The following is a 226,982-nucleotide window of genomic DNA, read 5'->3' as shown; positions in this document are numbered from 1 at the left end:
GGCACGTCCGTGGTCAGCGACAGATAGCCGAACGTGGCCAGGCCGAATGAAAACGCGATCGGCACGCCGGCGAATACCGTGGCCGCCACGATACCGACAAAGAAAATGAGCAGGTTCAGGTTGCCCAGGTTGGCGAACACGGGCTGCAACGCGGCCATGGCCGTCACCACGCCGCCGACCAGAAGCAGCGCGAGCCCGGTGATGCGCCATTGCGCACGCTCAACGAGCCGCAGCAGGGCAATCAGCGCCATCAGGGCAGTGCCCACGGGCAGCGCCGCGGCGCGCCAGACGTTGGGAATCTCCAGTGCGGCAGTCGTGACATAACGCTCCTCCGAGGCGTACTCGAAACCGGGCGCCTGCAGCATGAGCAGGAAGGCCAGGGCGGCCGCTACCGCCACCATGTCCAGCACTGCCCGCGTCGCGGGCGAAGCCCGGTTGACCAGTGCGCCCATGCGCATGTGCTCGCCGCGCCGGAAGGCAACGACCGCGCCCAGCATCGCCAGCCAGAGGAACAGAATGGAGGCCAGTTCGTCGGACCATACCAGCGGTTCGTGCAGCGCGTAGCGCGCCACGATGCCCGAGAACAGGATGATGATCTCGGCGACCACCAGGATGGCCGCGGGGATTTCCACCAGGTGCCCGAGCGCGTTGTCGGCCGCGACGGCCCAGGGGCGCCTGGCGCCCGGCGGCGCCTCCGTGCCGGCCAGCATATCCGCCGGGTGGGTCATCGCGGCTCTCATGACAGGCTCCCCACGGATTGTTCGAGCAGGCTCCATGCCTTTTCGCCGTACTTCTGCTTCCAGCCCTCATAGAAGCCCGCTTTGCGCAGCGATTCGCGGATAGGGGCGGGGTCGGGCGTGTTGAAAGCCAGGCCTTCTTCGGCCAGCTTGGCCTGCAGTTGATTGTTAAGCGCCAGCACGTCCGCGCGTTCCGCCATGCCGGCCGCGTTGATGTGCTTGGCGACGACTTCGCGGATGTCTGCCGGCAATTTTTCCCATGCGCGGCGGTTACCCAGGAACCAGAAGCCGTCCCACATGTGGTTGGTCATGGAGCAGTATTTCTGCACCTCATAGAACTTGGCGGTCTGGATGATGGCAAGAGGATTTTCCTGCGCGTCGACCACGCGGGTTTGTAGCGAAGAATAGGTTTCGTTGAAATTGATGCTGGCCGGCGACGAGCCCAGTGCCTTGAACATCGATGTCCAGAGCGGGCTGACGGGCACGCGGATTTTCAGGTCTCGGAAGTCGTCGGGGCTCGCGATGGCGCGCGAACTGGTGGTCACCTGGCGGAAACCGTTGTCCCAGATGCGGTCCATGACGAACAGGCCCTTGCCATTGATTTCGCGCCGGATGTGTGCCCCGAGTTCGCCGTCCATGGCCTTCCAGACGGTGCCGTAGTCTGGAAACGCGAAGCCGATTCCGCTGATGGAGGCGGCGGGCACCAGTGTGGAGAGGATCAGGCCCGACAGCGTGAAGAATTCGACAGCGCCGGCCCGCAATTGGCTGAGCGTGTCGGTGTCGGAACCCAGTTGGCTGCTGGGGAATATGGCCAGTTCGAAGCGGCCTCCGGTATCGCGCAGGATGTTCTGCGCGGCCTCATTGGCGCGCACGTTCATGGGGTGCGCGGGGGGTAGGTTGTTGGCGTACTTGTAGCGGTATTGCGGCGCGGCCAGCGTCCGCTGGAACGGCGCCAGGGCCAGAAGCGCGCCGCCTCCCGCAGCGCTCATGAGTTTGCGTCGAGTCGTGTCCATGCTGTCTCCTTGGTTATGAGATCCGGCTTCCTTCGAGGGATGCTGGATAAAGCGCCTTGCCAGGCTTCTTGCTTTATCTTTGCATGCGGTCCATTATATGGACCTATGTACTACCCTTAAATTCATTTAATCACATTGATTCTCTAGCGTAAATCTCTAAAACTGGTGCAGAATGAAAAAACAAGACAAGACTTATGGTCCACAAAATGGACCAGCTAAAAAATCAGACGGAGACGGCGTGGCAGAAACTTCATCGCAGGTCGGTGGCGCTCAGGCGATTTCGCGGGCCATGCTGGTGCTGCGTGGTGTATCGCGCATGCGCGGCGAAGGCGCGGGCCTGCTGGCGCTGACACGCGATACCGGAATGAGCAAGCCGACCGTGCACCGTATCCTGGCGGCGCTGACCGCCGAGGGCATGGTGGAACAGGACCCGGTCACCCGCCGCTATTTCCTCGGGCCGGAATGCCATGTGCTGGGCAACATCGCTAGCGAGCGTTTCGGCATCAACCGATTGGCTGCTCCCGTGGTTGCGCGGCTGGCGCATGAGTGCGGCGATTCAGCCTTCTTTTCGCTGCGGCGCGACGTATTTGCAGTCTGCGTGCTGCGTGAAGACGGCGATTACCCGTTGAAGACCCACGTCCTGTTGCCAGGAGACCGCCACCCGCTGGGCATTGGCGCCGGCAGCCTGGCCATCCTGGCGGCGCTGCCCGACGATGACGTCGAGGCGTGTCTGCAAGGCAATGCCGCCTTGATCGCGCGGCGCTATCCCCATTACACGGTTCCGCTCATCCGAACCCTCGTGGAAGAAGCCCGGGAGCAGGGCTATGCCGTCAACCGCGGCCTGGTGGTGCCGGGTTCGTGGGGCATCGGTATGCCGCTGCGTGATGAGCAGGGGCATGTGCTGGGCGCGCTGAGCATCGCCGCGGTCGAGTCGCGTATGGACGAGGAAAGGCAGTTCCAGTTGGCCAAGCTGTTGTCCCGCGAGGCCAAACGCCTGCTCGCGCAGGCCAATCCCGGGGGCCGCGAAGCGCGGGTGCGCCCGCCGGTCCCCAAGCCCAAGCCCTGATCCGCCGTACGGGCGGCCGGGGCGCCATTTGAGGAGACAGCAATGAGCAAGCGTGCCGTCATCGTGGGGTGGTCGCACATCCCATTCGGCAAACTCGACGACCCTGACACCGAGAGCCTCATGGCCCGGGTGTCCGGCGCAGCCCTGGAGCATGCAGGCATCAGCCCCGACGCGGTGGATGGCATATATGCCGGCGTCATGAACAGCGGCTTTCAGAAGCAGGATTTCCAGGGAGCGCTGGTGGCCTTGGCGCATCCAGCGTTGGCGCAGGTGCCGGCGGCTCGTCTGGAGAACGCCTGCGCGACAGGATCCGCGGCGCTGTATGCGGCGATGGACTTCATCGAAGCAGGGAGGGGGCGCGTCGCGCTGGTCGTAGGCGCCGAGAAAATGACTTCGCGTCCTACCGCCGAGATCGGGGACATTCTGCTCAATGCCAGTTACCGCAAGGAAGAAGCGCAAATTGCAGGCGGATTCGCCGGCGTGTTCGGCCGCATTGCCGCAGCATACTTCGAGCGCCACGGAGACCAGAGCGAAACGCTGGCACGCATCGCCGCCAAGAATCATAAGAACGGCGTCGACAATCCCTACGCGCAGATCCGCAAGGACCTGGGTTTCGAGTTCTGCAACACCGTCACGGAAAAGAACCCCTACGTTGCCGCACCGCTGCGGCGCACCGATTGCTCGCTGATTTCGGATGGCGCGGCGGCGCTGGTGCTTGCCGATGAGGAAACCGCGGCGGGCCTGCGCCGTGCCATCGCCTTCCGGGCGCGGCGGCAGGCCAACGACATCCTGCCGCTCAGCCGGCGCGACCCAATTGCTTTCGAGGGGGCTGCGCGTGCGTGGCGCGAGGCGCTGACCGACGCCGGGGCGACGCTGGACGATCTGAGCTTCGTGGAGACGCATGATTGCTTCACCATCGCCGAGCTGATCGAGTATGAAGCCATGGGATTGGCCCCACGGGGGCAGGGCGCACGGGCCTTGGAGGAAGGCTGGGTCCAGAAAGGCGGCCGGTTGCCGGTGAACCCATCGGGCGGCCTGAAGGCCAAAGGGCATCCGGTGGGAGCGACGGGCGTATCCATGCACGTCATGGCCTGCCTGCAACTGATGGGAGAGGCGCAGGGCATGCAGGTACCCGGCGCGGCCTTGGCGGGCGTGTTCAATATGGGCGGCGCTGCCGTTGCCAACTACGTCAGCATCCTGGAGCGCGTCAAATGAGCGGCCGTCCCGATTTTGCGGTCGCGACCGATGTGGCGGCGCCACGAGGCGGCGTGGCCCCGGCATCGCGCAGGACGATGAACCTGGCGCATTTCCTGGTCCAGGCAGCGCGTCGCCACCCGGTACGCACAGCGCTGCTGTGCGGCGATGCCCGTCTCAGCTGGCGCGAGCTGGACGCGCGCACGGCTGCGCTGGCGCAGGCGCTGTCGGAGCGCGGCATCGGCAAAGGCGACAGAGTGCTGGTGCATTCCCGCAACAGTTTCGAATTCGTTGAAACCCTGTTTGCCGTGCTGCGTCTGGGGGCCGTCTGGGTTCCGACCAACTTTCGCATCTCGCCCGACGAGGCCGTCTATCTGGCCCAGGCTGCGGGAATTAAAGCCTTTCTTTGCGAAGGGCAGTCTCCCAGTCACGCGGCGGCGGTGGCTGGGGCGATGCCCAGCCTTGCGCTGCTGGCCCGGTTGGGGCCGGGCAGCTTCGGCGAGGCCGACACCTCGACGCTCATCGAGGCCCGCCTGTCGGGCGCGCCGCTCGCCTGCGCGGACGTCGATTATGACGATCCGTGCTGGTTCTTCTTTACTTCCGGGACTACCGGGCATCCGAAGGCCGCCGTGCTGACGCACGGCCAGATGGCTTTCGTGATCACGAATCACTTGTGCGATCTGATGCCAGGCACGACGGAAGACGATGTCAGCCTGGTCGTTGCGCCGCTGTCCCATGGGGCAGGCATTCATTTCCTCACTCAGGTGGCACGCGCCGCGTGTTCGGTGCTGCCGGAAGGCGCGCGCTTCGATGCCGGCGAACTGTGGCGCCTGGTCGAGCGCCACAGGGTGACCAATATGTTCACCGTGCCTACGATCGTGAAAATGCTGGTGGAGCATCCTGCGGCGGACGAGTTCGACCACAGCAGCCTGCGCTACGTGATCTACGCCGGCGCTCCCATGTATCGCGAAGATCAGAAACGCGCACTGGAAAAGCTGGGCGGCGTACTGGTGCAGTACTTCGGGTTGGGCGAAGTAACCGGCAACATCACGGTGCTGCCGCCATCGCAGCATCGCGCTGTCGACGCGCCGGATGCGCGCGCCGGCACGTGTGGGTACGAGCGAACGGGCATGCAGGTCAGCATCCAGGACGAGGCTGGATGTCTCCTGCCAGCGGGCCAGACCGGCGAGATCTGCGTTTGCGGACCGGCCGTGTTCGCGGGCTATTACGCCAACCCGCAAGCCAATGCCAAGGCCTTCCGCAACGGTTGGTTCCGCACTGGCGACCTGGGCTTTCAAGACGAGGAGGGCTATCTCTATATCACTGGGCGGCAGTCCGATATGTATATCTCCGGCGGGTCCAACATCTACCCGCGCGAGGTCGAGGAAAAAGTGCTGGCCCACCCCGCCGTGGCGGAAGCGGCGGTACTGGGTGTGCCGGACCCAACCTGGGGCGAGGTGGGCGTGATGGTCTGCGTGTTGCGGCCCGGCCATGTGCTGGAGCCGGAGGCGTTGCTGGACTGGCTGGCGCCGCGCATCGCACGCTACAAGCTGCCGCGCCAGGTGTTTTTCTGGGAGGAATTGCCACGGTCCGGGTACGGCAAGATCACCAAGAAGCTGGTGCGAGACGCCCTGCATGAGCGTGGCTGCCTTGCTCCGGCCGGGCAGGACGGATGCTGAACAACGGTAGCTATCCACAACAACGAGGAGACAGGATCATGAATATGGCGCAAGAGGCAATTCTGGTCACGGGCGGGGCGTCGGGTATCGGCCTGGCCGTGGCGCGCGGTCTGTTGGACGCAGGACGCAAGGTGCTGGTGGCCGATGTTTCGCAGGAACGATTGGACGAAGTCCGGGAAATGGCGCCCGCGGGCCGCTTGGGCTGCGTGCGGCTGGATGTTTCCGACGAGGCGCAGGTGGTGGCGGCGATGGCTCGGTTGGAACAGGATTTCGGGCCGATATCGGGCCTGGTGAACTCGGCGGGGATTGGCCGCGACGTGCCGTTTCTCGATACCGATGCAGCCTTGCTGCGGCGCATCCTCGAGGTCAATCTTGTCGGGTCCTTCGTGGTGGCGCGCGAAGCGGCGCGGCGCATGCGCGAGCGCCGGCGAGGCTCCATCGTCAACATTGCGTCCGTATCCGGCATCCGGGGCAACGCCGGCCGCGCGGCCTACGGCGCCTCCAAGGGCGGCGTGGTGACGCTGACGCGTGTCATGGCCGTGGAGCTGGCCGCTTATGGCATCCGCGTGAACGCCGTGGCGCCGGGACCCATCGAGACGCCGCTTGTGGGGCAAATGCACACCGAGACGGCCCGCGCCGCCTGGCGCCAGGTTGTGCCGCAGCACCGCTACGCCACGCCCGAAGAACTGAACGGAACCATCAGCTGGCTGCTGGACGAAGCCCAATCCAGCTATGTGACGGGCCAGGTCATCTGCGTGGATGGCGGGTTCACCGCCGCTGGCATGCTGCCTGCCGTGCACTGACCCTGGCCGTCGACGCCGATACGCCCACGCTTTCCGATTCCACCTATCGCGCCACAAGCGCACGGAGTCCAGACCATGCGAACCACCACCGTGGATCGTTCGTTGCGGGGATCACACGCATTGCCCCGTCCTAGAACATTGATACATCCGGGGGCATTCAACCCGGTGCGCATCCATAGCCGCAGCGCGCGGCAAGGCCGTCATTTCCGGCTGGCCCTGCAGCCGGGCGCCAGCTTGTACGACTCGTTGGTCGGCGTGCTGGCCAGCGCTGGCGTCGCGAATGCCTCGATGACTTTGCTGGGGGGCGCCTTCAGCCACCTTGACTACTGCACCGCTCCGCCTGATCCCGCGCACCATCGGGTGGTGGCCTATACCGAACCCATTTCAGCGGGACCGGCATACCTGATCTTCGGTAACGCCACGTTGGGCAAGACCGACGCCGGCGGGGCATTGGTGCATTGCCATGCGGCGTTTTGCAACGCGGGCGGAGAACCGCTGGGCGGGCACATCATCGCGCAGACCACGATCATTGGGCCGTCGCCTATTTCCGTGCTGGTGACGGCGCTGGACGGATTCGAGCTGCGAGCGACCTACGACGCCGAAACCAACTTGCGTTTGCTGCAACCCCATGGAGCCGAAGACCATGATCCCGCCTGAAATCGAAACTGGAACCATGGGGCGTGTCGCCTACGCGCGGATCGGTCCCAACGAGGACCTGGTGCAGGGCGTGGAAAAACTATGCCTTGCCCAAGGGTTCCGCAACGCGTTCGTCCGGGGGGCGCTGGGCAGCCTGGTTGATGCCTGCCTGTATGCGCGCGACGGCGGCTATCGCTGCCTCAATGGGCCGGCGGTGGAAATCGTCAGCCTCGCGGGCGAGGTCAGGGCCCAGCCGGACGGCTCGCTCGTCGCATCTCTGTCCGGTGTGGTGGCTGATCCGCAAGGCCGGATACACGGAGGAGCGTTCGTGCCAGGGGCCAATCCGATCTGCATGACGTTCGAGGTCACGTTGGAAGAATGGCTGCCCGCGGGCGGCAGTTGACCGGGCGGTGGCCGGGGGGGGCGATGCCGCCCTGGCCTCCGCGCAGTGCCGTTGTCGCCATAGACGACTTGCTCCTGAATTCAAAAATCTCGATAAAAATTATTGACGCCGAGATTTTTGCTGCTTATCGTAGAAAAAAAGCGCCAGAATGACCGGCATGCAGCCGGCTGCGGGCGCACCAGGAGACAAGCAGTGATACGGCTACACGATATCCGGTACGTCCGGCTGGGTACCCGCGACCTGGAGGGCGCGATCCGCTACGCGACCACGGTCCTGGGGCTGGAATTGGCGCGCAAGGAACATGGCGCCGCCTATTTCAAGTCCGACGCGCGCGACCATACCCTCTGCTATTTCGAGGGCGACCCGCGGGACCATACCGCCGCGTTCGAGGTGGACACTCCCGAAGAACTGCAGCGCGCCGGCGCGGTGCTGGAACGCAGCGGCTATACGGTCGCGGCGGGCAAGCGGGAAGAGGCCGAACAGCGCTACGTGCGCGACTTCCTCAGTTTCATCGACCCGTCCGGCAACCGCATCGAGCTCGTGCATGCGCCGCAGCACAGCGGGCGGCGCTATTTTCCCGGCCGCGACGCCGGCGTGACCGGGTTTTCGCATATCGGCCTGCGCACGCTGGACGCGCGGCGCGACGAGGCCTTCTGGACCGGCCTGCTGTCGGCGCGCGTCAGCGACCGCATCGGTGAAGCGCCGTTGCTGCGTATCGACGAGGTGCATCACAAGATCGCACTGTTCCCGTCCGCCTATCCAGGCGTGCAGCACATCAATCACCAGGTCGAGAGCATCGACGACATCATGCGCGCCTGGTACCAGCTGCGCGAATGGAACGTGCCGATTCGTTTCGGCCCGGGGCGGCATCCGACCTCGGGCGCAATGTTCCTGTACTTCGACGGGCCGGACGGGATGATCTACGAATACTCCACGGGCGTGCGGCTGATCAGCGCCGAAGAGGAAAAGACATACCGGCCGCGCAGCTTCCCGGCCGTGCCGTCGTCATTCTGCATGTGGGGCGCCAAACCCGATATCCCGGAGTTCAAATCGTGAGCGCCGCGCAACCGCCGGCCCGCGGCCAGGAGGCGCTGGTCCGCGTGGCGGCGCGGGCCCTGGCCCGCGCCAACCTGGTCCATGCCTACGGCCATTGCAGCACCCGGCTCGACGCCGGCCACTTCCTGGTGTGCGCGGCCCGGCCCATGGGGCTGATCGAGCCGGACGAGGCGGGCACGGTGGTGCCGGTGCACGGCGAACTGCCCGAAGGCGTGCTCGGCGAAGTCCGCATCCATCAGCACATCTACCGGCTGCGGCCGGACGTGGGCGGGGTGGTGCGGTCCATGCCGCCCACGGTCATGACCCTGTCGTCGGTACGCGTGACGCCTCAGCCCCGGCACGGGATGGGCGCGTATTTTTCACCGGCCGTGCCGCTCTGGGACGATCCGCAGCTGGTGCGCAGCGATGCGCAGGCGCGCGGCGTGGCCGAGACGCTGGGCGCGGCGCGCGCGGTGGCCATGCGTGGCAACGGCGCCGTGGTGGCGGCCGAATCGCTCATGCATGCCGTGGTGTTGACCTGGTACCTGGAGGACGCCGCCCGCATCGAATGGCAGCTGCGGGCGGCCGGCCTGACCGAAGGTGCGCCGACGCTGGCGCCCGAAGCAGCGGCCGCCCGCGCCGTGGGCACGGGCCGCATCTATGAGCGCATGTGGGAATACCTGACTGCCGGCGACCCTGAAGCGGCGCTGGCCGATCTGTCACAACCGAGGACGCAATGAGCGATTTCCGCAACTTCATCAACGGCCAGTGGGTCGCCACCGGCAACACTTTCGACGACCGGGATCCGGTCGACAACCGCCTGATCGGCCGCGTGCACGAGGCAGGCGACGCCGAGGTCGACGCGGCGGTCCGGGCCGCCAAGGCCGCGTTGCGCGGCCCCTGGGCCCAGTTGAAGACCCAGCAGCGCGTCGAGCTGCTGCACGCGGTGGCCGACGGCATCATTCGCCGTTTCGATGATTTCGTCGACGCCGAGATCGCCGATACGGGCAAGCCCTACGATCTGGCCAGCCACCTGGATATTCCCCGCGGCGCGGCCAACTTCAAGATTTTCGCGGACCTGATCCGGAATGTTCCGAACGAAACCTTCGACCTGGAGACGCCGGACAACGGCCATGCCCTGAACTACGGCGTGCGCGTGCCGCGCGGCGTGATCGGCGTGATCTGCCCGTGGAACCTGCCGCTGCTGCTGATGACCTGGAAGGTGGGGCCCGCGCTGGCCTGCGGCAACACGGTGGTGGTCAAGCCGTCCGAAGATACCCCGGGCACGGCCACGCTGCTGGGCGAAGTCATGAACGAGGTCGGCGTGCCGCCGGGCGTCTACAACGTGGTGCATGGCCGCGGCCCCGGTTCGGCCGGCGAAAAGCTCACCCGCCATCCGCTGGTCGACGGCATCACCTTCACCGGCGAGACGCGCACGGGCGAGGCCATCATGCAGGCCGCGGCGGTGGGCGTGCGGCCCGTGTCGTTCGAGCTTGGCGGCAAGAATGCGGGCATCGTGTTCGCCGACGCGGATTTCGACAAGGCGGTCGCGGGCATCGCGCGCGCCGCGTTCGACAATACCGGGCAGGTCTGCCTGGGCACCGAGCGCGTCTACGTGCAGCGGCCGATCTTCGAGCGCTTCGTGGCCGCGCTGGGCGAGCGCGCCCGGAGCTTCAAGCTGGGCCGGCCCAAGGACCCCGGCGTGAACCTGGGGCCGCTGATCTCGCAACGCCACCGGGACAAGGTGCTGAGCTACTACTCCCGCGCCCGGGAAGAAGGGGCCACGGTGGTGGCGGGCGGCGGCGTGCCCGACATGCCGGATGACCTGGCCGCGGGCGCGTGGGTGCAGCCCACCGTCTGGACCGGCCTGCCGGAATCGTCGGCCGTCATTCAGCAGGAGATCTTCGGGCCTTGCTGCCACATCGCGCCCTTCGATACCGAGGAAGAAGCCGTCGCGCTGGCCAACGCCACGTTCTACGGGCTGGCGGCGAGCGTGTGGACCGGCAATGTGGGCACGGCGCACCGGATGGGGCAGGCCCTGGAGGTGGGCATCTGCTGGATCAATTCCTGGTTCCTGCGCGACCTGCGCACGGCCTTCGGCGGCGCCAAGCAGTCCGGCATCGGCCGCGAAGGCGGCGTGCATTCGCTGGAGTTCTATACCGAGCTGCGCAATGTCTGCGTAAAGCTCTGACGCATCACGGCAGGCGCCGCGCAGAATGGCGCCGCCGCCCATCCCCCAAGGAGACATAGCATGCAAGCATACGCACGCGGGCTGTCCGCGCTTGCCGCCGCGGCGGCCCTGACGGCGGCTAGCGCCGCAATGGCGGACATCCGCATCGGCTTTACCGGCGTACTGTCCGGGCCGCAGGCGGCGCTGGGCCAGGACCAGTACGACGGCCTGATGCTGGGCATCGAGCAGCTGGGAGGCAGCCTGGGCGGCCAGAAGGCCGTGGTGATCCGCGACGACGATCAGCTCAAGCCCGACGTGGGCGCGCAGATCGTGCAGAAGTTCATCGAGAAGGACAAGGTAGACGTGATCGTCGGCCTCGGCTTCTCCAATGTGCTCATGGCCGAATTGCGGCGCATCAAGGAGTCGGGCGTGGTGGCGCTGTCCACCAACGCGGGCCCCGCGCCGATCGCCGGACGCATGTGCCTGCCCAACCTGTTCGTGCTGGGCTGGCAGAACGACAGCATGTCGGAGGCGATGGGCAAGTACGTCAAGGACCAGGGCTACAAACGGGCCTACCTGATGTCGTCCAACTACCAGGCGGGCAAGGACAAGCTGGCGGGCTTCAAGCGTTTCTACGGCGCCGCGCCGGCCGACGAGATCTATACCCAGCTGGGCCAGCTGGACTATTCCGCCGAGATCTCGCGTATGCAATCGGCCGGGCCCGACGCCTTGTTCGCGTTCTATACCGGCGGGGTGGGCGTGAACTTCGTGCGCCAGCTGCGCCAGGCCGGCCTGATGGAAAAGCTGCCGTTCTTTTCGGAAAGCCTGATCGATTCCAATACGCTGACCGCGCTGAAGGACCAGGCCGTGGGCGCGATCTACGGCACGCCGTGGGCTACCACGCTGGACAATCCGCAGAACCGCAAGTTCGTCGAGGCCTTCCAGGCCAAGTACGGCAGGCTGCCGTCGGAGTACGCGGTGGGCGGCTACGACGCGGCGTATCTGCTGGACGCGGCGGTCAGGCAGCAGGGCGGCAAGGTGGGCGACAGCCGGGCCCTGGCGGCCGCGGTGAAGGCGGCCGGCGCTTCCTTCCCCTCGGTGCGCGGCACGTTCCGCTTCAACACCAACAACATGCCGGTGCAGAACCTGTATGCCTACCAGGTCGTGAAGGAAGGCGATGGCGTGAACGTAAAGCAGCTGGCCACGGTGTTTACCGACCACCAGGACGCCTACGTGGCGGACTGCCCGCTGAAGTGACCCGGGGAGACGCCCCATGAACGGATCGTTGCTGTTGTCGCAGCTGCTCAATGGCCTGCAGCTGGGCGCCTTACTGTTCCTGTTGTCTTCGGGGCTGACCCTGATCTTCGGCATCATGAACTTCATCAACCTGGCGCACGGGTCGCTCTATATGATCGGCGCCTTCCTCGGAGCCACGGCCTACAACGCCAGCGGGTCGTTCGCCTTCGCCATCCTGGCGGCGGTCGTGGGCAGCGGGTTGGTGGGCGTGGCGCTGGAGCGCCTGATCGCGCGGCCCCTGTACCGCCACGACCACCTCTACCAGGTGCTGGCGACCTTCGGCCTGATGATGTTCTTCAACGAACTGGCCTCGGTCATCTGGGGCAGCCGGCCGTACTTCGCCGCCGTGCCGCAAGGGTTGGAAGGGGCGGTCAGCCTGTTCGGCAGCGACTATCCGGTGTACCGGCTGATGATCATCGGGGTCGGGGCGCTGGTGGCGCTGGGCGCCTGGTTCCTGATCCAGCGCACGCGTTTCGGGATGCTGATCCGCGCAGGCGCCAGCAATGCCCCCATGGCAAGCGTGCTGGGCGCCAACGTGGACCTGCAGAAAACCTTGCTGTTCCTGTTGGGGGCGGTGCTGGCCGGCGTGGCGGGCGCCCTGGCGGGGCCGATCCTGTCGGTGCAGTCCGGCATGGGCGAGCCCGTGCTGATCCTGGCGCTGGTGGTGATCGTGGTGGGCGGCATCGGCTCGGTGCGCGGCACCCTGGTGGCGGCGCTGTTGATCGCCATGATCGATACGCTGGGCCGCGCTTTCCTGCCCGACGTGCTGCGTGCCGTCTTCGACGCCTCGGTCGCCAACGCGGTCGGGCCCGCGCTTGCCTCCATGCTCATCTATGTGCTGATGGCGGTGGTGCTGGCGTTCCGGCCGCAAGGCCTGGTCTTCTCGGCGCGGCGTTGACGCGCATCCGCCCAAAGGTCTATTCATCATGCAAGAAGAGAACAAGCGGCGCTGGGCGCTGCCCCTGCTGTTCCTGGTCCTGGCCGGCGTGCCGTTGGCGGCGCAATGGCTGGGCGAACCGTTCTACGTCACGCTCGGTGCGCGCATCCTGATCTACGCGCTGGCTGCGCTGGCGCTGAACCTGGTGCTGGGTTTCGCCGGGCTGGTGAGCTTCGGCCACGCCATGTTTCTGGGCCTGGGCTGCTACGCGGTCGGCATTCTGAGCTACTACGGCTTCGGCAACGGCTGGCTGCAGCTGGCCGTGTGCATTGCCGTGTGCGCGCTGGTGGCCCTGGTGGTGGGCACCGTCTGCCTGCGCACCTCGGGCATCGGCTTCATCATGATCACGCTGGCGTTCGCCCAGATGTTCTATTTCCTGTCGGTGAGCCTGCGCGAATATGGCGGCGACGACGGCCTGAACATCTACGAACCCAGTTCATTCGGCCTGTTTGATCTGGACGGCAGCCAGCCTGTGTACTGGGCCGCCTGGGGGCTGCTGCTGGTCTCCAGCATCGCAATGCTGCGCCTGCGCCGCTCTCCCTTCGGCATGATCCTGCGCGCCACCCACGCCAACCCGCGGCGCGTGGACGCGCTGGGTTATTCCGTGTTCGGCGTGCGCCTGATGGCCTATGTGGCCTCCGGCGTGTTGACCGGCGTGGCCGGGCTGCTGCTGGCCAACCTGACGGCCTTCGCCTCGCCCAGCTACATGTCCTGGCCGGTGTCCGGCGAACTGATCGTCATGGTGGTGATCGGCGGCCTGGGCAGCGTGCTGGGGCCGATCGTCGGCGCCATCGCCTACCTGCTGATGGAAGAGGGCTTCAAGAGCCTGACGCAGCACTGGATGCTGCTGATGGGGCCGGCGGTGGTGGCCATCGCCATGGCGGCCAAGGGAGGCTATGGCAACTCGCTGGCCTGGCTGCGCCGCCGGCCGCCCGAGGCCGCGCCCGCCGCCGCGGCGCGGGCCGGTGCCGGCCGGACGGAGCGGCGTTCGCCGGACACGCTGGCCAAGGAGGCATCCCTATGAACATCCAGACCAGCAACGCCGCCGCGCCCGCGGGCCTGGCCACGCAGGACCTGGTGCGCCGTTTCGGCGGGCTGAAGGCGACCGACGGGGTGTCGCTGGCCGTGGCGCCCGGCGAGCTGCACGCCCTGATCGGCCCCAACGGCGCCGGCAAGACCACGCTGATCAATCTGTTGTCGGGCGAGCTGCGCCCCGATAGCGGGTCCGTGCGCCTGGGCGCCGCCGACGTCTCGCGCGCCTCGGTGCAGGGGCGGGTGGCGCAGGGCATGCTGCGGTCCTACCAGGTGACCTCGGTATTCGACAGCTACACCGTGCTGGACAATGCCTGCCTGGCGGCCCTGCGCAAGCGCCGCCGGCGCCTGTCGCCCTGGACGGCCCTGCGCGACTGCGCGGACGTGGTGGACGCCGCGAGGCGGGCGCTGCAGGCCTGCGGGCTGGACGATGTGGCCGAGGCGCCGGTCGAAAGCCTGGCCTACGGCCAGCGCCGCCAGCTCGAGATCGCGATGGCGCTGGCGGGCGAACCCTCCGTGCTGCTGCTGGACGAGCCCATGGCCGGCATGAGCGCCGCCGAAAGCGCCGGGGTAATCGCGTTGCTGCAAAGCCTGAAGGGCCGCTACACCATCGTGCTGGTCGAACACGACATGAACGCCGTTTTCGCGCTGGCCGACCGCATCAGCGTGCTGGTCTATGGCAAGGTCATCGCCACCGGCAGCGCGGACGACATCCGCAACCATCCCGACGTGCGCCGCGCCTATCTGGGCGACGATGCCGACGCATAGGAGCCCGCCATGTTGAACATACGCGGATTGACGGCGGCCTACGGCCATTGCCAGGCGCTGTTCGGCGTCGACCTGGATGTAGGGCAGGGCGAGGTCGTGGGCCTCATCGGCCGCAACGGCATGGGACGCAGCACCGTCATCAAGTGCCTGTTCGGCCTGCTTCCCGCCAGCCAGGGCAGCATCGAATACGGCGGCCGTTCGCTGCGCGGCCTGGCGCCGTACCGGATCGGACGGCTGGGCCTGTCGCTGGTGCCGGAAGGGCGCCAGATCTTTCCGACGCTGACGGTGGAGGAAAACCTGGTGGCCACGGCCTGCGCGTCCAAGGCTGGCGGCGGCTGGACGCTGGAACGCGTGTACGGCCTGTTTCCGCGCCTGCGCGAACGGCGGGCCAATCTGGGCACGCAGCTCTCGGGCGGCGAGCAGCAGATGCTCGCGCTGGGCCGCGCCCTAATGACCAACCCCAGCCTGCTGGTGCTGGACGAGGCGACCGAAGGCCTGGCGCCCGTGGTGCGGGCCGAGATCTGGCACGTACTGGCCCAGCTCAAAGCCGAAGGGTTGTCGATGATCGTGGTGGACAAGAACACCACGGCCTTGCTGCGCTTGTCCGACCGCAACTTCATCCTGGACAAAGGGGTGACGGTGTGGCGTGGAAGCTCGGCGGAACTGTCCGCGCGGCCCGAACTGGTGGCCGCCTACGTAGGAGTTTGAAATGAGATTGCAGGATCGGGTGGCGCTGGTCACCGGCGCGGCCGGCGGCATCGGACTGGCGATCGCGCGCCGCTTCGTGGCCGAAGGGGCCTATGTGCTGATGGCGGACCGCAAGGCCGCCGAACTGAACGACGCGGCGCAAACGCTGGGCGCACGCGCGGCCGCCGCCGTGGCCGACGTGACGGATCCGGCCGACGCGCAGGCGCTGGCCGGCGAATGCGTGCGGCGCTGGGGCGGCCTGGACATCTGCGTATGCAACGCCGGCGTGATCCGGGCGGCGGACTTCCTGGACCTGACGCTAGAGGATCTGGACGCCGTCATGAACGTCAACGTGCGCGGCACCTTCCTGGTGGCCCAGGCCGCGGCCCGCGCCATGGTGGCGGGCGGACGCGGCAACGGCGCCATCGTGACCCTGTCGTCGATGACGGCGGAGCTGGCAATGCCGGACCAGCTGGCCTACGGGGCCAGCAAGGGCGCCGTGCGCCAGATGACGAAATCGATGGCGCTCTCCCTGGCGCCGCACGGCATCCGCGTCAACGCCATCGGCCCCGGCAGCATCGACACCGAGATCCTGGCCACCATCACCGCCAACCCCGAGGCCCGCAGAACCGTGCTGTCGCGGATCCCCATGCAGCGGCTGGGCGCCACCGATGAAGTGGCCAAGGTGGCGGTCTTTCTGGCCAGCGACGACGCCAGCTACGTGACGGGGCAGACGGTGTACGCGGACGGCGGCCGGCTGGCCTTGAACTACACGGTGGCGGTGAAGGAATAGGGGGCGGGGCCGCCGAACAAAACAAGGCCGTTGCTATGTACGCCGGGCGTCGCGCGGACTCACGCCGAATTTTGCCTTGAACGCATTGCTGAAGTGCGAAGAACTGCTGAAGCCGTTGGCGTACGCAATTTCCGTGATGGTGCGCTGTGCATCCCGTTTCGCCGTGATTTCATCAAAGCACCTTTGCAAGCGCCGATCCCACATCCAGTCCGCAGGAGAGATTCCGTCCTGGTGGAATAGGTGGTGCAACAGGCGGACCGAGATGCCATGCTGCTTGGCAATGGTTTCCAGTGACAGGCCGGCCGCAGACAGGTGCATTTCAATCCACGCCTGGATAAGCCGCAAGCGGGCCACTTGATGCGTGTCGGGATCCGGGCTTTGGTTTGCGGCGCGATCCACCGCAAGCGCGACGATATTCAGCAGGTCTTCGCCCAGGCGCGCCTTGTCCGCGGCATCGATGGCGCCGCTCTCCGTAGTCAGGCTGACGCAGAGTTGCGCGGCAAGCTTCCCGATACCGCTGCCGATGCCCACATTGCCCGCGATTGGGGCGTCTTGTCCGGACAGCTTGCTTTTCAGCGTGGCGCGAGGAATTTCCAGATAGAGCGCACGGATCTCGTTCAGGCACTCCAAGTCATAAGGTTCGCCTGAGTAGAACAATGCGGCGACTGCCTGATTGGATGGCACTTCGCGACGATCCTGGTTCAGCCGTGCATGCCCGCGCTGGAGTATCTGCAGGTAGAAGCAGTCCTTGTCCAGCCGGGCCAGATGTTGCTTGCGCCGTCGGATGACATGGCCCGCCAAGGAAATATCGGTGATCGAAACCGGGCCGAAGTTTCCCTTGCGTAAAACTCCGCAATAGTCGTTGGAATCGGGCATTTCCGCGTCCAACGCAATATAGGCGCTGCATAGCGCATCCTGCCACATATCTCGGCGGAGTGGCAGAGCGTGCTGTTGGGCATCGAAAACCAGCTGCATCGGTCTCTCCTTTTTCCCTCTTGCAGTCCTGCGCAAGTCGGCTGCGCTCTGACGCAAGACATGGTGCTTTCGTGGGCGATAGTCTCTGGTTGTGCTTCGCATTTTGTTCGAAATGTTGACCTTGCTCAAGACGTCCGAACGAAAAATAGACAAGACAAACAACAGACTGGTACCCAGGAGGAGGATGGTATGGCCACCAACAGCGAAATTGCCGCGCCGGCAATTGCGGTTCCCGCAGTGAAACCGACGACGTCCAGAGAGGTCAAACGGGTTGTTGCCGCATCTATGGCCGGCACAGTCGCGGAGTGGTATGAATTCTTCATTTATGGCGTAGCCAGCACACTTGTGTTCGGGCCACTGTTTTTTCCGAAGGTCGACAGCCCGCTTACCTCGATCATCGCCGCATTTGCAACCTACGCCGTCGGCTTCGTCGCGAGGCCGTTGGGAGGTATCGTCTTCGGCCATTTTGGCGACCGGCTGGGCCGCAAGAAGTTGTTGCAGTTCAGCTTGCTGCTGGTGGGGTCATCCACTTTCTTGATGGGCTGCCTGCCGGGCTACGCCACTATTGGGTTTGCAGCGCCCGCGCTACTCGTGCTGCTGCGCTTCATACAAGGGTTCGCCGTTGGCGGTGAATGGGGAGGCGCGGTTCTGCTGATATCAGAACATTCGCCTGCGCATCAGCGAGGCTATTGGGCCAGCTATCCGCAATCGGCTGCATGCATCGGTAATGTGCTTGCCTCCATCGTATTGTTCGGCCTTTCTACGCTGCTGCCCAAGGACGCCTTTCTCGACTGGGGCTGGCGTGTGGCGTTCTGGCTGTCGGCCGCGATCGTCTTTGTTGGCTACTACATACGTCGATCCGTGGAGGACGCGCCGATCTTCCTCGAAACGTACCAGCGGCAGAAGGAGTCTCGCAAGAAGGCCGCTTCGCTTAAGGATGCACTGGCTGCCTATCCGCGCAAGTCGTTCTTCAGCATCCTGCTGCGCGTGGGCGAGAACACGGCGTATTACATCATCGTAGTGTTTTCGATCACCTATCTTACGGTGCACGCCAAGCTGCCTTCGCAAACCGTGATGTTCCTCATGTTCGTCGCGAACATCTTTCAGTTCTTCTCCATGCTGTTCGGCGGTTATCTGTCCGATCAAATCGGACGCAAGGCGTGCATTGCGCTTGGCTACGGCGGGCTGCTGGTCTGGGCGTTCCTGTACTTTCCGGGATTGGATTCGGGATCGAATGCGCAGATCCTGGGCGTCATCTGCCTGGGCCTGTTTTGCCAGGCGCTGTGCTATGGGCCGCAAGCCGCCTATTTTTCCGAAATTTTCCCGACGGCCATGCGCTATTCGGGCGCATCCTTTTGCTATCAGATCGCGACGGTGGTGGCGGGATCCATCGCGCCGCTGACAGCCACGATTCTGCTGCGCGACTACGACAGCACCACCCCCATCGTGGTCTACCTTGCCGGCACCATCCTGCTTTCCTTGTTGGCGCTCGCCATGTTGTCGGAGACGAAAAATGTTTCCCTGCATGACGTAGACCGTGCGCACGCCGAACGCTAGGACGTTTGATCCTGGAAATCATCAGCGAAACCCCTATGATCGAAAACACCCAGCATTTCAATACTTTGATACTCGGCGCCGGCTTTGGCGGCCTGGGTATGGGCGCCCAACTGGTCCGCAATGATGACGAGGACTTCGTCATCATTGAAAGATCCGGCGATATCGGCGGTGTCTGGCTCGATAACGCCTACCCCGGCGCCGCCTGCGACACTGAGGCACATCTATATTGCTATTCTTTCTATCCGCATCTGCGGGTCAGCCGCATGTACGCCGGACGTGACGAGTTGTTGGGCTATATGAACCGGCTTGCCGACACCTACGGATTGCGTACCCATTTGCACGTGAACCAGGAGATAAGCGAGGCCCGATGGGACGGGACGGCCGGGCTTTGGCGTTTCAAAGTGAACGGCGAGGAACGCTATGCCGCGAAATTTTTCGTGCCTGCCTGGGGACAGCTGAACAAGCCTTCCATTCCGAGTTTCGAGGGGCTGGATGCCTATCGGGGAAAGTTCTTCCACTCGGCGCGTTGGGATGCGTCCGTCGACCTGGCGGGCAAGGATGTTGCATCTGTTGGCAACGCGGCTTCTGCTGTCCAGTACGTGCCCGAGATTGCACCCGGCGTTTCCCATCTGACAGTCTTCCAGCGCTCGGCGAACTGGATCATGCCGCGAAACCAGCAGGTGTTTACACCGGAGCAACTGGATGCGTTTGAAGCGCAGCCCGCCACCTTCGAGGCGTCACGCAAACATCTGCACGAATTCCGGGAAATCGGTTTTCGCCGTACGCAGACCGGAAGCAGCGATCAGGAGGAAGGCAAGCGCATTGCCATTGAACACCTGACCAGGCAGGTGAGCGATCCGGCGCTTCGCGCGAGGTTGACGCCGGACTATGAGTTTGGCTGCAAGCGCATTCTGCGCTCGGATGATTTCTATCCCGCGCTGAGCCGTTCCAATGTGACGCTGGAGGTGCGCCCCATCCTTCGATTTGACGAGAATGGCATCGTGACGGCGGATGGCGAGGCGCTTGCCTTTGACGTGGTCATTTTCGGCACCGGCTTCGCCAGCCAGGCGTTTCAAGGCGACCTGGCCGTGTATGGCTCGGCGGGAGCGGCGCTTTCGTCTGTATGGGAAGAGGGCGCGGAGGCGTATCTCGGTATGACGGTCCCCGATTTCCCGAACATGTTTGTGGTCTATGGCCCCAATACCAATTTGAATCACAACTCGATCATCACCATGCTCGAGATCCAGCAGGGCTACATCATCGATGCCATCAAGGCAGCGAGCCGGGACCACGCTGCCGTGGTCGTGAAGCCGGGAGTGTTCCGCGCGTTCAATGACAAGGTGCAGGCCGACATGGGGACTTCGGCGTTTTCATCGGGGTGCTCCAGTTGGTACAAGAACAAGGCTGGGAAGGTCATCAACAATTGGTCCGGGACGGTCGATCAGTATCGCGCCGCCGCCCAATGGTGTGCGGCCGACTATCACTGGCTCTAGGTGAATTTCCCATGGACGATATACAGCGTATTCCTTTGTCCTCGGTCGCGCCGGATGCCCGAGGCCTGATACAGGCGTTCCGCGACAACGGCGAGATTTCCTTCCAGGACGTGCCTTTGGAGCAGGCGCGCGAGAACTATCTGCGTGGTTGCGCAGCCAATGGCCTGCCGAGCGCCGATTTACCATTGGTGCGCGACCATTCCCTGCCGTCTGGGCACGGCGCGTTGCGCGTCCGCGAGTATCGCAGCGGCGCGCAGGGAAATACGCCGGCTATTTTGTTCCTGCATGGCGGGGGCTGGGTCATCGGCAATCTGGAAACGCACGACGGGCTCTGCAGGTTGCTCGCCAAGGAAAGCCAGGCGACAGTATTCGCCGTCGATTACCGCCTTGCCCCGGAACATCCATTTCCGACGCCGTTGGATGATTGCGTCGCGGCGCTGCAGTGGCTGTCCTCCAATGCCGATGCGCTTGGCGTTGACATGGCACGCCTGGGCCTGGCCGGAGACAGCGCCGGCGGCAACCTGGCTGCCGTCCTGGCGAATGAGGACCGGCTAAGGCCCGAGGGCTGTTCGCCGTGCGCGCAAGCATTGTTCTACCCGGTTACGGATCTGCGCTGCGAAACCGCGTCGTATCGCCGCATTGTCTCCGGCTTTCCGCTTACCGCGGGGTCCATGCGTTGGTTCCGGGATCGCTATGTTGGTTCTGCCGGCACGTTTGACGACCCGCGGGTGTCTCCGTTGCTGGCGCCCCGGCTGTCCCGCGCCCCATTGTTCCTGCTTAGCTGCGGCCTTGATCCGCTGGCGGACGAAGGCGTGGCCTACGCCGCCCGGGCTATCGAGGGCGGCATTCGAGTCGAGCACCACCATCTCCCGGCCCATGCGCACGGAATCATGACATCCGCGGGCCGCATCGAAACCGGGCGGGCGATGGCGCTGCGGGCGGCGCGGTTCCTGGGCGAAACGCTGCATCGATGCACTACCGAGTGACGCGCCGCATGCCTTTATTCATCTACCCAACGTGATATGACCTCGTTTCAATTTCAGACCGTCCCTACTGTCATCTCCGAATTCGGCGCGGCTCGCCGCCTGGGGGAACTGCTGCGCGCGCAGTATCCTGGCCTGACGCGGCTGTGCGTTGTGACCGATGCCTTCCTATATAAGAGCGGGCTGTTCGAACCGGCGCTGGCTGACTTGGCCAGGTGCGGTTGGGAGGCCACCGTCATCGACGACGTGATCGCTGATCCGCCGGAGTCCGTTGTGCTCGAAGCCGCAGGCCGTGCACGAGCGGCTCGCGCCGAGCTTGTCTTGGGCCTGGGCGGCGGTTCGTCGATGGATGTGGCAAAGCTGTTGGCCGTCCTGTTGGTTGGCGGGCAGGATATCAAGAATATGTACGGGGTCGGGAAAGTGGTCGGCCCGCGTCTGCCGTTGGTGCAGATGCCCACCACGGCCGGCACGGGGTCGGAAGTCACGGCGGTGTCTATCGTCACTACAGGCGCGACCTCCAAGATGGGCATTGTGTCGCCGTTCCTGCTGGCCGACCTTGCCATTCTGGATGCGGAACTTACTCTGGGTTTGCCCCGCGCGGCCACGGCAGCCACAGGTGTTGACGCCATGGTGCATGCCATTGAAGCCTATACCTCGGCGCACCTGAAGAATCCGCTATCAGACATGCAGGCTATCCGCGCCCTGGAGCTGTTGTCGCGTCATCTACTACCTGCCTGCGAAGATGGCGCAAACCGCGAGGCGCGAGAAGCCATGCTGCTTGGCGCGATGTTGGCGGGCCAAGCGTTCGCCAATGCACCGGTGGCGGCCGTGCATGCGCTGGCCTATCCGATAGGCGGCATCTTTCATGTAGCGCATGGCCTTTCGAATTCGCTGGTGTTGCCGCAGGTACTGAAGTTCAACGCGCCCGTGGCGCATGCGCGCTATGCCGAGCTGGCCGAGGCCGTCCTGCCTGGCGTTACGGGCAGCGCCTTGTCCAAAACCGATGCCCTGATTTTGCACCTCGAGGAGCTCATCGCGGCTGCGCGTATTCCACGCGCGCTGCGCGAGGTGGGAATCGGCAAGGCCGACCTGCCTGCCCTGGCTAAGGCCGCTATGCTGCAGACGCGCCTGCTTGTCAACAATCCCAGAGAAGTGACCGAAGCCGATGCGCTGGCGATTTATACGGCGGCTTGGTAGGGAAGGAGCCAGCTGGCGGATGTGAAAATGGTGTCAGCCTGCAAGGCTCACCATCGAAGAGTAGGGGCGGGGCGGCGTTCGACAGCCGGCAATGCAGGGTGATACATTTTTCCAGGCCACGACAAGTGAGTCCCGCATATGAAAGCCGCCGCAATCACTTCCCCCGGGGATGCCGCCTGGCTCAGGCTGCGCATGGCGCTGTGGCCGGACGCCTCGGCAGCCGAGCACCAGGAAGAAATGGACGATCTGTTGGCTTTACCCGACAGATACGCCCAGTTCATGGCGCGCTCCGGCAGCGGGCAGCCCATTGGCCTGGCCGAGGCCTCAATCAGAGTCGACTATGTCAATGGCACGAACGCCAGCCCCGTTGCGTTCCTGGAAGGGTTATACGTCGTACCCGAGGCCCGGCAGCAGGGCGCAGCCAGGACCTTGCTTGCCGCGGTGCGGGAGTGGGGCTGCAGCGCCTTTCCCCAAATATGTCCCGCCGCAGGAGGATAATCATGCCGGTATTTCAGATCAAGCACTTGGACCACGTCGTCCTCAGGGTTCGCGACCTGGCGCGCAGCGTGGACTTTTATACGAAGGTGCTAGGCTGTTCCATCAAGAAGCAGAACGATAAATACGCCATGATCCATCTGGGTGCTGGCGGGTCCATGATCGATCTGGTCGATGTACAAGGGCCCTTGGGCACCGCTGGCGGAGACGCCCCAGGAAAAGAGGGGCGCAATGTCGACCATTTTTGCCTGCGGGTCGATCCGTTCGACGAAACGGCCATCCTGGCGCATTTGCAAGCTTTCGGAATTGCCGCGGACAAGGCCGTGATGCGGTATGGCGCGGAAGGCGACGGGCTTTCGATTTATTGCTTCGATCCGGACGGAAATCAAATCGAGCTGAAGGGGCCGGCGGTTTAGCGCGCACGCCTTAAGGCGCGGGACTACAATTTCGACGGCACCAGGCAGTACACAGTAGATAAGAGAAGTCAGGCTACCAAGCCTGACCCGTGCAAGGAGCGAAAACATGCCCACCCGCCTGCGTGCAATCCAATCGGATATTACGACGCTTTATGTGGACGCTATCGCCAACGCCGCGAACTCCTCATTGCTGGGCGGTGGCGGAGTCGATGGCGCCATACATCGAGCCGCCGGCCCGGACCTTGTGCAGGAATGCAGACTGCACGGCGGACAGCGCCTTTCCCTGACACACCCTGCGCGATATCAGCCTGGAGGCCGCGCTGGACGACACCGGCCGCATCGTGCACGGCATCGAACTTCCTGCCCAGGAAACCTGGCTGGACTGCGCAACCGCCGACGGTGGCTACGTGCTGCACCTGGCCCCGCGCGACGCGACCTGGTTCATGGATGGCTATTGGCCGTCCGTCCATTTTGCCGTCGACGGCCTGCCCACGGCCTGGGTCTGCGAATCCTGACACGATCTTCGAGCTTGGCAGCAGTGGTGGTATGCCAGGTTGATCGCAAATTCGTGCAAGCCCTAGCCCAAACTCTGTTTCGGGGGGGATTGTGGCGGCTGACACTGAACAACGTAAAATGTCTGGCTTCCAGCCTCCACATGTTTCCCTTATGAACCTTGAACGACTGCGTCGCGAATTTCCCGACTACGACATAACAACCCTGCCGACACTACCCGAAGGTTACTTCGACGCGTCGAGTTACATCGATGCAGCTCCTTCGTTCGAGAACGAGGAGCGCAGCTTGAAAGTGTATGTCGACTATGCCAACTATGCCGACCGCGAATCCGGCAGGAGTCAGCGCTTCTGCGTTTCGCGCTACGACGAGGAAGCAGGCGACTTCGAGGACGTCGCCCTGTCGACTAACGATTGGGCCGAAGTCACGCGCTTCCTGACCGCCTGAATTCCCTCCCCAGGGGCGATCGGTTTCCGCTCCGGTACTCTTTCTTGACTTCGACGGCATCCTGCACTCTTTCAGAAAGAAGGCGTTTGACGAGTGCATCGGCTGCCGCGGAATCCAAACCTGTTGCAATGGATTCCTGCATGCAATCGGCGCCTTCGATGTCAAACGACCGTTCCTGGCCGGAAGCCATCATCAATGAAAGATCACTTCCGCCCCTAAGCGGGCATCGATATCCGCTGGATTTTCTGCATCCAATCGATGAAGAAATCCAGTTTTTCGTTGAAAGCATCGCTCGATGCGCAAGGTGCTTTCGCATGTGCCAGGAAGAACTCAATTCGTTCGGCCATGTCGGGATACCGTCCCGAGCAATACCCCGCATATTCTTCCAAGGTTCCGGGCCAATAGCTGTCTGACGCCGGGCGCAGCACATTGGTGGCGCGAAGCAGTTTCTTCGCAGCCTCTTTTTGCAGCCGCTGCATTGCGCCTGGGTCCTGTGCCTGAGAGATGCGTGTGACGTAGTCGCGTAGAACCTGCGCATAGTCACCGTTGACGGCCTGCGCAACCGCCGGCGAGGGCCGAAACGGCTGAAACCGTAGAGCCAGATCTGTACCGTAAATGCAGCGGCACTCATGTTTGAGCCAGTAGCCCCAGCTGTACAAGTTGGCCGGATTCAGCACGTCGTCGCGTACGCCTAGATCAAAATCGACCTTTGTGACTTCAGGGTGACGTGCTTGCAGATCCGAGCGGACGCATTCAAGGGATTCGGCCTCGCGCGCGGCAAGCGGCCGCGACAGTACCAATGTCAGGTCCAGGTCCGATGTCCCGGGCGTTGCGCTGGCATGGGACACGCTGCCGTACAGGTACAGGCTGTCCAGGAGCGGGCCGAGTTCATGGCACAGGCTGTCGCGTGCGTCGTCGACCAGACCGGAAAACGCCGGTTGCAGGGGTCTAGGTGGGGGCACTTCAATCAAGGCGGAAGTCGCGCCGTTGCGGCTTTTCATGATGCTCAGGATAGCGCAAGAGCTTGCCCGGCCTAGCCCCTCACCCCAAACGACGCAAACCCGTCCCAGCATTCCCGCGTGAATTCATACAGCGCATCCTGCGCCGTCAATGGCGTGCGTCCGGCCAGCCGGGCCAGCGCATAGTGCCCCTGGCGCTGCGGGTCGGGCGGGATCGGGACTTCGACCAGCAGTCCGGCCTCCTGCTGGCGGCGCGTGACGCAGATGACGCCGAGCAGCAGGGTGTCGGTGTGCAGGGCGAGTTCGACGAGCGCGTCCAGGTTTTCGCAGCGGGTGGTGATCATCTGTTCGGGCGCGCCGCCGGGGCCCAGGGTTTCGGCCAGGCGCAAGGAGACCTCCGGGCTGAGCGTGCTGGAGGCCACTGGGTACTGGCGGATCTGTTCGATGCCGGGCCGCCGGTGGGCGAGGATGGGGTGGCCCTTGCGGCAGACCACGCCGGCGCGCAGCGGCGCGAGCGGGCGCGCTTCGACGTCGGCGGCGTCATACAGCATGCGGGCGTCGCAGACCATGGCGTCGATACGTTCGGCGCGCAGCATGTCCAGCAGGGCCGAGGTGGCGCCGAGTTCGACGCCGACGCGCACCTGCGGGCGGCTGGCGGTCATGTGCGCCAGGAAGGGCGAGAGCAGCAGCGACGCGGGGGCGGGGCTGAGGCCGATGACGAGGGTGCCGGATTCGCCGCTGTGCAAGGTTTTCAGTTCGCGCTGCAACTCGGCCTCCTCGAAGCGCATGCGGCGGGCGCGTTCGGCCACGCAGGCGCCGTAGGGCGTCAGGCGGACCTGGCGCGCGCCGCGGTCGAGCAGGGGCAGGCCGAGTTCCGCTTCCAGCGCCTGGATGCTGCGGCTGAGCGCGGGCTGGGACAGATTTACCGCGTCCGCGGCGCGGGAGAAGGTGCCGTGTTCCACCACCGCGAGCAGATGCTTGAGCTTCTGGAAGTCCATGTTTCAACCGCATGAATAATATGAAATAAATGCATTGGAATTATAGTTTGACGCTCCGTATGATGATCCGCTGACGGCGTCCGCAAGAGGCGCCGCGTATCGCCCGCGGGACTCGCACCGCGCGGCGGCCTATCAATCCGGAGACAGATTCAAATGAAGCAGCAAGTGTTGTTGGCCGCCGCCCTGGCGGCCTGCGCGTCGGTGGGCGCGCACGCCCAGGAAAGCCGTCAGGCGGCTCCGCAGGCTAGCGCTCCGGCCGCGGCGGGCGGGCAGGCCACGATCCGCCGGGACGGCTATGGCATGCCGCATGTGTATGCCAATACGGTTTACGGCATCTTCTATGGCTACGGTTACGCGGTAGCGCAGGACCGCCTGTTCCAGATGGAGATGGCGCGGCGCAGCACCCAGGGCCGCGTGGCCGAGGTGCTGGGCCAGTCCATGGTGGCGTTCGACAAGTCCATCCGCGGCAACTTTTCGCCGGAGCGCATCCAGCGCCAACTGGCCGCGCTGCCTGCCTCGGAACGCCAGATACTCGACGGCTACGCGGCCGGCATGAACGCGTGGATCGCGCGGGTGCGCGCCGAGCCGGGCACGCTGATGCCCAAGGAATTCAATGACCTGGGGTTCCAGCCTGCCGACTGGACGGCCTACGACGTGGCGATGGTGTTCGTGGGCACCATGGCCAACCGCTTTTCCGACGCCAATAGCGAGATCGACAACCTGGCGCTGCTGACGGCGTTGAAGGACCGGCACGGCGATGCGCGCGCGATGCAGATCTTCAACCAGCTGCGCTGGATGACCGACAGTCGGGCGCCCACTACGGTGCCCGAGGAGGAGGGCGTCTACCGGCCTGACGGCGCCGGGCCGCCGGCCAGGCTGTCCTATGCCTTGCCGCGCTACGACGGCACGCCGCCCATGCTGGAGCGCGTGGCGCGCGATCCGCAGACTCGGGGCGTGGTGGACGAACCCCCGGCCGACGCGCGGAAGCTGCTGCTGGCGCAGTTCGCCGAGTCGGGCCAGCCGGGCATCGCCGGCTTTCCCACCACCAGCAATATGTGGATCGTGGGACGCGAGCACGCCAAGGACGCGCGCTCGATCCTGCTGAACGGGCCGCAGTTCGGCTGGTGGAACCCGGCCTATACCTATGGCATCGGGCTGCACGGCGCGGGATTCGATGTGGTGGGCAATACCCCGTTCGCCTATCCCAGCATTCTGTTCGGCCACAACGCGCACGTGACCTGGGGCTCCACCGCGGGCTTCGGCGACGATGTGGACATCTATGCGGAAAAGCTGGATCCCGCCGACCGCACGCGCTACTTCCACGACGGCCAGTGGAAGACGATGGAAAAGCGTACCGAGCTTATCCAGGTCAAGGACGGGCAGCCCGTGATGATGGACGTGTACCGCACGGTGCACGGTATCGTCGCCAAGTTCGACGAGAAGCAGAACGTGGCCTATGCCAAGGCGCGCGCGTGGGAGGGCTATGAGCTGCAATCGCTGATGGCCTGGACCCACAAGGCGCAATCGCGCAACTGGGGCGAATGGAAGCAGCAGGCGGCGCGCCACGCCCTGACCATCAACTGGTATTACGCGGACGACCGGGGCAACATCGGCTACGCCCACACGGGCTTCTATCCCAAGCGCCGTCCGGGCCACGACCCGCGCCTGCCGGTGCCGGGCACCGGCGAGATGGACTGGACCGGCATGCTGCCCTTCGCGACGAATCCGCAGGTCTACAACCCGCGCCAGGGCTTCATCGCCAACTGGAACAACCAGCCCATGCGCGGCTATCCGTCCACCGACCTGTTCGCCATTGTGTGGGGCCAGGCCGACCGCTACGCAGAAATCGAGACGCGCCTGAAAGCCATGACCGCGCACGGCGGCAAGGTCAGCGCCCAGCAGATGTGGGACCTGATCCGCACCACCAGCTACGCCGACGTCAACCGCCGCCATTTCCTGCCCTTCCTGCAGCAGGCGGTGCAGGGCTTGCCGGCCGACGATGCCCGCGCCCGGATGGTGGCGGGGCTGGCGTCCTGGGACGGCATGGGCACCAGCGAAAAACAGCCCGGCTTTTACGACAACGCCGGGCCGGCCGTGATGGACGCGTGGTTGCGCGCCATGCTCAAACGCACCCTGGCCGACGAGATGCCCGCCGACTTTTTCAAGTGGTACAGCGCCACCGGCTACCCCACGCCGGCCGCGCCCGCCACGGGCTCGGTCAACCTGACCGTGGGCACCAAGGTGCTGTACAACGCGTTGGCCGGACGCGATGCCGGCGTGCCGCAGCAGTACGACTTTTTCAACGGGCAGGCGCCGCAAGCCGTGACGCTCGCCGCGCTGGACGACGCGCTTGCGGCCTTGCGCAAGGCCTACGGGGACGACCCCGCCGGATGGCGCGTCCCGGCGCCGCCCATGGTGTTCGCGCCCAAGAACTTCCTGGGCGTGCCGCAGGCGAACGACAAGGCGGTGCTGAGCTATCCGGCCACGCAGAACCGTGGCACCGAGAACAACATGACGGTGTTCGACGCCCAGGGCGTGCGCGCGGTAGACGTCGTGGCACCGGGGCAGAGCGGCTTCGTCGCCCCGGACGGCACGCCGTCGCTCCACACCCGCGACCAGTTCGACCTTTACGCCACCTTTGGCAGCAAGCGCGTCTGGTTCACGGAGGCGGAAGTGCGGGCCAACGCTAAGTCGGTAGAGACGTTGCGCTACTGACCGCGTAGCCGCCCTGGTGGCTGGCCAGGCGCGCATAGACCCCTTGCCGCTTGAGCAACTGGTCGTGCGTGCCGGCCTCGGCCAGCGTGCCGCGCTCCAGCACCAGGATGAGGTCGGCGTCGCGGATCGTCGAGAGGCGGTGCGCGATGACCAGCGTCGTCCGGTGCTGCATCAGCACGTCCAGCGCGCCGCGCACCTGCATTTCCGACAGCGTGTCCAGGTGCGAGGTGGCCTCGTCCAGGATCAGTACCGGCGCGTTCTTCAGGAAGGCGCGGGCGATCGAGATGCGCTGGCGCTGTCCGCCGGACAATTGCATGCCGCGCTCGCCTACGCGCGTGGCCATGCCGTCCGGCAGGCTGCGCACGAAGTCCGCCAGCGCGGCCTGTTCCAGCGCGCGCGCCAGTTCCTCGGGCGTGGCCTCGGGCCGCGCCAGGCGGATATTGCCTTCCAGCGTGTCGTTGAACAGGTAGGTATCCTGCGTGACGAGCGCCACGCGTTCGCGCAGGCCGTCCAGCCGCAGCTGACGCACGTCCACGCCGTCCAGCTTCACCGCGCCCGAGCGCGGATCCCAGAAGCGCAGCAGCAGGCTGGCCACGGTGCTCTTGCCCGCGCCCGACGCGCCCACCACGGCGACGGTGGCGCCGGCCGGCACCTTGAAGCTCAGGTCGCGCAAGGTGTCCTCGCGCTTGCCCGGGTAGGCGAAGCTGACGCGCTCGAACGCCAGCGACAGGCCGTGCGCGGCGACGGGCGCGGCCAGCGGGCCGTCGGTAACGGGTTCGGGCTCATTGGCGACGACGTGCAGGCGGCGGGTGGCGGCGATGGTGTCGGCCAACTGCCGGCTGACCTGGGAGATTTCCGATACCGGCAGGAAAGTGGCCAGGGCGATCAGCACCAGCAGCGGCAGCATGCTGGCCGACAGCGCGCCGGCCGAGACTTGCAGCGCGCCCACTACCGCCACGGCCAGGCCGCCCAGGCCCATCGCCACCTCGAACCAGGCCGTCTGGCTGGACAGGTCGCGCAGGATGGCAAGGCGGCGGACGCGGTAGCGGTCGGCCACTTCCAGGAACTGGTCGCGGCGCCGGCCCGTGGCCTGGAAGGCGGTCAGGTCGGCCAGGCCCTGGATGGTGTCGGTGGCGTGCGCGCTCATTTCTCCGAGGGCGTGCCGGGCCTTGTCGCCCAGCGCGTCGACCTTGCGGCGCCCGCGTACCGGGGACACCAGCGCATAGGCGAGAAAGGGCAGCAGCGCCAGCGCCACGGGCCAGCTGTACATGCCCAGGAAGCCCAGCACCGATAGCGGCACCAGCACCGACACGATGGCCGGCGCGATGGTGTGCGCATAGAAATACTCCACCATCTCCACGTCCTGGGTGGCCAGCGCCACCAGGTCCCCGGAACGGCGCTGCAACAGGTAGGCCGGCGCCAGCCGCTCCAGCTTGTCGTAGAGCTTGACCCGCATGTCGGCCAGCAGCTGGTAGGCCATCGCATGGGCCAACCAGGACTCCAGCCAGTGGAACAGCGCGGCCAGGGGCGCGGTGATCAGCAGGCCGACGACCAGCGCGGACACATCCCGTCCGTCGCGGATGGCGGCGACGATCAGCGCGCTGAAGACGCCCACGCCGATGAAGGCGGCAACGCGCGCCACACCCAGCAGGATGGTGGCCGCCAAGGTGCCGCGCCACGGGCGCACCACCGACAGCAGCGTGCCCAGGGTGCCGCGCCAGCCCACCTGGGCGGCGTCGTCGTCCAGCGACCGCAGCGCCGGCCCCTGCGCGCCGGAGCCGGCATCGGGCGCGGCGTCGTTCTGCTCGGGGGCGGCCGCCGCGGCCGCCGGAGCCTGGCCCGCGGCCGGGTTCCGGTGCGCCTCGGCCTGTTCGCGCATCAGGCGGTAGTACAGGCCGCCTCGCGCCATCAGCTCGGCATGCGCGCCGGCTTCCACGACGCGGCCCTGGTCCAGGACCAGGCAGCGGTCCGCACCGATGACGCTGGCCAGCCGGTGCGCCAGGATCAGCGTCGTGCGGCCGGCCATCAACCGGTCGAGCGCCTGCTGGATGAGCGCTTCGTTTTCGGTGTCGACCGAGGACAGCGCTTCGTCCAGGATCAGGATGGGGGCGTCGCGCAGCAGGGCGCGGGCGATCGCCACGCGCTGGCGCTGGCCGCCGGACAACTGGAGGCCGCGCTCGCCGATGCGGGTGGCGTAGCCGTCGGGCAGCGCCATGATGAAATCGTCGATGTTGGCGGCGCGGGCGGCGGCGCGCACCTGTTCGTGCGTGGCGTCCGGGCGTCCCAGCCGCAGGTTGTCGTCGATGGTGCCGTGGAACAGCGTGATGTCCTGGCTGACCAGCGCGATGTGCGACAGTAGCGCCTGCGTATCGAGTGCATTCACGTCGTGGCCGCCGACGCGGATGCTGCCGGCCTGCGGCACGCATTCGCGCAGCAGCAGGCGCACGATGGTGGACTTGCCCGCGCCGCTGGGACCCACCACGCCGACCCGTTCGCCCGCCGCGATGCGGAAGGTCAGGCCCTGGTGGGCGGGACGTTCGGGCGTGTAGGAGAACGCCACGCCGTCGAATTCGATGGTGGGCGCCAGCCGCGCCGGGGCGTCGCCCGCGGCCCGCGGCGCGGGCGTGAGCGGCTGCGCGTCCATCAGGGCGTGGATGCTGACGGCCGCCGATTGGCCCAGCATGCCCCGGTGCAGCACCGAGCGCAGGTCGCGCAGCGGGCGGAAGATTTCGGTGCCGGCCATCAGCACGATCAGCAGCGCCTCCACGCTCATGTCGCCGGCGGCCACGCGCCAGGCGCCCAGCGTCAGGGCCAGCGCCGCGCCCAGGGCCACGCCCAGGTCGCTGATGCCGCGCGTCAGCAGGCTGACCGACAGCACCCAGAAGGTGTTGTCCGAGAGGCTGCGGGCGCGGGCGGCCAGCCGCTCGCCCCAGGCCTTGCCCTGGCCGTAGGACTTCAAGGTGGGCAGGCCTTGCACCGCGTCGAGGAAGTCCTCGCCGAAATCGTTCAGCGCCCGGGTGCGGGCCAGGCTGGCGCGGCGGTCCAGCATATGCACGGCCATCGGCCCGAACAGCGCGAACAGCGCCGCCGCCAGGAAGACCAGTGCGGTCGGTACGTCCCAGAACGCGATCACGGCGAAGATGGCGAAGGGCGCCGCGGCCGCGATGGCGACCTGTGGCAGGTACTGGCCGAAGAAGGTCTGCAATTGCTCGACGCCGTCCACCACCGTCAGCATCACGCCGCCCGTGCGCTGGTTGGCGAACCAGGCCGGCCCCAGGCTGACGATGCGGTCGTAGAGCCGGCCGCGCAGCGCCTGCTGCACCTCGGCCGAGCAGCGGTTGGCCTGCACGGTGCGCCAGTGATCGAAGCCCGCCCGCAGCAGCACCATGGCCGCCGCGCACAGCGCGGGCGTCAGCCAGTCCTGCCACGGCGCGCCCTCGAAGACCCGGGCCAGCAGTTGCCCCAGGAATACGTAGCGCGCAATGCCGGCCGCCAGGGCCAGCAGCCCCAGGAAAATACCGCCCGCCATGCCGGCGCGCAGGCCCTCGGTCAGCCGCCAAAGCCGTGAATCGAAATACATTGCAATCTCCTTCCAGAGCTTGCATGGTCCCCGATCCGGCGCGCCGGCGAAAGCGATAGTTTTTCAATCTTGGGTTGAGATAAACTCAACCCATGGCCGACCTTCCCAACCGCACTCCGCCGCTCGCCGCGCTGCGCGCCTTCGAGGCCGTGGCCCGCCTGGGCAGCCTGAGCCGCGCCGCCGCCGAACTCAACGTTACCAAGAGCGCCGTCAGCCACCAGTTGCGGGCGCTGGAGGCCGACCTGGGCGCCACGCTGCTGCGCCGCGGGGGCACGGCGCGGCGCGCCGAACCCACCGGCGCGGGCGCCGATCTGCTGGCCTCGGTGCAACAGGCCTTGACCCTGCTGGAAACCGCCTGCCGCAATGTGCGGGCGACGGCCCGCGGCAAGCGGCGCTATACCCTGAACGTGTCCGCCAACCCTTCGCTGGCCGCCCTGTGGCTGGCGCCGCGCATCGGCCGGTTCATCGAACTGCACCCCGACATCGACATCCAGGTGTACCTGCATGCCAGCCAGGATCCGGCCTGGAAGAGCCAGGACATCGACCTGGCCTTCCTGCACGTGCGCGCCATGGGGCCGCACAACGCGGAGCCGGGCGACATCCCGCTCATGACCGAGACGGTGGTGCCGGTGTGCAGCCCCGCGCTGGTCGCGCCGTCCGAGCGCGCCGATCCGCGGGTGTTCACGCGCCATCGCTGGCTGGAGGAAAAGCACATCGACAGCCCCGAGACCGACTGGCGCAATTGGAGCCCGCGCCTCGGGCTGGCCGAGGCGGACTGGCAGGAGCCGATGGTGTTGAGCGGCATGAGCACGGTGGCGGCCGCCGCTGCGGCCGGCGTGGGCATCGCGCTGGGGCGGGCGCCGCTGATCGACGAGGAACTGGCCAGCGGCCGGCTGGTGCCCCTGGTGCCGCAGCTGCGCATGGCGGGGTCCTGGGGGTACGTGATGCGCATCCAGGCCAACCGCCCGATGGACGCGTCCCTGCCGGCGCTGGTGGAGTTTTTGTTGGAGGAGGGGCGCAGCACCGGCGCGTGGCAGCACCAGGCGGGCCAGGCGCGCTGACGCCGCCGCGGTGTCCCGGACCAGCCTTGCGGCCCGCTCAGTCCGCGCCGCCCTTGCCGCGGGGCGGGGAACTGATGGTGACCGCCGACGTCACGATCAGCTCCATCAGGATGTCGCGCGCCAGGTTCTCGGCATAGTCGTTGCGCGCTTCGGCGGTGGCGATCGCGCGTTCCACCGAGCCTTCCACGATGGCGTTGATCTGCTGGATGTGCAGTTCGCAGATCTGCACCAGGTCCGGATGGCGCTTCTGGTGGAAGTACAGGAAGCGGCGCGCCAGCGTCTGGAGCATGGCATGGAACTCCGCCGCGTAGCTGTTGCGCGCGGCGGCGCCGATCTGGCTGGTCAGGGTGAAATGCAGGCGCATGTACATGCGCATGTCGTTGACCGCCTTCAGCGCTTCCAGCTCGCGGGCCAGGCGCGCGAGTTCGGCGCGTTCGGTATCGTCGGCCCATTGCGCGGCCTGCGCCACGATGAGCCGCTCGATTTCCCGGCGGGCCTGGATGATCTTCAACTGGCCCTGGTAATCGATCTCCGAAATGAAGATGCCCTGGCGCGGGGCGATCTCCACCAGCCGCTGGAATGCGAGCTTCTGCAGCGCGTCGCGCACCGGCGAGCGGCCGATGCCCACGCGCTCGCTCAGGGTGGTCTCCGACCACTGGCTGCCCGGAGGCAGCTCGCCGGTGACGATCATTTCCTCCAGGGCGCAATAGGCCTTTTCGGTCTGGCTGACGGCGGTGCGGCCAAAGAGGGGGGCGGACGAATTCATGGAGTCGGGAGCGCGCGTTGTTGAAGTTCGCGTTTTAACACTTTGCCCGTGCTGTTTTTCGGCAGTTCCTCCAGGAAGACATAGCGCTTGGGGCGCTTGAAGCGGGCGATGGAGGCCAGGCAGAGCCGGTCCAGGTCCTGGGCCTGCGCCTGCGCGCCGGGCTTGAGCACCACGAAGGCCAGCACCGATTCGCCCCATTCCGGGTCGGGCGTGCCCACCACCGATACTTCCTGGATGGCGTCGTGGCGCATCAGCGCTTCCTCTACCTCACGGGGATAGATATTGGTGCCGCCGCTGATGATGACGTCCTTGGAGCGGTCTTTCAGGTGCAGCAGGCCGCGGGTGTCCAGGGTGCCGATGTCGCCGGTATGGAGCCAGCCGTCGGCCAGGGTGTCGGCGGTGGCGCGCGGGTTGTTCCAGTAGCCCAGCATCACCGTCGGCCCCTTTACGGTCACTTCGCCCAGTTCGCCGGGCGCCGCCGGCTGGCCAGCGCCGTTGCGCAGTTCGACCGCCATGGACGTCTGGACGTAGCCTACCGAGCCCAGCAGCGCGTCGTCGTTGCTGGCTACGGCCTCGGCGACCTGGGCTGCCGACAGCGCGGAGATCGACATGGGGCTTTCTCCCTGGCCGTAGATCTGCGCCACGCGCGGGCCGAAGCAGGCGACCGCGTCCTTGATGTCTTCCACATAGAAGGGCGCGCCGCCCACGATGAGGGCGCGCAGGCCGGGCGGCGGCCCGCCGGCCTGGCGGGCATGGCGCACCATGCGCTGCACGATGGTGGGGGATGCGAACAGGCTGACCCGGTCGTAATGCGTCAGCAGCGCGCACAGTTCGTCCTCGTCCAGCCCGCCGCTGTCGGGGACGATCTGCAGGGCGCCGTGCAGCCAGTACGGGATGCTGTAGAGGCCGCCGCCGTGCGACAGCGGCGCCACATGGACCATGGCGTCGCCGGACGCCACGGCCTGCACGTCGGCGTAGAAGTTCAGGCACATGCCCACCAGGTTGGCGTGGCTGAGCATGACGCCCTTGGGTTTGCCCGTGGTGCCGCTGGTGTAGAACAGCCAGGCCAGTTCCTGCGGCGGACGCGGTTCCAGCGCCAGCGCCGGGCCGCGGGCGCCCTCCGCGTAGGCGGCGGATTCCACGTCCATCACGCGCACTGCCTCCAGACTGCCGGCAACGGGGGCGAGCGCGTCGGCCACCTCGCCTTGTGACAGGCACAGCCGCGCGCCGCTATCGCGCAGGATGTATTCGAGCTCATTGGGATGCAGCTTGGCATTGACGGGCACGGCGCACAGCCCGGCGTGCCAGATGGCAAGCATGGATTCGATGTAGCTGGGGTGGTTGCGCAGCGCCAACATGACGCGCTGTCCGGGCTGCAGGCCCATAGGGCCGCGCAGCCAGCCGGCCAGCGCCTGGACGCGGGCCTGAAGTTGGGCATAGGTGAGGGGATCCCGGGTGCCGGCGGCCAGCGCGGGACGGTCGGCGTGCATGAGGGCGCTGCGGTGAAAGAGAGAGCTGAGATGCATGGCGGTCTCTGGGTTGGAAGGGGGGCGGAGTTCAATGGCCGAGGAGGGTGATGCAGGTGACCGCTTCCTCCACGCCGTTGAATCCTCCGCCATTCTCGGCGACGGCGAAGCGCGCGCCTTCGACCTGGCGGGCGCCGGCCTCGCCGCGCAGCTGGGTCACCATTTCATGGACCTGGGCCAGGCCCGTGGCGCCGATGGGATGGCCGCGCGACAGCAGGCCGCCGGACACATTGATGGGGATGCGCCCGCCCAGGCTGGTGGCGCCGGATTCCGCCATGGGGCCGCCTTCGCCGAAGGCGCAGAACCCCAGGGCTTCGGTCTGCTGGATTTCCGCGAACGCGGTGGCGTCGTGGACTTCCGCCAGGGACATGTCCCCGGGGCCGACGCCGGCGCGTTCGTACGCCTCCATCGCCGCGAGGTGGCAAAGGTGGCGGTCATAGCGGTCCGCGGGGCGGTCCGTGGCGGTGCGCAGCACGCTGGCGTACAGGCGGACCGCTCGCGCGCGTTGCAGGCGCTTCAGACCCTGGGCGTTGCAGACGATCGCGGCGGCCGCGCCGTCGCTGATGGGCGCGCACATGGGCAGCGTCAGGGGCCAGGAGACGGGGCGCGCGGCCAGCGCTTCGTCGATGGTCAGCGGGTACTGGAACTGCGCCAGCGGATTGAGCGTGGAATGCATGTGGTTTTTGGCGGCCACCGCGGCGAGCTGGCGCTGCGTGGTGCCGAAGGTCTTCATGTGCAGGCGCGCCAGGCTGGCGTAGATGTCCATGAACACGCTGCGCTTGCCGGGCTCCTCGAAGCCGGGCGGCGGCGTCACATCGGGCGCCAGCGCCATCAGCCGGGCCATCTGGGCCGGCGCGTCGTGCACGTCCCAGGCGCCGTCGAACACGGCGAAGCTCTTGGCCTTGTCATCCGAGAACAGCTTGTCGACGCCCACCGCCAGGCAGATGTCGCCCGCGCCCGAGGCGACATACAGGTGCGCGGCGTTCAGCGCGGTGCTGGAGCTGGCGCAGGCGTTTTCCACGTTGGTGACCGGAATGCCGGTGATGCCCATCGCTTTCAGCGCGACCTGGCCCGCCACCATGTACTGGCCTTCGATCGAACCTTGGCCGGCCGTGGCGAAATAGGCTGCCTGCAGGCCGGCGGCATCGCAGCCCGCGTCCGCCAATGCCTGGGTGACCGCGTCGCGCACCAGGTCCTTGACGCTCTTGCCGGGCTGCTTGTCGAAGCGGGTGATGCCCACGCCCGCGATATAGGTGGTGTCGTTGCTCATGATGGGATACCGGTGGTGAGAATGGATTCGATGACGTGGCGCTCGGCCTCGACTTGCGCGGCCGATCCGCTCCAGGCGACCTCGCCGTGGTCGAGCACGTACTGGCGATGCGCAAGGCGGGCGGGTACTTTCAGGTTCTGTTCGACCAATACGATGCCGGTGCCCTGACGGTGGACTTCGGTGAAGACGCCGATGAGCTCATTGACGATGCGCGGCGCCAGACCCTCGGTGGGTTCGTCCAGCAGCAGAATGCGGGGATTGCCGAGCAGGGCGCGCGCGATCGACAGCATCTGCTGCTCGCCGCCCGACAGCTGGTCGCCGTCGAAGCCGATGCGCTCCTGCAATCGGGGAAAAACCTGTAGCACCTTGTCCGTGGTCCAGTAGCCGGGCCGGTGCGCCAGCGCGCCCATCCTCAGGTTCTCCCGCACGGTCAGGTTGGGAAAAATGCGGCGGGTGTCGGGCACCAGCGCGATGCCGTCGCGGCTGATCTGTTCGACGGCGCGGCGCGTGGCGTCCTGGCCGGCGACGAGCCGGCTTCCCGACGACAGCGGCAGCAGCCCGATCAGCGTCTTCAGTACGGTGGACTTGCCGGCGCCGTTGCGCCCCACGATGGCGACGATCTCGTCCTGGCCCGCGCGCAGCGTGATGTCCTTGAGCGCCAGCGCCTGGCCGTAATGCACGCCGGCGTGCTGCAGTTCGATCATGCCGCCACCTCTTCGCCCAGATAGACCGCGCGCACCGTGGCGTCGTCGCGGATGGCTTGCGGCGGGCCTTCCGCCACCTTGCGGCCGTTGGACAGCACCACGATGTGTTCCGAAAGCGTCATGATCACGTCCATGTTGTGTTCGATCAGCAGCACCGTGCGCCCCGCGGCGGCGTGCCGGATCAGGCGGGTCGCGGCCCCGATCTCGTGGTGGCCGACGCCGGCCAGGGGTTCGTCCAGCAGCAGGATGCGGGGATCGGGCAGCAGCGTCAGGCCCAGCTCTAGCGCGCGCTGCAGTCCATAGGACAAGGTGCCGGCGACGGTGTCCCGCCAGGGCGCGAGGTCCGTCAGTTCCAGCATCGCGTCGATGGTGGAGGCCAGGCGCCGGTCGTAGCGCGGGGCCAGCCAGAAGGGCAGCAGGCGCGAATGGCTGATCTGCGCGGCGATGCGCAGGTTCTCCAGCACCGTCATTTCCGGGAAGATCTTTGTGATCTGGAAACTGCGGCCGATGCCGTGGCGGGCGCGCTCATAGGCGCGCAGCCGCGAGATGTCCGCGCCGTGGCACAGGATGCTGCCGCCATGGCCGGGAAGGTGTCCGGCCAGCACATTGAGCAGGGTGGTCTTGCCGGCGCCGTTGGGGCCGATCAGACCGTACACGCGTCCGGCCTCGAAGGCGTAGCTGAAGTCCTCGATGGCGCGCAGCGCGCCGAACGTGACGCTGACCTTGTCGCATTGCAGGGCGATGCCGCTCATGACAGGCTCCCTTCGCGAGGCGCGAGCGGCACGGCGGGCGCCGCCTGGCCGGCAGCCGGGGGCGCGGCGGGACGTTCCCGGCCCCAGCGGGCCTGCAGCGCACCCAGCACACCCTGCGGGAAATACAGCGTCGCCAGGATGAAGACCAGCCCCAGGATGCCGTACCAATAAGGCGTCCAGCCGCTGAGCCATTCCTTCAGGGCTTCGAAGAGCAGCACGCCGGCCACCGGCCCCCAGAGCGTGCCGGAGCCGCCCAGTAGGGTCATGATGATGACGTCGCCCGAGGTGGTCCAGTGCAGCATCTGCGGGTTCATGTACATCAGCACCGCGGCCAGCAGGCCGCCGGCCAGGCCGCCGACCGCGCCGGAAACGAGGAAGGCGATCTGCTTGAGGCGCTGCACGTTGTAGCCCAGCTGGCTGGCGCGGATCTCGTTCTGGCGCACGCCGGCCACCGCGCGGCCGAACGGCGAGGCGCGCAGCATCGCCATCAGGGCCATCACCAGGGCGAACACGGCCGCCACATACCAGTAGAAATTCACGGTATCGAAGAAGTCGATGCCGGCGAGTTCCGGACGGCCGATACCCGGCAATCCGTCGGCGCCGCCCGTCCATTCGCGCAGCTTGCTGTCCGCCAGGATGTACATGAGCTGCGACAGCGCCAGCGTGACGAGCGCGAAGAAAATCCCCGAGACCCGCAGCGCGAAGACGCTGAAGATCCAGGCGCAGGCGGCGCCCGCCAGGATGGCCAGCCCCAGCCCCGCCTCGAACGGCAGGCCGTAACGCTGGGTGGCCAGGGCCAGCGCATAGCCGCCCGTGCCCAGGAAGGCGGCGTGGCCGAAGGACACCATGCCCAGCAGGCCGAATACCAGGTCGAAGCCCACCGCGAAGATCGACCACACCATGATGAGGATGGTCAGGTTGAGCAGGAAATCGTTCTGCGTGCAGAAGGGGATCGCCAGCACCACGGCGGCGGCGCAGGCGGAGATCACGGCGTTTTGACGGGAGATCTTCATGCCAGCCTCGCTTGACGGGAAAACAGTCCCTGGGGACGCGTGAGCAGTGTGGCGATCAGCATGGCGAAGGTCAGGATGTCGACCCAGCTGGGCATGAAGGTGTAGCCCACCGCCCGGACCATGCCGATGAGCAGCGACGCCGCGACCACGCCGCGGATGTTGCCCAGCCCGCCGAGGATCACGACGATGAAGCAATCGATGATGGTGTTGGTGGCCATGCCCAATTCAATCGGGAACAGCGGGGCGGAGATGGCGCCCGCCAGGCCCGCCAGCGCGGCGCCCATGCCGAATACGGCGCTCCGGATGCGGGCGGCAGGCAGGCCCAGGATGCGCACCATCTCGCCGTCGCTGCTGGCCGCGCGCACCAGCATGCCGAAAGTGCTTTTTTCCAGTACGAAGAAGAGCGCGGCGCAGACCAGCAGGCCGAAGATGATCACGAACAAGCGGTAGACGGGGATGGTGCTGCCCGCCAGCTCGACCGTGCCCGCCAGCAGCGCGGGCATCGGCGTTTCCTGGTAACCCAGGCCCCAGATGATCTTCACGGCTTCGCTGATGACGAGAATGAAGCCGAAGGTCAGGATCAGCTGGTAGAAGTGGGGGCGGCTGTAGAGCGGCCGCAGCGCCAGCCGCTCCATCGCGACGCCGACCAGGCCGACGCCGGCCGTCGCCACGACTAGGCCGGCGATGAAGGATCCGGTGCGCAACTGGATGTCGAAGGCAAGATAGGCGCCCAGCATATATAGCGCGCCGTGGGCGAAGTTGATAACGCCCAGCATGCCGAAAATTAGCGTAAGGCCAGACGCCAGCAGGAACAGCAGCATTCCCAGGCTCAGGCCGATGATCACGGTGGACATGGCAGATATCCGTCAGGCGGCGCGCGGGCGCACCGGGAGCCGGCCGGCCCGAGGGCCGGCCGGTGTGTCAGGCGCGGCGGCTCAGCCGGCGCAGGCTTCGAAGACCTGGTCCGGCGGAAACACGCGGACGATGTCCATCACGTAGGCGGGCTGGGGCGGCTTGCCCGTATTCACGACGCCCCACAAGCCGTTCTGCATGGCCTGGTGGTCGCAAGCGCGCATGGTTTTCTCACCTTCGACGGAATTTCCGCGCACGCTGCCGGCGAAGGCTTCGACCCATTTTTCCTTGTCCCAGGTGCCGGTCTTGTCCACCACGTCCAGCCACCAGCTCATGCCGTCGTAGGCTTCGCCCGCGGCGGCGGAGGGAAACTCGTTGTACTTCTTGCGGAACGCCTCGACGAAGGCCTTGTTGGCTTCGTTTTCCACGGTGAAGTGGTAGCGCACGCCGGATTGGACGCCCACCGACGTGGAGCCGACGCCGGCCGCCATGGTCTCATCGGCGATGACCGGGCCGAAGATCTTGCGCGTCTTGCCCAGGTCGATCTGGCCCGCCTGCTTGACCATGGTGACGGCGTCCGAGCCCGTCATGAAGAGCGCCACGCCATCGGCGTTGGAGCGCGCGATCTTGTCGGCGATCGACGAGTAGTCGCGGTTGCCCAGGGGCGGGAAGTCCGCTCCCACGATTTCGACGCCGGCCTTTTCGGCTTCCCGGCGGTACCACTCCCAGCTATCGCGCGTGGCCTGGTAATCGGCCGTGACGCCGTAGATGCGCTTGAGCTTTTGTTCCTTGGTGTAGGCCAGCGCCATCCGTTGTTCCATGCCCAGCGTGTTGGACGTGCGGAACGTATAGCGGGAACCGCCCGGCACGGTGATCTTGTCGTCGGCGGACATGGTGACCAGGTGAGGGATCTTGCGCTGTTTGGCGATGTTCATGATCGCCAGCGTGCTGGCGGAACTGACCGCGCCGAAGATCATCTGCGAACCGTCGGAGATGAGGCGGGTGGTTTTCTGCACGGCTGGCTGCGGCTTGGTCTCGTCGTCCTCCCACGTGACCTGGATGGGCTTGCCCAGCACTTTGCCGCCGCGCTGCTCGATGGCGATGGTGACGCCCTTGCGCATGTCTTCGCCAAAGATGCCGTAGGTGCCCGATAGCGACACGACGCCGCCGATCTTGAACGTGTCCGGTTCAGCGGCGTGCGCGCTTGCTGCGAACAGGGCGCACAAGGCCAGCGCGCCTCGGACGGCGGGACTCCATGTCTTCATTTTTTGTCTCCACGTATTTTTCATTGTGGCTCGTAATGTTTTACGTAGCTCGATTGATATGCTACGACTGGAGATGTAATCAGAATAATTGGGGTAAACCCGCGAGATACAGACGAAAAGATTCCGCCCCAGGGCCGGCAGGCGCCTGGGGCGGAATCGGGAGGGCAAGCGCCCGCGCGGGGCTTTGGGGAGGGGGCTGGCCCTAGGCGGCCAGTTCCATGCTTCGGGTGACTTCTTCCTGCACGCGCTCCCAGATGGCCCGCTTCAGTTCCACGAAGCGGGGCGACAGCTGCACGTCCGCGCTGCGCGGATGGGGCAGGTCGTTGTGGATGTCCTGCACGATGCGGCCGGGCTTGGAACCCATGACGGCCATCCGGGTGGACAGGGTCAGTGCTTCGTCGATGGAGTGCGTGATGAAGACAATGGTCTTGCCGCTCTGTTCATAGATCGACAGCAACTGGTCCTGCAGCACCTGCCGGGTCATGGCGTCCAAGGCGGCGAAGGGTTCGTCGAAGAGCATCACGTCCGGGTCGTTGGCCAGCACGCGGGCGATCGACACGCGCTGCTTCATGCCGCCCGAGAGGGCGTGCGGATATTTGTCCGCCGCCTGTTTCAGCCCGACCATCTCGATGTACTTGCGGGCGATCGGCGCGCGTTCCTGGCGCGGCATGCCGCGCATTTTCAGGCCGAATTCCACGTTCTCCTGCACGGTGCGCCAGGGAAACAGGGCGTATTGCTGGAACACCATGCCGCAGGCGGCGGTCACGTCGGTCACCGGCTTGCCGTTGACGGCGATGCTGCCGCTGTCGGGCGCGATGAAGCCCGCCATCAGGTTCAGCAGGGTGGACTTGCCGCAGCCGGAGGCGCCCAGCAGCACCAGGAATTCGCCGCGCCGGACTTCCAGGTCGACCTTGTCGAGCACGGTGATGCCCCCATAGGACTTGGAAACCCCGGCAAGGCGGATCATCGTATCGTCGGTCATCGTTGCCATGACAGCACCCATCGCTCAAGTAGACGCAAACACAGATCGGTCACCAGCACGGTGAAGCTGATCAGGACCATGCCGAGCACCACGGTGTCGGTCTGGAAAAACTCCTTGCCGTTCATGATCATGAAGCCCAGGCCTTCCTTGGACGCCACCAGCTCGGCCGAGATGACGCAGGTCCAGGACAAGCCCAGGATGATCTTCATGCCCGAGAGGATCTGCGGCAGACAGCCCGGGAACAGCACTTCGCGCATGACCTGCCAGCGGTTGGCGCCCAGGTTGCGGGCGGCGCGCACCAGCACGGGATCGATGCTGCGGGTTGCCTCCATCACGTAGAGCAGGGCGGGCACGAAGGAGCCCATGAAGACGATGCTGTACTTCTGCGTTTCGGTGATGCCGAACCACAGCAGCGACAGCGGGATCCAGCTCATGGACGGCAGCGGGCGCAGGAAGGAGATGATGGGATCGAACACGGCGCGGGCCACCTTGGAGGTGCCCAGCAGGATCCCCAGCGGAATGGCCACGATGACCGCCGCCATGAAACCCACCATGACGCGCCGGGTCGAGGCCAGGACGTTGTAGAACAGCGTGCCCTGGTCCGACATGGACAGGGCGCGCGCCAGGACCTGTGACGGCGCGGGCAGGAAGATGGGGTCCACCGCGCCGGCGCGGCACAGCGCTTCCCAGCACAGCAGAAAACCCAGCAGCGATAGCGCGCTGACCCAGATCAGCCGCGTTTCCCTTGAAGACGTGCGAATGGACATAGGCGGGCGGTTCCGTGCTTAGAGGTACGAGACCTGGACCCAGTCCTTGACCACGGGCGCGCGGTCGATCTGCTTGAGCGAGACCAGCATCTCCGCCAGTTGCTGCATGCCGCTCACGAAATTGCCGGGCTCCACCATCAGCGCCTTCTGGTCGGCGGCTGAGTACCACTGCGTCTGCTTGATGACGGCCAACTGGTCTTCCTTGGACAGGCCGGTCAGTTCCAGCAGCACGCCGGCGGCTTCTTCAGGCTGTCCGCTCAGCATGGCGTTGGCCTCGAACACGGCTTGCAGGAACTTGCGCACCGCCTCGGGATTCTCCTTGCCCAGCTTGGCCCGCGTGAGAAGCACGTCCGGGCCCGGGGTGATGGCGTACTGCTTGTAGAGCGAGAAGGCCGTATCGTCGAGCAGCACGCGCGTGCCGGGCACGGCCTTGATGCGGTCGAAGGCCGGGGTCCAGGCGACCGCCGCGTCGATCTGCTTGCCCTGGTACGCAGACAGGATATTGGTGGCGGGCAGGTTGATGATGGATACGTCCTTGTCCGGGTCCAGCCCGGCCTGGCGCAGCACGTCCAGCAGCAGCACGTGCGCGCTGGAGGCATAGGTGACGCCGATCTTCTTGCCTTTCAGGCCGGCGACGGAGGTGACATCTTCGCGCACCAGCACGCCTTCGGCGCGGCCGAAGTTGTTGGGCGTGGCGATGACCTGGAACTGGCGCGCGCCCGCGGCCATCAGCGCCAGCGACGACACCACGCCGGTGCCGGCCAGGTCGACGTTGCCGGCCATCACCGCGCTCATGCGGTCCGAGGACGTCGCGAAGCTCTGCCATTTGATGTCCAGGCCCTGCTTGGCGAACAGGCCGGTCTTCAGGGCGATGTAGGCCGAGTAATGGCCCAGCCAGGCGGAGCCGCCGTAGGTGCACGACGCCCCGGCCGCGCGGCCGATCATGGGAAATCCGAGGACGCTTGCGCCCGCCAGTGCCGCGGTGCGCGCCAACATGGCGCGGCGGTTCATGTTCATATTCTTCCCCTACGTAGATGTAGATTGACTGATGGATGTCATGTCACCGGCGCTCTGTGGGCGCGGCAGACGTGACTTTCGCCTGTACATCGGCCGGCGGCGTGAATATAAGCAATGGCGATGGTCAGATTTCGCTGGGCTTATATTGCGGCGGCTCCGGAAAGCCGGGTTCACACTCGCGCCACTTGTCCTTGGAGCCTTGTCTTGAAAAGCTATGACGTGATCGTGATTGGTGCCGGCGTGATCGGCAGTTCCGTGGCCTTCCACCTTGCGGAGCTGGGTGCGAAGAACGTGCTGGTGCTGGATCGGGCGACGATCGGCGCGGGCACGACATCGCAGTCCTCCGGCATTCTGCGCACCCACTATTCGGTGCGCGAGAACGTGGAACTGGCGCAGCGCTCATGGCGTGTGTTCAATGATTTCGCCAACTATGTGGGCGACGACGAAGCCTCGTGCGGCCTGGTCAAGTGCGGTTATCTCATCAGCGCGGCCGACGACGGCAAACTGGAGCCGCTGCGCAGCGCGCTGGCGCAGCAGGTGCAACAAGGCATCGCGCTGGAAATGCTGAACCCCGCGCAGGCGCGCGAGCTGCTGCCCATCGCCTCGTTCGACGATGCCGCGCTGATCGGTTTCGAACCCGACGCGGGCTTCGCCGATGCCTATCTCGTGGCCACCAGCTTCGCGCGCGGCGCCCGCCGCCGCGGCGTGACCATCCGCGAAAACGTCGACGTGCGGCGCCTGCTGGTCGAGAACGGCCGGGTGGCGGGCGTGTCCACCTCGGAAGGCGACTACGCCAGCCCGCTGGTCATCAGCACGCAGAACATCTGGACCTCGGAGCTGGCGCACTGGACGGGCGTGCCCATGCCCGTCGTGCCGGAGCGCCACGCCGTGCTGGCGCTGGAGTGCGACCAGGCGCCCTATACCTACGCGATGCCGGTCTATAAGGACCTGGCGTCCCCGGGGATGCTGTATTGCCGCAGCTATGGCGGCAACCAGATGCTGGTGAGCGAGGGCATCGTCGGCGAAAAGCTGCAGCAGAGCGATGCCGAGCAGGGCGACATTCCGCTGGATTACGTGGCGGAGGTTGGTGCGCAGGTGGCCGAGCGCTTCCCGGCGTACGAGACGGCCGGCCTGGCGTCTTCGTGGACCGGCGTGTACGACGTCACCCCCGACTGGAACCCCGTGCTGGGCCGCGTCGGCGGCGTGGCCGGCCTGATCGTGGGATTCGGATTCTCGGGCCATGGCTTCAAGCTGTCGCCCACCGTGGGGCGGGTGCTGGCACAGGAGGCGCTGGGGCTGGCCACCGATGTGTCGCTCGCGCCCTACGACATCGGCCGCTTCCAGAGCGGCGCGCTGCTTACCGGGAAGTACGGCCTTGGCGCGGTCTCCTGATTCCGCGCCCGCCATGCCTGTCAGCTGGCTGGCCCTGCCGCCCGAGCCCTGGAAAAACGGGGCGGGCCAGACCCGCACGCTGGCCGCGGACAGCGCCGCACGCTGGCGCGTGAGCATCGCCGACATCGATCGCGACGGTCCGTATTCCCGCTTTCCAGGCTATGACCGCGTGTCGGTCGTGCTGTCCGGGCAGGGCGTGGAACTGCGCGGCGAGAGCGCGGCGATGTTGCTGCTGCCCGGCGAGCCTGCCGGGTTCGCGGGCGATGCGGCGTTCACGTCCCGCCTGCTGGGCGGACCGGTGCGCGTGTTGAATCTGTTCGTACTGCGTGGCGCCGCGACCGCCCACGTATTCGTCGCAGGCGGGGCGGCCGCGCCGCTCGCGGCCGGCGGGCTGGACGGTTCCCCGCGGACGACCCGGCTGGTGCTCGCCCTGCGCGCGGGCCGCCTGGACGGGAAGGCGCCGGGCGCGGCGCTGGCGGCGGGCGAATACCTCGTCACGGCGGCCGAGGGCGATGCCGGCGGCGCGTTCCTTCCCGCGGCCCGCCCGCCGCCGGGCGGCATCTCGGCCATCGTGCTGGATATCGGCGTCGCCGCGGCCGACGGCGCCTGAAACCGGTGGCGCCGAGCGCCGGGGCGTAGGGCCCCGGGGCGCCTGTGATTCTTTTTTCCTGGAGGTTTTCATGAAGGTAATTGCCGCGGTCAAGCGCGTGGTTGACCACAACGTCAACGTGCGCGTCAAGGCCGATCAGAGCGGCGTCGACATCGGCAACGTGAAGATGTCGATGAACCCGTTCGATGAGATCGCCGTCGAAGCCGCCGTGCGCCTGAAAGAGCAGGGCGCGGCAAGCGAGGTCGTCGCCGTTACCTGCGGCACGGCGCAGTCGCAGGAAACGCTGCGCACCGCGCTGGCGATCGGCGCGGACCGGGGCGTGCTGGTCCAGACCGACGCCGCGCTGCGGCCGCTGGCGGTGGCCAAGCTGCTGCTTGCGGTCGTGCGCAAGGAACAGCCCGCCCTGGTGATCCTGGGCAAGCAGGCGATCGACGATGACGCCTGCCAGACGGGGCAGATGCTCGCAGCCCTGCTGGGCTGGCCGCAAGCCACCAATGCCAGCGATATCCGCGTGGAAGGCGATACGGTTCGCGTCACGCGCGAGGTCGATGGCGGGCTGGAGGTGCTGGAGCTGACCCTGCCGGCCGTGGTCACGGCAGACCTGCGGCTGAATGAGCCGCGCTATGTGACGCTGCCCAACATCATGAAAGCCAAGAAGAAGCCGCTGGATACCGAGACGCCAGACGGCCTGGGCGTGGACCCCGTATCCCGCCTGGAAACGCTGCGCGTCGAAGCGCCCGCGGCGCGCCCGCCCGGCGTGAAGGTCGCCGACGTGGCCGCGCTGCTCGACAAACTGAAGAACGAAGCGAAGGTGATCTGATGACGGTACTCGTTATTGCCGAACACGACGGGCGCATGCTGAACGGCGCTACGCTCAACGCCATTGCCGCCGCCGGCAAACTGGATATGCCGGTGCACGTGCTGGTGACCGGCGCGGACGCGCGCCCGGCGGCCGAGGCGGCTGCCCGCGCCGCCGGCGTGGCCAAGGTGCTGCTGGCGCAGTCGCCGCAATTCGACGACGGCGTGGCGGAAAGCGTGGCGGCCCAGGCCGTGGCGATGGCCGGCGGCTATTCCCACCTGTTCATGGCGGCCACGGCGCATGGCAAGAGCGTCGCCCCGCGCGTTGCCGCGCTGCTGGACGTGGCGCAGGTGTCCGACGTGATCCAGGTGGTGGCCCCGGACACGTTCAAGCGCCCCATCTACGCCGGCAACGCGATCGAGACCGTGCGCAGCGGCTATCCGGTGGTGGTGGCTACGATCCGCGCCACGGCTTTCGATCCCGCGCCGGCCGAAGGCGGAAATGCCGCGATCGAGACGGTAGCCGCCGCGTCTTGCGACCGCTGCGCGCGTTTCGTCAGCCGCGAGATCGCCGTATCGGAGCGGCCCGACCTGGGCAGCGCCCGGGTGGTGGTGTCGGGTGGACGCGGGCTGGGCAGCGCCGAAAACTTCAAGTTGCTGGATCCGCTGGCGGAAAAGCTGGGCGCGGCGCTGGGCGCCTCGCGTGCCGCGGTCGATGCGGGCTATGCGCCGAACGATTGGCAGGTGGGCCAGACCGGCAAGATCGTGGCGCCCGAGCTGTATGTGGCGGTCGGGATTTCCGGGGCCATCCAGCACCTGGCCGGCATGAAGGACGCCAAGACCATCGTCGCCATCAACAAGGACGGCGACGCGCCGATCTTCGGCGTGGCGGACTACGGCCTGGTCGGCGATCTGTTCGATGCCGTGCCGACTCTGACGGCCGCCTTGCCTTGAGGTGAACGGAGCGCGGTCAGCGCCGCGTGCTGCGCCACAGCGTGGCGGGCGGCAGCCCCAGGGCCGGGGCGATGTCTTTCTGGATCAGGCGTTCCATCGCCATCAGGATCACGTCCCGGGCCTCGGTCGGCAGCTTGCCGACCTCTTGCTGGCGGGCGGCCAGATAGAGGGTGCGCGACAGGCTGCCGTCGTCGCCGCGCGCCATACCCAGATAGGGCGCCAGCGGCAGCACCCGCAACTGGTCCACGAAATGGCGCGATTGCCAGATGCACAGCGGCGTGCTGATCGCAAAGCCCAGCCCCGCCGTGACCAGGCTGAGCAGCGGATCGGTGTTGTCGAATTCGAAGGTGCGTTCGATCATGACGCCCTGGGCTTCGATCAGGCGATCGATCTCGGCGCCGATGAAGGAGCGGGCGCTGTAGCGGATGAATTGCGCCTGCCTGCCCAGTTCTTTCAGCGATTCGATGTTTTCCATGTCCATCGAGCGCGGCACGATCAGCAGATAGGGCTCGCTGAACAGGCTGTATTTGCGGATGGCGGGCTTGCCGGCCGATGCGCTGGTGGTGACGACCAGGTCGAGCTGCCGGTCCTCCAGCTGCTTGTCCAGCACCGGCGTGATGCCCGACCACAGCCGGATCTGCCGCGACGCGCCCGACAGGCCGTGGATCAGCGTCGGGCCCAGCGTGCCGGCGAAGGAGTCGACACAGCCGAAGCGGACGATATTGCGCTTGGCCCGGCTCAGGTTGCGCACGCTTTCGGTCATGTCGCCCGCCTGCGCGAGCAGGCGGGCAGCGTGGTCGAACAGCAGCTCGCCGGCGGGCGTGGGCCGCGCCGGCCGGGTGCTGCGGTCCAGCAGCACGGTGGCCATCGCGGCCTCCAGCTGCTTCACGCGCTGCGACACAGCCGCCTGCGACAGGTCCAGCAGGCGCGCCGCGCCGGATACCGACGCGGACTCCACCACCGCCACCCAGGTCAGCAGCAGGTTCCATTCCGGATAGCTTTCGGTGGTGTTGAACGTAAAGCGGTTCATCGCCTGGGCCGGGGCAGGAAATGGCGGAAACTCAGCGCTGGCGCGCAGAGGCCTGCCGCAGGGCGGCCTGCACCAGGCCTTCGACGACCGGGATCACTTTCTCGGCAAGATCCGCGCGGTAGCCGTAGGGATGGGTTTCGTCCATGTAGGTGGACTGGCACATTTCCAGCTGGATGGCGTGGATGTTGTCCGCCGGCGCGCCGTAGTGGCGCGTGATGTAGCCTCCCTTGAACCGGCCGTTGACGGCCCAGGTGTAGTCGGAGCAGTCGCGCAGGCGGTCCTCGACCGCGGCCAGGATGTCGGGCGCGCACGCGGCGCCGTCGGAGGTGCCGATGTTCAGGTCGGGCAGCTTGCCGTCGAACAGGCGGGGCAGCACGCTGGCGATCGAATGCGCCTCCCAGAGCAGCACCGTGCCGTGTTCGGCCTTGATGCGGTCCAGTTCCTCGCACAGTTTGGCGTGGTACGGCTGCCAATACGTTTGCAGGCGGTGGGTGCGTTCGGCATCCGTCAGGATGCCTTCGTTCAGGTAGAGGGCGTCGCCGCGGAAGGTCTGGGCCGGGCACAGGCCGGTCTTGGTCTGGCCCGGATACAGGCTTTCGTCGTTGGGCGGACGGTTCAGGTCCACGACATAGCGCGAATAGCGCGCGCCGATGACCGAGGCGCCCATGGCTTCGACAAAGCGGTACAGCGTATCCAGGTGCCAATCGGTGTCGCCGGACTGCAAGCCCACGGGCGTCATCTGCGCGCGTTGCGAGTCGGGGATCAGGCTGCCCAGGTGGGGGATGGAGACCAGCAGCGGGGCGGTGCCACGGCTGAATTGGTAAATATCGCTCAAGAAAGACTCCGGGGGAAAAGACGGGACGCCGCGGGCGGCAGGCATGGATATGCTAGGCAGCGTCCTTGGGTATCCGGTATTGCATAACGAAGCGCAATACTGAAGATCATAAAGGATGATGCAAATCAACGTGGCTCCGGCGCCGCGCGGGCGGCCCAGGGCGGGCCTGCGCTCCAGGCGCGCGCGATGCTGTCGATCAGGACGCGCACCTTGGGCGCCAGATGGCGGCGGTGCGGGTACACCGCGCAGACTGGCGCGCCGGCGGGCGCCACGGATTCGAGCACGGCCTGCAGCCGCCCGGCGCGCAGGTCCGCGCCGACCAGGAAAGCGCCTAGTTGCACGATGCCTTCGCCCGCCAGCGCAGCGTCGCGCAGGGCTTCCGTGTTGCCCATCCGCAGGCGTCCCGCCGCCTGCACCTGGCGCTCCTGTCCATTGACCGCGTAGCGCCAGGCCACCAGCACTCCGGCGTGCGTGAAGGCCAGGGTCCGGTGGCGGGCCAGGTCGTCTGGCGTGGCGGGGGCGCCGTGGCGCTCCAGGTACGCGGGCGAGGCGCAGGTGATCAGGCGGTGCGGCGCCAGCACCCGCTGCACCAGCCGGCTGTCCGGGTCGCCGCCGATGCGGATGGCCACGTCGACGCCGTCGCGCACCAGATCGGTGTAGTCGTCCGTGAAGCTGACGTCCGCTTCCACCTCGGGCCACTCCCGCAGGTAGTCGCGCAGCAGCGGCATGATGTGCAGCCGGCCCAGGGACACGGGCAAATCGAGACGCAGCCGCCCTCGGGGCGCCTGCTTGCGGCTGTCCATCGCATCGGCCGCGTTCTCCACTTCGGCCAGGATGCGCAGCGCGTGCTCGTAGAAGACGCGGCCTTCATCGCTGAGGCTGACGCTGCGGGTGCTGCGATGGAGCAGCCGCGCGCCCAGGCCTTGTTCCAGGCGCGCGATGCATTTGCCGATGGCGGAGCGGGACAGGCCCAGCTTGTCGGCCGCTGCCGTGAAGCTCTGCGAGTCCGCCACGCGCACGAAGGCCAGGAGGTCTCCGATGTGGTCCAGGCGCGCGGCGGGCAGGAGCGTATTGGGCACGATTCGTCCCTTATGTGTATCGAATTGCCTACTTTATCAGCTGGCTGGAAACAGTAGAGTGCACAAGGGTCGGCCCGCGACGGGCCTTATCTGGACTTTTTCGACATGACCCGTGGCATTTCCCTGCAAGACGGCGCCGTTTCCGGCTCGCCGCTGCCCCAACCCTGTCCGGCGCCGGACCTGCGGCGTCCCTGGCTGGCCGTGACGGCCGTCGGGATGGCCACGTTCTGCGTAGTCACGACCGAAATGCTGCCGGTGGGCCTGTTCGTTCCGATCACCGCCGCGCTGGGCGTTTCGGTAGGCATGGGCGGCTTCATGCTGTTCGTGCCCGCGATCCTGGCGGCGCTGTTCGCCCCGCTGGTCGTGGTGGGGGCGAAGGGCGCGGACCGGCGCGTCATTCTTTGCGGCCTGCTCGCGCTGCTGGCGGGCGCCAACGCCGCCAGCGCCCTCGCGCCGAGCATGGCGTGGTTCCTGGCGGCGCGGGTGCTGGTGGGGTTCTGCATCGGCGGCGTGTGGGCGATCGCAGGCGGGCTGGCGGCCCGGCTGGTTGCACCGGGCGCGGTCGGGCTGGCCACGTCGATCATTTTTGGCGGCGTGGCGGTGGCGTCCGTGCTGGGGGTGCCGCTGGGGGCGTTCATCGGCGGCCTGGCGGGATGGCGCGCGGCATTCGGCGCCATGGCGGTATTGTGCTTCGGCGTGCTGCTTCTGAACGCGTCGAGCCTGCCGCGGCTGCCCGCCGAACGCGCGCTGCGCGTGCGGCAACTGGTGTCGCAACTGGCCAACCCGGCGCTGCGGCTGGGGCTGCTCGTTACGCTGTGCCTGGTTGCGGGGCATTTCATGGCCTACACCTTCGTGCGGCCGCTGCTGCAGTCCCACGCGGCATTCGGGCCGGCCTGGATCGGTCCGCTGCTCTTTGCCTACGGCGCGGCGGGCGTGGCCGGCAACTTCCTGGGCGGCGGCGCCGCCGCCAGGCGCCCGGCCGCGACGCTGCTGGCCATCGCGGCCGGCCTTCTGGTTACCTTGCTGCTCTTCAGCGCAGTGGGCCAGTTCCCTGCGGCGGCCGCAGCGCTGCTAGTCGCCTGGGGATTGGCGTACGGCGGCGTTTCGGTATCGCTGCAGACCTGGATGATGAAGGCGGCGCCCCGTGCGGTCGAAGCGGCGACCTCGCTTTTCGTGGCGGTGTTCAACCTGGGCATAGCGGCCGGCTCGCTGCTCGGCGTGCCCAGCGTGGACGCCCTGGGCCTGCGGGCCAACCTCTGGCTGGCCGCGGCATGCATCTTGGCGGCGGCCGCCATGCTGGCGCGGGCAGGGCGGCAGGCCGCGCCCTGACGGCGCGCGCTAGGCGCGGAAGGCCCGCAGCAGCGTGTCGACGCCATAGCGGCAGGTGGCCAGGTGTTCGGCATCGGGACCGTCGGCGCTGCCGCCGGACAGGCGGGCATGGGCGGCGATGCCGTTGATCAGGTTGCCCAGGGTCAGCGCGGCCTGGCGGGGATCGTCAATGCGCAGTTCGCCTCGTTCGCAGGCTTGGCGCAGGCACTGTTCGAGCGGGGCGTGGATCTGCTTTTCCACCGCGATGCGCAGCGCTTCGGCAAGCTGCGGCAGGCGATGGCATTCCGAGATCAGCAAGCGGTACAGGGCGACCGATTTGGGCTGGAGGGCGTAGGTCAGCAGGCGCACGGACAGCTCATGCAGCGCCACGCCGACGGGTTGCGTCAGCATGGCGGCGGGGAACACCGCGGCGCGCAGGCCGTCCAGCTCATGTTGCAGGACCGCGGCCAGCAGGCCTTCTTTGTTGCCGAACAGCTGATAGGCGGTGGCAGCGGAGCCACCGGCCTGCCGCAAGACGCGCTGGATGGAGGTCTGGGCATATCCGTGCTCCAGCAACGATTGCGTGGCCGCCTCGAGCAGGCGCTCGCGGCGCGCTTCGCCCTTGCTGGTCAGCGGGCGTGCCGCCGTATCGTTGGAAACCGTGTTCACTTCGTCCTCCCGCCTCCAGGTTGCCGCGGGCGGTAATGTGCCCGCTCTCCGGCTTTGATCAGCATGTGTAATGTATAGTACATTACACAATTGAAAATTTCCCGCGCGGCTGCGAGGCACAGGGCTGCGCCTTTACGCACAAGAGGCGGCCATGACCGACGACCTGGTTCAATTGGGCAAGCTGGTGAGTTTGGGGCTTGCCCTGATGCTGCCGCTGGCCAACCCGCTGACGTCGATGACCCTGCTGCTGTCCCTGGGCCAGCACATTCCCTACAAGGAGCGCGAGCGCCAGGTGACGCAGGCGGCGTTCTACGTGGTCGCCATCATGGTCGTGACCTACTACGCCGGCGCTTGGATCATGCACACCTTCGGCATTTCGATTCCGGGGTTGCGCATCGCGGGTGGCCTGATCGTGGCCAGCATCGGTTTCAGCATGGTGTTTCCGTCTGGCGACGCAAGCGCCTCGGAAGTCGACGTCGCCGACGCACAGGCGAACCGGCAAGTGCCCAACATCGCATTCGTGCCCCTGGCCCTGCCCGGGACCGCGGGGCCGGGCACTATCGCCATGATCATCAGCGGAGCCGCGTCGGTCGACGCGACGGTGACGCCCTCCTATGCGCCGTGGGTGGTCGCCATCACGCCGGTCATCGTGTTTACGCTGCTGGGCCTGCTGTTCTGGGTCTGTCTGCGATCGGCCGGCCGCATCGTCGCGGTGATCGGCCAGGGCGGGGTAGAGGCCATCTCGCGCATCATGGGCTTCCTGCTGGTGTGCATGGCGGTGCAATTCGTTATCAATGGCGTCCTGGAAATCGTGCAGCAATATGGCGCAGGCTAGCCGGATAACGCTTCGCGCCCTGGTGATGGCGGGGCGCGCTGTCCTGACCGTGCTGCTGGTGTTGTCCGCGGGGTGGGGTTGCCTGGCGCTGGGTTACCAGATGCCCGGGGGCGGGGCCGTCAAAAGCGTGGCGATGCTCGCCTGGGCCGGGCTGTGCCTTTATGCGGCGGTGGCGCTGTGGCGGCGGCGGCCGCGGCGGGCCTTGTGGGTCTATCTGATCGGCCTGGCGGCGCTGTGCGGCTGGTGGCTGACGCTGGCGCCGTCCAATGACCGGGTCTGGGCCGACGACGTGGCGCGGACGTTGCGAGGCAGCGTGGCCGGCTCTGTCGTCACGCTGGAAAACGTGCGCAACTTCGATTGGCAGCCCGATACGGACGCGCGCTACACGGCGCGCTGGGAAACCCGAAGCTACGACCTGGACGCGCTCGCGTCCGTCGACATGGTCCTGTCGTATTGGGGCAGCCCGGCGATCGCGCATACGCTGGTGTCGTTCGGGTTTGCCGACGGCCGCCATGTCGTGTTCTCGGTCGAGATCCGCAAAGAGCGCGGCGAACAGTTCTCGGAGATCGGCGGCTTTTTCAAGCAGTTCGAACTGAGCGTCGTCGCCGCCGACGAGCGCGACATCCTCTATGTGCGCGCCGGGCCGCGCGCCGAACGCGTATTCCTGTATCCCGTCAGCATGCCCGTGCCCGCGATGCGCGAACTGTTCCTATCCTACGTGCGCACGGCCAACGAGCTGGCCGATACGCCGCGCTTCTACCATACGGTCACGGCCAACTGCACGACGCTGGTGTACCGGATGGTGCGCGCCATCGTGCCCGGCCTGCCCATGGATTACCGCATCCTGCTGTCCGGCTACCTGCCGGAATACCTGTACGAGCAAGGCGGCCTGGATCGGGGCCAGCCTTTGGCGGCCTTGCGCGAACAGGCGTTTATCGGCAAGCCGGCCCTGCCGGGGCCGGACGCCGCTGCGTTTTCCCGCGCCATCCGCCAGCCGCGAACCGCCGGGAGCCTTCCATGATCTCGGGGGAGAGCCGCCGCGGAAGGATGGCGGTGCGGGCGGCGGCGTTCCTTGCCGTCTTGCTGTGCGCCGGTTGCGCGGGCGTCAAGGTGTCGTCCGTCAGCACGCAGGACTACATCGCCCAGCGCCGGGGCGACGTGCTCACCACCGGCCGGCTCAGCGCGTCGGCGCGCGAGGCCATGGCCGTGCTGGGCCTGAACGCGCAGGACTGCCGCAAGGATCCCGATACCTGCATCCAGGCGCTGACCGCGACGGAAGGGCTGGACAGCGAACGGCGCCTGGCCACCCTGTCCGAAGCCTGGCTGGCGGACGCACTGGCCATCGAGAAGCAACGGCCTGTCGGCCAGCAGGACAGGGACCGGCTGCTGGACGCCTACCTCCAGACCGCGCGGGCCGCCTATGCGTACCTGTTCTTCACGCCGCGCTCGCCCAGCGACCGGGCCTTCGAGGACAGGCAGACCCAGGTCCGCGACTACTACAACTATGCCGTCCAGCAGGCCGTCACCCGGCTGTTCGAGCAGTATCGCGGCCGCTCGCCCGGGCCCGGGGAAAAGGTGGCGGCAGGGCCGTGGCAGGTGCTGGGCGAGATGTCGGAAGTGAAGCTGGCCGAGGGCCGGCGGCTGCCGCATGAACTGGTGCCCGCGTCCACGCTGACGTTCCAGGGTCTGCGCGGCATGTATCGCCGCGATGGCTTCGGCGCCGAACTGGTGGCGGTCACGGCCCGGCGCGTGAATGACGCCGATACGTTCAAGACGCCGTTCAGCGAAACGCCGTTCCCGGCCGTGACGGCGATCCTGAGCTTCCCCGGCGATACGCTCGAGCAGGTGATGGCGACGCGGGAGGCGATACTGACCGGGTACGATCCCTACAAGCGCGATGCCGTGCAGCTGGCCGGCACCAAGGTGCCACTGGCCGCGAACTTCACGTCGGGCTACGGCCTGTGGCTGGCCCGCTCGGGCTTTGCCACGCAGGCCCTGCGCAACGTGCTGGGCAGCGAAGAAGGCATCGTGGCGCCGCATGTGTACCTGCTGCAACCCTACGATCCGGACCGGCGCACCATCATCATGCTGCACGGCCTGGCGAGCAGCCCGGAAGCCTGGATCAACATGGCCAACGAGGTGCTGGGAGACGAAACGCTGCGCCAGCATTACCAGATCTGGCAGGTCTATTACCCGACCAATGCGCCGTTGGCGACGAACAACCGCGCCATCCGCGAGGCCCTGAGCCAGACGATGGCACATTTCGATCCCGCCGGCACCGCGCAGGCCTCGCGTGACATCGTGGTCATCGGCCACAGCATGGGCGGCGTCCTGAGCCGGCTGCTGGTCTCGTCGTCCGGCACGGTGTTGTGGGACGCGCTGCGCGACCGCGGCCGGCTGGACGACAAGCAGCTCGAGCAGGCGCGTGAGGAGTTCGCTCCGATCCTGAGCTTCGACGCCTTTCCCGGCATTACGCGGGCCGTATTCATCGCGGCGCCGCACCGGGGCACGCCGTTCGCCGAGAACACGCTGTCGCGCTGGCTGTCCAACCTGATCACGCTGCCGGCGACGGTGGTCCGGCAGTTCGCCAAGCTGAACCGGCTGGCGGATGCGGACGGGGCGTCTCCGCCCGAATCCCCGGCGCGAGTGCCCAACGGCGTGGACAACCTGAGCGAGAAAGACCCCTATGTGCTGCTGACGGGCCGGATGCCGATTTCGCCGTCGGTACGCTATCACAGCATCATCGCGAACGACACGCCGGGCGTCCCGCTGGCGGAGTCGGACGATGGCCTGGTGCCGTACCGCAGCGCGCACCTGGACGGCGCGCAATCCGAAAAGGTCATTCCCTATTCGCATAGCGTGCAGGAGACGCCGGCGGCGATCCTGGAACTGCGCCGTATCCTCAAGTTGCAGTTGGACCCGCAGGCGCCATGATGGCGGGAATCCTCATCGGAGCGGCGGCCATCGCCGCCGGCGCGCTGGGGGCGGCGCTGCTGCGCTACCCCGGCGTCGTGCTGTACGACTGGATCGCGACGCGGTCCAGGCAGGCGCCCCGGCCAGTCCGGGCGGCGGCGCCCGGCGAGCCGGGCAAGCCAGCCTCGCTGGCGGGCTAGGGGCCCCGGCCCGGCGGACCAAAAAAAAGCCATCCGATGAACGGATGGCTAAATGAGGAGACGCCCCGACTCTGCTCAGTTGGGGCAGCCCATGACCTGCTTAGAAGCGATGACGGATGCCGACGCCGAGCGTGCTGATCTTGTCACCCTTGATGAACGCAGCACCATCGGCGTAGGACGCCAGGGCGTACAGGTTGGTCCGCTTGGACAGATCGTACGTGTAGCCCAAGCTGTACACGTCCATGGCGTACAGGTTCTTGTTGGGATCGGCGCGTTGCCACGAGGCGAACACGTTGCTGGCGCCGCCGATCGGTGCGCTCACGCCCACCATGTACGAATTGATGCGCAGGCCGTCCCAGGTGAAGCGGTCGTTGGTGTAGCCCATGCCGCGCGCGATGCCGCCGGACTGCTGGCGGCCGCCCATCAGCGCGAAATCCTGGCCGGCGAACACGCCGTCTTCGGAACGGCCGTAGGCCAGCGACAGCTTGACCACTTCGAAGTCATACGCGCCGCCGATGATGAACTGCTGCGGTTGCGGCTGGTTCGGCTTGCGGTATTGCACGTCGTACGTCAGGGCCAGCTTCAGGGGGCCGTTGTCGTACTTCACGCCAGCGGTCCAGGCGCGGTTGTTGTCCTTGGTCTTGAAGCCGGTGGGGCCTTCGACGTCGTCGGTCGAGAACGAATAGCCCACGCCGCCCTGGAAGCCGTTCCAGTTAGGGGTCTGGTACATGACCATGTTGTCGTAGCGGACGGTGTTGGCCGCGCTGAACGTCATGCCCATGTTGGCGTTCAGGTAGTCGAGCGAGAACGGATCGATGTCGCTGAAGTACTTGGACGCGATGTTGGTCTGGCGGCCCAGTTCGAGCAGGCCCCATTCGACGTGGCTCAGGCCGACGGTGGCCTGGCGGCCGAACATGCGGCCACCTTGCGAACGGTTGCCGTTATTGGCCGTGAAGCCGCTTTCCAGCGTGAAGACCGCCGACAGGCCGTCGCCCAGGTCTTCCGTACCGCGCAGACCCCAGCGCGAACCGTTCTGGATGCCGTCGTTCATGCCCACACGGGAAGCGTAGTCGCCGCCATACAGGCCCCGATTGGAGTCGGTCGTGCCGACTTTGGCGCGTTGGTAGGTCAGGCCCAAGTCGACGATGCCATACAGCGTCACCGAGGTTTCGGCATACGCCGTGCCGGCCATACCGGCCAGAATGGCGCCAGCGAGCAAGGTTTTTGTTAGTTTCATGTCACATCCCGTTCTAAGGCTTGAGTCACCTGCCTCCAGTGCGGTGAAGACAGACCAGACCTAACCTTAGGCAAGTGGGTGGGAAAGCATGAAACTGAAAATTACACAATCATTCAAGATATGCTAATTAGGGCCGAATTAGGGTATGCCCTCTCTGACTAATTTCTTAACGGCCAAAATTTAGTTACTTCGTTCACATAAGAATACCTACTGTTTATTGCATAACAACAACAGTGGCCGGGTTTTCGACCAACGGGCGTTTGCGGGTATTCGGCGAGGTATTGATACCTATGGAAAAAGCGGCGTCTAAAAATCGCGTACATATTGATAAAGTATGTCGGGTATTTTGTTGCATTGCGCCAATTTCGCCGCCATTCCCCAAAAAAACAGCGCATCCGCCTGCCGGCCGGATGCGCTGTTTTTTCAAGGGGCGGGGCGGACGCTAGCGCCGCGGCTTTTCCAGGCCGAGGTGGCCGCGCAGGGTCGTGTGCTCGTATTCCTTGCGGAACAGCCCCCGGCGCTGCAGCACCGGGATCACGTGCTCGACGAAGTCGTCGATGCCGCCGGGCAGCGAGGGCGGCATCAGGTTGAAGCCGTCGGCCCCTTCGTTGCGGTACCAGCGCTCCATCCGGTCGGCGATCTGCTCGGGCGTGCCCACCATCGTGCAGTGGCCGCCGCCGGCTGCCAGCCGCCCCAGCAGTTGGCGGACGGTGGGCTGTTCGGTTTCGATGATGCGCAGGATGGTCGCGTACCGCCCCTTCGGGCCGGTGAATTCGGACAGCGGTGGCAGCGGCGGCACGGGGGCGTCCAGCTCCCAGGCCGAGCAGTCCTGCAGCACGAAAGTACCCAGCTGGCGCAGCGACGCGTCGCTGGGCAGTAGCACGTCGAGTTCGCGCTGCTTGGCCCGCGCCTCGGCTTCGGTCGATCCCACGTACGTGACCAGGCCCGGCATGATGGGCACGAAGGCCTTGCGGCCGGCCGCCAGCACGCGTTGCTTGACGTCGCGGTAATAGGCCTGGGCGGCGGGCAGGTCATAGGCGACCGCGTAGATGGCTTCGGCGCGCCGGGCGGCCAGGTCGCGGCCTTGGTCCGAGGCGCCCGCCTGGAACAGCACGGGATGGCCCTGGGGCGGGCGCGGCACGGTCAGCGGCCCGTCGACCAGGAAATGCTCGCCGTGGTGGTCGATCTTGCGCACGCGTTCCGGCACGCCATAGACGCCGCCGCGGTCGATTGCCAGGGCGTCCTCGTCCCAGGAGTCGAACAGCCGCAGCGCGACGTCGACGAACTCCTCGGCGCGCGCATAGCGCCAGTCGTGCCCGGGCATGGATTCGTAACCGTGGTTGCGGGCTTCCGCGTCGAACATGGAGGTGACGACGTTCCAGCCCATGCGCCCGCCGGAAATGTGGTCCAGCGAGGCGACCAGGCGGGCCGCATGGAACGGCGTGAAGAACGTGCTCGATACTGTGCTGATCAGGCCGATGCGGGTGGTGGCGCGCGCGATGGCGGCCATGGTGGTCAGCGGTTCCAGGTACCAGCGCGGCCCGTCGCCGATGTTGTCGACCGATTGGCCGTCGGCGAAGAAGATGGCGTCGAGCTTGCCGCGTTCGGCGCTGCGGGCCAGTTCCTCGTAATAGCCGATGTCGCCCAGGCGCTCCACGGGGGAGTCCGGATGGCGCCAGGCGGCACGGTGGTGGCCGCAACCGAAAATGAACAGATTCAGGTGCAACATGGCGGTCGGTTTCCGGATGGGCCGGAGGCGAGGAGGGCTGGGGACATGGTCGGGCTCGTCTAGGCTTTCGGCGGACACGCGAACGGGCGCCGCACGCGGGCGAACTTAGCACAAATGGGCGGACCCGGCGCCCGCCCCAAATGCGTTGACATCGGCGCGCCGCTCTCCTAACCTTGCGGCAATTCCTGGGGGAGCCCTGTATGGGCTGAGATTCCGCGTCGCCGCGGTAACCCTTTGAACCTGATCCGGGTAATGCCGGCGAAGGGAAGGACTTCGCAAGACTCGCGCGCCCTCCCTAGATTTCCATTCATCTTGCGGCCCCCCTTGGTCGGGCGGGGCCGTCGCGTTGCGCGTCCGGCGGTCCGCCGGCAGCGGGAGGACCGAGCCTTATGCTGACCCAACCGATCGCCCTGATGTGGCTGTTGCTGTTTTCAGGCGGCTTCGCCCTGGCGAGCGTCCTGTACACCCGGCGCAAACGGGGCACGCTGGAAGACTACATCGTGGCCCGCAACAGCCAGGGGCCGATCGGCACGATCCTGACCCTGATGGCGTCCACGCTGGGCGCATGGATCCTGTTTTCGCCCGCCCAGGCCGCGACCTGGGGCGGCCTGGCGGCGGTGATCGGCTACGCGCTGGGATCGATGTCGCCGCGGCTGGTGATGATTCCGCTGGGGCGGCGCATGCGCGAACTGATTCCTCACGGGCACACTTTGACCGAATTCCTGATGGCCCGCTACGGCCGCCCCATGTACGGGCTGGCGCTGTTCATCATGCTGTTTTATCTCTTCATCGCGCTATCGGCCGAAGTTACCGCGATCGCCAAGCTGGTCACCATGCTGGCGCCCGTGCCCCTGTGGGCGACGGCCGCCATCGTGATGGGCACCACCTTGCTCTACACCACCTACGGCGGCCTGCGTTCGTCGATCTTCACGGACCAGGTGCAGATGATGGTGATCGTGCCCTTGCTGGTGGTCCTGTGCGTGGTGGGCTGGCAAGCGGCGGGCGGGGCGCTGCCCACCGTCGAAGCGCTGCAGGCCAAGGCGCCCCAATTGCTGGACCTGACCGATCCGGTCGGGGTGAAGGCCGGGCTGACCTTTTTCGTGGCCATTCTCCTGACCGGCATCTTCCACCAGGGCAACTGGCAGCGCATCTACGCCGCGCGCGATGCGCGTTCCATGCGCAACGGCTTCCTGCTGGGCGGCGTGCTGGTCGCCCCGTTCATCTTCCTCATGGGCCTGTTCGGCCTGGCCTTCGTGGGGCTGGCCCCGCAAGGCGACAGCTCCATCGCGCTGTTCAGCGTCATCATGCCGCACGCGCCCGCGTGGTTCGTGATCGCGCTGATCCCGCTGGGCCTGTCCCTCGTCATGAGCACCGCGGACACCGCGATCAGCGCCGTGTCCAGCATCATCGCGGTGGACCTGCGGCGCCTGATGCCCAACGCCGGGTCCATGACTATGAAGCGCCTGGCGCGCTGGCTGGTGCTGCTGATGGCCATTCCGGTCATGATCGTGGCCTCGCAGGGCTACAGCGTGCTGTATCTCTTCCTGCTGGCCGACCTGCTGTGCTCCGCGGCCGCGTTTCCCGTGTTCTACGGGCTGTTCAGCCGCAAGCACGACGGCCTGACGGCGACCACGGCCACGATCAGCGGCCTGGCCGCCGGCCTGTTCTACTTCCCGGCGCCCGGCGATAAGCCGACCTACCTGCTGGAGTCTTTCCTGCTGGCCGCGCTGGTGCCGGTCGTGACGACTGTGCTGATGCGCTGCCTGCTGCGCGGCCGCAAGGAATTCGATTTCTCGACGCTGAGCGCCGCGGTCCGCAGGCTGGATCAGGACACGGTCTGATCCCGAGGCGGCGGATGCCGCCCACGGCGTGGATCAACGGGTGATCCGCACCGAATCCGCGCTCCGGACGGACTCGCCATGGAAGACGGCTTCGATGTTGTTGCCGTCCGGATCCAGGACAAACGCAGCGTAGTAGCCGGGATGGTAGGAACGCTCACCCGGCGCGCCATTGTCCCGGCCGCCGTGCGCCATCGCGGCCCGGTAGAAGGCGTCCACCATTGCCCGGTCCCGCGCCTGAAACGCCAGGTGATGGCGCCCGGTCAGCTGGCCTTCCACTTCGTCGCTGTCGGAGGACCCGATGAACAGTTCGTCCGCCCAGAAGTTGTGCTCGTCGGAGCCGCCCACGGGGATGTTCAGGGCATCGAAGACGGCGCCGTAGAACGCCTTGCTGGCGGCCAGGTCGCGGACGACCAGGCCGATGTGATCAATCAAACGGCCGCGATGCAGTTCTCTTGTCGCCATGGATAGCTCTCGGTGGAGGATGCCGGAGCAAGAATTTACACCGACTCCACCGGGCGGGCATCGCGAACCCGACAGGCGCCCGCTTTCTTCCCATTCATTAGCGCGTAACAAAATCTGTCTATTGTGCATGGCTTTCATCAGGAGCCATGCGAGCAATGTCCCAGCCGTTCAGCCCCACGGGCACCCACCGACGCTTTCCCCGCGCCATTCTGGCCGCCGCCCTTGTTGCAAGTCTGCTGGCCGCTTGCGGCGGCGATGACGACAACGACGGCTCCAGTCCCGCCGAACCCGGCGTGCCGCCGGTCACCACGCCGCCTGTCACGGTTCCTCCCGTTACCGACACGCCGGTCACCGAACGGACGTTCCTGCCCAACGCCGGCACCCTGCTGGGTTCGGCCGACGCGTCGACCGCCATCGCCCTGGATGCAACCTGGATGGTTGTCGCCGACGACGAAGCGAACGTGCTGCGCGTCTACCCGCGCCAGGGCGGCGCGGCGGTCCTGGAGTGGGATTTTTCCGTTGAGGGCCCGGCACTGGGCAAGGAACTGGACGTCGAATCCAGCACCCGCATCGGCAATCTGGCGTTCTTCCTGGGATCGCATGGCAACAGCAAGGATGGCGGCGACGCGGTCGACGAACGCGGGCATATGTTCGCCGTCGAAATCAGCGGCACCGGCAGCGATACCCGGTTTTCCTATGTCGGCATATTCTCGCAATTGGAACAGCAGCTCGTTGCCTGGGACAGCGGCAACCAGCACGGACAAGGCGCCAACTATTTTGGCTTCGCGCGGTCCAGCGCCGCGGGCCTGGCGCCGGAACGCGTAGACGGCTTTGCCATCGAAGGGGCCGCCACGGCGCCCGACGGCAAAACGCTGTGGCTGGGTTTCCGCGCCCCGCAAATGGATGGCGACGTCCGCAACCGCGCGCTTATCGTCCCGGTGCTCAACCCGCTGGAACTCGTAACGGGCAAGGCCAGCCAGGCCGGTTTCGGCACGCCCATCGAACTCAACCTGGGCGGACGCGGGATCCGCGCCCTGGCCCAGGGCACGGATGGGCAGTACCTGATCCTGGCCGGTCCGGCGGGCGCCGCGAGCCGCCAGGCGGCGCGCAACTTCGCGCTGTATGCCTGGAGCGGCATCGCGGCCGACGCGCCGCGTGAAATCGCCAACAATATCGAAGCCATGCGCGCCGCCAGCGGCGGCAGCCTGGAAACCATCGTCGAGGTGGCCGGCCCGGTCGCCGCGGGGACGCCCGTGCAACTGCTGATGGACAACGGCGACACCGTATTCGCCGGCACCAGTTCCGCGGCCAAGGATCTGCCCGAGGGCGAGCAACGTTTCCTGGGCGTGAGTTTCAACTTGGCCGATTTGCGCGCCACCACGGCGGGGCCGGCCCTGGCGGACAGCACGCCGGCCGACGACCGGCAGGGCGTCAACGTCGATACCCGCCTGTTGTTCCGCTTTGACCAGGGCGTGGCCCTGGGGCAGGGGAGCGTCGTTCTGCGGCGCGCCGACGGTTCCGTGGTGGAACGGTTTTCGGCCCGCGCAACACCGGAACGTATAAAGGCCGAGTACAACCAGGTCGTCATCAAGCCCGCCAAGCCGCTGGACTACAGCACAGGGTATTACGTGGAGATCGATGCCGACGCCATCCTCGGCCACGCCGGCCTGGCCTATCCCGGCCTGCAAGGCAGCACGGCGCTGGACTTCCGCACGGCCGGCGTTCCCACGCCGCTCGCGACGGGCGACGTGCTCTTTGTCGGCGCCAACGCCGAAGCCCCCGACGCCTTCGCCTTCATGCTGATGAAAGCCGTGGACGGCGGGACCCGTATCCAGTTCACCGACCGTGACCGCGGCAAGAAGGGCATCCAGGAATTCGAAGGCCTGACCAACGAAACCGCCATGGACTGGACGGCGGACCGCTACCTCCCGGCCGGCACCATCGTTACCATCGCCACCGACGTCACCGGCAATCCGGAAACCGACATCGGCTTTACCGTCGGCGCTCCTGGCGGGCTGGGCAAGGAAGAAACCATCTATGCCATGACTGGCACCGTCATCGACGACCTCGGCGACGGCACGGCGGGGGAAATCAGCAGCGTTGGCGCCTACCTGGCCAGCATCACCCTGGGCGGCGATAAAGACAACGTCATCCCGCCGTCGCTGGATGCCGCCGGTACCGCCTTCCGCTTCACCGTCACGCCGACCAACCAGACCAGCGCCCTCTACGCGGGGCCTCTGGACACGCTGGACCTCACCGGGCTTGCCGGGCGCATCGGCGACCCGGCCAACTGGCAGATCCGGTACAAGCCGGAAGCGGGCTTCCCCTTGGTCAACGGCAGCCTGTTCGGCAACCGCGCGCCTTGACCTGAACCGTCCGCGGGCGATGCGCCGCGCATGACGCCACGGCTCCTGGTTCCCGGCCGGGAACCGGGGCCGCTCGTGCCGGCGCATCGGGCAGGGCGAACGCGGCAGCGCAATCCGGCAGGCGCCGAAAATGGGCGCTACGGAGCGGGCCTGACGGTTTTGCGCTCGACCAGCACGCACGGCACGACGATGTCGCGCGCCGAGGCCTGGCCGGACATCCGTTCGCGCAGCAGCGTCACCGCGGCGTCCACCATAGGTTCCACGCGTTGGCAGAGGGTGGTCAGCTGGTACGCGCCCCAGGCGGCCTGCGGCACGTCGTCAAAGCCGATCACGCCCACGTCTTCGGGAATGCGCAGGCCCAGTTCCAGGCGCAGCACATCCATGGCCGCGATGGCCATGTGGTCGTTGGCGACAAAGACGGCATCCGGCCGGTCAGCACGGTCGAACAGGCGCCGTACGGCATCCTGCGCACCGGCGAAGCTGTAGTTGCCCGTGTCGCGGCAGGCCACGCGCGTGCCCAGCTCGGCCAGCGCCTGATTGAACCCCCGCTCGCGCTCCATGCTCGTGGAGGAGTCTTCCAGGCCCGCCAGGAATGCGATGCGCCGGTAGCCACGCGCCACCAGCAATTCGGCCGCCATCCGGCCGCCGGCGGCGTTGTCGGAGGTTACCGAGCCGGTGGCGTAACGCGCCAGGCCGGCCAGATCCGATATGCGGTTGAACTGCACGACCGGCACGCCTATATCCAGGCAGCTTTTCGCCAACGTGGGCGACAGCATGGCCGATGCCAGCACGATCCCGTCGACCTGATACTGCAGGATGTCGGCCAGCACGCCGTCCGCGCCTTCATCGATGTTCGCAATGAACATCAGCACGTGGTAGCCCTGTTTCTGCAGCTTCTGCGACAGCTTTTCGATCACCAGCGGATAGAACTGGTTTTCCAGATAGCTCATGACCAGCGCAACGATCCGGCTCTGGCGCGTGATCAGGCTGCGCGCCAGCGCGTTGGGCCGGTAGCCCAGGCGCTGGGCGGCCGCCAGCACTTTGCGCCGCATTTCTTCGGACACGCTTGCGCCGGGCGTGAAGGTCCGGCTGACGGCCGACTGGGAAACCTGTGCCAGGTCGGCCACATCCTGCGCGCGGGGGGCGGTCTTCATGCGGCGGTCCAGCCTCCATCGAGCATCAGCGCGCTGCCTGTCATCAGGCTGGACGCGCCGCTGGCCAGGAATACGGCGGCGCCCATGATTTCATCGAGCCGGCCCACGCGGCCCAACGCAATCCGTTCGCACACCCATTGCCTAAAGCCGGGGGCGTCGAACATGGCCGATGTCATGGGGGTTTCGATAAAGGTCGGGCAGATTGAATTCACCCGTATGCCATGGGCGCCCAGTTCCCAGGCCAGGGCCTTGGTCATGCCTTCCATGGCGTGTTTGCTGGCGCAATACAGCACGCGGCGCGGGCTGCCCACGTGCCCCATCTGCGATGAAATATTGATGATGGAGCCCGGCCGCTGCGCCGCCAGCAGGCGGCGCGCCACCGCGCGGCTGACGTACAGCGCGGCCTTGACGTTCAGGTCGAATATCGCATCGATGTCCTGGTCCGTCTGTTCGACCAGAGGCGCCGGCCGGTTCATGCCGGCGTTGTTGACCAGGATATCGTATGGCGCAACCGCCGCGACGGTGGCGTCCACGTCGGCCGGCCGGGTCACGTCCAGCACGGCAAAATCGCAGGACATCCGTTCCGCGCGGAGCGCCGCGCATACGTTCTGCAGCTCGGCTTCGCGGCGCGCCGCCACCGTGACATGGGCGCCGGCCCGGCCCAGCGCGGCAGCAATGGCCAGGCCGATGCCGCCGCTGCCGCCTGTCACCAGCGCGCGCTGCCCATCCAGCCGAAAACTGGGGCTAGCCGGCAGTTCGGTCATGCGCTTTCCTTTACCGGTTCGTACCAGGGCAGGTCGGGGCGGCCGCCATAGCGGCGCACGCGGATATTGGCCTGTTCGCCATGCCCCGCGAAGTTCTCCATATGGCACAGGCGCGAGCAGTACTCGCCCATGGCCGCGCTGGCCTCGTCGGTCAGCACGCGCTGATAGGTGCAGGTCTTCAGGAACTTGCCCACCCACAGGCCGCCGGTGTAGCGCGCGTTGCGGTTGGTGGGCAGGGTGTGGTTGGTGCCGATAACCTTGTCGCCGAAACTGACGTTGGTGCGCGGCCCCAGGAACAGCGCGCCGAAGTTGCTCATGTTGTTCAGGAAATAATCCGGCTCGCGCGTCATGACCTGGACGTGTTCGAACGCCAGTTCGTCGGCCACCTGCACCATTTCCTCCAGCGTGTCGCACACGATGACCTCGCCGCAGTCCGCCCAGCTTTGCTTGGCGATGGCCGCAGTAGGCAGTATTGTCAGTTGGCGTTCGACTTCGGCCAGCGTGTCCTTGGCCAGCTTTTCGCTGTTGGTCAGCAGCACGGCAGGCGAGGTCGGGCCATGTTCTGCCTGGCCCAGCAAGTCGACGGCGCACAATTCGCCGTCGACGCTGTCGTCGGCAATGACCAGCGTTTCGGTGGGGCCCGCGAACAGATCGATCCCCACGCGGCCATACAGCTGGCGTTTGGCCTCGGCCACGAACATATTGCCCGGCCCCACCAGCATGTCCACGGGCGCCACGCTGGGGGTGCCCACGGCCATGGCCACCACTGCCTGCACGCCGCCCAGCACCAGGATTTCATCGGCGCCCGCCATGTCCATGGCCGTGACAATGGCCGGATGCGGCTTGCCTTGATACGGCGGCGCCGTGGACACGACGCGTTTTACGCCGGCAACTTTCGCGGTCAGCACGCTCATGTGGGCCGAGGCCAGCAAGGGGTACTTGCCGCCCGGGATATAGCAGCCCACCGCATTTACCGGGATGTGCTTGTGGCCCAGCACTACGCCCGGATAGGTCTCGACTTCCACGTCCTGCATCGAGTCGCGCTGGATCTGCGCGAAATTTCGGACCTGCTTCTGGGCGAAAGCGATGTCTTCGATTTCGCGGGCGGACAGCTGCTTGCGCGCCGCCTCGATCTCGCCGCGCGACAAGCGGAAATCGCTGGGATCCCAGTTGTCGAACTTGCGGCTGTATTCGCGAACGGCATCGTCGCCTTCTTTTTCGATGTGGCGGATGATGCCTTCGACCGTGGCGCGCACCTTGGCGTCGTCGTCGGTTTTGACCTCGGCCGTGCGGCCGCGTTTCAGGTATCGGATCATGGTGATGTAGCCCTGCTCAGACAGTAAATGATGGAACGGCGGGGCTCCACATTCAGAGCTTTGCATGCGTATGCAAATAAGGGAAATCCCTCGCTGTTTCGTGCCGCAATCAAGTCCGCGTGATCAGCGGGAAAACCCCGATAGAACCTCATGTCGACTTCGATAGAATTCGTATTCACTGTCCGGAAATCGTCGCGTGGACATGGCAAATCCCCATTAATCATCATTTTCTCGCCTGGGTCTTCTGATCTCAATGTGGCGGGAGTAAAAAAATATGCCCACAACTGAATACGTATTCAATCACTCTGAAATAGATGTGCTGTTGAAACAGCCGTTGGGTGCGACACTGCCTGTGGTCGACCGGGCCGAAGGCGTCTACATCTACGACACCGACGGCCGCGACTATCTGGATGGTTCGGGCGGCGCCATGACCGTATCGATCGGCCATGGTGTGCGGCCGGTGCTGGATGCGATGCATGACCAGGCCGAACGCGTGTGCTTTACCTATCGTTCGCATTTCACCAGCGCGGCCGCGGAATCCCTGGCGGCCACGTTGACAGAGCTGGCGCCGGCTGGCGTGAGCCACGCGTTTTTCGTCAATAGCGGGTCCGAGGCCACCGAATTGGCGCTGCGCACCGCCCAGCAATACTGGCGCGACCGCGGCCAGCCCGGCAAGACCCACGTGCTGGGCCGGGCCATCAGCTACCACGGCATGACGATGGGCGCGCTCTCCATGTCCGGCCATGCCGCCCGCCGGGCCGACTATGGCAACCTGCTGCACACGTTCGCGGTGGCTCCGCCGCCGTATCCCTATCGTTTTCCCCTGTCGGGCGCGGATGCCGAAGGCCATGGCGCCATGGTGTGGGACCGCATCCTCCGCGAATATGGCGCGGACAAGGTCGCGGCCATCATCGTCGAGCCGGTGGTGGGTGCGGCCGGCGGCGCGCTGACGCCGCCCGTCGGGTACCTGCGTACCCTGCGCGAAATCTGCGACCGCCATGACGTGTTGCTGATTGCCGATGAGGTGATTACCGGTATGGGCCGCACCGGGAAATGGTTCGCCTGCGAGCATGACGGCGTGTCGCCGGACATGATTGCCACCGGCAAGGGCATGACGTCGGGCTACACCCCCATGGGGGCAGTGCTGTTCCATGAGCGCATCGTTGCCGCATTCGCCGCCACGGGAAAAACCGTGCCGTTCGGCCACACCTTCAGCGCCAACCCGCTGAGCGCCGCAACCTGCCTGGCGGTAGTGAATTACATGCGCGACCAGAACGTGCTGGAAAACGTCGCCGCCCGTGGCAAACAGCTGGAAGCCGGCCTGCGCCGCCTGGCACAGCGCCATTCCTGGATGGCGGACATTCGCGGCCGGGGTCTGCTGTGGGGCTTCGAGTTCGTGACCGATCCGCACTCCCGCGGCCTGCCGGACGCGGCGTTGAATGCAAACGCGTTGTTCACCGCGCATTGCTTGCGGGCCGGCCTGATCGTCTACACCGCCGGCATTGCGCCATTGAACAACGCCACCTTGCTGGCACCGCCGCTGGTGATTACGGAACGGGAAATGGACGACCTGCTTGCCCGCCTGGAGGCCGGGATGATCAGTTTCGCATCTGAAATGGGATTCACAGCATGACCGGCACCCGCAAGGTGCGCAGTGACCATCACGGCCGGGCCCGCAGCCAATAACGCATCAATACCCATCCATCCTGGCCAGCACACCACACGCCGGGCAGATAGCCCGGCCTTTCAAGGGGAACATAATGATTTCAGGCAAAGGCATCGATCGCCGCACCGTACTGAAAGCGGGCGTCGCCGCATTGGGCTCGTCGCTGTCAGGTATTTCCTGGGCCCAGGGCACGGGCGAGACCCTGACGATGGGCGTCATCTCCCAACAGACGGGTACGTTCGCATACGCGGGCGACCTGGTCTTGAAGGGCGCGCGGCTCGCCGTCGAAGAGCGCGGCGGGAGCATTCTCGGCAACAAGATCAACCTGGTGGTGCGCGATGACGAAGGCAAGCCTGCCGTGGGGGTGCGCCGCCTGACCGAGGCGATCTCGTCGGACAAGCTGCGCTATTTCGTCGGTAATTTCTCCAGCGCGGTCGGGTTAGCCGAACTGGAAGTCGCGCGCCAGGAAAAGGTGCTGCAGTACGCGGCAGGCGGCACCGAAGACATTACGGGATCGCGGTGCAGCCCGTATACGTTCCAGTGGTCGGCCAACGCGTACACGGCGCTGCGCGCTACGCTGGAATACGTCAGCAAGACGATGCCGGACAAAAAGAAAATCTACACCATCACGGCGGACTATGCGTTTGGCCAGTCGTTGCTGCGTTACGCGCAGGTGGCAGCCAAGGAACTCGGCCTGGAACTGGTCGGCAACGACAACCATCCGTCGGGCGAACGCCAGTTCACGCAGTACTTCACCAAGGCCCTGTCGACGCGGCCCGACCTGATCTGCCTGCTGACGGCCGGCGCGGACGCCGTATCGGCGGTTCGCCAGTTTCACAGCTTCGGCGTCAAGACCGTGCAGCTCGTTGGGCCGTGGACGCTGGAAATCGAACAGATGCAGGAACTGTCGCCGGCAATGCTCAACGGCATGATCCTGGGCTTGAACTACTACCAGGACATCGATACGCCGGTGAACAAGGCGTTCGTCGAGCGCTATCTGAAGGCGTACAAAACCGTGCCGTCCTACGCCGCGGCGTATGGCTACGACTCGATGCGCACGCTTTTCATGGCCATGGAGAAGGCGAAGAGCATCGACGTGGAGGCGGTGATCAAGACGCTGGAAGGCATGCAGTACGACAGCATTTTCGGTCCCACGCATATCGACGCCCGTACGCACCAGACCGTGCGGCCGTACTACGTCGTGAAATGCAAGGCGCCCGATGCCATGAAGAACAAATTCGATATGGCCGCTATCGTGTCGCAAGGCGAAAGTCCGCAGCCGCCCGAACTGAACCAGTGCAAGCGCACGGTGTGAGTTCGGTTGTGCATGACACCAGGCGCGCGGCGCCTGGGACTAATCCACATCAAGGCCAACCATGATTTCTTTGTTAGCCGCGCAACTCCTGAACGGATTGGCGATAGGCATGGTCTACGCGCTGACCGCGTTCGGACTGTCCATCATCAAAGGGCTGCTCAACGTGCCCAACTTCGCGCATGGCGCTTTTTACGCCCTGGGCGCCTATTTTTGCTTTGCCGCCATGCAGATCGGGATGCCGTTCGGGCTGGCGCTGCTGATCGCGTTCGTGGCGCCCGCCGTGGTCGGCATCATCGTCGAGAAGCTGGGCGTGGCCCGCTTGATGAGCGGTCCCTATCTGTACCAACTGCTGTTTCTGTTCGGCACGGCCCTCGTCCTGGAACAACTGATCATCATCATCTGGGGCACGGTAGGGCTGAGCGCCCAACCGCCGGAGTCGCTGCAGGGCGCTTTCGACCTGGGATTCACCTGGCTTCCCAAGTACCTGGTGTTCAACGGCGCCATGGCCGCGCTGACCATTGCCGTGGTCTGGCTGCTGATCGAACGTACCCGCCTGGGGTCGCAGATACGGGCCGGTATCGACAAACGCGAAATGGCGCAGTGCCTGGGCATCGACGTGTCCAGGCTGGTCACCGCCGGGTTTGCGCTGGGCTCCGGCCTGGCCGGCCTGTCGGGCGGCCTGGTGCTGCCGCTGCTGGGCGCGAACGCGACCATGGGGGCGGACATGTTGTCGATCGCTTTCGTGGTCCTGGTCATCGGCGGCCTGGGATCTTTGTATGGCGCGCTGGCGGCCGGCATCCTGGTGGGCATCATCCAGAGCGTGTCGTCCGTCTTCGTGCCGTCGGCCAGCACGGTGCTGATCTATGTGGCCATGGTCGCCACCTTGATGATCCGTCCCCAGGGACTGTTCGGGGAACGCTGATGCAACGCACACCTTCTACCTATCTGATGTCGGCCATCGCCGTCGCCGTGGCCATCGCGGCGCCGCTGTGCATGCCGATCAATATCGCCACCGAGATCATGATCTTCGGCGTCTTCGCCCTGGCTACCTACCTGCTGATCAGCGTGGCCGGCCTGTATTCGTTCGGCCAGGCTGCGTTCTTCGGCGTGGGCGGCTATGTGGCGGGGTATGTGTACATCCACACGGACCTTCCGCTGCTGGCGGGCCTGGTGCTGGCGGCGCTGGGCAGCGGGCTGGTCGCCCTGGCGGTCGGGATGATGAGCACCAAGCGCACAGGCATCTATTTCATGATGCTGACCTTCGCCTTCAACCAGATGATTTATTACCTGGCCTACAGCTGGCACAGCGTGACCGGCGGCGAAGACGGCCTGGGGGGGATACGCAGGCCGGACATCTCCATTCCCGGCATCGGCACGATCGATATTTCCAATCATATGAATTTCTATGTCCTGTCCGCGGTGGTGTTCGTCGCCGTGTTCGCGAGCCTGTATCAACTGATACACAGCCCGCTCGGGTTGGTGTTGAACGCCGCCAGGCAGAATGCCCGCCGCACCGCATCGCTGGGGTTTTCCGTCTACCGCGCCCAGTTGCTGGCCTTCGTGATCGCGGGGGCGACGTCGGGCGTGGCCGGCGCCTTGTTCGCGATGCTGTACCGGATCATGCCTATCGATGCGATCGCCTGGACCAATTCCGGCACGGCGGTGTTCATGGTGATCATCGGCGGCATGTCGTCGATCTTCGGCCCGGTCATCGGCGCGGCGATTTTCATCTGGCTGCAGGGCTTCTTCAGCGTCATCTGGGCGCGCTGGCCGCTGCTGTTCGGCGTCTTCATCATCCTGGTGGTGCTGTTCCTGAAAGGCGGCGCCATTGAACTGTTCGATCGCGCGCGCCGCCTGTTCGGTTCCCGGGCGCAAGAAAGGAGCGCGTCATGAGCGCAGCGGCGAGCACGTCGACCTATGCCTTCGAGGCCCGCCAGGTCACCAAGAAATTCGGCGCCAACGTGGTCATCGAAGACCTGTCCATCGGTTTCGAGCCGGGCATGCTGCACAGCATTCTGGGCCCCAATGGCGCCGGCAAGACCACGCTGTTCAACCTGCTGACCCGCGACCTGCCGGTTACCAGCGGTGAAATCCTGCTTCAGGGCGCGCCCGTCACCAACCTGAAACCCCATCAGATCGCGCGGCGCGGGGTAGGGCGTTCATACCAGATTTCCAGCGTGTACCTGGACCTGACCTTCCTGGAAAACGTATGGCTGGCCGCTTATCGCGCCGCGCATGGGGGGCGCACCGGGTGGTGGCGCAATGTGCGCAGCTACGACATGCTGCGCGTCCAGGCCAGCGAACTGCTGCAAGCGCTGGGCCTGGGGCAATACGAAAACACCTTGGCGAAATCGGTTTCCTACGGCGACCAGCGACTGCTGGAGATTGCCGTGACGCTGGCCACGCGGCCCCAGATACTGCTGCTCGACGAACCCACGGCCGGCCTGTCGCAGCGCGAAACCGAACGGGTAAAGGCGTTCATTGCATCGATCAAGCCCGACTACACGATTGTGATGATCGAACACAAGATGAACGTGGTGATGGAAATTTCCGACCGCATTCACGTCATGAGCCGCGGCGCGCTGATCGCCGCCGGCACGGCGGACGAAATTTCAAAGAACCAGGCCGTGCACGCCGCCTACTTCGGACTCTGAAAATGCTGCTACAGATCGGCTCGATCAATACGTTCTACGGCCCCAGCCAGGCCATTCACGGCGTGTCCTTCGGCGTCGGCAATCGCGAGGTGGTGGCCTTGCTGGGCCGCAATGGCGCAGGCAAGTCCACGACGCTGCGGTCCATCATGGGTCTGAACCCGGTCGCAAGCGGCAGGATCGCGTTCGACGGCCAGGACATTTCGCGCCATTCGCCGCAAGCCATATCCCGGCTGGGCATTACCCTGGTTCCGGAAACCCGGGATCCCTTCGTCCTGCTGACGGTGAAAGAGAACATCATGCTCGGATACCGCCCCGGGTCTCCCTACACCCTGGACCGGCTGATGGACCTGTTTCCGTTGCTGGCGGAGCTGCTCAAGAAGAAGGGCGGCGAGCTGTCCGGCGGGCAGCAGCAAATGATGGTGATGGCGCGTGGCCTGGCCATGGGGCCGCGCGTGCTGTTGCTGGACGAGCCCTCGCAGGGCCTGGCGCCCATCATGGTGAAAGCCGTGGCCAACGTGTTGAAGCAGCTGAAGGGCGAAGACCTGACCCTGCTGCTGGTCGAGCAGAACCTGAACATGGCGCTCGAGATCGCCGACCGCGTGGTCGTGCTGGAAAACGGCAGCGTGGCCGACACCTTTACCAGCGAGGAGGGCCGGGCGAACCCCGGCCGCCTCGAACAATATCTTGCCGTGCACTGAGCGCCGCGCGCCCACCGTACTTACACCGAACCGATGAACGCACCTCTTATGCATCCTCCTATCCTGGGTTATGTCACACCGCTTAGCGCGCAACCTGGCCAGACCCTGTCGTTTCGCATCAGCTCGGCGGGCGACCGGCCGTTTACCGCGCGCGTCCTGCGCATCCATTGCGCGGATCCCAATCCCGACGGGCCGGGCTTGCAGCTCGAACCGGTCGATTTCGCGCTGCAAGCCAGCTATGCGGGACGGGAGCTAGCGGTCTACCCGGGGGCCTGCGCGCTGGCGGCGCTCAATCCCGATGCCCTGGGCAATGCAAAGCAGATCGAACTGCGCGTGTTGACCCGGCCGACGTTGGTTCAAGGCGGCCCGCAGGTACTGGCCAGCCTGCGGGATGCGACGGCGGCGCAAGGCGTGGCGTTGGCCGTGGAGGATGGCGAGTGGGTCGCCCTGGCGCTTCAGGAAACCGGGGCCGCGCCTGTCGCGCTGCGCACCGGCCTGCGCGCCACGCAGGATCGCTGGCAATCGGTGTCGCTCAGCCTCGCGTTGGCCGAGCGGCGCCTGACGATACGCGTGGGGCCCGTGCCCGTCGGCACGCCGGGCGCCGGGCCGGCATTGCCGGAGCAGGAAGCGGTGCTGGATGCCCCCGCCGGGCTCGATTGGCGGCCATTTACCCATCTTTGCCTGGGCGCATTGTGGGAGGGGCATCCCAGCCAGGGTTACAACGGTCTGATCGAAGCCCCCGCGTTGCATGCGGGCGGGCAGGTACTGGCCCAATGGAACCTGGCCGATGCCATGCAGGAATCGTCCGTGCCGGGCGCGCAGCCCGGCATGCCCGCGCTGACGCTGGTCAACACGCCGGTGCGCGCCGTCCGGTCGTCGCGCTGGTCTGGCCTGAATCTGAACTGGAAGGAAGCGCCGGACGAATATGCCGCGATGTACTTCCACGCCGATGCCTTGACCGATTGCGGCTGGGAGGAGGGCGTCAGCCTGCGCATTCCCCCCGGCACGCCATCCGGCGTGTACGGATTGGAAGTCGTGCACCCCGAGGGCAGCGATACGATTCCGTTCTACGTGACGCCCGCCCCGGATGGGCCGCGGGCGCGGGTGCTGTTTCTGGCGCCGACCCTGACCTACCAGGCCTATGCGAATCACGCCCGCGGCAACTACGCGGGCCAGTTGGCCGAACGCATTGCGCAATGGGGCGCCTATCCGCACAACCCCGACGTGGTGCCGCAGTTCGGCGCGTCCACCTATAACCGCCACAAGGACCTGGCCGGCATCAGCCTGTCATCGCGCCTGCGTCCGATACTGACGATGCGCCCCGGCTATCTGACGTTCCCGGATCCCAACGGGTCGGGCCTGCGGCATTTTCCGGCGGATTCGCACCTGACGCACTGGCTGCGCGAAAAAGAGTTCGACTACGACGTGATTACCGACGAGGACCTGGACGACCAGGGCCTGGACGCCTTGCGCCCCTACGACGTGGTGCTGACCGGATCGCACCCCGAATACCACACGCGCCGCATGATCGAAGCCCTGGTGGCCTACCGCGAAGGCGGCGGATACCTGATGTACCTGGGCGCCAACGGCTTTTACTGGAAGATCGCCCGCCCCGCGGCGGCGCCTCACCTGCTGGAAATCCGGCGCGCCGAAGGTGGCATCCGGGCCTGGGCCAGTGAACCGGGCGAGTACTACCACCAACTGGACGGCGGCTACGGCGGCATGTGGCGCCGCAATGGGATTGCTCCGCAATGCACGGGCGGCGTGGGTTTTGCCGTGCAGGGGGGATTCGAGGGCGTGGGCTACAAGCGCACGCCGGAATCCTACGATCCGGACGTGGCCTGGCTGTTCCAGGGCGTGGAAGGCGAGACCTACGGCGATTTCGGCCTGTCCGGCGGCGGCGCGGCCGGGTTTGAACTGGACCAGGTCGTGCCGGAGCTGGGCTCGCCCGCGTACCTGAAGATCGTGGGCATTTCGGACGGCCATGGGCCTAGCTTTAGAATAGCGCCCGAAGAGATTCTGACGTGGACCATCGCCGCGTCGATTCCTCGTCAGTACGAAGGCGTGCGCGCCCATATGGCAGTCGGTGTGGCCGAGCAGGGCGGCGGACTGTTTGCGGCGGGCTCGATCACCTTCCTGGGAAGCTTGTCGCACAACGGGTGCAACAACAATGTCTCGCACATCGTCGAAAACTGCTTGCGTCATTTCCTGTCGATCTCGTTGGCGAAGCGCGGCGCCGACAGTGCGTCTCTTTGATCGGAAAACCAGAACGCGTGAAAAAGAAAGCTCCAACACAGAAAGACGTGGCCAGGTTCGCGGGCGTGTCCCAGGCCGCCGTGTCCCGCTTCATCTCGGGCAAGGGCGCGATTTCGCAAGAGGTCCGCGAGAAGATCCTGAAGGTCGTCGATCTGGTCGACTACCAGCCCAATCCGCTGGCGCGCGGCTTGAGCAGCGGCAAGTTCAACATCATTGCCATTGTCATGGCCAACATTACCAATCCCTGGTATCCCGTCGTGTTGGAGCTGATCACGCGGGAGCTGCATCGGCGGGGATTGCAGACGCTGCTGTTCAACGCTACGCCGCCGCAAACGGTCGACGACCTGATGCCGCTGGTGCTGCAGTACCGCGTGCGCGGCGTCATCATCACGACAGCGTCGTTGACGACCCTGGGCGCCGATCTGTGCGTCAAGCAAGGCGTGCCCGTGGTCATGTTCAACCGGTATGCGCAAACCGGCAACGGACATTCCGTGTCCACCGACAACATCGGCGGCGGCCGGCTGGCAGCCGATGTGCTGCTGGAATCAGGCAGCAAGGTACTGGGATACCTGGGCGGCATGCCGTCGGTGTCCACCAACCGCGACCGGCGCACCGGATTCCTGGAGCGCCTGGCCGAATTGGGCATGACCTCGGTGCCCCTGCTGGAAAAGGAATTCACCTATGCCTGGGGTTACGAGGCGACGCAGATGCTGTTGGCGCGCCACCCCGACATCGATGCGCTGTTCTGCGCCGACGATGAAATCGCCTCGGGGGCCATCGATGCGCTGCGCTTCGCCCTGGGCAAACGCGTTCCGGAAGACGTGCGGGTATTCGGCTTTGACGATCATCCGGTGGCGTCCAACGCCGCCTATCAGATGACCACGATACGCCAGCCCGTCGAGGACATGATCACCGCGGCCATTGAACTGTTGCTGCAGGACAGCGGCAAGAACGAACGCCGTCTGCTGCCCGGGCAACTGATTTATCGGAATTCCACGCCGGAAAAACGCTGACCCATCGCCTTCGTCCATTTTCTTGTTGAGACTGCCAAGAGGAATCCATGGCTATCGCACTTCCCCGCATCGATGTGGCACGTGAATTTCTGGATGAACTGCTGCGTGTAAGCGCGAGCGAGGGCGGCGGCGTCATCCGCATCGCCTACGGGCAGGGGGAGCAGGAAGCCCACGAAGCCCTTCGGGCCATCGGCAGCAAGTACGGGTTCCCGGTGGAGCAGGATTTCGCCGGCAACACCTATGTTCGCCTGAAAGGCCGCGACAGCGCGGCAAAGTGCGTCGTCATCGGGTCGCACCTGGACTCCGTGCCGCATGGGGGCAACTACGACGGCGCGTTGGGCGTCGCAATCGGGCTGGCTGCTATCGCCGGCATTGCGGCCAGCGGCCGAACCCTGGAGCGCGACGTGCTCGTCATGGGCGTGCGGGCCGAAGAAAGCTGCTATTTTCCCGCGCCGTACATCGGAAGCCGCATGGCGCTGGGCGACTTGCCGGCGCACACCTTCAACAGCCTCAAGCGCAGCGACACGGGGCGCAGCCTGGCCGACCACATGCAGGAGCTGGGTTTCGATCCGGCAGCCGTTCTGCGGGGCGAGCGGCATCTTTCCGCCGATACGGTCGCCTGCTATCTCGAGGCGCACATCGAACAAGGACCCGTCCTGGAAAACGAAGGAATTCCCCTGGGAATCGTCCAGGCGATCGCCGGCGGGCCGCGTTGGCGAGAAGGGCGCATTTACGGCACCTACGCCCATGCCGGTGGCGCCCCGAAAGGATACCGGCAGGATGCCGTCGCCGCGCTGGGGGAATTCATCCACGAGGTGAATCTGTTGTGGGACCGCTTTCACGAACAGGGCATCTATACCTTGTTCACGTTCGGCATCATCGGCACCGTTCCTGAAATGCATACCTACAGCCGCGTGCCCGGAGAGGCGCGGTTCTGCCTCGACACGCGCTGTATCGATACGGACGTTCGTGTCCGGATCGGCCAGGAAATCGACAAGATCGCGCAGGCAATTTCCGCGCGCCATGGCGTTACCTTCGAATGGGGGGCCGATTCCGGGCCCAATATCTCGCCCATGGCTCCGGACATGCAGGCCGGGCTCCATTCCGCGGCCGAGCGTCTTGGCGTGCCCTGTAAGGCAATGGCCAGCGGCGCGGGCCACGACGCGTCGGCCTTCGCGGATCTGGGCATCCCGTCGGCCATGCTGTTCGTCAGAAACCAGCACGGCAGTCACAACAAGGACGAAACCGTGCAGATGGAAGATGTGCAGCTTGGCGCCTCGGTGCTTGCCGAGTTCCTGTGCTCGACGTTCGGCCAAGATTCGCGCGGTTGAAGCATGCATTTGATTGTCCAGCGAAGTACGCCGCTATCCGACAGCGAGGCCGCGCGTATCGGCGCGCTGTTCCAGGCAGCGGACGGCTGCCGTATCCATGGCGGCGGCCTGCGTTACACCCTAGCGGCTGGCGGTGCGGCAAGCCGGGCGGCTATTCATGAGCTGGGACGGAAGCACGGATTGGATACCGCGGTTATTGCGCCTTTCCGGCGCCTGTCCGATTTCAAGCTGATGGTGTTCGATATGGATTCGACCTTGATCAATATCGAATGCATCGATGAGCTTGCGGATCTGGTCGGCAGGAAGCGTGAGGTCGCCCAGTTGACTGAGCAGGCGTTGCGGTCTGGCGCCATTGACTACGACACCAGCCTGCGTCTGCGCACTCGATTGCTGGCCGGATTGCCGGTCGACACGTTTGAAAGGCTGTATGCCGAGCGGGTGCGCATCACTGCCGGCGCAGGCACCCTGATTGCCGCCGCCAGGCAGGCCGGATTGAGAACCGCCATCGTCTCGGGGGGCTTCGACTATTTCACCGGGCGCGTCCGGGCCGAACTGGGCCTGGACGCTGACGTGTCGAATCATCTGGAAGTGGAGGACGGGCGCCTCACCGGGGAGCTGCTGGGCACGCTGATCAATGCAGACGTCAAGGCCAGGTACGTCGCGCAAATGTGCCGCGAGCTTGGCGTGCCCGCATCGGACGCGATCGTGGTGGGCGACGGCGCCAACGACCTGAAGATGATGGCCCTGGCCGGCCTGTCGGTCGGCTATCGCCCCAAGCCGGTGGTGCGCGCAACGGTCGATGCGGTCATCGACCGGCTCGGGCTGGACTCTTTGCTCAATGCGCTGGGCGGGTGCAACCCAGTATCATGAGGGTCATGCAGGACGAAGCCGCCAGGAAACCACATGAAAGCCCGGAATGACGCCCGGTAATCTCCGAGTCCATCGCTACCTTTCGAACGCCCGGGGCCGCGATTTCGCCGTGGGCGACATCCACGGCCATTTCAGCCGGCTCGACGCGGCGCTGGCTGCGGCCGGGTTCGCGCCCGACCGCGACAGATTGTTCTCCGTCGGGGATCTGGTGGATCGCGGGCCCGAATCTCGCGATGTCCTGGCGTGGCTGGACCGCCCCTGGTTTCACGCCATCTGCGGCAATCACGATCTGATGACCCTGCGGCGGGCGATGAACGACCCGCTTCCGGACGTCGATCATCGGGTTCATGGGGGCGCATGGCTGGATGCCTGCGATAGCGGCACCCAGGCGCGCATCGCGGCCTGCCTGAGCGCCTTGCCGCTGGCTATCGAGGTGGAAACGCCCCATGGCGTCGTCGGCCTGGTGCATGCCGACTTCCCCTATGACGATTGGCAGGCCATCCACGGCGCGGCCTTCAGCCCGGAAGACGAGGATGCCTGCCTGTGGTCCATCGACCGCTATCGGATGCAATACGCCCAGCCGGTCCGCAACGTGCGCGCCGTCGTCCATGGGCACATGACGCTGCGCAAGCCGGCGCAGCTTGGCAACGTCTATTACATCGATACCGGGGGATGGCAGGACGGCGGAAGATTTACCTTGCTGGACCTGCACACGCTCAGGCCTTCAAGAATTCCGATGGTCAACACACCTGACCCATGATCCAGGCAAGCAAGCTTCAAAAATCCGCAGCGCTGCTGGTCATTCCCGTACTGCTCACGATCTGGTTCGTATCGGATGGCGGCCTGCGCAATGGTCTGAATCGCCTGGTCTACGAAATGACCATGGGCCTCTTCTTCACCAGCTACGGCTTGCTGTGGGGGCTGGTCGAGATAATCAACCGCCTGCGCAAACGGTCCTGCCCCTTCAATCTGCGGCTCATGGGCTGGAGCTTTTCGCTGCTGCTGGCCTGGGTGGTTCTGGCCAGCCTGTACGAGCGCTTCCATTATGAGCTGTTCTGATTTTGATGGCACAGGCATGTCCGGCTTGCGGGAAATGCCCGGCCGCCCCAGGCCTCAATTCAGCCCCGGATCGGGGAAGGGGAGTTTGTCCTGGGAAACGCTGGGCAGGGCCTTCCATTGCCGCTCCTGCTTGTAGAAGTCGATCTGGTTCTCGTTGACTGCTGCGCCCAAATCATAGTCCGAGAGCATTTCGGCGACCGCAGCGGTGGCCTCGGCGGCGCTGGGGCGGACGACAGTTTGCGTCCAGTAAACTGTTTTCGTTCGAGCATGCGGTTCTCTCAAGGAAGAAATTCGATGTCTCTCAACTTCGAAGCTTTTGCCCGGTTGCGTCCTTTGATGCCAGTTCAAGCCTTGATCGAGGCGGCCGGTGCCGCCTGGAAGGCTCCGGCACCTGAGGATGAAGGGTATGTGAACTATAAGGGCACGGATGGGATGCCGGTGTGCAGCGCGTATCTGGATGTCGAGAATCGGCTGCACAAGATCTGCTTTTACCGGAGTTTTCCTGGAGAGTTGGTTCTGGAGGAGGTCTACATCGGAATGCCTGTGCAGGCCGCGCTTGCAGCCAGGCCCGGCATGCGCCCCATTGATGGCAGCGAAGGGGAGGAGTGGGCGCAACGCAATGTTGCCGTCTATCGGGAAACGAACGCGGTCGGTGACGTCATGGAGCTGCGCGTGCGGGACGGCCGTTTACTGGCCATCGAACTCTCACGCCCCCGGATTGACGGCGCCCGAGCGTCCGTACAAGTACGCCGATCCACGCCTGACTCGGGCTTACAACATTGTTCCCGGCGCACTGGCGCCATTGCCGGCCACTACGCGCGAAGCCTCCTGGCACAACGGATGGTGCCTCGGCCAGCCGCCGGGCATCACCACGGCGCAATGGCCGTTGAGCAACACCTATGGTCACCCATTGCGGCATGCGTTCACCTTGCGCATTCCGGAAGACTACCGAGTACACGGTACGGCGTATGTCGCCCTCAGCTTGTTCGTGGATGAGCAGTTCCTCGATCTGAAGAGCTTGGTCCGAGCTCCGGGGCTCACGTCGTCATCGGGACGCAACGGGATGCCGGATGGAGATGGCCGGGTTGAGCAGCCGCAACTACACCCATGTAGCTACAGGATGCTGGATGTCCTGGGGTGTGAATACGTCGCCTTGTGGCTGACCGAGGCGGAATTCGCGGGCCCATTGGCCTCGCCACCGAGCATGGCTGAGCATCCCCAACTGCAAGGGACTCCGGAACCCGGTTGGCGCCTGGGACGCTCGGCTCCCGACTGGCTCTTGCGATCACAACCAGACATGGCGAGTTATATGGACGGACTGGCCCGTCCGATCGCCATTGAGGAACGCGAGGATCCCAACGCTGGCAAGCCAGCACGAGAATGGGACGATGAGAATCAGTTCAGTGGCTATGTGCCGGCGTTCAGCGACGAAGGTCAGGCGCTGGGATTGGATCGATTTCACGCGACGCCCCATCACCTGGGCGGCACGATGATTCCGGTGCAAGGCTATCCGCCATTCAGTCCGTACTATTTCGAATTCGGGGAAGAATTCGCCTGCTTCAACTTCGGCGGCGGCGTGGGGCAGGTGGACCTGGAGCAGATGAAGATCGATTGGGCCTGCGGTTGAGTTGCAGCAAAAGTCCCCAGGTCTCCTTCCATTCTCCGCAGAAACAAAAAAGCCTTGGAACACATTCGTGGTCCAAGGCTTTTCCGTCTGGAATTTGGTGGAGCGGAGGAGGATCGAACTCCCGACCTTCGCATTGCGAACGCGACGCTCTCCCAGCTGAGCTACCGCCCCAAAAGCAAGACCGCAACTATACATAAAGCCGCGGCTGGACGCAAGCGATGTTGGCGTCAGACGAATTCCAGGGCGGCTACCACCGGCGCGTGGTCCGACGGCTGTTCGTTGCGGCGCGGTTCCTTGTCGACGACGCAGGCGACGCAGCGCTTGACCAGCGGGGCCGACAGCAAGACGTGGTCGATGCGCAGGCCGGCGTTGCGGCGGAACGCGAATTGGCGGTAGTCCCACCAGCTGAAGGTCTTCTCGGGCTGCTCGAACAGGCGGAACGAATCGGTCAGGCCCAGGTCGAGCAGGGCGCGGAAGGCCCCGCGTTCGGGTTCGGACACGAGGACCTGGCCTTCCCATTTTTCGGGGTTGTGCACGTCTTCGTCGGCGGGGGCCACGTTGTAGTCGCCCAGCACCGCCAGCCGCGGGTACTGCTTGATCTCTTCTTCCAGCCATTTGCGCATGGCTTCGAACCATTCCAGCTTGTACGCATACTTATCCGAACCGACCGACTGGCCGTTGGGGCAGTAGGCGCAAACCACCCGCACGTCGCCTTCCGGGCTGGGAAAGGTCAGCGCCAGGACGCGCTGTTGCGGGTCTTCGTAGCCGGGGATGTTGCGTTCCATGGAGGTGCCGGGCATCCGCGAAACGATGGCGACGCCGTTGTACGTTTTCTGGCCGGCCCAGACGGCGTGGTAGCCGGCCTCGGTGAAGGCGGCTTCGGGGAACTTGTCGTCCGTGAGCTTGAGTTCCTGGATGCACAGCACGTCAACGGGATTGGCGGCGAGCCAGTCCAGCACTTGCGGCAGGCGCACGTTCAGGGAGTTCACGTTCCAGGTGGCTAATTTCATGTTTCGCGTAGACCGTTATTGATGCGGCACTCAGGCCATCTGCGGGAATCGCGGTTCACGGGCAGACTGCGCCCCGCGTTCCGCTCGGGGCCAGGCCGCCAAGCCTGGCCAGTCGAATAGAGGATGATACCCCGGCCTCATGAGGCGGGCGTCCGGTCCTTGATATGTGAGCAGGTATGTCGCGATGTTCACCCGTTTCCATTCGCGGGTGAATTTGTAATCAATATACAAAATGTTCGATTTTCTGTGCATTCCTAATACTTAAGGATTCAATGAATGGATACGCTCCTAACGGTTCCCTGAACGGAGAGCGGCATGAAAGGCCTTGATTTGGAAACGGTTTCACCCGGTGTCCCGATAGTTGGCTGGCTGCTGGACGGGCCGCAGCCGGAATTCACCGATGTGATCAGCGTTGCCCGCCGTTGGATGGCCGACGGCCAGCGCGTCACCGAAGTGATACGCGCGGAAGACTACCGGGGGAGGCCGCTGGCGAGCCCTGAGCGGACTGTGATGCGCGCCTGCCGCCTGGCGGGCCGAGGCTGAAATATCGAGGGGAACCGAGCATGAGAACAGGAGTGATCAGGCTGAACGGGTACCGCCTCGAATACGAGCTGCGGCCGCTGGCGGCCCGCAAGGGCTATGAGGCCTGGGTGCGGACCGCGCCCCATCATGAGTGGACCCGCATCGGGGTGGGCGATTCGGCTTTCGTCAGCGAAGATGCCGCGCTCAAGGGCATCCGGTACGCCGCCGGCGAGATCAGCGCCCGCCGGCTGCAGGCCTAGCGGCGGGATTCCCATATTTAGTAAGAGGGGCCGCCGCCGGGGGGCGGCCTCTCAGCCCCTTAGCCCTTTACCAGTCCGCCGTCCACGATCAGGTTCTGGCCCGTCACGGCCCGCGACCAGGGGCTGGCGAAGAACAGCACGGCATCCGCGAACTGCGCGGGCGTGGTGACCTCGCGCAACGGGGTGCCCGCCGCGATCATGTCGAACACCGCGTCGGGCGTGGCCGCGGAGGCGTCGGTGGTGCGCAGCAGGCCGCCCGAAACCATATTGACCGTTATGCCGTCCGCGCCCAGTTCATGCGACAGGGTGCGGGTGAAGGCCAGCAGCGCCGCCTTGGCGGCGGTGTAGTCATGGTAGGGCACGACCGGGTTCTGGACCAGGTTGGTGCCTACGTTGACGATGCGCCCGCCGCCGGCGGCGCGCATGCCCGGCAGGACGGCCTGCGTCGTGTTCAGCGCGGCGCGCACGCTGCCTTCGATCTGCGCGTTCATCTGGGCCCAGTCCAGCGTGTCGGCATGGGGGCGCGCATCGCCATTGAACTGGAAAGCGGGCAGGGCGTTGTTGACGACCGTGCCGACGGGTTGGCCGAAATGCTCGCTGGCCTGCGCGACCATGGCGGCGACGGCGGCCGCGTCGCGCACGTCGGCTTGCAGCGCCAGCGCGCGGCCGGGCGCGGTGGCGGCCAGGGCCTGCGCGCGGTCGGCGCTGTTTAGGTAGTTGATGACGACCTTGGCGCCTTCACGCAGGAAGGCTTGCGCGATAGCGGCGCCCAGGCCGCGGCTGGCGCCGGTGACGATGACGAGTTGCTGGTCCAGGTTCGGTGACGGGCGTTGCGATGACATGGGTAGTGGGTTTCCTGCTTAATGTTCCGGGCCGCTGTTCAACATGCGGCTGCGGGCTTTTTCAATATGGGCGCGCATGACGTTGCGCGCGCCTTCGGCATCCTGTTCCTGGATCAGCCGGTAGATATGGCGGTGTTCGTCGATGGCGGCGCGGGTGCGTTTCCAGGGCTCGCTGTGGACCAGGTGGCGCATGACGTTCACCGCGTGGCTGACGTCGTACTCCAGCGATTTCAGCACCTGCACGAAACGCTGGTTGCCGGTGGCCGCCGCAACGGCGCGGTGGAAGCCGTAATCGTGATGGTGGGCGATGGCGCCGGAGGCGTCGGCTTCTTCGTAGCCGGTCAGCATGCGGTCCATTTCGCGCAGGTCGTCGTCGGTGCGGCGCAAGGCGGCCAGGTAGGCGCATTCGGGCTCGATCACCATGCGCAGCTCCAGGCCTTCCAGGATGTGGCCGACCCGGCGCGCCGGATCCACCGCGGGCATGCCGCCCATCAGGTCGGGCTTGGCGCGCACATAGGAGCCCGAGCCGCGGATGGAATCCACCAACTGGTCTTCACGCAGCCGGTCCAGCGCCTGCCGAACCACCGGGCGCGACACCTCGAACAGCGCCGCTAGTTCCAGTTCGGTGGGCAGCTTGCTGCCGGGCGCGATCTTGCCCGTGGCGATCGCGTAGAACAGGCTTTCGTACACGCGTTCGGCAAAGCGCTCGGCGCGCACGTAGCCGAGGCCCGACGCCACTTCCGCCAGCACGTCCAGTTCCGGACGGGGCCGGTTCGCGGCTTCCAGCAGCGATGCCAGCTGCGGGTCACGCACATTGCTCATCGGCGCGCTCCTGATTCATATAAGACCCGGTTTGTCAGTTGCCATGACAAGTCCGGGGGGCCGTTAAATCGCTGAATTATTAGGGATAACCCGATACGACAGGAAAATATCCTGACTCTTGGGACAAAAGCTGTCAATTCAATTGACAAGTTGTTGGCGGCTCCCGTAACTTGGTCCGATCGCGCAACACCGTTTACGTCCTTCCCGCAACCGGCCGTCCGGCCGCTACTTTACTCCGCACATCGTGACTCAGAAGAACTTTATCGCCAACCAATGGGTGGCCGCGGCCACCGGTGAAACCATTCCTGTCCTGAACCCGTCCGATGGCAAGCCGTTCGAGGCGATCGCGCGTTCGGGCCAGGCCGACATCGACCATGCCGTGACGGCGGCCCGCGAGGCCTACGAAGGCGAGTGGGGCCAGATGGCGCCCGCCGCGCGCAGCCGCCTGCTCATGCGGATCGCCTTCGCGCTGCTGGACCGCCAGGAAGAGCTGGCGCAGCTGGAGTCGGCCGACACTGGCAAGCCCATCAAGCAGGCGCGCGCCGACGCCGCCGCCGTAGCCCGCTACTTCGAGTTCTACGCCGGCGCGGTCGACAAGCTGCACGGCGAGACCATTCCCTACAACCCGGGCTTTACGGTCCTGACGGTGCGCGAGCCGCATGGCGTCACCGGTCATATCGTGCCCTGGAACTACCCCTTGCAGATCTTCGGCCGCAGCGTGGGCGCGGCGCTGGCCGCCGGCAACGCCTGCGTGGTCAAGCCCGCCGAAGACGCCTGCCTGTCGCTCCTGAAGCTGGCGGAGATTGCCGCCGAAGCGGGCCTGCCCGCCGGCGCCCTGAACATCTGCACCGGCTACGGCCACGAAGCGGGCGCGGCGCTTTCGGCGCATCCCGGCATCGACCACATTTCGTTCACGGGTTCGCCGCAGACGGGCAAGATGGTGGCGCACGCCGCCGCCGAAAACCATGTGCCGGTCACCCTGGAACTGGGCGGCAAGTCGCCCCAGATCGTGTTCGACGACGCCGACCTGGACGCCGCCTTGCCGGTGTTGCTGGCCGCCATCATCCAGAACGCGGGCCAGACCTGCTCGGCCGGCAGCCGCGTGCTGATCCAGCGCGGCGTGTATGAAACCGTGCTCAAGCGCCTGTCGGACGCGTTCTCCGCCACGGTCACCGGGCCGGCGGCGGCGGATCTCGACGTCGGTCCGCTGATCAACGCCCGCCAGCAGGACCGCGTGCGCGGCTTCCTGGCCGAAGCGGAAAGCGCCGGCATGAAGGTCGCCGCCCGCGGCAAGCTCAAGGAAGGTACGCCCGAGGCCGGCTTCTACCAGCCGCCGGTGCTGTTCCGCGACGTGCCGTCCGACAGCCGCCTGGCGCAGGAAGAAGTCTTCGGCCCGGTGCTGGCCGCCATGGTGTTCGATACCGAGGAAGAAGCGCTGGAAATCGCCAACGGCACGCTGTATGGCTTGGTGGCCGGCGTTTGGACCCGCGACGGCGGCCGCCAGCTGCGCCTGGCCCGCAAGCTGCGCGCCGGCCAGGTCTTCATCAACAACTACGGCGCGGGCGGCGGCGTGGAACTGCCGTTCGGCGGTTCGCGCCAGTCGGGCTACGGCCGCGAGAAGGGCTTCGAGGCGCTCTATGGCTTCACCACGCTGAAGACCATCGCCATCAAGCACTGAGCCCTCCGGCTCGGGAAGGACGCCGCGGCGGACCCTGGCAAAATATCGGTTAACGTTGATGTTTTGCTTGCAGGGGCCGCCGCGCCCGCTTCCAGGATTCGTATGTTCACAGGTATTGTCCAAGGCACCGCGAAGATCGCGAAGATCTCCGATCGCGAGGGCCTGCGCACGTTCACGCTGGATTTTCCGCCGGGATTCTGCGCGGATCTGGCGGTGGGCGCCAGCGTGTCGACCGACGGCGTCTGCCTCACCGTCACCGAACTGCTAGGCGAGAACCAGGCCACCTTCGACGTCATGCTGCAGAGCCTGGCGATCACCACGCTGGGCGGCTACCAGGAAGGCGACCGCGCCAACGTCGAGCGCGCCGCGAAGGATGGCGCCGAGATCGGCGGCCATCCGCTGTCCGGCCACGTGGACTTCACCGCCGAAGTCCTGATGGTGAAGTCTTCGGACACCAATCGCTTGATGCGCTTCAGCATCCCCCAGGATTTCCGTAAATATGTCTTCGCCAAAGGCTACATCGCCATCAACGGCGCCAGCCTGACCGTGTCGGAAGTCAACCGCGCGGAAGGCTGGTTCGAGGTCTGGCTGATTCCCGAAACCCGCCGCATGACGGTCTTCGAAGACAAGCAGGCGGGCGATGCCGTCAACATCGAGATCGAGCGCAGCACGCAGGTGGTGGTCGACACGGTGCGTGAAACCGTCCAGGAAAGCCTGGGCAAGCTGCAACCGCTGCTCGAGGCCATCCTGAAGGAAAAAGGGCTGACGCTGGAGGATTTCGTCAGCCCGCAAGGCAAGCTGAAGTAGCCGGCGGGCCCCGCGGGCACGGGGCGGCGCGCGCCGCCTCAGCCGACGAGCGCCGACGAGGTCAGGTCGGTCAGCACGCCGTTTTCCAGGGCTGCCACCGTCAGGCGGTCCACCGAACCACGAATGTCGATATTGCCCCGGTTCAGTTCGTCGCACAGGGATTTCATCAGTGCGCGGTTGCTGGATGAGCCGATGGTGATGTGCGGCACGTAGGGAATGTCCAGACGCAAGGTGGGAGCCAGCAACTGGCGGTAGGCGGCGTCATGCAGGCGCGACAGCCCGCTGTAGCCTTCGTCGGGAACCAGGTAGGCGTAGGCCTGCGCCGCGTCGGCGCCCAGCATGGCGTACCTGCACGCGAAGGAAATAGGCCCCAGCGAACGGGCGACCTCTTCGACGTGCTTGAGGTACGCCTGTTCGTCGATCCCGGCGCAGCCAAACGCTATCGTGAAATGCGCTTTCGTCAGCGGGTGCTGGCCGTCGTGCTGACGCCGGAAGTCCTCGATGAACCCGGCGTCCGGCGCGGAGAGGCAGGGATAGGCGAGCGTGAAGATTTTCTTCATGCCGCCAGTCTGCCATTTCGATGCGCGAAAGCCAAACCGGCGGGGCGCCGGCCTTCAGTACGAGAACGCCCGGCCCAGCGGCTTGATCCGCATGCCCGGCTGCAGGCGGGTCCAGGGCAGGTCGGCCGGATCGGCCTGCATGGGGCCAGGTGCCTTCGCCACCAGCACTTCGTGCGCGATGGGCTGGAAGTCCGCGCGGAAGTGCACGGAACTCTTTACGACCAGGATGCCCATTTCCTCGGGCTGCACGCCGCCGACGCGGAACAGGTTGCGGTCCAGCATCTGCGATTTGGTGGCGCTGACCACGACCCGCACGCCGCCGATCCGCAGGCCCGCCACGGCGCCCAGGTCCACGTCCATGCCGTTCATCATCGGCCCGTCGAAGCGCAGCTTGCCGGGCGATAGCGTTTCCACCGTGAACTCGCCTTCGAACGCGGCGTCGCCGGCCACGCCGGACTGGCCGCCCAGCTTCAGCCGGACCTGCTTGCCGAGCCCCGCTTCGGTGGCCTGGCGCACGGCTTCGGGGTCATAAAAGAGTCCCAGCGCGGCGTTCTGCGCGTCGGCCTCGACCAGCGCGCGTAGCATGCCGGTGGTGTTGGCGTCGCCGCCCGCGCCCGGATTGTCCTGCGTGTCGGCGATCACCACCGGACGCGCCGCGCCCGCCGCCAGCGCCTGCGCGCGGCGCACGGCCTCGGCAGGCTCGAGGAAATCGGGCGACCATTGCGGTTCCAATTCCAGCACGCGCTGATAGAGCGTTTCCGTTACGCGTTCGACCGCCCCGGCGTCGGTGCCGTAGGCCCACACTACCGGCCCGCATTCCGGGAAGTCCGCCGCGGGAAAGCCCGGTGCGAACGAAATCGATGCCACGCCCGGCGTCTGCTCCAGTTGCGCCAGCAGGTCGTAGACGCCTCGCGACGGCTCCAGCATCGTGCACATGCCGTTGATCGGGATCAGGAAGGGCAGGCGGCGCTCGCTGCGGCGCCAGCCGTCGCCGGCGGCGATGCGGGCCTGCAGCAGCCGCGCCGCGTGTTTTCCGGTATCCGCCATGTCCACGTGCGGATAGGTGCGGAACGCGGCCAAGCCGTCGGCGGCCTGCAGCATTTGCGCGGTGACGTTGGCGTGCAGGTCCAGGCTGGCGATCACCGGCACGTCCGGCCCGACGATCTCGCGCATGCGCGCCAGCAGCTCGCCTTCGCCGTCGTCCAGGTGCTGGGCGACCATCGCGCCGTGCAGATCCAGGTAGACGGCGTCATAGGGGCCGGCGCGGGCGGCATCCAGGATCTCTCCGGCGATCCGTTCGTAGGCGTCGCGGGTGACGTGGGCCGACGGGCTGGCGCCCGCCCAGATCACGGTGCGCACCGTGTGGCCCTGAGCCAGCGCGGCGTTGATGAAGCCGCCGGCGGGAATGTTGACCTCGCGCAGCGCCAGCATGTCTTCGCCGCGCACCATGGCCGGGAAGCCTTCGCCGCGGACGAAGTTCTCGTACCCGGCCAGGGACGGCGCGAAAGTGTTGGTTTCGTGCTGGAAGCCAGCAACCAGAATGTGCATGATGGGTTTCCTGTGGGTTGGACGTCAGGCGCGGGCGGGCGCGGGCCGGGGCGGGCGGTTCACGAGCAGGAGCAGGGCCCCGGCCACCAGCAAGGCGGAGATCACGTACAGGCCGCCAGCCAGCGAGCCCGTGGCTGCCTTGGACCAGCCGATGATCGATGGGCTGAGGAATCCGCCCAGCAAGCCGATGCTGTTGATGAGGGCGATGCCGCCGGCCGCCGCCTCTCCTTTCAGGTATTGTGAAGGGATTGCCCAGAATACCGTGTATGCGGCCCACATGAACCCCGTGGCCAGCGTGATCGCGGCCAGGGAAAGCGCGAATTGCGTCGGGGCGGCGGTAGCCACGCAGAGGGACAGGCCGGCCATCAGGGCGGGCACCAGCGTATGCCAGCGCCGCTCCTGCATGCGGTCCGAACTGCGCGCGAACCACAGCATGAAAAGCGCCGCCGCCACATACGGAATCGCCGAATACAGGCCGATTTCCATCGTGTCCTGCACGCCCGCCAGCTTGAGCAGGGTGGGCAGCCAGAAGCTGACGGCGTAGATGCCGCAGATCAGGCAGAAGTACGTCAGCGCCATGCCGTAGATGGCAGGGTCGCGCAGCACCTGCGCGAATGCGTGCTTCTGCTGCGCGCCGCGCGTTTCCAGGTCGGCCGCCAGCAGCGCCTTTTCTCCGGCGCTGAGCCAGCGGGCCTCGGCCGGCTTGTCGTCGAGGTAGCGGAAAGCCAGCACGCCCAGCAGCACACAGGGCAGGCCTTCCAGCAGGAACATCCATTGCCAGCCGTCCAGGCCGTGCGCGCCCGAGAAGGCGGTCATGATCCAGGCGGACAGCGGGCCGCCCACGATGCCGCCGATGGGACCGGCCAGCATCACGACCGCCATGACGCCGGCCATGCGGGACTGCGAGTACCAGTAGGTCAGGTAGAAGATCATGCCGGGCGCAAAGCCTGCCTCGAACACGCCCAGCATGAAACGCAGCGCGTAGAAGCTCCATTCGCCCTGCACGAACAGCATCGAGGCGGAGGTCAGGCCCCACAGCACCATGATGCGGCTGATCGTGCGGCGCGCGCCGATGCGCGTCAGCAAGAGATTGCTGGGCACTTCGAACAGGACGTAGCCCAGGAAGAAAATGCCCGCGCCCAGGCCGTAGACGGCGTCGGAGATGCCGATGTCCTGCTGCATCTGCAGCTTGGCGAAGCCGATGTTGATGCGGTCCAGGTAGGCAAAAACGTAGCAGAGCAGCAAGAAGGGCAGCAGGCGCCAGGTGATCTTGCGGTATAGGGGAGCCAGGCGCGGGTCGGTGCCCGGCGTGGTCGGATGTGGCATTGCATGTCTCCTGCACGGGTCTGCGCCCGCGGTGGCTGGTGATGGCGCCGGGCGCGTCGAGGGGCCCGGCGCCGCCATTATTGGGAGATGGGGCGTTCCAAACAATGACCTGGGTGATAAATTATCGTTGCCCTGCAGGCAACGCAGGGCGGATCATCACGCATTGCACGGCCGCGCGCCTCAGGAGTACGGGGATATGCAAGAAATCAGCCAGGCTCGCCTGAAATACTTCCACGAGGTCGTGGCTTGCGGATCGATACGGGGGGCGGCGGACAAGCTCGACACGGCCGCCTCCGTCATCAGCCGGCAGATCCAGCTGCTGGAGAAGGAACTGGGCGTGCAGTTGTTCGAGCGGCGCTCGCGCGGGCTGGCGCCCACCGAGGCGGCCGACATGCTGCTGGAGTACTACCGGGGCTGTCGCGCGCAGCAGGAGCACCTGAACGCGCGCCTGCAGGAATGGCGCGGCATGCAGCGCGGCAGCGTCCACCTGATGATCAGCGAAGGCTTCATCGACAGCCTGATGGAGCACGTGGTCGGGCCGTTCTGCATCGAATACCCGCAGATCAACATCAGCGTCAACGTGGGATCGGTGAACGAGGTGGTCGAAGCCGTGGCGACCGACGCCGCGCACATCGGCCTGGCCTACAACCCGCCCGTGGATCCGCGGCTGCGCTGCCGCGCCAGCCGCAAGCACCCGGTCTGCCTGCTGGCCGGTCCCGGGCATGCTCTGGCCGCGCGGCGCGGGCCGCTCACCATCACGGACATCCTGCCGTTTCCGTTCGCGCTGATGTCATCGCCCTACGGGCTGCGCCAGGCCGTCGATCTGCTGGAATTCACCGAACGGGTCCATCTGACGCCCAGCCTCACCACCAATTCGCTGCGCGTGCTCAAGCAGTACGCGATGACGGGGGCGGGCGTGACGCTGATGCCCAATCTGGGGGTGCATCATGAGCTGGCGAGCGGTGAACTGGTTGCGATTCCTATCGAACACCCGATCCTGAGCGCGCCGGAGTGCCAGGCGCTGCTGCGCCTGGGCAGGCCGCTGTCGTCCGCCGCAAATGAGGTCATGCGGCGCATCGCGCTGCGCCTGCCGGCGTTCGCGGAAGGCTGAGGAGGGCGCGGAAATCAGAATTCTCCGAAAATGGCGGGACGGGCAAGGAATAGAATGGAGCGACTTCCGGAGGTATCCATGTCGGTCATATCCGATATCAAAATTCGCCCGCTGGAACGCGGCGACCTGCACTTCGTGCACAAGATCAACAATAACGACGTGATCATGCGTTACTGGTTCGAAGAGCCCTACGAGGCCTACGACGAACTGGTCGCCCTGTACGACCGCCACCTGCACGACCAGAACGAACGGCGCTTCATCATCGAGCACGACACCGGCCAGCCGGCCGGCCTGGTCGAACTGGTGGAGATCGACTACATCCACCGCCGCGCGGAATTCCAGATCATCATCGCTCCCAGCTATCAGGGCCGGGGCTACGCCAAGGCCGCTACCCGCATCGCGGTCGGCTATGCCTTCCGCGTGCTGAACCTGCACAAGGTGTATCTGGTGGTCGACAAGGAAAACAGCGCAGCCGTCCATATCTACGAACGCTGCGGCTTCCGCATCGAGGGCCTGCTGAAGGAAGAGTTCTTCTCCAACGGCGCCTACCGCGACGCCTATCGCATGGCGTTGCTGCAAAAGGACCATCTGCGCGATGTCGGCCCGGGCGCGCCGGATGCGCCCGTGCTGCGCGACTGGCCGCAGGAAGAGCAGGCGGGCTGAGCGGCCGCGCCTGCCCGGCGGTTTACCTCGTTTCGGCGGGAGCCGCCTTCAGCAGCCGCAAGCCGTTGGCCACCACCAGCAGGCTGGCGCCCACGTCGGCGAATACCGCCATCCACAGCGTGGCGTTGCCGGTCATGGCCAGCGCCAGGAACACCACTTTGATACCCAGCGCCAGCGTGATGTTCTGCACCAGCACGCTGTGCGTGGCGCGGGACAGGCGCAGGAACACGCCGATCTTGCGCAGATCGTCGTCCATCAGCGCCACGTCGGCGGTTTCGATGGCGGTGCCGGTGCCTGCCGCGCCCATGGCGAAGCCGATGTCGGCGCGGGCCAGCGCGGGGGCGTCGTTGATGCCGTCGCCCACCATGCCGACGCGGCCTTCGGGCGCCAGCTTGCTTTCGATGGCGGCCAGCTTGTCTTCGGGCAGTTGATCGCCGCGCGCCTCGTCGATGCCGACCTGGCGCGCGATCGCCTGCGCCGTGGGCGTGTTGTCTCCGGTCAGCATCAGCGTGCGCACGCCCAGGGCGTGCAGGTCGGCGATGGCGGAGGCGCTGGTCGGCTTGACGGTGTCGGCCACGGCGGCCAGCGCCAGCACCCGGCTGCCGTCGGTCAGCGCGATGACGCTCTTGCCCTGGCGCTCCAGTTCGCCCATGCGGGCTTCCAGCGCGTCGCTGGCGACGCCCGCTTCGCGCATCAGGCGCAGGTTGCCCAATTGGAAGGTGACGCCGTCGATGGCGCCGGATACGCCGCGTCCGGGCAGGGCGGCGAAATCGGCCACGTCCAGCAAGGCCTTGCCGGCGTCGCGCGCCGCGTTGGCCACGGCCAGCGAGACCGGGTGGTCAGAACGCGCGGCCAGGCTGGCGGCGACCAGCGCGGCGGGCTGGCGGCTCAGATCGGACGCTTCCCAATCCTGCATGTCGGTCTGCACCGGCTGGCCGTGGGTGAGCGTGCCGGTCTTGTCCAGCGCCAGCCATTTCAGGTTGCGGCCTTCTTCCAGATAGACGCCGCCCTTGACCAGGATGCCGCGGCGCGAGGCGGCGGTAAGCCCGCTCACGATGCTGACCGGCGTGGATATCACCAGTGCGCAGGGGCAGGCGATGATGAGCAGCGCCAGCGCGCGGTAGATCGCGTCGTACCAGGGCTGCCCCCACAGCAGCGGAGGCGCCAGGGCCACCAGCGCCGCGATGCCCACCACCACCGGGGTGTAGATGCGCGAAAAACGGTCGATGAAGCGCTGGGTCGGGGCGCGGGCACCCTGGGCCTGCTCGACCGCGTGGATGATGCGCGCCAGCGTGGTGTTGCCGGCGGCCGCGGTAACGCGATATTCGAATGAACCGGAGGCGTTCACGGTGGCAGCGTAGACGGGATCGTCCTGCGTCTTTTCCACGGGCAGGCTTTCACCCGTAATGGGCGATTGGTCCACGGCTGAACTGCCGCTGACGATGACGCCGTCGGCCGCGATGCGTTCGCCCGGCCGCACCCGCACCACGTCGCCCACGCGCAGGCTGGCGGCCGGCACTTCCGCCCAGCCGCCGTCCGCCTGGCGCACCGTGGCGGTTTCCGGCGCCAGGTCGAGCAGGCCGCGGATGGCGTGGCGCGCACGGTCCAGCGAGCGGGCTTCGATCAGCTCGGCCACATTGAAAAGGAACATCACCATGGCCGCCTCGGGCCACTGGCCGATCAGCACCGCGCCCGTCACGGCGATGCTCATCAGCGCGTTGATGTTGAGGTTGCCGTTGCGCACGGCGATCCAGCCCTTGCGGTAGGTGGTGACGCCGCAGGCGAGGATGGCGGCCACGGCCAGGGCCGCGGTGACGCCCAGCGGCCAGCCCGCGAAATGCGACAGTTCGGACAGCGCCGCCAGCACGCCCGCGCTGCCGATCAGCCACCAGTTCACGGGTTTGGCGGCGGGAGCGGGCGTGCGCGCCGCGCCTTCGCCCAGGGGTTCGGGCGTCATGTCCAGCGACCGGATCGCGGCCATGATGCGGTCCAGCGCGCCCTCGGCGTGCACCACCGTCAGGACGCGCTGCATCAGGTTGAAGTCCAGCGCGTGCACGCCGTCCATGTTGTCCAGTTTCTTGCGGATCAGCGTTTCCTCGGTGGGGCAGTCCATCTGGCCGATGCGCAGGCGCGCCAGCGACTGGCCGGGGCCGGCGCTGAGCGCGGCCGCGCCGGTGTCCGATACCGTGAAGGGCTGGGCGGCGTGGTCGTGGCCGCAGCATGAGGCCTCGGCGTGGCGTTCGGCCGGGCGGCCGTGCTCGTGGCCATGGCCGGAGTGATCGTGCGCCGCGTGGTCGTGACCCTCGCGGGCGCGCGATTCGCCATCCTGTACGCAGCAGGCGCCGCCGTGTCCGGCGGTTGCATGTTCGTGTTGTTTGACCGGAGGTAAAGACATCGTCCTCTGCCTTGAAATATGCTGGTGACGCTATTGCACACCTTGGAGTTACTATAGGGTCAACCCCCAATATCATTCGGATGCGATCCGGGAGGCAACGATGCGTATCGGCGAATTGGCCACGGCGACCGGCACCACGGTCGAGACCGTCAGGTATTACGAGAAGGAAGGGCTGCTGCCCGCCCCGGAACGGGGCCTGAACAACTACCGCAGTTACGGGCAACCCCATCTTGAACGGCTGCGGCTGATCCGCAACTGTCGGGCGCTGGACATGACGCAGGACGAAATCCGCGCCATCCTGTCCCTGGCGGACAACCACCAGAGCGGATGTGGCCCCATTAACGAACTGTTCGACGAGCACATTTCCCACGTGGACGAGCGCATCGCCGAACTCACGCAGCTGAAGTCCCAGCTGACCGATCTGCGCCAGCGCTGCCTGTCGGCCCAGCCCGATGCGGAAAATTGCGGCATCCTGCACGGCCTGAACGAGATGCAGGTTGAAGAGCGCCACGAACGGCATACGCATTTGGGCTGAGGCGGGGCGGATGCCCTTGCTGCGCGCCGGGGGATCGGGCCCCCGGCCGCGCTCATCGCTTAATATGAGAATATGTTTCTTTCCTATTTGCCCAGGAATCCATGACCGTTACCCAGACCGCCACGCCGCTGCATGCGTTGATTTCCCGCCGTTCCTTCAAGTTCCTCCGCGCTCCGGCTCCCAAGCCCGAAGAGCTTGAACAGATTCTGCAGGCCGCCATGTCTGCGCCGGATCATGGCGCCTTGCGCCCGTGGCGTTTCGTGGTGATACGCGGCGAGGCCATTGGCAAGCTGGCCGATCTGGCGCTGGACGCCGTCAAGCGCAGTGGCGACCCCCGCATGACGCCGGAAAAGGAAAAGTCCGTGCGCGAATGGATGGCGAGCGTGCCGCTGTTCGTCGCGGTGGCGCAGAAGATCGCGCACGACAACACCAAGATCCCCGAGCAGGAGCAGCTGCTGGCCACCGGCGCCGCTACCATGAACCTGCTGAACGCCGTGCACATGCTGGGCTACGCCGCGTTCTGGAGCACCGGCATCGGCACCTATGTGGAAGATGTGCAGAACGCGCTCGGTCTGGACGCCCTAGACTACCGCTTCCTGGGTTTCCTGGCCATTGGCACGCCGGCTTGCGGGGTGCCGCCGGCCAATCGTCCGGATTTCCGCGAATTCGTCACGGAATGGGAAGGCCCGGCCTGAGCGGCCTTGCCTTCCTCGTTCGACGCGAACCGGCCACTGGGCCGGTTTTTTATCGCCCTTGGATCGCGTCAGGCGTCGGCTTCGGGCGCTTGGCCCAGTTCGGGGGCGTTGGCCACCAGCATGCGGCTGAGCAGCCGCGCCAGCGTGTCGCGCTCCTGCGGCGTGAACATGGCGAGCAGGTCCTGTTCGGCCTGCGCATGCGCGGGCATGGCTTTGTCGGCCAAGTGCTTGCCCTTGGTGGTCAGCGTGACCTGCACGCCGCGGCGGTCGGCTTTGTCCACCTCGCGGCGCACCAGGCCCTGGCTTTCCAGTCGCTTGAGAATGTTGGACAGGCCGCCTGAACTGCACAATAGCCGCGCCTGCAATTGCGAGGGCGCCAGGCAATAAGGCGCGCCGTCCACCCGCAAGGTGGTCAGCACCGCGTATTCGATGTACTTCAGGCCATACGGTTCCTGCGAGGCGTTGATGGCGCGCAGCACCACTTCCTCGAGCCGGATCAGGCGGCCCACGACCTCCTTGCCCGAGCTGTCGATGTCCGGCCGCTCGCGTCGCCACTGCGCGATGCCGCGGCCGATGAGATCGTCGTCGGGATTCAGGTGGGAATAGGGCGTGGCGGCGTCGGCCGCGGCTTGCGTCGGGTTGTCGCGATGCGTCATGGATGCGTCCGGGATCGCCGGGTCTGTCCTGTCTGGAGAAGCATTTAACGCATTCCCGACAGCCTTTGCAAGCAGCGTGAAAACCCTCATTGAATTTATCTTTTCAGAAAGATAAATTGCTGAAAAGCACCAGATACCGGGGATCCGTGCCTGATTGTCTTCAGGTAGAGGCCCGGGCCCATCTTCTCGCGAGGAGGTTTCATGGACGTCAGGATTTCCAAGGCGCTTGCATGCGCCGCCATGGTCGGTATGTGCGGTTGGGGCGGCAATGCGCAGGCGGCCGACCTGGTGGTGGGTCTATTCGGCGGTTCGTTCCTGGACGCATCGCGCGAATGCCAGATCAAGGCTTTCGAAAAGAAAACGGGCGCCCGGGTGCGCACCAAGCTGGGCAGTTCGGCCCAGTTCGCGGCCGCGGTCCGCGCCACGGGAGGCAAGTCTGACTTCGACGTGGTGTACCTCGACAATTCGCTCGCCACCCAACTGAAGAATGAGAATCTGCTGGAACCCATCGACCGCGCCCGCCTCGCCAATGCGAAAGCGGTGGCGCCCTCGGCCTTCGATGGCGATACTCCGCACTACGTGAGCTTCATGACGGGGTCCACCGTCATCGTCTACGACACCACGCAGGTCAAGACGCCGCCCAAGTCCTGGAACGACCTTGCCGACCCCGCATACGAAGGCAAGCTGGCCATCGGCGACATCAGCGGCACGGCAGGTTCGCAGTTCCTGCTGGCGCTGAACCGGATGCGCGGCGGCACGCTGGACAATCTCGACGCGGGCTTCGCCGCCATCGCGCCGCTGGCGAAGGCCTCGGCATTGCTGTATACGCAGGCCGACCAGATCGTGTCCCTGTTCGAACGCAAGGAAATCGCCGTGGCCGTCTGGTACTCGGACCGCGCCGGGTCGGCCATAGACAGCGGCCTGCCGCTGGCGGTGGTCTATCCCGAGGAAGGGGCGGTGGGCATCCTGCCTTCGGTGGCGATTCCCAAGGGCAGCAAGAACCCCGACCTGGCCACTCAGTACATAGACGCGCTCTTGTCCAAGGAGGTGCAGACCTGCTTCGCCGAGAAAAAGTACGCGGGGCCGGTCAATACCGAGGTCCAGCTGTCGGAGAAGGCGTCGCGGATCGTGGCGGTGGGCAAGCACTTCGACGAACTGTGGCTGCCCGACCCGGCGGCGGTGGCCCGCGGCATGCCGGCCTGGGTCAGCCGCTGGCAGCGCGAGGTCGCGCGCTGAGGCGCCGGAACACGGGACATCGCCATGCCTGCATTGATACTGGATCGTCTTGAAAAGCGCTATGAGGGGCATACAGCCGCCGCCGGCGTCTCGTTGTCCGTGAAGGACGGGGAGTTCGTATCGCTGCTGGGGCCATCGGGCTGCGGCAAGACCACGGTGCTGCGCATGGTGGCCGGTCTGATCGCGCCCACCAGCGGCCGCATCCTGGTCGACGACCGGGATATCACCCGGCTGCCGCCCAACCGGCGCCAGGTGGGGCTGGTGTTCCAGTCGTACGCATTGTTCCCTCACATGACCGTGTTCGAAAACGTGGCCTTCGGGCTGCGTCGCCAGGGCATAGCTGGGGCGGCCTTGCGGACACGCGTCGAGCAGGCCTTGGGCAGCGTGCGCCTGTCGGGCCTGGGCGGGCGCATGCCCAGGCAGCTCTCGGGCGGCCAGCAGCAGCGTGTGGCGGTGGCGCGTTCTATTGCGCCGCGCCCGAGCATCCTGTTGTTCGACGAGCCGCTGTCCAACCTGGACGCGGTGTTGCGCGACGAGATGCAGATAGAGCTCAAGCGCCTGCAGCGCGAGGTTGGGATCACAACGCTGTTCGTCACGCATGACCAGACCGAAGCCATGAGCATGTCCGACCGGGTCTGCGTGCTGGCGGGGGGCGTGGTGCAGCAGTTCGACACGCCCGAGGCCATCTACCATCGCCCTGCGACGGGCTTCGTGGCGGGCTTCATCGGCAAGCCCAACCGGCTTCAGGGCCGCCTGGCGTTGGGCGGAGACGGCCCGCAAGCCGAGCTGCAGGGCGGGCACCGCCTGCCGGTGGAGCGCGCCGAGGGGCTGGCGGCCGGTGACGCGCTGGACGTGGTGGTCCGCCAGGAGGATATCTCCATACAGCCATTGGAAGACGCGGCCGGCACGGGCCTGCCGGGCAGGATTGCGCTGCGCTCGTTCGTGGGGGCGCGGGTCCAGTATGTGGTGGCGCTGCAGGGCGGTGGTGAAATCATCGCCGACACGCCCACTAACGGTCCGCAGTCGGGGTTGGCGGCGGGCGAAGAGGTGTGGCTGGGGGTGCGGCCGCAGCACGTGTACGCAACGCGCCGCGTTGGCGCGGAGGCCGTGGCATGAACCGCCGCGCCGCGGGCGCGCTGCTCGCGTCGCCCTTGCTGCTGGTGTTGCTGCTGGCCTTCGTGGGGCCAGCGCTCTTCATGCTGCCGCTCAGTCTGCGCGAGTACCTGCCGGGCGCGGGCATCGGCACAGGCTATACGCTGGGCAATTACACGCGGCTGGCCACGGATCCGTTCTACCGCGAAGTCATTTTGCGCAGCCTGGGCCTGGGCTTGAGCGTGACGGCGCTTTGCCTGCTGCTCGGCTATCCGCTGGCCTGGGTCATCGCGCATGCGCGGCCGCGCCTGAAGCTGGCGTTGACGCTGCTGGTCATCTTTCCCATGTTGCTGAACCTGGTCGTGCGCTCGTTTGGCTGGATCGCGCTGCTGTCCAGCCGCGGCCTGCTGAACAATGCGCTCATGGACCTGGGAGTCATCGAACGTCCGCTCAAGCTGATGTTCAACCTGACCGGCGTGCTGGTAGGCATGGCGCACATCTTCCTGCCATTCATGGTGCTGATGTTGGTGCCGGTCATCCAGGCCGTGCCGCGAGACCTGAGGGATGCGGCCTACACCTTGCAGGCCGGCAGGCTGCGCGCCTTTCTGTCGGTGACGCTGCCGCTGACGGCGCACGGCATCCTGGCCGGGTCCATCATGGTATTCGTGCTGACGATCAGCGCGCTGGTCACTCCCCGCATGCTGGGGGGACCGACCTACAAGGTCATGGCCACCATGATCTACGACGATTTCCTGCTGACGCTGGACTGGCCGTCCGGCGCGGCAATGGCGTTCACGCTGACGGCGTTGGCGCTGGCGGTGATCGGGGTTTCCAGCCGGGTGCTGAAGCGCTGGGGAGGCGAACAATGAGCGAACGCCGCGCGAGCGGGCCGGTCCTGACCAGCATCGCCTTTCTGGTCGTGCTGTTCCTGCAGTTGCCGGTGCTGGTGGTGGTGCTGGCCGCCTTCAGTGACACCGCCTACCTGACGCTGCCGCCGAAGGGGCTGACCCTGAAATGGTTCGAGGCGGCGCTGAGCGATCCCGACTACCTGGAGGCTGCCTGGACCAGCCTGTGGCTGGCGGCCGGTTCGACCGCGGCTTCGCTGGCGCTCGGGCTGGCGGGCGCTTGCGCCATCCAGCGCCGCATGGTGCCGGGAGCCGCCTGGCTGAACGCGCTGTTCATGGCGCCGCTGATTCTTCCTTCCGTGGTGCTGGGGGTGGCGCTGCTGCAGTACTACGCGGCGGCGGGGCTGCGCGGCAGCAATGCCGGTCTGTGGCTGGCCCACGTGGTCATTACGGTGCCCTACGTGGTGCGCGCCAGCCTGGCCAGCCTGGCGTCGGTGGACGAGGCGCTGGAGGATGCGGCCTGCGTGCTCGGCGCCGGGCGCCTGGAGGCGTTCCGGCTGGTGACGCTGCCGCTGCTCAAGCCTGGCCTAGTGGCCGGAGGCCTGTTCGCCTTCATTACTTCGCTCGATAACGTGCCGGTATCGGTGTTCCTGCTGTCCGCCAGCCAGAACACTTTGCCGGTGAAGATTTTCACCTCGGTGGAGCAGGGCGTGGATCCGTCGGTGGCGGCGGTCTCGGCGCTGCTCATCCTGGTTACCGGGATTGCCCTGGTGCTCGCGGAGCGCTGGACGGGTTTCCACAAGCATGTGTAAGACAAGGAGCGGCGATGTCCGTGACGAGTAAGGGTTTTCCGTTATTCCTGACGTTCGATGTGGACGCCGAGACCATGTGGACGGCGCGCGATGCGGCCTACGCCAAGCGCCCGATCCTGATGTCGCAGGGCGCCTACGGCTGGAAGGTCGGCGTGCCGCGCGTGCTGGCGCTGCTGGCGCGCCACGAGGTCAAGGCCACGTTCTTCGTTCCGGGCGTGGTGGCGCTGGCGCATCCGGACATGGTGCGCTCCATTGTGGACCACGGCCACGAGGTGGCGCACCACAGCCACACGCACCGCTGGATCGTCAACCTGACGCCGGAGGAAGAGCGCGAGGAAATGGAGCTCGGCATGGACGCGCTGGTGCGCACCGCGGGCTACCGGCCGCGAGGCTGGCGTTCGCCCGCCGCCGAGTTCAGCGAGATCACGCTGGACTTGATCCGCGAATATGGCTTTGACTATTCGTCGAATTTCTTCGACGACGATTCTCCCTATCTGCTGGAGATCGGCGGCCGGTCCACGGATATCGTGGAGCTGCCGTTTCGCTGGGTGCTGGACGACGCGCCCTTTTTCCAATACTCGATCGTGCTGCCCGGGCGCACGATGCAATCGCCTTCGGCCGTGCTGGAAGCCTGGAAGCGCGAATTCGACCTGTTGTATGCCGAGGACCGCATGATGATGCTGGGCATGCACCCCGAGATCATCGGCCAGCCCTCGCGTCTGTACGTGCTGGACGAGATGATCCGCTACGCCAAGGCGCACGAGCGGGTCTGGATAGACCGCTGCGACGTGATCACGGACGACATCCGGCCGCGCCTGCGGAGCGCGGCATGAGCGGGGGCCGGCGCTTTGTGGTGGCGGGCGGCGCCAGCGGTATCGGGCTGGCGTTCGCGCGCCTGGCGTTGGGCCGGGGCGCGGCGGTCGCGATCCTGGACCGCGACACCGGCGCGCTTGCCGAGGCCGGCCGCGAGCTGCCGCTGGCCGCCGCGCTGGCCTGCGACGTGACGGACAGCGCCGCGGTAGAACGGGCCCTGCGGGAAGCCGCCGATGCGCTGGGCGGCATCGATGGCGTGGTCAATTGCGCGGGCGTCGACCTGCTGGCCGACCTGGAGTCGATGCGGGACGAGGACTGGAACCGTGTGCTGGCGGTGAACCTGAGCGGCCCCATGCATGTGTGCCGCGCCGCGGTGCCGTATCTGAAGAAGGCGGGCGGCGGTAGCATCGTCAACGTGTCTTCCGCGGCCGGTCTCAGTCCGCTGCCGCAACGCAGCGCCTATTGCGCCGCCAAGGCGGGGATCAACATGTTCGGCAAGGTGCTGGCGATGGAACTGGCCGCTTTCGGCATCCGGGTCGCGACCGTGTGCCCAGGCGCGGTGGACACGCCGCTGTTCCGTTCGAGCTACGAGGACGCCCCGGATCCCCAGGCCGCCCTGGCCGCCATACGCGCGCGCTACGCCTTGCGGCGCGTGGCCGTGCCGGAGGAAGTGGCAGAGGCCATTCTGTTCCTCAGCGGTTCCGGCGCCAGCTATATCACCGGAGCAACCCTGGCGGTGGACGGCGGCCGCAGCTTCCATTAGGCCCCGCGGGCGAATACCGCGGTGAAAGACAGATGGAACAGGACGATGCCATGAGCGAGCGTTTCAACGGGAAAGTCGTCGTCGTGACAGGCGGCGGGCAGGGCATAGGCGCGGCCGCGGCCCGGCGTTTCGCGGCGGAGGGCGCCAGGGTGGCGGTGCTCGATCTCGACGTGGAGGAAGCGCGCCGCGAGGGGAGGGCCGCGCTGGCGGCGGAGGGCGACTGCACCGTGCCGGAGGTGATGGAGGAATTCTTCGCCCGCGTGGAATCCTCATTAGGTCCGCCGGACGTGCTGTTCAACAACGTGGGCCAGAGCGCGCGCGAGCGGTCCGGCCCCTTCGCGGAATCGGACGAAGCCACGTGGCGCTTCGTGCTGGAGGTGTCGTTGCTGACGGCGATGCGCGCATCGCGGCTGGCCGCGCCGGGCATGCGGGCGCGCGGTTACGGCCGCATCGTGAACATGAGCAGCGATGCCGCTTTCGCAGGCGACGCGGGGCTGGCCGACTACGCCGCCGCGAAGATGGGCGTCGTCGGGTTCACGCGTTCGCTAGCGCGCGAACTGGCGCCTGCGGGCGTCACGGTCAACGCGGTGTGCCCCGGCGCCATCCGCACCCGCGCGCACGAGCGCCTGACGCCGGCGATCCTGCAGCGCATCGTGGCGCAGACTCCCGCGGGTTTCGTGGGCGAGCCGGACGACGTGGCCGCGGCGGTGGCCTTCCTGGCGTCAGAGGAGGCGCGTTTCATTACGGGGCAGACCCTGTTGATCGATGGCGGCCGCTGGATGGTCTAGGGCCGATGCAAGGCCGCTTTCAGCGCCAACGCGCCGCGGGGCAGGTTCATATGACGGAGGCAGGAAGGAATGGACGAATTGACGAACATGGATGCGTTGACGCTGGCCGCGGCGATTCGGCGCGGGCAGGTATCGCCGGTGGAAGCCGTGTCCGCGGTGCTGGAGCGCATCGCGGCCCGGGCCGATCTGAACGCGTTCATCACGGTGACGGCGGATCAGGCGCTGGCCGCCGCCCGCGAAGCCGAGGCGGCGGTGCGCAGGGGCGACCCGTTGGGGCCGCTGCATGGCGTGCCGTACTCGGTCAAGGACCTGACCTTGACGGCGGGCGTGCGCACGACGATGGGTTCCGCCATGTTCGAAGACTTCGTGCCGCGCGAAGACGCGGTGGCCGTGGCGCGGGCCAAGGCCGCGGGCGCCATCCTGATCGGCAAGACCACCACGCCCGAATTCGGGCACAAGCAAAGCACCGATGCGCCCTTGTTCGGCCGTACGCTCAACCCGATCGATCCGCGCTATACCTGCGGCGCTTCCAGCGGCGGGGCCGCGGTGGCCGTGGCGGCGGGCATGGGGCCCCTGGCCCTCGGCACCGACGGCGGCGGCTCGATCCGCATTCCCGCGTCCTGCTGCGGCATCGTGGGCATGAAGGCCACGCTGGGCGCCATCCCCAACCTGCAGCCGGCGGATCTCTTCGGCGCGAACTCCTACGTAGGGCCGATGGCCCGCAACGTCGCCGATACCGCCTTGCTTTACGGCGTGCTCCAAGGCACCGACCGACGGGATCCCTATGGCCAACTGGCGCTTCCGGCGCGCGGGCCAGCTCAGGCGACGCTTGCGGGGCTGCGGGTGGCCTATTTGCCCGCTTGCGGCAATCCGGTGGATCCGGAAGTGCTGGAGGCCACGAACGCGGCGGTCCGGCGCATGGAAGAGGACGGCGCGCATGTCGAGCCGGTATCGCTGGATTTCGTGTCGCTGGAGCGGCATTTCCTGGTCATCCTGGAGTCGGTGACGGCGTCGCGCGTGGGGCCCAGGCTGGATGCCTTCCGCGAACGTCTCGATCCTTCGCTGGTGGCCACGGTAGAGCGGGGCCGCGAGCACGGCGCGGCCGCGCTGCTGGACGCGATCGCGGCGCGCACGCAGGCCTTCAATGCCCTGCAGGCCGTGTTCGAGCGCCACGATGTCCTGGTGTCGCCGACGCTGTCGGCGCCGCCCCTGCCGGTTACGCAGGATCCCAACGGCATCGTCGAGATCGCCGGCAAGCTGGCGGGCACGATACGCGGGGCTTGGTATCCCTACACCTATCCCATGAACCTCACGGGCCATCCGGCGCTGTCGATGCCTTGCGGCCGCTCGGCGGGGGGGCTGCCAATCGGATTGCAGCTTTGCGGCCGCTGGCACGAGGATTGGCGGCTGCTCGACGTGGCGGCCCGCGTCGAGCGGCTGCTGGCCGGCTGATGGCCCGCCTCAGTTCGGCTGCACGTTGGCCCGCTTCATGACGTCCAGCCACTTCTTGTTCTCCGCGGCCGCGAAGGCCGCGAATTCCTTGGCGTCCATCTTGCTGGGAATGATGCCGTCGTTGGCCAGCCGCTTGGCGACGGCCGGCATCTCCGAGGCGTCCCGCATGGTCTGGTTCAGGCGGTCCACGATGGCGCGCGGCGTGTCCTTCGGCACCCAGTAGCCATACCAGGAGGTGACGTCGAAGTCCGGGATGCCCGATTCGGCGATGGTGGGCACATCGGGCAGCAGGTCGATGCGGGCGGCGGAGGTAACGGCCAGGGCGCGCAGCTTGCCGCCCTTGATCTGGGGCAGGGCGCTGGCCACCGAGGCGTACAGGACATCGACGTGCCCGCCCAGAACGTCCGTCAGGGCCTGGCCGGTGCCGTTGTAGGGGATATGGCTGATCTGCACGCCGGAGCGCACATTGACGAGTTCGCCCACCAGGTGCGGCAGCGAGCCCAGGCCGCCCGAGGCGAACGTGATGCTGCCGGGCTTGGCGCGCGCGGCCTCGATCAGGTCGCGGAAACTCTTGATCGGGGATTGGGCGCGCACCACGGCCACCATGGGCGCGAAGCCGAACACGCCCACCGGCGTGAAGTCCTTCATGGGGTCGAAGTGCAGCGTCTTGAATATGCCCGGATACATGACCTGGATGGACGCATTCATCAATCCCGTGTAACCGTCGGGTTTGCTCAGCGCCACGTCGCGCGCGCCGATGGTGCCCGCCGCGCCTGGGCGCGACTCGATCACGATCGGCTGGCCCAGCAGCGTGCTCATCTCGGGGGTGAGCATGCGGCCGAAGGTCTCCGTGGTGGAGCCCGCCTGATGCGGCACGACGATCCGCACGGGCTGTGTTGGAAAGCTATTGGCGGCCAAGGCGCCCGGACCGGAAACCAGCATTGCCGCAAGCAAAGGCAGGTGATGCAATTTCATGGTTGTCTCCTGTTTATCGTATTGCCGGAAGCCGCTGTGCCGCGGTTCATGTCATGGGCGGCGCAGGGCGCGCCGCCGGAATTCAGCGGGGCGGGCCCAGCGCCCCGGCCTCCCGCAGCCGGGCGATCTCGGCATCGCCGTAACCCGCTTCGCGCAGCACTTCGTCGCCGTGCTCTCCGGGCAGCGGGGGAAGCGTGCGCAGCGAGGCGGGCGTGCGGCTCAGCTTGATGGGAAAGCCCGGCCCCCGGTACTCGCCCTGGGATAGCGCCATTTCCCTGTGGGCGGCATGCGGCGTCGCGATGGCTTCGGCCACGTCCAGGATGGGAGCGACGGGCACGCCGGCGCCGGTCAGCGATTCGGCAAGCTTGCGGCCGTCCTGGCCGGCCAGCAGGCGCGCCAGCTCCTCGCGCAGTTCGCCGCGGTTGGCGATGCGGTCCACGTTGCGCAGGAAGCGGGGGTCTTGCGCCAGGCCGGGATGGCCGAGCTGCGCGCACAGCGTGGCGAATTGCCGTTCGTTGCCCACCGCGACATACACGGGAACCGTGGCGGTGTCGAAGGCGTCGTAGGGCGCGATATTGGGATGGCCGTTGCCGGAGCGCGCCGGCGTCTTGCCCGTCCAGAGGTAGTTGGCCAGATGCGGATGCGCGACGCTCAGCGCGCAATCGTGCAGCGCGACGTCGCACAGTTGCCCGCGCCCAGACCGGGTGCGCTCGGCGAGCGCCGTGAGGACGGCGATCGTCGCCTGCATGCCGGTAGCGAGATCCACCATGGGCACGCCCAGGCGCAGCGGCGGGCCGTCCGCCTCGCCGTTGACGCTCATCAGGCCGCAAGCGGCCTGCACCGCGGCGTCGTAGCCGGGGCGGCCGCCCATCGGGCCGTCGTCGCCGAAGCCCGTGATGCGGCAATGGATCAACCGCGGATAGCGTTCGCACAGGGAAGCGGGATCGGGAACGCCCCAGGATGCCAGCGTACTGGGTTTGAAGTTCTCGATCAGCACGTCGGCGCCCTCCAGCATGCGCCAGAAGACCTCGCGCGCGTCCTCGCGGTTCAGGTCCAGGACGACGCCGCGCTTGTTGCGGTTCAGGGCCTGGTAATAGGCCGCGCCGCCGGCATTCACCGGCGGGCCGAACGTGCGCGTTTCGTCGCCGGCGGGCGGCTCGATCTTGATGACGTCGGCGCCGTGGTCCCCCAGCATCTGGCCGCAATAGGGCCCGGCCAGCACGCGCGAGGCATCGATGACCCGCAGGCCGGCAAGGCTGGATCCGTTCATGTCCGGCCTCCGGGGATGGGACCAACCAGGATGCCGCGCGGCGCGATCCGCCATTCGAACGCTCCTTCGCCCTGGTCCAGGCGGCGCGTGACCTTGAGGTCCAGCCGGCGGTTGTGCGCCGACAAGGCGCCTTCCAGCAGGCAATTCCAGGCCTCGAACGCGGCGCCGTGCAACTGCGTCAGGCCGGCCATCAGCTTCCAGCTGGTCTGGCGCACGCCGGGCACGCCGCCGTCCTCGATCAGTTCGGCCTCGTCGCCCTGGGCGCGGGCAAGCGCCACCAAGAAGCGCGCGAATGCTTCCGCGGAGCCTTGGTCCGGCAGGCCGAATGCGGCGGCGGTGCCGCTGTAGAACTGCATGCCGACCAGGCGGGCGGTGATGCCGCCCAGCCAGGCGGCCTCGTGCGGGCCGTGCAGGCCGATGAGCTCGGGCAGGGCCGTGCGCACGTATTCCATGGCGTAGTTGCGCCGCGCCTTCTGCAGGCGGTCCTGCGGCCAGGTGGCAGTGGGCAGCGTGGGCGCGCTGGCGGGATCGAAATCGGGGGCTTCCTCGCCGCGGGCGAAGCGCAGGCGCTCGTCCTCGGAGAGGTCCCGGTCGTATTCGCAGTAGTAGCCTTCCAGCCCCGGCTGCCCGTCCATGGCCTGCTTGGTGCAGACGAAGCCGAGGCGGCGCGTGCCGAGCGAGACGCCGTTGTGCGCGTGCCAGCCGCGCAGCACGGCCCGGGACACTTCGCCGGGAACGGCGCACAGCGCGGTGCCTTGCCAGGCCCAGCGCGGCGTGGGATAGCGCACCCAGACCTTGCGCTGGGATTCCTCTATGTATTCCACGCGCACGCCGCCGATGGCGTTCGACAGATAGTGGTAACGGGCGGCCGCCACGGCTGGCGGCAGGCCCGCGATGCCCAGCTTTTCGAGCCCGGGCAGGAAGCGCTCGAGGTGCTGGCGGCGGAAGATATGAAAGACCAGTTCGGCCGCCTCGCGGCTGCCGCGCCGTGTGACCATAGTCATCACCAGGCCGGTGAAGTAGGCGTGGTACCACTCCGCGACGGCGGACCAGCGGGCCGCGTCGCCGCCCGGGGCGGCAGGGGCAGGGAAGGGTTGCATTGTTGTGTTCCTTGTCATTGCCGGTGGGCGGCGCCGGCCGGGGCGTCGATCTGCATATCGGCGGCGGGTTGATAGGCCTGGGTCAGGCCGGACAGCACGAAGGTGGCCAGGTGCGCGGCCAGGCGGTCGCGGTCCGCCGCGGTTTCGCCCGGGCGGGGCTGATACCACATGGTGGTCCAGTTGATCGCGCCGAACAGCGGTTTGGCGGCCAGGCGGGGATTCTGGCGCGGCAGTTCACCCGCGTCGATGGCCTGTGTCAGCACGTTCACGAAAAGCTCTTCGTAGTGGTCGCGCAGGCTGATGACTTCGTCCAGGCGCGCGCGTTGCTCTTCGTTGATGCGGCCCATGAGCTGCGACTCCAGCCCCTGCACGGCCACGCGCTGATAGGACAAATGTTTCATGACCTGCATCGCGTGCGCATAGGCCATCCGGTACAGCCTGTCGATCGCGCGGACGCCGGACTGCCGCGCGATCGGTTCCACCGTGGCGATGTTCATCTCCAGGGCCCGCTGGTAGACCGCCGTGAACAAGTGCGCCTTGCTCCGGTAGTGGTGATAGATGCTGCCCTTGGTCACGCCCAGCGCATCGCCGATCTGGTCCAGGGTCGTGGCGTCGTAGGTCTGCTGGGTGAAGGCGTCCGCGGCGGCGTCGAGGATTTCCGCGACGCGGTCCGGCAGTTCACCGGAACGGGGAATCGGGGCGTTATGCATGGCGGGTGTCGCTCCTGGGGTTGAGGGGGGCGCAGGGGGCTGGATGGCGCCGGCAAGCAGGGCGGCCTGGGCCGCTTGCGTGCCGGCGGTCGCCTGATGGAGATGGCGCGCGCGCAACAGGGCCTGCAAGGCGTCCGGGTCGGCCCGGGCAGACGCGCTTGCGAGCTTCAGGGCGGCCGCCAGCATGCGTTCGGCCGCTTCCCCTGCCGACAGCAGCGCCATGGCGCTGAGCAGCCGGAGGTTCTGGCCCGCATGGGCCGCGGCCCCGGCTTCGTGCAGCAACGCGCGCGCCGCCGCGGCCGCGCTGGCGCAGGCGGCCAGCTCCTGAGCGCCGCGGGACGGCGCGGCTTCGTCGGCAGGCAGCATGGCGGCGGCCTGGGCATATGCCGCAAGCGTGACGCCGTTCGCCTGGGCGGCTGCCGCCAGGCGCCGCCGCGCGTCGGTGCGCCGCATGGCGTCGGCGGCCTGCCCGGGAGCGCCCAATAAGCGTTCCGGCCCGACGCTGAGATCCACATGCGCCGTGCCGCCGGCTTGGCCCGCCGGGGTGGATTCGATGCCGGGGGCGTCCGCGGGCAGCAGGAACGCCGAGACCGCGGCGGCATCGGCGTGGTGGGCGAACACCAGCAGCGGCGCGCCGGGCGCGGCGCCGATCCAGGGCGCTTCGCCCTGGATACGCCAGGACTTCCCTTCCGCACGGACGGTGAATGCCGGGCGGCCGCTGGCGGGATGGAGCGTGCCGGCAGCGTTGGCGGATGCGGTGCCGGGACCGCGCCGGGCGCGAGCCCCCGCCAGTTCGTCGACCGCGGCGGCCGCGCACCACGCGGCGGCCAGCGCCATGGACAGCGCGGGCCGGGGCGCGGACAGGATTTCGATCACGGCCAGCACGGTGGAGGGCGGCGAGGGCGGCTGGGCGGCGCACAGCGCGGCCAGTTCGTCGTGCGCCACGCAGGCGCCTGCTTCAGCGTCCTCCGGTAGCGCGGCGAGCCGGCGCGCACGCGCCAGCCAGCGGGCGGATACGCCGGGCGCGGAGGGCCAAGTGAGTGTCATTGAACGTGATCCTTATGAGTATCCAGATCCATACTTGAACGTATGTTATGAGCCTGAAATGCAGAGATCAATAGAAAAAACTCTCTGATTTATAAGGAAAACCCTTGGGTATTGAATCGTCCATACTAATCAGTATGTCGTTAGACTGATGGTTCCACGACGACGACTCCGAGGACGTTCATGAGCACCGCCTTCCTTCCCCTGCATCAACGTGAATCGATGGACCTTCCCTTTTTCGAGGCTGCCCACAAGGACTATCTGCGGCAGGTGGAGGCCTTTGCCGACGGCCGCGACGATCCGCCGGCAACCGCCGCCAATGTCGATGCGGGCTGCCGAGACCTGGTCCGGGCCATGGGCGCTGCCGGCCTGTTGCGCGCGAGCGTGCCGCAGGCCTACGGCGGCGACTCGCCCACAGTCGAATCGCGCCGGCTGACGCTGGCGCGCGAAGCGCTGGCCTATCGCCATGGGCTGGCGGATTTCGCTTTCGCGATGCAGGGGCTGGGCAGCGGCGCCATCAGCCTGGCCGGATCCGAGGCATTGAAGGCCTCGATCCTGCCGAAGGTTGCCAGCGGCGAGTGCATTCCCGCTTTTGCGCTGTCGGAGAAGGGCGCGGGCTCGGATGCCGCGGGCATGGCCTGCAGCGCCCGCCTCGACGACGGCCACTATGTCGTCGATGGCGAAAAGACCTGGATTTCCAACGGCGGCATCGCGGACGTCTACACGGTGTTCGCCCGGACGGAAGCGGCGGCCGGCACGCGCGGGATCTCTGCCTTCGTGGTCTATCCCGGGGATCCGGGGTTCTCCATCAGCGAACGGATCGACGTCATGGCGCCGCATCCTCTGGCCACGCTGCGGTTCGACAATATGCGGATCCCGGCCGACCGCCTGCTGGGAGCGCCGGGCGAAGGCTTCAAGCTGGCCATGCGCACGCTGGACATCTTCCGCGTGTCGGTGGCGGGCGCCGCGCTGGGATTCGCGCGCAGGGCGTTCGACGAAGCCCTGGCCCATGCGCGCGACCGGCGCCTGTTCGGCGGCACCCTGGGCGATTTGCAGCTGACGCAGGCCAAGCTGGGCGACATGGCCGTCGCCATCGACTCCGCCGCCCTGCTGACATACCGCGCCGCATGGCGGCGCGACGCGCTCGGGGCGCCGACCACGCGCGAGGCGGCCATGGCCAAACTGGCGGCCACCGAGAACGCGCAGTCGGTGGTGGACATGGCCCTGCAGTTGTTCGGCGCGCGCGGCGTGCGGGTCGGAGAAACACTGGAAAGCCTGTACCGCGAAATCCGGGCGCTGCGCATCTACGAGGGCGCCAGCGAAATCCAGAAGGTCATCATCGCCCGCGACGCGTTGCGGACTGCCGCCGCGTGACCGCCGCCATTGGCGCGCAAGGCATAAATCCCTGCCGACGCCAGTCTTCATGCGGGTCGCCCAATGGCGCCGATGGCTGTGCTATTGTCTTTAACCGGCCGGCTACGATCATCATCCCGTAGCCGAGCCGGCGATGATGCGGCCCGAGGCTACCTCCTTGCGCCGTGTCCTTGGCAAGAATAAACGCATGACACGATCAAGCGTGGAGACAATACATGAGCCAATATGGGCCATTGAAGTTGCACGTCCCGGAACCCACGGGGCGTCCGGGTTGCAAGACCGACTTTTCCTACCTGCACCTGTCGCCGGCCGGCGACGTGCCCAAACCCCCCATTGATGTTGCCGCGGTCGATACCGGCGGGCTGGCCTACAGCCTGGTCCGGGTGATCGACGACGAAGGCCGCGCCGTCGGCCCGTGGGCGCCGGAGATCAGCGACGATCTGCTGCGCGCCGGCATGCGCGCCATGCTGAAGACGCGAATCTTCGATGGGCGCATGCTGACCGCGCAGCGCAAGAAGAAGATCTCGTTCTACATGCAGAGCCTGGGCGAAGAGGCCATCGGCACGGCCCACGCCATGGCGCTGGAACAGGGCGACATGTGCTTTCCGACCTACCGCCAGCAAAGCATCCTGCTGGCGCGCGACGTCTCGCTGGTCACCATGATGTGCCAGCTGATGTCCAACGAACGCGACCCGCTCAAGGGGCGCCAGCTGCCGGTCATGTATTCCGACCGCGAACGGGGCTTCTTCAGCATCTCGGGCAACCTGGCCACGCAGTTCATTCAGGCGGTAGGCTGGGGCATGGCCTCGGCCATCAAGGGCGACACCCGCATCGCTTCGGGCTGGATCGGCGACGGCGCCACGGCCGAGGCCGATTTCCATGCCGCGCTGACCTTCGCCCACGTGTACCGCGCGCCGGTGATCCTGAACGTGGTCAACAACCAGTGGGCCATCTCCACCTTCCAGGCGATCGCGGGCGGCGAAGGCGCCACGTTCGCGGGCCGCGGCGTGGGCTGCGGCATTGCGTCGCTGCGCGTGGACGGCAACGATTTCCTGGCCGTGTATTCGGCCTCGCGCTGGGCCGCCGAACGCGCCCGCCGCAACCTGGGCCCGACCCTGATCGAGTGGGTGACCTACCGGGCGGGCCCGCACTCCACCTCCGACGATCCTTCCAAGTACCGTCCCGGCGACGACTGGAGCCAATTCCCGCTGGGCGATCCGATCGAGCGCTTCAAGAAGCACCTGATCCTGCGCGGCATCTGGTCCGAGGCCGAGCACGACGCGGCGCGCGCCGAACTCGACGCCGAGATCCTGGCCGCGCAGAAGGAAGCGGAAAGCTACGGCACGCTGGTGGACGGCCACGTTCCCAGCGCCGCCAGCATTTTCGAAGACGTGTACAAGGACATGCCGGAGCACCTGCGCCGGCAGCGCCAGCAGCTCGGAGTCTGATCATGGCAATCGATAACAACATCGGTCCGGCGTCCGCGTCGATGACCATGATCCAGGCTTTGCGCTCGGCCATGGATGTGATGCTGGAGCGTGACAACAACGTGGTGGTGTTCGGCCAGGACGTGGGCTATTTCGGCGGCGTGTTCCGCTGCACCGAAGGCCTGCAGTCCAAGTACGGCAGCTCGCGCGTGTTCGATACGCCGATTTCCGAAGGCGGCATCGTCGGCGTGGCGGTGGGCATGGGCGCTTACGGCCTGCGCCCCGTCTGCGAGATCCAGTTCGCCGACTATTTCTATCCGGCGTCGGATCAGATCGTGTCCGAGGCCGCGCGCCTGCGCTACCGCTCGGTGGGTGAATTCATCGCGCCGATGACCATCCGCATGCCCTGCGGCGGCGGCATCTACGGCGGGCAGACGCATAGCCAGAGCCCCGAGGCCATGTTCACCCAGGTCTGCGGCCTGCGCACGGTGATGCCGTCCAATCCCTACGACGCCAAGGGCCTGCTGATCGCCGCCATCGAGAACGACGATCCGGTGATCTTCCTGGAGCCCAAGCGCCTGTACAACGGCCCGTTCGACGGCCATCACGACCGTCCCGTCACGCCGTGGACCGGGCGTCCCGGCAGCGTGGTGCCCACGGGCTACTACACCGTGCCGCTGGATTCCGCCGCCATCGTGCGCCCGGGCAGCGAGCTGACCGTGCTGACCTACGGCACCACGGTGCACGTGTCGCTGACCGCGGCCGAGGAAACCGGCATCGACGCCGAAGTCATCGACCTGCGCAGCCTGTGGCCGCTGGACCTCGACGCCATCGTCAATTCGGTGAAGAAGACGGGCCGCTGCGTGGTGGTGCACGAGGCCACCCGCACCTGCGGCTTCGGCGCCGAACTGATGGCGCTGGTGCAGGAACATTGCTTCCATCACCTGGAGGCGCCCGTCGAGCGCGTGACCGGCTGGGACACGCCGTATCCGCATGCCCAGGAATGGGCGTACTTCCCCGGCCCGCGCCGGGTCGGCGAAGCGTTCAAGCGCGCGATGGAGGGTTGAGAGATGGGTATTCATATCATCAAGATGCCCGATATTGGCGAAGGCATCGCGGAGGTCGAACTGGTGGGCTGGCACGTCAAGGTCGGCGATACCGTCGCCGAGGACCAGCCCCTGGCCGACGTGATGACCGACAAGGCCACGGTGGAAATCCCGTCGCCGGTGGTCGGCCGCGTGGTGGCGCTGGGCGGCGAGGTCGGCGAAGTGATGGCGGTGGGCGGCGAATTGATCCGCCTGGAAGTGGAAGGCGAGGGCAACCTCAAGCCGGGCGCGGAAGCGCCGGCGGCCAAGGCGCCCGTGGCGCCGGCCCCTCAGCCCCCTCAGGTGTCTGACACCCTGCCAGCGAAAACGCCGCAAACATCCACAACCCGGGTGTCTGACACCCCCAAGCACCCCGCCCGTCAGCCATCCGCCGCCGTCGCGCGCCAGCCCGGCGACAAGCCGCTGGCCTCGCCCGCCGTGCGCAAGCGCGCCTGGGACCTGGGGATCGAGCTGCGCTACGTGCAGGGCAGCGGCCCGGCAGGCCGCATCCTGCACGAAGACCTGGACGCCTACCTGCAAGGCCAGAGCGGAACGGGCCAGGCCCGCGGCGGCGCCGCGTACGCCGAGCGCAACGACGAAGAGAATGTGCCGGTGATCGGCCTGCGCAGGAAGATCGCGCAGAAGATGGCCGAGTCCAAGCGCCGCATTCCGCATTTCAGCTACGTCGAGGAGATCGACGTCACGGAACTGGAGGAACTGCGCGCGCAGCTCAACCTGAAGTGGGGAGAGTCGCGGGGCAAGCTGACCCTGCTGCCGCTGCTGGCGCGTGCCATGGTGGTGGCGCTGCGCGATTTCCCGCAGATCAACGCGCGCTATGACGACGAGGCGGGCGTGGTGACGCGCTACGGCGCGGTGCACATCGGCATCGCCACGCAGAGCGACGGCGGCCTGATGGTGCCGGTCATGCGCCACGCCGAGGCGCGCGACCTCTGGTCCATGGCGGCCGAGATCGTCCGCCTGGCCGAAGCGGTTCGCACCGGAGGGGCCAGCCGTGACGAACTGTCGGGGTCGACCATCACCATCACCAGCCTGGGCCCCTTGGGCGGCATCGTCACCACGCCTGTGATCAACCATCCCGAGGTCGGCATCGTGGGCGTGAACCGCATCGTCGAGCGGCCCGCCATCCGCAATGGCGCCGTGGTGGCGCGCAAGCTGATGAACCTGTCGTCGTCCTTCGACCACCGCGTGGTGGACGGCATGGACGCGGCGCGCTTCATCCAGGCGGTGCGCGCGCTGCTGGAACAACCCGCGCTGCTTTTCGTGGAGTAAGCATGAGCCAGACAACCAAGACGACAACCCTGCTGGTGATCGGGGGCGGTCCTGGCGGCTACGTGGCCGCCATCCGCGCTGGCCAACTGGGCGTGCCGACCATCCTGGTCGAAGGCGCCCAACTGGGCGGCACCTGCCTGAACATCGGCTGCATTCCCTCCAAGGCGCTGATCCACGCGGCTGAGGAATTCGACAAGGCGCGCCATTACGCGGGCAAGTCGGCGCTGGGCATTTCGGTGTCGGCGCCCGCCATCGACCTGGCCCAGACCGTGGCCTGGAAAGACGGCATCGTCGGCAAGCTGACCGGCGGCGTGGCCGCGCTGCTGAAAAAGAACGGCGTGGAAGTGGTGCGCGGCTGGGCCCGGCTGCTGGACGGCAAGACCGTGGAAGTCGACACCGGCGAGTCCGGCGCTGTCCGCATCCAGTGCGAACACCTGCTGCTGGCGGCGGGCTCCGAGCCCACGCCGCTGCCCTCCATGCCTTTTGGCGGCATGGTGGTGTCGTCCACCGAGGCGCTGTCGCCGACCAGCATCCCCAAGCAACTGGTGGTGGTGGGTGGCGGCTACATCGGCCTGGAACTTGGCACCGTGTACCGCAAGCTCGGCGCCGAGGTGGCGGTGGTGGAAGCGCAGGACCGCATCCTGCCGACCTATGACGCGGAACTCACCAAGCCGGTGGCCGCCGCGCTGGCGAAGATGAGCGTGGATCTGCATCTGGGCCGCAAGGTGCTGGGCCTGAACGGCGCGGGCAACGCGGTGCGGGTGCAGGATGCGGCGGGCGTCGAAACCCTGCTGCCGGCCGACCGCGTGCTGATCGCGGTGGGACGGCGTCCGCGCACGCAGGACTGGGGACTGGAAAGCCTGCAACTGGACCGCAAGGGCAATGCGCTGCGCATCGACGACCAGTGCCGAACCTCCATGCGCGACGTCTGGGCCATCGGCGACATCGCCGGCGAGCCCATGCTGGCGCATCGCGCCATGGCGCAGGGCGAGATGGTGGCCGAACTGGTGGCGGGCAAGCGCCGGCATTTCCAGCCGGCGTCCATTCCTGCGGTCTGCTTCACCGATCCCGAGGTCGTGGTGGCGGGCCTGTCGCCCAACGAGGCGGAAAGCGCCGGCCTGGACTGCCTGACGGCGTCCTTCCCCTTCGCCGCCAACGGGCGCTCGATGACGCTGGAATCCACCGACGGCTTCGTGCGCGTGGTGGCGCGCCGCGACAACCACCTGATCCTGGGTTGGCAGGCGGTGGGACGGGGCGTGTCGGAACTGTCGACGGCCTTCGGCCAGTCGCTGGAAATGGGCGCCACGCTGGAAGACGTGGCGGGCACCATCCACGCGCATCCGACCTTGGGCGAAGCGGTGCAGGAAGCGGCGCTCAAGGCGCTGGGCCACGCGCTGCACATCTAGCAGTCACGGAACGCCGCGCTTGCGCGGCGTTCCGCCGAAGGGCTGGACAGTGCCTAGCGAGGGGCTACGGCTTGCGCCAAGGCGGCGCTGAATCCCTCCACCGCAGGATTGCCCTGGTCGCGCAGCGCCGCCAACACCACCTGAGCCGTGGCTCCCGCCACATCGCGCAAAGGCAAGAAACGCAATGAATCCGAGCGCATTCGGGACAGCGATTGGGGCACCAATGCAGGCCCGATACCGGCTTCCACCAAGGTCAGCAGCGTGGGAATGACGCTTTCCTGCGCGATTTCCGGTTTCAGTTGCGCACGCGCGAACAGCGCCTGGATCATGTTGCGGAAGTACGGCGAGATGTCCTGGCGGTAGCCTACCAAGGGAAATTCCAGCAATTCTTCCAGCGCAACATCACGCTGGTTCGCCAGCGCATGATCGTGGCGCAGCGCCACGCGCAGGGGCTCTTCGTAGATGACGCGGGTCACGATATCCGCATCCAGCGGATGCGGACGCATCAGCGCCACATCGACCACGCGCGACCGCAACGCGGGGTCCATGTCCACGGAATTCATCTCGCGCAGATCGAGGCGGACTTCCGGGTGCGCATCGCGGTAGTGGCTGAGCGCCGATACCAGCGGCGAACTTGCGGCGCTGGGCGTGATGCCTATCACCAGCGAGCCGGTCTCGCCGCGCGCCGTCCGGCGCGCCTGGCGCAGCATGAGCTGGGTATCCGCGGCGATCTTGCGCGCCCGCTCGTACATGATTTCGCCAGCGGGTGTCAGTTTCACCGAGCGCGTGGTGCGCACGAACAGGGGCACGCCCACGATCACTTCCAGTCGCTTGATCTGCTGCGTGAGGGGCGGCTGCGTCATGAACAGGCGCGCCGCCGCCCGGGCGAAGTGCAGCTCTTCCGCCAAGGTGCAGAACAGGACCAGCAGCCGGCCGTCCAGGAAGATTAATTCTGATTTCGACATAATCAAGGCGAAATTATCAATTGGACATAGATTAGTCCAGTTCCTAAGATGCCGCATCGCTTCATTCAGCCGGCACTCCGGATCCGCACATGTCCCTCGCTTCCCTTTCCGCTTCAGTCACTGCCATCGCCCAAGGCGTGAGGGACGGCGAGGCGGCGGTGTTCGCGGCGGCGCGCCAGAGCCTGGCGGCCATCGCCCGCCAAGAGCCGGCGATCCGCGCCTGGAGCCATGTGCTGCCCGTCGCGGCGCTGGAACGGATGGAACCGGAGCGCCATGCCGCCGGAGCGCTGGCCGGCGTGCCCATCGGCATCAAGGACGTGATCGACGTGGCCGATATGCCCACCGGTTTCGGAGCGCCTGCCTTGACTGCCGGCAAGGCGGCGTTCGACGCCTGCAGCGTGGGCATGTTGCGCGCGGCCGGCGCGATCCCCGTGGGCAAGACGGTGACGGCCGAGTTCGCCTTCAGGACGCCGGGTCCCACCCGCAATCCCCATGCGCTGGCGCATACGCCAGGCGGCTCCTCAAGCGGCTCCGCAGCCGCCGTGGCCGCTGGCATGGTGCCTGCCGCCCTGGGCACGCAGACCGGAGGTTCGATGATCCGCCCGGCCGCATATTGCGGGGTGGTGGGATTCAAGCCGAGCGTGGGTCGCGTGTTCCGGGACGGCATGAAGCTCACTTGCGAGTCGCTGGACACCATAGGCTGGTACGCGAACAGCGTGGCGGATGCCCAGGCCATTGCGGACGTGCTCGTCGGCGGCGTGGACTCCGACGGCGCGGAGAAGCGGCGCCTGACCATTGCGGTGCAGTTGGGCAATCCGAAAGCCGGATTGTGCGCCGAGAGCCGGGCCGAGATCGAGCGCGCCCGCGCAGTGCTGGCCGCGCATGAGGTGCAGTGCGTGACCGTGGAAGCCGAGAACGAGACGGCGCTCCTGCTGCAGGCGCACGACGTGATCATGCACTACGAATTCGCGCGCAGCCTGGCGCCGGTATTGGAGCGCCAGGGGCATGCCCTGAGCGAGGCCTTGCGCCAGGCGGTGGCGCATGGCCTGGCCATCGGGGCCGGGCAGTACCAGGAGATGCGCGAGGTCCAGGCTGCGCTGCGCCACGGTTGGGGCGCGCTCTACGGCGGCGCCGACCTGGTGCTGACGCCCAGCACGCCGGCTCCCGCGCCGCATGGGTTGGAGCACACCGGCGACGCTTCGTACAACAAGATCTGGTCGGTGCTGGGGTGGCCATGCCTGCACCTGCCGACCGGGTTCAGCCGCACGGGACTGCCTTTGGGCATGCAATTGGTCGGCAATCTGGGCGAGGATCTGGCCTTGCTCGCCGCCGGCCGGAAGTTACATCATCTGCTGAAACAGCAAGGGGAATGAAATGGGATTCAAGAAACTGAGGCAGGGCGTGTTGGCCCTGTGCGCCGCCGCGGCCGTGACGGGATTGGGGCAGGCCCATGCGGCCTTTCCTGACCGTCCCATCAACGTCGTCGTGCCCACGGCGGCCGGCGGCACGGTGGACATCGTTGCGCGCATCATGGCGGAAAAGCTGGGCACCGAACTCGGTCAGCCCGTGGTCGTCATCAACAAGCCTGGCGCCGGCGGCGTCGTGGGCACGCAAGCCTTCCTGCGCGAGCCACAGGACGGCTACACCGTGCTGTTCACGGCCAACAGCAACCAGTTGATCGTGCCCTGGGTCTACAAGGACGCGAAATTCGATCCGATCAAGGACTTCACGCCGATCGCCGCAGTGGGTGAAGTGCCCAACGTGCTGTGCGTGAATCCCGCCTTTCCCGCCAAGGACATGAAAGAATTCATGGCCCTGATCAAGGCCAATCCGGAAAAGTACCAGTACGCCTCGGCGGGCGCGGGAACCTTGAACCATCTGCTGGGCGTGATGCTGGACCAGATGGGCGGCCTGCGCATGCAGCACATTCCCTATCGCGGCGTGTCGCCGGCCATGGCGGACGTGATGGGCAATCAGGTGCCCATGCTGTTCGCCAGCCTGCCTTCAGCGGTCGAAGGCATCAAGGCCGGCAAGCTGCGCGCGCTGGGCGTCAGCAGCGAAAAACGCAACGCCTTGCTGCCCGACGTGCCTGCCATCAACGAAGCCATACCGGGTTTCCGCGGCGATCTGTGGGTCGCGTTCTATGGCGCCAAGGAAGCGCCCCGCGCGTCTATCGACACCTTGCACCAGACCATCCGGAAAGTCCTGGCGGACCAGGCGCTGCAACAGAAGTTCGACCAGTTGGGGGTCACGATGATGCATGACGGCCCGGCCGAGCTGGCGGCGCGCCAGCAGGCCGAGTTCATGCAGTGGAAGCAGGTGGTGCAGGCCTCGGGCGCGAGTCCGGACTGAGGTCCCTACCGGCTGCCGTCGATGTATGGCCGGGCCTGCAGGACCAGGATGTTGTCACCCTGCACGGCCCATTCGATATCCTGGTCCACGCCGCCCAGGCGCTGCTTGATCTGGCTGCCCACGGCAGCCAGGCGCGCCACCAGGGTGTCATTCAGTACCTGGCGCGGGCCTTCGATCGGCACTTCGCGCACGCCGCCCGCGGCGTCCGCCACCAGTTGGGTGTCCTCGGCGGAACGGCTCAGCACCTGTACCGCCTTGGACCAGCTGGAATACATCAGCTGCTCGGCCTGGCGTTTGCCTTCCACCACCTTGATGCCCAGGCCGCGCTTGGCCGAGATATAGGTGACGTAGCGGCGCGAGGCGTCGAAGGGGTCGCGCGTGATCATGACGCCCGAGCTGTCCGATGCCGCCGCCTGCTGCACCAGCACCGCCATCACCACGCCGCCCTGGCCGATGCCGGCCGCGCGCCGGGCCTCGTAGGCTTCATAGTTGTAGACCGAAGCCCACACCGTTTGCACTGCCTGCGCCAGCGCGTCGGCCTGCGTGACGTTGGGTACGGTGGTGTAGAGCCCCGCGCCGCTGAAGCCCGGCAGGTCTTCGGAATTGGACGAGCTGCGCACGAACACGCCGCGTCCTTGCAGTTGCTTCTGCCAGCGCTCGCGCCACGCGGCGGCCAGCGCCGGGTCGGGTTGGGCCTGGACGATGTCCCGGCGCAACGCGGCCAATTCGGCGCGGCGCAGGTTGGCGTCGCTGGCGAAGTCCGGCCGCTGCTCGAGCGCGGCGATGCGTTGCGGCACGCCCAGTTGCGTCATAAAGGCCGCGTACTGCGCGAAGGGGATGCAAAAGCCGTCCGGCACGGTGGCCGCGGGCGGTAGCGCGGACTTCAGCGCGCCCAGGTTGGCCGCCTTGACGCCGCAATGGCGGCTGTCGCGCGTGGCCATGCCGGCGAGCGGCTTGATCGCCTTGACCGTCAGGTCGGGGTTGGGCAGCGCCAGGGCGGCCTTGGGCGGCGGCGCCGCTACAGGCTGGGCGATGCGTTGCACCTGATAGCCGTTGCTGGTGACGGTCAGCTCGACCCACTGGCCGTCGTACTCGCGCAGCGCCGCCACGGCGTCGCGCACATAGGCATTGGGAATACGCCAGCCCTTGGCCAGCAGGTTGACGTGGGACAGCAGCGTGGAGGGCCGCTGCGTGACCAGGCCGGCCACCGGCGGCAGCGCGACCGGCACTTCGTCCAGCACCAGGATATCGGTCGGCGACAGGTCCGGCGTGTCGTCCACCGAGGCGACGATGCGCAGCCGGCCCTGGGCCCGGCCCGTGTTCAACGGCAGGAAGGTCTGTTCGCGCAGCAAGGATTCCTGCGTCACGGGGTTCAGGCCGGCGGTCTGCGCGACCTGTTCATGCAGCGTGGAATTGGCTTTGAAGCGCACCGGTTCGTGGAAGCTGGCCTTCAGTTTTTCATCGCTCAGCTTGAGCAGGTCCGGGGTGAGCCGGTCGCCTTCCCAGAATTCATAGGTGTAGCCGGGCAGGTCGCGTTGCCAGCTCAGGGTGCCGAACAGCAGGCGCCGTTGCGGATCCTTGTACTGCGCGATCAGCGTGGCCTTGTCGTCGGCGGGCAGCAGGTGCCGCTCGCGCGCAAAGTTCTCATGCAGCGTATAGCGCGGCGTGTTGACGTAGTAGATCTTGCCGCCTTGCTTCCGGTCGATCACGAACAGCACGTGCGGGATCTCCAGCGGCGTGCCGGGGTTGTAGACCCGGGCCAGTTGCTGGAACTCGGCCTGGGTCCGGATCTGGCCCAGGAAGGCCGGGCCCGCTTGCTTGCCGTCTGCCGCCTGCGCTGCGCGCTCGTCGGGGCGCAGCGGACGGGAGTTTTCGTAGGGCGAAGGCTTGCGGGCGGTTTGCGCCTGGACGGCCGGGCCAAAAGTGGCGGCCAGCGTGCCGAGCGCGGCCAGGACGATCAGGCGGGGCAGGCGCAGGGACGGGCGGCGGCGTGGTGCGGGCAATGGATGCATGTACGGGCAGGCGGGGCGCAGGGAGCCGCGATGATATCGGAGCCCAGCCGTTGGTTGTTTCCGGATGTGGCCAACTGTGCGTTGACGTTGCCGCAGGCATGCAAAATACCCAATTTCAGTGATGGGCTTGCGGTCCAGCATGTCGTCTAATGGCAGCCAGGCTTAATCGCCACGCCGGCGCTACGGGAACGCAGCCACGCTTGCACGCTTGGTGGCGGCTTCTCGCAGGGCCTTTTTGAAGGGGCAGCATCCGCTGCCCCTTTTTTTCGCAACCGGCATGCGCTCCCCGTCGTCAGGCCGCGTCGGCATCGAATCCCAGCTCCGCCAGGATGGCCACGGTGTGCTGCCCCAAGGCCGGCACGGCGCCCATCGCCGCGGCGGCGCCCGACAAGGTCGCCGGCGGCAGCAACGCCTGGATGGGACCGCCTGGCGTGGCCACGTCGCGCCAGCGGCCGCGCGCCGCGAATTGCGGGTGGTCCCAGACCTCGTGCATGGTGTTCAAGGCGGAGTTGGCGATGCCGCCCCGGTCCAGCCTGGCCAGCACCTGTTCGCGCGACAGGGAGGCAAAGCACTCGGCGATGCGCGCATCCAGCGCCTCGCGGTGCCGCACGCGCTGGACGTTGGTGGCATAGCGCTCGTCGTCGGCCAGCGCCGGTTCCTCCAGCACGTGGGCGCAGAAACTGCGCCATTCGCGGTCGTTCTGCAGGCCGAATATCACGGGCTTGCCGTCGCCCGCGAGGTATTGCCCATAGGGCGCGATCGCGGGATGCGCCACGCCGTTGCGCGCGGGTGGGGTGCCGCCGTAATGCGCGAAGTTCAAGGCATAGGAAGTCCATTCCGTCAGCGCTTCCAGCATGGTCACCTCGACGCGCAAGCCTGCGCCGGTGCGTCCGCGCTGTATGAGCGCCGACAGGATGCCGGAATAGGCATACATGCCGGCGGCGATATCGGCGATGGAGATGCCCGTGCGTGCCGGGGATTCGGGCGTGCCGGTCAGGGAGATCAGGCCGGAAGCCGCCTGTATCAGCAGGTCATAGGCCTTCTTGTCGCGGTAGGGGCCGTCATCGCCGTAGCCCGAAATGTCGCACACGATCAGCCTGGGGAAGTCCGCGCGCAACGTGTCGTAGTCCAGGCCCATGCGGCGCGCGGCGCCAGGCGCGAGATTCTGGATGAAGACATCAGCCTGGCCTAGTAGACGCCGCAGCACTTGCGCGGCGCCCGCAGCCTTGGTGTCCAGGGCTAGGCTCTCCTTGCCGCGGTTGGCCCATACGAAGAACGACGACTGGCCGCGCACGGTGTCGTCGTAGCCCCGCGCGAAGTCGCCCGCGTCCGGCCGTTCGATCTTGATGACGCGCGCGCCCAGGTCCGCCAGCTGGCGGCTGGCGAAAGGGGCGGCGACGGCGTGTTCGAGCGCGATGACGGTGATGCCGTCTAAGGGGCGGATAGCTGCGGTCATATCGTCCTGGATTGGGAGTGTGGGCCGGGGCGCATGCCGGGCCCGGCGGCGGCGGAGCATTATGGAATGCGAGGCGCGCGCGCGGCCAGTCGATATTTTTTAAGCGGGATTCGAGATTCTCTAATCGGCGTCCAGAGCCGGCCGCGGCTCGGTGACAAAGCTGATGAAGGCGCGGGCATAGCCGGGCAGGGCGTCCTGCTTGCGCATCACCGCGCGTTGTTCACGCACGGCCCAGGACTCCTCGATCTGCACGCATTCGACCTTGCCCTGGGCCAGCGCGGGCGCCGCTACCGAGCGTGGCACCAGCGAAATGCCGGCGCCTTCCTGGACGCAGCGCAGCACGGCGTCGAAGTTGGGCGCGTGCACGCGCACGCGGGGCTTGAGCCCCATCTGCTCGGCCATTTGCTGCAGGTACAGGAAGTTGCTGCTCTTGCGGCCGATGGCGACCAGGTCGTGCGACAGCGCGGTTTCAAGCGAAACGCGCGGGAGTAGGCTGAGCGGATGGCGCGGAGGGATGATGAAGATCAGTTCGTCCTGGCCGTAGCTGATGTATTCCAGTCCACGCATTTCAATGGCGCCCGCGACCAGTCCGATGTCGGCGCGGCCGTCCAGCACCGCCTTGACGGTTTCTTCGCTGAGATGTTCCTCAAGATCCACGTTGACGTTCGGATAGGCGGCCAGGTAGCGGCTCAACGCGCTGGGCAGGCTGCTCAGCGTGCTGCTGTTGGCATAGACGCGGATATGGCCCTCGACGCCATCGGTATGACGGCGCATTTCCGCCTGCAGGCGCTCGACGTTGCCCAGTATGGTCTGCGCATAGCGCAGCACGGTCATGCCGGCGGCGGTGAGCGACATCCCTTTCTGAGTGCGCACGAACAGCGGCACGCCCATGGCCTGCTCCAGATTCTTCAGGCGGTAGCTGGCCGACGGCGCGGTCAGGTGCAGGTCGGAAGCCCCGCCCGTGAGGCTTTTGGCTTCAGCGATGGCGACAAAGACGCGCAGGTCGGTCAGTTCGTAGCGCAAGGAGGACACCCGGTGTGGGGCGGCGTGGCGGGCCGCTGTTAGAAAGGCTCTAAGCCGGATAAGAAACTTTCGACTATTCCTGGCGCCGGCCTCGTCTCTATATTGTGCCGCACACAAAAGACCAACGGAGACAAGCATGAAACATGGATTTCCCTGGCGTGCGCTGGCAGGCGCCACCTTGATGGCGGCTGGCGCGCTGGCTGGCGGCGCTGCGTCGGCGCAGGACTATCCGGCCAAGCCGGTTCGCCTGGTGGTGCCGTATGCGGCCGGCGGACCTACCGATACGTTCGCCCGGGCCCTGGCGGAGACCTGAAGCCGCAAGCTGGGCGCGGCGCTGGTGGTGGAGAACCGGACCGGAGCAGGCACGCTGGTCGGCACCGAAACCGTCGCCCGCGCGACTGCCGACGGCTACACCTTGCTGCTGACCACGGTGGCGCACGCGGTCAATCCCAGCATCCATGCCAGCCTGCCATACCGGACGGTGGAGGACTTTGCGCCAGTCGGCCTGGCGGCCAAGGCGCCCCTGGTGCTGGTTGTCAACAAAAACATGCCCGTCTCGACCTTGCCAGAGTTCATGGCCTATCTGAAGGCCAGGCCCGGCAAGGTCAACTACGGCTCGGCCGGCATCGGCAGTGCGCCGCACCTGGCCGGTGAGCTGCTGAACCATCTGGCCGGCGTGCGCGCCATGCACGTGCCGTACCGTGGCAGCGCGCCGGCGATGGCCGATGTCATCGGCGGGCATCTGGACTTCATGATCGATAGCGCGCCCACGGGCCTGGCGCAGGTGCAGGCGGGCACGGTCAGGCTGCTGGCGACCTCGATGGCGCAGCCCCTGCCGCAGACGCCCGGCACGCCGCCCATCGCGGACGCGGTAGCGGGCTACGAGGCCTATACCTGGAACGCCGTCTTCACGCCGGCGGGCACCCCCGCGCCGGTCGTCGACAAGCTCAATGCCACGCTGCGCGCTGCGCTTGCCGATCCGGAATTGCAGCGCCGCGCCTACGACATGGGCTTGGTGCTGCAGCCGGACACGACGCCTGCCGCGCTGGCAGCCTTCTTGCAGGGCGAGTTGAAGAAGTGGGGCGAAGTCGCTCGCACCGCGCACATGACCGCGAACTGAATCCACCCGTGCAAAAAAAAAGGAATCCTGCATGATCAAGCACCAACTCTGCGCCCAGCGTTACTTCGATGATTTCAAGGTTGGCGAGGTTTTCATTTTGCCGTCGCGCACCATGACCGACGCGTTGTTCGCCGCGTTTCAGCTCGCCAGCGGCGACAATCATCCCGTGCATTACGACGTCGAGTATTGCCGCGCCCATGGCATGCCTCATATGCTGGCGCACGGCTTCCAGGTCGCCATCCAGACGGCGGCGGGCGCCGGACTGTTCCCCCATATGGTGGAGGATGCGCTCAAGGGGTTTCTGGAACAGAGCAGCCGTTTCCTCAAGCCTGTGTTCGCGGGCGACACGCTTTATTCGTCGCTGACGGTGACGGAACTGCTGCCCGGACGCACGACCGGCGTACTGGTCATGCAGAGCCTCGTGCGCAACCAGCGCGGCGAGACGGTGATGGACGGCGTGCAGAAGTACCTGCTGCGCAAGGGCGAGGGGCGGTAGCGGGGCGCGAGGAGACCGGACCGGAACGCCTGCTCGGGAAACTCCCTATCCATTGGCCGCCCTTTGCCGGTTGACAGCAATCGCCAGCGAATCGATACTGAATCCAGTACGTATACGTACAAAATAGCTGGCGCCGCTACTGCGCAACAACGGTCGTACGGGTTCCTACTGCTCTCGCAAAGGAGTAAGCAATGAAGGACGGCGAAATTCTTTCCGGATTCCTGGCTCCCCACCCGCCGCACCTCGTGTACGGCGAGAACCCGCCGCAGAACGAGCCGCGCTCGCGCGGCGGGTGGGAAAGCCTGCGCTGGGCCTACGACCACGTGCGCGAGAGCATCGAACGCCTGCAGCCCGACGTGCTGCTGGTGCATTCGCCGCATTGGATCACCCAGGTGGGCCATCACTTCCTGGGCGTGCCGCGTCTGGCGGGCCGCTCGGTGGATCCGATCTTTCCCGACCTGTTCCGCTACGACTTCGGCATGGACGTGGACGTGGAACTGGCCGAAGCCTGTTGCGAGGAAGGCCGTAAGCTGGGCCTGGTCACCAAGATGATGCGCAACCCAAAGTTCCGCGTCGACTACGGCACCATCACCACGCTGCACATGGTGCGCCCGCAATGGGACATTCCGGTGGTGGGGCTGTCGGCGAACAACACGCCGTACTACCTCAACACCCAGGAAGGGCAGAAGGAAATGGACCTGCTGGGCAGGGCCACGCGCGAAGCCATTCGCAAGAGCGGGCGGCGGGCGGTGCTGCTGGCCAGCAACACGCTGTCGCACTGGCATTTCCATGAACAGCCCGAGGTGCCCGAGGACATGTCCAAGGAACATCCGGCGCGCTACGACGGCTATCTGTGGGACATCCGCATGATCGACCTGATGCGCAAGGGCAGGATGGACGAGGTATTCGAACTGTTGCCCCAGTTCATCGACGAAGCCTTCGCCGAAGTGAAGTCCGGCGCCTTCACCTGGATGCATGCGGCCATGGGCTATCCGCAACTGGCCGGCAAGTTCCATGGCTACGGTACCGTGATCGGCACCGGCAACGCGGTGATGGAATGGAATCTGCGGGAGGCCGGACTGTCCCGCCTCGAAGCACCCGCCGGCGCGGCGGCCTAGTCATCCAGGGAGACATGCCATGACCATCGTTTCCGCATTTCTCGTCCCTGGCAGCCCGCTGCCGCAGCTGCGCAGCGACGTGGCGCCCTGGGGACGCCTGAACCAGGCGCTGTGCGCGGCTGGCAAGTCGCTGGCGGCTTCCCGGCCCGACGTGGTGCTGGTGTATTCGACGCAGTGGATGGCGGTGCTGGACCAGTTGTGGATCACGCGCCGGCGCAGCACGGGCGTGCATGTGGACGAGAACTGGCACGAGTACGGCGAGCTGCCCTTCGACATCGCCAGCGACGCCAGCCTGGCCGAAGCCTGCGTGCAAGGTTGCCGCGACGCCGGCATCCATGCGCGCGGCGTGGACTACGACCAGTTCCCCATCGACACGGGCACCATCACGGTCAGCACGCTGATGGGTTTTGGCTCCGACCAACTGCCTGTGACCCTGGCGGCCAACAACCTGTACCACGACAACGCGCAGACGGAGCAACTGAGCCGCATCGCCGCGCAGGCAGCCGCCGCGCAAGGCAAACGCGCGGCGGTCATCGGCATAGGCGGGCTGTCCAACACCATGTTCCGCGAGCCAGTGGCGCCTGAATCCGACCGCATGATCTCTCAGGCCGACGACGACTGGAACCGCCGCATGCTGGCGCTGCTGGAAAGCGGCGATGCCGCACAACTGCGCCAGGCGATGCCTGAGTATGCCGGGCAGGCCAAGGCCGAGATGGGCTTCAAGCACATGTCCTGGCTGCTGGGCGCGCTGGGCGACCAGTTCCGCGGCGCCAAGGTGCTGGAGTATGCGCCGCTGTATGGCAGCGGCGGGGCGGTGGTGGAATTCAAGTTGGGTTGAAAGCTGGCCCGGCCCTGGAGGCGGCGCGTGTCGGGCCGCGCCAGGGGCGGCCCGCATCCAGGCCGCTTGTCAGAGTGGCTCGCGGCCGCAGCGCTTGTCAGAGCGCCCCGGCAACCGCCACCGGTATCTCCCTGGCGCCCGCCTTTCGGCGCCAGCGCGCCGGCCCCGATACGTGCAGGTTCCCGCCCTCGGCGTCCACCGCCACGGTCACGGGCATGTCCGTGACGTCGAACTCGTGGATCGCCTCCATGCCGAGGTCCTCGAAGGCGATGACGCGGGCGCTGCGGATGGCGCGGGACACGAGATAGGCCGCGCCGCCCACCGCGATCAGGTAGGCCGACCGGTGGCGCCGGATCGCCTCGACCGCCTGCGGGCCGCGTTCGGCCTTGCCTATCATCGCCAGCAGGCCCGTGCGTTCCAGCATCATGTCGGTGTAGCCGTCCATGCGGGTCGAGGTGGTGGGGCCGGCGGGGCCGACGGCCTCGCCGCGCACCGCGTCCACCGGGCCCACATAGTAGATGGCGCGGCCGCGGAAGTCGGCGGGCAGCGGCTCGCCCCGCGCCAGCATTTCACGGATGCGCTGATGCGCGGCGTCGCGTCCGGTCAGCATGCGGCCGTTGAGCAGCAGGGTTTCTCCGGCGCGCCAGGACGCGACGTCCTCGCGGGTGAGGGTGTCCAGGTTCACGCGCCGGCCGGTGTCCGAGCCGCGTTCCACGCCCAGATCGGGCCAGAGATCCAGCGAGGGCGGATCCAGATGCGCGGGGCCGGAGCCGTCCAGCACGAAGCGCGCATGGCGCGTGGCCGCGCAATTGGGGATCAGCGCGATGGGCTTGGCGGCCGCGTGCGTGGGGTAGGTCTTGATCTTCACGTCCAGCACGGTGGTGAGGCCGCCCAGGCCCTGCGCGCCTATGCCCAGCGCGTTGACGCGGTCATGCAGTTCCAAACGCAGCGCGTCCTCGGGCGCCAGCGTGTCGCCGCTCCGCGCCCGCGCCTGCAGCTCATGCATGTCCAGGGGCTGCATCAGGCTTTCCTTGGCCAGCAGCACCGCTTTCTCGGCGGTGCCGCCCACGCCTATGCCCAACATGCCGGGCGGACACCAGCCGGCTCCCATGGCCGGAATCTGCGCCAGCACCCAGTCGACGATGCTGTCGGCCGGGTTCAGCATGGCCAGCCGCGCCTTGTTCTCCGAGCCCCCGCCCTTGGCCGCCACGGTGAGCGCCAGGCTTGCGCCCGGCACGATGCGCATGCTGATGACGGCGGGCGTGTTGTCGCGGGTGTTGCCGCGGCCGAACAGCGGGTCCGCCACCACCGAGGCGCGCAGCGGATTGTCCGCGTCCAGGTAGGCGCGCCGCACGCCGGCGTTGACGGCGTCCTCCAGGCTGCCGGTGAAGCCCTCCCAGCGCACGTCCATGCCGACTTCCAGGAAGACGTTGACGATCCCCGTGTCCTGGCAGATCGGCCGCCGGCCGATGGCGGCCATGCGCGAGCTGGCCAGGATCTGCGCCATGGCGTCGCGCGCCGGCGCGCTGGCCTCGCGTCGGTAGGCGCGGGCCAGATGCGCGATGTAATCGGCCGGGTGGTAGTGGCTGATGTACTGGAGCGCGCTGGCGATGGATTCGATCAGGTCGTCCTGACGGATGCTTGTGCTCATGGCGTGCGTGGGTTGATGGTTTGAAGGTTCAGTCTGCGTGCAGCGTGACGCCGGGGCGGTCCTTGACCAGGCTAACGGCCACCAAGGACACCACGGCCATGACGATGACGTAGACGCCCACATGCCAGGACTGGCCGGTGGCGGTGATGATGGACTGCGCGATCATCGCGGCGAACGCGCCGCCGAGGATGGAGCCCAGCGCATAGCCCGCCGACACCCCGGAATAGCGCACGTCGGCCGGGAACATCTCGGCATACAGCGCGGCCTGCGGGCCGTAGGTCAGGCCCAGGGGCACCGACAGCACGGCCAGGGCGAAGGCGAATTGCGTGACGTCGCCGGATTCGATGAAGGACCACATCGGTATGGCCCACAGCGCCAGTAGCACGTAGCCGAGCTGGAAGGTGCGCACGCGGCCGATGCGGTCGCCCAGCCAGCCGCCCAGCAGCGTGGTGCCCAGCCAGCAAGCCGCGGCCAGCGTGCAGATCATCAGCACCTGCTGCGCCGGCATGTGCAGCGTCCGGCTGCCGTAGCTGATGAAGAAGCCGACCAGCAGATAGCCCGCCGTGCTGTTGCCCACGAAGATCAGCGTGGTCAGCAGGATCTGGCGCGGATGCTTGCGCAGCAAGGTGCCCAGCGGCGCCGAGGAATGGCTGCGGCGCGACTGCATCTGCAGGAACACGGGCGATTCCTCGACGGCGCGGCGGATGAAGACGCCGACCACGATGAGCGCGATGGACAGCAGAAAGGACACGCGCCAGCCCCAGGCCATGAAGTTGTCGGCGCCGACCAGGGCGGTGATGCACCACAGCACGCCGGTGGCGACGATCATGCCCAGCGGCACGCCGATTTGCGGGAAGGCGCCGAACAGCGAACGTCGCTCCCGGGGCGCGTGCTCGACCGCCATGAGCGCCGCGCCGCCCCATTCGCCACCGGCGGAAAAGCCTTGCAGCACGCGCAAGGCCACCAGCATCACCGGCGCCCAGATGCCGATCTGCGCGTAGGTCGGCAGCACGCCGATCAGGGCGGTGGACACGCCCATCAGGATCAGCGTGGCCGCCAGCACCCGCTTGCGGCCGTAGCGGTCGCCCAGGTGGCCGCAGACGATGGCGCCCAGCGGCCGGAACAGGAAGGCCACGCCCACGGTCGCGAACGACAGGATCAGCGACAGCTCGGGGTTTTCCTTGGCGAAGGGCGCGAAGAACAGGGAACCCAGCACCAGCCCGGCGGCCTGGACGTAGATGAAGTAGTCGTACCATTCGATGGCCGAGCCGACCAGCGTGGCGGCCAGCACCTTGCGGTCGTCGGCGCTGACCAGCGGGCCGGACGCGGACCGGCGGGCGGATGCGACGGCGGCGCCGTCGGCGGGGATTTCTGTCTGCATGGTTGTCTCCTTGGGGGAATGCGGCGGTTCAGCTTCTTATTGGGTGGCGTTGCCTAGGCCGCGGCGCTCTGCGGCGCGTCGGGCTGGTTTTCCGGGCGGGCCGCTTCGAAGGCGGGTAGGCCGGCGCAGGCCTGGACGAGGGCGCGGACCCGTTCGAAGGGCGCCAGGTCCGCGCCGTAGCGCAAGGCGTTGTAGACCTGCGGGATCAGGTAGCACTCGACCAGCGTGGGTGCGTCGCCCAGCGCGTAACCGCCGTCCTGCGCCGCGGGCAGCGCCGCCTCGAAGGCCTGGAAGCCTTCGGCGCACCAGTGGCGGTACCAGTCCTGGATCTGTTCGTCGTCCGCGCCGAACTGCGCACGCAGGCGCTTGAGCGCGCGCAGGTTGTTGAGCGGGTGCATTTCGCAGGCGATCAGTTGCGCCAGCGCGCGGGCTTGCGCCCGCAGCGCGGGATCGGCCGGCAGCAGCGGCGCACCGGGATGGCGCTCGTCCAGGTACTCGATGATGGCCAGCGATTGCTGCAGGCGCAGGCCGTCGATCTCCAGCATGGGCACCAGGCCGAAGGGCGCCAGCGAGCGGTAGGCCGGCTGCTGGTGCTCGCCCTTGACCATGTGCCAGGTGACCTGCCGGTACGGCAGGCCCTTCAAGGCCAGGGCAATGCGGACCCGGTAGGCCGCGGAACTGCGCCAGTAGCTGTGCAGGGTGAGGGCGGGCGTGTCGGCCATGGCGGTCTCCGGTCAGGCGGCGGCGGTTTCGAGCACGCCGGCCGACGCGGCGCCAGGCATGGGCCGCGTGCCAGGGATCCGCACCTGCTGGTCGATGTCGCCGAACAGGCTCAGGCCCGCGTCGTCGCGCATGCCGATGCGCACGCGATCGCCGTGCTTGAGGAACGGCGTGCGCATTTCGCCCTCGCGCAGCTTTTCCCGCACGCGCGCTTCGACCAGGCAGCACACGCCGGCGGCGTCGCTGGCATTCGAGATGGTGCCGCTGCCCACCAGGGTGCCGGCGCCCAGGCGGCGGGTGCGGGCTGCGTGCGCGATCAGCTCGCCGAAGTGGAATTGCATTTCTTCGCCTGCCTGGGGCTGGCCGATCTGCCGGCCGTTGAGCCACACCTGCATGGCGCGGTGCAGCTTGCCGCCGCGCCAGTAGGGCGCCAGTTCATCGGGCGTGACCAGCACGGGCGACAGCGCCGACGCCGGTTTGCCCTGCAGGAAGCCGAAGCCCTTGGAAAGTTCGGGCAGCACCACGTTGCGCAGGGTCACGTCATTGACCAGGCCCAGCAGCGCCACGTGTCCGAGCGCCGCGTCCGCGTCCACGCCCAGGGGCACGTCGTCGGTCACCACCACGATCTCCGCTTCCAGGTCCACGCCCAGTTCCTCGCTGGCGGCGGTGATGTCCTCGCAGGGGCCCATGAAGTCGTCCGAGGCGCCCTGGTACATCAGCGGATCGGTCAGGAACGAAGGCGGCATCTCGCCGCCGCGGGCGCGGCGCGTCAGGTCCACGTGGTTCAGGTAGGCGGACGCGTCCAGCCATTGGTAGGCGCGCGGCAACGGCGCGGCGCAGCGGGCCGCATCGAAGGGCTGGCTGGCGCCATCGCCCGCGTTCAGCGCTTCGTATTCGGCCTGCAGCAGCGGCGCGGCGCGGGCCCAGTCATCCAGCGCCTGCTGCAGGGTGGCTGCGATGTGCGGCACGGCGCGCGTGCGGGTCAGGTCGCGGCTGACGACGGCCAGGGCGCCGTCGCGGGCGCCATTGCTCAGGGTGGCGAGTTTCATCTTCAGGTGCTCCGTATCGAATGGAGAAGCCCACGGCGGGGCCTCGTGGCGTTGTTGCGTGCCGGGGTCAGGCGGTGAGCTCGGCCCACATATCGCGGTCGCGCTGGGCGGTCCAGACGCGCGGATCGGTGATGCCGCTGGCCTCGTCGTAGGCGCGCGAGACGTCGAAGGGAATGGCGTGTTCGTAGATGACGACGTGGCCGAACTCCGGGTCCATCACCCGGCGCGTGTCCTCATAGACTTGCTTCAGGCTCTTGCCTTGCTCCACGCCCTGGCGGGCGCAGCCATACAGCGTCTCGACCCAGCTGCGGGTGTAGCCGATGGCTTCGCGGCAGGCGGCGGGCGTGGTCAGCGCGGGACCGCGGCCCGGCACCATCTGGCGCGGCTCCAGCGCCTGCAGCGCGTCCAGCGTGGCGGGCCAGTCGGACAAATAGGCATCGCCGGTGTAGACGCCCGCATTGAACTCCACCAGGTCGCCGGAGAAACAGATGCCCTGCGACGGAATCCAGACGATGGAATCGCCCCGGGTGTGGCCTGGGCCCAGATGCAGCATGCGTACTTCGAGGTCACCCAGGAACACCGTCAGCTCGCGCTCGAACACCACGGTGGGCCAGGTCAGTCCCGGGATGCCCTCGGCGGACTGGAACAGGCGCGGGAAGCGGCCGATCTCGGAATCCATGTCGGCCTGGCCGCGCTCGACGATGAGTTCATGCGTGCCGCGGCTGGCGTACACGTTGGCCGCGCCTTCGGCGGCGAAGGCGGACGCGCCCAGCACGCGCACGGCGTGGTAGTGGGTCAGCGCCACGTGGCGGATGGGCTTGTCGGTGACGCCGCGGATGGCGCGGATCAGCGCCTGCGCCATGGCCGGGGTGGCGGTCGCGTCGACCACCATCACGCTGTCGTCGCCGATGATCACGCCCGAGTTGGGGTCGCCGTCGGCCACGTAGGCGTAGGCGTTTTCGGACAGGCGCTCGAAGGAGATCTTCTTTTCCGTCAGGTCGGCCTGGGAGGCGAAGGGTTTGCTCATGGTGTTCCTTTGATGGGTGGAAAGAGGGGGGGCTCAGCCGGCATGGGCTTGGCTGCGCTGCTGGCTGCTGGTGCCGGTGGCGCCGGGCTTCAGGCCGGCGGCCTTGTCGCGGGTCCAGGCGGCCAGGTCGTCATGGGCGCTGCGGCGCTTGCGGGCGACGTAGTCGTCCACGGGCAGGCGCAAGGTCAGTTCGAGGCGGATGCCGTTGGGGTCGAAGAAATAGATCGAGCGGATGAAGTGGTGGTCGGTCGGCCCCACCACCTCGACGCCGTGGGACTGCAGGCGCTGGCGCATGCGCTCCAGCCCGGCTTCGCCGCGGATTTCCATGGCGAAGTGGTTGACCCAGCGCGGCGTGGCGGGGTCGGGCTGGCTCTGGCCGTTGTCGCCCAGGTCGAAGAAGGCGATGTGCGAACCGTCGGCGAATTCGAAGAACAGGTGCACGAAGGGGCAATGCTCGCCCGTGGAAGGCACGCGTTCTTCCTTGACCACGTGCACCAGCGGCAGGCCAAGGATGTCTTCGTAGAAATGCCGGGTTTCCTCGGCGTCGCGGCAGCGCCAGGCGAAGTGGTGCAGGCCCTGGATGGCGGGGCAGGCGGCGGGGGCGTCCGCCGGGGAGGCATGGGATGGGTTGAGCGTCATGGCGCCGTCTCCGTGGTTCATGGAATGTTCAAGGCGGGCGAGCCGGACTGGGCCGCCAGCATTTCGTCGACGGCCGCCTGTACCAGGGCCGCGTCGTCCACCGCTTCGATGAGCAGCAGCGACAGCCGGGCCAGGCTGTCGCGCTGGGCTTCGGGGTCGGGCACATTGGTGAGCGCGATCAGGCGCTCCAGCAGGTCGTCAAGCTGTTGCTGGGATAGCGGCATGGCTGGCGCCTCCGGTTGAGCGGTAGAGGCCGCGGGCCTCGGGCAGGGGTTCGGGACAGGCGCCGGATGCATCCAGCGCGGCGGCGACCCAGGCCAGCACGGCCTCGGGATCGCCCGTCTCGGGCGTGGCGGCTGCCATGACGTGCTGGTCGGGCCGCAGCAGCCAGGCCTGGCCGTCCAGCGCCTGCCCGAGCTGGTGCGCCAGGGCAGCTTGTCCGCGCTCGTCGCATAGCGGCCCGACGGCGACCCAGCGCACCAGGCCGTCGCCGTCCTGCGCGCCGGGGGGCAGGGCATTGCCGAACACCAGGACCGTGAACCAGGGGCCGAGCAGGCCGTGCAAGGTCAGGCCATCCGCTTGCCGCAGCACGACGTTGGGCAGCGCGCGCCCGGCCAGGGCGTGGGTGCCGCAAGCCAGCGCCGACGCGGGATAGACGGCCGGCATGCACAGACGGCCGGTATTGATCATGCGGGCGGCGACGGCGTGGCGCGGCGCCAGGTCGATGATGGCGTCGCGCCACAGCGCGGCCGAGCGGGCCGCGCCCGGATAGACGAAGCGCGAGGAGCGGCGCGCCTGGCGGATATTTTCCATCGCCGCGTGCTTGCGCTCCACGCTGTAGGTATCCAGCAGGGACTCGCCCGCGCGGCCTTGCAGCAGCAGGGCCAGCTTCCAGCCCAGGTTGTCGGCGTCCTGGATGCCGCCGTTGCCGCCGCGCGCGCCGAAGGGCGCGACCAGGTGGGCCGAATCGCCCGCGAACAGCACGCGGCCATGGCGCAGGCTGTCCAGGCATTCATGGCGGTAGGCCCAGACGCCGTGCCAGGCGATGTCGAACTCCACGCGCTCGCCCAGCAGGTCCCAGACGCGCTGGCGCATGCCCGCGTCGGTGGCCGCTTCGGCGGGGTCTTCGTCGGGACGCAGCTGGAAGTCCAGCCGCCAGGTGTCGTCGGCCATCTTGTGGCGCCAGACCGCGCGGCCGTGGTTGCTGCGCGCGTCCAGCCAGGTCCAGCGCTCTTCCGGCCAGGCGGTGTCGCGCAGCACGACGTCGATGATGATCCAGCGGTCCTCGGTCTGGTCATATACGCGCGGGCTCAAGCCCAGCATGGTGCGCACCGCGCTTTTGGCGCCGTCGCAGGCGACCACCCATTGCGCCTGGCAGGTATAGGCGCCGTCGGGCGTTTCCACTTGCAAAGTCGCCGGGCCTTCGGCTTGCGGCTCGATGCCGGCGACGCGGTTCAGCCAGCGCAGCTCGGCCAGCGGCTCGCGCATCAGCGCATCCACCAGGAAGGCTTCCAGGTAGTACTGCTGCAGGTTGACGAAGCCGTTGTGCCGCATGTCGGGCTGGTCCTGCAGCGTGAAGGACGCCACCGCCTGGTCGCGACACAGCACGCGGCCCACGTTCCAGCGTACGCCCTTGCCGACCACCTCGCCGGCCATGCCCAGCCGGTCGAAGATGTCCAGCGTGCGCTGTGCCCAGACCATGCCGCGCGAGGCCAGGCCGCGCACGCCGACGGTGTTGTCGTCGTCCAGCACGACCACGGGAATGCCGCGCCGCACCAAGTCCAGCGCCAGCGTCAGGCCGGTCAATCCGGCCCCCACGACGGCCACCGGATGCGGCTCGCGGCGCGGGCGGTCCATTTCATCGGGCCTGACGTATGGATAGATGGGAAGCTCTTTCATCGTTTTCCCTAGTTCGATGTGGTTTCGATGCAGGCACCACTCTAGGAGCGCCACGCGGGCCCGTCATGTCCTCACGGAAGAGGACACCGCGGCGGCGGAGGATGACCTTAGAATCGGGAAAACACGCGCAAGCGGGGGAAAACGACACCATGGAAGAGACACACAACCCTATGCCCGCGGGCGGGGGGCCGGACCGTTGGGCCGAGTCCGCCGTCATGGACCTGGGCGGCCCCATGTTCCATGCCACGCTGCTGCTGGCGCTGCGCGAGACCGTAGCTGCCGACCACGTGTCGCACGTGTTCTACGGCCACGAAGGCCTGGTGCAGTATTCGTCGGCGGCCAGCCTGCTGAACCAGTCCCTGATCGAATGGACCACCAACGTGTTCGTGGACAACGAGTTCTACCGGCGCGATCCCAACTACGGCCTGCTGCGCGACATGGCCTGCCAGCCCGGCCATCATCCGGACCTGGTCGTCCAGACGGCGTCCCCGGAGCGCATCGCGGACGACGAGTACCGCCGCCTGCTGTTCGAGCGCCCCGGCTTCGCCAGCAAGATTTCGCTCATCGGTTCCCGCAGCGAGGGCATCAGCTACCTGAACCTGTATTTCTCGCATGCCCATTCACCGAACGTGGCCGAACTGATGCGCGGGCGCGCGCCCCTGCTGATCGCGCTGGCGCGGCGCCACCACCAGTTGTGCCGCGCGGATGCGGACGCGCCGCGCACGCCGTCCTGGTGCAGTGGCCTGTCGCTGCGTGAGATCCAGGTAGCTGACCTGCTACGCCAGGGCCATACCGCCAAGGAAGTGGGGCGCGAACTGGGCCTGTCGCCCACCACCGTGGTGACCTACAAGAATCGCATTTTCAAGAAGAACAACGTCGCCAGCCTGAAGGAGTTCCTGATCAAGGCGCCCGCGGTGTGCGCCGCGCCGGCCTGTACAGCCGAGGCCGGCGGCCGCTGAGGCTCGCCTGCAAGCCTGAGGCTGGCGGCAGTTGAGCATGACCGGTATGCCTGATGCCAGCGGCCGCTGGGCATCGCCTGCATGCCCGCGGCTCGCGGGCGCCCGGCATCGTCCGCATTGGTCGGGATCAGGCTGCCACGGATGGCCGCAGCCGGGCGATGGCGGGTACCGCCAACGCCGCCAGCAGCGCCACGGCCCCAGCGACATAGCCCACACTGCCGAGGCCCCACTGCGCGATGGCCAAGCCGCCCAGCATGGCGCCGATGCCGATGCCGGCATTGGCCGCCGACACGTTCAACGTTCCCGCCATGGCCTGGGCTTGCGGCGCCACCTTCATCACGCGCACCTGGCAGACCGGATACAGCGCCGTGTTGGCGATGCTCCAGGCGGCCAGCGCCGGCAGCAGTCCGGCAAGCGAGGAGGCCAGGGGCACCGCCGCCATCATGCCCAGGCCCAGCAGCAGGGTGAACGCCAGGGTCGCGGCCAGCGGATTGCGGTCCGCCGCCAGTCCGCCCAGCCAATTGCCCGCCAAGCCCGCCGCGCCAAAGCCCATCAGCCACCATCCGACCTGCGCCGGCGGCACGCCGGCGATACGTTCCAGCACGTCGGCCAGATAGGTATAGGCAGCGAACATCGCGGTGAACACCGCCACGGACAGTGCGATGTGGGCCAGCATGCGCGGATCCCGTAGAATGCGCGCCTGCTCGCGCAAGCCGACGCGTGGCGGGCGCGGCAAGGCTGGCATGCAGGCCAGCATCAGCGCGGCCAGCGCAAGGGACAGCGCGGCCAGGCCCCAGAAGCTGCCGCGCCAGCCTATGGACGTGGCGGCCAGCGTGCCCAGCGGAATGCCGAACAGCAGGGCGGCGGAAATGCCCAGGTACACGCGCGCCACCGCCTGCCCGGCGCGGCGCGGGCCGGCCAGTTGCGCCGCGGCTTCGCTGGCCATGCCCCAAAACACCGGCAGGGCCAGCGCAGGAATGAAGCGCGCCAGCGCCAGCACCCAGATGTTGGGCGCGGCCGCGGCCAAGGCGTTGGAGGCGGCGAAGACCAGCAGAATCGCCACGAACAGGCGCTTGCGCTCCAGGTGCGACAGCGCGGCCGTCAGCAGCGGACCGGACAGCATCACAGTGAACGCGAACAGCGTCACCAGCTGGCCCGCGGCGGAAACGGATAGGGACAGGTCGCGGGCCAGTTCGGGCAGCAATCCCACGATCAGGAATTCCGTCGAAACGATGACGAAAGCCGCGATGGCGAGGATGCCGATGGAGAGGGCGTTCCCGCGGGCAGGGGCGGATGGGGAGGCCAGGGAGGATTCGAGCATGGATGGGTGTTCAAGGCGTGATACGGCCCTGAAGGATATTGGAGATAGAATTTCTTATCTCGGGCATTTTTTCTATTGATTTAGGAATCTGATTCCCTAATTTTCCCCCCATGATCCCATCCGAACGCCTCAAAGGTATCGAAGCCTTCGTCACCACCGCAGACGCCGGCAGCTTCACGGCCGCCGCCGACCGGCTCAACCTCACCGCCTCGGCCGTGGGCAAAAGCGTGGCTCGGCTGGAAGCCCGCTTGCGCACTCGCTTGTTCGAACGCAGCACGCGCCGCCTGGCGCTGACCGACGCGGGCAGCGCCTACTACCGCACCTGCGTGCGCGTGCTGGCCGAACTGCAGGAAGCCGAGGCGGTGCTGGCGGCGCAGCGCCAGGAGCCCGTCGGCCGGCTGCGCGTGGACCTGCCCGCGACCTTCGGCCGGCGGGTGGCGCTGCCGCTGCTGCTTCAGTTCGCCAGGCGGCATCCGCAGTTGCGGCCGTACGTGTCGTTCACGGACCGTTTCGTCGATCTGGCCGAAGAAGGCATAGACGTGGCGGTGCGCATCGGCGGGCCGCAGCAGTGGGCGCCCGGCCTGGGCCACCGCCACCTGGGCGCGGAGCGCGTGATTTTCTGCGCGTCGCCGCAATACCTGGAGCGCCGCGGCACGCCGCTGACGGCCGACGATCTGGCGCAACATGACGCGGTGGCCTACGGACGCGCGGACGGCGAGCCGCCCGCCTGGAGGATCGCGCAGGGCGCGGGGCCGGCCAGCCTGCGGCCGGTGGATGGCGTCATGGCGCTGGACAGTGCAGAAGCCCAGGTCGACGCCGTCGCCGCCGGTTTCGGCATCGCGCAACTGGCGACCTGGCTGGCGGCCGACGCCTTGCGCGACGGCCGGGTGGTCGAAGTGCTGCCGCAATTGGCTACCGAGGGATTGCCTTTGTATTTGGTGTGGCCGTTGAGCAAGCAGCTGCTGCCCAAGGTGGATGCGGTGGTCGAGATGCTGGGGGAGTCGCTGAGGATCGTGTAGCGGGCGGCTGAGGGAACGTACACATACGCTATCTGACGCCCCAATGAAAATCGGCCCCGATAAATCGGGGCCGATCATCTTGCGTCGGAGAAAACCAGCCCTTACTCCGCCGTTTCCTGCAGCACGCGCTTCGCTTCTTCGGCCACGCGCTCGGGCGCGGTGCCGCCCACGTGCTTGCGGGCCGCGACGGAGCCTTCCAGGGTCAGGACCTCGTGGACGTCTTCGCCGATGCTGGCGTGGTAGGCCTTCAGGTCGGCCAGCGACAGGTCGGCGAGGTCGCAGCCGCGCTGTTCGCAGTCGCGCACGGCGTGCGCGACCACTTCGTGGGCGTCGCGGAACGGCACGCCGCGCTTGACCAGGTAGTCGGCCAGGTCGGTGGCGGTGGCGAAGCCCTGCAGGGCGGCGGCGCGCATGTTGTCGGCCTTGACCTTGATGCCGCCGGCCATGTCCGCGAAGATGGTGAGCGTGTCGCGCAGCGTGTCCGCCGTGTCGAACAGGCCTTCCTTGTCTTCCTGGTTGTCTTTGTTGTAGGCCAGGGGCTGGCCCTTCATCAGGGTCAGCAGGGCGACCAGGTGGCCGTTGACGCGGCCGGTCTTGCCGCGGGCCAGCTCGGGCACGTCGGGGTTCTTTTTCTGCGGCATGATCGAGCTGCCGGTGCAGAAGCGGTCGGCCAGGTCGATGAAGCCCACGCGCGGGCTCATCCAGAGCACCAGCTCTTCGGACAGGCGCGAGACGTGCGTCATGATGAGCGCGCCGGCGGCGCAGAATTCGATGGCGAAGTCGCGGTCGGACACGGCGTCCAGCGAATTGCGGCAGACGCCGTCGAAGCCCAGGGTCTTGGCGACGCGCTCGCGGTCGATCGGGAACGACGTGCCGGCCAGGGCGGCGGCGCCCAGCGGCAGGCGGTTCACGCGGCGGCGGCAGTCGGCCAGGCGCTCGGCATCGCGGCCGAACATTTCGGCGTAGGCCAGCAGATGGTGGCCGAAGGTGACGGGCTGGGCGACCTGCAGGTGTGTGAAGCCCGGCATGATGGTGCCGGCGTTCTCGAGCGCGACGGCGGCCAGCGCGTGGCGCAACTGGCGCAGCAGGTCTTGCAGGTTGTCGATCTCGGCGCGCAGCCACAGGCGGATGTCGGTGGCGACCTGGTCGTTGCGCGAGCGGCCGGTGTGCAGGCGCTTGCCCGCGTCGCCCACCAGTTCAACCAGGCGTTTTTCGATGTTCAGGTGCACGTCTTCGAGGTCCAGCAGCCACTGGAAGCTGCCGGCGTCGATTTCGGACAGGATCTGGGTCATGCCGCGCTGGATGTCGGCCAGGTCCTGGGCGCCGATGATGCCCTGGGCGGCCAGCATGTCCGCGTGCGCGAGCGAGCCCTGGATGTCGTAGCGCGCCAGGCGCTTGTCGAAATCCACGGACGCCGTATAGCGCTTGACGAGTTCGGAAACCGGTTCCGAGAACCGGGCGGACCAGGCCTGCGCCTTGTTGGCGAACTGGTTTTGGTCGGGGGAGGGAGTCTTTGCCATGATGGGCGGAATTATAGGGCCTCGCGCGGCGCCGGGCGACGGACACCGGGGTTTTCGGGGCCGGGCGCCTGCGGTCCTGGCGACTTGTCGGATAATCCGTGGTTAGTTTCAAGAACTTAGAGCGAGAAGAGACCCTATGCCCCTGGAATGGGAAGAGCTAGTCACCCAATTGGATACCCACCTGCCGCGTGAAGCCTGGGCGCAGACGCTGGTCGGGATAGGCGTGCTGATCCTGATCGCGCTGTTCATCCAGTGGGTCGTCGCCCGCGTCGTGCTGCTGCTGGCGCACCGCGTGCTGGTGCTGAGCGGCCGCGGAGACTGGGACAAGGCCCTGCAGCGCCGCCGTGCCTACCAGAACCTCTGGTATGCCGTGCCGTTCGCCGTGGTGTCGCTGGGCATCGGCCTGGTGCCGCACGTCGAGCGGGCGGTGACGGTCGTGGGGCGGCTGGCCCACGCCGGCGCCTGGGTCTGCGTGTTCGTGGCGTTTTCGGGCGTGCTGAGCGCCTGGCAGGATACCTATTCGGCCACGACCCGGGCGCAGACCCGGTCCATCAAGGGCTATATCCAGATCAGCAAGCTCATTCTGATGGCCGTCTGCACCGTTTTGGTGCTTTCCATCCTGATCGACCGCTCGCCGCTCTGGATGATCTCCGGCCTGGGCGCGCTGTCCGCGGTGCTGCTGCTGGTGTTCAAGGACACACTGCTGTCGCTGGTGGCCAGCACCCAGCTGACCAGCAACGACATGCTGCGCATCGGCGACTGGATCGAGATGCCGCAGTCCAACGCCGACGGCTTCGTGAAAGACATCGCGCTGCATACGGTCAAGGTGCAGAACTGGGACAACACCGTTACCACGGTGCCCACCTACAAGCTGTTCTCGGAAAGCTACCGCAACTACCGGCACATGTTCGAGTCGGGCGGCCGGCGCATCAAGCGCACCATGCGGGTCGACGCCGCCAGCGTGCGCTTCCTGACCGAGGAAGAGTCTCAGCGGCTTATGTGCTTTCGCCTGCTGCACGACTATCTCCACGCCAAGACGCACGATATCGCCCAGGCCAACCAGACCATGGGGGAACTGGCCAGCGTGCCGGCCAACCGCCGCCGCCTGACCAATATCGGCACCCTGCGGGCCTATGCGCTGGCCTACCTGAAGCAGAACCAGGAAGTCCGCCAGGACATGGCGATGATGGTGCGCATGATGGAGCCCACCTCCGAGGGCATCCCGGTCGAGGTCTATTGCTTTACCGCTGTGACCGCCTGGGTGGAGTACGAGCGCATTCAGGGCGACATCTTCGACCATCTGCTCGCCATCCTCCCCGAATTGGGGCTGCGCCTGTACCAGCAGCCGTCCGGCGCCGACATCGGCGCGATGGGGAGCTATCTGCGCGAGGGCGCCTTGCAGTCGGCGCTGGCGTCCTCGGCCGAACGCGGGCTCACCGACGCCAAGATGCCGCGCTAGGGCGCCGCGGGCGCGTGAGATAATTTGGCCTATTGCCGTCAATAGGCCCTAGCTGATGTCGAACCCGTTCTTCAACCTGTATTCCCACGGCTTCGCCCGGGTCGCGGTCGGCGTGCCCGAATGCCGGGTCGCCGACCCGGCATTCAACGCCGCGCAGACCATCCTGCTGGCTCAGCAGGCCGCCCAGGGCGGCGCGGTGCTGGCGGCGTTTCCCGAACTGGGCCTGTCGGCCTATACCTGCGACGACCTCTTCCACCAGAAGGCCCTGCTGGACGCCTGCGAGGCGGCACTGGCCCAGGTGGTGGCGGCGACGGCCGAGCTTGACATCGCCATCATCGTCGGCGCGCCGCTGCGGGTGGCCCACCAGCTGTTCAATTGCGCCATCGTGGCGGCGGGCGGACGGGTGCTGGGCGTGGTGCCCAAGACCTACCTGCCCAACTACGGCGAATTCTACGAGGCGCGCCAGTTCAGCGCGGCCGATTGCGCCGCCGCGACCGAGATCCGCCTGCTGGGGCAGACGGTGCCGTTCGGGTCCGAGCTGGTCTTCCAGATGGAGCAGCTGCCGCTGTTCCAGTTCCACGTCGAGATCTGCGAGGACGTCTGGGTGCCCATCCCGCCGTCCTCGTTCGCGGCGCTGGCCGGCGCCACGGTGCTGGTCAACCTGTCGGCTTCCAATATCGTGGTCGGCAAGTCGGAATACCGCCACCAGCTGGTGGCGCAGCAATCGGCGCGCTGCCTGTCCGCCTATATGTACACGTCGGCCGGCCGAGGCGAGTCCTCGACCGACATGGCCTGGGACGGCCAGGCGCTCATTTACGAAAACGGCGAATTGCTGGGCGAGTCCGAGCGGTTCCTCGGCCATTCCCATCTGCTTTTCTCGGACGTGGACTTGGAACGCCTGTCGCGCGAACGCATGCGCCAGACGACCTTCGGCCAGTCGGCGCGGCGCCACCAGGACGAAATCCGCAAGTTCCGCACCGTGCCGGTTCCCGTGCAGCCGCCGCTGGACGACGCCGAACTGCCGCTGGAGCGGCGCGTTGCGCGGTTCCCCTATGTGCCGGCCGATCCGCAGCGCCGCGACGCCCGCTGCAAGGAGGTCTACAGCATCCAGGTGCAGGCCCTGGTCCAGCGCCTGTCGGCCAGCGGCATGTCCAAGGTCGTCATCGGTATTTCCGGCGGGCTGGACTCCACCCATGCGCTGCTGGTCTGCGCCGAGGCCATGGATGCCCTGGACCTGCCGCGCGCCAACATCCTGGCGGTTACGATGCCGGGCTTCGCCACCAGCACCCGCACGCTGCAGCAGGCGCGCCGGCTGATGGCCGTGGTGGGCTGCACGGCGTCCGAAATCGACATCCGCCCGAGCTGCCTGCAGATGCTCAAAGACCTGGGCCATCCCTACGCGGACGGCCAGCCGGTCTACGACATTACCTTCGAAAACGTGCAGGCGGGCGAACGCACCAACCACCTGTTCCGCATCGCGAACTTCAACAGCGCTATCGTCATCGGCACGGGCGACCTGAGCGAACTGGCGCTGGGCTGGTGCACCTACGGCGTGGGCGACCACATGTCGCACTACAGCGTCAACGCCAGCGTGCCCAAGACGCTGATCACGCACCTGGTGCGCTGGGTGGCCGAGTCCGGCCGCCTGGGCGATGACGGCGCCGCGGTGCTGCTGGACGTGCTGGGAACCGACGTCAGCCCCGAATTGGTGCCGGGTGGCGCGGACGACAAGCCGGTCCAGAAGAGCGAAGATTCGATCGGCCCCTACGAACTGCAGGACTTCAATCTGTATTACACGCTGCGCTATGGCTTCGCGCCAACCAAGGTTGCGTTCCTGGCGCTGGCGGCGTGGCGCGACCGCGAGGCCGGCGCCTGGCCGGAGGGCGGGCACGTCGTGCGCAACCAGTACGGCCTGGCCGCGATCAAGCGCAACCTGAAGATCTTCCTGGACCGGTTCTTCCGCCTCAGCCAGTTCAAGCGCACCTGCGTGCCCAACGCTCCGAAGGTGGGCTCCGGCGGCTCGCTGTCTCCGCGCGGCGATTGGCGCGCGCCCAGCGACTCGGAGTCGGTGGTGTGGATGCGCGACGCCGAGCGCATTCCGGACGAGGCGCCGTAGGCGGCAGGGTACTCCCGCCGCCGGCAAGCCCCGCTTTTGCCCGGCGGGGCCGGTGGTATTCTCTTATCCATCGCGCCTGGCGGCCATGCCGCCGCCGGGCGCCGCAACAGATCGAAAAACCAGGACGACCAACGTGAAACAAGTCACCGCCATCATTAAACCCTTCAAGCTCGACGAAGTCCGCGAAGCGCTGGCCGAAGTCGGCGTCAGCGGCCTGACCGTGACCGAAGTGAAGGGTTTCGGCCGCCAGAAAGGCCACACCGAGCTCTACCGCGGTGCCGAATACGTGGTGGACTTCCTGCCCAAGATCCGGGTCGAGGTCGTGCTGCCGGACAGCCAGGTCGAAGCCGCCATCGAAGCCATCGTCAAGGCCGCGCGTACCGGCAAGATCGGCGACGGCAAGATCTTCGTCACCCCCGTGGAACAGGCCATCCGGATTCGCACGGGCGAAAGCGACGAAGAGGCGCTGTAGTTTTTTTGTATGGGGGTGTCAGACACCCGGGTAGCGCCTGCGCAGGATGAAGGGCGTCTCGTAGGGGTGTCAGACACTTGCATGCGCGAAGCCGGGTGTCGACCGTTGCATGCAAGAAGCCGGGTGCCGGACCCGTGCACGCACGAAGCCGGATGTCGGACCCCTGCATGCATGAAGCCAGGTGTCTGACACCCTTACGAGACAGTCCCCCAAACACAAGACAGTTCCCCCGGGTGTCTGACACCCCCTACCGTATAAGCTGATTCATCTCCAGGATCGGCATCATCACCGCCAGCACGATCAGCAGCACGAATCCTCCCATCAGCAGGATCAGCGCCGGTTCCAGCAGGGCCGTCATGGCCATTGCGCGTCGCTCCAGGTCGCGCGACAGGTTTTGCGCGCCGCGGTCCAGCAGCTCGGGCAGGCGGCCGGTCTTCTCGCCGCTGGCGATCAGATGCACCAGCAGGGACGGGAACACTTTCTGCGCGCCCAGCGACGCCGACAGCGCGGCGCCTTCCCGCACGCGCGCCGACGCGTCGTCCACCGCCAGCCGCAGCACGTCGTTGCCCAGCGTGCGGCGCGCGGCCTCCAGCGCGGTCAGGAGCGACACGCCGCTGCCCGACAGGATGGCCAGTGTGGAGGCGAAGCGCGCCGCGTTCACGCCCAGCACGAAGCGCCCGGCCAGCGGCAGGCGCAGCACGCGGGCATGCCAGGCGCGCCGGGCGGCGGGCGCCCGTAGCGTGTAGCGCCACAGCACGATGGCCGCGGCCAGCGCCGCGCCCGTGGCTACGCCCCATTCGCGCACATAGTCCGACAACGACAGCATCACCCGCGTCAGCAGCGGCAGCTCCTGCTTGGCCTGGCTGAACGCGGACACCACCTGCGGCACCACATAGCCCAGCAGAAAGATGACGATGATCACCGATACGCAGGCCACGACCGCGGGGTAGATGAACGCCGTCATGACCTTGCTGCGCAAGGCATTGCGTTCTTCGATGTAGTCCGCCAGTTTCTCCATCACTTGCGCCAGGTCGCCCGACTCTTCGCCGGCGGCGATCAGCGCGCGGTAGATCTCGGGAAAGTCGCGCGGCCGCGCCGCCAGCGCCGCGGACAGCCGGTGGCCGGCGCGCACGTCGTCGCGCACGCCGCCCAGGCTGGCGGCGATGTGTTTCTTCTCGGCCTGTTCCAGCGTCGCGCTCAATGCCGCGTCCAGCGGCAGCCTCGCGGCCAGCAGGCTGGCGAGCTGGCGCGTGATCCAGGCGAGGTCGGCATCCGACAGGCGCGTGCGCAGCGAAGCGCCGAGCCCTTCGGCGCGCGCCGCGGGGGAGGTCGACAGCGGCAGCAGGCCGCGGCCCCGCAATTGGTTGCGCGCGCCGCGCTCGGAGTCGGCATCGATCGTGCCGCGCACGATTTTTCCCAGCGCGTCGGTCGCTTCGTAACGGAAGGATGGCATGGTTGAAAAAAAAGCGTGGGCCGCACGCGCGTGCGATCGCGCGAGAGGCCCGTATTCAAAGGGTTTCCAGGCCGTCACCTTGCCTTTGGATTATGACCGTAGTGTTGCAGTGTCACCCCGTATACTCCGACGCGCTTTCACGTTTTTTCACTCGATTTCACGTTTCAGGCACCTATCCCGTCATGCGTCACATCGCGCAATTCAGCCTTGCGGTCCTGCTGGCCGCAAGCCAACTCGGACCCGCGGCCAGCCCGGCTTACGCTCAACAGGCCGACAATCGCGTCAGTCTGAATTTTGTCGACACGGACATCCCCGCCGTGCTGCGCGCGCTGTCGTTGTTCACGCAGCGCAACTTCCTGGTGGATCCCCGCGTCAAGGGCAAGCTCACGCTGGTGTCGGACAGGCCTGTGGACAGCGGACAGGCGCTGGCCATGCTTACGGGCGCGCTGCGCCTGCAAGGCTTTGCCATCGTCGACGTTGACGGCGTGACGCGCGTGGTGCCAGAGGCCGACGCCAAGCTGCAGGGCAGCGCGGTGGTGGGAGAACCCAGGCTGGCGCCCAGCGCGTCCGGCAGCGGCGCGGGCAAGCCGCCGGCGCCGGTGCCCGTTTCGGCGTTCGCGAAGGGCAGGGGCGGCAACAGCGGCGAAATGCTAACGCGCGTGTTTCCGCTGAAGTACGAGAACGCGGCGAACCTGGTGCCGGTGTTGCGCCCCATGGTGCCGCCGAACAATCCCATCAACGCCTATCCCGGCAACAATACGCTGGTCGTGACCGATTACGCGGACAACCTGGAACGGATTGCGAGCGTCATCGCGCGCATCGACGTGCCCAGTTCCATCGATACCGACGTGGTGCCGGTGCGGTCGGGCATTGCGTCGGACATCGCCGTGCTGGCCTCGCAGCTGCTGGACACGCAAAGCAGCGATCCGACGCAGCGCATCGCGGTGGTCGCGGACCCGCGCAGCAACAGCGTGCTGGTCCGCGCGGGCAGTCCGGCGCGCACGCGGCTTGCCCGCGACCTGATCATGAAGCTCGATGCGCAGCAGAACCGTGGGGGCAACCTGCACGTGGTGTACATGCGCAACGCCCAGGCCACGCGTATCGCGGAAGTGCTGGGCGGCCTGCTGGCGGGCCAGGCGAATTCCGCGCCGGGCGCGGGCAACGGCGCCGGCGCAACCGGCGCCGCCCAGTCCGGCGCGCGCCCGCAGAACACGGCCGGCAGCAACATGGCCCAGCAGGGCATGGGCATGTCCGGCGGGTCGGGTTCGGGCAAGAGCGGGCTGTCGGGCGAACAGGAACGCATCGCGCGTGAAGACACGGGCTCGCAAGCGGTGTCGTATTCGGCCGGCGGCGCCACGATCCAGGCGGATCCCGCCACCAATTCGCTGATCATCTCGGCGCCCGAACCGCTGTACCGCAGCCTGCGCGAAGTGATCGACCAGCTGGACCAGCGCCGGGCGCAGGTGCTGGTGGAAAGCCTGATCGTGGAGGTGAGCGAAGAGAAGGCCGCGGAATTCGGCATCCAGTGGATGACGGGCGCGGGCAACATCAACAGCGGCGGCACCAGCTTCATCGGCGGGACGAACCTGGGCGGCAGCGGCATCACGGGCACCGGCCCGACCTCCATCGATACCTTGGCCAACGGCCTGAGCCTGGGCGTGGTCAAGGGCACGGTGGACGTGCTGGGCAACGAGATCATCAACCTGGGCGTGCTGGCGCGCGCCATGCAGAACACGGGCGAGGCGAACATCCTGTCCACCCCGAACCTGCTGACGCTCGACAACCAGTCGGCCAGCATCCTGGTGGGCAAGACGGTGCCTTTCGTGACAGGCCAGTACGTGACCTCGGGCAGCAACGGCAGTTCCAATCCCTTCCAGACGATCGAGCGCGAGGACGTGGGCCTGAAGCTGAACATCCGGCCGCAGATTTCGGAAGGCGGCGCGGTCAAGCTGGACATCTACCAGGAAGTCAGCAGCATCGACGAAACCCGCTCATCGCCCACCACCGGCATCGTTACCAACAAGCGCGCCATCGATACCAGCGTGCTGATCGACGATGGGCAGATCATTGTGCTGGGCGGCCTGCTGGAAGACAGCGTGTCGCTCAGTTCGGACAGCGTTCCGGGCCTGGGCTCGATCCCGGTGCTTGGCGCGCTGTTCCGCTACGACACGCGCAAGCGCACCAAGACCAACCTGATGGTGTTCCTGCGGCCCTACGTGGTGCGCGACGCGCGCCGCAGCGCCAGCGTCACCATGGACCGCTACGACTATATGCGCCGCGCGCAGGCGGGCGCGCAGCCGGGCAAGCACTGGCTGCTGCCGGACCTGCAGGCGCCGATGCTGCCGCCGCCGGGATCGGCGCCGTCGGTCTCCAACAATGCCTACGACATGCGGCCGGAGCAACTGGCCGATACGATGCGTCGTCCGCCGCCCGTCACGGTGGAATCCTTTGCTGTGCGGCAGTATCCCGCGGCGCCGCAGGCCAGCGATCCGTCGCTGCCGATCCGCGTGAACCTGCCCCGGGGCGTGAGCGTGGCGGTGGATCCCGAGTCGCTCTATGGCGAGGCGGACCGCAGCAGCGCCACCCTGCAGTTCGCGTCCGTCGAGGCGCGGGCCGACGCCGACAAGATCGCGCAGCGGGTGCGCGCCAGCGGTCTGCAGGCCTACGTGCAGCTCGGCCCCGGCGGCATGGGTTACGTGGTGCGCAGCCAGGTGGCCAAGGATCCGGGCACCATTTCCACCGCCACCGCGCTGCTGCGCGAGCTGGGCTACAAGAGCGAAGTGGTTTCGCAGCTATGAGCGCGCATCCCTTGCCCTACGCCTGGGCCCGCGCGCAGCGCGCGGTGCTGTCGCTGCGGGGAGGGCGGGCGCAGTTGACGGTCAGCCCGCGCACGCCCGACTGGGCGGTCCGGGAGATCCGGCGCTGCCACGGCGACATCGTTCTTGCCCAGGTAGACGACGAGGCGCTCGAAACCCTGCTGACGGCCGCCTACAGCCATTCCGAGGACGCGGCGTCGGTCATGGGGGTGGCCGAGAACGAGATCGACCTCGACCGCCTGCTGCAGGACATGCCGGAGGTTGCGGACCTGCTGGAAGCGCAGGACGACGCGCCCGTGATCCGCATGATCAATGCGCTCTTCGCGCAGGCGGCGCGCGATGGCGCCAGCGACATCCACATCGAGCCGTTCGAGACCCATTCGGTGGTGCGCTACCGGGTGGATGGCACCTTGCGCGACGTCGTGTCGCCGCGCAAGGCGCTGCACGCGGCGCTGATTTCGCGCATCAAGATCATGGCGCACCTGGACATCGCCGAAAAGCGTCTGCCGCAGGACGGCCGCATCGCCCTGCGGGTGGGGGGGCGGCCGATAGACGTGCGCGTGTCGACCCTGCCCACCGGGCACGGCGAACGCGCCGTGCTGCGCCTGCTGGACAAGGAAGCCGGGCGCCTGCAGCTGGAGCGGCTGGGTATGGCCCCGGGCGTATTGGCGCAACTGGACCGACTGATCCGGCAACCCCACGGCATCGTGCTGGTGACCGGGCCCACCGGCAGCGGCAAGACCACTACGCTCTACGCGGCGCTGAGCCGGCTGGATGCCGCCACCAGCAACATCCTGACGGTGGAAGACCCGATCGAGTACGACCTGCCGGGCATCAGCCAGACGCAGGTGAACGCCAAGATCGACATGAGCTTCGCGCTGGCGCTGCGCGCCATCCTGCGGCAGGACCCCGACGTCATCATGATCGGCGAAATCCGCGACCTGGAAACCGCGCAGATCGCCGTGCAGGCGTCCTTGACCGGCCACCTGGTGCTGGCCACCCTGCACACGAACGATTCGGTCTCGGCGGTGACCCGGCTGACCGACATGGGCGTCGAGCCGTTCCTGCTGGCTTCCTCGCTGCTGGGCGTGCTGGCGCAGCGGCTGGTCCGCAAGCTGTGCCCCGAGTGCAGGCAGCCGGCCATGCAGGACGGTGCGCGCGTGTTCCATCCGGTGGGATGCGCGGCCTGCAATCACACGGGCTATAGCGGGCGTTCGGGCATCCACGAGCTCTTCACGGTGGACGACGAGGCCCGCCGGCTGATCCATGAAGGCCGCGACGAGCGCGAGCTGCGGCGCGCGGCCGCCGCGTCGGGCATGCGGACCATGCGCGAAGACGGGCAGCGCTGGGTGGACGGCGGGCAGACCTCGCCCGAGGAAATCGTCCGCGTCACGCGCGACGCGTAGCGCTGGCGCCCGGCGCCTACGTGCCGAATTGCACGGTGTCGCCCGAGCGCCGCCCCAGCATGGACATCAGGCCGTCCAGCGCGGCGCGGTCGGCCTCGCCGGCCGTGCGGGCATAGCTCGCCTGTCCCTGGAAGCGCACGCCGCGGCCGTTGGCGCTGCCCTGGCCCGTCACGTCCAGCAAGCCGTTTTCGGTGCTCAGGGTCAATGTGGCGCCCGCCTTGCCGCCTTGTACGCGCAGCACATAAGTGCCGACGGAGGCGACCGGCGCGAGCGCGGTGGCGGCATTGCGCCAGCGCAGCTCGGCCAGCGGGCCCGCTGGAAGGGCGGCGCCCAGGCGCAGGGGCTGCCAGGCGATCTCCAGCATGCCCTGGGGCGCAAGCGTGTTCCAGGGCGCGCCCAGCGCGGCCAGCACCGAGGCGGGCGCGCGCAGGGTCTGGGCGGACAGCGACACGCCGTTCCAGCCGGGCGCCGCGCGTAACGGCCCCTGCAGCCAGGGGTGCGTGATTTCCACGGACAGCGTGTTCCAGCGCCATTGCCATTGCACAGGCTGAGGCAGCATGCGACGAACCCCCGGGGGACCCAGCGCGATCCATGCGCTGCCGCGCCACAGGGTGCCGCTGGCGTCCGCCAGCGTCACCGGCGCGTCGGCGGGCAAGATCGAGAACAGCCAGCGCGCGGGCATGACGGCGGCGCCGGCGGCGGCGGCGCAGGCCGCGCCGGCCAGCGCCAGCGCGGCGCCCTTGCGGGAAAAGCGCGATCCGGCCATGTCAGCGCCGCTCCGTGGCGGGCGGCAGGGCCAGCGTCACCTTGCCATTCACCAGGCCAGGCAGCGGGCGCCCGTAGGCGTTGGTAGCGCGGGCCAGGTCGACCTGCTGGATCCCCAGGCCCCAGTCGCGGGCCGCGCCGTCGAGCCAGCGCAGCAGCACCGACGACGGCGCCTGGGTCAGGGTCAACAGCACCCCCGGACCCGTCTCGGGCTCGCCCAGCGTCCATTGCGCGGCGGGCAGCCCCGCGCGTTCCAGCGATGCGGCAAGTTCGGCGGGCGAGGGCACGGCGCCGGCGGGCGTGGCGGACTGGCGCCGCAGCGCCGTGGCCCGGGCGCTCAGGTCGGCGACCGTTGCCGCCTGCGCGCGCAGCGTGGGCAGCTCCGCGTGGAGCTTGCGCATCGTGTTCAGGGGCGGTTCGATCAGGGTGACGAAAACCACCGCGGCGCCAAGCACCAGCGCGGCGCCGGTCAGCAGCCGCCGCTCGCGCGGCGCCAGCGCCCGATAGCGCTGGCGGGCGCGCGCCAGCGCGGGGTCCAGGGGTTTGCGGACGGAATGCCAGGCGGCATGCAGGCGTTGCGAAAGGGGAGTCATGGCTGAGCGCGCACAATGCGCCAGGTGTGATCGGTATCGGCGCGTTCCAGCTTCAGGCCCAGGGCGGCGGCTTGCTGGATCAACGCAGGGGTTTCGGCGACGCGCTGGGACTGCTCGCCGGCGTCGGCGAGCTGCAGCGTCAGCGCCTGGTCGGCGTAGGTCAGGCGGGCGACCTTGTCGGCGGCGAAGGGCAGCGCCTGCGCCGCGGCTCTGGCGAGCGGCAGGAAGTCGCCCGCGCTGGCCGCGCCCCGGTTGGATTGCAGCGCATCCAGGCCCTGCTGCGCCTGGCGCGCGGGGTCCAGCACCACGGGCAGGCCGGGGAAGGCGGCCAGCACCTGGCGGTGCATGCCGTCCCGCAGCGCGTCCGCCTCGGCGCGCAGTTGCGAGGCGTAGAGGTTCAGCCCGCCGATCCATACCGCGGCGGCGGCCGCGCCCCAGCGCCAGGCGGGACGCCAGCGGGAGGCGCGCGCCGGCGCCAGCTGCGACATGGCCAGCGACCAGGAAGGAGAGGGCGCGTTCCAGCGCGGATCGGCCGGATCGCGCAGGGGCGCGGATGTGTCGGGCCCCAGGGTCTGCGGCGCGATGAGCGCATGGGCGCGCAGGCCCTGGGCGTTCAGCAGGCTCCAGGCGCGCCGCACGGGTTCGCGGGCCGCCCAGGCGAGCGGCACGGAGCCGTCGGCGGCGCGCGGACCGTGGCCGATCGCCAAGGCATCCATGTCGCTCAGCACCAGCGGCTCCAGCGCGCCCTGGACGGCGGCCGCGTAGCGGGCCCGGGCGACGGCGGGGATCTGCACCGTGGTGGCGATCACGTCCGCGGGATGCAGGACGGCTTCGCAGGCGGCTTGCGGGTAGGCGTGGCCCAGCGCGTGCAGCGTGAGTTCGCCCTGCCGCGCGCAGCGGCCGCGCCGGTCGAACCAGGCGTAGGGCAGCGGGGAATCCCCGCCGAACTCGGCGAGGGCGGGCAGCGCGATGCGCAAGGTGTTCTTCAGGGGTTTTCTCTTGTCCATAGCGTGTCGGGTGCGGCCGGCGGGGTGCTGCGCATCAGGGCGTGCATGGAGATCCGCGCGCGTTCGTAGGTAACGGTGCCCATGGCGAGGAACCAGCCGCTGCTGGTGGCGACGGTGGGCGCGGGGGCCTTGATGCCGGTGCCGGCCAGGCGGTTGGCGAAGTCGCCGGTATTGTTGAACCAGTTGCCCCGGTCGCGCTCGCCCGTCATGGCCCGGGCCTGGCTGAGCGACATGCCCGGCACCAGGGCCGCGATGACCTCGGGAGGCGCGGTGTTGACGTTGACCGGCGTGGCCACGGGCAGCACCGTCATCGTGCGGCGCAGTTCGTTGCGCGCGGGCGGGTCCAGCGCCAGCAGCGCCGCGATCTCGTCCACGCCCCGGGGCAGCGGCGCGCGGGCGCCGGGTGCGGTACCGGCTTGCCCTTGCGGAGCGGAGGGGGCGTCGGCGGGCGGCGCGGGCGGCTGCGCCGCCGCCACGATGTCGATGATTTGCCCGGCCAGCGCATCGGGCAGCTGCAGCATGGCCAACAGGCGGCGCAGGACCTGTTCCTGCTCGGGCTGCGGCACGCCGTTGGCGGCCAGGTTGTAGAGGTTGTATTTGCCTTGCTCGTCCTGGACACGGCCCGAGAACACGGCGACCCGGTCGTCGCCGGGCCGTTCGATGCGCGTGTCCAGGATGGGGGTGGCCCAGATCTGGTCGCCGCGCGTGATCGGTTCGCGCCGGCCATGGTCACGCAGGACCAGCCGGGCCCAGTCGATGCCGCCGGCCAGCATGGCGCGCGCCTGTACGCGCGCCAGCTCGTTTTCCACGCGCCGGGTGCTGGCGGTCTGGCGTTGGAACAGGCTGGTGGTCAGCGCCGCGACGATGGCCACGATGATGAGGGCGCTGACCACCGCCGCGCCGCGTTCGCGTTTGGCGGCGGCGTTCACGGCAGCTCCAGGATGCGGCTGAAGCGCTGCGGCGCCGAGGCCGCGCCACGCTCCAGCGTGATTTCTATGCCGGTGGGCGAGGCCGCGAAGCTGGCGTCCGCATCGACCCAGCCGCTGCCCGGCACCCAGGCGCGCAGTTTCAGGGACCGCACGCCGGGCAATAGCAGGATGCCGGCGTCGGGGGCGGGCAAGGGGCTGCGCGCGGCGGATTGCCCGCCCGCGCGCCAAAGGCCGTCCTTGCGGACCTGCCAGTGTACGCGCTGCCACAGGCCGTTTCCGTCCGGATCGGGGCGCAGCACTTCGAGCGTCTGGCCGCCGCTGGTGCGGCGCAGCAGGCGCAGGCCGCTGGTGTAGGCCTGGACGTCCTGGCCGGCTGCCTCGAAGGGCGGGCCGGTGTAGGACAGCTCCACGTCGCGGGCGATCTGTCCCAGCGCGCGGACGATGGCGTCGGTGTCCTCGGCCTGTTCCTCGATTCGGTCGCGGGCGCTGGAGATATTGGCCAGGCCGCGCCAGGCCATGATGCTGACGAGCGCCATCAGCGCCAGGGCCACCAGCACTTCCATCAGCGTGAAACCGGCTTGCGAGCGGGCGGGCGGACGCATGGCTATCGGACGCCGGACAAGAGGCCGTCCAGCTGCAGCAGGACGGCGTCGGGCCGCGACGCGGACGCATCGCGCACCCGCACCGAGACCTGGCGGAAGCTGCGGTTCATCGAGTTCGTGAACTCCAGGTCGCACTGCAGCGCCCGGCCGCCCTGTTCGCACGGCATGGTCCGCGTGCCCGCGCGCGGCAGGACTTGTTCCAGGCGCAGCTGGGCCAGCGCGTTCTGCGCGGCCAGCAGCGCCAGCGTCTTGTCCTGCAAGGTGCGGTTGTTGGCCGCCATGACGCCGGTCGCGCGCAGGGCCGCGCCCATCGCGACGGCGATGATGGCCAGGGCCACCAGCACTTCGATGAGCGTGAAGCCGCGTTCGCGGCCGGGGCGGCGGGGCGTTTCAGCGGATGTCATAGCGTCCCGCGGCGTCGCGCTGGAGGACGACGCGGGCGTCTCCGGCGCGCAGCGTCAGCGTGATGGGCGCGGCAACCCATTCCGTGTTGAAGACGAGGGGCCGGTCCGGGTCGAGCCGCAGCTCCACCGGGCTTGCTGACCAGGCTTGCGGGCGCAGCACGTCGTCCCGCTCCAGCCTGTCCACGGGCAGGGGGGTGTCTTCTTCGGCGCTGGTGCCGGGCAGCCGGCCCCGGCGCTCGAAGGACCAGCCCTGCCCGCTGGGCAGCCAGCGGATGGGGCGGCCGTCGCTGCGGGCCTCGCTCTGCGCCACGGCGAAGGCGTCGGCCAGGCGCTGGGCGTCGCCGCGCAGGCGGTTCTCGCCCTTGCCGACGGACAGGCTCACCATGCTGGCCGCGATGGCCACGATCACCAGCACGACCAGGACTTCGACCAGCGTGAAGCCGCGTTCAGAGTTCCCAGGAGCCGATGTCGGCATCGCCGTTCTCTCCGCCGGGCTTGTTGTCGGCGCCGAACGAGAACACGTCGATATCGCCTTTGACGCCGGGGCTCAGGTATTGGTAGGGATGGCTCCACGGGTCGTTGGGCAGCTTGTCGAGGTAGCCGCGCCAGTTGGCGACGCCCTCGGGCTTTTCGGCCAGCGCGCGCAGGCCCTGTGCCGTGGTGGGGTAGCGGCCGTTGTCCAGGCGGTAGAGCTTGAGCGCCTGCATGATGCCGGCGATGTCCTGCCGAGCGGCCACCTGGCGCGCCTGATCGGGACGGTCCAGCACGCGGGGGACGATCAACGCAGCAAGAATTCCCATGATCACGATCACCACCATGATCTCGATGAGGGTGAAGCCTTGCTGGCGGGCAAGCCCGCGCGGTAACTGACGCACTTTGCAACTCCGGTCTTCAATAGAAGTCCAGGATTGTGGTCATGAAATATGACAGCAATATTGGCGGCCGGGCTTTTGCCTTGCTTCAGCCCGCGTGCGCAATACCGGCCGGGGCGGGCTGAGAGGCCGGCGCGGCCAGGCGGCTGCCGCGCCCGGCTTGTTCGACGGTGACGGCGTCCGCGGCGACCTCGCGCAACACGATGCCCGGCGCGACCTCGTTGCCGACGCGCCAGGCCAGGGGAGGGCCGCCGTCGATGCTGAGCACGGCGGCGCCGTCGGGGCCCGCGGCGATGACGCCGAGCACGGTGATCTGTGTGCGCATGGCTTCGTCTTTGCCGAACCAGAGGGCCACGGACGTGTTGTCGGCGGCGCGCGGCGCGGCCGCGGCGGACACGGCCGGCGGCAGCGACGCGGGGCGCGGCGCCAGCAGGATCGATCCCCACACCCCCACGCCGGTGGCCAATGCAAGTATGGCGATGACACGAAACGCCGCGGGCGCGGCGGGCAGGGCGGAGCGCAGGGAGAAGGACATGGGGTGCGGAACGGCTGGGGTCGACGCGGGGACTATAGCGGGGGTGTGTGACAGGATGGTGAGCGTTGATGGTGTGGTGTCAGACACCCTTTGACGGGCGTCGTGCAGGGGCGGGCGGCGCACCAGGGTGTCAGACACCTGGCGGAGCATGCGGCGGCCAGAAAGTGCAAGTGCCTGACACCCTTACGAACCGCCCTGAAGACTAGCCCCAATGCTCCCCGGGTGTCTGGCACTCACCCCCCGCATAAGCACCCGGTCCCTCTCAACTACTCCCTAGATAAAAAAATCCTGATCCCTCGATCAGCCTTTCTCCTTTCCGCTTCACGGGCCTTTCACTTTTGGCGGCCACCATGTGCGCCAACGCAAAACCTGTTCATGAAGCGAGAAGAGAAGCATGCAAGCATTGGATTGGAGAAAATGGTGCGCCACATTGCTGGCGACCAGCGCATTGGCCGGCTGCGGCGGCAGCGATGACGACAGCGACGACGCCACGGCGCCGCCGACGCAGCCTCCCGTGACCGAGCCGGACCAGACCCGGGCCGACAAGGTGCTGTTCATCGGCGTCGACGGCCTGACCTACGATGCGATGCGGCGCGGGGTGGCCGACCAGTCGCTCGCCAGCATCGGCCAGCTGACCGCCACGCGCGCCTGGACCGGCGGCGTGACGGGCGCCGTCACGCAGCAGCCCACGCTGCCCGCGCCCGGCTGGGCCACGCTGCTGACGGGCCAGTGGGCCGACCAGCACGGCGTGCGCTACACGGTGCAGGGCGAGGCGATCAAGACGCCGACGCTGTTCCAGCGCGTCAAGGCGGCGCTGCCCGAGGCGCGGACCGCCGCCGCCTTCAATTCGACCCTGCTGGCCGGACTCGTCGGCGGCGACCGCGACGCGGGCTACCTGCAGGCGCTGACCGATTGCGCCGGCGTCGACGATTGCGTGGCCACCCAGGCGCGCGATCGCATCACGGAAGGCTATGACGTGGTGGTGGCGCAGTTCGGCGCGCCGGAGCGCGTCGCGTCGGAGTCCGGCTTCGGCGGCGCGTACGACGAGGCCATCCGCCATGCGGACGCCGCCATCGGCACCCTGACCAAGCAGATCGCCGACCGCAAGGCGGACCATCCGGGCGAGAACTGGCTGGTCGTCGTGGCCTCTAGCCACGGCCTGGGCAAGACCGGCGCCAGCGACGGCCGGCCCTTCTCGTCGAACAAGACGATCCTGCTGGCGGCAAACCAGCCGGCGCTGCTCGGCGGCAGCGCCGATGACGCTTCGTTCGACGGCCTGTGGGACAACAATTGGTATGCGCTGCCCAGCGCGGCCGACGTGGCGCCGACCCTGCTGCAGCACCTGGGCGCGCTGCCGGCCGCGGCCGGCTACGACATGGCGGGCACGTCTCTCTCCGGTTCCCTGGCCCTGCGCAATGCCTCGGCGCGCACGTCCATGGACAACAAGAGCGTGACACTGAACTGGGTCCGCGTCGGCGAGCCCACCGGCGACATCGTGATCAGCCGGGACGGCGCGGAGATAGCGCGCGTGCCGGGGACGGCCGCCGAGTACGTCGACAAGGATCTGTCGTTCGATACCGAAGGCCTGCACACGCTGAACTACAGCATGTCCGTGGGCAGCGCCATTACGGCGGTGCGCGCCACGGTCGCCTACACCAAGCCCTTGCCTTTGCTGGCCTCGCTGCGTACCGGCCTGACGATGCTGTTCCCGTTCGAAGGCAATGTCACGGACGTGGCCGCGGGCGGCGGAACCATCACGCCCTATGACGGCGTGCAGGCGCCGGCCTACGCCGACGCGGGCGTGTTCGGCAAGATGTTCAAGAACGACCGCAGCGGGGACCCGATAGGCGCCTTCAAGCTGGATTATCCGGCGGGCATGCTGGACGCGTCGTCGGCCTTCACCATCGGCTTCTGGTACCAGTCCGACGGCACGGCCAACGACCGTTCCATCCTGGGCAACAAGGACTACAACTCCGGCGGCAACCCCGGTATCACCATCGCGCAATGGGCTGGCCCGGTGCTGTATTTCAACCTGGCGGGCGGCGGCGCCCGGGTCGACATCAACAACGTGAAGTTCACCGCGAACAAGCCGGTCTACATCGCGATGACCGTCGACAAGGCGGCCAAGACCCTGACGGCTTCGGTCTACGACAGTGAGCTGGGCTATTCCAGCCGCACCGTCGGAACGGCCGCGGTGGACCTGAGCAAGATCGCTGGCGTCTTCGGGCCGCACCTGGGCCTGAACGAAGACGGACGCGGCACCTACGGCATCTGCTGCGCCGGCACCAAGGGCCCGTACACGATGTACTTCGATGACCTGGCCTATTGGTCGCGCGCCCTGACGGAAGACGAGGTGAAATCCCTGGCCCTGTCCGGCAAGTCCGTTTCCGAACTGTTTCCCTGATGTTCCAAGGATAGAAAAACGATGAGCAAGTCCATGATTTTGCGCGGTTTCATGCGCCTCGGCGCGGTGCTGATGCTGAGCGCCACGCTGGCCGCCTGCGGTGGCGACGACGGCGATGGCAGCGAGCCTCCGGGCAATGGCGGCCAGCCCGAGACGCCGACCCCGGTGCCGCCCACGCCGACCAAGCCCGAATTGCGCTGCGCGCCCTGAGCCCGCTTCCCTCGAATCCATAGGAAATAGAATCCGTGACGTCCGATAAAGACCAGGTCCACGCCGGCAAGCGCCGGTTCCTGCGCAACGCCGCCGCCTCGACCGCGGGGCTGACCGCGCTGTCGATGTTCCCGCCCGCCATCCGCCGTGCGCTGGCGATTCCGGCCAACAACCGCACCGGCACCATCAATGACGTCGAGCACGTGGTTATCCTGATGCAGGAAAACCGCTCGTTCGACATGTATTTCGGCACGTTCAAGGGCGTGCGCGGTTTCGGCGACCGCATCACCATTCCTTTGCCCGACAAGCGCTCGGTCTGGGAGCAGAACAACGGCACGCGTGTCGTGATGCCGTATCACCTGGACAGCACGCAGGGCAATGCCCAGCGCGTGGCCGGCACGCCGCATGATTACCTGGACGCGCAACTGGCGTGGGACGGCGGGCGCATGGAACAGTGGCCGCGCTACAAGCAGAACCAGTCCATGGGCTACTACCGCCAGAAAGAGGTGGAATTCCAGTTCGCCCTGGCCGAGGCGTTCACGCTGTGCGACGCCTACCATTGCTCGACGCACGGCGGCACCAACACCAACCGCCTGTTCCTCTGGACCGGCACCAACGACCCGCTGGCGCAGGGCAACGGCCCGTCCACCCGCAACCAGTGGGACAGCCTGGGCGCCTCGTCCACCGGCTGGACCTGGAAGACCTATCCCGAGCGCCTGCAGGAAGCGGGCGTGAGCTGGAAGGTCTACCAGAACCTGCCCGAGAACTTCGGCGACAACTCGCTGGCCGGGTTCCGCCAGTACCGCCGCGCCAACGAACTGGCCGGCAACGGCAGCAATGGCGCGCCGTATCCGGCATGGACGCCGGCCGCGGACGCCGCCAACCCGCTGTACAAGGGCACGGCAAACACCATGCCCGACGGCGGTTTCCTGCAATCGCTGCGCGACGACGTGGCCAACGGCACCTTGCCGCAGGTGTCGTGGATCGTGGCGCCGGCCACGTACTCGGAGCACCCCGGCCCGTCCAGCCCCATTCAGGGCGCCTGGTACATCCAGGAAGCGCTGGACGCCCTGACCGCCAATCCGGAGGTCTGGAGCAAGACCGTGCTGCTCATCAACTTCGACGAGAACGACGGCTATTTCGACCATGTGCCGCCGCCCGCCGCGCCGTCGCTGAACCCCGATGGCTCGATGGCCGGCGCGTCCACGGTGAATACCGACCTGGAACGCCACACGCGCCCGTCCGCCCAGGATGCCGCCGACGACCGCGTCTACGGTCCGGGGCCGCGCGTGCCCATGTACATCGTGTCGCCCTGGAGCCGTGGCGGCTGGGTCAACTCCCAGGCCTTCGACCACACGTCGGTGCTGCGTTTCCTGGAAGCGCGCTTCGGCGTGGCCGAGGACAACATCAGCCCGTGGCGCCGCGCCGTGCTGGGCGACCTGACGTCGGCCTTCAACTTCGCCACGCCCAACGACGAAAAGCTGCCCGACCTGAACCTGCTGACCCGCGCGGGCGCCGACCAGGTGCGCGCCGACCAGCAGGCGCTGACCGCCGTGCCGCTGCCGGATCCGTCCACCCAGGGCCGGCCGGTGCAGGAAAAGGGCGTGCGTTATTCCCGCGCCTTGCCGTACGAACTGCACACCAGCGGCCGCGCCCAACCCGGCACGGGCGCCATGCGCCTGATCTGCGCCAACACCGGCGCCGCCGCGGCGGTCTTCCACGTGTATGACCGCCTGCACCTGGACCGCCTGCCGCGCCGCTATACGGTGGAGCCGGACAAGCAGCTCGAAGGCATCTGGGACGCCGCGGCCGACGGCGGCAAATACGACCTGTGGGTGCTGGGCCCCAACGGCTATCACCGGCACTTCGCGGGTGACCTTGCGCTGGCGCGCACGGCGGGCCTGAATGCCGAGATCCGGGTCTGCTACGACGTCGCCAACGGCGACATCTATGTCAGCTTCGTCAATGGCGGCACGGCGCCGTGCACCTTCGTGGTCGCGCCCAACGCCTACTACGCCAACCATGAGCGCTGGACGCTCACCGTGCCCGCGGGCGGGCAGGTCGAGCAGCACTGGGCCCTGTCCGGCAGCGGCGGCTGGTACGACTTCACGGCGAGCCTGCAGGAAGACCCCGCCTACCTGCGCCGCTTCGCCGGCCGCGTCGAGACCGGCCGGCCCTCGGTGACCGACCCGGCAATGACGCTGTAAGAGGCCTGGGGCCTGTTTACAGGCCCTAGGCGGCAGTCTGCGCGTCGCGTTCGCGGAACGCCGCGACGCAGCTTGCGCAGATTGCCGCCGTGATGCCCTGGCGGGCGTGCTCGCGCCGTTCCAGCATGCCGATGGAGCGCGAGAGCGGCCCCAGATCCCGGGGCAGGCGGAGGATCCGCAGCTCGGGGCTCTGCTGCCAATTGGAACCGTGGATCAGGGGCAGCAAGGTCACGCCCACTTCCTGCCGCACGAGTTCCACCAGCGTTTCAATGGCGTTGAGCTCCAGGAATTCGTCCAGCGGCACCGCAAGGCGCCGCAGCAGCCGGTCGATCTGCAGGCCGGTGCGCTGGGTGCGGTCGAACCGCAAGAAGGGGTTGGACGCCAGCACCTGGCGCGCGTCCCCGCCCGGCGCCGAACGCGGCGCGATGACCACCATCTCTTCTTCATAGAGCGCCGTCCAGCGGGTGCTGGCCATTTTGCGGCCGGCCTCGACCAGGAAGGCCGCGTCCAGTTCGCCGTCCTCAACCTTGCCGGCCAGTTCGCTGGCCTTGCCCGACAGGATGCGCACATCCAGCTTGGGATGACGCTTCTTCATCCCTGACACCACCTTGGACAGGGTGCCCATGCACGACACGATGCTGCCCACGGAGACCGAGCCGGCGAGCTCGCCCGGAACGGTGCGCGGCAGCCTCATACGGTCGTACAAATCCAGCAAGTGCTTGATTTCCGGTAGCAATTCCCGGCCGGCTGCGTTAAGAATGGCAAGACGGCCGCTGCGGTCGAACAGTTCCCGGCCCAGTTCGGCCTCGAGCGCGCGCATCTGGAAACTGACGGCCGCCTGGGTCAGGGCGACCTGTTCGGCGGCTTCCGAGAAAGAGCCGTGGTGCGCGACGGCCAGGAAAGTGCGCAGGAACCGGATCGTACTCATAAAAAAATCTTTTATGACGGAACAAAAAATCAAATTGATTTAATTAGATCACAAGAGTACTTTCGCCAGGGTCTATGAACACCAATCCCTTATGAGACTAGCCACATGAAATCCTTCGACTGGGGCAACCCGTATCCTTCCGTCCGCATTCCGCTGTTTGCCCGCAACGTGGTCTCCACGTCGCACCCGCTTGCAGCCCAGGCGGGATTGCGCATGCTGCTCAAGGGCGGCAACGCCGTGGACGCCGCCATTGCCGCGGCCGCGACGATCGTGCTGGTCGAACCGGTTTCCTGCGGCCTGGGCGGCGACTGCTTCGCCATCGTTTGGGACGGCAAGGAACTGCACGGACTGAATTCGTCCGGCGTGGCGCCGGCCGCCTGGAACGTCGAGTACTTCAAGCGCAAGTACGGCGTGGGCCCCAATGGCCTGGCCATCCAGCCCAAGCGCGGCTGGGATGCGGTGACGGTGCCGGGCGTGGTGGCCGGCTGGGCCGCGCTGCACGAAAAACTGGGCAAGCTGCCCTTCGAGCAGCTGTTCGAGCCCGCCATCGAGATCGCCGAGCGCGGCTACGCCGTGCCGCCGGTGGTGGCGCACAAGTGGGCCGCCGCCGCGGAAGAGCTCAGCTCGCAGCCCGGCTACGCCCAGGCTTTCCTGCCCGAAGGCCGCGCGCCCAAGGTGGGCGAGCATTTCCGCTTCCCCGACGCTGCCAACACGCTGCGCCGCATCGCCGAATCCAAGGGCCGCGACTTCTACGAAGGCGAGCTGGCCGAGCGCATCGCCGCCTTCAGCAAGGAATGCGGCGGCGCGATGACGCTGGAAGACCTGCGCGGCTACCGCCCGGAATGGGTCAAGCCGATCTCCAAGTCGTACCGCGGCTACGAGCTGCACGAGATTCCGCCGAACGGGCAGGGCATCGCCGCGCTCATCGCGCTGGGCATCGTCGAGCGCTTCGACATGGCCGACATGCCGGTGGATTCGACGCAATCGCAGCACGTCCAGATCGAGGCCATGAAGCTGGCCTTCGCCGACCTGTACAAGTACGTGGCCGATCCGCGCTCCATGCAGGTCACGCCCGAACAGATGCTGTCGGACGCCTACCTGGACAGCCGCGCCAAGCTGATCCGCTTGGACCGCGCCACCCATTTCGAGGCGGGCCGCCCGCACGCCGGCGGCACCATCTACCTGACCGCCGCCGACGAGAACGGCATGATGATCTCGTTCATCCAGTCCAACTACATGGGTTTCGGGTCGGGCGTGGTCGTGCCGGGTACCGGCATCAGCATGCAGAACCGCGGCGTGGGCTTTTCGATGGATCCGCAGTCGGCCAACGTGGTCGAAGGCGGCAAGCGCCCGTTCCATACCATCATCCCCGGCTTCCTGACCCAGGGCGGCAAGCCGGTCATGAGCTTCGGCGTGATGGGCGGCGACATGCAGCCCCAAGGCCACATGCAGACCGTGATCCGCATGATCGACTACCACCAGAATCCGCAGGCCGCCTGCTGCGCGCCGCGCTGGAAGGTCAACCGCGACTTCACGCTGGATATCGAGACCAATATGAAGGCTTCTACCATTGCGGGCCTGAAAGACCTCGGGCATGCTTTGAAGTCCGTCGACGATCCCTATATGGATTTCGGGGCGGGCCAGTTCATCTGGCGCATGTCTGAAAGCGACAACGAGCTGGGCTACGTCGCCGCCAGCGACAGCCGGCGCGACGGGCAGGCCGTGGGCTTCTGATAAGCCCCCACGCTGCGGAAAATATGTACGCACTGCAACCACAAGGGGAAAAAACACAATGAAACGCTTGACCTTGACCTTCGGCGCCAGCTTGCTGGCGCTGGCCGCCGGCGCGGCGTCCGCCCAGAACATGCGGATCGGCCTGCAGGAAGATCCGGACGTCCTGGATCCGCACCGGGCGCGCACCTATGTGGGCCGTATCGTGTTCACGTCGCTGTGCGACAAGCTGATCGACATCGACCCCAAGCTGCACTTCGTGCCGCAGCTGGCCACGTCGTGGTCGTTCAGCCCCGACAACAAGGTGCTGACCTTCAAGCTGCGCGAGGACGCGCTGTTCCACGACGGCACGAAGTTCGACGCGGCGGCCGCCAAGGCCAACCTGGAACGCGCCATGACCCTGCCGGACAGCCTGCGCAAGGGCGAGCTGGCCTCGGTGGAGAAGGTCGAGGCGCCGGACGCCGCCACGCTGGTGCTGACGCTGAAGAAGCCGGACGCTACCTTGCTGGCTCAGCTGTCCGACCGCGCCGGCATGATGCTGTCGCCCAAGACCTTTACCGACGACGTGGCGGCCGTGGGGCGCAAGCCCATCTGCTCCGGGCCGTACAAGTTCGTCGAGCGCATCCAGAACGACCGCATCGTGCTGGAGAAATTCGACAAGTACTACGGCGCGGCGGACTACGCCTTCAAGCGCGTCACCTTCCTGCCGATCCCGGACACCACCGTGCGCCTGTCCAACCTGCGCGCAGGCGACCTGGACATGCTGGAACGCCTGAATCCCTCCGACGTGCCGCAGGTCAAGAGCGACGCCAGCCTGACGTTCGCGCCCGTGGCCGGCCTGGGCTTCCAGCAGTTCATGTTCAACGTGGCCAACGGCAAGCGCGCCGAGGACAACCCGTTCAAGAACAAGCTGGTGCGCCAGGCCTTCCAGTACGCCATCGACCGCAACGCCATCAGCGAAGTGGCCGGCGGCGGCATTTTCGACCCGGCCCAGCAGCCGTTCCCGCCCGCCAGCCCCTACCACAGCGACAAGTTCCCGCCGACCAAGCGCGACGTCGCCAAGGCCCGCGCGCTGCTCAAGCAGGCAGGCTTCGACCGGGTGAAGGCCGAGGTCATGTTCGGCAACAACACCACCACCTCGTCGATCGCCGAGATCGTCCAGGCCATGGCGTCCGAGGCGGGTTTCGACCTGTCGCTGCGGCCCACGGAGTACGCGGCGCTGCAGAAGGAATCGGCCGGCGGCAATTTCCAGGTCGTGATGCTGGGATGGTCGGGCCGGGTGGATCCGGACGGCAATATCCACGCTTTCGTCACCTGCAAGGGCGCGCTGAACGACGGCCACTATTGCAACCCGGAGGTCGACAAGCTGCTGAACGAGGCGCGCACCGTGCCCGATGAAGCCAAGCGCCGCGCCATCTACGACCAGGCGCAGGCCATTCTCCAGGACGAGCTGCCCGGGGTGTATAACTATTACCAGCCCTGGCCCTTCGCGCTGGCCAAGAAGGTGAAGGGCTTCACGCCCTATCCGGACGGCATGATCCGGCTGAAAGGCATGACATTCGCGCAGAAGTGACCACGGGGCGGCTGTTTCCGGCCGCCTCAGCCGGACGCGCCTTGCGCGTCCGGTTATTCTTTGCGGCGGCCGCATCGTTAGTCCGGCTGGCGCCGCCCGCCGCTCCTGTTTCACGGTTTCCATATGCTTAAACTCATCTTGCGCCGCGTGATCGTCGCGATACCGACATTGATATTGGTGTCGATGATCGTCTTCATGCTGCAGAAAATCCTGCCGGGCGATCCGGTGCTGACCCTGGCCGGCGAAGAGCGCGATCCGGCGGTCCTCGACTACCTGCGCGAGAAATACCGGCTGAACGACCCGCTGCCCGTGCAGTACGCCGCGTGGGCCGGGCAGGTCCTGCAGGGCGACCTGGGCAAGTCGCTGCGCACTGATGTTCCCGTCACCACGCTGATCGGCCAGAAACTGCCGGTCACGCTGCAGCTGGCCGCCATGGCCATGTTCTTCGCGCTGCTGATCGGCATCCCCATGGGTATCCTGGCCGCGGTGCGCAAGGGCAAGCCTATCGAAATGGGGGCGAACATCGCCGCGCTGTCGGGCATGTCCATTCCGAACTTCTGGCTGGGCATCATCCTGATCATGGTGGTGTCGGTGCAGTGGAGGCTGCTGCCGGCGTCGGGCTACGTATCGCCGTCCGAGGATTTCTGGCTGTCGATCAAGACCATGCTGATGCCGTCCCTGGTGCTGTCCACGGCAATCGCGGCCTACCTGATGCGGCATACCCGTTCGTCCATGCTGGAGGCGCTGTCGGCCGACTACGTGCGCACCGCGCGCGCCAAGGGCGTGTCGCCGCGCCGGGTGGTGCTGCGCCATGCCTTGCGCAACGCGCTGATGCCCATTGTCACGCTGGTGACGCTGCTGTTCGGCGAGCTGTTGGCGGGCGCCGTGCTGACCGAACAGGTCTTCACGATCCCGGGGTTCGGGAAACTGGTCGTCGACGCGGTCTTTACGCGCGACTACGCGGTGGTGCAGGGCGTGGTGCTCTGCGTCGCGGTGGGCTTCATTGTGATGAACCTGCTGGCCGACATCCTCTACATCCTGGTCAATCCCCGCCTGAGGCATTCATGAGCGCACTTCCTGCAACGGCCGCAGCCGTCACGCCGCCCCGCAGCCGCAATCGCGCCTGGGCAAAATTCAAACGCAACCGTATCGCCATGCTGGGCCTGGGGATCGTGCTGCTGTTCGTGGTGCTGGCCGTGCTGGCGCCGCTGATCGCCAGCCACGATCCATTCCAGACCAGCTTCACCACGATCCGCAAGGCGCCCTCGGCGTCGTACTGGCTGGGCACGGATGAACTGGGCCGCGACATTTTCAGCCGCATGGTCTATGGCGCCCGCGCCTCCCTGATGGCCGGCCTGGTGTCCGTCCTGATCGCGCTGGTGGTGGGCGTGCCGTTCGGCCTGGCCGCCGGTTATTTCGGCGGCTGGACCGACAGCATCATCTCGCGCGCCACCGAGGCGCTGCTGGCGATTCCCTTCCTGATCCTGGCCATCGCGCTGGCCGCGTTCCTCGGGCCCAGCCTGACCAACGCCATGATCGCCATCGGCGTGTCCGCCGCGCCCAAGTTCATCCGTTTGACGCGGGGGCAGGTGCTGGCGGTCAAGAACGAGGACTACGTCCAGAGCGCCCGCGCGCTGGGCGCGTCCGACCTGCGCATCATCGGCCGGCACGTGTTTCCCAACGTCATGCCGCCGCTGATCGTGCAGGCCACCATCACGATCGCCACGGCCATCATCGCCGAGGCCAGCCTGTCGTTCCTGGGGCTGGGGCTGCAGCCGCCCAATCCGTCGTGGGGCTCGATGCTGAACACCGCCAAGAACTTCATGACCCAGGCGCCCTGGATGTCCATCTTCCCCGGATCCGCCATTTTTCTCGCGGTGCTGGGCTTCAATCTGCTGGGCGACGGGCTGCGCGACGCGCTCGATCCGCGTCAGGACAAGTAATCGATATGGCAACAATGGATCCCAAACGCGTCGTCGAGGTCAATGACCTGACCGTGCGCTTCAAGACCCCCGAACGCACCGTGGAAGCAGTGCGCAGCGTCTCCTTCCACGTCGACCGCGGCGAAACCCTGGCCATCGTGGGCGAGTCCGGGTCGGGCAAGTCCGTAACCTCGCTTGCGCTGATGCGCCTGGTGGAATACGGCGGCGGCAGGATCGTCAACGGCGGCATGCTGCTGCGCCGGCGCAATGGCGACGTCCTGGACCTGCTCAACGCCCCGGACTCCCAGCTGCAGCGCGTGCGCGGCGCCGACGTGGCGATGATCTTCCAGGAGCCGATGACCTCGCTGAATCCCAGCTTCACGGCCGGCAACCAGATCGCCGAGGCGCTGCAGCTGCACCAGGGGCTGGACGCGGCGGCGGCGCGCGCCGAGACGCTGCGCATGCTGGAGCGCGTGCGCATTCCCGAGGCTCGCGCCATCCTGGACCGCTATCCGCATCAATTGTCGGGCGGCATGCGCCAGCGCGTCATGATCGCCATGGCGCTGTCGTGCAAGCCGCAGCTGCTCATCGCCGACGAGCCGACCACGGCCCTGGACGTCACCATCCAGGCCCAGATCCTGCAACTGATCCGCCAGTTGCAGGAAGAGATGGACATGGGCGTGATCTTCATCACGCACGATATGGGCGTGGTGGCCGAGGTGGCCGATCGCGTGCTGGTCATGTACCGGGGCGACAAGGTGGAAGAGGGCGGCTCGGACGAAGTCTTCGCGCGCCCGCGCCATGCCTATACGCGGGCCCTGCTGTCGGCCGTGCCGCGCCTGGGCGCGATGCAAGGCACCGACCAGCCCGCGCCGTTCCCGCTGCTGCGCGTCGACGAGGCCGCCGCGCCGCGGCCGGCCGATGCGCCCGCCGCGGCGGCGTCCACGGTGCGCCGCGAGAACGGCCCCGTGCTGAAGGTGCGCGACCTGACCACCAGCTTCGACATCACCGGCGGCATCCTGGGCCGGGTGCAGCGGCGCGTGCATGCGGTGGAGAAGGTCAGCTTCGACCTCTATCCCGGCGAGACCCTGTCGCTGGTGGGCGAGTCGGGCTGCGGCAAAACGACCACGGGCCGTTCGTTGCTGCAGCTGGTCAAGAGCAAGAGCGGCACGATCGAGTTCGACGGCAAGAATATTGGCGCCTTGCGCGGCAGCGCCATGCAGACGCTGCGCCGCCACATCCAGTTCATCTTCCAGGACCCGTTCGCCTCGCTGGATCCGCGCATGACGGTCGGCTACTCCATCATGGAGCCGTTGCTGATCCACGGCGTGGCGCGCGGCAAGGCGGCGCAGGACCGCGTTCGCTGGCTGATGGACAAGTGCGGGCTGGTGCCGGAAATGATCGACCGCTATCCGCATGAGTTCTCGGGCGGCCAGCGCCAGCGCATCTGCATCGCGCGCGCCCTGGCGCTGAACCCCAAGGTCGTGATCGCCGACGAATCCGTGTCGGCCCTGGACGTGTCGATCCAGGCGCAGATCGTGAACCTGCTGCTGGACCTGCAGCGCGAGCTGGGCGTGTCGTTCCTGTTTATTTCGCACGACATGGCGGTGGTCGAGCGCGTGAGCCACCGGGTAGCAGTGATGTACCTGGGGCAGATCGTCGAGATCGGGCCGCGCCGGGCGATCTTCGAGAACCCGCAGCATCCCTACACGAAGAAGCTGATGGCGGCGGTGCCCATCGCCGATCCGCAGCGGCGCCATCGCGAACGTTCGCTGCTGGTCGACGAGATCCCCAGCCCGGTGCGCAAGGTAGGCGACGACCCGCTGGTCCAGCCCCTGGTCGCCGTGGGCGACGGCCACTTCGTGGCGCGGCACGCCATCGGGGTGTATTGAGCGTTGTGGCGGGTGTCAGACACAGACACCCACCAGCCAAACGCTCCCCCGGCACCTGTGAGACACTCTGCCACGATCGGAACCCGACCACGCGGAGACCTCATGAACTCCTCCCTCAAGGTAGTCTCAGGCGGCGCCACGCTGGCCGCTGAAATCGTTGGAAGCGGCCCGGCGGTGGTTTTTCTTCATGCGAATGTCTGCGACAAGCGCATGTGGCGCCCGCAATTGGACGCTGTTGGCGCGCACTGCCGCGCCATTGCCTATGACCGGCGCGGTTTTGGGGGCACGGCTTCGGCGGCGGAGGACTACTCCGCCGTCGCGGACCTGGTTGCGGTGCTCGATGCGACGGTTGGCGCGGCGCCGGCCATTCTTGTCGGGTGCTCGCAAGGGGCGAATATCGCGTTGGGCGCCAGCCTGATGCATCCGTCGCGAGTGCGCGGCCTTGTGCTGATCGCGCCGACCGTCGCTGGCGCGTCGGAGGCCGTCTACTCTTCCGATCTGGCGGAGATGGTCGCGCAGCAGAAGCGGGCGGAGGCGGCGGGAGACCTGGATCGCCTGAACGATATAAAGGCGCGTCTCTTCCTGGACGGCCCGCTGGCGCCGGAAGGACGGGTAGAGGGAGACGCCCGGCGCCTGTTTCTGGATATGAACGCCATTGCGCTGCGTGCTGCGCCAGGGGGAGTCAATCCCGACAACTGGCCGATTTTCAGCCGCCTGGACGAGATTGCGGTGCCATCCCTGGTCATCTGGGGAACGCTGGACTTTCCGCATATCCAGGAACGCGGCCGCGCCGTGGCCGCGATGCTGCCCGACGCGCAGGGGAAGGAGCTGCCGGGCACCGCTCATTTGCCAAGTCTTGAACAGCCCGAGGCGGTAACGGGCTGGATCCTGGATCTGGTCCGCCGCTGCCTGTGATTTTCTGGCGACCGCGGCGTCTGGCCCGAACCCTTAGCGCTTTTCCAGCGCCAGCTTCAACCCGAACGCGATGAAGACGGCGCCCGTCATGCGGTCCAGGCCGCGCATCACGGCCGGCCGCGACAGCCAGCGCGCCAGCGGGCGCGTCGCGGCCACCAGCAGCGCGAACCACGCCACGCCCAGCAGGGCGTGGATGGCGGCCAGCAGCAGGCTGAAGCGCAGCACGTCCGCGCCCGAGGGAATGAACTGGGGCAGGAAGGTGATGTAGAAGATCCCGACCTTGGGATTGAGGATGTTGGTCAGGCAGCCGCGGATGAACCAGCCGCCGGCGCTGGCCGCGGCCGGCGGCCGCGCCGCCTGAGGGCCGCCCGCGGCGGACTTGCCGCCCTTCAGGCTGCCCCACAGCAGCTTTACCCCCAGATAGAACAGATACAGCGCCGCGCAGATGCGCAGCGTGTCGTAGGCCAGGGTGGATACCAGTAGCAGGGACCCGAGCCCGAACGCCGCGATGGCGCCCCAGGCGAGGCAGCCGGCGGCGACGCCGAGGCCGGCCATGAAGGCGCGCCGGCCGCCTTCGACGGCGGCAGTGCGCAGCACCAGGGCGCTGTCCATGCCGGGCGTGATGGTCAGGATGGCGGCGGCCAGGGTAAAGGCGAGCAAGGCTGCGGTGGCGGTCATGGGCGTGGGGGAGGGAAGGGATCCAGGCAGGCGACCAGTGTAGCGCCGGGCTGTCCGGGCGCAAGCCGGCCGGATCCCGCCCCGGCAGGCGGTATCATGGCGGCCTTCAGTCATTTGCTTCATTCAACGGATTCTCGCCATGGCCCTGCGCGCCACCATCTACAAGGCCGAACTCAACGTCGCCGACACCGATCGCCACTATTACGGCAGCCATTCGCTGACGGTGGCCCGCCACCCCTCGGAAACCGATGAGCGCATGATGGTCCGCCTGGTGGCTTTCGCCCTGCATGCGCAGGAGGAACTGGCCTTCACCAAGGGGCTGAGCGACACCGACGAGCCGGACCTCTGGGCCAAGGACCTGACGGGCGCGGTCCAGCTGTGGATTGAAGTCGGCCAGCCCGAAGAGCGCCGCATCCTGCGCGCCTGCGGCCGCGCCGAGGAAGTCATCATTTATTGCTACGGCGGTTCCGCCAGCAAGATCTGGTGGGACGGCGTGAAGAACAAGCTCGAGCGCACCCGCAACCTCAAGGTCGTCAACCTGCCGGTGGAGCAGACCAAGGCCCTGGCCGCGCTGGCCGAGCGGACCATGCAGCTGAACGCCAATATCTCGGACGGGGTGGTGTATTTTTCGGCCGACAAGGGCGAAGTCAGCATCGAACCCGAAGTCTGGCGTTAAGGCCCGTCCCCGCTAAAAAACAGTTGCGCGCCTGGCTGCGGGCTTTTAATATGATGATCATCATATTTTTGGCCAGAGGCCATGAACCTTCCCGCCACCCGCAAGGAGCTATCCCACGAACGCATCGTGGACGCCGCCGCGCGCGCGATCCGGCGCGAGGGGTGCGCGGGGGTGGGGGTGGCCGAGGTCATGAAAGAGGCCGGGCTGACCCATGGCGGCTTCTATGCGCATTTCCCTTCGCGCGACGCGCTGCTCGCGGTCGCCATGGAACGGGCGGGCCGCGATGGCGCGGACCGCCTGTCGCAAGGCATGGCGCAGCGGCGCGCCGAGGGCGCGAGCCCGTTGCGCGCCTGGGTCGATACCTACCTGAGCGAGGCGCACCTGGGCGGTTGCGAACGCGGCTGCCCGGTAGCGGCGCTGGCCTCGGAGATTCCGCGCCAGTCGGCCGACGTGCGCGAGGCCGGGGCCGCCCGGGTGCAGCGGTTGCTCGAAGGCGTCCGCCAGGTGCTGCCGGCCACGGCGGGCGAACACGCGGCGGCAGCCGTGACGAGTACCCTGGTGGGCGCTCTGCAACTGGCCCGCGCGCTGGGCGACAACGCTCAAGGCCGGGAGGTGCTGGCATCCGCGCGCAAGGCCATCCTGGCCCAGTACGACCACGAAGGGCCGTCCGCCCGCTGATTGTTTCCCAGGGCCGCATTGCGCGACCTTTTTGTCCGCCACAAATATGATGATCATCATATTTGTGGCTTGTAGAGCCATCCCATCTCTGCGGCGCTGCCGCAACGAGGAACCCATCATGGAACTCAAGAACGCCGTCGTTTTCATCACCGGGGCCAACCGCGGCCTGGGCCTGGCCTTCGCCCGCGAAGCCCTGGCCCGGGGTGCGCGCAAGGTCTACGCCGCCGCGCGCGATCCGTCGACCGTGCGGCTGGCGGGCGTGGAGCCCGTCAAGCTCGACGTCACCCGCCCGGACGAGGTGGCCGCCGCCGCGGCCCGCGCGGGGGACGCGACGGTGCTGATCAACAACGCGGGCATTGCCGCCACGGGGGGCTTTCTGGCGCCGGACAGCGCCGATTCGGCCCGCCGCCACCTGGAGACCAACCTGATCGGCCCGCTGCTGATGGCGCAGGCCTTCGCGCCCGTGCTGGCCGCCAACGGCGGAGGCGCGCTGCTGAACGTGCTGTCGATCGCCAGCTGGATCAATCGTCCGCTGCTGGGCGTCTACGGCATGAGCAAGTCCGCCGCCTGGGCCCTGACCAACGGGCTGCGCCATGAGCTGCGGGACCAGGGCACCCAGGTGCTGGGTCTGCACATGGGCTTCGTCGATACGGACCTGACGCGGGGGATAGAAGCACCCAAATCCACCCCGGAAGCCATTGTGCGCCAGGCGCTGGACGCGCTGGAGGCCGGCGACGAAGAGGTGCTGGCCGACGACGCCAGCCGCCAGGTCAAGCAAGGGCTGTCCGCCCGTCCTCCCATCTACCTGCAAGCCTGAGGGGCGCCGCGCCATGCATGCTTGCACAACTTCCGCCGCGCCGTCCGCCCAACCCGCGGCCTCTCCCTGGCCCGTGTTCTGGGTGGCCAGTATTGCCGTGTTCCTGGTGTCGTTGGACAGCACCATGCTGTATGCCGCCTTCGGGGCCCTGCGGGCCGGGTTTCCCGACGCCTCGGCGGCAGATATGTCCTGGGTGCTCAACGCCTATACGGTGGTGTTCGCCGCCATGCTGATTCCGTCGGGCGGCCTGGCCGATACCCACGGCCGCAAGCGCATGTTCATGGGCGGCGTGGTGCTGTTCCTGGCGGCGTCGGCGGCCTGCGGCCTGGCCGGCAGCGAAGACTGGCTGATCGCTGCGCGCGTGCTGCAGGCGGTCGGCGCGGCGCTGCTGACGCCGGCCTCGCTGTCCATCGTGCTGGCGGCCTTTCCGGCCTCGCAGCGCGCCGTGGCGGTCAGCCTGTGGGGCGCGGTGGGCGGGCTGGCCGCGGCCGTGGGGCCCAGCCTGGGCGCTTTCGTGGTGGACGTCGCGGGCTGGCCTTGGGCCTTCTACATCAACCTGCCGCTGGGCGCGCTGTCGCTGTGGTTCGGCGCCGGCCTGCTCAAGGAATCCGTGAGGCCGGACGCCCGGCGCCGGGTGGACGGCGTAGGCATGGCGCTGCTGATCGTGGGGGTGGGCGCGTTGGCGCTAGCCATCGTGCAGTCCGAATCGCCGGCCTGGGCGCGCGGCGAGCTGATCGTGGCTGCCGCCGTCGGGATCGCGTCCCTCGTCGCATTCGTCCTCTGGGCCCGGGCGACGCCGCATCCGCTGGTCGACCTGGCGCTGTTCCGCCACCGTACCTACCGTTACGTGAACCTGGCCACGCTGAGTTTCGGTATTGCGTTCGCGATGATGTTCTTCGCCTTCTTCTTCTACATGACGGGCGTGTGGCACTACAGCCTGCCGCGCGCCGGCCTGGCCGTGACGCCCGGCCCGCTGCTGGTCATGCCGACGGCGATCCTGACCGGCAGGCTCGCGGCGCGGATGGGCCACCGGCCTTTCCTGGTGGGCGGGTCGCTGGTCTACGCGGCCAGCGGACTGTGGTTTTTGCTGGTGCCCGGCGCCGAGCCGGCCTATCTGAGCCAGTGGCTGCCCGGGCTGCTATTGAGCGGCATCGGAGTGGGCATGGTGCTGCCATCCCTGTCGGGCGCCGCGGTGAACCGCCTGCCCGCCCAGCACTACGCCGTGGGCAGCGCGGTCAACCAGGCCACCCGCCAGATCGGTGGCGTGCTGGGCGTGGCCGTTACGGTGCTGCTGTTGGGGCAGGGCGTCGCGCGCCACGAGGATTTTTCGCCGATCTACGCCGGGCACGTGGGCCTGGCCCTGCTGACCGCCTTGCTGTGCCTGGCCGTGGACACGCGGCCCAGGGCCGCCTGAACGCGTCAGCCGCAGGCGTCGGCGGCCAGGTTCGCGGGATCCGAGCAGGCCTGCCAGCGGGCCTGCGGCATGGCCGGCACCAGCAGCATCCGGGTCATCGGATCCGGGTACCAGAAGATCCGGCCCGGTTTGTCGTGCATGGCCTGCCACACCTTTTCCTGGGCAGCGGGTTCGAGCGGCGCGCGGCCCTCCGGATCGGTCACACCCTCGGCCAGTATGGTCTGGGCCTGTGGATTCCAGGACGGCATGTCGGCGTCGTCCACCGGCACCTCGTCGGCGATGCGCACGATGCGCCACTTGTTTCCGGGAACCTCGGTGACCAGGCCCGACAGCCGCTCCCGTTCCAGCACGTAAAGGGAATCGTCGTTGGGCGGGGGCTCGGCGTAGGGGTAGGGGATGTTGCCGTCCCCCGGCGCCGCATACCGGGAGTACAGATTGAGATAGCGTTGCCGCGGCCGGCCCTGGCCGTCATAGGCCTGGACCGCCACGGCGCGGCCTTCCACGTTGGTGTCGATGACGCGCAGCAGGCGGCCCGCGGCGTCGCGCAGGAAATACCGGCTCGCCGCCGGGACCCGGGCGTTGTCGCAAGGGCCTTCGATCAATGCGGTCAGCGCGCCTTGCGCGTCGCGTTTCAGGCAGGTCTGGCGCACGGCCGAGTAAATCGCGGGTTTCCGGTACGCGGTCTGGTCGTATTCGACCACGCGCGCAAGCGACCCCTTGGCGTCATACTCGAACGCGAAGCCGCCCGTCAGGAATGGGGCGGCCGCGCGGCCGCCGCGCCGCGGGACGTCGTAGCGCAGCGCGCGGCAGAGCCGGCCGTCCGCGTCGAAATAGAGCCGCGTGGGGGCGACGCCGGCATCGTCGCCATCCAGCCGGTAGGCGGACCAGTCGACCTTGTCCATCCAGGTTTGCGGCAGCGGATCGCCGCGCTCGGCCGTCCAGACCGGAGCGCGGCGCGTCGCGACGCGTTCGCCGTTGCGGCCCAGCAGGACGCGCTCGTCGGACAGATCGACCGAGACGGGCGACTCGGCCAGCGCCGTCGGCGCCGCGAAGTCCGCGTCGGCGGACCCGCAGGCGGCCCAGGCGGGGGCGCCATGCAGCGCGGCGGCCAGCGCCAGGATAAGTTGCCTACGCATGTTGCAGCGCATCCATGAACCTCACCAGTTCCCAGAACTCCATGGATACGCCGCCCAGCCGCAGCTTGCCGTCGCGGTCTTCGAACAGCAGGAAAGGGTAGGCGTCGCGCGCCAAGGTGCCGGATTCGGGCAGCCGATAGGGCGTGAAGACCTCGGGGTTGCTGAAGTAGGGCTCCAGGCGGCCGCCGCCGTCCACGTGCATATAGCGCACGCGCAGCGTGTCCTTGCGGTAGCCGGCCTGCGTTTCGGGGAAGACGCCGCCGTCGCCGGCCACCACCGCGTCGGACAGGACGCCCAGGAAGAGGCGCAGGATGCCCACGAAATGGATTTCCCCGCTGGTCGTGCCGCCGGGGGCCTTGGCAAGTTCCTTGGCGAGCTGGGTTGCGCGCGAGCCGGGCACCACGGTCCGGGCGAACAGGCGGTCCACGTCGGCATCGGTCGGATCGGGCGATTGGCGCAGGCGTTCCAGGTCCTGTTTGAAATCGCTCAGCCATTGCCGATAGCGCTGGTTTTCGGCCTGGCGGTCGAAGGCCTGGGCGTTGGCGACGCCAGCGTGCAGGGCCACAAGGACCGTCAGCGCGAGCAGCCGGAACCAGGAAAAGGACGTGCAAATTGGGAGACGCATAGGGCAACGATCATATCGTTCAAAATGATGCCATTTTGGTGCGTAACGTGACAAAATGTCATTCACGGCGGGTAGCCTCGCCGTGTCGATGAATCCAGCGCTGATCAGGCCAGAAATGTCCGCTACAGGTGATTTTCCATCCGCACCTGCTCCTGCGCCCACCAAGGGCGCGGGCGGGGCTCAGGCTGAGCCCGACGGCCCTCTGGACAGGCTGGCCCGTCTGGCCAGGCGTCAGTTCGGCGTGGATATGGTGCTGGTGGCCTGCAGCGACGCCGACGGCGTGTGGCAAGCCCGCGCCGGCGCGCCGCCCGCCGCGGGCGCCGCGCCTGGAACGCTCCCTTTTACGGCCGAATGCCCGCTGCGCGGCAGCGACGGCAGGCAGCTGGGCACTTTCCGGCTGCTGCACGGGCAGGCGCGGGGTTTCAGCGAAGACGACCGGCGCGCCCTGGAGGATTTCGCCGGGCTGGCGGCCGCGGCGGTGGAAAAGCGCCGGGCGCTGGCGGCCGACCGGGCGGCCGAAGACAGCTGGCGCAACGAGGCCCGCAACCTGTCGATGGCAATCGCCGGCAGCGGCACCGGCGTCTGGGACCGCAATGTCGTCACCGGCGAAATCACCTATTCGGTGGGCTGGAAGGCGCTGCTGGGTTATGGAGAATTCGAGATCTCCAACCGCATCGAAGACGCCTACAAGCGCCTGCATCCCGACGACGCGGAATACGTCCGATCGGCCATGCAGGCGCACTTCGAGGGTAAGACCGAAAACTACGAGGTCGAGCACCGGATCCTCTGCAAGGACGGCTCCTACAAATGGATATGCAGCCGCGGCAAGGTCGTCAGCCGCGATGAGGCGGGCAACGCGCTGCGCATGATGGGCACCACCACCGACATCAGCGCCATGCGCGCGATGTCGGAGCGGCTGCAGCGCACGGCCGACCTGCTGGTCAACCTCACCGACGCAGTGCCCGGCATGGTGTTCCAGTGCGGGCAGCGGCCCGAAGGCGGGTCGCGGTTCCTCTACGTCAGCGCGGGCATCTGGGACATGTTCGAACTGACGCCCAACGATGTCCAGGACAGCGCCGCGGCGATCGAGCAGCGTGTCCACCCCGACGATCTCGTCAGTTACCACACCTCGCTGCAGGCCGCCGCCGCGGCCCAGACGCCCTGGCACCTGGAGTTCCGCGTCTGCCTGCCCCGGCAGGGCCTGCGCTGGCGCCAGGGCGACGCCACCCCGCGCAAGGGACCCGACGGGTCCGTGGTCTGGCACGGCTTCGTGACCGACATCACGGATCGCAAGCGCGCGGATTTCGAATTGCGCGAACTGGCCGCCACCGACGCCCTCACCACCTTGCCCAACCGCCGCCATTTCATGTCGCGCATCGAGGCGGAGCTGGCGCGGATCAAGCGGCACGGCAGCGATTGCGCCGCGGTGCTGATGTGCGACCTGGACCATTTCAAGCACATCAACGACACCTGGGGCCACGCGATCGGCGACGGCGTGCTCCAGCATTTCGCCAATACGCTGCGGGCGCAGCTGCGCGCGGTCGATCTGGTGGGACGCATCGGCGGCGAGGAGTTCGCCGTGGTGCTGCCGGACACCGATCTGGAACGCGCGCGCGCCTTCGCGACGCGGGTGCAGCAACGCATCGCCGATACGCCGTTTTCCTCGGACGGGCGCCACATACCCCTGACGGTCAGCATCGGGATTTCCACCATGCACACGCTGGACGCGGATGCCGAACTGGCGCTCATCCGCAGCGACCGGGCCCTCTACAACGCCAAGCAGCTCGGGCGCAACCGCATCGAATCCGCACCCTCAGTGTTTTCCCGATAGAACAACCCGCAGGGCCATTTGTTCCATTGACGGTACATTAGGACACCCCTAGAGTTCCCTGCATGGGAACCTCACTACCGCTTCCGAAGTACCACCAGATCTATCTCATCCTGCGCGAACAGTTGCAGGAAGGGCGCTTCGACCAGGAAGGCGTTCCGGGAGAGCACGCGCTGGCCGGGCAGTTCGACGTGGCCCGCATCACCATCCGCAAGGCGATGGAGATGCTGGTGGCCGACGGGCTGGTGTCGCGCCGGCCCGGGCTGGGCACCTGGCCCTTGCGCGCGCCCGCCGCGCCCGCCGGCCAGCCCAAGCCCAATCCGCAGCAGAAGGCGCACCTGACCGGGCTGCTGGAGAACATTGTCAACATGGGCCTGCGCACCTCGGTGCGCGTGCTCGACAGCGCGCTGGTGTCGGCGCCGCCCGCCGTGGCCGAGGCGCTCGGCATTCCCGTGGGGGCGCCGTTGCACAAGAGCCTGCGGGTGCGCAGCACCGAGGCCGGCCCGCTGTCCCACATCACGACCTACGTGCCGCAGTCCGTCGCCGACTTCACGCGCGAGGACCTTGAACGCGAGCCTCTGCTGATGCTGCTGGAAGCCGCCGGCGTGGAGTTCGGCGGCGCCACGCAGACCATCTCGGCGCGGCTGGCCGACGCGCAGGTCGCTCGCCACCTCGACGTGGCCGTGGGATCGGCGCTGCTGGCCGTGACGCGGCTCGTGCGCGACGTGGACGACCGGCCCGTGCAGCTTCTGCAGGGCCTCTACCGGCCCGACCGCTATCAATACCAGTTGCAGCTGTCACGCGTCGGCAGCATCGACGCCAAGGTCTGGGTCAGCGAAGAGCTGTCGGCCCAATTCCATTGAACCCTCCGGAGATCGCCCATGAATTCGCGCCGCACTTTCCTATATCAATCCGCCGCCGCGGCCGCCCTGGTGTCGGCGCCGTGGGTGGCCCGCTCCCAGGGCGCCAAGCCCGTGAAGGTCGGGATCCTGCATCCGGTGACGGGCGCGCTCGCCTACTCGGGCCAGCAGTGCCGATTGGGCGCCTTGCTGGCGGTCGAGGACATCAATAAGGCGGGCGGCATCAAGTCGCTGGGCGGGGCGCCGTTGGAGGCCGTGCTCGGCGACGCGCAATCGCGGCCCGAAGCGGGGTCGGCGGAAGTCGAGAAGATGAACGAAGCCGGCGTGTCGGCGATCGTCGGCGCCTACGCCTCGGCGATCTGCCTGGCCACGACGCAGACCGCGGCCAAGTACAACCTGCCGCACGTGGTGGACGTGGGCGTGGCCGACCAGATCGTCGAACGGGGCCTGAAGAACACCTTCCGTTTCGGGCCGGGCTATCGCGCCTGTAGCGAACGGGCGATCACCGACCTGGCCGCGTTGAACGACGCCGCGGGCAAGCCGGCCAAGACGGTGATGATCGTGCACGAGGACTCGCTGTTCGGCACGGGCACGGCCGCGCTGCTGTCCAAGTCGCTGCCGCAGCATGGATTCGAGGTGAAGGACGTGGTCAAGCACCCGAACCCCACCCGCGACTTCAACAACATCGTGCTGCGCATGAAGTCCCTCAACCCGGACATTGTCATTCCGGCCAACTACTACAACGAGTACGCCTTGCTGCTGCGCGCGATGAAGCAGCAGAAGGTGCAGCCCAAGGCGATCTACTCGGTGCTCGGGGGCGCGGCGTCCAGCTACAAGTTCCTGAAGGAATTCCCCGACATCGCCAACGGCATCATTGACTGCAACCACTGGTTCAATCCCAAGGACGCGCGCGTCGCTCCGCTGAAGGCGCGCGTCGAGGAGAAGGGCGCCTACTTCAGCTACGAAGTGTTCATGACGTACACCGCGGTGCTGCTGCTGGCGGACGCGCTGGAGCGCGCCAAGTCCGCCGACCGCGCCGCCATCATCGACGCGCTGGCGTCCAGCACGTTCTCGGACAACATCATGCCCTACGGGCCGACCAAGTTCGTGAACGGCCAGAACACCGGCGCGCAGCCGTTGCTGACGCAGGTGATCGGCGGCGACATCAAGGTGGTCATCCCGGCGGACTACCGCCAGGCGGACCCCATCTTCCCGCTGAAGGCCTGAGCATGCTGGACCCGGCCATCCTCTTTTCCTCGGTGCTCAACGGCCTGACCACGGGCGCGGTGTACGCGCTGATCGCCCTGGGGCTGACGCTGATCTACGGCGTGCTGCACATCATCAACTTCGCCCACGGGGCCGCGTTGATGGTTGCGCTGTATGCCGTGTATCTGCTGAAGGAGCGGCTGGGCATCGATCCCTATGCGGCCCTGCCGCTGGTGGTGGCCGGGATGTTCGCGCTGGGCTATGCCTTGCAGCGCTTCGTGATCAACCGCGCCAGCCACGGCAAGGACGAGAACATCCTGCTGGTGACGCTGGGCCTGGCCATCGTGCTGGAAAACCTGGCGCTGGTGTGGTTCAAGTCGGACACGCGCACCATCGACACCGCCTACACGCTGTCCACGGTGGAGATCGGCCCGGCCATGATCGCCTTGCCCAAGGTCATCGCCTTTTGCGGCGCGCTGGCGGTGGCGGCGGTGCTGTTCTGGATCATCCGCAGCACGGACCTGGGCCGCGCCATCCGCGCGGTGGCCAAGGAAAAGCAGGGCGCCAGGCTGATGGGCATCGACGTGGAGAAAGTCTACGCGCTGTCGTTCGGCATCGGCATGGCCTGCCTGGGCGCGGCGGCGTGCTTCCTGCTGCCCGCGTATTACGTGAATCCGCAGGTCGGCGGCGGCTTCGTGCTGGTGGCGTTCACCATCGTGGTGCTGGGCGGCATGGGCAGTTTCGCCGGGGCGCTCGCGGGCGGCCTGCTGATCGGCGTGGTGGAGTCCATCGGAGGCCTGTTCCTGGGCGACTCGCTGGGCCAGATGGGCATTTTCGCGATCTTCATCGCGGTGCTGCTGTTTCGCCCGCAGGGGCTGTTCGGGGCGAGGAGCTGAGCATGGGCAGGGATCTTTTCGCAATTGCGTTGTTCGGCGTGGCGCTGGCGGCCGTGGCGTCGCTGACGCAGTCAGGCGTGACGCTGACCTTCGTGATGATGTCGCTATACGCGGCCCTGCTGTCGCAGGCCTGGAACATCCTGGGCGGCTATGGCGGGCAATTGTCCTTCGGCCATGCGCTGTTCTTCGGCGTGGGCGCCTATGCCCAGGCGCTGGGCCAACTGAACCTGGGCCTGAACCCGTGGCTGGTCCTGCCTCTGGGCATCGCGCTGGGCGCGCTGGCCGGCCTCGCCGTCGGCGGGCTGACCTTCCGCTACGGCCTGAAGGGCTCCTACTTCGCGCTGGTGACGCTGGCGTTCGCCGAGGTGTTCCGCATCCTGGCGCTGTCGGCCTCGTTCACCGGGGGCGGCGTCGGGCTCATGGTGCCGTTGCAGGAAGGCGCGGCCAATATGCAGTTCGGTTCACGCCGCGGCTACATCTATCTGCTGCTCGCCTTCGTGCTGCTGGCGCTCGCCGTCACCGCCTGGCTGCGCCACTCGCGGTTCGGCGCCTACCTGCAGGCGGTGCGCGACAACGAGGACGCGGCGCGCGCCATCGGCGTGAATCCGCTGCGCGTCAAGCTGGGCGGCATCGCGCTGTCGGCGGCGTTCATGAGCGCGGCGGGCGCTTTCTACGTGCAGGTATTCCAGTACATCGACCCGGGCATCGCGTTCGGTCCGGCCGTCTCGGTGGAGGCCCTGGTGGGCGCCATCGTGGGCGGACTGGGCACCTTGTGGGGGCCGGTGCTGGGCGCGGTGGCCCTGCATGCCCTGAGCGACGTGACCCGCAACCTGTTCGGCGAACTGCCGGGCATCAGCATGGTCATCTATGGCACGATCCTCATCGTGATCGTCATGTTCCTGCCGCGCGGCATCACCGGCTGCGGCCAATCGCTGGGCCGGCTGGTCGGCGTCAAGGAGCGGGCCCGTGCCTGAGATCCTGCTGCAAGCGCGCAACCTTTCCATTACCTTCGGCGGCCTGAAAGCGGTCCAGGATGTCAGCCTCGATGTGCCCCAGGGGTCGCTGACCGCCCTGGTCGGCCCGAATGGCGCGGGCAAGACCACACTGTTCGGCCTGCTGTCGGGCTTCCTCAAGCCCGGAACCGGCTCCGTGCATTTCGCGGGCAGCGATATCACCGGCCGTCCGCCGCATGAATCGGCCCGGCTGGGCCTCACCCGCACGTTCCAGATCGTGCAGCCCTTCGGCGCGCAGACGGTGCGGCAGAACATCGCCGTGGGCGCGCACCTGCGCCTGGGCAACCGGCGCGAGGCGCTGGCCGCGGCCGAAGCGGTCGCGGCGCGCGTCAACCTGCAATCCCAGCTGGACCGGCCGGCGGCCGACCTGACGGTGGCCGGGCGCAAGCGGCTCGAACTGGCGCGCGCGCTGGCCACGCAGCCGCGCCTGTTGCTGCTCGACGAGGTGCTGGCGGGGCTGAACCCCAGCGAGATCGACGAGATGATTCCCGTGGTGAAGCGGCTGGTGGACGACGGTGTCACCGTGCTGATGATCGAACACGTGATGCGCGCGGTGATGAGCCTGGCCGAGCATGTGTGGGTGCTGGCCCAGGGCCGGCTCATCGCATCTGGCACGCCAGGCGAAGTCACGCGCGACCCAGCGGTGGTCGAGGCCTACCTGGGCCAGGGCGCGGCGGCCAGGCTGGCCGCGCAGGGAGCGCGGGCATGAGCGCGCCGGGCCGCCCCAAGGGCGAATACCGGAGTGCAAAGCACGAAGGCGACCAAATGAGCGCACTGTTGGAAGTTAAGGGCCTGCGGGCCGGCTACGGACGCATGGAAGTGCTGCGCGGCGTGGACCTGCGAGTCAACGACGGCGAGATCGTGGTGCTGCTGGGCAGCAACGGCGCCGGAAAATCCACGTTGAACAATACGGTGTGCGGGCTGTGCAAGCCTTGGGGCGGATCGGTCCGCTTCGACGGGCGCGACCTGACCGGCCGCCATTACCGGGAAGTGGTCCAGGCGGGCCTGATCCAGGTGCCGGAGGGCCGCCGCGTGTTTCCGAACTTGAGCGTGCGCGAAAACCTGGAACTGGGCTCGTTCACCCGCGCGCGCGAACGCCGGGCGTCCAACCTGGAGAAAGTGCTGTCCATCTTCCCGCGCCTGCGGGAGCGCCTGGCGCAGTTGGCGGGCACCATGTCCGGGGGCGAGCAGCAGATGCTGGCCATCGGACGGGGCCTGATGGCCGAGCCGCGCCTGCTGATCCTGGACGAGCCCTCGCTGGGCCTGTCGCCGCTGATGGTCGAAGAACTGTTCGGCCTGATTCAGCGGCTGCACGGCGACGGGCTGGCGATCCTGCTGGTCGAGCAGAACGTGGGCCAGTCGCTGGAGACGGGGCAGCGGGCCTACGTACTGGAAAACGGGGCGGTGCGCTATAGCGGCGCCTGCTCGGAACTGATGGCCAGCGACGACGTGCGCCGGGCCTATCTCGGGATGTAGCCATGGCCGAGCCTCAAACGCTGGCCCAGAAGTTGATCGCGGCGGCCTGCGGCCGCGACGCGGTCGCCGAGGGCGAGATCGTCACCTGCCAGGTGGACCTGGCGATGTTCCACGACTCCAGCGGTCCGCGCCGCCTGCAGCCCATGCTGCAGGAACTGGGCGCCGCGCTGTGGGACCCGTCCAAGGTGGTGCTGGTGATCGACCATTACGTGCCGGAATCCGACGACGAATCGCGCCGCATCGTGCGCATTGCCCGTGATTGGGCGGCGGGGCAACAACTGCCCAACGTGTATGACTCGGTCGGCATCTGCCACGTGGTCGTGCCGCAGCATGGGCACATCCGCCCGGGCATGTTCTGCGTGGGCGGGGATTCGCATTCGCCCACCGGCGGCGCGTTCGGCGCGTACATGTTCGGAATCGGCAGCACTGAAATGCTGGGTGTGGCCGTCACCGGAAAGATCTGGGTGAAGGTGCCGCAGACGCTGATGATGCGCTGGAGCGGCCGGCTGCCCGCCGGTGTGACCGCCAAGGACATGATGCTGCGCATGATCGGCCGCTACGGCATGAACGGCGGCCGCTACCAGGCCGTGGAATTCTGCGGCGAAGCCGTGCGCGCGCTGTCCATGCAGGAGCGCATGACCCTGTCGAACATGAGCGCCGAGCTTGGTTCGCAGGTGGGGCTGATCGCGCCGGACGACACCACGGAAGCCTACCTGCGGGAGGCGGGCGTCACCGCTGCGCTCGATCTGGCGCGCTGGCGCAGCGACGAAGGCGCCCCGGCGGAATGGCACGATTTCGACGCCGCGGCGCTGGCGCCCCAGGTCGCCGCGCCGCACAGCCCGGCCAACGCGTGCGGCGTGGACGAGTACCGCGGCGTGCCGGTGCAGGTCGCGTACATCGGCGCCTGTACCGGCGCCAAGCTGGAAGACCTGCGCGCCGCGGCCAGCGTGCTGCGCGGACGGCGGCTTTCCGCCGGCATGCGCCTGATGGTGGCGCCCGCCAGCCGGCAGGATCAGCAGCAGGCCGAGCGCGAGGGGATCATGCAGACGCTGATCGCCGCGGGCGCCGACGTGCTGCCCACGACTTGCGGCGCCTGCGCGGGCTACGGCGGATCGATCCCCGATGGGGCCAGCGTCATTTCCACGACCGCGCGGAATTTCAAGGGGCGCATGGGGTCCGAGACCGCTCAGGTCTACCTGGCCTCGCCCTATACGGTGGCGGCGTCGGCCGTCGCCGGCCGCATCGCCGATCCCCGGGAGTTCATGGCATGACCGATCCATCGACGACGCACCGCGTCTGGCGCGTGGGCGCGGATATCGATACCGACGCGCTGGCGCCGGGCGCCTACATGAAGTTCGGCATCGATGAGATCGCGCGACATTGCCTGCAGCGGGTGCGGCCGGAGTTCGCCGCGCAGGCGCGGCCGGGCGACGTGCTGGTGGCCGGGCCGAACTTCGGCATCGGCTCGTCGCGCGAGCAGGCCGCGGCCGCCCTGGTGCGCCTGGGCATCGCCGCGGTGGTTGCGCCGTCCTTCAATGGCCTGTATTTCCGCAATGCGTTCAACGTGGGCCTGCTGCTGCTGACCTGCGCCCAGGCCGAGACCCTGGCCGAGGGCGAGCGCATCACGCTGGATCCCGCCGCCGGGCGCATCGGCCGCGTCCAGGGCGAACCCGCTGAACTGCATTGCGATGCCGTGCCTGGCTTCCTGCTGGAAATGGTGCAGGCCGGCGGACTGTTGAACGTGCTGAAACAGCGCAAATCCCATTAGGAAGAACCCCATGCTAGATCCGGTCACACTCGCTGTCCTGAAGGGCCGCCTGGAACAGATTGCCGACGAGATGGACGCCACGCTGTACCGCAGCGCATTCAACCCCATCATCGCCGAAGCCCATGACGCCTGCCATGGCATGTACGACGCGGCCACCGGCGCGACGCTGGTGCAGGGCAAGTCCGGGCTGCCGGTATTCGTGGGCGCGATGGCCTTCGCGGTCAAGGCCGCGGCCAAGGCGGCCGCCGAGCGCGGCGGGATGGTCGACGGCGACGTCTGGCTGTTCAACGATCCGTACGAGGGCGGCACCCACGCCAACGATTTCAAGCTGGTCCGGCCGGTGTTCCGCGGCGGCGCGCTGTTCTGCTTCCTGGCGTCGGCGGCCCACTGGCACGACGTGGGCGGCGCGGTGCCGGGCAACTACAACCCCGCGGCCACCGAATGCTGGCAGGAAGCCGTGCAGATCCCGCCGGTGCGCATCGTGCGGGCCGGCGTGCTGGACCTGGACGTGCTGGCCATCCTGAAGGCCAACACGCGCCTGCCCGACAGCCTGTGGGGCGACCTGAACGGCCAGTTGGCGGCGCTGGAACTGGGCGCCGGCCGGTTGGATGGCCTGCTGGACGAATACGGCGACGCCACGGTGCTGGAATCCCTGGACACGCTGCGCGAGCGGGCGCGCCGCCTGATGCGCGATCACATCGCGCGCCTGCCCGACGGCGATTACGCCTTCGAAGACATCCTGGACAACGATGGCGTGCGCGACGAGCCGCTGCGCATTGCGCTCAAGCTCAAGATTGAGGGCGAGCGGTTGGTGCTGGACTTCAACGGCACCTCGCCGGCCTGCGCCGGCCCGGTCAATATTTCCCGCGCCACGGCCATCGCCGCCTGCTACGTGGCGCTGAAGCACCTGTTCCCGGATGTGCCGGCCAACGCCGGCGTGCTGGACGCCGTGGAGGTAGTGCTGCCGGACGGCCTGCTCATTTCGGCGGACCGCCCGCGCCCGGTGGGCGGCTACACCGAGACCATCCTGCGCATGATCGACGTGATCTTCTGCGCCATGGCCCAGGCCGAGCCGGCGCGCGCGATGGGGCAGGCCTACGGCACGATCAACGCGCTGTCGATCGCCGGCTACCGCAGCGACGCCGCCCGGCGCGGCCAGCGCTGGGTCATGTTCAGTTTCTTCGGCGGCGGCCACGGCGGCCATTCGGACGGCGACGGGCTCAGCCACGGCAACGCGCCGATTTCCACGGCCACGATCCCGCCGCTGGAAATCCTGGAAGCGGCGTATCCCGTGCGCTTCACGCAATGGGCCCTGCGCCCCGATTCGGCGGGCGACGGCGCGCATCGCGGCGGCCTGGGCGCCATCTATGAAATCGAATTGCTGGAAGACAGCGCCGAGGCGTTCATCTTCGGCGAACGCGGCCGCAGCGCGCCCAAAGGCATCGCCGGCGGCGGCGATGCGGCGTTGAACGTGTTCCGCTACCAGCAGGGCGGCGAATGGCTCGTGCCGCCGATGCGCTCCAAGATGCTGGGCATCCAGCTGCGGCGCGGCGACCGGGTGCGGCTGGAGACGCCGGGGGGAGGCGGCTACGGCGAACCGGCAGCGCGGCCGGCGGCGGCGCGGGAGCACGACCGCAAAATGGGATACGTGAGCGCAATTCTGAAGGAGCAGGCGGCATGAGCGCGGGACAAGGCTTGGTGGTGGGCGTGGACGTGGGCGGAACGTTCACGGATATTTTCGTGCTGGACGAGGCGGCGGGCACCGCAAGCGTGGTGAAAGTGCCTTCCACGCGCGGCGAGGAAGCGCGCGGCTTCATGAACGGCATCGCCCGCGTGGCCGACGGCGCCGACGCCATCGCCACCATCGTGCATGGCACGACGGTGGGCACCAATGCGCTGCTGGAACGCAAGGTGGCGCGCACCGGCATCATCACCACGGCGGGCTTTCGCGACGTACTGGAAATGCGGCGGCGCGACCGGCCCCAGACCTGGGGCCTGCGCGGCAATTACGAACCGGTGGTGCCGCGCGACCTGCGCCTGGAAGTCAATGAGCGAGTGCTGGCGGACGGCACCCTGCATACGCCCGTGGACCTGGACCAGGTGGAATCGGCGGCCCGCGAGCTCCTGGCGCAGGGTTGCGAGGCCGTCTGCCTGTTCTTCGTCAACGCCTACGCCAATCCGGCCAACGAGGCCCAGGCGGCGGCGCGCGTGCGCGCGGTCTGGCCCAATGGCAATGTCACCGCCGCTACCGAGGTGCTTCCGGAAATCCGCGAGTTCGAACGCTGCTCCACGGCGGCGCTCAACGCGGCGCTGCAGCCGGTGGTGGGCAGCTACCTGACGCGGCTGGAATCCGACTTGAACGCCAATGGCTTCGACGGCGAATTGCTGGTGGTGCAGAGCAATGGCGGCGTGATGTCACGCCAGACGGCTTGCGACGTGCCGGTGCGCACGGCGCTCTCCGGTCCCGCGGCGGGGGTGATCGCCTGCGCCGCCATCGCGCGCGCGGCAGGCTTTCCGGATGTGGTCAGCGGCGACATGGGCGGCACCTCGTTCGACGTGTCGCTGGTGGCGGGCGGCGAAGCCTCGCTGTCGGCGCAGACCGCCATCGATTTCGGCATGGTGGTGCGCGCGCCCATGATCCAGATCGAAACCATCGGCGCCGGCGGCGGCTCGATTGCCAGCGTGGACGCTGGCGGCCTGCTGCAGGTGGGGCCCGAGTCCGCCGGCAGCGTGCCGGGGCCGGCCTGCTACGGCCGGGGCAACACTCGGCCCACCGTCACCGATGCCAATGTGCTGCTGGGCCGCATCGCGGCCGAGCGCCCGCTGGGCGGCGGCCTGCTGGCCACGATGGACGTGGAACTGGCGCGCGCCGCGATCGAGGAGCACGTCGCCGGGCCGTTGGGCCTGGACGCATACGCCGCGGCGGAAGCGATACTCACCGTGGCCAACGCCAAGATGGCGGGCGCGATCCGCGTCGTGTCCATCGAGCGCGGCCACGATCCGCGCAAGTTCGCCTACATGCCGTTCGGCGGCGGCGGCGCGCTGCACGTCTGCGCCATGATGAACGAGGTGGATGCCGTCCGCGGCATCGTGCCGCGCTATCCCGGCGTGACCTCGGCGCTGGGCTGCGTCATGGCGGACATGCGCCACGACGGCGTGCAGACTCTGAACGTCGCGCTGGACGCCCTGGACGCGACGGACCTGCTGGCCCGCATTGACGGCCTGGCGCTGGCCTGCCAGGAGCGGCTGGATTCCGCCGGCGTGGCCTTCGAGGGCATACGCGAGAGCATCGAGCTGGACATGCTGTACGTGGGGCAGAGCCACACTGTGCGGGTCGAGGTCGGCCGCGGCGAGCTCGACCGCGCCGGCATCGCCGCCGCCTTCGACCGCGCCTACCTCGCGGCCTTCGGCCGCAGCCTGACCGGCATTCCCGTGCGGATCTTGAACCTGCGCTATGCGCGCATCGGCCAGCGGCCCAAGTTCGACCTGACGCTGCTGGCGCCGACCGGCCAAACCATGCCGGCGGCGCTGGGCACGCAGCCGGTGTTCCACGCCGGCCAGTGGCGCGACGCGGTGCGCTACGCGCGCCTGGACCTGCCGGTGGGCGCGGAGGTGGCCGGGCCGGCCATCCTGGAGCAGCCGGACACCACCATCTGGATCGAGCCGGGCTTCTCCGGCAGCGTCGATTTCCTGGGCAATCTGCTGATTGCCCGCCAGGCTTCCTAGGAGCGGATGATGTCTTCCTTCGATCCCCGCAGCACCGCGCTGGTCGTCATCGACCTGCAAAACGATTTTCTCGCGCCTGGCGGCGCCTATGATCGCGGCGGTGCCGTCAGCCCGCAGGCGCGCGCGTTGCCGGCGCGGGTGGCGCCGGTGGCGCGCGCGCTCAAGGCGCAAGGCGGCTTTGTCGCGGCCAGCCAATTCACGCTGTGGCCGGACGCGCATGGCGAACCGATGATCTCGCCGCACCTGAGGCAATTGCGTCCGTTCCTGCGGAAGGGCGATTTCGCGGCGGGCTCGGCCGGGCAGGCCAACGTGGCGGAACTGGACGGGCTGGTCGACGTGTCCGTCTGGAAGGTCGCGTATTCGGCTTTCTTCAACACGCAGCTCGACTGGGTGCTGCGCCGCGCCGGGATCGCCAACGTGGTGGTCGCCGGCATCGTCACCAATGGCGGCGTGGCCAGCACGGCGCGCGATGCCCATATGCGCGATTATCACGTGTCGGTACTGGCCGACGGTTGCGCCGCGCCCACGCCCGCCATGCACGATGCCGCCCTGGCGGATCTGCGCACGGTGGCCGACGTGCTGACGTGCCAGGAGTTCCTGGGCAGGCTGGCCAAATGAGTTCGCCCGCCGTTCTGCGCGGCGCCGCGCCCGGCGCGGATGCGATGCACGTGCCCGTGGCGATCATCGGCGCGGGGGCCTGCGGGCTGACGGCGGCATTGCGTCTGGCCGATGCCGGCATCGAGACCGTGCTGATTGAACGCGATGCCGTGCCCAGCGGCTCCACCGCTTTGTCGTCCGGCTTCATTCCGGCGGCGGGATCGGCGGCGCAACTCGCCGCCGGCATCGAGGACGACGCGGCGCGCTTTGCCGCCGACATTCAGGCCAAGGCCCATGGCACGGCCGCGCCGCACCTGGTTGCCGCCTATACCGGCGCGGCGGCCGCCGCCCTGGACAATCTGGCGCGCCATGGCCTGGCCTTCGAAGTGCTGGACGGGTTTCTCTATCCCGGCCACACCGCCCGCCGCATGCATACCTTGCCCGAGCGCACCGGCGCGGCGCTGGTCGCCGCGCTGGAGCGCGCGGCCACGGGAGCCGGCGCGTATCTGCTGACCCGCGCGCTGGCGCGCCGGATCTGGGCGGACGAGGACGGCCGCATTTCGGCCGTGGGTTGCGAGCGGCCGGACGGCTCGATGGACGTGATCGGCTGCGATGTGCTGATCCTGGCCTGCAATGGCTTTGGCGGCAACGCGGCGATGGTGGGCGAGCATCTGCCCGCCATGCGCGATGCCGTCTATGGCGGCCATGCCGGTAACGACGGCAGCGCTATCGAGTGGGGCAGGCAACTGGGCGCGCGCCTGGCCGACCTGGGCGGCTACCAGGGCCACGGCTCCTGGGCCACGCCGCAGGGCGCGTTGGTCTCCTGGGCAGTCATGATGGATGGCGGGGTGCAGATCAACCGCGAAGGGCGCCGCTTCCACGACGAGACCCGCGGCTATTCCGAAGCCGCCGTCCACGTGCTCGCCCAGCCGGGCGGCGTGGCCTGGAACGTATTCGACAGCCGCACGCTGGCGCTGGCGCGGGGGTTTCCCGACTTCGTCCAGGCCGAGGCCGGCCAGGCGCTGAAGACCTGCGCCGACCTGCCTGCGCTGGCCGCGCTGATCGGTTGTGGCGCCGACACGCTGGGCCGGACCCTGGCGGATGTCCGTCCCGGCGGGCTGGGCGTGGACGGCCGGCGCTTCGAGCGCGCGCTGCAGGCGCCGTACCACGCCGTCAAGGTGACAGGGGCGCTGTTCCATACCCAGGGCGGGCTGGACATCGACGCGCAATGCCGCGTCCTGGACCGCGCCGGCCTGGCCTTGCCGAACCTGCTGGCGGCGGGCGGCGCCGCCCGCGGCGTGTCGGGCAACGACGTGTCGGGCTACCTGTCCGGCAATGGCCTGCTCAGCGCGGTGGCGGGCGGACATATCGCCGCGGCCACCGCGGCGGCATTGCTGAAACGCGAGCTCGTCCAGGACTCAGGAAATCAACCATGCAGAACCAGAATCTGAAAGCGCAACTCGCGGCCGGCGCCGTGCTGGCGCCGGGCATCTATGACGCCCTGTCGGCCTTGATCGCCGAGCAGGCCGGTTTCGGCGCGCTCTATCTGTCCGGGGCGTCGATCGCCTATACGCGGCTGGGCCGCTCGGACATCGGCCTGACCACCTATACCGAAGTCGAAGACGCGCTGGCCCGCATCACCGAACGCGTGTCGGCGCCGGTCATCGTGGATGCCGACACCGGTTTCGGCAATGCGCTGAACACGCAGCGCACGGTGCGCGGCTTCGAGCGCGCGGGCGCGGCCATGATCCAGCTGGAGGACCAGACCTTCCCCAAGCGCTGCGGCCACCTGGACGGCAAGACGGTGATCCCGGCGGCCGAAATGTGCGGCAAGCTGCGGGCGGCGGTGGACGCGCGCGTGCACGCGTCGACGCTGATCCTGGCGCGCACGGACGCCGTTGCGGTGGAAGGGCTGGAGGCCGCGCTGGACCGCGCCGACCAGTACCTGGAAGCCGGCGCGGATGCGCTCTTCATCGAGGCGCTGCGCACGCCCGCGCAGATGCAGGCGGCCTGCGACCGCTATGCGCGGCGCGTGCCGCTCCTGGCCAATATGGTGGAAGGCGGCAAGACGCCGGTGCAAAGCGCCGAGGCCCTGACCGCCCTGGGATTCCGCATCGTCATCTTTCCGGGTGGCACTGCGCGCGCCGTGGCCCACACCTTGCAGGGCTACTACGCCAGCCTGCGCCGCCACGGCACCACGGCGCCGTGGCGCGACGGGATGCTGGACTTCGACGGGCTGAACGAGGTTATCGGCACGCCGGAACTGCTGGCGCGCGGCAAGGCCTACGAGGGATAAGGCGCAGGCGTCCCGGCGAGGGCGCCCGCGCGCGGCCCGCAGCCGTCAATGCAGTTCGGCCACGCCGGCCTGGACTATCTCGGCCAGGCGGTCCAGGCCGGTTTCCGTGCCGATCCGCCGCCCTTGCACGCCGCTGCCGTCCAGCAGGGCAACCTGCTCGGTGAAGCGCAACAGGGTGCCCGCGCCTGCGGGCACGAACTCCACCGTGACCAGCGAGGCCGATATGCGTTGCCCGCCCGCACTCATTTCGTAGGCGCAGATGAGGCGTTGCCCGGGCACGATGTCGAGATAGGCCGCCCGGTAGGTCTGCTCCGCGCCTTCGGAGGTGCGCCAGCGTTTGAGTTCCGTTCCGCCGACACGGAAGTCGAAGTGTTCTTCCTGCACCGTCCAGTCGGGGTGGCAAACGATCCAGCGCTCCTTCAGCCGGGGTTCCGACCAAAAGCGGAAAGCGTCCCGCGGGCTGGCGGGTAGCTCGCGTTCGATGACGAACGTGGCGTGTTCGATGGCAGGGAGGGTCATAGTGTGTCGTCCTCAGGAGGGATATCGTGCATGGCCAGCACGAGGCGGTCGAAGGCCGCCTCCATCGCGGCCTCCCGTTGGCGCACCCAATCGTCGATCTGGCGGAAAGCGCCGGGCCGCATGCGGTAGGTCCGGCTGCGCCCGGCCTTTTCCGACATGACGATGCCCCCGTGTTCCAGCAGCTGCAGGTGCTTGACCGCCGAAGGCAGCCTCAACCCGGCCGGTTCGGCCAGTTGCTTGACGGTGGCGGGGCCCCGGCTGAGCTGTTCCACCATGGCTCGCCGGTTGGGGTCGGCCAGGGCGGTGAACAGCAGATCGAGCGGGCGCTGCGAGGTTTCCATTGCCTTTCCAATAGTTTCCGTTATTGGAAACTATGCGCGCGCCAACAGGCGCGTGTAAAGGCGAGACGGAAAAAACTAGCGCGCGCCCGGCGTGCGCTGGTGGGGTTGCAGCGGAGGCGCCGCCCGGCCGGCGGTCAGGTTCCAGAAGCCGGGCAGGAAGCATTCGGCCACGAGCAGCGGCTGGCCCATGCGCCAGAACACCGAACGGCGCGCCCAGACGCGGACCGCTTCGGGATCCTGGCGCCCGGCGTGCAGCGCCTGCAAGGCCGTCGCATGGAAGGGCACCGGCGAAGCCAGGCGGCGGCAGGCGAAGGGCGAGCGGATGACTGTGCGGTCGTGGTAGAGCATGTCCGCCAGCGGCCGCGTCGACAGGCGCCGCATGCCCTGCCAGGCGCCGTGCGATGCCGTGAGCGGCGTGAGGCTGCGGGCCGGCACGCTGTCCACGCCGTCGACCGACATCAATACTTCGCGCACCCAGACCGGGCTGCCGGGGGCAATGCGCATGGCGCGCGCCTCGTCCGGCGGCGCGCCGTCGGAGTATTCGGCCAGCACGCGCAGGCGGACGTGGCCCACCTGGCGCAGGCCGGCGGTCAGCGCGCCGGGACGGAACAGCCAATGTCGCATGGCGGGGGGCAACAAGGGCGGGGCGGCCGCCAGCCAGCCCGGAGCGAGGGGAGGGGGAAGTACTGCTTGGCTAGTCATGGCTGCGTATTATGCCAAGAGCGCTGCGCGCCGCGGGCGCCCGCCCTGCGGCGCATTGCCGCAGCCGCGTCCGGTACACGCGTCCGTTACACGCGTCCGCATACAATACCGCCCATGGAAAAAGTACGTATCTCCAAGCTCATGTCCGAGCGTGGGCTGTGTTCGCGCCGCGAGGCCGACGCCTATATTGAACGCGGCTGGGTCCGCGTGGACGGCGTCGTGGTGTCCGAATTGGGCGCCCGGGCGTTCCCCGATCAGGCCATTACGCTGGAACGCGCCGCACAGGCCCGCCAGACCTCGCGCGTCACCATCCTGATCAACAAGCCGGTGGGCTATGTGTCGGGCCAGGCCGAGAAGGGCTATACGCCCGCCGTCGCCTTGATCGATGCCCGCTCGCGCTACGCGGGCGACCGCGAGCCGCGGCGCTTCGAGCGCGGGCACCTGGACGGGCTGGCGGTCGCCGGCCGCCTGGACATCGATTCGCAAGGGCTGCTGGTGCTGACGCAGGACGGCCGCATCGCCAAACACCTGATCGGTGAAGATTCCAGCGTGGACAAGGAGTACCTGGTGCGGGTGCAGGGCGGCCTGTCCGAAAACGGGCTGGCGCTCCTGAACCACGGCCTGTCGCTGGATGGCAAGGCGCTCAAGCCGGCGCAGGTGCGCTGGCAGAACAACGACCAGCTGCGCTTCGTGCTGCGCGAAGGCAAGAAACGCCAGATCCGCCGCATGTGCGAACTGGTCGGCCTGAAAGTGGTGGGCCTGAAGCGCGTGCGCATCGGGCGGGTGTCGCTGGGCGACCTGCCGCTGGGGCAATGGCGCTACCTGCGCGAAGACGAGCGTTTCTGAAGGTTTTCCCAGCCCCGATTGATCGATTTTCCCGACATCAGTTGCCGGTGAGCGCGAGTTTTTTCAGTCTGTTTCCGATTCGGGGCTATGTCATGAAAGCGGGAGTATCCTTCGCCTGCCCGCTGCTGCCCAGGCGCTCCATCAGGAATTCGATGAAGATCCGGGTCTTGGCGGGGAGAAGCCGCGTCTCCGTGACCGCGTAGACCGGGAACGGCCCCAACTGCCAGTCCGGCAGCACCCGCTGCAATTGGCCTGATTGCTGTTCGGCCATCTGGCCGCCCACGAGCACCGCAATACCCGCGCCGAGCATGGCCAGGCGCCGGGCCATGGCGACGCCGTTGACGGAAAAGCGGTTCCCTGGCGTGAATTCGATGTGCTGGCTGCCATTGGTCAATGGCCAGCGGGTGACGCGTCCGGCGCCTTCCGCGCGGAACTCTATGCACTCGTGCCGGGTCAAGTCGCTGGGGTGCCGGGGTTCGCCGTGTTTCTCGAGGTAGTCGCGCGAGGCGTACAGATGGGCGGGCAGCATGCCCAGCAGCCTCGCAATCTGTGTCGAGTCGGGCAGTTCGCCGATCTCGATGGAAATATCGCAGGTCTGGAACACGCGCGACGCGTGGTCCGGATTGGCCAGATCCAGGAAAAAGGTGACGTCGGGGTAGCGGCGGGAAAATTCCATGAACGATTCAGCCAGGAAATCCGTGCCGAAATCCGCCGGCATGTTCACCCGCAGCGGTCCGGCGGGCGTATCCACCAGCTTCTGCAGTTCTTCATGGGCGATCTGCGCCTCCGCCACGATGTGCTGGCAGCGTTCGAAGTACAGGCGGCCGGCGTCCGTGAGTTCGACCTTGCGCGTGGTGCGGCTGAGCAGCCGCAGGCCGACGGATCGCTCCAGTTCGGCCACCTGGCGCGACAGGGTCGACTTCGGGACGCCGAGCGTCGCCGCGGCGCGGCTGAAGCTGCGCGTTTTCGCGACTTCGACGAAAAGTTCCATGCCTTGCAAGCGTTTCATGGCGGAATTCTGTCATATCAAGGGTTTGGAAATTGTCCCATAAATGGAATGATGTTTTCTCAACATGCCCCTTTGTTTCTGGGGCGGGATAACTCAGAATGCGGGTTCTGCAATGCAGCAATGCGACAAAGCCCAGCCTGCGTGTTCGAGGCAAATCCACCCGGCCGATTCACGCGGACCGCATCCGCTCGGTCCGGGGGGGGCGCTTTTTTCCGCCGGAGCCGCCCCAAGGCAAAACCGCTCTGCAGAGGGGCCGCTGGCCCCGCGCGACGGGTGCGGCATGGGTACTTTTTTGGAAATCGGGAATGCAATCTATGAATAAGAAAAGCGCTATGTGGCGCGGCGCGGCAATTGCCACGTTGACGGCATCGGCACTCACGTTGGCCGCCTGCGGCAAGAAGCAAGAGGCGCCCCAGGCGGGCAAGCCACAGGTAACGGTCGTGACTCTTACTGCGCAACCGGTTTCCCTGACCACCGAATTGCCGGGCCGGACCGCGCCGTTCCGCGTGGCCGAGGTGCGGCCGCAGGTCAACGGCATCGTCCAGAAGCGGCTCTTCACCGAAGGCGGCGAGGTCAAGGCGGGGCAGCAGCTCTACCAGATCGATCCCGCGCTCTACCAGGCCAGCCTCGACAGCCAGAAGGCCGCGCTGGCGCGCGCGCAGGCGCAGCAGAAAACCGCTGCGCTGCTGGCCGAGCGCTACAAGCCGCTAGTGGCCACCCGCGCCGTCAGCCAGCAGACCTACGATAACGCGGTCGCCTCGCGTGACCAGGCCACCGCCGACGTGCTGTCGGCCAAGGCCGCGCTGGAGACTGCGCGCATCAACCTGGTCTATACCAAGGTGCTGTCGCCCATCGGCGGCATCATCGGCCGCTCGGCGGTGACCGAGGGCGCGCTGGTCACGGCCAACCAGACCTCGGCGCTGGCCGCGGTGCAGCAGATCGACCCGATCTACGTCGACGTCACCCAATCCAGCGTCCAGCTGCTGCGCCTGCAGAATGCGTTGGCCAGCGGCCAGCTGAAGAAGGCCGACGGCGAACAGTCCGCGCTCGTCACGCTCACGCTGGAAGACGGCTCGCAATACGCGCAGCAGGGCAAGCTCCAGTTCTCGGAAATCACGGTGGACCAGGGCACGGGCTCGGTCACGCTGCGCGCGGTGTTCCCCAACCCGGACCGCCGCCTGCTGCCGGGCATGTTCGTGCGCGCGCGCCTGGCCGACGGCGTGGCCGCCGACGGCCTGCTGGTGCCGCAGCGCGGCGTGACGCGCAACCAGCGCGGCCTGCCCACGGCGCTGGTGGTCAATGCCAAGAACCAGGTCGAACTGCGTGAACTGAAGACCGACCGCACCGTCGGCGACAAGTGGCTGGTCACCGACGGCCTGGCCGCCGGCGACAAGGTCATCGTGGAAGGCGTGCAGATGGTGCGCCCGGGAGTTGAAGTGATCGCTTCCGAGGCCAGCGCCAATGCGCCGCAAACGCAACAACCGCAAGCGGCCGCCGCGGCGAAGCAGCAGTAGTCAGGGAGCCTTGCATGGCAAAGTTTTTTATCGATAGGCCGGTTTTCGCCTGGGTGATCGCAATCGTGCTGATGATGGCCGGTGCGCTGTCCATCCTGAAGCTGCCGGTCTCCCAATATCCCAACATCGCGCCGCCGGCCATCGGCATCGCGGTGACCTACCCGGGCGCTTCCGCGCAGACCGTGCAGGACACCGTGGTGCAGGTGATCGAGCAGCAGATGAATGGCCTGGACGGCCTGCAGTACATCTCGTCGGAAAGCAACTCCGACGGCAGCATGTCCATCACCTTGACCTTCACCCAGGGCACCAACCCCGATACGGCGCAGGTGCAGGTGCAGAACAAGCTGTCGCTGGCGCAGCCGCTCCTGCCGCAGGAAGTCCAGCAGCAGGGCATCCGCGTCACCAAGGCCACCAAGAACTTCCTCATCGTGGCGGGCTTCGTGTCCACCGATGGCACGATGACCAAGGACGACCTGGCCGACTACGTCGCGTCCTACGTCCAGGATCCCATCAGCCGCACGCAGGGCGTCGGCGACTTCCAGCTGTTCGGCTCGCAGTACGCGATGCGCATTTGGTTGGATCCGGCCAAGCTCGTCAATTACGGTTTGACCACGGTCGACGTGGTCACGGCGATCAAGGAGCAGAACGTGCAGGTGTCGTCCGGGCAGCTGGGCGGCCTGCCGTCCGTGCGCGGCCAGCAGCTGAACGCCACCATCATCGGGCCGTCGCGTCTGTCGACGCCGGAAGACTTCGGCAGCATCCTGCTCAAGGTCGACGCCGACGGTTCGCAAGTGCGCTTGCGCGACGTCTCCAGCATCGAGCTGGGCGGGCAGACCTACGCCATCGACAGCTTCTACAACGGCAAGCCCGCCTCGGGCCTGGCCATCAAGCTGGCGCCGGGCGCCAACGCGCTGGATACGGCGCAGGCGGTGCGCGACACCATCAACAACCTCAAGCCCTATTTCCCGCCGGGCATGGACGTCGTCTATCCGTACGACACGACGCCGTTCGTCAGCCTGTCGATCCATGAGGTGTTCAAGACGCTGGTGGAGGCCATCATCCTGGTCTTCCTGGTGATGTACCTGTTCCTGCAGAACTTCCGCGCCACCATCATCCCCACGCTGGCCGTGCCGGTGGTGCTGCTGGGCACGTTCGCGGTGCTGGCGGCATTCGGATACTCCATCAACACCTTGACCATGTTCGGCATGGTGCTGGCCATCGGCCTGCTGGTGGATGACGCCATCGTGGTGGTCGAAAACGTGGAGCGCGTGATGGCGGAGGAGGGCCTGACACCCAAGCAGGCCACCCGCAAGTCCATGTCGCAGATCACCGGCGCGCTGATCGGCATCGCCATGGTGCTGGCGGCCGTGTTCATTCCGATGGCCTTCTTCGGCGGCTCCACGGGCGTGATCTACCGCCAGTTCTCGATCACCATCGTGTCCTCCATGGTGCTGTCCGTGATCGTGGCCATCGTGTTCACGCCGGCCTTGTGCGCGACCCTGCTCAAGCCCATCCCCAAGGGCCACCATGGCGCGAAGCGCGGCTTTTTCGGCTGGTTCAACCGCGCCTTCGATCGCAGCAGCCATGGCTACGCCAACACCGTGGCGCGCGGGCTGAACCGCAGCAAGCGTCTGATGGTGATCTATCTGGCGCTGGTCATCGCCATGGGCTGGATGTTCACCCGCATCCCGACCGCCTTCCTGCCGGACGAAGACCAGGGCATTCTGTTCGCCCAGATCCAGACTCCGGCCGGCGCCACGGCGGAAAGCACCAAGGCCGTCATCGACGACGCCACCAAGTACCTGCTGACCGAGGAAAAGGACGCCGTCACTTCCGTGTTCGCGGTCAACGGCTTCAACTTCGGCGGCCGCGGCCAGAACGCGTCCATCCTGTTCATCAAGCTGCGCGATTGGGAAGAACGCGGCGACGCCCGCCTCAAGGCCGGCGCCGTGGCGGGGCGCGCCAACGCGCACTTCGCCAAGACCGAACGCCGCGCCCAGCTGTTCGTGGTGCCGCCGCCCTCCGTGATGGAACTGGGCAACGTCACCGGCTTCGATTTCCAGCTGATGGACCGCGCCGGCGTGGGCCACGAGAAGCTGCTTGCCGCGCGCAACCAGCTGCTGGGCGAAGCGGCCAAGAGCCCGATCCTGCGTGGCGTACGCCCCAACGGTATCGAAGACGCGCCTCAGTACCAGCTCGACATCGACCGCGAAAAGGCGCGCGCGCTGGGCGTGGCGGTGTCGGACATCAACAGCACGCTGGCTACCGCGTGGGGGTCGTCGTACGTCAACGACTTCATCGACCGCGGCCGCGTGAAGAAGGTGTTCGCGCAGGGCGAGGCATCCTCGCGCATGCTGCCGGAAGACCTGAACAAGTGGTACGTGCGTAACAACGCGGGCGATATGGTGCCGTTCTCGGCGTTCGCCAAGGCCACCTGGAGCTTCGGCCCGCAGAAGCTGAACCGCTATAACGGCGTGCCGTCCTATAACATCCAGGGCCAGGCGGCGCCGGGCTACAGCTCGGGCGCGGCGATGGAGGAAATGGAACGGTTGGCGTCCAAGCTGCCGGTGGGCGTGGGCTTCGAATGGACGGGACTGTCGTTCGAAGAACGCCTGTCCGGCGCCCAGGCGCCGGCGCTCTACGCCATTTCGCTGATCGTGGTGTTCCTGTGCCTGGCCGCGTTGTACGAAAGCTGGACGATCCCGTCCGCGGTGATGCTGGTGGTGCCCCTGGGTATCATCGGGGCGCTGCTCGCCACGTTGATGCGGGGCCTGTCCAACGACGTGTACTTCCAGGTGGGCCTGCTGACGACCATCGGCCTGGCGGCCAAGAACGCGATCCTGATCGTGGAATTCGCCAAAGAGCACTACGAGGCGGGCGCCAGCCTGACGGAATCGGCCATCCATGCCGCCCGCCAGCGCCTGCGTCCCATCCTGATGACGTCCCTGGCGTTCATCCTGGGCGTGACCCCGCTGGCGATCTCGTCCGGCGCCGGTTCGGGCAGCCAGAACGCCATCGGCACGGGCGTGATCGGCGGCATGCTGACCGGCACCTTCCTGGCCATCTTCTTCGTCCCGGCCTTCTTCGTGATCATGCTGCGCGTGTTCAAGGTCAAGCGCATGAGCGAAAACCTCGACAAGCACGACGTCAGCGCCAACGGCTCGCAGGACGTGTCCGCGGAAGGACAATCGCAATGAAATTCCCGATGAGAACCTTGCTGTCTGTGTCCCTGGCGGCGGCCCTGGCGGGCTGCTCGCTGGCCCCCACCTACGAACGCCCCGACGCGCCGGTCGACGCGGCCTATCCCGCGGGCGAGGCCTACAAGGCGGCCCAGCCGGCCGACCCGGGCGGCCTGTCCACGGCCGATATCGGCTGGCGCGATTTCTTCGGCGATCCGCTGCTGCAACAGTTGATCGAGCAGTCGCTGGCGAACAACCGCGACCTGCGCGTGGCGGCCCTGAACGTCGAGGCGGCGCGTGCGCAGTACCGCATCCAGCGCGCCGATCTGATGCCCAGCGTGGGCGTCGCGGGCCAGGAAACCGCCCAGCGCACGCCGGCGGACCTGTCTGCCAGCGGACGCGCCACCACCAGCCACAGCTACCAGGTCGGCGCCGCGATGTCCGCCTGGGAGCTGGACCTGTTCGGCCGCATCCGCAGCCTGAGCGAACAGGCGCTGGAGTCCTACCTGGCGTTGGACGAAACGCGTACGGCGACCCAGCTTACGCTCATCGCCGAGGTGGCCAACGCCTACCTGACCATGCGCGCCGACCAGGAACTCCTGGCCCTCACGCGCGACACGCTCAAGAGCCAGGAGGATTCCTTCAAGCTCACGCAGCAGAGCTATGACCAGGGGCTGTCCACGTCGCTGGACCTGAGCCAGGCGGAAGTGTCGCTGCGGACCGCGCAGCGCAACCTGTCGCAGTACACGCGGCAGGCCGCGCAGGACCGCAACGCGCTGGTGCTGCTGGTGGGCCAGCCGCTGTCGCCCGAGATGACGGCGGCGCTGGACAGCGCGGTCAAGCTCGACGACGGCATGCTGCCGACCACGCTGCCCGCCGGGCTGCCGTCGGACCTGCTGGCGCGGCGCCCGGACATCCGCGCGGCCGAGCACCAGTTGAAGGGCGCCAACGCGAATATCGGCGCTGCGCGCGCCGCGTTCTTCCCGACCATCAGCCTGACCGGCTCGGCCGGCACGGCCAGCGCCAGCCTGGGCGGCCTGTTCGAAGGCGGTTCGGGCGCCTGGAGCTTCGTGCCCCAGATCACCGTACCGATCTTCGCCGGTGGTTCGCTGCTGGCCGGCCTGGACCTGGCGAAGGTGCAGAAGAACATCCAGGTGGCGCAATACGAGAAGTCCATCCAGACGGGCTTCCGCGAGGTGGCCGATGCCTTGGCCGGGCGCGGCACGCTGGACGAGCAGATCCAGGCGCAGCAATTGCTGGTGGCCGCCAACCAGCGGGCCTACGACGCGTCCGACCAGCGCTTCCGCCAAGGCATCGACGACTACCTGAGCGTGCTGGATTCGCAACGTTCGCTCTACAGCGCGCAGCAGGCCTTGGTCGATACCCGCCTGGCGCGCCTGGCCAATCTGGTCACCCTGTACAAGGTGCTGGGCGGCGGCTGGACCGAGCGCACGGCTGCGGCGCCGGCCGCTCCGGCGCAGGCGGGCTAGCCGCGGATGGCGCCGCCGAGTAGCAGAACCGGCCGGCCGCCGCGATCGGCCTGCCAATGAAAAACGCCCCCGAAAGGGGGCGTTTTCCTTGGGGCGCGTGTGTCAGGCGCGCTTCTTGGCGATCAGGCCAACCACGAACAGCACGACGATCGCGCCGACGACCGAACCGATCCAGCCCGCTGGCTCGCCCGGGGCGTACCAGCCCAGGGACTGGCCCAGGAAACCGGCGACCACGGAGCCGACGATACCCAGAATGGTGGTCATGATGATTCCCATGTTCTGGTCTCCGGGCATGACAGCGCGGGCGATCAGGCCCACGATGAACCCGACGATGATCATGATGATGATGCTCATGCGCGTACTCCTTGGCTAGAGTAAAAGGGGCAGTGTGCACAGATGATACCCATGCCCCGGTCGTGCCGGCTGTAACAACTGGTATGCGGCGGCCGGCCGCCTCAGGAGGTCAGGTCGATGAGCTGGCGCACGTCCTTGGTCAGGGCTTCGATGCTGTCGGTGTCCGAGGCCAGCAGGCGCGCCTTGCCGTCCTTGTCGAAAATGTACACGCCGCGGCTGTGCGTGACCTCGTACATGTCCGCGTCGTCGCCCGGGCGGGGCTTCTCGATCTGGTAGGCCACGCGGTAGCGGCGCGCCAGGTCGGCGATCTGTTTTTCGTCGCCGGTCACGCCGATGGCGTTGTTGTTGAAGGCATTGACGTAAGCCTGCAGGATGTCGGGCGTGTCGCGGTGCGGATCCACGCTGACGAACAGGATGCGCACGTCGCGGGCCTTGTCGCCCAGGTTCTGCAGCACGGCGGTCAGCTGCGCCATGGTGGTGGGGCAGATGTCCGGGCAGCTGGCGTAGCCGAAGAACAACAGCACGGTCTTGCCCTTCAGGTCGTCGCTGCTGACCGTCTTGCCGCCTGCGCCCGGGAGCGAAAATTTCAGGTCGGGCAGGTGCCCCTTCACGTTGTAGAGCGTCCAATCGACGTTCCTGTCGCCGCAGGCGGCAAGGAATACGCACAAAGCCAGCAGCAGACCGCGCCAGGCGCGGCCGGAAATGAGGTGTCGCATGAGTCCGAAGGCCGGTTGGAGGGTAAACCTTTCGATTCTACCCGCAAGCCGCGCCCCGAAAGCGGAACGGCCCGCGCAGGGCGGGCCGTCCGATGCCGACGCAGGGGCGCGTCAGGCGGGCGTCATGCCGCTATGGCGCAGCAAGGCGTCGATGCGCGGCGCGCGTCCGCGGAAGGCGGCGAAGGATTCGGCCGCCGGGCGCGAGCCGCCCACCGCAAGCACTTCGCGGCGGAAGCGGGCGCCCGTGACGGGATCGAGCGTGCCCAGCGCATTGCCGGCCTGGGCCGCTTCCTCGAACGCTTCATAGGCGTCGGCCGACAGCACCTCCGCCCATTTGTAGCTGTAGTAGCCGGCGCCGTAGCCGCCCGCGAACAGGTGCGAGAAGGCATGCGGGAAGCGGTGCCAGGCGGGCGGAAACAGCACCGCCACTTCCTTGCGCACTTCCTGCAGCAGGTCCAGCACTTCGCCGATGGAGGCGCCCTTGGCGCGATCGTGCATCAGCATGTCGAACAGCGCGAATTCGATCTGGCGCACCGTCTGCATGCCGCTCTGATAGTTGCGCGCGGCGAGCAGGCGGTCGTAGAGGGCGCGGGGCAGGGGTTCGCCCGTGTCGACGTGGGCGGACAGCTTCTGCACCACGGCCCATTCCCAGCAGAAGTTCTCCATGAACTGCGACGGCAGCTCGATGGCGTCCCATTCCACGCTGGCGAAGGCCGCGGCGCCCGGCTCGTCCACCTCGGACAGCAGGGCATGCAGGGCATGGCCGGTTTCATGGAACAGCGTGATGACGTCGTCGTGCGTGAGGACGGCGGCGCGGTCGCCGTTGGGGCGCGAGAAGTTGCAGGTGAGGTAGGCGATGGGCGTCTGCACCTTGCCGGCCACGACGCGGCGCGTGCGTTCGCTGTCGACCCAGGCGCCGCTTTGCTTGCCGGAGCGCGCGTACAGGTCCAGGTACAGGTGGCCGATGAGCTTGCCGTCCGGGCTTTCCACGCGCACGCCGCGCACATCGCCATGCCACGACGACACCGGCGTTTCCGCCAGGCGCACGTCGAACAGGGTTTCGATGACGTCGAACAGCCCCGCCAGCACGCGCGGTTCGGTGAAGTATTGCTTCACTTCGTCCTCGGAATAGGCGTAGCGCGACTCGCGCAGGCGCTCGGAGGCGTAGGGCACGTCCCAGGGCTGCAGTTCGTCCAGCCCGAGCTCGGCGGCGGCATAGGCTTTCAGCTCGGCCAGGTCGCGCTGGGCGAAGGGCTTGGCGCGCGCCGCCAGGTCGCGCAGGAATACGGTGACTTCCTGGGCGTCGCGGGCCATGCGGGTCTGCAGGCGCAAGGCCGCAAAGGTGCCCAGGCCGAGCAGGCCGGACTCTTCGGCGCGCAGCGCCAGCAGCTCTTCGATCAGGGGGGAATTGTCGAACTTGGCGTCGCCCTGTTCGGATGCCACCGTGCCGTAGCCGCGGTACAGCGCCTCGCGCAGCGCGCGGTCCTGGGCGTACTGCATGACGGGCAGGTAGCAGGGCATCTTCAGCGTGAGCTTCCAGCCCGGCTTGCCGTCTTCCTCGGCGGCGGCGCGGGCGGCGGCCCGCACGTCGGCGGGAATGCCGGCCAGGCGCGACTCGTCCTCGATCAGCAGCGACCAGGCATCGATCGAATCCAGCACGTTTTCGGAGAACTTCTGCGAGGCCTGGGCCTCGCGGTCGGAAATGGCGGCGTAGCGTTCGCGGTCGGCGCCTTGCAGCTCAACGCCGCTCAGGCGGAAATCGCGCAGGGCCATTTCCACGATGCGGCGGCGCACCGGCGTCCAGGTGGCGAAATCGGGGGCGGCGGCCAGGCGCTGGTACTGCTTGTACAGGCCTTCGTGCAGGCCGACCCAGGTGGAAAATTCGGTCACCAGGGGCAGGGCGGCGTTGTAGGCCTCGCGCAGCGCCGGCGTATTGACCACGGCGTTCAGGTGGCCGGCCACCGACCAGGCGCGCCACAGGCGTTCCGAGGCGGTATCCAGCGGCTCTACCACGGCTTCCCAGGTGGGCGCGAGCGCGGCGTCGGCAGCTTGGTCGACCGCCTGGCGGGCGATGCCCAGCAGTGCTTCGACCGCGGGCACGATGTGTTCGGGCTTGACGGCCGCGTAATCGACCAGATCGGAAACAGGGGCAAGCAAGGGGTTCTGGGACATAGCGGTAGCGGCGTGAATGAGGGCGGGCGATGGATAAAGATCAGGTAGGGACGAAATACCCGAATGCAAGGTGCGCCGGCGAAGGCGGTGGAGCAGGTGTCTGACACCGTGGCGACGCAAGTGTCTGACACCCCTACGGGACGACCGTCAGGCTGTCAGGATCGTTCCCGGGTGTCAGACACCCACGGAGAGGCAGGCTCGACACAAGTGTCTGACACCCCTACGGGATGACCGTCAGGCTGCCAGGATCGTTCCCGGGTGTCAGACACCCACGGAACGCCCAGGCAAAGCAACGGTCATCTCCTCGGGTGTCAGACACAACGGACATCTCCCCGGCGTGTCGGACACAGATCGGCAATTTCAGGAAGCCGCCGCCCGTTCGGCCGCTTCGACGGTATTGACCAGCAGCATGGCGATGGTCATTGGGCCCACGCCGCCCGGAACGGGCGTGATCGCGCCGGCCACTTCCTTGGCCGAGGCGAAGTCCACGTCGCCGCAGAGCTTGCCGTCCGCGCCGCGGTTGATACCCACGTCGATGACGACGGCGCCGGGCTTGATCATCGAACCGTCGATCATGCCGGGCTTGCCCGTGGCGACCACCAGCACGTCGGCGCGGCGGGTCTGCGCAGCCAGGTCGCGCGTCTTGGAATTGCAGATGGTGATGGTGGCGCCCGCCTGCAGCAGCAGCATCGCCATGGGCTTGCCGACGATATTGCTGGCGCCCACGATCACGGCCTCGGCGCCACGCAGCGCCACGCCTTCGGATTCCAGCATCTTCATCATGCCGTAGGGCGTGCAGGGGCGGAACAGCGGCTGGCCGGTCATGAGCAGGCCGGCGTTGCTGATGTGAAAGCCGTCCACGTCCTTCTCGGCCGCGATGGCCTCGATGACCTTGTGGGAGTCCATGTGCTTGGGCAGGGGCAACTGCACCAGGATGCCGTGGATGGACGGGTCCCGGTTGAGTTCGCCGATGCGGGCCAGGAGGTCGGCCTCGGTCATGTCGGCGGGGTACTGCTCCTTCACGGAGTGCAGGCCGGCCTTTTCGCAGGCGGCGACCTTGTTGCGCACGTACACCTGGGAGGCGGGGTCTTCGCCCACCAGCACCACGGCCAGGCCGGGGCGGGTTCCCTTGGCGGCCAGGGCGGCTACGCGCTGCGCGACGTCTTCGCGGATGCGCTGCGACAAGGCGGCGCCGTCAATAATCCTTGCTGTCATGCATGTGCCTCGGGTTTGGCCAAGGCGACTTTCATCAAGTCGGCTACGGTGGTCACTTCAAGTTTTTCCATGATGTTGGCGCGGTGCGCCTCGACGGTCTTGATGCTGATGCCCAGGTCGTCGGCGATCTGCTTGTTCAAGCGGCCGGCGACGATGCGCTCCAGCACCTGTTGCTCGCGCGCGGTCAGGCGCGCCAGCATGGCTTCGTGGTCTTTCTGGGCCTGGTGCTTGCTGACGCGCTGCGTCGCCTGCTCCAGCATGCGCGCCACGATTTCGCGCAGATCCGATTCATTGAACGGCTTTTCCAGGAAATCGACCGCGCCTTTTTTCATCGTCGACACGGCCATCGGCACGTCGCCGTGGCCGGTGATGAACACGATGGGCAGCGGGGCATTGCGGGCGATCAGCTGTTCCTGCAGTTCCAGGCCGCTCATGCCGGGCATGCGGACGTCGGCGATCAGGACGCCGACCTGGCTGGCGTCATAGTCTTCCAGGAAGGATTCGCCGCTGGCATAGGCGCGAACGCGATAACCATTGGCCTCCAATAGCCAGCGCAGCGAATCGCGTACCGCTTCGTCGTCGTCAACAATGAATACCGTGCTCGACAGGTGGGGCGTGTTCATGCGTGCAACTCCTCGGACTGATCGTTCTGGGCCTGCGTCTGGGTCGCAGCGCAGGGCAGGGTAAAGCGGAAAATGGTACCGCCGGCGGGGTTGGGGTCTGCCCACAGGCGGCCGTGATGCGATTCAATAATGGTACGGCAGATATTCAGCCCCATGCCCAGGCCCTGGGTCTTGGTGCTGAAGAAGGGTTCGAACAGGCGTTCGGGTTCGGCGAGGCCGTGGCCGCGGTCGACCACCGCCACCTCGATATGCTGGTCGTGCAGGATCACCGCGACCTTGAGCTCGTCGGACTCGCTCTTTTCCATGGCCTCCAGCCCATTCTTGAGCAGGTTCAGCAGCACCTGTTCGATCAGGATGGGGTCGGCCAGCACGTCCGGCGCGTTCGACGGCACGAAGCTGTCGATGCGGATGCGGCGCTTGCGGGCGTCGATCTCGGCGAAACCGATGGCATTGTCCACGATGCGGCCGATCGCGACGCGCTGGCGGCGGGGCTCGCTGCGCTTCACGAATTCGCGGATGCGGCTGATGATCTTGCCCGCGCGCTCGGCCTGCGACGCGGCCTTTTCCAGGGCGGGCAGCAGCATGTTGGGGCTGGTGTGGCCGGCCTTGACCAGCGCCACGGCGCCCATGCTGTAGTTGGCGATGGCGGTCAGCGGCTGGTTCAGTTCGTGCGCCAGCGACGAGGCCATTTCGCCCATCGTGGTCAGGCGGCTGGTGAGCTGGATCTTCTCCTGCTGCACGCGGGAGGCTTCTTCGTGGACGCGGCGCTCGGTGATGTCGCGTGCCACCTGCATGCGCACGCGGCGGCCGTCGGTCCAGGCCAGCATGCGGTGGTGCACTTCGAACCAGCGCTGCACGGAGGGTGCGAAGACCTCTACGGATTCGTCGGTGAAACGGCCGCGGCGGCCGGCCAGGAGTTCGTCGTGGCCGCCTGTCTGCGCGCCGAACACGCGGCGGTAGGTGCGATTGGCGAACAGCAGCTCGAGGCCGTCGTGGGTGTCGGCGGTAACCGAAATGGCGTCGTCCAGGCCTTCCAGCACCGTCATGAAGCGCTCGTGCGCGGCGGTCAGGGCCTCGCGGATGCGCTTGGGCTCGGTGATGTCGGTCATGGAGGTCATCCAGCCGATCTGGTTGCCATTGGGGTCCAGCAGGGGGGACACGTACATGCGCGCCGTGAAGCGGGAGCCGTCGCGGCGCTGCGCTTCGACTTCCAGGCCGCTGCTGGGCGTCTTGCCGGACATCAGCACGTCCAGCGTGTGCTGGTGCTGTTCGTGGCGGCCCGGCACCCAATAGGGGAAGGGGGGGCTGCGGCCGATCAGGTCGGCCTCGTTCCAGCCGATCATGCGGCAGAACGCCGGATTCACATAGGCGATGCGGCCTTCCATGTCGAGCACGCGCATGCCGGTGGACATGGAGTTTTCCATGGCCCGGCGAAAGCCGGTCTCGGCGATCAGGGCGGCTTCCGCGGACGAGCGGAAGCGCGTGTACCGCCACAGCATCAGCAGGCTGATGACGATCACGCAGGACAGGGCCAGCACCACCCAGATGAGGCGCTGCTGGCGCATTTCCTGGTCGATGGTGACGAACATGACGCTGTCGTCATGGATGCGCTGCAACCAGAAGAACACCGCCATCACGCAGATATAGAGGATCAGCACCATCGCTGGCGTGACCCAGTACACGCCCCGCCGGCGGGTGCGGGCGTGATCGTGGAACGGCGTAGGAATATTGGACTTGGGCGCGCTGGACATGGAATTCGGGCCGGATAGACCGCGCATTTTAGTGCGTGTTGGCAGGGAATTGCCGGGAATCAACACCTCCTTTTGGAGGACATACTAAAAAGTATGAGGCGAAAGCGTTCAGCTTGTGGTCAATTTTCCGCATTATGAAATGCCGTACCGCAACATGAAATTTTCCTTGCGACCGGTTACTCTTCTTTCTTAGAATGCCGGCTGAGCAGACTCTAGCTGGTCTATAGAACACCCAGACCCATGCCTTGCATGGTAGCCCGGATGATCCCGGCTACCATGCAAGGTCCGCGAGTAGATAAATAAGCGGGTGTGGTCACGAACCCCAACAGGAGACACACGATGTCCTCTTTCGCCCAGGCTGGTGCCGTACAGGCTGCCAACGACGAAGACACCCTTGAAACCCAGGAGTGGCTCGAAGCCCTGGCGGCAGTCCTTGATCGTGAAGGACCGCAGCGCGCCCACTATCTGCTCGAACGCCTGATCGACGAAGCGCGCCGTTCCGGCGCCCATATCCCGTTCTCGCCGAACACCGCGTACGTCAATACCATTCCTCCCGGCCTGGAGCCGGCGCATCCGGGCAACCTGGAACTGGAAGCCCGCATCCGTTCGTACGTGCGCTGGAACGCCATGGCCATGGTGGTCAAGGCCAACAAGCACAACCCCGCCGACGGCGGCGACCTGGGCGGCCACATCGCGTCGTTCGCCTCGCTGGCCACCATGATCGGCTGCGGCCAGAACCACTTCTGGCACGCCGAAGACGACACCCACGGCGGTGACCTGGTCTACTTCCAGGGCCACACCTCGCCGGGCATGTACGGGCGCGCCTACCTCGAAGGCCGCCTGAGCGAAGACCAGCTGAACCATTTCCGCCAGGAAGTGGACGGCAAGGGCCTGTCGTCGTACCCGCACCCGAAGCTGATGCCGGACTTCTGGCAGTTCCCGACGGTGTCGATGGGTCTGGGCCCGCTGATGGCGATCTACCAGGCGCGGTTCCTGAAGTACCTGCACGCCCGCGGCATCGCCGACACGAGCAAGCGCAAGGTCTGGGTATTCTGCGGCGACGGCGAAATGGACGAGCCGGAATCGCTGGGCGCGATCGCCCTGGCGGCCCGCGAAAAGCTGGACAACCTGATCTTCGTCATCAACTGCAACCTGCAACGCCTGGACGGCCCGGTGCGCGGCAACGGCAAGATCATCCAGGAACTGGAAGGCGACTTCCGCGGTTCGGGCTGGAACGTGATCAAGCTGATCTGGGGCGGCTACTGGGATCCGCTGCTGGCGCACGACAAGGAAGGCATCCTGCGCCAGATCATGGAAGACACCGTGGACGGCGAATACCAGGCGTACAAGGCCAATGACGGCAAGTTCGTGCGCGAGCACTTCTTCGGCAAGCATCCGAAGCTGCTGGAAGCCGTGTCGCGCATGAGCGACGAGGACATCTGGCGCCTGAACCGCGGCGGCCATGATCCGCACAAGGTGTTCGCGGCGTTCGACGCCGCCTCCAAGCACGAAGGCCAGCCCACCGTGATCCTGGCCAAGACCATCAAGGGCTACGGCATGGGCCACGTCGGCCAGGCCAAGAACCCGACCCACCAGCAGAAGAAGCTGGAGCTGGATTCGATCCGCGAATTCCGCGATCGCTTCGGCATCCCCATCCCGGACGACAAGCTGGCCGACCTGCCGTACTTCAAGCCGGCGGAAGATTCGCCCGAAATGAAGTACCTGCACGAGCGCCGCGCCGCGCTGGGCGGCTATCTGCCGCACCGCCGCCAGAAGGCCGACGAGCAGCTCAAGGCCCCGGCGCTGGACGCCTTCAAGGCCGTGCTCGAGCCCACGGCGGAAGGCCGCGAGATCTCGACGACGCAGGCTTTCGTGCGTGTCCTGAACCAGATCCTGCGCGACAAGGACCTGGGTCCGCGCGTCGTGCCGATCCTGGCCGACGAATCGCGCACCTTCGGCATGGAAGGTCTGTTCCGCCAGATCGGCATCTACGCGCCGGAAGGCCAGAAGTACACGCCGGTCGACAAGGACCAGGTCATGTACTACAAGGAAGCGGCCGACGGCCAGCTCCTGCAGGAAGGCATCAACGAAGCGGGCGCGATGAGTTCCTGGATTGCGGCGGCCACGTCGTACTCCTCGAACAACCGCATCATGATCCCGTTCTTCATCTACTACTCGATGTTCGGGTTCCAGCGTATCGGCGACCTGGCCTGGGCGGCCGGTGACATGCAGGCCCGCGGCTTCCTGCTGGGCGGCACCGCCGGGCGCACCACGCTCAACGGCGAAGGCCTGCAGCACGAAGACGGCCACAGCCACATCCTGGCCTCGACCATCCCGAACTGCGTCTCGTACGATCCGACGTTCGGCCACGAGCTGGCCGTGATCATCCAGCATGGCCTCAAGCGCATGGTGGAAGACCAGGAAAACGTCTACTACTACCTGACGGTGATGAACGAAAACTACCCGCAGCCCGGTCTGACCAAGGGCGACGAGGAAGGCATCATCCGCGGCATGTACAAGCTGAAGTCGCACGGCAAGGGCAAGAACCGCGTCCAGCTGATGGGCTCGGGCACGATCCTGCGCGAAGTCATGGCCGCCCAGGAACTGCTGGAAGCCGATTGGGGCGTGGCCTCGGACCTGTGGAGCGTCACCAGCTTTACCGAACTGCGCCGCAACGGCCTGGATGTCGAGCGCCACAACATGCTGCACCCCGAAGAGAAGAAGCCGCAGGTGGCTTACGTCACGGAGCAGCTGGCCAAGACGGAAGGCCCGATCATCGCGTCGACCGATTACATGAAGCTCTTTGCCGACCAGATCCGTCCGTTCGTGCCCAAGGGCCGCGAATACAAGGTGCTGGGCACCGACGGTTTCGGCCGTTCGGACTTCCGTTCGAAGCTGCGCGAGCACTTCGAAGTTGACCGCCACTTCGTCGTCGTCGCCGCGCTGCGCGCGCTGGCCGACGAAGGCAAGGTGCCGGCCACCAAGGTTGCCGAAGCCATCAAGAAGTACGGCATCAACGTGAACAAAGCCAACCCGCAACACGCCTGAGGGTAAAGAGACATGAGCAACATCGTGCAAATCAAGGTTCCCGACATCGGCGACTTCAAGGAAGTGGAAGTCATCGAAGTGCTGGTGGCGGTGGGCGACACGATCAAGGCCGAGCAGAGCCTGATTACCGTTGAATCCGACAAGGCTTCGATGGAAATCCCGGCTTCGCAGGGTGGCGTGGTGAAGTCCATCAGCATCAAGGTCGGCGACAAGGTCGCCGAGGGCGCCGTCGTGCTGGAAGTGGAAGCTGCCGACGCGGCCGCCGCACCGGCTGCCAAGGAGGCTCCCAAGGCCGCCGCCGAAGCGCCCAAGGCTGCCGCCACAGCAGCGCCGAAGGCTGAAGCCGCGGCGCCCGCGGCCAGCACCGGCCCGGTCGACATCCAGGTGCCGGACATCGGCGACTTCAAGGAAGTTGAAGTCATCGAGGTCATGGTCAAGGTGGGCGACACGATCAAGGCCGAGCAGAGCCTGATCACTGTCGAGTCCGATAAGGCCTCGATGGAGATCCCCGCTTCGCAGGGCGGCGTCGTCAAGGAAGTGAAGGTCAAGATTGGCGACAAGGTTGCCAAGGGCTCCGTCGTGGTCGTCGTCGAGGGTTCGGCCCCCGCCGCCGCGCAGGCTCCCGCGGCCAAGGCCGAAGCAGCCGCTCCCGCTCCGGCCGCCAAGGCCGAGGCTGCTCCGGCTCCCGCCGCGCCTGCGCAGCGTCCGGCGCCGGCCGCCGCGCTCGAAGATGCCGACCTGAAGCCGGGCCAGCTCCCGCACGCTTCGCCGTCGGTGCGCAAGTTCGCGCGCGAACTGGGCGTGAACCTCAGCAAGGTCAAGGGCTCGGGCCCCAAGGATCGCATTACCGCCGACGACGTGCGCGGTTTCGTCAAGCAGGCGCTGGCCGCCGGCCCGGTGGCCGCCGCGGGCGGCTCGGCCGATGGCGCCGCGCTGGGCCTGTTGCCGTGGCCGAAGATCGACTTCACCAAGTTCGGTCCGATCGAAGCCAAGCCGCTGTCGCGCATCAAGAAGATCTCCGGCGCGAACCTGCACCGCAACTGGGTCATGATCCCGCACGTCACCAACAACGACGAAGCGGACATCACGGACCTGGAAGCGCTGCGCGTGACGCTGAACAAGGAAAACGAGAAGTCGGGCATCAAGGTCACGATGCTGGCCTTCCTGATCAAGGCCGTCGTCGCGGCCCTGAAGAAGTTCCCCGAGTTCAACGCCTCGCTGGACGGCGACAACCTGGTGCTCAAGCAGTACTACCACATCGGCTTCGCCGCCGACACGCCCAACGGGCTGGTGGTGCCGGTGATCCGCGATGCCGACAAGAAGGGCATCCTGCAGATCGCCCAGGAAATGACCGACCTGTCCAAGAAGGCCCGCGAAGGCAAGATCTCGCCCGCTGACATGCAGGGCGGCTGCTTCTCGATTTCGTCCCTGGGCGGCATCGGCGGCACCTCGTTCACGCCGATCATCAATGCGCCTGAAGTGGCCATCCTGGGCGTGTCGCGTTCCTCGCACAAGCCCGTGTGGGACGGCAAGCAATTCGTGCCGCGCCTGATCGTGCCGCTGTCGTTGTCCTATGACCACCGCGTCATCGACGGCGCCGCCGCTGCCCGCTTCAACGCCTATCTGGGCGCCTTGCTGGCCGACTTCCGCCGCATCGCGCTGTAAACGGGGAGCCCTATGAGCAATACCGTTCAAATCAAAGTGCCGGACATCGGCGACTTCAAGGAAGTGGAAGTCATCGAGGTGCTGGTTGCCGTGGGCGATACGATCAAGGCCGAACAAAGCCTGATCACGGTCGAGTCCGACAAGGCCTCGATGGAAATCCCAGCCTCGCAAGGCGGCGTGGTGAAGTCCATCAGCGTCAAGGTCGGCGACAAGGTCGCCGAGGGCGCTGTCGTGCTGGAAGTGGAAGCGGCCGCCGATGCGGCCCCCGCGCCGGCTGCCAAGGAAGCGCCCAAGGCTGCGGCTCCGGCCGCGGCGCCTGCTGCCGCAGCGGCCCCGGCCCCTGCCGCATCGAGCTACAAGGGTTCGGCGGATGCCGAGTGCGACGTGCTGGTCCTGGGCGCCGGCCCCGGCGGTTATTCCGCCGCCTTCCGCGCCGCCGACCTGGGCCTGTCCGTGGTCCTGGTCGAACGCTACGACACCCTGGGCGGCGTCTGCCTGAACGTGGGCTGCATTCCGTCCAAGGCGCTGCTGCACAACGCCGCCATCATCGACGAGGCCCGCGAGCTGGTTGCCCACGGCATCAGCTTCGGCGAACCCAAGATCGACCTGGACAAGCTGCGCGGCTACAAGGACAGCGTGGTCGCCAAGCTGACCGGCGGCCTGGCCGGCATGGCCAAGGCTCGCAAGGTCACCGTGGTGCATGGCGTGGGCGAATTCGCCGACCCCAACCACCTGACGGTCAAGGCGGCCGATGGCAAGACCCAGACCATTCGCTTCAAGCAGGCCATCATCGCCGCTGGCAGCCAGTCGGTGAAGCTGCCGTTCCTGCCCCAGGACGATCGCATCGTCGATTCCACCGGCGCCTTGCTGCTGCGTGAAATCCCCAAAAAGATGCTGATCATCGGCGGCGGCATCATCGGCCTGGAAATGGGCACGGTGTACTCGACGCTGGGCGCGCGCCTGGACGTCGTGGAAATGCTGGACGGCCTGATGCAGGGCGCCGACCGCGACCTGGTCAAGGTCTGGCAGAAGAAGAACGCCGGCCGCTTCGACAACATCATGTTGAAGACCAAGACGGTGGGCGCCGAAGCCAAGAAGGACGGCATCTACGTCAGCTTCGAAGGCGAGGGCGCTCCCAAGGAACCCCAGCGCTACGACCTGGTGCTGCAGGCCGTGGGCCGCAGCCCCAACGGCAAGAAGATTGGCGCCGACCGCGCAGGCATCGCCGTGACCGACCGCGGCTTCATCGAGGTCGATCGCCAGATGCGCACCAACGTGCCGCACATCTTCGCCATTGGCGACATCGTCGGTCAGCCCATGCTGGCGCACAAGGCGGTGCATGAAGGCCACGTGGCCGCGGAAGCCGCGGCGGGCCAGAAGTCGTTCTTCGATGCTCGCGTTATTCCGTCGGTGGCCTACACCGATCCGGAAGTGGCGTGGGTCGGCCTGACCGAAGACGAAGCCAAGAAGCAGGGCGTCAAGATCGAGAAGGGCGTGTTCCCCTGGGCCGCCTCCGGCCGCGCCATCGCCAACGGCCGCGACGAGGGCTTCACCAAGCTGATCTTCGACGCGGAAACGCATCGCATCCTGGGCGGCGGCATCGTGGGCACCCACGCCGGCGACCTGATCAGCGAACTGTGCCTGGCCGTGGAAATGGGCGCCGACGTCGTCGACATCGCCAAGACCATCCACCCGCACCCGACCCTGGGCGAATCGGTGGGCATGGCCGCGGAAGTGGCGGAAGGCGTCTGCACGGACCTGCCTCCGATGAAGAAGAAGTAAACGCCAGGCGGCCTGTCGCCTGACGCAAAAAAGCGCCGGCCCCGTTCAGGGACCGGCGCTTTTTTTTGGCCGCCGAATTGCGCGGCACCGACTGCAACGCTTGCGACCAGCAGCAAGCCGAGAAGGTGGCCTGGAGCGCCGCAGTATTCTGGAAGGCGCGTCGCACGCGATCAGGCGCGGGCGTCGATCCGTGATCAGGCGTGGGTGTGTCGATTCGCGATCCGGCGCGTGTGTCTCGATCCGCGATTAGGCGAGGGTGCGTCGACCCGGGATCGGGTGTGGGCGTGTCGCTGCGCGATCAGGCGTGGGTGTCGATCCGCGAACCCAGCGTGGCGTCCACGGCCAGCACGGGCAGTGACTGCATCAGCGTCAGCGCGGTATCCGCCTGCGCGTTCAAGGCCTTCTTCAGCACGCGGGCCTGGATCTCCTGATTGAGATTCACGTCCTGCAAGGCCAGGGCGGTATTGACGGTATTGCTGATCGAAGCATCCATGTTCAGGCATTCCCAATGCGTAAAGCCCGGCACAAACCGGGTCGCAGCATTATTGCGCAGTCTTACGGTTTGATGCAAAGCATTCGTTGCGCAAGCCGCGGCGATGTCGCCGCCTACCCAGTGTCTGACACCCTAAGTGACGCCCTGGCAAGCTGCATCGCTTCCTCCCAGGTGTCAGACACCACGGCGATGCCACGGCCGCCCCAATCAAGCGCTTTCACTCCGCATGCCGGCACCACTCCCCATAAGCCTTCCGCCTGGCCGCCTGATCCGCGCCCATCTCCAGGTACAGAGGATGAAAATCCAGTCTCTCGCCGCAGGCCAGCCCCATCCGCGCCCGGTAGCTGGTCCATGGGTAATCCGAAGCGGAACTGGTCAAACCGGCCCGCACGGGATTCATCTCGATGTAGCGGCAGCACTCAAGCGCATATCGCTCGCTGTCTATGACCCGCGACCTGAAGCGCGTCTCCCACAGGGATCCGCCGGCATCCCGCCGGGCATTCCAGCGCCGCGTCGCCCGCCCTGCCACGCGCTGCATCAGCATCGAGACCGTCCGAGGATCGTCACCCGGCGTCAGCAGCAGATGCACGTGGTTGGGCATCAGGCACCATGCATGAAGCGCCACACCCAGCGCCACGCGGTAGGTCTGCAAATCGCGTAGATACGCGCGATAGTCATCCGGGCCATCGAAAACGACCTGCCGCCGATGACCGCGCTGCACGACATGGTGGGATTGATGCGCGATGAGAATGCGGGGAAGCCTGGCCATGATTGTGCGAGCGTGGTCTGAACATAGGCCACGATAGGCGTTCAGCGCAGTGCGTGGAGGCCGGTAGGGATGTTTTCAGCATCCTTGTGCGCGGGTGTCAGACACCCACTGACATCGCCGTAGCTTGATGTCCGTCTCGTACGGGTGTCAGACACCAGAACAGGCGCACCAAGGCGCCAGCGGCTCCACCCGAGGGGCCCGTCCAGGCGTCTCATCGCGGTGTGTCTGACACCCGTACGAGACGTCATGACATGCTGAAACGGCCATTCCCGGGTGTCTGACACCCAACAGGCCGCCGGTGCGCCCTACGGCCACCACTCAAGGCCGGTGCGGGCATTCCTTGACCATTCCCCATGCCCGATTGGGTTCGCAGTACTGCCGGCGGGCGGCCCAGGCGCAATCCGGCCGCTCGAAAAAGCCCAGTTCCGCGCACAGCGCCAATTCGCCCCTGAGCGCATCCAGCCAGGCCAGTGGGTCCTGCGCCGGAATCTCCGTCATGCGCAAGGTGGAATACGGCGTCGCCGGCGGTTCCAGGGCAAGCGCGGGCGACGCCGGGGCGGCGGCATGCTCGCTCGAATGCATGATTGGAAGGGCAGACGCCGCAGCAGGCACGGGCAACCGCGCCTCGCTTGAAACGGGTTCTGGTTCGGGCTCGGCCCCCCCGTCCGTCCCGGGCTCGATGGAAGGCGCGGGCGCAGGGCTCGCTTCGGGAGCAGGGGCATCGATGCCGCTGTCCGGAAGCGGCTTCAGCGGCACCCGCACCGGCCCTGCCGCCGCGGAGCCGGTACGCGGCGTGTTCGGAGAGTTCCACGACACCACCAGCAGCACCAGCGCGCCGTAGATCGCCAGCGTATAGAGCACGGTCAATGTCGCGTAGCCCACGCGCTTGCCAGTGATTGGCCGCGCCTCGTCGCGGCCCAGCAGGCTGCGCCAGCCCACCAGCGCCGCGCCGGGCGCCGAAATCAGCCACCAGCACAGCCGCCGCAGCAGCCCGGGTTCCTGGACGGGAAGCGCGGCCTGTGCCTGCGCGGCCAGCAATTCGCGCAGGGCGCGGTTTTCTTCACGCAGACGCAAAGTCTGCTCATCCATCGGCGCCTGAGAGTCTGGATCCGTGATGCTGCTGTGCTGCGTAGCGAGTGGATCTGGGGGCGTCGCGGTCATGTTATGAAAACTATAGATACAAAATCGTACGGTGGTAATTATGAGGCAATTGGGTCTCAATTGAAATCGCGAACAGACGCATAAAACCGCCGCATGGCCTTGGTTCGTCTTTTCTCGATCGGGACGAGCCCTCGGCGGGCGGTGCCTTCATCGCCTTTTCCGCCGGCTTGGCGGGACCCGGGGGAGGCAAGATGACCAGGCTGGCCAGTGCGTTGTCGATATACAGGACACAGGTCAGGTTTTCGTTTGTGAACTGGAGGTTCGCATCCACGTAGGGATGGTTGCAGATCAACCTGGCCCGCCCGAACGAGAAGTTCTGATAGCCGCATATCCATCGCGTAGGAGGGGAGTCGCCGGCCGGATGTCGCTTCGAGCTGAGTTTGCAGTGTTTGGGTGCGAATGCATCGGCCACTATTTGTTCGTCCTGCTTGTTCCAGCTGTCAGGCAGTCGATGCAGTTGCGGGCTTGTGGGGTTGCCGACTATGCCTGATGCGACCAAGGTCTGGTGCCGAACCTCCCGCCATGCCGAGTAAGAGATCATGAACATGACGAACGTGGCCATTAGCATCAGCACCGCCAGTTCCGATTTGTTCATGCCTGCGGATCCCATTCGGTTGGCCCATACATAGACCAAGCCGGGACCGAGCGAAACAACGAAAGCGATCAGTAGCGGAAGCGCTGTTTTCCCCCAACCGGGAAGCGGTCCGACAAGAAAGTCCTGAGCCAGAAACCTGATGGTGAGTATCAACGTCGAAAACGCGATCAACCCGCATAAACCGGCGCTAAAACCCACGATCAACGGACTTTTCAACAGGGCGGCGGCCACAGTTCCCGTCGAGCGTGCACGGCCATCATTGCGACGCGGGTAGGCGGCACAAAGCGTACATATCCCGATGAAGACGCCAGCGGCAAGATGTGTTGGCCAGAACATGAAGGCGGAGTAGAAGTTCGGTCTGTGCGCGGAAATGAACCACACGACAACAAGTACTCCGCTGGTTGCGGCCCAGGCGATTGCTACCGCCCTGGGGACGTTTCCCTGCCCATAAGGGGCGACTGCCAGCGCGATGAGCAAGGACGGCAGGACCAAGCACAGCGCCGTGAATGTAAGCATGACCAGACCAAAGAGCAGCACCGTTCCCAGGCTGGCGGCCCCGCCGACCGACAATGGCATTATCTGCAGGAAGTGCAGATCAGCGAGATGAAACCAGATCAGCAATAAGGGCGGGATCAAAGCCAGAGCCGTCAACAGCGGCAACAAGCCAAGCAGGCCAGACCATTTCCACGAGGCGGCTCGCCGAGTATGTGTCGCGCGAAGAAAGCGCCGGTGAGGTAGTGACATCGTAGTGCGGGCACCGGTTGGGCGCGAGCGAGGGGGTATGGGCACGAGAGACTTGCGTCCGCCGGTCGGTCATGGCGCTTGTCGCCGGGCTACCTGCCCTTGGGGCGATGAGCGGATTGAAACTGGATCGATCTGAAAAGACACAAGCCGGCAGGCGCCGGCTTGTGTTGAGCGCCGGGGATATCCCGGCTCCGCGGATCGCAGGGCGGACCGATCAGGCCCGCGCCTGCGCTACCGTCAGGCGTTGCGGCGTGATTAACGCAGCAGCGACAGAACGGTTTGCGGCACTTGGTTGGCTTGCGCCAGAACCGAGGTGCCAGCCTGTTGCAGGATCTGCGCCTTGGTCATGTTCGACACTTCCGTGGCGTAGTCGGCGTCTTCGATGCGCGAACGGGCGGCCGACAGGTTGTTGATCGTGTTGTTCAGGTTAGCAACGGTCGATTCGAAGCGGTTCTGAACGGCGCCCAGGTCGCTGCGCAGATTGTCGACGTCAGAGAGAGCCTGATCAATAGCGGCGAGAGGGTCAATCGTTTCCAGCTTGGTGCTGAGTTCAACACCAACGCTAACATTGCCATCCTTGTCAAACTTGGCTTCGTAGAATTTCCCGGCGGTATCCGTCAAGACATACGAGCGTTTGTCGTCGCCAGTGACTGCGCGAACTTCCAGCCCTGCAGGGGCGCCGGTGGTGGGCAGGGTGAAGGAAACTTCTTCCTTGACCCGAGTGACCGGCGCGGAAGTGTCTACATCGGTAGCGGCAACTTCGTTAGTGCCGCCAGTGGAGTCCCATGCGACCGTCGCATCGCCCGTGCCAGTGGAAACGGTACCGGCGTAGTATTTCCCGTCGTTTGCTTTCACGACGTAGCCACTACCATCCTTCAGCGCGAAAACACCTTCAGCATCCAGCGGAGCGGCGTTCGTATCAGCGGCTGCGGTGATGTTCACTGCCGCGCCCACACGACCCTCGGTCACGGCGGTTGCGCCGACGTTGGTCGCGTCAAAAGGCTTAGTCAACGTCAGGTCGGCCAAACCGAGCGTTTGGGCATCAATTTGCTTGAGGTTGATCGAAATGACTTCATTGTCATTGGCGCCAACCTGAATCTTCAACGTGTCGTTCTTCGCCAGAACCTTTACACCGTTGAATTGCGTTTGTTCAGAGACCCGGGTGATTTCGTCCAGGCGCTGTTGAACTTCCGCTTGAATGGAGGCCAGGTCGCTGTCAGAGTTCGTGCCGGTCGAGGCTTGAACGGTCAGCTGACGAATACGCTGCAGGTTGTTGTTGATTTCGTTCAGCGCGCCTTCGGTCGTCTGGGCGATCGAGATGCCGTCGTTGGCGTTGCGAGCAGCTTGCGTCAGGCCGTTAACGTTGGCGGTGAAGCGGTTGGCGATGGCTTGGCCGGCGGCGTCGTCCTTGGCGCTGTTGATGCGCAGGCCCGAGGACAGGCGCTCGATGGCGGTGCCCAGCGACGATTGCGACTTGTTCAGGTTGTTTTGCGCAACCATCGACAGATAGTTGGTATTGATGACTGCCATGTGAGGCTCCCAAGAGAGAAAGGCTTCTTCAAACTGGGCAGCGAGGCCGCCCATCGGTGTAACGGGAAAAATTCGTTTTCTTGCGTCTTCGAATTGCTCCGTTGCCAGGATTACGGCAGCCTCAAATCAATCTTTAGGGCAATTTTGCGGAAGTCGAAATTTTTGTAGTGTCCGGCCGGCGGCGGATATGAGGGCGGCTTTCGCGGTTTGGCGTCTTTGTCGGGGCGCCTCTGATGCCTCTTATAGAGAGAGGCATCAGAGGCGCTGGTGTCAGACACCCGGGAGCCGTTGCGCAGCTTGACGGTCGGTGCGTGGGGTGTCAGACACGGACGGGAAGTCCATCTATAGGACTAAATCACCTGCGCGATCTGCCCTTCCCGGGGCAGTTCCTGCCAGGCCTGTTCCTTCAGCTTGGCGCGGATGCGGGCCGTGGCCTGGGAGCGCAGCTGGCAGACGCGCGCTTCGGTCACGTTCATGATGGCGCCGATTTCCTTCAGGTTCAGGCCTTGCTCGTAGCACAGCGACAGCAGCAGCTTTTCGCGGTCGGGGAGGGCGTCGATGGCGTGGATCAGCGCCTGGCGGAAGTCGCCGGCCAGGAGGGAGTCCAGCGGATTGCCGTCGGCCGAGCCGTAGCTCAGGGTGGCCGACCAGTCGGCCTGGCCCGTGATGGCGTCGGGTTCGGTCGTGAAATCTTCGTAGTGGACGATCTGCACGCCTTGGGCGTCATGCAGCAGGGTCTGGTATTCGCCCAGAGGGATGTCGAGTTGTTGCGCGATCTCGGCTTCGGAGGGGGCGCGCATCAGGCGCTGCTCCAGGTGCTGGATGGCCTGCTCGATCTTGCGTGCCTTGGCCCGGACGCTGCGCGGCAGCCAGTCCTGGCCGCGCAGCTCGTCCAGCATCGCGCCACGGATACGGGTCGTGGCGTACGTCTCGAATTGGGCGTCGGCGGTTTCCTGGTAACGGCGGACGGCATCGAGCAGGCCGATCATGCCGGCCTGTATCAGGTCGTCGAGTTCTACGCTGGCCGGTAGCCTGGCGAGCAATTGCAGGGCCAGCTTCCGCACTAGCGGGGCATATTCGACCAAGCTGTCTTCTGCGTGGAGCATTGCGGAATGTCGGGCGGGGTCCATCAAGACGCGTTGTCGAATGTTGTCAATTTGCGACATTGTCGACAAACGCGCGGAAGCTAAAGCGGACAGAGTTGAGTGATCGGCAAGGTGCCATTGTGGGCAATGGAATCCGTTTCATTCCCCGAAGAACGCAATGTTTTGATTGCTTGTTTTCCTAATTGACGTAAATTTTGTGAGAAATTTATATGTCAATGTGTATCTAAAAAGGTAACTTGCGCAATATCAACAAAGTTTTGTCATATAAGTCATAGAAAATGACATCACCTGTGGTAAATTTTACTTAAATTGCGAATAAATGATACATTTCGCATTAAAGCAGGGCGTATCTGGACCTTCGGCAACCGTGATTGCCGAACATTTTGCTTATCGAAGCCCCGCGGGCGGGATCGGAACTAGGGAGTTGGGCGTGCAACAAGTCGAAAATTCATTGCTGGCAGACATTCGTGAAGTCAACTTGTCATATTTGTTACTTGCTCAGCGCATGCTCCGCGATGATTACGCCGCATCCATGTTCCGCCTGGGATTCAGCAACGAAGTTGCCGATATCCTGATGCGCCTTTCGCCCGCCCAGCTCGTCAAGCTGGCCAGCTCCAGCTCGCTGCTGTGCCGCTTCCGCTTCGACGACTACAGCCTGCTGTCCGCGCTCACCCACGACGTCCTCGGTGGTGCGCTGCAGCAAGCACATGCAACGATCCTGCTGGCCAAGCAACCTGTCGAAGAATTGGCCTGACGGCCTGATCAATTCCACTCGGAAACACGTGTAATGGCCTCCAAGAGCGTATCCCAGGAAGCGGACGATATTCTGCTAGCCAGTTCCATGATCACGCTGGGAGCCCGGCTGCAGGTGCTGGAAGCTGAAACCAGCCTCAGCCATGACCGCCTCGCGCGCCTGTACCGTGAGATCCGCGGCTGCTCGCCTCCCAAGGGCATGCTGCCTTTCTCGGTTGACTGGTTCATGACCTGGCTGCCGAACATCCATTCGTCGCTCTTCTACAACGTGTATTCGTTCCTGAATACGCGCACGAGCAGCAAGGGCATACGCGCCACGATCGACGCTTACCGCCTCTATCTCGAAAACGCCGGCCTGGATTCCTCGGAATCGGCCGAACCCGTCCTGAGCTTCACGCGGGCTTGGATGCTGGTGCGGTTCTTCGACAGCGGCATGCTGCAACTGTCCGCCTGCCGTCAGTGCGGCGGCCATTTCATTGCCCACGCCCACGATCCCCAGTCGGATTTCGTGTGCGCGATCTGCCGGCCGCCACCCCGCGCGGGCAAGACGCGCGCCGCGGCCAAGGCGCGCGCCAGCACGCGTTCCGCGTCCGTCGCGAACGCCGCCCGGCCCTGACCGGCGGTTTCCAAATACATCAAAAGCCCTGGAAAACTCCCCGTAACCCGCCTTTTTGGGTCGGGGGGAACAGGGGATCATTGACGCCGGTGTTTTGCCGCCGGGCCGCCCCAAGGCAAAAAAAGCCCCCTTGGGGGCAGCAAGCCGAAGGCGCGGCGTGGGGGCATTTCTACCGCCGGGCCGCCCCAAGGCAGAAAAGCCCCCTTGGGGGGCAGCAAGCCGAAGGCGCGGCGTGGGGGCATTCTTAGACTTCGTTGGCAGGGGCCTGATGTGTTGATTGTTATCGGTTTTCTCGTGGTGGCCGTGTCGGTCGTCGGCAGCTTCATCGCGCTGGGCGGCCACCTGGGCGCGCTTTACCAGCCGTTCGAGCTGACGCTGATCTTTGGCGCGGCCTTCGGGGCCTTCCTTGCCAGCAATAGCAAAAAGTCGCTGATGCTGGTGAAGTCGGCGCTGCCCGACGCGCTGAAAAGCTCGCGCTACGGCAAGGACGTGTACATGGAGCTGATGGCGCTTCTGTACGTGCTGCTGAACAAGGCGCGCCGCGAGGGCCTGATGGCGATCGAATCGCACATCGAAGACCCGGAATCCAGCCCGATTTTCAGCGAGTATCCCCGCATCGCCAAAGACGCGAAACTCATGGAGTTCATTACGGACTACCTGCGCATCATGATCAGCGGCAACATGAGCTCGTTCGAAATCGAGACGCTCATGGACGAGGAAATCGAGACCTACCGCCACGAACGCGAAGTCCCCGCGAAGGCGTTGCACCAGATGGCCGACGGCTTGCCGGCATTCGGCATCGTGGCCGCGGTGCTGGGCGTGATCAAGGCGCTTGCCGCCGTGGACCAGCCCCCCGCGATCCTGGGCGACCTGATTTCCAAGGCCATGGTGGGCACCTTCCTGGGCATTCTGCTGGCCTACGGTTTCGTGGGGCCGCTAGCCTCGCGCATCGAGCGCCGCAGCGACGAAGCCATGAAGGTGCTGGAATGCATCAAGACCACGCTGCTTGCCAGCATGAACGGCTATCCGCCCCAGCTGGCGGTGGAATTTGGCCGCAAGGTGCTGTTCTCGGCCGTGCGCCCGACCTTCGGTGAGCTGGAAGAGCACGTCCGGCAAGCCAAGTCGGCCGCCACCGGCAAGGCCTGACGGAGCGGGCCATGAGCACGGTAAACAACCACCGTGTGGTCATTCGCCGCAAGAAGTCCAAGGGCGGCGAGCACCACGGGGGAAGCTGGAAGATCGCCTACGCCGACTTCATCACGGCGATGATGGCGTTCTTCCTGGTCATGTGGCTGATCAGCGTCGTCCCGCGCGAAGAGCTCAAGGGCATCGCGGAGTACTTCCGCATGCCGCTGCGCGTCGCCATCACGGGCGGGCCCAGCAGTTCGGCCGAGACCAGCGCGGTGCCCGGCGGCGGTCAGGATCCGTTGCGCAGCGACGGCGACGTGCGCCGCGGCCAGGGCAACCGGGTCGAGGCCCAGCCCATGGGCGACGCCGAGCGCCGCGAGCAGCATCGCCTGGAAAACCTGAAAAAACGCCTCGAGAACGTCATCGAAACCAGCCCGGTGCTGAAGAGCTTCCGGCCGCAGCTGCTGATCGACCTGACGACCGAAGGCCTGCGCATCCAGATCATCGACAACCAGAACCGCCCGATGTTCGCCACCGGCCGCGCCGAAGTGCAACCCTACATGCGCGACATCCTGCGGGAATTGGGGCCGGTTCTGAATGAGCTGCCCAACAAGGTCAGCATTTCGGGCCACACCGACGCCTCGCAGTATGCGCGCGGCGAGCGCGCCTACAGCAACTGGGAGCTTTCCGCGGACCGCGCGAACGCCTCGCGCCAGGAACTGGTGGCCGGCGGCATGAACGAAAGCAAGGTCATGCGCATCCAGGGGCTGTCTTCCAGCATGAGTCTGGTTAAAGATGATCCGTATGCAGCCGTTAATAGGCGTATCAGCCTCGTGGTGCTCAATCAGAGCACCCAGCGGCGCATCGAAAGCGAGAACGCCGCCGCCGCGGACGTGACCGCCAAGGACGCCCGGGAGGTGGGAACGGCAGTGGACGCGGCCCAGGGGGCGGTCCAGGCCACGACGGCAACCAAACCAGGCGAAGCGGAGAGCAACCCGCCAGCCGAAGGGGTTCGATAGCAATGGCGGCAACGATTCTGGTGGCGGACGACTCGGCGACGATGCGGATGATCGTCCAGGCCACGTTGACAGGCGCGGGATGGACGGTCTTGACGGCCGGCAACGGCCAGGAAGCGCTGGAGATGGCCAAGCGCCACCCGGTGGACCTGGTGGTGAGCGACTGGAACATGCCGGTCATGGGCGGCCTGGAGCTGATCCAGGGGCTGCGCGAAGAAGACCAGTACCTGGACGTGCCGGTGCTGGTGCTGACCACCGAAGACGACGTGGACAGCAAGATGGCAGCCCGGGACCTGGGCGTTTGCGGGTGGCTGTCCAAGCCGGTAGACCCCGATGTGCTGGTCGAATTGGCGTCCGAACTGCTCGACGAGCAGGCCGGCGCGTAAGCAGGTTCATTTATGAAGGCGTACGGGTCATGAGTTCTGGTTTGGACCTCAGTCAGTTTTACGAGACCTTTTTCGACGAGGCGGACGAGCTGCTCGCGCAGATGGAGCAATTGCTGCTTGAGCTGGATGTGGGCGCGCCCGACATCGAACAGCTCAACGCCATCTTCCGTGCGGCCCATTCGATCAAAGGCGGCGCCGCGACGTTCGGCTGCTTTACGCAGCTGGCGGGCACGACCCACCTGCTTGAGAACCTCCTGGATGCGATCCGTCGCGGCGAAATGGCGCTGCGTACGGACATGATTGATATTTTCTTGGAAACGAAAGACGTGCTCAAAAGCCAGCTGGATGCCTACCGGGCCTCCGAAGAGCCCGATGAAGCCGTGTTTGAGCGTATTTGCGCCGTGTTGAGGCAGCTTGCGCTGGAGCATAAGGATCCCGCCGCGGCAACGCCGGCGCCGGTTCCGGCGCCGGCTCCCGCTCCCGCCGTGGCGGCCGCCGCTCCGGCGCCCGCGCCCGTGCAGCCGGCCGCTACGCAGCCCGCCCCGCAAGCGGCTCCCGCGGACGCGGGCAGCGTGCCGCTGCGCGTGCGGATCACCAAGGTGTCCGACAAGGATGCGGCGTCCCTGCTCGAGGAAATGGGCAATCTGGGCACGGTCACGGCCAGTGAACGCGCGGACGGCGCCTTGACCGTCTGGATGGACAGCACCTGCACGCCGGACGATATCGAAGCCGTGTGCTGCTTCATTGTCGATGGCGACCAGTTGAGCATTGCCCGCGAAGCCGCTCCGGCGGCCGCCGCACCGGCCGCGGCGCCCGAACCCGCCGCCGTTGCGGCGTCCGCGCCGGTGCCG

At 67.0% G+C, this 226,982-nt stretch carries 206 protein-coding genes, 1 tRNA gene, 3 pseudogenes and 1 riboswitch (1 of these 211 running past the window's edge); of the genes and pseudogenes, 125 read left to right on the top strand and 85 right to left on the bottom strand.

The genetic code is table 11. The features are described 5' to 3' along the window. Both AGI3411_RS12525 and AGI3411_RS12520 read right to left on the bottom strand, forming a co-directional pair. Nucleotides 1-728, bottom strand: the 5' portion of a protein-coding gene (locus tag AGI3411_RS12525) for a TRAP transporter large permease (protein ID WP_425265342.1). 1,153 nt of this gene lie to the left of the window's left edge; only the first 728 of its 1,881 coding nucleotides appear in the window; it begins with the start codon at nt 726-728; its stop codon lies off the left edge, out of view. 8 nt (nt 729-736) lie between these two features. Next, nucleotides 737-1,750, bottom strand: a complete 1,014-nt coding sequence (locus AGI3411_RS12520; protein WP_129527688.1) for a TRAP transporter substrate-binding protein — start codon at nt 1,748-1,750, stop codon at nt 737-739. Nucleotides 1,751-1,988: 238 nt separating this feature from the next. Between AGI3411_RS12520 and AGI3411_RS12515 the strand changes: the two genes are divergently transcribed. The 15 genes from AGI3411_RS12515 (at nt 1,989) to AGI3411_RS12445 (ending at nt 16,249) form a co-directional block, all read left to right on the top strand. Further along, the gene (locus tag AGI3411_RS12515) at nt 1,989-2,816 is read left to right on the top strand and encodes an IclR family transcriptional regulator (RefSeq protein WP_244240334.1); all 828 of its coding nucleotides are present in this window, start codon (nt 1,989-1,991) and stop codon (nt 2,814-2,816) included. A gap of 42 nt (nt 2,817-2,858) precedes the next feature. After that, nucleotides 2,859-4,031, top strand: a complete 1,173-nt coding sequence (locus AGI3411_RS12510; protein ID WP_129527686.1) for an acetyl-CoA acetyltransferase — start codon at nt 2,859-2,861, stop codon at nt 4,029-4,031. Further along, nucleotides 4,028-5,689, top strand: coding sequence for an acyl-CoA synthetase (locus tag AGI3411_RS12505; RefSeq protein WP_129527685.1), 1,662 nt, complete (start codon nt 4,028-4,030; stop codon nt 5,687-5,689). The genes AGI3411_RS12510 and AGI3411_RS12505 overlap by 4 nt, the downstream gene beginning before the upstream one ends. 38 nt (nt 5,690-5,727) lie before the next feature. Further along, a complete protein-coding gene (locus AGI3411_RS12500; RefSeq protein WP_129527684.1) occupies nt 5,728-6,492 on the top strand; it encodes an SDR family NAD(P)-dependent oxidoreductase in 765 nt (254 codons plus the stop codon). A gap of 165 nt (nt 6,493-6,657) precedes the next feature. Next, on the top strand, nt 6,658-7,149 hold the full coding sequence (locus tag AGI3411_RS12495) for a PCC domain-containing protein (protein ID WP_425265340.1): 492 nt from the start codon (nt 6,658-6,660) through the stop codon (nt 7,147-7,149). Next, nucleotides 7,136-7,531, top strand: coding sequence for a PPC domain-containing DNA-binding protein (locus AGI3411_RS12490; RefSeq protein ID WP_208748077.1), 396 nt, complete (start codon nt 7,136-7,138; stop codon nt 7,529-7,531). Before AGI3411_RS12495 ends, AGI3411_RS12490 begins: the two co-directional genes overlap by 14 nt. A 192-nt stretch (nt 7,532-7,723) precedes the next feature. Continuing rightward, nucleotides 7,724-8,587, top strand: coding sequence for a VOC family protein (locus AGI3411_RS12485; protein ID WP_129527682.1), 864 nt, complete (start codon nt 7,724-7,726; stop codon nt 8,585-8,587). Then, complete coding sequence (locus tag AGI3411_RS12480; protein ID WP_129527681.1) at nt 8,584-9,306, top strand: class II aldolase/adducin family protein; 723 nt, start codon at nt 8,584-8,586, stop codon at nt 9,304-9,306. The genes AGI3411_RS12485 and AGI3411_RS12480 overlap by 4 nt, the downstream gene beginning before the upstream one ends. Next, nucleotides 9,303-10,757, top strand: a complete 1,455-nt coding sequence (locus tag AGI3411_RS12475; protein ID WP_129527680.1) for a 2-hydroxymuconic semialdehyde dehydrogenase — start codon at nt 9,303-9,305, stop codon at nt 10,755-10,757. The genes AGI3411_RS12480 and AGI3411_RS12475 overlap by 4 nt, the downstream gene beginning before the upstream one ends. A gap of 60 nt (nt 10,758-10,817) precedes the next feature. Continuing rightward, a complete protein-coding gene (locus AGI3411_RS12470; RefSeq protein WP_129527679.1) occupies nt 10,818-11,993 on the top strand; it encodes an ABC transporter substrate-binding protein in 1,176 nt (391 codons plus the stop codon). 16 nt (nt 11,994-12,009) lie between these two features. Beyond that, nucleotides 12,010-12,930: a branched-chain amino acid ABC transporter permease gene (locus tag AGI3411_RS12465; RefSeq protein WP_129527678.1), complete on the top strand. Its 921-nt coding sequence runs from the start codon at nt 12,010-12,012 to the stop codon at nt 12,928-12,930. A 28-nt stretch (nt 12,931-12,958) separates the two neighbouring features. Next, the gene (locus AGI3411_RS12460; protein ID WP_129527677.1) at nt 12,959-13,993 is read left to right on the top strand and encodes a branched-chain amino acid ABC transporter permease; all 1,035 of its coding nucleotides are present in this window, start codon (nt 12,959-12,961) and stop codon (nt 13,991-13,993) included. Beyond that, the gene (locus AGI3411_RS12455; RefSeq protein ID WP_129527676.1) at nt 13,990-14,769 is read left to right on the top strand and encodes an ABC transporter ATP-binding protein; all 780 of its coding nucleotides are present in this window, start codon (nt 13,990-13,992) and stop codon (nt 14,767-14,769) included. Before AGI3411_RS12460 ends, AGI3411_RS12455 begins: the two co-directional genes overlap by 4 nt. Before the next feature lie 9 nt (nt 14,770-14,778). Further along, nucleotides 14,779-15,477 carry an ABC transporter ATP-binding protein gene (locus AGI3411_RS12450; RefSeq protein WP_129527675.1) on the top strand — a complete coding sequence of 233 codons (699 nt, stop codon included), beginning with the start codon at nt 14,779-14,781 and terminating at the stop codon, nt 15,475-15,477. Nucleotide 15,478: 1 nt separating this feature from the next. After that, the gene (locus tag AGI3411_RS12445) at nt 15,479-16,249 is read left to right on the top strand and encodes an SDR family NAD(P)-dependent oxidoreductase (protein ID WP_129527674.1); all 771 of its coding nucleotides are present in this window, start codon (nt 15,479-15,481) and stop codon (nt 16,247-16,249) included. 33 nt (nt 16,250-16,282) lie between these two features. Here AGI3411_RS12445 and AGI3411_RS12440 read toward each other — a convergent pair whose 3' ends face one another. Beyond that, nucleotides 16,283-17,224 (bottom strand): AraC-like ligand-binding domain-containing protein, encoded by a 942-nt coding sequence (locus AGI3411_RS12440; protein WP_165359158.1) that lies wholly within the window; start codon nt 17,222-17,224, stop codon nt 16,283-16,285. Nucleotides 17,225-17,413: 189 nt separating this feature from the next. On the opposite strand from AGI3411_RS12440, the gene AGI3411_RS12435 reads away from it, so the two are divergent. The 9 genes and pseudogenes from AGI3411_RS12435 (at nt 17,414) to AGI3411_RS12400 (ending at nt 24,322) form a co-directional block, all read left to right on the top strand. Next, nucleotides 17,414-18,781, top strand: coding sequence for an MFS transporter (locus AGI3411_RS12435; RefSeq protein ID WP_129527672.1), 1,368 nt, complete (start codon nt 17,414-17,416; stop codon nt 18,779-18,781). A 35-nt stretch (nt 18,782-18,816) separates the two neighbouring features. Next, nucleotides 18,817-20,274 carry a flavin-containing monooxygenase gene (locus tag AGI3411_RS12430; protein ID WP_129527671.1) on the top strand — a complete coding sequence of 486 codons (1,458 nt, stop codon included), beginning with the start codon at nt 18,817-18,819 and terminating at the stop codon, nt 20,272-20,274. An 11-nt stretch (nt 20,275-20,285) separates the two neighbouring features. Beyond that, entirely contained in the window at nt 20,286-21,260 is a 975-nt protein-coding gene (locus AGI3411_RS12425; RefSeq protein WP_208748075.1) for an alpha/beta hydrolase, read from the top strand. A gap of 36 nt (nt 21,261-21,296) precedes the next feature. Next, entirely contained in the window at nt 21,297-22,454 is a 1,158-nt protein-coding gene (locus AGI3411_RS12420; protein ID WP_129527670.1) for an iron-containing alcohol dehydrogenase, read from the top strand. A 138-nt stretch (nt 22,455-22,592) separates the two neighbouring features. Further along, nucleotides 22,593-22,952, top strand: coding sequence for a GNAT family N-acetyltransferase (locus AGI3411_RS12415; RefSeq protein ID WP_129527669.1), 360 nt, complete (start codon nt 22,593-22,595; stop codon nt 22,950-22,952). Nucleotides 22,953-22,954: 2 nt separating this feature from the next. Beyond that, the gene (locus tag AGI3411_RS12410; RefSeq protein WP_129527668.1) at nt 22,955-23,365 is read left to right on the top strand and encodes a VOC family protein; all 411 of its coding nucleotides are present in this window, start codon (nt 22,955-22,957) and stop codon (nt 23,363-23,365) included. Between the two features lie 106 nt (nt 23,366-23,471). Then, a pseudogene (locus tag AGI3411_RS12405) lies at nt 23,472-23,678 on the top strand (macro domain-containing protein); the annotation flags it as partial. Between the two features lie 28 nt (nt 23,679-23,706). Further along, complete coding sequence (locus AGI3411_RS30100; protein WP_165359154.1) at nt 23,707-23,880, top strand: hypothetical protein; 174 nt, start codon at nt 23,707-23,709, stop codon at nt 23,878-23,880. A gap of 151 nt (nt 23,881-24,031) precedes the next feature. Beyond that, entirely contained in the window at nt 24,032-24,322 is a 291-nt protein-coding gene (locus AGI3411_RS12400) for a hypothetical protein (RefSeq protein WP_129527667.1), read from the top strand. A gap of 215 nt (nt 24,323-24,537) precedes the next feature. Here the strand turns inward: AGI3411_RS12400 and AGI3411_RS12395 are convergent, their stop codons facing one another. Continuing rightward, the gene (locus AGI3411_RS12395; protein WP_129527666.1) at nt 24,538-25,323 is read right to left on the bottom strand and encodes a nucleotidyltransferase domain-containing protein; all 786 of its coding nucleotides are present in this window, start codon (nt 25,321-25,323) and stop codon (nt 24,538-24,540) included. Nucleotides 25,324-25,355: 32 nt separating this feature from the next. Then, nucleotides 25,356-26,279 carry a LysR family transcriptional regulator gene (locus tag AGI3411_RS12390; protein WP_129527665.1) on the bottom strand — a complete coding sequence of 308 codons (924 nt, stop codon included), beginning with the start codon at nt 26,277-26,279 and terminating at the stop codon, nt 25,356-25,358. A 153-nt stretch (nt 26,280-26,432) separates the two neighbouring features. Between AGI3411_RS12390 and AGI3411_RS12385 the strand changes: the two genes are divergently transcribed. Beyond that, nucleotides 26,433-28,994, top strand: a complete 2,562-nt coding sequence (locus AGI3411_RS12385; protein ID WP_129527664.1) for a penicillin G acylase — start codon at nt 26,433-26,435, stop codon at nt 28,992-28,994. Here the strand turns inward: AGI3411_RS12385 and cydC are convergent. Next, a complete protein-coding gene (gene cydC / locus AGI3411_RS12380; protein WP_129527663.1) occupies nt 28,966-32,574 on the bottom strand; it encodes a thiol reductant ABC exporter subunit CydC in 3,609 nt (1,202 codons plus the stop codon). The genes AGI3411_RS12385 and cydC overlap by 29 nt on opposite strands. Nucleotides 32,575-32,666: 92 nt before the next feature. On the opposite strand from cydC, the gene AGI3411_RS12375 reads away from it, so the two are divergent. Beyond that, entirely contained in the window at nt 32,667-33,635 is a 969-nt protein-coding gene (locus tag AGI3411_RS12375; protein WP_129527662.1) for a LysR substrate-binding domain-containing protein, read from the top strand. 37 nt (nt 33,636-33,672) lie between these two features. Here AGI3411_RS12375 and AGI3411_RS12370 read toward each other — a convergent pair whose 3' ends face one another. From AGI3411_RS12370 to AGI3411_RS12320, 11 genes are all read right to left on the bottom strand, one after another. Continuing rightward, the gene (locus AGI3411_RS12370) at nt 33,673-34,401 is read right to left on the bottom strand and encodes a GntR family transcriptional regulator (RefSeq protein ID WP_129527661.1); all 729 of its coding nucleotides are present in this window, start codon (nt 34,399-34,401) and stop codon (nt 33,673-33,675) included. After that, on the bottom strand, nt 34,398-35,927 hold the full coding sequence (locus tag AGI3411_RS12365; RefSeq protein ID WP_129527660.1) for an AMP-binding protein: 1,530 nt from the start codon (nt 35,925-35,927) through the stop codon (nt 34,398-34,400). Before AGI3411_RS12365 ends, AGI3411_RS12370 begins: the two co-directional genes overlap by 4 nt. Nucleotides 35,928-35,958: 31 nt before the next feature. Beyond that, nucleotides 35,959-37,197 carry a thiolase family protein gene (locus AGI3411_RS12360; protein ID WP_129527659.1) on the bottom strand — a complete coding sequence of 413 codons (1,239 nt, stop codon included), beginning with the start codon at nt 37,195-37,197 and terminating at the stop codon, nt 35,959-35,961. Then, nucleotides 37,194-37,901, bottom strand: a complete 708-nt coding sequence (locus AGI3411_RS12355) for an ABC transporter ATP-binding protein (RefSeq protein ID WP_129527658.1) — start codon at nt 37,899-37,901, stop codon at nt 37,194-37,196. Before AGI3411_RS12355 ends, AGI3411_RS12360 begins: the two co-directional genes overlap by 4 nt. Further along, a complete protein-coding gene (locus AGI3411_RS12350) occupies nt 37,898-38,653 on the bottom strand; it encodes an ABC transporter ATP-binding protein (RefSeq protein ID WP_129527657.1) in 756 nt (251 codons plus the stop codon). Before AGI3411_RS12350 ends, AGI3411_RS12355 begins: the two co-directional genes overlap by 4 nt. Continuing rightward, nucleotides 38,650-39,666, bottom strand: a complete 1,017-nt coding sequence (locus tag AGI3411_RS12345; protein WP_129527656.1) for a branched-chain amino acid ABC transporter permease — start codon at nt 39,664-39,666, stop codon at nt 38,650-38,652. The genes AGI3411_RS12350 and AGI3411_RS12345 overlap by 4 nt, the downstream gene beginning before the upstream one ends. Then, entirely contained in the window at nt 39,663-40,520 is an 858-nt protein-coding gene (locus tag AGI3411_RS12340; RefSeq protein WP_129527655.1) for a branched-chain amino acid ABC transporter permease, read from the bottom strand. The genes AGI3411_RS12345 and AGI3411_RS12340 overlap by 4 nt, the downstream gene beginning before the upstream one ends. A gap of 81 nt (nt 40,521-40,601) precedes the next feature. Further along, a complete protein-coding gene (locus AGI3411_RS12335) occupies nt 40,602-41,783 on the bottom strand; it encodes an ABC transporter substrate-binding protein (RefSeq protein ID WP_129527654.1) in 1,182 nt (393 codons plus the stop codon). Nucleotides 41,784-41,985: 202 nt separating this feature from the next. Further along, nucleotides 41,986-42,774: an ABC transporter ATP-binding protein gene (locus AGI3411_RS12330; RefSeq protein WP_129527653.1), complete on the bottom strand. Its 789-nt coding sequence runs from the start codon at nt 42,772-42,774 to the stop codon at nt 41,986-41,988. Beyond that, complete coding sequence (locus AGI3411_RS12325; protein WP_129527652.1) at nt 42,762-43,532, bottom strand: ABC transporter permease; 771 nt, start codon at nt 43,530-43,532, stop codon at nt 42,762-42,764. The genes AGI3411_RS12330 and AGI3411_RS12325 overlap by 13 nt, the downstream gene beginning before the upstream one ends. An 18-nt stretch (nt 43,533-43,550) precedes the next feature. After that, nucleotides 43,551-44,549, bottom strand: coding sequence for an aliphatic sulfonate ABC transporter substrate-binding protein (locus AGI3411_RS12320; RefSeq protein ID WP_208748073.1), 999 nt, complete (start codon nt 44,547-44,549; stop codon nt 43,551-43,553). Nucleotides 44,550-44,753: 204 nt separating this feature from the next. Between AGI3411_RS12320 and AGI3411_RS12315 the strand changes: the two genes are divergently transcribed. The 4 genes from AGI3411_RS12315 (at nt 44,754) to AGI3411_RS12300 (ending at nt 48,303) form a co-directional block, all read left to right on the top strand. Next, nucleotides 44,754-45,941 carry an NAD(P)/FAD-dependent oxidoreductase gene (locus tag AGI3411_RS12315; RefSeq protein WP_129527651.1) on the top strand — a complete coding sequence of 396 codons (1,188 nt, stop codon included), beginning with the start codon at nt 44,754-44,756 and terminating at the stop codon, nt 45,939-45,941. 13 nt (nt 45,942-45,954) lie between these two features. After that, a complete protein-coding gene (locus tag AGI3411_RS12310) occupies nt 45,955-46,551 on the top strand; it encodes a HutD/Ves family protein (RefSeq protein WP_129527650.1) in 597 nt (198 codons plus the stop codon). A gap of 70 nt (nt 46,552-46,621) precedes the next feature. Then, complete coding sequence (locus tag AGI3411_RS12305; protein WP_129527649.1) at nt 46,622-47,371, top strand: electron transfer flavoprotein subunit beta/FixA family protein; 750 nt, start codon at nt 46,622-46,624, stop codon at nt 47,369-47,371. Further along, nucleotides 47,371-48,303 carry an FAD-binding protein gene (locus AGI3411_RS12300; RefSeq protein ID WP_129527648.1) on the top strand — a complete coding sequence of 311 codons (933 nt, stop codon included), beginning with the start codon at nt 47,371-47,373 and terminating at the stop codon, nt 48,301-48,303. Before AGI3411_RS12305 ends, AGI3411_RS12300 begins: the two co-directional genes overlap by 1 nt. Before the next feature lie 16 nt (nt 48,304-48,319). Here AGI3411_RS12300 and AGI3411_RS12295 read toward each other — a convergent pair whose 3' ends face one another. The 3 genes from AGI3411_RS12295 to AGI3411_RS12285 all read right to left on the bottom strand — a co-directional run bounded on the left by AGI3411_RS12295 (nt 48,320) and on the right by AGI3411_RS12285 (nt 51,247). Continuing rightward, nucleotides 48,320-49,333, bottom strand: a complete 1,014-nt coding sequence (locus AGI3411_RS12295; RefSeq protein ID WP_129527647.1) for a LysR family transcriptional regulator — start codon at nt 49,331-49,333, stop codon at nt 48,320-48,322. Nucleotides 49,334-49,364: 31 nt separating this feature from the next. Further along, nucleotides 49,365-50,168, bottom strand: coding sequence for an N-formylglutamate deformylase (hutG, locus tag AGI3411_RS12290; protein WP_129527646.1), 804 nt, complete (start codon nt 50,166-50,168; stop codon nt 49,365-49,367). Between the two features lie 125 nt (nt 50,169-50,293). Next, nucleotides 50,294-51,247 carry a LysR family transcriptional regulator gene (locus AGI3411_RS12285; protein WP_244240333.1) on the bottom strand — a complete coding sequence of 318 codons (954 nt, stop codon included), beginning with the start codon at nt 51,245-51,247 and terminating at the stop codon, nt 50,294-50,296. 105 nt (nt 51,248-51,352) lie between these two features. On the opposite strand from AGI3411_RS12285, the gene AGI3411_RS12280 reads away from it, so the two are divergent. After that, nucleotides 51,353-52,576 (top strand): MFS transporter, encoded by a 1,224-nt coding sequence (locus tag AGI3411_RS12280; protein WP_244240332.1) that lies wholly within the window; start codon nt 51,353-51,355, stop codon nt 52,574-52,576. 9 nt (nt 52,577-52,585) lie between these two features. Here AGI3411_RS12280 and AGI3411_RS12275 read toward each other — a convergent pair whose 3' ends face one another. After that, the gene (locus AGI3411_RS12275) at nt 52,586-53,224 is read right to left on the bottom strand and encodes a TetR/AcrR family transcriptional regulator (protein WP_129527645.1); all 639 of its coding nucleotides are present in this window, start codon (nt 53,222-53,224) and stop codon (nt 52,586-52,588) included. Nucleotides 53,225-53,375: 151 nt separating this feature from the next. On the opposite strand from AGI3411_RS12275, the gene AGI3411_RS12270 reads away from it, so the two are divergent. From AGI3411_RS12270 to AGI3411_RS12255, 4 genes are read left to right on the top strand one after another with little or no spacing between them, the layout of a single operon-like run. Beyond that, nucleotides 53,376-54,059 carry a MarC family NAAT transporter gene (locus AGI3411_RS12270; protein ID WP_129527644.1) on the top strand — a complete coding sequence of 228 codons (684 nt, stop codon included), beginning with the start codon at nt 53,376-53,378 and terminating at the stop codon, nt 54,057-54,059. After that, a complete protein-coding gene (locus AGI3411_RS12265) occupies nt 54,046-55,080 on the top strand; it encodes an Lnb N-terminal periplasmic domain-containing protein (protein WP_129527643.1) in 1,035 nt (344 codons plus the stop codon). Before AGI3411_RS12270 ends, AGI3411_RS12265 begins: the two co-directional genes overlap by 14 nt. Beyond that, a complete protein-coding gene (locus AGI3411_RS12260; protein WP_165359157.1) occupies nt 55,077-56,993 on the top strand; it encodes an esterase/lipase family protein in 1,917 nt (638 codons plus the stop codon). The genes AGI3411_RS12265 and AGI3411_RS12260 overlap by 4 nt, the downstream gene beginning before the upstream one ends. Next, nucleotides 56,990-57,172 carry a hypothetical protein gene (locus tag AGI3411_RS12255; protein WP_129527642.1) on the top strand — a complete coding sequence of 61 codons (183 nt, stop codon included), beginning with the start codon at nt 56,990-56,992 and terminating at the stop codon, nt 57,170-57,172. Before AGI3411_RS12260 ends, AGI3411_RS12255 begins: the two co-directional genes overlap by 4 nt. Before the next feature lie 100 nt (nt 57,173-57,272). Here the strand turns inward: AGI3411_RS12255 and AGI3411_RS12250 are convergent, their stop codons facing one another. Beyond that, nucleotides 57,273-58,409, bottom strand: coding sequence for a porin (locus AGI3411_RS12250; protein ID WP_129527641.1), 1,137 nt, complete (start codon nt 58,407-58,409; stop codon nt 57,273-57,275). 442 nt (nt 58,410-58,851) lie between these two features. Then, complete coding sequence (locus AGI3411_RS12245; RefSeq protein ID WP_129527640.1) at nt 58,852-60,138, bottom strand: LLM class flavin-dependent oxidoreductase; 1,287 nt, start codon at nt 60,136-60,138, stop codon at nt 58,852-58,854. Between the two features lie 177 nt (nt 60,139-60,315). Next, a riboswitch (TPP riboswitch) is annotated at nt 60,316-60,422 on the top strand. A gap of 105 nt (nt 60,423-60,527) precedes the next feature. On the opposite strand from AGI3411_RS12245, the gene AGI3411_RS12240 reads away from it, so the two are divergent. Further along, nucleotides 60,528-61,979 carry a sodium:solute symporter family protein gene (locus AGI3411_RS12240; protein WP_129527639.1) on the top strand — a complete coding sequence of 484 codons (1,452 nt, stop codon included), beginning with the start codon at nt 60,528-60,530 and terminating at the stop codon, nt 61,977-61,979. A gap of 33 nt (nt 61,980-62,012) precedes the next feature. On the opposite strand, the gene AGI3411_RS12235 is transcribed toward AGI3411_RS12240, so the two are convergent. Further along, complete coding sequence (locus AGI3411_RS12235) at nt 62,013-62,441, bottom strand: VOC family protein (protein WP_129527638.1); 429 nt, start codon at nt 62,439-62,441, stop codon at nt 62,013-62,015. Between the two features lie 155 nt (nt 62,442-62,596). On the opposite strand from AGI3411_RS12235, the gene AGI3411_RS12230 reads away from it, so the two are divergent. Beyond that, complete coding sequence (locus AGI3411_RS12230; RefSeq protein ID WP_129527637.1) at nt 62,597-64,807, top strand: Ig-like domain-containing domain; 2,211 nt, start codon at nt 62,597-62,599, stop codon at nt 64,805-64,807. Nucleotides 64,808-64,944: 137 nt separating this feature from the next. Here AGI3411_RS12230 and AGI3411_RS12225 read toward each other — a convergent pair whose 3' ends face one another. From AGI3411_RS12225 to hisD, 3 genes are read right to left on the bottom strand one after another with little or no spacing between them, the layout of a single operon-like run. Then, a complete protein-coding gene (locus tag AGI3411_RS12225; protein ID WP_129527636.1) occupies nt 64,945-65,961 on the bottom strand; it encodes a LacI family DNA-binding transcriptional regulator in 1,017 nt (338 codons plus the stop codon). Continuing rightward, nucleotides 65,958-66,725, bottom strand: a complete 768-nt coding sequence (locus AGI3411_RS12220) for an SDR family NAD(P)-dependent oxidoreductase (RefSeq protein ID WP_129527635.1) — start codon at nt 66,723-66,725, stop codon at nt 65,958-65,960. The genes AGI3411_RS12225 and AGI3411_RS12220 overlap by 4 nt, the downstream gene beginning before the upstream one ends. Continuing rightward, the gene (gene hisD, locus AGI3411_RS12215) at nt 66,722-68,041 is read right to left on the bottom strand and encodes a histidinol dehydrogenase (protein WP_129527634.1); all 1,320 of its coding nucleotides are present in this window, start codon (nt 68,039-68,041) and stop codon (nt 66,722-66,724) included. The genes AGI3411_RS12220 and hisD overlap by 4 nt, the downstream gene beginning before the upstream one ends. A 316-nt stretch (nt 68,042-68,357) precedes the next feature. Here hisD and AGI3411_RS12210 point away from each other — a divergent pair, with 316 nt between their 5' ends. The 12 genes from AGI3411_RS12210 to AGI3411_RS12155 all read left to right on the top strand — a co-directional run bounded on the left by AGI3411_RS12210 (nt 68,358) and on the right by AGI3411_RS12155 (nt 80,903). Then, nucleotides 68,358-69,674 carry an aminotransferase family protein gene (locus tag AGI3411_RS12210; protein ID WP_244240331.1) on the top strand — a complete coding sequence of 439 codons (1,317 nt, stop codon included), beginning with the start codon at nt 68,358-68,360 and terminating at the stop codon, nt 69,672-69,674. A 127-nt stretch (nt 69,675-69,801) separates the two neighbouring features. After that, entirely contained in the window at nt 69,802-71,022 is a 1,221-nt protein-coding gene (locus tag AGI3411_RS12205) for an ABC transporter substrate-binding protein (protein WP_129527632.1), read from the top strand. A gap of 61 nt (nt 71,023-71,083) precedes the next feature. Further along, the gene (locus AGI3411_RS12200; RefSeq protein WP_129527631.1) at nt 71,084-71,944 is read left to right on the top strand and encodes a branched-chain amino acid ABC transporter permease; all 861 of its coding nucleotides are present in this window, start codon (nt 71,084-71,086) and stop codon (nt 71,942-71,944) included. Beyond that, nucleotides 71,944-72,915: a branched-chain amino acid ABC transporter permease gene (locus AGI3411_RS12195; protein WP_129527630.1), complete on the top strand. Its 972-nt coding sequence runs from the start codon at nt 71,944-71,946 to the stop codon at nt 72,913-72,915. The genes AGI3411_RS12200 and AGI3411_RS12195 overlap by 1 nt, the downstream gene beginning before the upstream one ends. After that, complete coding sequence (locus AGI3411_RS12190) at nt 72,912-73,676, top strand: ABC transporter ATP-binding protein (RefSeq protein WP_129527698.1); 765 nt, start codon at nt 72,912-72,914, stop codon at nt 73,674-73,676. Before AGI3411_RS12195 ends, AGI3411_RS12190 begins: the two co-directional genes overlap by 4 nt. A 2-nt stretch (nt 73,677-73,678) precedes the next feature. Beyond that, the gene (locus AGI3411_RS12185; protein WP_129527629.1) at nt 73,679-74,374 is read left to right on the top strand and encodes an ABC transporter ATP-binding protein; all 696 of its coding nucleotides are present in this window, start codon (nt 73,679-73,681) and stop codon (nt 74,372-74,374) included. 48 nt (nt 74,375-74,422) lie between these two features. Next, nucleotides 74,423-76,630: a N,N-dimethylformamidase beta subunit family domain-containing protein gene (locus AGI3411_RS12180; RefSeq protein WP_244240330.1), complete on the top strand. Its 2,208-nt coding sequence runs from the start codon at nt 74,423-74,425 to the stop codon at nt 76,628-76,630. A 17-nt stretch (nt 76,631-76,647) separates the two neighbouring features. Beyond that, entirely contained in the window at nt 76,648-77,643 is a 996-nt protein-coding gene (locus tag AGI3411_RS12175; RefSeq protein ID WP_129527627.1) for a LacI family DNA-binding transcriptional regulator, read from the top strand. Nucleotides 77,644-77,690: 47 nt separating this feature from the next. Next, nucleotides 77,691-78,974 (top strand): hydantoinase/carbamoylase family amidase, encoded by a 1,284-nt coding sequence (locus tag AGI3411_RS12170; protein WP_129527626.1) that lies wholly within the window; start codon nt 77,691-77,693, stop codon nt 78,972-78,974. 3 nt (nt 78,975-78,977) lie between these two features. Further along, a complete protein-coding gene (serB, locus tag AGI3411_RS12165; protein ID WP_129527625.1) occupies nt 78,978-79,844 on the top strand; it encodes a phosphoserine phosphatase SerB in 867 nt (288 codons plus the stop codon). A gap of 46 nt (nt 79,845-79,890) precedes the next feature. Further along, complete coding sequence (locus AGI3411_RS12160; protein WP_129527624.1) at nt 79,891-80,604, top strand: metallophosphoesterase; 714 nt, start codon at nt 79,891-79,893, stop codon at nt 80,602-80,604. Then, the gene (locus tag AGI3411_RS12155; RefSeq protein WP_129527623.1) at nt 80,601-80,903 is read left to right on the top strand and encodes a hypothetical protein; all 303 of its coding nucleotides are present in this window, start codon (nt 80,601-80,603) and stop codon (nt 80,901-80,903) included. The genes AGI3411_RS12160 and AGI3411_RS12155 overlap by 4 nt, the downstream gene beginning before the upstream one ends. 54 nt (nt 80,904-80,957) lie before the next feature. Here the strand turns inward: AGI3411_RS12155 and AGI3411_RS12150 are convergent, their stop codons facing one another. Continuing rightward, complete coding sequence (locus AGI3411_RS12150) at nt 80,958-81,251, bottom strand: hypothetical protein (RefSeq protein ID WP_129527622.1); 294 nt, start codon at nt 81,249-81,251, stop codon at nt 80,958-80,960. Here AGI3411_RS12150 and AGI3411_RS30615 point away from each other — a divergent pair. Continuing rightward, nucleotides 81,171-81,428 (top strand): annotated as a pseudogene (locus tag AGI3411_RS30615) (DUF7256 domain-containing protein); the annotation flags it as partial. The gene AGI3411_RS12150 and the pseudogene AGI3411_RS30615 overlap by 81 nt on opposite strands. A 193-nt stretch (nt 81,429-81,621) precedes the next feature. After that, entirely contained in the window at nt 81,622-82,530 is a 909-nt protein-coding gene (locus AGI3411_RS12145) for a hypothetical protein (protein ID WP_129527621.1), read from the top strand. A gap of 95 nt (nt 82,531-82,625) precedes the next feature. Here AGI3411_RS12145 and AGI3411_RS12140 read toward each other — a convergent pair. Together AGI3411_RS12140 and xth are read right to left on the bottom strand one after the other, a co-directional pair. Next, nucleotides 82,626-82,701 (bottom strand) — tRNA-Ala (locus tag AGI3411_RS12140). A 56-nt stretch (nt 82,702-82,757) separates the two neighbouring features. Beyond that, the gene (gene xth / locus AGI3411_RS12135) at nt 82,758-83,540 is read right to left on the bottom strand and encodes an exodeoxyribonuclease III (RefSeq protein ID WP_129527620.1); all 783 of its coding nucleotides are present in this window, start codon (nt 83,538-83,540) and stop codon (nt 82,758-82,760) included. A gap of 315 nt (nt 83,541-83,855) precedes the next feature. Here xth and AGI3411_RS12130 point away from each other — a divergent pair, with 315 nt between their 5' ends. Continuing rightward, nucleotides 83,856-84,083 carry a hypothetical protein gene (locus AGI3411_RS12130; protein ID WP_129527619.1) on the top strand — a complete coding sequence of 76 codons (228 nt, stop codon included), beginning with the start codon at nt 83,856-83,858 and terminating at the stop codon, nt 84,081-84,083. Between the two features lie 32 nt (nt 84,084-84,115). After that, a complete protein-coding gene (locus AGI3411_RS12125; RefSeq protein ID WP_129527618.1) occupies nt 84,116-84,322 on the top strand; it encodes a hypothetical protein in 207 nt (68 codons plus the stop codon). Nucleotides 84,323-84,381: 59 nt separating this feature from the next. Here the strand turns inward: AGI3411_RS12125 and AGI3411_RS12120 are convergent, their stop codons facing one another. Beyond that, nucleotides 84,382-85,164 carry a 3-oxoacyl-ACP reductase gene (locus AGI3411_RS12120; protein WP_129527617.1) on the bottom strand — a complete coding sequence of 261 codons (783 nt, stop codon included), beginning with the start codon at nt 85,162-85,164 and terminating at the stop codon, nt 84,382-84,384. An 18-nt stretch (nt 85,165-85,182) separates the two neighbouring features. Next, complete coding sequence (locus tag AGI3411_RS12115) at nt 85,183-85,986, bottom strand: FadR/GntR family transcriptional regulator (RefSeq protein ID WP_129242046.1); 804 nt, start codon at nt 85,984-85,986, stop codon at nt 85,183-85,185. 241 nt (nt 85,987-86,227) lie between these two features. Here AGI3411_RS12115 and AGI3411_RS12110 point away from each other — a divergent pair, with 241 nt between their 5' ends. Together AGI3411_RS12110 and AGI3411_RS12105 are read left to right on the top strand one after the other, a co-directional pair. Beyond that, nucleotides 86,228-87,664: an aldehyde dehydrogenase family protein gene (locus AGI3411_RS12110; RefSeq protein ID WP_165359160.1), complete on the top strand. Its 1,437-nt coding sequence runs from the start codon at nt 86,228-86,230 to the stop codon at nt 87,662-87,664. 102 nt (nt 87,665-87,766) lie between these two features. Next, nucleotides 87,767-88,471, top strand: a complete 705-nt coding sequence (locus AGI3411_RS12105) for a riboflavin synthase subunit alpha (protein WP_129527615.1) — start codon at nt 87,767-87,769, stop codon at nt 88,469-88,471. A gap of 38 nt (nt 88,472-88,509) precedes the next feature. Here the strand turns inward: AGI3411_RS12105 and AGI3411_RS12100 are convergent, their stop codons facing one another. The 3 genes from AGI3411_RS12100 to AGI3411_RS12090 are packed head-to-tail and all read right to left on the bottom strand — an operon-like array spanning nt 88,510 to nt 91,905. Continuing rightward, the gene (locus AGI3411_RS12100) at nt 88,510-89,031 is read right to left on the bottom strand and encodes a 2'-5' RNA ligase family protein (protein ID WP_129527614.1); all 522 of its coding nucleotides are present in this window, start codon (nt 89,029-89,031) and stop codon (nt 88,510-88,512) included. A 54-nt stretch (nt 89,032-89,085) separates the two neighbouring features. Then, entirely contained in the window at nt 89,086-90,579 is a 1,494-nt protein-coding gene (locus AGI3411_RS12095) for a M81 family metallopeptidase (RefSeq protein WP_129527613.1), read from the bottom strand. 24 nt (nt 90,580-90,603) lie between these two features. Beyond that, nucleotides 90,604-91,905, bottom strand: a complete 1,302-nt coding sequence (locus tag AGI3411_RS12090; protein WP_129527612.1) for an MFS transporter — start codon at nt 91,903-91,905, stop codon at nt 90,604-90,606. 196 nt (nt 91,906-92,101) lie between these two features. Between AGI3411_RS12090 and AGI3411_RS12085 the strand changes: the two genes are divergently transcribed. Both AGI3411_RS12085 and speG read left to right on the top strand, forming a co-directional pair. After that, nucleotides 92,102-93,016 (top strand): LysR family transcriptional regulator, encoded by a 915-nt coding sequence (locus AGI3411_RS12085; RefSeq protein WP_129527611.1) that lies wholly within the window; start codon nt 92,102-92,104, stop codon nt 93,014-93,016. Between the two features lie 78 nt (nt 93,017-93,094). Then, a complete protein-coding gene (speG, locus tag AGI3411_RS12080) occupies nt 93,095-93,679 on the top strand; it encodes a spermidine N1-acetyltransferase (RefSeq protein WP_043545604.1) in 585 nt (194 codons plus the stop codon). Between the two features lie 22 nt (nt 93,680-93,701). Here the strand turns inward: speG and AGI3411_RS12075 are convergent, their stop codons facing one another. Beyond that, the gene (locus AGI3411_RS12075) at nt 93,702-96,074 is read right to left on the bottom strand and encodes a heavy metal translocating P-type ATPase (RefSeq protein WP_425265339.1); all 2,373 of its coding nucleotides are present in this window, start codon (nt 96,072-96,074) and stop codon (nt 93,702-93,704) included. A 100-nt stretch (nt 96,075-96,174) separates the two neighbouring features. Here AGI3411_RS12075 and cadR point away from each other — a divergent pair, with 100 nt between their 5' ends. Continuing rightward, entirely contained in the window at nt 96,175-96,609 is a 435-nt protein-coding gene (cadR, locus tag AGI3411_RS12070) for a Cd(II)/Pb(II)-responsive transcriptional regulator (RefSeq protein WP_129527610.1), read from the top strand. 101 nt (nt 96,610-96,710) lie between these two features. Beyond that, entirely contained in the window at nt 96,711-97,304 is a 594-nt protein-coding gene (locus tag AGI3411_RS12065) for a nitroreductase family protein (RefSeq protein ID WP_129527609.1), read from the top strand. Nucleotides 97,305-97,372: 68 nt separating this feature from the next. On the opposite strand, the gene AGI3411_RS12060 is transcribed toward AGI3411_RS12065, so the two are convergent. Next, nucleotides 97,373-97,960, bottom strand: a complete 588-nt coding sequence (locus tag AGI3411_RS12060; protein WP_129527608.1) for a MarR family winged helix-turn-helix transcriptional regulator — start codon at nt 97,958-97,960, stop codon at nt 97,373-97,375. A gap of 201 nt (nt 97,961-98,161) precedes the next feature. Between AGI3411_RS12060 and AGI3411_RS12055 the strand changes: the two genes are divergently transcribed. The 8 genes from AGI3411_RS12055 (at nt 98,162) to AGI3411_RS12020 (ending at nt 105,761) form a co-directional block, all read left to right on the top strand. Beyond that, nucleotides 98,162-99,196, top strand: a complete 1,035-nt coding sequence (locus tag AGI3411_RS12055) for an ABC transporter substrate-binding protein (RefSeq protein WP_129527607.1) — start codon at nt 98,162-98,164, stop codon at nt 99,194-99,196. A gap of 24 nt (nt 99,197-99,220) precedes the next feature. Beyond that, nucleotides 99,221-100,312 carry an ABC transporter ATP-binding protein gene (locus tag AGI3411_RS12050; RefSeq protein ID WP_129527606.1) on the top strand — a complete coding sequence of 364 codons (1,092 nt, stop codon included), beginning with the start codon at nt 99,221-99,223 and terminating at the stop codon, nt 100,310-100,312. Next, nucleotides 100,309-101,157 (top strand): ABC transporter permease, encoded by an 849-nt coding sequence (locus tag AGI3411_RS12045; RefSeq protein WP_129527605.1) that lies wholly within the window; start codon nt 100,309-100,311, stop codon nt 101,155-101,157. Before AGI3411_RS12050 ends, AGI3411_RS12045 begins: the two co-directional genes overlap by 4 nt. Next, on the top strand, nt 101,154-101,945 hold the full coding sequence (locus tag AGI3411_RS12040; RefSeq protein ID WP_129527604.1) for an ABC transporter permease: 792 nt from the start codon (nt 101,154-101,156) through the stop codon (nt 101,943-101,945). The genes AGI3411_RS12045 and AGI3411_RS12040 overlap by 4 nt, the downstream gene beginning before the upstream one ends. A gap of 14 nt (nt 101,946-101,959) precedes the next feature. Further along, entirely contained in the window at nt 101,960-102,778 is an 819-nt protein-coding gene (locus AGI3411_RS12035; RefSeq protein WP_129527603.1) for a polysaccharide deacetylase family protein, read from the top strand. Next, nucleotides 102,775-103,521 (top strand): SDR family NAD(P)-dependent oxidoreductase, encoded by a 747-nt coding sequence (locus AGI3411_RS12030; protein ID WP_129527602.1) that lies wholly within the window; start codon nt 102,775-102,777, stop codon nt 103,519-103,521. The genes AGI3411_RS12035 and AGI3411_RS12030 overlap by 4 nt, the downstream gene beginning before the upstream one ends. 32 nt (nt 103,522-103,553) lie before the next feature. Continuing rightward, complete coding sequence (locus tag AGI3411_RS12025; protein ID WP_244240329.1) at nt 103,554-104,309, top strand: SDR family NAD(P)-dependent oxidoreductase; 756 nt, start codon at nt 103,554-103,556, stop codon at nt 104,307-104,309. 69 nt (nt 104,310-104,378) lie between these two features. Then, nucleotides 104,379-105,761, top strand: coding sequence for an amidase (locus tag AGI3411_RS12020; RefSeq protein ID WP_129527601.1), 1,383 nt, complete (start codon nt 104,379-104,381; stop codon nt 105,759-105,761). A 9-nt stretch (nt 105,762-105,770) separates the two neighbouring features. Here AGI3411_RS12020 and AGI3411_RS12015 read toward each other — a convergent pair whose 3' ends face one another. From AGI3411_RS12015 to AGI3411_RS12000, 4 genes are all read right to left on the bottom strand, one after another. Continuing rightward, nucleotides 105,771-106,736, bottom strand: coding sequence for a Bug family tripartite tricarboxylate transporter substrate binding protein (locus tag AGI3411_RS12015; protein WP_129527600.1), 966 nt, complete (start codon nt 106,734-106,736; stop codon nt 105,771-105,773). Between the two features lie 82 nt (nt 106,737-106,818). Beyond that, nucleotides 106,819-108,006 carry a CaiB/BaiF CoA transferase family protein gene (locus AGI3411_RS12010; protein WP_129527599.1) on the bottom strand — a complete coding sequence of 396 codons (1,188 nt, stop codon included), beginning with the start codon at nt 108,004-108,006 and terminating at the stop codon, nt 106,819-106,821. Beyond that, nucleotides 108,003-109,106 (bottom strand): hypothetical protein, encoded by a 1,104-nt coding sequence (locus tag AGI3411_RS12005; RefSeq protein ID WP_129527598.1) that lies wholly within the window; start codon nt 109,104-109,106, stop codon nt 108,003-108,005. Before AGI3411_RS12005 ends, AGI3411_RS12010 begins: the two co-directional genes overlap by 4 nt. Before the next feature lie 14 nt (nt 109,107-109,120). After that, nucleotides 109,121-110,863 carry a TetR-type transcription factor C-terminal domain-containing protein gene (locus AGI3411_RS12000; protein WP_129527597.1) on the bottom strand — a complete coding sequence of 581 codons (1,743 nt, stop codon included), beginning with the start codon at nt 110,861-110,863 and terminating at the stop codon, nt 109,121-109,123. Between the two features lie 180 nt (nt 110,864-111,043). Between AGI3411_RS12000 and AGI3411_RS11995 the strand changes: the two genes are divergently transcribed. The 5 genes from AGI3411_RS11995 to lpdA (AGI3411_RS11975) all read left to right on the top strand — a co-directional run bounded on the left by AGI3411_RS11995 (nt 111,044) and on the right by lpdA (AGI3411_RS11975) (nt 117,442). Further along, nucleotides 111,044-112,234, top strand: a complete 1,191-nt coding sequence (locus AGI3411_RS11995) for an acyl-CoA dehydrogenase family protein (protein WP_129527596.1) — start codon at nt 111,044-111,046, stop codon at nt 112,232-112,234. Nucleotides 112,235-112,449: 215 nt separating this feature from the next. Continuing rightward, nucleotides 112,450-113,682 carry a 3-methyl-2-oxobutanoate dehydrogenase (2-methylpropanoyl-transferring) subunit alpha gene (locus AGI3411_RS11990; RefSeq protein ID WP_129527595.1) on the top strand — a complete coding sequence of 411 codons (1,233 nt, stop codon included), beginning with the start codon at nt 112,450-112,452 and terminating at the stop codon, nt 113,680-113,682. Between the two features lie 2 nt (nt 113,683-113,684). Next, nucleotides 113,685-114,728: an alpha-ketoacid dehydrogenase subunit beta gene (locus tag AGI3411_RS11985; protein ID WP_129527594.1), complete on the top strand. Its 1,044-nt coding sequence runs from the start codon at nt 113,685-113,687 to the stop codon at nt 114,726-114,728. Between the two features lie 3 nt (nt 114,729-114,731). After that, nucleotides 114,732-116,036, top strand: a complete 1,305-nt coding sequence (locus AGI3411_RS11980; RefSeq protein WP_129527593.1) for a dihydrolipoamide acetyltransferase family protein — start codon at nt 114,732-114,734, stop codon at nt 116,034-116,036. 2 nt (nt 116,037-116,038) lie between these two features. Continuing rightward, a complete protein-coding gene (gene lpdA / locus AGI3411_RS11975; RefSeq protein WP_129527592.1) occupies nt 116,039-117,442 on the top strand; it encodes a dihydrolipoyl dehydrogenase in 1,404 nt (467 codons plus the stop codon). A 53-nt stretch (nt 117,443-117,495) separates the two neighbouring features. On the opposite strand, the gene AGI3411_RS11970 is transcribed toward lpdA (AGI3411_RS11975), so the two are convergent. Then, entirely contained in the window at nt 117,496-118,407 is a 912-nt protein-coding gene (locus AGI3411_RS11970; protein ID WP_129527591.1) for a LysR substrate-binding domain-containing protein, read from the bottom strand. Between the two features lie 89 nt (nt 118,408-118,496). Between AGI3411_RS11970 and AGI3411_RS11965 the strand changes: the two genes are divergently transcribed. Both AGI3411_RS11965 and AGI3411_RS11960 read left to right on the top strand, forming a co-directional pair. Continuing rightward, nucleotides 118,497-119,780: an amidase gene (locus tag AGI3411_RS11965; RefSeq protein ID WP_129527590.1), complete on the top strand. Its 1,284-nt coding sequence runs from the start codon at nt 118,497-118,499 to the stop codon at nt 119,778-119,780. A gap of 1 nt (nt 119,781) precedes the next feature. Further along, nucleotides 119,782-120,759: a Bug family tripartite tricarboxylate transporter substrate binding protein gene (locus AGI3411_RS11960; protein WP_129527589.1), complete on the top strand. Its 978-nt coding sequence runs from the start codon at nt 119,782-119,784 to the stop codon at nt 120,757-120,759. Nucleotides 120,760-120,764: 5 nt separating this feature from the next. Here the strand turns inward: AGI3411_RS11960 and AGI3411_RS11955 are convergent, their stop codons facing one another. The 3 genes from AGI3411_RS11955 to AGI3411_RS11945 form a co-directional block, all read right to left on the bottom strand. Further along, nucleotides 120,765-122,771: a PEP/pyruvate-binding domain-containing protein gene (locus AGI3411_RS11955; protein WP_129527588.1), complete on the bottom strand. Its 2,007-nt coding sequence runs from the start codon at nt 122,769-122,771 to the stop codon at nt 120,765-120,767. Between the two features lie 292 nt (nt 122,772-123,063). Continuing rightward, entirely contained in the window at nt 123,064-124,227 is a 1,164-nt protein-coding gene (locus tag AGI3411_RS11950; RefSeq protein WP_129527587.1) for a CaiB/BaiF CoA transferase family protein, read from the bottom strand. A gap of 120 nt (nt 124,228-124,347) precedes the next feature. Beyond that, nucleotides 124,348-125,250 carry a LysR family transcriptional regulator gene (locus AGI3411_RS11945; protein ID WP_129527586.1) on the bottom strand — a complete coding sequence of 301 codons (903 nt, stop codon included), beginning with the start codon at nt 125,248-125,250 and terminating at the stop codon, nt 124,348-124,350. Between the two features lie 136 nt (nt 125,251-125,386). On the opposite strand from AGI3411_RS11945, the pseudogene AGI3411_RS11940 reads away from it, so the two are divergent. The 4 genes and pseudogenes from AGI3411_RS11940 to AGI3411_RS11925 all read left to right on the top strand — a co-directional run bounded on the left by AGI3411_RS11940 (nt 125,387) and on the right by AGI3411_RS11925 (nt 128,822). Next, nucleotides 125,387-126,370, top strand: a pseudogene (locus AGI3411_RS11940) (tripartite tricarboxylate transporter substrate binding protein). Nucleotides 126,371-126,401: 31 nt separating this feature from the next. Further along, nucleotides 126,402-126,866: a MaoC family dehydratase gene (locus tag AGI3411_RS11935; protein WP_129527585.1), complete on the top strand. Its 465-nt coding sequence runs from the start codon at nt 126,402-126,404 to the stop codon at nt 126,864-126,866. Nucleotides 126,867-127,057: 191 nt separating this feature from the next. Beyond that, complete coding sequence (gene cnbCb, locus AGI3411_RS11930; protein WP_129527584.1) at nt 127,058-127,984, top strand: 2-aminophenol 1,6-dioxygenase subunit beta; 927 nt, start codon at nt 127,058-127,060, stop codon at nt 127,982-127,984. Nucleotides 127,985-128,003: 19 nt separating this feature from the next. After that, entirely contained in the window at nt 128,004-128,822 is an 819-nt protein-coding gene (locus tag AGI3411_RS11925; RefSeq protein ID WP_129527583.1) for a DODA-type extradiol aromatic ring-opening family dioxygenase, read from the top strand. Nucleotides 128,823-128,919: 97 nt separating this feature from the next. Here the strand turns inward: AGI3411_RS11925 and AGI3411_RS11920 are convergent, their stop codons facing one another. From AGI3411_RS11920 to AGI3411_RS11885, 8 genes are all read right to left on the bottom strand, one after another. Next, nucleotides 128,920-130,473 (bottom strand): fumarate hydratase, encoded by a 1,554-nt coding sequence (locus tag AGI3411_RS11920; protein WP_129527582.1) that lies wholly within the window; start codon nt 130,471-130,473, stop codon nt 128,920-128,922. A gap of 28 nt (nt 130,474-130,501) precedes the next feature. Next, nucleotides 130,502-131,854, bottom strand: coding sequence for an MFS transporter (locus tag AGI3411_RS11915; RefSeq protein ID WP_208748071.1), 1,353 nt, complete (start codon nt 131,852-131,854; stop codon nt 130,502-130,504). A 53-nt stretch (nt 131,855-131,907) separates the two neighbouring features. Further along, nucleotides 131,908-132,576 (bottom strand): maleylacetoacetate isomerase, encoded by a 669-nt coding sequence (gene maiA, locus AGI3411_RS11910; RefSeq protein ID WP_129527581.1) that lies wholly within the window; start codon nt 132,574-132,576, stop codon nt 131,908-131,910. 12 nt (nt 132,577-132,588) lie between these two features. After that, nucleotides 132,589-133,623: a fumarylacetoacetate hydrolase family protein gene (locus AGI3411_RS11905; RefSeq protein ID WP_129527580.1), complete on the bottom strand. Its 1,035-nt coding sequence runs from the start codon at nt 133,621-133,623 to the stop codon at nt 132,589-132,591. 67 nt (nt 133,624-133,690) lie between these two features. Beyond that, entirely contained in the window at nt 133,691-134,650 is a 960-nt protein-coding gene (locus AGI3411_RS11900) for an MBL fold metallo-hydrolase (RefSeq protein ID WP_129527579.1), read from the bottom strand. 33 nt (nt 134,651-134,683) lie between these two features. After that, nucleotides 134,684-135,289: a VOC family protein gene (locus AGI3411_RS11895; protein WP_129527694.1), complete on the bottom strand. Its 606-nt coding sequence runs from the start codon at nt 135,287-135,289 to the stop codon at nt 134,684-134,686. 17 nt (nt 135,290-135,306) lie between these two features. Further along, nucleotides 135,307-135,513 (bottom strand): DUF2783 domain-containing protein, encoded by a 207-nt coding sequence (locus AGI3411_RS11890; protein ID WP_129527578.1) that lies wholly within the window; start codon nt 135,511-135,513, stop codon nt 135,307-135,309. Further along, entirely contained in the window at nt 135,488-137,188 is a 1,701-nt protein-coding gene (locus AGI3411_RS11885; protein ID WP_129527577.1) for an FAD-dependent oxidoreductase, read from the bottom strand. The genes AGI3411_RS11890 and AGI3411_RS11885 overlap by 26 nt, the downstream gene beginning before the upstream one ends. A gap of 149 nt (nt 137,189-137,337) precedes the next feature. Between AGI3411_RS11885 and AGI3411_RS11880 the strand changes: the two genes are divergently transcribed. Continuing rightward, the gene (locus tag AGI3411_RS11880) at nt 137,338-138,147 is read left to right on the top strand and encodes a helix-turn-helix transcriptional regulator (protein WP_129527576.1); all 810 of its coding nucleotides are present in this window, start codon (nt 137,338-137,340) and stop codon (nt 138,145-138,147) included. 127 nt (nt 138,148-138,274) lie between these two features. On the opposite strand, the gene AGI3411_RS11875 is transcribed toward AGI3411_RS11880, so the two are convergent. After that, the gene (locus AGI3411_RS11875; protein ID WP_129527575.1) at nt 138,275-139,468 is read right to left on the bottom strand and encodes an MFS transporter; all 1,194 of its coding nucleotides are present in this window, start codon (nt 139,466-139,468) and stop codon (nt 138,275-138,277) included. Nucleotides 139,469-139,578: 110 nt separating this feature from the next. Between AGI3411_RS11875 and AGI3411_RS11870 the strand changes: the two genes are divergently transcribed. Next, the gene (locus tag AGI3411_RS11870) at nt 139,579-140,487 is read left to right on the top strand and encodes a LysR family transcriptional regulator (RefSeq protein ID WP_129527574.1); all 909 of its coding nucleotides are present in this window, start codon (nt 139,579-139,581) and stop codon (nt 140,485-140,487) included. A gap of 101 nt (nt 140,488-140,588) precedes the next feature. Here AGI3411_RS11870 and argH read toward each other — a convergent pair whose 3' ends face one another. After that, nucleotides 140,589-142,007, bottom strand: coding sequence for an argininosuccinate lyase (gene argH, locus AGI3411_RS11865; protein WP_129527573.1), 1,419 nt, complete (start codon nt 142,005-142,007; stop codon nt 140,589-140,591). A 136-nt stretch (nt 142,008-142,143) separates the two neighbouring features. Here argH and AGI3411_RS11860 point away from each other — a divergent pair, with 136 nt between their 5' ends. The 3 genes from AGI3411_RS11860 (at nt 142,144) to AGI3411_RS11850 (ending at nt 146,054) form a co-directional block, all read left to right on the top strand. Continuing rightward, nucleotides 142,144-143,466: a mechanosensitive ion channel family protein gene (locus AGI3411_RS11860; protein WP_129527572.1), complete on the top strand. Its 1,323-nt coding sequence runs from the start codon at nt 142,144-142,146 to the stop codon at nt 143,464-143,466. A 55-nt stretch (nt 143,467-143,521) separates the two neighbouring features. Beyond that, nucleotides 143,522-145,582: an NAD(+) synthase gene (locus AGI3411_RS11855; protein ID WP_129527571.1), complete on the top strand. Its 2,061-nt coding sequence runs from the start codon at nt 143,522-143,524 to the stop codon at nt 145,580-145,582. 133 nt (nt 145,583-145,715) lie between these two features. Next, nucleotides 145,716-146,054, top strand: a complete 339-nt coding sequence (locus AGI3411_RS11850; protein ID WP_043545647.1) for a P-II family nitrogen regulator — start codon at nt 145,716-145,718, stop codon at nt 146,052-146,054. Nucleotides 146,055-146,301: 247 nt separating this feature from the next. On the opposite strand, the gene gspF is transcribed toward AGI3411_RS11850, so the two are convergent. Beyond that, nucleotides 146,302-147,507: a type II secretion system inner membrane protein GspF gene (gene gspF, locus AGI3411_RS11845; protein WP_129527570.1), complete on the bottom strand. Its 1,206-nt coding sequence runs from the start codon at nt 147,505-147,507 to the stop codon at nt 146,302-146,304. 182 nt (nt 147,508-147,689) lie between these two features. Here gspF and gspD point away from each other — a divergent pair, with 182 nt between their 5' ends. Further along, nucleotides 147,690-150,305 carry a type II secretion system secretin GspD gene (gspD, locus tag AGI3411_RS11840; RefSeq protein ID WP_129527569.1) on the top strand — a complete coding sequence of 872 codons (2,616 nt, stop codon included), beginning with the start codon at nt 147,690-147,692 and terminating at the stop codon, nt 150,303-150,305. After that, nucleotides 150,302-151,729 carry a type II secretion system ATPase GspE gene (gene gspE, locus AGI3411_RS11835; protein WP_129527568.1) on the top strand — a complete coding sequence of 476 codons (1,428 nt, stop codon included), beginning with the start codon at nt 150,302-150,304 and terminating at the stop codon, nt 151,727-151,729. The genes gspD and gspE overlap by 4 nt, the downstream gene beginning before the upstream one ends. 16 nt (nt 151,730-151,745) lie before the next feature. Here the strand turns inward: gspE and gspN are convergent, their stop codons facing one another. The 9 genes from gspN to AGI3411_RS11790 form a co-directional block, all read right to left on the bottom strand. After that, nucleotides 151,746-152,495: a type II secretion system protein N gene (gene gspN / locus AGI3411_RS11830; RefSeq protein ID WP_129527567.1), complete on the bottom strand. Its 750-nt coding sequence runs from the start codon at nt 152,493-152,495 to the stop codon at nt 151,746-151,748. A gap of 1 nt (nt 152,496) precedes the next feature. Beyond that, a complete protein-coding gene (gspM, locus tag AGI3411_RS11825; RefSeq protein ID WP_129527566.1) occupies nt 152,497-153,087 on the bottom strand; it encodes a type II secretion system protein GspM in 591 nt (196 codons plus the stop codon). Beyond that, nucleotides 153,084-154,094: a type II secretion system protein GspL gene (gene gspL / locus AGI3411_RS11820; RefSeq protein ID WP_165359156.1), complete on the bottom strand. Its 1,011-nt coding sequence runs from the start codon at nt 154,092-154,094 to the stop codon at nt 153,084-153,086. The genes gspM and gspL overlap by 4 nt, the downstream gene beginning before the upstream one ends. Next, on the bottom strand, nt 154,073-155,023 hold the full coding sequence (gspK, locus tag AGI3411_RS11815; RefSeq protein WP_129527565.1) for a type II secretion system minor pseudopilin GspK: 951 nt from the start codon (nt 155,021-155,023) through the stop codon (nt 154,073-154,075). The genes gspL and gspK overlap by 22 nt, the downstream gene beginning before the upstream one ends. After that, entirely contained in the window at nt 155,020-155,625 is a 606-nt protein-coding gene (locus AGI3411_RS11810; protein ID WP_129527564.1) for a PulJ/GspJ family protein, read from the bottom strand. The genes gspK and AGI3411_RS11810 overlap by 4 nt, the downstream gene beginning before the upstream one ends. Nucleotides 155,626-155,627: 2 nt before the next feature. Beyond that, the gene (gene gspI, locus AGI3411_RS11805; RefSeq protein ID WP_129527563.1) at nt 155,628-156,029 is read right to left on the bottom strand and encodes a type II secretion system minor pseudopilin GspI; all 402 of its coding nucleotides are present in this window, start codon (nt 156,027-156,029) and stop codon (nt 155,628-155,630) included. Continuing rightward, nucleotides 156,016-156,504 (bottom strand): type II secretion system minor pseudopilin GspH, encoded by a 489-nt coding sequence (gspH, locus tag AGI3411_RS11800; protein WP_129527562.1) that lies wholly within the window; start codon nt 156,502-156,504, stop codon nt 156,016-156,018. The genes gspI and gspH overlap by 14 nt, the downstream gene beginning before the upstream one ends. Next, on the bottom strand, nt 156,476-156,904 hold the full coding sequence (gene gspG, locus AGI3411_RS11795; RefSeq protein WP_129527561.1) for a type II secretion system major pseudopilin GspG: 429 nt from the start codon (nt 156,902-156,904) through the stop codon (nt 156,476-156,478). The genes gspH and gspG overlap by 29 nt, the downstream gene beginning before the upstream one ends. Before the next feature lie 85 nt (nt 156,905-156,989). Next, on the bottom strand, nt 156,990-157,436 hold the full coding sequence (locus tag AGI3411_RS11790) for a general secretion pathway protein GspC (protein ID WP_129527560.1): 447 nt from the start codon (nt 157,434-157,436) through the stop codon (nt 156,990-156,992). Nucleotides 157,437-157,830: 394 nt separating this feature from the next. On the opposite strand from AGI3411_RS11790, the gene AGI3411_RS30255 reads away from it, so the two are divergent. The 3 genes from AGI3411_RS30255 to AGI3411_RS11775 are packed head-to-tail and all read left to right on the top strand — an operon-like array spanning nt 157,831 to nt 162,257. After that, the gene (locus AGI3411_RS30255) at nt 157,831-159,840 is read left to right on the top strand and encodes a nucleotide pyrophosphatase (RefSeq protein WP_208748069.1); all 2,010 of its coding nucleotides are present in this window, start codon (nt 157,831-157,833) and stop codon (nt 159,838-159,840) included. 21 nt (nt 159,841-159,861) lie between these two features. After that, nucleotides 159,862-160,050, top strand: a complete 189-nt coding sequence (locus AGI3411_RS11780) for a hypothetical protein (RefSeq protein WP_129527559.1) — start codon at nt 159,862-159,864, stop codon at nt 160,048-160,050. A 35-nt stretch (nt 160,051-160,085) separates the two neighbouring features. Further along, the gene (locus AGI3411_RS11775) at nt 160,086-162,257 is read left to right on the top strand and encodes a phosphocholine-specific phospholipase C (protein WP_129527558.1); all 2,172 of its coding nucleotides are present in this window, start codon (nt 160,086-160,088) and stop codon (nt 162,255-162,257) included. Nucleotides 162,258-162,282: 25 nt separating this feature from the next. Here the strand turns inward: AGI3411_RS11775 and AGI3411_RS11770 are convergent, their stop codons facing one another. Continuing rightward, complete coding sequence (locus AGI3411_RS11770) at nt 162,283-163,185, bottom strand: LysR family transcriptional regulator (protein ID WP_129527557.1); 903 nt, start codon at nt 163,183-163,185, stop codon at nt 162,283-162,285. A 105-nt stretch (nt 163,186-163,290) separates the two neighbouring features. Between AGI3411_RS11770 and ggt the strand changes: the two genes are divergently transcribed. The 6 genes from ggt (at nt 163,291) to AGI3411_RS11740 (ending at nt 171,218) form a co-directional block, all read left to right on the top strand. Further along, a complete protein-coding gene (gene ggt / locus AGI3411_RS11765) occupies nt 163,291-164,919 on the top strand; it encodes a gamma-glutamyltransferase (protein WP_129527556.1) in 1,629 nt (542 codons plus the stop codon). Between the two features lie 58 nt (nt 164,920-164,977). Further along, nucleotides 164,978-166,489, top strand: coding sequence for an ABC transporter substrate-binding protein (locus tag AGI3411_RS11760; RefSeq protein WP_129527555.1), 1,512 nt, complete (start codon nt 164,978-164,980; stop codon nt 166,487-166,489). Between the two features lie 123 nt (nt 166,490-166,612). After that, complete coding sequence (locus tag AGI3411_RS11755) at nt 166,613-167,557, top strand: ABC transporter permease (protein ID WP_129527554.1); 945 nt, start codon at nt 166,613-166,615, stop codon at nt 167,555-167,557. Next, nucleotides 167,554-168,432, top strand: coding sequence for an ABC transporter permease (locus AGI3411_RS11750; protein ID WP_129527553.1), 879 nt, complete (start codon nt 167,554-167,556; stop codon nt 168,430-168,432). Before AGI3411_RS11755 ends, AGI3411_RS11750 begins: the two co-directional genes overlap by 4 nt. A gap of 14 nt (nt 168,433-168,446) precedes the next feature. Then, entirely contained in the window at nt 168,447-170,303 is a 1,857-nt protein-coding gene (locus AGI3411_RS11745) for a dipeptide ABC transporter ATP-binding protein (RefSeq protein ID WP_129527552.1), read from the top strand. 102 nt (nt 170,304-170,405) lie between these two features. Next, complete coding sequence (locus AGI3411_RS11740) at nt 170,406-171,218, top strand: alpha/beta fold hydrolase (RefSeq protein ID WP_129527551.1); 813 nt, start codon at nt 170,406-170,408, stop codon at nt 171,216-171,218. Nucleotides 171,219-171,251: 33 nt separating this feature from the next. On the opposite strand, the gene AGI3411_RS11735 is transcribed toward AGI3411_RS11740, so the two are convergent. Continuing rightward, complete coding sequence (locus AGI3411_RS11735; RefSeq protein WP_129527550.1) at nt 171,252-171,896, bottom strand: LysE family translocator; 645 nt, start codon at nt 171,894-171,896, stop codon at nt 171,252-171,254. A gap of 139 nt (nt 171,897-172,035) precedes the next feature. Between AGI3411_RS11735 and AGI3411_RS11730 the strand changes: the two genes are divergently transcribed. The 4 genes from AGI3411_RS11730 to AGI3411_RS11715 all read left to right on the top strand — a co-directional run bounded on the left by AGI3411_RS11730 (nt 172,036) and on the right by AGI3411_RS11715 (nt 175,481). Then, nucleotides 172,036-172,572, top strand: coding sequence for a YaeQ family protein (locus AGI3411_RS11730; protein WP_129527549.1), 537 nt, complete (start codon nt 172,036-172,038; stop codon nt 172,570-172,572). An 81-nt stretch (nt 172,573-172,653) separates the two neighbouring features. Next, entirely contained in the window at nt 172,654-173,250 is a 597-nt protein-coding gene (locus AGI3411_RS11725) for a TetR/AcrR family transcriptional regulator (RefSeq protein ID WP_129527548.1), read from the top strand. Nucleotides 173,251-173,368: 118 nt separating this feature from the next. Further along, on the top strand, nt 173,369-174,067 hold the full coding sequence (locus AGI3411_RS11720) for an SDR family oxidoreductase (protein ID WP_129527547.1): 699 nt from the start codon (nt 173,369-173,371) through the stop codon (nt 174,065-174,067). Nucleotides 174,068-174,080: 13 nt separating this feature from the next. Continuing rightward, the gene (locus AGI3411_RS11715; protein WP_129527546.1) at nt 174,081-175,481 is read left to right on the top strand and encodes a DHA2 family efflux MFS transporter permease subunit; all 1,401 of its coding nucleotides are present in this window, start codon (nt 174,081-174,083) and stop codon (nt 175,479-175,481) included. Nucleotides 175,482-175,486: 5 nt separating this feature from the next. Here AGI3411_RS11715 and AGI3411_RS11710 read toward each other — a convergent pair whose 3' ends face one another. Together AGI3411_RS11710 and AGI3411_RS11705 are read right to left on the bottom strand one after the other, a co-directional pair. Next, nucleotides 175,487-176,617: a hypothetical protein gene (locus AGI3411_RS11710; protein ID WP_129527545.1), complete on the bottom strand. Its 1,131-nt coding sequence runs from the start codon at nt 176,615-176,617 to the stop codon at nt 175,487-175,489. Beyond that, on the bottom strand, nt 176,610-177,242 hold the full coding sequence (locus tag AGI3411_RS11705) for a hypothetical protein (RefSeq protein WP_129527544.1): 633 nt from the start codon (nt 177,240-177,242) through the stop codon (nt 176,610-176,612). Before AGI3411_RS11705 ends, AGI3411_RS11710 begins: the two co-directional genes overlap by 8 nt. 115 nt (nt 177,243-177,357) lie before the next feature. Here AGI3411_RS11705 and AGI3411_RS11700 point away from each other — a divergent pair, with 115 nt between their 5' ends. The 14 genes from AGI3411_RS11700 (at nt 177,358) to AGI3411_RS11635 (ending at nt 192,908) form a co-directional block, all read left to right on the top strand. Then, nucleotides 177,358-179,073 (top strand): sensor domain-containing diguanylate cyclase, encoded by a 1,716-nt coding sequence (locus AGI3411_RS11700; protein ID WP_129527543.1) that lies wholly within the window; start codon nt 177,358-177,360, stop codon nt 179,071-179,073. Nucleotides 179,074-179,135: 62 nt separating this feature from the next. After that, the gene (locus AGI3411_RS11695; protein WP_129527542.1) at nt 179,136-179,933 is read left to right on the top strand and encodes a GntR family transcriptional regulator; all 798 of its coding nucleotides are present in this window, start codon (nt 179,136-179,138) and stop codon (nt 179,931-179,933) included. Nucleotides 179,934-179,951: 18 nt separating this feature from the next. After that, a complete protein-coding gene (locus AGI3411_RS11690; protein ID WP_129527541.1) occupies nt 179,952-181,157 on the top strand; it encodes an ABC transporter substrate-binding protein in 1,206 nt (401 codons plus the stop codon). 2 nt (nt 181,158-181,159) lie between these two features. After that, nucleotides 181,160-182,032 (top strand): branched-chain amino acid ABC transporter permease, encoded by an 873-nt coding sequence (locus AGI3411_RS11685; RefSeq protein WP_129527540.1) that lies wholly within the window; start codon nt 181,160-181,162, stop codon nt 182,030-182,032. Between the two features lie 2 nt (nt 182,033-182,034). Continuing rightward, the gene (locus tag AGI3411_RS11680; RefSeq protein WP_129527539.1) at nt 182,035-183,006 is read left to right on the top strand and encodes a branched-chain amino acid ABC transporter permease; all 972 of its coding nucleotides are present in this window, start codon (nt 182,035-182,037) and stop codon (nt 183,004-183,006) included. Continuing rightward, nucleotides 182,999-183,754 (top strand): ABC transporter ATP-binding protein, encoded by a 756-nt coding sequence (locus AGI3411_RS11675; protein WP_129527538.1) that lies wholly within the window; start codon nt 182,999-183,001, stop codon nt 183,752-183,754. The genes AGI3411_RS11680 and AGI3411_RS11675 overlap by 8 nt, the downstream gene beginning before the upstream one ends. Before the next feature lie 56 nt (nt 183,755-183,810). Then, a complete protein-coding gene (locus AGI3411_RS11670) occupies nt 183,811-184,521 on the top strand; it encodes an ABC transporter ATP-binding protein (protein WP_129527537.1) in 711 nt (236 codons plus the stop codon). 2 nt (nt 184,522-184,523) lie between these two features. Beyond that, nucleotides 184,524-185,792, top strand: coding sequence for a 3-isopropylmalate dehydratase large subunit (locus AGI3411_RS11665; RefSeq protein ID WP_129527536.1), 1,269 nt, complete (start codon nt 184,524-184,526; stop codon nt 185,790-185,792). Then, nucleotides 185,789-186,289, top strand: coding sequence for a LeuD/DmdB family oxidoreductase small subunit (locus tag AGI3411_RS11660; protein WP_129527535.1), 501 nt, complete (start codon nt 185,789-185,791; stop codon nt 186,287-186,289). The genes AGI3411_RS11665 and AGI3411_RS11660 overlap by 4 nt, the downstream gene beginning before the upstream one ends. Nucleotides 186,290-186,299: 10 nt before the next feature. Beyond that, nucleotides 186,300-187,970, top strand: a complete 1,671-nt coding sequence (locus tag AGI3411_RS11655; protein ID WP_129527534.1) for a hydantoinase B/oxoprolinase family protein — start codon at nt 186,300-186,302, stop codon at nt 187,968-187,970. Beyond that, the gene (locus tag AGI3411_RS11650) at nt 187,967-190,015 is read left to right on the top strand and encodes a hydantoinase/oxoprolinase family protein (protein ID WP_129527533.1); all 2,049 of its coding nucleotides are present in this window, start codon (nt 187,967-187,969) and stop codon (nt 190,013-190,015) included. The genes AGI3411_RS11655 and AGI3411_RS11650 overlap by 4 nt, the downstream gene beginning before the upstream one ends. 9 nt (nt 190,016-190,024) lie before the next feature. Beyond that, nucleotides 190,025-190,633, top strand: a complete 609-nt coding sequence (locus AGI3411_RS11645) for a cysteine hydrolase family protein (protein ID WP_208748067.1) — start codon at nt 190,025-190,027, stop codon at nt 190,631-190,633. After that, entirely contained in the window at nt 190,630-192,063 is a 1,434-nt protein-coding gene (locus AGI3411_RS11640) for an FAD-dependent oxidoreductase (protein WP_129527531.1), read from the top strand. The genes AGI3411_RS11645 and AGI3411_RS11640 overlap by 4 nt, the downstream gene beginning before the upstream one ends. Next, nucleotides 192,045-192,908, top strand: a complete 864-nt coding sequence (locus tag AGI3411_RS11635) for an isocitrate lyase/PEP mutase family protein (RefSeq protein ID WP_129527530.1) — start codon at nt 192,045-192,047, stop codon at nt 192,906-192,908. The genes AGI3411_RS11640 and AGI3411_RS11635 overlap by 19 nt, the downstream gene beginning before the upstream one ends. Before the next feature lie 45 nt (nt 192,909-192,953). Here AGI3411_RS11635 and AGI3411_RS11630 read toward each other — a convergent pair whose 3' ends face one another. From AGI3411_RS11630 to AGI3411_RS11620, 3 genes are all read right to left on the bottom strand, one after another. After that, the gene (locus AGI3411_RS11630; RefSeq protein WP_129527529.1) at nt 192,954-193,427 is read right to left on the bottom strand and encodes an SRPBCC family protein; all 474 of its coding nucleotides are present in this window, start codon (nt 193,425-193,427) and stop codon (nt 192,954-192,956) included. Further along, nucleotides 193,424-193,768, bottom strand: a complete 345-nt coding sequence (locus AGI3411_RS11625; RefSeq protein ID WP_129527528.1) for an ArsR/SmtB family transcription factor — start codon at nt 193,766-193,768, stop codon at nt 193,424-193,426. Before AGI3411_RS11625 ends, AGI3411_RS11630 begins: the two co-directional genes overlap by 4 nt. 75 nt (nt 193,769-193,843) lie before the next feature. Continuing rightward, entirely contained in the window at nt 193,844-194,470 is a 627-nt protein-coding gene (locus AGI3411_RS11620) for a chorismate--pyruvate lyase family protein (RefSeq protein ID WP_129527527.1), read from the bottom strand. 114 nt (nt 194,471-194,584) lie between these two features. Between AGI3411_RS11620 and AGI3411_RS11615 the strand changes: the two genes are divergently transcribed. Beyond that, nucleotides 194,585-195,316 (top strand): pseudouridine synthase, encoded by a 732-nt coding sequence (locus AGI3411_RS11615; protein WP_129527526.1) that lies wholly within the window; start codon nt 194,585-194,587, stop codon nt 195,314-195,316. Nucleotides 195,317-195,401: 85 nt separating this feature from the next. Here AGI3411_RS11615 and AGI3411_RS11610 read toward each other — a convergent pair whose 3' ends face one another. Then, entirely contained in the window at nt 195,402-196,307 is a 906-nt protein-coding gene (locus AGI3411_RS11610) for a LysR family transcriptional regulator (protein ID WP_129527691.1), read from the bottom strand. Between the two features lie 332 nt (nt 196,308-196,639). Between AGI3411_RS11610 and AGI3411_RS11605 the strand changes: the two genes are divergently transcribed. The 3 genes from AGI3411_RS11605 to adeC are packed head-to-tail and all read left to right on the top strand — an operon-like array spanning nt 196,640 to nt 202,508. Further along, entirely contained in the window at nt 196,640-197,839 is a 1,200-nt protein-coding gene (locus AGI3411_RS11605; RefSeq protein WP_425265341.1) for an efflux RND transporter periplasmic adaptor subunit, read from the top strand. 14 nt (nt 197,840-197,853) lie between these two features. Further along, on the top strand, nt 197,854-201,036 hold the full coding sequence (locus tag AGI3411_RS11600; protein WP_129527525.1) for an efflux RND transporter permease subunit: 3,183 nt from the start codon (nt 197,854-197,856) through the stop codon (nt 201,034-201,036). After that, complete coding sequence (gene adeC, locus AGI3411_RS11595) at nt 201,033-202,508, top strand: AdeC/AdeK/OprM family multidrug efflux complex outer membrane factor (protein ID WP_129527524.1); 1,476 nt, start codon at nt 201,033-201,035, stop codon at nt 202,506-202,508. The genes AGI3411_RS11600 and adeC overlap by 4 nt, the downstream gene beginning before the upstream one ends. Nucleotides 202,509-202,610: 102 nt before the next feature. Here the strand turns inward: adeC and AGI3411_RS11590 are convergent, their stop codons facing one another. The 6 genes from AGI3411_RS11590 to AGI3411_RS11565 all read right to left on the bottom strand — a co-directional run bounded on the left by AGI3411_RS11590 (nt 202,611) and on the right by AGI3411_RS11565 (nt 209,339). Beyond that, nucleotides 202,611-202,862 (bottom strand): GlsB/YeaQ/YmgE family stress response membrane protein, encoded by a 252-nt coding sequence (locus AGI3411_RS11590; RefSeq protein WP_129527523.1) that lies wholly within the window; start codon nt 202,860-202,862, stop codon nt 202,611-202,613. 101 nt (nt 202,863-202,963) lie between these two features. Beyond that, entirely contained in the window at nt 202,964-203,578 is a 615-nt protein-coding gene (locus tag AGI3411_RS11585; RefSeq protein ID WP_129245502.1) for an SCO family protein, read from the bottom strand. A gap of 111 nt (nt 203,579-203,689) precedes the next feature. After that, on the bottom strand, nt 203,690-205,750 hold the full coding sequence (locus AGI3411_RS11580) for a M3 family metallopeptidase (RefSeq protein WP_129527522.1): 2,061 nt from the start codon (nt 205,748-205,750) through the stop codon (nt 203,690-203,692). Between the two features lie 360 nt (nt 205,751-206,110). After that, on the bottom strand, nt 206,111-206,965 hold the full coding sequence (gene folD, locus AGI3411_RS11575; protein ID WP_129527521.1) for a bifunctional methylenetetrahydrofolate dehydrogenase/methenyltetrahydrofolate cyclohydrolase FolD: 855 nt from the start codon (nt 206,963-206,965) through the stop codon (nt 206,111-206,113). Further along, nucleotides 206,962-207,588, bottom strand: coding sequence for a response regulator transcription factor (locus tag AGI3411_RS11570; RefSeq protein WP_043545730.1), 627 nt, complete (start codon nt 207,586-207,588; stop codon nt 206,962-206,964). The genes folD and AGI3411_RS11570 overlap by 4 nt, the downstream gene beginning before the upstream one ends. After that, on the bottom strand, nt 207,585-209,339 hold the full coding sequence (locus AGI3411_RS11565) for a PAS domain-containing sensor histidine kinase (protein ID WP_043545732.1): 1,755 nt from the start codon (nt 209,337-209,339) through the stop codon (nt 207,585-207,587). The genes AGI3411_RS11570 and AGI3411_RS11565 overlap by 4 nt, the downstream gene beginning before the upstream one ends. Before the next feature lie 339 nt (nt 209,340-209,678). On the opposite strand from AGI3411_RS11565, the gene aceE reads away from it, so the two are divergent. The 3 genes from aceE to lpdA (AGI3411_RS11550) are packed head-to-tail and all read left to right on the top strand — an operon-like array spanning nt 209,679 to nt 215,834. Then, on the top strand, nt 209,679-212,387 hold the full coding sequence (gene aceE / locus AGI3411_RS11560; RefSeq protein ID WP_129527520.1) for a pyruvate dehydrogenase (acetyl-transferring), homodimeric type: 2,709 nt from the start codon (nt 209,679-209,681) through the stop codon (nt 212,385-212,387). Between the two features lie 12 nt (nt 212,388-212,399). Next, nucleotides 212,400-214,052, top strand: a complete 1,653-nt coding sequence (aceF, locus tag AGI3411_RS11555) for a dihydrolipoyllysine-residue acetyltransferase (protein ID WP_129527519.1) — start codon at nt 212,400-212,402, stop codon at nt 214,050-214,052. A 12-nt stretch (nt 214,053-214,064) separates the two neighbouring features. Next, the gene (gene lpdA, locus AGI3411_RS11550) at nt 214,065-215,834 is read left to right on the top strand and encodes a dihydrolipoyl dehydrogenase (RefSeq protein WP_129527518.1); all 1,770 of its coding nucleotides are present in this window, start codon (nt 214,065-214,067) and stop codon (nt 215,832-215,834) included. A gap of 298 nt (nt 215,835-216,132) precedes the next feature. Here the strand turns inward: lpdA (AGI3411_RS11550) and AGI3411_RS11545 are convergent, their stop codons facing one another. The 6 genes from AGI3411_RS11545 to AGI3411_RS11520 all read right to left on the bottom strand — a co-directional run bounded on the left by AGI3411_RS11545 (nt 216,133) and on the right by AGI3411_RS11520 (nt 222,232). After that, on the bottom strand, nt 216,133-216,327 hold the full coding sequence (locus AGI3411_RS11545; protein WP_129527517.1) for a YjfB family protein: 195 nt from the start codon (nt 216,325-216,327) through the stop codon (nt 216,133-216,135). Nucleotides 216,328-216,544: 217 nt separating this feature from the next. Further along, nucleotides 216,545-217,096 carry an REP-associated tyrosine transposase gene (locus AGI3411_RS11540; RefSeq protein ID WP_129527516.1) on the bottom strand — a complete coding sequence of 184 codons (552 nt, stop codon included), beginning with the start codon at nt 217,094-217,096 and terminating at the stop codon, nt 216,545-216,547. Nucleotides 217,097-217,414: 318 nt separating this feature from the next. After that, entirely contained in the window at nt 217,415-218,185 is a 771-nt protein-coding gene (locus tag AGI3411_RS11535; RefSeq protein WP_244240328.1) for a hypothetical protein, read from the bottom strand. A gap of 82 nt (nt 218,186-218,267) precedes the next feature. After that, nucleotides 218,268-219,515: a hypothetical protein gene (locus AGI3411_RS11530; protein WP_129527514.1), complete on the bottom strand. Its 1,248-nt coding sequence runs from the start codon at nt 219,513-219,515 to the stop codon at nt 218,268-218,270. 336 nt (nt 219,516-219,851) lie between these two features. Beyond that, complete coding sequence (locus tag AGI3411_RS11525) at nt 219,852-221,126, bottom strand: FliC/FljB family flagellin (RefSeq protein ID WP_129527513.1); 1,275 nt, start codon at nt 221,124-221,126, stop codon at nt 219,852-219,854. 350 nt (nt 221,127-221,476) lie between these two features. Next, entirely contained in the window at nt 221,477-222,232 is a 756-nt protein-coding gene (locus AGI3411_RS11520; protein ID WP_129527512.1) for an RNA polymerase sigma factor FliA, read from the bottom strand. Between the two features lie 430 nt (nt 222,233-222,662). Here AGI3411_RS11520 and flhD point away from each other — a divergent pair, with 430 nt between their 5' ends. The 6 genes from flhD to AGI3411_RS11490 all read left to right on the top strand — a co-directional run. Next, complete coding sequence (gene flhD / locus AGI3411_RS11515; RefSeq protein WP_006219025.1) at nt 222,663-222,986, top strand: flagellar transcriptional regulator FlhD; 324 nt, start codon at nt 222,663-222,665, stop codon at nt 222,984-222,986. A gap of 33 nt (nt 222,987-223,019) precedes the next feature. Continuing rightward, entirely contained in the window at nt 223,020-223,601 is a 582-nt protein-coding gene (gene flhC, locus AGI3411_RS11510) for a flagellar transcriptional regulator FlhC (protein WP_129527511.1), read from the top strand. A 270-nt stretch (nt 223,602-223,871) separates the two neighbouring features. Beyond that, complete coding sequence (motA, locus tag AGI3411_RS11505; RefSeq protein ID WP_129527510.1) at nt 223,872-224,747, top strand: flagellar motor stator protein MotA; 876 nt, start codon at nt 223,872-223,874, stop codon at nt 224,745-224,747. Between the two features lie 11 nt (nt 224,748-224,758). Continuing rightward, on the top strand, nt 224,759-225,748 hold the full coding sequence (gene motB / locus AGI3411_RS11500) for a flagellar motor protein MotB (RefSeq protein ID WP_129527509.1): 990 nt from the start codon (nt 224,759-224,761) through the stop codon (nt 225,746-225,748). A gap of 2 nt (nt 225,749-225,750) precedes the next feature. Then, entirely contained in the window at nt 225,751-226,131 is a 381-nt protein-coding gene (locus AGI3411_RS11495; RefSeq protein ID WP_129527508.1) for a response regulator, read from the top strand. A 29-nt stretch (nt 226,132-226,160) separates the two neighbouring features. Continuing rightward, on the top strand, nt 226,161-226,982 hold an 822-nt coding region (locus tag AGI3411_RS11490), incomplete at its 3' end, for an Hpt domain-containing protein (protein WP_208748065.1).

This window comes from Achromobacter agilis (assembly GCF_900496965.1).
In the GTDB taxonomy this organism is placed as follows: Bacteria; Pseudomonadota; Gammaproteobacteria; order Burkholderiales; family Burkholderiaceae_B; genus Achromobacter; species Achromobacter agilis.
Note: the sequence above shows the minus strand (reverse complement) of the source record. Positions and strands in the feature narration are given on the sequence as shown.

Coding starts and splice junctions, on each gene's coding strand:
- AGI3411_RS12130 (WP_129527619.1), top strand. CDS start 83,856: ATGAAAGGCCTTGATTTGGAAACGGTTTCACCCGGTGTCCCGATAGTT.
- gspE (WP_129527568.1), top strand. CDS start 150,302: ATGAGCGCGCATCCCTTGCCCTACGCCTGGGCCCGCGCGCAGCGCGCG.
- AGI3411_RS12375 (WP_129527662.1), top strand. CDS start 32,667: ATGGCCGACCTTCCCAACCGCACTCCGCCGCTCGCCGCGCTGCGCGCC.
- AGI3411_RS12085 (WP_129527611.1), top strand. CDS start 92,102: ATGCAAGAAATCAGCCAGGCTCGCCTGAAATACTTCCACGAGGTCGTG.
- AGI3411_RS11965 (WP_129527590.1), top strand. CDS start 118,497: ATGTCCCTCGCTTCCCTTTCCGCTTCAGTCACTGCCATCGCCCAAGGC.
- AGI3411_RS11570 (WP_043545730.1), bottom strand. CDS start 207,588: ATGAACACGCCCCACCTGTCGAGCACGGTATTCATTGTTGACGACGAC.
- AGI3411_RS12180 (WP_244240330.1), top strand. CDS start 74,423: ATGCATCCTCCTATCCTGGGTTATGTCACACCGCTTAGCGCGCAACCT.
- AGI3411_RS12345 (WP_129527656.1), bottom strand. CDS start 39,666: ATGAAGATCTCCCGTCAAAACGCCGTGATCTCCGCCTGCGCCGCCGCC.
- AGI3411_RS11535 (WP_244240328.1), bottom strand. CDS start 218,185: ATGGATGAGCAGACTTTGCGTCTGCGTGAAGAAAACCGCGCCCTGCGC.
- cnbCb (WP_129527584.1), top strand. CDS start 127,058: ATGAAGGACGGCGAAATTCTTTCCGGATTCCTGGCTCCCCACCCGCCG.
- AGI3411_RS12280 (WP_244240332.1), top strand. CDS start 51,353: ATGACCCGTGGCATTTCCCTGCAAGACGGCGCCGTTTCCGGCTCGCCG.
- AGI3411_RS11760 (WP_129527555.1), top strand. CDS start 164,978: ATGAAACGCTTGACCTTGACCTTCGGCGCCAGCTTGCTGGCGCTGGCC.
- AGI3411_RS12470 (WP_129527679.1), top strand. CDS start 10,818: ATGCAAGCATACGCACGCGGGCTGTCCGCGCTTGCCGCCGCGGCGGCC.
- xth (WP_129527620.1), bottom strand. CDS start 83,540: ATGAAATTAGCCACCTGGAACGTGAACTCCCTGAACGTGCGCCTGCCG.
- AGI3411_RS12465 (WP_129527678.1), top strand. CDS start 12,010: ATGAACGGATCGTTGCTGTTGTCGCAGCTGCTCAATGGCCTGCAGCTG.
- AGI3411_RS11730 (WP_129527549.1), top strand. CDS start 172,036: ATGGCCCTGCGCGCCACCATCTACAAGGCCGAACTCAACGTCGCCGAC.
- AGI3411_RS12190 (WP_129527698.1), top strand. CDS start 72,912: ATGAGCGCAGCGGCGAGCACGTCGACCTATGCCTTCGAGGCCCGCCAG.
- AGI3411_RS12000 (WP_129527597.1), bottom strand. CDS start 110,863: ATGACACTCACTTGGCCCTCCGCGCCCGGCGTATCCGCCCGCTGGCTG.
- AGI3411_RS11635 (WP_129527530.1), top strand. CDS start 192,045: ATGCAGAACCAGAATCTGAAAGCGCAACTCGCGGCCGGCGCCGTGCTG.
- AGI3411_RS11670 (WP_129527537.1), top strand. CDS start 183,811: ATGAGCGCACTGTTGGAAGTTAAGGGCCTGCGGGCCGGCTACGGACGC.
- AGI3411_RS12300 (WP_129527648.1), top strand. CDS start 47,371: ATGACGGTACTCGTTATTGCCGAACACGACGGGCGCATGCTGAACGGC.
- AGI3411_RS12100 (WP_129527614.1), bottom strand. CDS start 89,031: ATGAAGAAAATCTTCACGCTCGCCTATCCCTGCCTCTCCGCGCCGGAC.
- AGI3411_RS11740 (WP_129527551.1), top strand. CDS start 170,406: ATGAACTCCTCCCTCAAGGTAGTCTCAGGCGGCGCCACGCTGGCCGCT.
- AGI3411_RS12320 (WP_208748073.1), bottom strand. CDS start 44,549: ATGAACATGAACCGCCGCGCCATGTTGGCGCGCACCGCGGCACTGGCG.
- AGI3411_RS12050 (WP_129527606.1), top strand. CDS start 99,221: ATGCCTGCATTGATACTGGATCGTCTTGAAAAGCGCTATGAGGGGCAT.
- ggt (WP_129527556.1), top strand. CDS start 163,291: ATGAAATCCTTCGACTGGGGCAACCCGTATCCTTCCGTCCGCATTCCG.
- AGI3411_RS12415 (WP_129527669.1), top strand. CDS start 22,593: ATGAAAGCCGCCGCAATCACTTCCCCCGGGGATGCCGCCTGGCTCAGG.
- AGI3411_RS12425 (WP_208748075.1), top strand. CDS start 20,286: ATGGACGATATACAGCGTATTCCTTTGTCCTCGGTCGCGCCGGATGCC.
- AGI3411_RS11900 (WP_129527579.1), bottom strand. CDS start 134,650: ATGAGCAAACCCTTCGCCTCCCAGGCCGACCTGACGGAAAAGAAGATC.
- argH (WP_129527573.1), bottom strand. CDS start 142,007: ATGGCAAAGACTCCCTCCCCCGACCAAAACCAGTTCGCCAACAAGGCG.
- AGI3411_RS30255 (WP_208748069.1), top strand. CDS start 157,831: ATGCAAGCATTGGATTGGAGAAAATGGTGCGCCACATTGCTGGCGACC.
- AGI3411_RS12260 (WP_165359157.1), top strand. CDS start 55,077: ATGATCTCGGGGGAGAGCCGCCGCGGAAGGATGGCGGTGCGGGCGGCG.
- AGI3411_RS12160 (WP_129527624.1), top strand. CDS start 79,891: ATGACGCCCGGTAATCTCCGAGTCCATCGCTACCTTTCGAACGCCCGG.
- AGI3411_RS11880 (WP_129527576.1), top strand. CDS start 137,338: ATGGAAGAGACACACAACCCTATGCCCGCGGGCGGGGGGCCGGACCGT.
- AGI3411_RS12445 (WP_129527674.1), top strand. CDS start 15,479: ATGAGATTGCAGGATCGGGTGGCGCTGGTCACCGGCGCGGCCGGCGGC.
- AGI3411_RS11540 (WP_129527516.1), bottom strand. CDS start 217,096: ATGGCCAGGCTTCCCCGCATTCTCATCGCGCATCAATCCCACCATGTC.
- AGI3411_RS12430 (WP_129527671.1), top strand. CDS start 18,817: ATGATCGAAAACACCCAGCATTTCAATACTTTGATACTCGGCGCCGGC.
- AGI3411_RS11705 (WP_129527544.1), bottom strand. CDS start 177,242: ATGCGTCTCCCAATTTGCACGTCCTTTTCCTGGTTCCGGCTGCTCGCG.
- AGI3411_RS12060 (WP_129527608.1), bottom strand. CDS start 97,960: ATGACGCATCGCGACAACCCGACGCAAGCCGCGGCCGACGCCGCCACG.
- AGI3411_RS11495 (WP_129527508.1), top strand. CDS start 225,751: ATGGCGGCAACGATTCTGGTGGCGGACGACTCGGCGACGATGCGGATG.
- AGI3411_RS12015 (WP_129527600.1), bottom strand. CDS start 106,736: ATGAAATTGCATCACCTGCCTTTGCTTGCGGCAATGCTGGTTTCCGGT.
- AGI3411_RS11810 (WP_129527564.1), bottom strand. CDS start 155,625: ATGCGTCCGCCCGCCCGCTCGCAAGCCGGTTTCACGCTGATGGAAGTG.
- AGI3411_RS11725 (WP_129527548.1), top strand. CDS start 172,654: ATGAACCTTCCCGCCACCCGCAAGGAGCTATCCCACGAACGCATCGTG.
- AGI3411_RS12055 (WP_129527607.1), top strand. CDS start 98,162: ATGGACGTCAGGATTTCCAAGGCGCTTGCATGCGCCGCCATGGTCGGT.
- serB (WP_129527625.1), top strand. CDS start 78,978: ATGCATTTGATTGTCCAGCGAAGTACGCCGCTATCCGACAGCGAGGCC.
- AGI3411_RS11580 (WP_129527522.1), bottom strand. CDS start 205,750: ATGTCCCAGAACCCCTTGCTTGCCCCTGTTTCCGATCTGGTCGATTAC.
- AGI3411_RS12360 (WP_129527659.1), bottom strand. CDS start 37,197: ATGAGCAACGACACCACCTATATCGCGGGCGTGGGCATCACCCGCTTC.
- cadR (WP_129527610.1), top strand. CDS start 96,175: ATGCGTATCGGCGAATTGGCCACGGCGACCGGCACCACGGTCGAGACC.
- aceE (WP_129527520.1), top strand. CDS start 209,679: ATGTCCTCTTTCGCCCAGGCTGGTGCCGTACAGGCTGCCAACGACGAA.
- AGI3411_RS12120 (WP_129527617.1), bottom strand. CDS start 85,164: ATGTCATCGCAACGCCCGTCACCGAACCTGGACCAGCAACTCGTCATC.
- AGI3411_RS11650 (WP_129527533.1), top strand. CDS start 187,967: ATGAGCGCGGGACAAGGCTTGGTGGTGGGCGTGGACGTGGGCGGAACG.
- AGI3411_RS11660 (WP_129527535.1), top strand. CDS start 185,789: ATGACCGATCCATCGACGACGCACCGCGTCTGGCGCGTGGGCGCGGAT.
- AGI3411_RS12255 (WP_129527642.1), top strand. CDS start 56,990: ATGATGGCGGGAATCCTCATCGGAGCGGCGGCCATCGCCGCCGGCGCG.
- AGI3411_RS11640 (WP_129527531.1), top strand. CDS start 190,630: ATGAGTTCGCCCGCCGTTCTGCGCGGCGCCGCGCCCGGCGCGGATGCG.
- AGI3411_RS12025 (WP_244240329.1), top strand. CDS start 103,554: ATGGAACAGGACGATGCCATGAGCGAGCGTTTCAACGGGAAAGTCGTC.
- AGI3411_RS11860 (WP_129527572.1), top strand. CDS start 142,144: ATGCCCCTGGAATGGGAAGAGCTAGTCACCCAATTGGATACCCACCTG.
- AGI3411_RS12355 (WP_129527658.1), bottom strand. CDS start 37,901: ATGATCGAACTGCAGCACGCCGGCGTGCATTACGGCCAGGCGCTGGCG.
- AGI3411_RS12115 (WP_129242046.1), bottom strand. CDS start 85,986: ATGAGCAATGTGCGTGACCCGCAGCTGGCATCGCTGCTGGAAGCCGCG.
- AGI3411_RS12230 (WP_129527637.1), top strand. CDS start 62,597: ATGTCCCAGCCGTTCAGCCCCACGGGCACCCACCGACGCTTTCCCCGC.
- AGI3411_RS12265 (WP_129527643.1), top strand. CDS start 54,046: ATGGCGCAGGCTAGCCGGATAACGCTTCGCGCCCTGGTGATGGCGGGG.
- AGI3411_RS12385 (WP_129527664.1), top strand. CDS start 26,433: ATGAAGCAGCAAGTGTTGTTGGCCGCCGCCCTGGCGGCCTGCGCGTCG.
- lpdA (WP_129527592.1), top strand. CDS start 116,039: ATGAGCCAGACAACCAAGACGACAACCCTGCTGGTGATCGGGGGCGGT.
- AGI3411_RS12330 (WP_129527653.1), bottom strand. CDS start 42,774: ATGGCAACGATGACCGACGATACGATGATCCGCCTTGCCGGGGTTTCC.
- AGI3411_RS12440 (WP_165359158.1), bottom strand. CDS start 17,224: ATGCAGCTGGTTTTCGATGCCCAACAGCACGCTCTGCCACTCCGCCGA.
- AGI3411_RS12335 (WP_129527654.1), bottom strand. CDS start 41,783: ATGAAGACATGGAGTCCCGCCGTCCGAGGCGCGCTGGCCTTGTGCGCC.
- AGI3411_RS11920 (WP_129527582.1), bottom strand. CDS start 130,473: ATGAGCACAAGCATCCGTCAGGACGACCTGATCGAATCCATCGCCAGC.
- AGI3411_RS12295 (WP_129527647.1), bottom strand. CDS start 49,333: ATGAACCGCTTTACGTTCAACACCACCGAAAGCTATCCGGAATGGAAC.
- AGI3411_RS11680 (WP_129527539.1), top strand. CDS start 182,035: ATGGGCAGGGATCTTTTCGCAATTGCGTTGTTCGGCGTGGCGCTGGCG.
- AGI3411_RS11690 (WP_129527541.1), top strand. CDS start 179,952: ATGAATTCGCGCCGCACTTTCCTATATCAATCCGCCGCCGCGGCCGCC.
- AGI3411_RS11995 (WP_129527596.1), top strand. CDS start 111,044: ATGAGCACCGCCTTCCTTCCCCTGCATCAACGTGAATCGATGGACCTT.
- AGI3411_RS12200 (WP_129527631.1), top strand. CDS start 71,084: ATGATTTCTTTGTTAGCCGCGCAACTCCTGAACGGATTGGCGATAGGC.
- speG (WP_043545604.1), top strand. CDS start 93,095: ATGTCGGTCATATCCGATATCAAAATTCGCCCGCTGGAACGCGGCGAC.
- gspH (WP_129527562.1), bottom strand. CDS start 156,504: ATGCCGACATCGGCTCCTGGGAACTCTGAACGCGGCTTCACGCTGGTC.
- AGI3411_RS12490 (WP_208748077.1), top strand. CDS start 7,136: ATGATCCCGCCTGAAATCGAAACTGGAACCATGGGGCGTGTCGCCTAC.
- AGI3411_RS11855 (WP_129527571.1), top strand. CDS start 143,522: ATGTCGAACCCGTTCTTCAACCTGTATTCCCACGGCTTCGCCCGGGTC.
- AGI3411_RS12510 (WP_129527686.1), top strand. CDS start 2,859: ATGAGCAAGCGTGCCGTCATCGTGGGGTGGTCGCACATCCCATTCGGC.
- AGI3411_RS12095 (WP_129527613.1), bottom strand. CDS start 90,579: ATGCACATTCTGGTTGCTGGCTTCCAGCACGAAACCAACACTTTCGCG.
- AGI3411_RS12420 (WP_129527670.1), top strand. CDS start 21,297: ATGACCTCGTTTCAATTTCAGACCGTCCCTACTGTCATCTCCGAATTC.
- AGI3411_RS11700 (WP_129527543.1), top strand. CDS start 177,358: ATGTCCGCTACAGGTGATTTTCCATCCGCACCTGCTCCTGCGCCCACC.
- AGI3411_RS11655 (WP_129527534.1), top strand. CDS start 186,300: ATGCTAGATCCGGTCACACTCGCTGTCCTGAAGGGCCGCCTGGAACAG.
- AGI3411_RS12205 (WP_129527632.1), top strand. CDS start 69,802: ATGATTTCAGGCAAAGGCATCGATCGCCGCACCGTACTGAAAGCGGGC.
- AGI3411_RS11605 (WP_425265341.1), top strand. CDS start 196,640: ATGAATAAGAAAAGCGCTATGTGGCGCGGCGCGGCAATTGCCACGTTG.
- AGI3411_RS12310 (WP_129527650.1), top strand. CDS start 45,955: ATGCCTGTCAGCTGGCTGGCCCTGCCGCCCGAGCCCTGGAAAAACGGG.
- AGI3411_RS11980 (WP_129527593.1), top strand. CDS start 114,732: ATGGGTATTCATATCATCAAGATGCCCGATATTGGCGAAGGCATCGCG.
- AGI3411_RS11770 (WP_129527557.1), bottom strand. CDS start 163,185: ATGAGTACGATCCGGTTCCTGCGCACTTTCCTGGCCGTCGCGCACCAC.
- AGI3411_RS12435 (WP_129527672.1), top strand. CDS start 17,414: ATGGCCACCAACAGCGAAATTGCCGCGCCGGCAATTGCGGTTCCCGCA.
- AGI3411_RS11875 (WP_129527575.1), bottom strand. CDS start 139,468: ATGCTCGAATCCTCCCTGGCCTCCCCATCCGCCCCTGCCCGCGGGAAC.
- AGI3411_RS11950 (WP_129527587.1), bottom strand. CDS start 124,227: ATGACCGCAGCTATCCGCCCCTTAGACGGCATCACCGTCATCGCGCTC.
- gspL (WP_165359156.1), bottom strand. CDS start 154,094: ATGGACAAGAGAAAACCCCTGAAGAACACCTTGCGCATCGCGCTGCCC.
- cydC (WP_129527663.1), bottom strand. CDS start 32,574: ATGTATTTCGATTCACGGCTTTGGCGGCTGACCGAGGGCCTGCGCGCC.
- AGI3411_RS12365 (WP_129527660.1), bottom strand. CDS start 35,927: ATGCATCTCAGCTCTCTCTTTCACCGCAGCGCCCTCATGCACGCCGAC.
- AGI3411_RS12250 (WP_129527641.1), bottom strand. CDS start 58,409: ATGAAACTAACAAAAACCTTGCTCGCTGGCGCCATTCTGGCCGGTATG.
- hisD (WP_129527634.1), bottom strand. CDS start 68,041: ATGATCCGATACCTGAAACGCGGCCGCACGGCCGAGGTCAAAACCGAC.
- AGI3411_RS11630 (WP_129527529.1), bottom strand. CDS start 193,427: ATGACCCTCCCTGCCATCGAACACGCCACGTTCGTCATCGAACGCGAG.
- AGI3411_RS12455 (WP_129527676.1), top strand. CDS start 13,990: ATGAACATCCAGACCAGCAACGCCGCCGCGCCCGCGGGCCTGGCCACG.
- gspN (WP_129527567.1), bottom strand. CDS start 152,495: ATGGCCGGATCGCGCTTTTCCCGCAAGGGCGCCGCGCTGGCGCTGGCC.
- AGI3411_RS11895 (WP_129527694.1), bottom strand. CDS start 135,289: ATGACGCTCAACCCATCCCATGCCTCCCCGGCGGACGCCCCCGCCGCC.
- AGI3411_RS11955 (WP_129527588.1), bottom strand. CDS start 122,771: ATGCATCCATTGCCCGCACCACGCCGCCGCCCGTCCCTGCGCCTGCCC.
- AGI3411_RS11890 (WP_129527578.1), bottom strand. CDS start 135,513: ATGCCGCTATCCCAGCAACAGCTTGACGACCTGCTGGAGCGCCTGATC.
- AGI3411_RS11625 (WP_129527528.1), bottom strand. CDS start 193,768: ATGGAAACCTCGCAGCGCCCGCTCGATCTGCTGTTCACCGCCCTGGCC.
- AGI3411_RS11590 (WP_129527523.1), bottom strand. CDS start 202,862: ATGAGCATCATCATCATGATCATCGTCGGGTTCATCGTGGGCCTGATC.
- AGI3411_RS12065 (WP_129527609.1), top strand. CDS start 96,711: ATGACCGTTACCCAGACCGCCACGCCGCTGCATGCGTTGATTTCCCGC.
- AGI3411_RS11970 (WP_129527591.1), bottom strand. CDS start 118,407: ATGTCGAAATCAGAATTAATCTTCCTGGACGGCCGGCTGCTGGTCCTG.
- AGI3411_RS12235 (WP_129527638.1), bottom strand. CDS start 62,441: ATGGCGACAAGAGAACTGCATCGCGGCCGTTTGATTGATCACATCGGC.
- AGI3411_RS11735 (WP_129527550.1), bottom strand. CDS start 171,896: ATGACCGCCACCGCAGCCTTGCTCGCCTTTACCCTGGCCGCCGCCATC.
- AGI3411_RS11985 (WP_129527594.1), top strand. CDS start 113,685: ATGGCAATCGATAACAACATCGGTCCGGCGTCCGCGTCGATGACCATG.
- AGI3411_RS12020 (WP_129527601.1), top strand. CDS start 104,379: ATGGACGAATTGACGAACATGGATGCGTTGACGCTGGCCGCGGCGATT.
- motB (WP_129527509.1), top strand. CDS start 224,759: ATGAGCACGGTAAACAACCACCGTGTGGTCATTCGCCGCAAGAAGTCC.
- AGI3411_RS12045 (WP_129527605.1), top strand. CDS start 100,309: ATGAACCGCCGCGCCGCGGGCGCGCTGCTCGCGTCGCCCTTGCTGCTG.
- AGI3411_RS12155 (WP_129527623.1), top strand. CDS start 80,601: ATGATCCAGGCAAGCAAGCTTCAAAAATCCGCAGCGCTGCTGGTCATT.
- AGI3411_RS12105 (WP_129527615.1), top strand. CDS start 87,767: ATGTTCACAGGTATTGTCCAAGGCACCGCGAAGATCGCGAAGATCTCC.
- AGI3411_RS11665 (WP_129527536.1), top strand. CDS start 184,524: ATGGCCGAGCCTCAAACGCTGGCCCAGAAGTTGATCGCGGCGGCCTGC.
- AGI3411_RS12220 (WP_129527635.1), bottom strand. CDS start 66,725: ATGACCGAACTGCCGGCTAGCCCCAGTTTTCGGCTGGATGGGCAGCGC.
- AGI3411_RS11925 (WP_129527583.1), top strand. CDS start 128,004: ATGACCATCGTTTCCGCATTTCTCGTCCCTGGCAGCCCGCTGCCGCAG.
- AGI3411_RS12005 (WP_129527598.1), bottom strand. CDS start 109,106: ATGCAACCCTTCCCTGCCCCTGCCGCCCCGGGCGGCGACGCGGCCCGC.
- AGI3411_RS12170 (WP_129527626.1), top strand. CDS start 77,691: ATGGCTATCGCACTTCCCCGCATCGATGTGGCACGTGAATTTCTGGAT.
- AGI3411_RS11990 (WP_129527595.1), top strand. CDS start 112,450: ATGAGCCAATATGGGCCATTGAAGTTGCACGTCCCGGAACCCACGGGG.
- adeC (WP_129527524.1), top strand. CDS start 201,033: ATGAAATTCCCGATGAGAACCTTGCTGTCTGTGTCCCTGGCGGCGGCC.
- AGI3411_RS12270 (WP_129527644.1), top strand. CDS start 53,376: ATGACCGACGACCTGGTTCAATTGGGCAAGCTGGTGAGTTTGGGGCTT.
- AGI3411_RS12195 (WP_129527630.1), top strand. CDS start 71,944: ATGCAACGCACACCTTCTACCTATCTGATGTCGGCCATCGCCGTCGCC.
- AGI3411_RS12035 (WP_129527603.1), top strand. CDS start 101,960: ATGTCCGTGACGAGTAAGGGTTTTCCGTTATTCCTGACGTTCGATGTG.
- AGI3411_RS11715 (WP_129527546.1), top strand. CDS start 174,081: ATGCATGCTTGCACAACTTCCGCCGCGCCGTCCGCCCAACCCGCGGCC.
- AGI3411_RS11620 (WP_129527527.1), bottom strand. CDS start 194,470: ATGACTAGCCAAGCAGTACTTCCCCCTCCCCTCGCTCCGGGCTGGCTG.
- gspD (WP_129527569.1), top strand. CDS start 147,690: ATGCGTCACATCGCGCAATTCAGCCTTGCGGTCCTGCTGGCCGCAAGC.
- AGI3411_RS12030 (WP_129527602.1), top strand. CDS start 102,775: ATGAGCGGGGGCCGGCGCTTTGTGGTGGCGGGCGGCGCCAGCGGTATC.
- AGI3411_RS12450 (WP_129527675.1), top strand. CDS start 14,779: ATGTTGAACATACGCGGATTGACGGCGGCCTACGGCCATTGCCAGGCG.
- maiA (WP_129527581.1), bottom strand. CDS start 132,576: ATGGCCGACACGCCCGCCCTCACCCTGCACAGCTACTGGCGCAGTTCC.
- AGI3411_RS12395 (WP_129527666.1), bottom strand. CDS start 25,323: ATGAAAAGCCGCAACGGCGCGACTTCCGCCTTGATTGAAGTGCCCCCA.
- AGI3411_RS12075 (WP_425265339.1), bottom strand. CDS start 96,074: ATGTCTTTACCTCCGGTCAAACAACACGAACATGCAACCGCCGGACAC.
- AGI3411_RS11545 (WP_129527517.1), bottom strand. CDS start 216,327: ATGGATGCTTCGATCAGCAATACCGTCAATACCGCCCTGGCCTTGCAG.
- AGI3411_RS12370 (WP_129527661.1), bottom strand. CDS start 34,401: ATGAATTCGTCCGCCCCCCTCTTTGGCCGCACCGCCGTCAGCCAGACC.
- AGI3411_RS11525 (WP_129527513.1), bottom strand. CDS start 221,126: ATGGCAGTCATCAATACCAACTATCTGTCGATGGTTGCGCAAAACAAC.
- AGI3411_RS11750 (WP_129527553.1), top strand. CDS start 167,554: ATGAGCGCACTTCCTGCAACGGCCGCAGCCGTCACGCCGCCCCGCAGC.
- AGI3411_RS11565 (WP_043545732.1), bottom strand. CDS start 209,339: ATGTCCAGCGCGCCCAAGTCCAATATTCCTACGCCGTTCCACGATCAC.
- AGI3411_RS12460 (WP_129527677.1), top strand. CDS start 12,959: ATGCAAGAAGAGAACAAGCGGCGCTGGGCGCTGCCCCTGCTGTTCCTG.
- AGI3411_RS11520 (WP_129527512.1), bottom strand. CDS start 222,232: ATGCTCCACGCAGAAGACAGCTTGGTCGAATATGCCCCGCTAGTGCGG.
- AGI3411_RS11885 (WP_129527577.1), bottom strand. CDS start 137,188: ATGAAAGAGCTTCCCATCTATCCATACGTCAGGCCCGATGAAATGGAC.
- AGI3411_RS11585 (WP_129245502.1), bottom strand. CDS start 203,578: ATGCGACACCTCATTTCCGGCCGCGCCTGGCGCGGTCTGCTGCTGGCT.
- AGI3411_RS11780 (WP_129527559.1), top strand. CDS start 159,862: ATGAGCAAGTCCATGATTTTGCGCGGTTTCATGCGCCTCGGCGCGGTG.
- AGI3411_RS12040 (WP_129527604.1), top strand. CDS start 101,154: ATGAGCGAACGCCGCGCGAGCGGGCCGGTCCTGACCAGCATCGCCTTT.
- AGI3411_RS11755 (WP_129527554.1), top strand. CDS start 166,613: ATGCTTAAACTCATCTTGCGCCGCGTGATCGTCGCGATACCGACATTG.
- AGI3411_RS11710 (WP_129527545.1), bottom strand. CDS start 176,617: ATGCGTAGGCAACTTATCCTGGCGCTGGCCGCCGCGCTGCATGGCGCC.
- AGI3411_RS12400 (WP_129527667.1), top strand. CDS start 24,032: ATGAACCTTGAACGACTGCGTCGCGAATTTCCCGACTACGACATAACA.
- AGI3411_RS12010 (WP_129527599.1), bottom strand. CDS start 108,006: ATGAACGGATCCAGCCTTGCCGGCCTGCGGGTCATCGATGCCTCGCGC.
- AGI3411_RS11685 (WP_129527540.1), top strand. CDS start 181,160: ATGCTGGACCCGGCCATCCTCTTTTCCTCGGTGCTCAACGGCCTGACC.
- AGI3411_RS11790 (WP_129527560.1), bottom strand. CDS start 157,436: ATGTCCTTCTCCCTGCGCTCCGCCCTGCCCGCCGCGCCCGCGGCGTTT.
- AGI3411_RS12500 (WP_129527684.1), top strand. CDS start 5,728: ATGAATATGGCGCAAGAGGCAATTCTGGTCACGGGCGGGGCGTCGGGT.
- AGI3411_RS11915 (WP_208748071.1), bottom strand. CDS start 131,854: ATGCAGACAGAAATCCCCGCCGACGGCGCCGCCGTCGCATCCGCCCGC.
- AGI3411_RS11935 (WP_129527585.1), top strand. CDS start 126,402: ATGATCAAGCACCAACTCTGCGCCCAGCGTTACTTCGATGATTTCAAG.
- AGI3411_RS12245 (WP_129527640.1), bottom strand. CDS start 60,138: ATGTTGCACCTGAATCTGTTCATTTTCGGTTGCGGCCACCACCGTGCC.
- gspI (WP_129527563.1), bottom strand. CDS start 156,029: ATGACATCCGCTGAAACGCCCCGCCGCCCCGGCCGCGAACGCGGCTTC.
- AGI3411_RS11720 (WP_129527547.1), top strand. CDS start 173,369: ATGGAACTCAAGAACGCCGTCGTTTTCATCACCGGGGCCAACCGCGGC.
- AGI3411_RS11695 (WP_129527542.1), top strand. CDS start 179,136: ATGGGAACCTCACTACCGCTTCCGAAGTACCACCAGATCTATCTCATC.
- AGI3411_RS12410 (WP_129527668.1), top strand. CDS start 22,955: ATGCCGGTATTTCAGATCAAGCACTTGGACCACGTCGTCCTCAGGGTT.
- AGI3411_RS12090 (WP_129527612.1), bottom strand. CDS start 91,905: ATGCCACATCCGACCACGCCGGGCACCGACCCGCGCCTGGCTCCCCTA.
- AGI3411_RS11870 (WP_129527574.1), top strand. CDS start 139,579: ATGATCCCATCCGAACGCCTCAAAGGTATCGAAGCCTTCGTCACCACC.
- AGI3411_RS12475 (WP_129527680.1), top strand. CDS start 9,303: ATGAGCGATTTCCGCAACTTCATCAACGGCCAGTGGGTCGCCACCGGC.
- lpdA (WP_129527518.1), top strand. CDS start 214,065: ATGAGCAATACCGTTCAAATCAAAGTGCCGGACATCGGCGACTTCAAG.
- AGI3411_RS12505 (WP_129527685.1), top strand. CDS start 4,028: ATGAGCGGCCGTCCCGATTTTGCGGTCGCGACCGATGTGGCGGCGCCA.
- AGI3411_RS11600 (WP_129527525.1), top strand. CDS start 197,854: ATGGCAAAGTTTTTTATCGATAGGCCGGTTTTCGCCTGGGTGATCGCA.
- AGI3411_RS11610 (WP_129527691.1), bottom strand. CDS start 196,307: ATGGAACTTTTCGTCGAAGTCGCGAAAACGCGCAGCTTCAGCCGCGCC.
- AGI3411_RS12225 (WP_129527636.1), bottom strand. CDS start 65,961: ATGAAGACCGCCCCCCGCGCGCAGGATGTGGCCGACCTGGCACAGGTT.
- gspF (WP_129527570.1), bottom strand. CDS start 147,507: ATGCCATCCTTCCGTTACGAAGCGACCGACGCGCTGGGAAAAATCGTG.
- AGI3411_RS12185 (WP_129527629.1), top strand. CDS start 73,679: ATGCTGCTACAGATCGGCTCGATCAATACGTTCTACGGCCCCAGCCAG.
- AGI3411_RS12325 (WP_129527652.1), bottom strand. CDS start 43,532: ATGTCCATTCGCACGTCTTCAAGGGAAACGCGGCTGATCTGGGTCAGC.
- gspM (WP_129527566.1), bottom strand. CDS start 153,087: ATGACTCCCCTTTCGCAACGCCTGCATGCCGCCTGGCATTCCGTCCGC.
- AGI3411_RS11615 (WP_129527526.1), top strand. CDS start 194,585: ATGGAAAAAGTACGTATCTCCAAGCTCATGTCCGAGCGTGGGCTGTGT.
- AGI3411_RS11960 (WP_129527589.1), top strand. CDS start 119,782: ATGGGATTCAAGAAACTGAGGCAGGGCGTGTTGGCCCTGTGCGCCGCC.
- aceF (WP_129527519.1), top strand. CDS start 212,400: ATGAGCAACATCGTGCAAATCAAGGTTCCCGACATCGGCGACTTCAAG.
- AGI3411_RS12340 (WP_129527655.1), bottom strand. CDS start 40,520: ATGTCCACCGTGATCATCGGCCTGAGCCTGGGAATGCTGCTGTTCCTG.
- AGI3411_RS11905 (WP_129527580.1), bottom strand. CDS start 133,623: ATGAAACTCGCCACCCTGAGCAATGGCGCCCGCGACGGCGCCCTGGCC.
- folD (WP_129527521.1), bottom strand. CDS start 206,965: ATGACAGCAAGGATTATTGACGGCGCCGCCTTGTCGCAGCGCATCCGC.
- AGI3411_RS12520 (WP_129527688.1), bottom strand. CDS start 1,750: ATGGACACGACTCGACGCAAACTCATGAGCGCTGCGGGAGGCGGCGCG.
- AGI3411_RS12350 (WP_129527657.1), bottom strand. CDS start 38,653: ATGAGCGGCATCGCCCTGCAATGCGACAAGGTCAGCGTCACGTTCGGC.
- flhC (WP_129527511.1), top strand. CDS start 223,020: ATGGCCTCCAAGAGCGTATCCCAGGAAGCGGACGATATTCTGCTAGCC.
- AGI3411_RS12390 (WP_129527665.1), bottom strand. CDS start 26,279: ATGGACTTCCAGAAGCTCAAGCATCTGCTCGCGGTGGTGGAACACGGC.
- AGI3411_RS11645 (WP_208748067.1), top strand. CDS start 190,025: ATGTCTTCCTTCGATCCCCGCAGCACCGCGCTGGTCGTCATCGACCTG.
- AGI3411_RS12240 (WP_129527639.1), top strand. CDS start 60,528: ATGCTGACCCAACCGATCGCCCTGATGTGGCTGTTGCTGTTTTCAGGC.
- AGI3411_RS12305 (WP_129527649.1), top strand. CDS start 46,622: ATGAAGGTAATTGCCGCGGTCAAGCGCGTGGTTGACCACAACGTCAAC.
- AGI3411_RS11745 (WP_129527552.1), top strand. CDS start 168,447: ATGGATCCCAAACGCGTCGTCGAGGTCAATGACCTGACCGTGCGCTTC.